This is a genomic window from Flavimobilis sp. BM9, from assembly GCF_058313055.1.
In genome coordinates this window covers 229,049-456,864 of record NZ_JBZEMO010000001.1, presented here as the reverse complement: position 1 = coordinate 456,864, position 227,816 = coordinate 229,049, and the positions used below count along the sequence as shown (strand labels likewise).

The following is a 227,816-nucleotide window of genomic DNA, read 5'->3' as shown; positions in this document are numbered from 1 at the left end:
CGGCCGCGGCGCGGGTCGATCGCGACGACCGGCACGCCCAGCGTCTCCGCGAGCGCGACGGCGGGGACGGGCGCGCCTGCGCGCGCGGCGACGTCGTTCATCGTCACGGCCACGACGACCGGCACGTGCTGCTCCGCGACCTGAGCGAGCAGGTACAGCGAGCGCGGCAGGGCGGACGCGTCGACGAGCACGACGACGACGTCGGCACGGTCGGGCCCGCGGTCGGCGACGGCGGCCGCGGTGACCTCCTCGTCGGGCGACCGCGCGAGGAGCGAGTACGTGCCGGGCAGGTCGGTCAGCCGCACCGGGCGGTCGTCTGCGCTCCACGTGCCGCGGTGCAGCTCGACTGTCGTGCCGGGGGCGTTCATGACGTGCTGACGTGCGCCGGTGAGGAGGTTGAAGAGCGTCGACTTGCCGACGTTCGGGTTGCCGACGAGGAGGACCGTCGGGACGTCGAGGGTCCGCGCCTGCGGTGCTCCCGCGGGCTCGTGGCAGCTCATGAGGCCTCGGCGGGGAGGTGCACGCGGATCGCGCGGACGGTGGGCCCGTCGACGCCGAGCCGCGTGCCGGTCGTCACCCCGCGCGACGCGCTCGCTCCGGGCGTGCCCAGCGCGAGCACGCGACCGCCGAAAGCGGCACGGTTGAGCACGCGGACCGTCGCACCCGGGCGCAGCCCGAGCTCGCCCAGCCGGAAGGTCACGTCGGCGCCCGCACCGACGTCGACCGAGGCGATGCGCGCCGTCGCTCCGACGGGAAGGTCCACGAGGTCCATGCGCCGAACGTAACGCTGAGGTAAGGCTAACCTCCCGGGACGGAGGTCCCGGGGGCTACTCGAAGCGCGTCGTGTCCCCCGCACCCGCACGTGCCACGACAGGGTCGCCGTCCGAGAAGTCGACGACGGTCGTCGGCTCGGTGCCGCACTCCTCTCCGTCGTCGACGATCGCGTCGAGCACCGCGTCGAGCTCGTCCTTGATCCGCCACCCCTCGGTCATCGGGGCTTCGTCACCGGGCAGGATGAGCGTCGAGCTGAGCAGCGGCTCACCGAGCTCGCTCAACAGCGCCCGCACGACGGGATGGCTCGGGATGCGCACACCGACGGTCTTCTTGCGGGGGTGCGCGAGGCGCCTCGGCACCTCTTTCGTCGCCGGCAGGATGAACGTGTAGGGGCCGGGGGTCGCCGACTTGACCGCACGGAACGCCTTGTTGTCCACATGGACGAACTGGCCGAGCTGCGCGAAGTCCGCGCACACGAGCGTGAAGTGATGGTCCGGACCGAGGCCGCGGATCTTGCGGATCCGGTCGGCACCGTCATGGTTGCCGATGCGGGAACCGAGCGCGTAGCAGGAATCGGTCGGGTAGGCGATCACGGCGTCGTCCTGGAGGAGCGCGACGACCTGCGCGATCGACCGCGCCTGCGGGTCACGAGGATGCACGTCGAAGTAGCGAGCCATGATTCAGCGTAGCCCTGGGCCCCGGCTCCCCGCACCGCCGCCAGACCGCCCGCCACCCGCTCCGCTGCGGCCGCGCGGGTCGTGCGACCCGAGCGCCCACGGCGCTCGGGCGAGACACTGGGGGCATGAGCCCCGATCCCTCGACCACCGAGATCGCGGACGTCTCCGTCGTCGACGCGCACGACGTCGCGCGCCGTCTCGGCACCGACCTCGCCACCGGCCTGCCCTCGGTCGAGGCGGCAGCGCGGCTCGCCCGCGACGGCGCGAACGAGCTCGCTCCCCCGGACCGCGTGCCCGCATGGCGCAAGGTGCTCGCCCAGCTCCGCGACCCGCTCGTCGTGCTGCTCCTCGTCGCGATCGCCGTGTCGTTCGTCGCATGGCTCGTCGAGGGCGCCCAGGGCGTCCCGTTCGAGGTGATCGTCATCGCCGTCATCGTCATGGCGAACGCGGTGCTCGGCTATGCGCAGGAGGCGCGCGCCGAGGCGGCGGTGGCAGCGCTCGCCGACATGAGCGCCGCGCACGCGACGGTCGTGCGCGACGGCGAGACCAGGTCGGTCCCCGCGGCCGAGGTCGTCGTCGGCGACCTGCTCGTGCTCGGCGAGGGCGACACGGTCGCCGCCGACGCGCGCCTCGTGTCGGCGGCCGCGCTGCGCATCGCCGAAGCATCGCTCACCGGCGAGAGCGAGCCCGTGCTCAAGGACCCCGCGACCCTGCCTGCGCCCGCGGCGCTCGGCGACCGGCTGTGCCTCGTGTTCTCCGGCACCGCCGTCGCGCAGGGGTCCGGGCGCGCCGTCGTCACGGCGACCGGGATGCGCACCGAGATGGGTCACGTCGCCGACCTCCTCGCGTCGACCGTCGAGGAGCCGACGCCCCTGCAGCGCGAGATCTCCGGCGTCGGCAGGATGCTCGGCGTGGTCGTCGTCGTGATCGCGCTCGTCGTCGTCGTGACGATCCTCGCGACGTCGCACGTCCGCACCCTCGACGGCCTCGTGACCGTCCTGCTCCTCGGCGTCTCGCTCGCCGTCGCCGCCGTCCCCGAAGGGCTTCCCGCGATCCTCTCGGTCGTGCTCGCGCTCGGTGTGCAACGCCTCGCCAAGCGGGGCGCGATCGTCAAGAAGCTGTCGTCCGTCGAGACCCTCGGCTCGGCGACGGTCATCTGCTCGGACAAGACCGGGACGCTCACCCGCTCCGAGATGACGGTCGAGCGTGTCGTGACAGCGTCGGGCGAGGTGACGTTCACCGGCGAGGGGTACGCCCCTGAGGGCCAGGTCAGGGTCCCCGACGACGACGCACCCCTGACCCCCGGCACGCACACCGAGCTGTTCCTCGAGGTCGCGATGGTCCTCGGCGGCGGCTCCCTCGCCAACGACTCGTCGCTGCGCCGCGACGGCGACCGCTGGGTCGCGCAGGGCGACCCGACCGAGGTCGCGTTCCACGTCGCCGAGCGCAAGCTCGGCACGACCGAGACCCGCACCGCACGCTTCGAACGGGTCGGCACGGTGCCGTTCACGTCGGAGCGCAAGATCATGTCGACGCTCGAGGCGGACTCCGCGCCGGACGCCGCCGACCATGCGCTCGTCACGAAGGGTGCCCCCGACGTCCTCCTGGACCGCTGCACGCACCAGCGCGTGGGCGACGACGTCGTCCCTCTCGACGACGCGGCGCGGGGGCGCGTGCTCGCGCACGTCGACCGCCTCTCCGACATGGCGCTGCGCACTCTCGCGGTCGCGTACCGCCCGCTCCCCGACGTCGCCGACAGCCTCGACGACGACGCGCTCGCCGAGCTCGAGCGCGAGCTCGTCTACGTCGGCATGGTCGGCATCATCGACCCGCCGCGCCCGGAAGCCGCGACGGCGATCGCCGAGGCGCACCGCGCCGGGATCCGCATCGTCATGATCACGGGCGACCACCCGCGCACCGCAGGCCGCATCGCCGGCGACCTCGGCATCGTCGAGCCTGGGGCGCGAACGCTCACGGGGACCGAGCTCGACGAGGTCGCCGCCCAGGGGCCCGACGCCGAGGCGCAGGCCGTGCGCGACGTCTCGGTCTACGCGCGCGTCGCCCCGCGGCACAAGATCGAGATCGTCGACCTGCTCCAGGCCGACGGCGAGACGGTCGCGATGACGGGTGACGGCGTCAACGACGCGCCCGCCCTCAAGTCCGCTGACATCGGCGTCGCGATGGGCATCACGGGGACCGAGGTCTCGAAGCAGTCCGCGACGATGATCCTCGCCGACGACAACTTCGCCACGATCGTCGACGCCGTCCGCGAGGGACGCGGCATCTTCGACAACATCCGCAAGTTCTTGCGCTTCCTGCTGTCGTCGAACATGGGTGAGGTCGCGACCGTCTTCTTCGGTGTCGTCCTCGCGGGCGTGATCGGCCTCGCGAGCGACGACGGCACGCTCGTCCTGCCGCTGCTCGCGACCCAGATCCTCTGGATCAACCTGCTCACGGACACCGGCCCTGCGCTCGCGATGGGCGTGGACCCGGCGACCGAGGACATGATGGCGCGCCGCCCGCGGCGCCGCGACGAGCGCGTGATCGACGGGCGCATGTGGCGCGACGTCCTCGTGGTCGGCGCGGTCATGGGTGCCGTGTCGCTGCTCGCGATCGACCTCGTCCTGCCAGGCGGCCTCGTCGAGGCACCCGCCGCCGTCGCCGGTGCAGGCACCCTCGAGGTCGCGCGCACCGCCGCGTTCACGGTGCTCGTGCTCGCGCAGCTCTTCAACGCGTTCGCGGCCCGCTCGGAGACCGTCTCCGCGTTCCACGGGGCGTTCGCGAACCGCTGGCTGTGGGGGGCGACGATCCTCGCCGTCGTGCTGCAGGTGGTCGTCGTGAACGTGCCGGCGCTCGGCGAGGCGTTCGGCACCGCGCCCCTCACGGGGATGCAGTGGCTCGTGTGCGTCGGCCTCGCGAGCACGGTCCTGTGGGTCACCGAGCTGCGCAAGGTCTTCCTGCGGGCAGCAGACCGGCGCCGGGCGTGAGCCTGGGCCGTCGGGCCCTCGGGACGGTCAGCCGCGCAGGCGCGCGACCGTGTCGGCGAGCACGTCGTGGAACGCCGGGAAGGTCTTCTTCACGCACGCCGGGTCGTCGAGCGTGACCCCCTCGGCGCGCAGGCCTGCGATCGAGAAGGCCATCGCGATCCGGTGGTCGCGGAACGTCTCGACGTGCACCGGCTGGTACTCGCCGGGGTAGATCTCGATCCAGTCGTGCCCCGTCTCGACGCGGATGCCCGCGCGGCGCAGGTTCGAGGCGCACGCCTCGAGGCGGTCGCACTCCTTGACCCGGGTGTTGTAGACGTCCTCGATGCGCACCGGCCCGTCGGCGAACGGCGCGATCGCGGCGAGCGTCGGCATCGTGTCGGAGATGTCACGCATGTTGACCGTGAGGCCGCGCAAGGTGCCGGTGCCCGTGACCGTCGTCGCGGCCTGCGTCCTCTCGACGTGCGCGCCCATCTGCTCGAGCACGTCGACGAACGCGAGGTCACCCTGCAGGGCGCCGGCGCCGAGGTGCGGGACGGTGACGCTCTCGCCGAGGAGGGCCGCGGCGGCGAAGAAGTAGCTGGCCGACGACGCGTCGGGCTCGATCGCGTACTCGCGCGCGACGTACGGCTGCGGGCGGACGCGATAGGTGCGACCGTCGACCTCGACCTCCACGCCGAACGCGCGCATCATCTCGGTGGTGATCCGCACGTACGGGACCGAGACGAGGTCCGTGACCTCGATCGTCATGCCGTCGCGCGCGAGCGGCGCGACGAGCAGGAGCGCGGTGAGGAACTGTGACGACGTGCCCGCGTCGAGGGTGACCGTCCCGCCAGGCAGGGCGCCCGTCCCCACGACCGTCACGGGGTGGTGGTCGGGCTCGCCCGGGAACTCGAGCTGCGCACCGAGCGCCGCGAGCGCGTCCGTCAGGGGCGCCATGGGGCGGCGGCGCATCTGGTCGGACGCGTCGAAGCGGAAGGTGCCCGTGCCGGTCGTAGCGAGCGCGGGCAGGAAGCGTGCCGTCGTCGCGCCGTCGCGGCAGAACAACGCGACGTCGTCGACCTGCGGGCCGGTCGCCGAGCCGTGGATCGTCCACACGCTGCTCGTCACGTCACCGGTCGTCCGGGTCCCCTGCTCGACGGCGTACCCGAGCGCGCGCAGTCCCTCGACGAACGCTTCCGTGTCGTCGGAGAGCAGCGGGTCGACCAGCGTGGTCTCGCCGCCCGTAGCGGCCGCGAGCAGCAGGGCGCGCGCGGTGATGGACTTGGAGCCGGGGATCTGGACGTGGACCACGCCTCGGATGGTAGCCGAGGGCGCTCAGGCCTCCGGAGACCGTCCCACGGTCGGCGATCAGGCTTGCGTGAAGCCCGCTCGAGTCATCTCGCCCCACTCGGACTCCTTGCGGCGCAGGGCCCGCAGAACCCCGACGGCGCGCCACCACGAGTGCACGAAGTGGAACCAGAACGGCTCCGCGATCGCTGCCCACAGGAGCGCCGCGACGTCGCGAGTGCGCGGATACCGCGCGAACGACACCTCCTCGACGAGCATCGCCGCGAGCGAGCCGAGCGTCGCCAGGAGGACCGACGCACCGACGTACATCCACAGGAGCGACCACGGCAGCGTTCCCGTCACGAGCCCGACCGCCACGACCCCGAGGCCGACGAGCTCGATGAACGGCCCCACGAGCTCGAACAGCACGAAGTACGGCATCGTGATGACGCCGAGCACGCCGTACCGGGGGCGACCGATCATCTTCCGGTACTTCCAGAGCAGCTCGCCGAGGCCCTGCGACCACCGCTCGCGCTGGCGCTTGAGCACCGACACCCGGTCGGGCACCTCCGTCCAGCAGACCGGCTCGGGGCTGAACACGATCCGGAACGGCACGCCACGGTCCCGCATCATGCGGTGCAGGCCCACCACGAGGTCGGCGTCCTCCGCGAGCGACGTCGCGTCGAGGCCGCCCATCTCGACCACCGCCTGCCTGCGGAAGATCCCGAACGCCCCCGAGATGATGAGCAGCCCGTTGAGGCTCGACCAGCCGGACCTGCCCACGAGGAAGGCGCGCAGGTACTCGAGGACCTGCGTGCGCACGACGAGGCTGCGCGGCACGCGCGTCGCGACGATGCGCCCGTCGCGCACGAGCGCACCGTTCGACGGGAGCACGACCCCTCCGGCCGCGACGACCCTGTCGTCGTCGATGAACGGTTGCACGACGTGCAGGAGCGCGTCCGGGTCCAGGATCGAGTCCGCGTCGATCATGCAGACCAGCTCGTGCGACGCGACACGCAGCCCCGCGTTCACGGCGTCCGACCGGCGCCCCACGCTCTCCTTGCGCACGAGCACGAGGCCAGGGTTCGTCCGCGAGCGCAGCGTCTCGGTCGTCGCCCCCTCCTGCTCGATCGACTCGGACACGGCCAGGCGGTCCGGGACGAGGTCGAACACCTCGATCAGGATGGCGGCCGTACGGTCCCGCGAGCCGTCGTCGACGACGACGACCTCCGTGCGCGGGTAGCGCAGCCTGAGCAGCGCCGTGACCGACTCGCGGATCACCGCCTCCTCGTTGTGCGCAGGCACGATCACCGAGACGCCGGGAGCGAGCGGGTTCGCGAACGTGAGCGCCTGCGTGAGCTCCGCGGGCCACGCCACCTCGTCGGTGATCGCGGCACCGGCCCGCACCACCAGCAGGATGTAGACGAGGTTGTAGATCAGGTAGTAGACGACCAGCACGGCCGTTACGACGGTCACGATCGTGGTCAGCGCCGTCATGCGCCCCTCCCCGTCGAGCCGAGCTGTGCGAGCGCCGCATCGATCTCGCGGCGCTCGGCGCTGCCGAGCGCCGCACGGGACCGGGCGACGCTGAGCGCGGGTACGGACGCGGGCGAGCCAATCCGCCCGAGCGCGACCGCGGCACGCAGCCGCAGGGTCGGGTCCGTGCCAGCGAGCGCCTCCTCGAGGCGCGTCCGCGCGTCAGCGAGGCCGAGGTACCCCGCGGCGTCGACCGCGAGCCTGCGCACGCGCGGGTCCGGGGAGGTCCACGCGGCGTCGAGCTGGTCCGCGCGCGTCGGCGCGGCCTGGACGATCGCCATCGCCACGCCGCTCATCGTCACGCCCGCCCTGCGCGCCGCGACGGCGTGCACGAGGGCGGGCAGGGCCTCGGCGGCGCGCGCCTGGCCGAGGGCCTGCACGGCGGTCGCGCGCACGCCCGCGTGCGGGTCGCGCAAGAGCCCGACGACCGGTCCGGGATCTCCGCCGGGCGCCGCGGCGACGTAGAGCTGGACGGCCCGCGCGCGGCGGACGGCGCTGCGTGACCTCATGCCGCGGCGCGCCTCCTCGAGGAAGCCGTGCTCGCGCAGCCACGCGCCGAGCGCCTCGCGGTCTGCCCCGCGCACCTTGTGGGACATGGACGCGGCGACCTGCCCCATCATCGTGCGCAGCCTGCGCCCTGACGGCAGCGGCGGGTCCTCACCGTCGGTCACGGCCAGGACGACCGGCAGCACCTCCGCGCGGGCGCGCTGCTCGCGCCGTCTGCTCAGCGTCGTCCCCGCGCGCGTCCCCGCGATGAGGAGCATGAGGACGACGACGGCGGCGGCGACCGCGACGAGCGTCGCCGCCGTGGCGTCGAGAACTCCCATCAGGTCCGCGCGAGGATCGACTCGGCTCGCACGACGAGCTCGCGGGTGCTGAACGGCTTCTGCATGTACTCGTCCGCGCCCGAGCGGAAGGCACGCTCGAAGTCGCTTTCCTGCGCCTTCGCGGTGAGCATGAGGATGCGGGTCCCGGCAAGGTCCGGGTCGGCGCGGACCGTCTCGCACACGGCGATGCCGTCCGGCCCGGGGATCATCCAGTCGAGCACCACCAGGTCGGGGCGCTGCGCGCGGATCGCGGCGAGAGCCGCGTCACCGTCCTCGACCTGCGCGACGTCGTGCCCCGCAGACCTGAGCTTGTGCGCCACGAGGGCGGCGATGTCGATGTCGTCCTCGACGACAAGGATGCGTGCCATGCTCCAGCTCCTCGTCCTGCGCCCGACCGCCCGGCCTGGGAGGTCGTCGGCGACGGTGTCCTCCCAGCATAATCAACGGGAACGACTTCCACGCGAGGGGGGGCACATGCCCACGAGCCTGCTCATGCACACCCGGACGCGCTCCCAGATGGCACTGCTGCACGTCGCGCTGCTCGCGGTGGCGCTCGCGCTCGGATCCGGGGCGGCGAGCCTCGCCCGGGGCGGGCCCGTGTCCTTGTGGTGGCCCGCTGCCGGTGTCGCCGTGCTCGCGGTCCTCGCCCTCCCGCGCGAGCTGCGCTGGCTAGGCCTGGCCGACGTCGCGGTCGTCACGATGGTCGCGAACGTCCTCGCGCACCGAGACCCGGTCCTGGCGGCCGGGCACGGGGTCGCCAGCGCGGTCGAGGCGGGTGTCGCCGTCCTCGTGCTCATGCGCGGGCGCCGAACGCCCGCGCTGGTGACGATGAACGACCTGCTGCGCCTCCTCGTCGGCGCGTGCTTCGGTGCGCTCGCAGGCTCGGCGGTCAGCGCCGTCGGGTTCCTCGCGGTGACGGGCGAGGTGCCCGTCCGGGCGCTGCTCACGATCGTGACGAGCCACGCGTCGGCGATCCTCATCATCGTGCCGGTCGTCATCGGCGGCGACCACCCTGCGGCGCGGCGCGGTCCTCGGCACGTCGTCCAGGTGGCGCTCCTCCTCGCGGTCGTGCTCCTCGTGTTCTGGCCCGGCATCCACCTTCCGCTCACCTACCTGCCGATGCCGTTCCTCGTGTGGGCGACGTTCCTGTTCTCGACGCGGCACGTGGCCGTGCAGCTCCTCCTCGTCGCGACGGCCGTCACGACGCTCACCGCGCTCGGTGGCGGACCGTTCGCGACGGCGGACGGCATGCCCGACCCCGGGGTCGAGCTGTCTGTCATGCAGGTGTTCCTGCTGACCTACGGCGTGTCGATCCTCGCGTTCGCCGTGACGCAGGAGGAGCGGCGGCACCTTCGCGACCACCTCGCCGAGCGCGAGCAGATCCTCCAGGGCGGGATCGTCGACGCCCAGTTCGGCATGATCATCATGAACGAGCTGTCCCCCGACCGGATCCAGGTCCTCCAGAGCAACCGGCTCGCCGCGCGGCTCCTGCCCGAGGTCCCGTTCGTGCGCCGCGACCTGCTGAACGAGGTCGACGGTGAGGAGCCCGAGCTGCCGCTCCTGCCCCTCGACACGGCGGGACGCTCGGCGTTCATCGACGCGATCGACTCCGTGCGCATGTCCCCCCGCGGCGAGGTCTCCGCCGAGCTCGACGCCGCGGGCGGGCGTCACCTCGAGCTGCATCTGACGCGTGCCCCGCGCGGCAACGGCGAGGCGCTCCTCACCGCGCAGCTCATCGACGTGACGCAGCAGCGCCGGGCAGACGCTGCGATGCTGCGCGCCCTCGAGGACGAGCGCGCCGCGGCCGAGCACCTGCGCGACCTCAACCAGCAGAAGGACGACTTCGTCTCGACGGTGAGCCACGAGCTGCGCACGCCCGTGACGAGCATCCTCGGCTTCGTCGAGCTGCTCGTCGACGAGACGGACGTCACGGAGGAGCAGCGCCGCCATCTCGAGGTGCTCGAGCGCAACGCCCTGCGGCTGCGGAACCTGGTCGAGGACCTCCTCACGGTCGGCGCGGGCGCGCAGGGCCGGGCGGTCGCCTCCCCCACCGACCTGCGGGCCCTCGCAGCGGACGTCGTCGAGGAGCTCACGCCGTCGGCTCACCGACGTGACGTGACGCTCCAGCTGCTGGCTGGTGGACCGGTGCGCGCCCTTGTGGCTCCGAACGACATCTCTCGCGTCGTGACGAACCTCGTGACGAACGCGATCAAGTTCACGCCCGCGGGCGGGCTCGTCGCGGTGCAGGTGGCGCAGCGCGCGGACGACGTCGTCCTGACGGTCACGGACACGGGCGTCGGGATCAAGCGCGAGGACCTCGACCGGGTGTTCGACCGGTTCTACCGCAGCTCGAGCGCGTCCTCGCGGAAGGTCCCCGGCGCGGGTCTCGGCCTGACGCTCGTGCGGAGCCTCGTGACGCGCAACGGCGGCACGGTCGACCTCACGTCGAACGGCACGAGCGGGACGCAGGCCACCGTGCGCCTGCCCGCGGCGCAGCCCGACCCGGCGCCGGTCGCCGCCCCAGGGCCGGCGCACGCCCCTGACGTGCCGTGACGGCCGGACGAAGGTCCAATTTCGGATGCGACGCTCTCCGCACCTCCGAAGGGCTCGCCGCAGCGGCCGCCCCGCACGGGTTCCGGCTCCGTCGCTCGACGACGTGGTCGGACGGCTTCGACACCCTGCTCGTCGCCGAGCTGGCGCTCACCGAGGCCTGAGGCTGCGCGTCAGGACGCGTCGACCGCCTCGACGATCACCGTCGCGAGGTCGTCGGGTCGCGTCATCTGCGGCCAGTGACCCGTCGGCAGGTCGACGTACTCGACGTCCGTCATGCGGGCGAGCTCCGCGACCATCGGGTGCCCGTGCGCGACCAGGCCGGCGAGAAGCTCTCCCGAGAACTCGCACGCGACGATCGTCGCGGGCACACCGAACCGACGCTCGTCGCGCAGCACCTGGGGATCCTGCGCGACGCCGCGCGGCTGCGGGACCGCCCGCGCGCGGAACTCGGCGCGCAGACGGTCGTCGAGGTCGACGAGGTCCTCGTCGTCGAACAGCTCCCAGGGTGGGAGCGGCACGTCCCCGTCGACCACGGGGAGCTCGTCGTTGATCGCCTCGCCGTCGCCCAGCGGGCCTGCGTCCACGTGGATCACGCGCGCGACGGCGTCGGGCCGCGCATCCGCGGCAGCGTGCGCGATCGCACTGCCGCCAGAGTGCCCGACGAGCACGACCGGCACGCCCGCGGCGTCGATCTCCCGGACGACGGCGGCCACGTGGTCCGCGAGGCCGATGCCGCTGCGGTCCGCGTCGACGGACTCGAGCCCCGGAAGGGTCAGGGGGCGTGCGACGTGCCCGGCGCGCTCGAGCGCCTCGGTGACGACTGACCAGGAGCTCGCGTCGAGCCAGAAACCCGGGATGAGGATGACGTGCATGGCTCGACGCTATCGCCGTCACGAGCCTCGCGGGGTGTTCCCGAGATGCCGAAGGGCCTGTGATCAGCTGATCACAGGCCCTTCTCTCGTAGCGGGGGCAGGATTTGAACCTGCGACCTCTGGGTTATGAGCCCAGCGAGCTACCGAGCTGCTCCACCCCGCGTCGGTAACCACCACCCTACGGGGTTCTCAGGCGAACACCAACCTGGCGGGATGTCGGCCGCCTCACACCTCTCTGCGGCGGCGCCCGCAGCCGGCGGGAAACAGGCGCCCGCCTGCAGCGGGCGGGAACCAACAGTGGCCCCCACATCTGTGAGGGCCACGGTCGAGAGTCTGTCGACTCGATCTGTAGCGGGGGCAGGATTTGAACCTGCGACCTCTGGGTTATGAGCCCAGCGAGCTACCGAGCTGCTCCACCCCGCGTCGGTACCTCAACTGTACGGAACTACGCGCTGGCGACCAAATCGGCGGCCCGGGAGTAGCTCCCGAGCCGCCGACCTGCGGATCCGCCAGGCGTCAGCCCAGCGCCCCCTCTGCCTCGAGCGCCTTCTGCAGCGCGTCGTTGAGACGCTTCTGCGCCTCGCCGTACTTGGCGAAGTCACCGGCCGTGAGGGCCGCCTCGCTGTCCTTCATCGCCTGGTTCGCAGCCTGGAGAGCGGCGTCGAGCTGTTCACGCGGCGTCCCGGGCGCGGGCGGCGTCGCGGGCGCGGTGGGTTCCGTAGGCGCAGGTGTGTCCGTCGGCGCAGGCGTCTCCGTCGCGGGCGGCGTCTCGCCGTCGGTCGGCGGCACCGGCGTCGTGGGCACGCCCGTGTCGGGCACCTCTTCATCCAGATCGACGCCGGAGTCGCCGCTGAACACCTGGTCGAGCGCCTCCCCGAGCGTGTCCGCATAGCCGACCTTGTCGCCGAACGAGACGAGGACCTTGCGCAGCAGCGGGATCTTCGTGCCGGTCGAGGACTGCACGTACACGGGCTGCACGTACAGCAGGCCACCGCCGACGGGGACCGTCAGCAGGTTGCCGTTGAGCACCGTCGAGTTACCGCTCTTGAGGATGTTGAGCTGGTCGGAGATCGTCGGGTTCGAGTTGAAGGTGTTCTGCACCTGCCCGGGCGCCGGGACTGTCGAGTCCTTGGGCAGCGTGAGGAGCCGCAGCTTCCCGTAGCCCTCGGCAGGTTTCCCCGCCACGTTCCCAGCCTCCGAGTCGACAGCCAGATAGCCCGTGAGGATCTGCCGGTCAGAGTTACCACCCGGGATGAACGTCGACATGAGCGAGAACGCCGGCGACGTCTGGTCCGGCATCTGCAGCGACAGGTAGTACGGCGGCTGCAGCGCCGCGTTGGTCGTCCCCGTGGCTGTCGGCTCGACCGGGTTCGTCCACATGTCCAGCCCCGAGAAGAACACCGCGGGAGAGGTCACGTGGTAAGAGGAGAGCAGCGAGCGCTGCACCTTGAACAGCCCCTCCGGGTACCGGATGTGGCTCATCAGGTCGCCGGAGATCTCGTCGATCGACGTGAGGGAGGTCGGGAAGATCTTCGACCATGCCCGCAGGATCGGATCCTCCGCGTCCCACGCGTACAGCGTGACGGAACCGTCGTAGGCGTCGACGGTGGCCTTGACCGCGTTGCGGATGTAGTTGACCCGCTCCGGCGCGAGCTGCGCGACGGCCGCGCGTGCGGTCAGCGAGTCCGTCGTCGCGTCGTCGAGCGATGCCGACGCCGAGTACGGGTAGTGGTTCGTCGTCGTGTAGCCGTCCACGATCCACTTGACGCGACCGTCGACCACAGCGGGGTACACCCGACCGTCGAGCGTCAGGTACGGGGCGACCTTCTGCACGCGGGTGCGCGGGTCACGGTCGTAGATGATCTGCGACTCGGAGTTCACGCGGTCGGAGAAGAGGATCTGCTCCGTGCCGAACTTGATCGAGTACAGCACCTTGTTCACGAAGCTGCCGATCGCGGGACCGACCGGCGTCTCCTTGGTCGGGAACGTCGTGAGGACCTGGCCGCTCGCCGTGTCCGGGTAGTCGAGCTCCCACGGCTCCGTGCCCTCAGGAGCGCCGACGATCGAATACTGCGGGGAGCTCTGACCGAAGTAGATCCGCGGCTCGTACTCCCCGAGCTCGCCGACCGACGGGATGCCGCCCTCGAAGAAGGCCGGCTGCCCGTCCGACGTCGTCGAGTTGCCGAACGCAGCAGCGACGCCGTAGCCGTGGGTGTACACGGTGTGGTCGTTGACCCAGTTGCGCTGGTCGTCACCCACGCCGGCCAGGTTGAGCTCACGCACCGCGATCACGGTGTCGCGCTTCTCCCCGTCGATGTCGTAACGGTCCACCGAGAGCGTGTCCGCGAAGTCGTAGTACTGCTTGTTCTGCTGGAGCTGCTTGAACGAGGGGCTGACGATCGACGGGTCGAGCAGGCGGATCGAGGCGGTCGTCTCGGAGTCCTCGCGCAGCGCGCCCGCGGTCGCGGTCGTCTTCGCGTCGTACTCCTGCTCGGCGACGTCGTCGATGCCGAACGCCTTGCGCGTCGCGTCGATGTTCCGCTGGATGTACTCGGCCTCGAGCTCCTGCGCGTTCGGCTTCACCTGGAACCGCTCGACGATCGCGGGGTAGATCCCCCCGATCGCGATCGCGGACACGACCATGAGCCCGACACCGATCGCCGGGAGCCGCCAGTTGCCGCGGATCGCGGTCAGGACGAACAGCACGGCGACGAGCACCGCGACGCCGGCGAGGATCGCCTTGGCAGGCACGACCGAGTTGATGTCCGCGTAGCCGGCACCGGCGAACCGCTCCCCCTGGGTCGTGAGGATCGCGTACCGGTCGAACCAGTAGTTCGCGGCGAGGAGCAGCATGAACGTGGCAGCGAGCACGGAGAGCTGGACGCGGGCGGCGCGCGTCGCACGCGAGTCCCCCGGCGCGACGGCACCGGCGCGCAGACCTCCGTAGAGGTAGTGCATCGCGAGGGACGCGATGAGCGAGACGATCAGCACCGCCATGAGCAGCGACACGAAGAAGCGCAGCGCGGGGAGCGTGAAGACGAAGAAGGAGATGTCGAGCCCCCACTGCGGGTCCGTCACGCCGAACGACTCGCCGTTGAGCCACAGGAGCACGTCCTCCCAGCGTGCCGCAGCCGCGAGGCCGGCGAACACGCCGAGCACGGCGGGCAGCGCGACCATCACGAGCCGGCGCAGCGGCTCGATCGCCTCGCGGTACTGGTCGAGCGTGGCCTGCTCAGGGGTGGACGGCGCGTACACGGGCCGGTTGCGGAACGCGAGGTTCAGGTTGAGCCCGACCACCCCGGCCATGATGGCGAAGGCGACCGCGAAGAGCGCGGCCTTGGTACCCCACTGCGTCCAGAGCACCTTGGAGAAGCCGAGCTGGTCGAACCAGAGCACCTCGGTCCAGAAGTTGGCGGCGAGGAGCACGAGGGCGACGATGACCGCCAGGACTGCGGCGGTGACGCCGAGCGGGCTCACCTTCCGGCGCTCGCCGCTCGCGCGCCGTACCGGTCGAGGAGGGTTGGCAAAAGACACGGGGTTCTACCTCTGGTCGGGAACGGTTCCTTCTGGGCCAACGTACGGCACCCAGGTGCGGTTCCACCGGTCAGGTCCTGTTCTCCGATCGTGACCTGCCGCGCGGGGCGCGGCGGCACCGGGGACCTCTGGGAGAATCGAGGCATGACGAACGAGAACGCGCGCACCTACACGCTCGAGGAGCTGACCCTCGCGAACACGGTGCAGGAGATCGAGACGCACGTCGCGCAGGGCGGCTGGGACGGTCCGCCGCGCGTGTTCGCGATCATCCGCACGAAGGAGGCGCTCGAGACGACGCCCGAGCTCGCGACCCAGATGCCCGAGCTGCTCGTCCAGCTCGAGGCGAACGAGCTGAGCATGCTGTCGATCGAGCAGGAGGGACTGCCCGACACCGAGACGCTCGAGGAGCTTCTCGGTTCGCTCACCTGGCCGTCGACCGTGCACGGGGCGGGGATCGTCGTCGAACGGGTCATGGTCCCGCCGGAGGCCGAGGCGCAGATGCCCGCCGACCCGGACGAGGCTCTCGCCTTCCTCCAGGACCACCCGCAGCGTGAGGATGTCCGCCTCGCGGTCGGCGTCCTGCGAGACGGACCGTCGTGGTGCGCGATCCGCACGCGCCGGCACGACGACGCGTCGAAGGTCGCGACGGGACCGGACCTCGTGCCGGGGCTCGTGGCCGGGCTCCGCGCGACGTTCGAGGACTAGCTCAGGAGCAGCCGGGGAGCGTCGCTCCCCGGCCCGCGCCGATCGCGACGACCGCGTCGTAGGCCTCGGCGAGCGTCTCGACGGACACGACGGTCATCCCGTCGGGGACGTGGTCGACGACCTCGTCGCAGTTGCCGCGCGGCGCGAGGAACCACGTCGCGCCCTCGTCGCGGGCACCGCGCATCTTGAAGGTGATGCCGCCGATCTCACCGACCTCGCCGGCGATCGTCTCGAGCGTGCCCGTGCCGGCGATGACCTGGCCGTCCGCCTCGTCCTCGGGGGTGAGCAGGTCCATGATCCCGAGCGCGAACATCATCCCGGCGCTCGGCCCGCCGACGTCGTCGATCTGCACCGTGACCGGGAAGGGCATGTCGAAGTCGATCTCGAGGCTCACGCCGAGGTAGGCGCGGCCGCCGGAGGCGCTGGTGACGATCTCCAGGTCGAGCGGCTTGCCGTCGCGCAGCACGCCGACCGTGACCGTGCTGCCCGGGGTCTTGCCGTCCATGAGCGTCGACAGGTGGTCGAAGTCCGTGAGCTCGACGCCGTCGAGCGTGGTGAGGACGTCGCCCGGCTCGACGACGCCGACCGCGTTCATGCCCGGGTCCGCGCTCACCACCGTGAGCGTCGAGGGCACGTCGATGCCGAGCTGGCGGAGCGCCGCGACGCTCGCACGCTCCTGGCTCGTGACCATGTCCGCCTGGTTGACCTGCGTCGTCTGGTCGACGGTGACGCCCTGCGGGTAGATGGCCTCGAGCGGGTAGACGCCCTCGTCCGGGTCGAACCACGCCCGCACGAGCCGCAGCACGGGGACGCGGCTGTCCGGGTTGCCGAGCGCGGAGACGGTCGTCAGGCGCAGCTGGCCGCTCGGCTTGAACGTCTCGCGGTCCTCGATGACGATGACCCGGTCGTCGCCCTCCCCGCCGAGCGTGTCGAAGCTGGGCCCAGGCATCCGCACGACGAACGAGGTCGGCAGGGCGAGCATGATTGCGAGGCCGAGCGCCGCGACCACGACTGCGACCGACTGCACGACGGCGCGCCGCGTCAGCAGCGGCGCGGGCGGCTCGGGTGACGGTCCAGGGCTCGTGTCGAGGTCGTCGAAGAGCTCGGGACCGGGACGCTTCTCGTCAGGCACGGCCCCATCATCGCCGACGTTCCTGAAGATCCGCTGCGCCGACCGGCTGGCGGCACCGTCTCAGCGCCGTCGTAGCTGGCGCCGCACCGCGGCGGTGCCGAGCAGCGCGACGGCGGCGCCGACCGCGCCGACGGCGGCCGCGTCGCGGCCGCCGACCCGTCGACCTGCGACCCCGAACCTGCCGCGCACGTCGTCGAGCACGACGCCGAGGCAGTCGTCGTTCGACCATGCGGGTTGCCAGCCCGCGGCGAGGAGGCCTGCAGGGTCGACGGTCCAGTCGTGGACGACGTAGCCGAGGTCTGCCGCCGGCGCGGGCAGGACCCCGGCGCGGTGCAGGCGCTCGGCGACGGACAGCGCGGTCGACTCGGGCAGCTCGACCGCGCGCATACCGGAGACGGCGAGGACGTGCGCGAGCGGCAGCGCGCCGGGCGCGCCCACGACATGGTCGGTGCGCAGGCCGTTCTCGAGCATGACGCCGACGGCGGCCGCGACGTCGTCGACGTGCACGAACTGCCACGACCGGGCGTGCCCGCGCACGGCGAGCAGCCTCGGCGCTTCGAAGTGCCGCGTGATCATCGTGTCGACGCCGGGCCCGACGAGCGGCGCGGTGCGCAGCGTGGCATGGTGCACGCCCGCCGCGGCGAGCGCGCCGCGCAGGTGGTCCTCGACGAGCGCGAGCTGGAGGGCGGTGCCGTCGAGGTCCGGCGCGACGGTCGCGTCGTCGGTCAGGGGCGTCGCGTCAGGACGCGTGCCGAGGGTCGCGGCGCTGCTCACGACGACGACGCGCACGCCGTCGGCGTGCGGGGTGAGCTCCTCGGCGAGCTCGTCGACCGCGGTGTACGTCTCCGCCTGGCGCTGCGCGACCTTGCTCGGTGCGACGGGTGCGAAGGTCCCGCCGTCGAGCACGACGACGACGTCGCACGCCGCATCGGCGGCTCCGTCCGGCTCCGCGCCGAGGACGCGAGCGAGAGCACCGACGAGCGGCCCGGTCCCGCGCACGACGATGCGCCGTGAGCGAACCTCGCACTCTGACACCGCGAACCGCCTCCTCCGGGGACCTCGGTCGATTACCGTGGGAGGGGTCAGCGTTCCCGCCCCTCGCATGTCCTCGTGGACATGTTCTCAGGAGTTCACCATGACGACGTACGGCGCCGGCGGTCCCCGCGAGGGCGAGGAGCCCTGGGAGCGCCTGCTCCGGTCCGTGTTCGGTGCAGACGCCGACGAGGCGATCGCCGAGCTGCGCTCGCGCGGCATGGACGTCGACGCCCTCAACGCCGCGGCCGGCCTCGCCGACAACCCCGCGATGATGGACCAGGTCCTCTCCCAGGTGCGCTCGCTCCTGTCCTCGACGACGGGGGGACCCGTCAACCCCGACGTCGCGCACGACATCGCGCGGCAGGTCGCGGTCGCCGAGGGCGACCCCAGCATCGACGCCGTCGAGCGGCGCACGACCGTCGACGCGCTGCGCGTCGCGGAGCTCTGGCTCGACGCCGTCACCGACATCGCGCCGTCGGGCGGCAGCCGGTTCGTGTGGAGCCGCTCCGAGTGGGTCGAGCGCACGATCCCGGCATGGAACTCTCTCGTCGAACCGGTCGCCCGGTCCGTCGTCACCGCACTGACCCGCGTGCTCCAGGAGCACCTTCCCGAGGACCTCGACGCGTCGCTCGGCGACGCGGGCCTCCCCCCGGGGATGGCCGCGATGCTGGGCGGCGGCCCCGGCGGGTTCGACCCGAGCGAGCTGGTCGAGCGGCTCGGTGCCGCGATGTTCGGCATGCAGGTCGGCCAGGCGGCCGGCGCGATGTCCCGCGAGGTGTTCGGCCTGACCGACCTCGGCGTGCCGCTCGTCGACGAACCGGTGGCCGCGCTGCTGCCGACTAACGTCGCCGCGTTCGCCGAGGGGCTCGACGCGCCGCTCGAGGAGGTCCGCCTCTATCTCGCCCTCCGCGAGGCGGCGCACGCGCGGCTCTTCACGCACGTCACCTGGTTGCGGGGGCACCTGCACGGCCTCGTCGACGCGTACGCGCGCGGCATCACGATCGACACCGAGGCCCTCGAGGACGCGGTCGCCCACATCGACCCGACCGACCCGGCCGCGATGCAGGCCGCGCTGTCGGGCGGCATCTTCGGCATCCCGACGACCGAGGAGCAGAAGGCCACGCTCGCACGGCTCGAGACGAGCCTGGCGCTCGTCGAGGGGTGGGTCGACGAGGTCGCGACGACGGCGGCGCTCCCCCACCTGCCCCACGCGATGTCCCTGCGGGAGATGATCCGCCGGCGGCGGGCCGCTGGCGGCCCTGCCGAGCAGACGTTCGCGACGCTCATCGGGCTCGAGCTGCGTCCGCGCCGCTCGCGCGAGGCGGCAGCGCTGTGGGCGCTCATCGGGCGCGACACCGACTCCACTCGGCGCGACGACGTGTGGGCGCACCCTGACCTCATGCCGAGCGCGCTCGACCTCGACGACCCGGCAGGCTATCTCGCGCGCCGCGAGCAGGTCGCCGTCGAGCAGGCTGACGTGGACCGCGCGATCGAAGAGCTCTTGTCGGGCACGGCGGCCGACGGCGACGACGCCCCGGAGGACGGTGGCTCCGCGACGCCGGAGGACTGAGCGAGGCTCAGTCGCCCGTCTCGTCGGGGCTGGACTCGTACGGCACGGCGGTCTCCTCGCTGAAGGCGATGCCCTCGAGGAAGCCACGCGCCCGCTCGGTACGGGGGTACGGCTCGAGCAGCGCCCAGAACTGCGGGCCGTGACCGGCGTGCAGCAGGTGCGCGAGCTCGTGCAGCAGGACGTAGTCGAGGACCCAGCCGGGGAGACCGCGCACGCGGTCCGAGATGCGGATCGCGCGGTCCTGCACGCTGCACGATCCCCAGCGCCGGTCCATGTTCGTCACCCAGCGGACGCTCACCGGTGCCGCCTGGCCGCCCAGGTAGCGGGTCGACAGTGCGGCTGCCCGCTCCATGAGCTCCGCGTCCGACGGGCGACGACGCTGCTCCTTGGCCGAGAGGCGGGCGAGCATGCGCTCGACCCATTCGCGCTCCTGCGCCCGGGTGAACCGTGCGGGGATCGCGACGATCGTGCGGTCGCCTTCGCGATAGGCGCTCACGGTGCGCGAGCGGCGGCGGCTGCGCCGGACCTCGACGGCATCGCCGGCACCGGGGACGTTCAGGGTCGTGTCAGGGCGCGCCGAGCCCCTGCGCGTCGCTCCCTCGTCGTCCACGTCCGGTTCCCCCAGGCTCGGCGGCGAACCGCACACATCGTCCACGAGACTGTCCACAGGAAGAATCCCCCATTCGCGCGCCCACCGCGACCCCGACACGCCCTCTGTGGATAACTTCCGGGATCTACCTGTGGAAACTGCTCACGTGCGGCGACACACTGGGATGCTCCCTGCCATGGCACCCACGACCCCACCGCCGCTCACCTCCCGAGCCACCGCCGCCGTCGGCGTCCTCGGCCTCGGACGCCTCGGGCTCCTCATTACGCTCAGCCTCTCCACCTCAGGGATAGGCCGTCTCGTGCTCGACGACGCCCGGCACGTCACCCAGGCCGACCTCGGCCCCGGCGGGTACGGGTCTCGCGACGTCGGATCGCTGCGCCGCGTCGCGGCCGCGCGGCTCGTCGCCGAGTCCGCGAGCGGGACCAGCTCACGTGTCGCGCCCTCCCGCCCGCACGACGTGCCCCTCGCAGCCCTCGACATGCTCGTCGTCGTGACCGACGAGGACCTCGCTCCCGACCGTGCGTGGCGGCTCATGGGTGAGCGCGTCCCGCATCTCGTCGTGCGCTGCCGCCCTGACGCCGTCGACGTCAGCCCCGTCGTCGTGCCTGGCCGCACGCCGTGCCTGCGCTGCATCAGCCTGCACACCCAGGACGAACGTGGCACCGACACGTTCACCGCGTCAGCATGGGCGCCGTCGGGCCCGCGCGCTCCACGGGTCAGAGAGCTCGCGCCGGACGAGCCGCTGCTCGCGAGCGCAGCGGCCGTCGTCGTGACGCGCTCCGTCCTCGCCTTCCTCGACGCCGGCAGCCTCGCCGTGACCGGAGCCGAGCCGACGTGGGACCGGTCCTGCCGGACCGTCGTCACGTCGACGCACCTCACGCTCCCCGACATCCGCGCCCGGGAAGAACGATGGCCGGTGCACCCGGGTTGCGGGTGCACCGGCCAGGGGGCCGTGCGGTCGTCGAGCCGTGCAGCGACCGCATGAGGTCGCGGGTGGTCACGCGAGGCTCGGCTGAACCTTGCGGGGCCGTCCGCGGCCTCGCTTGACGGCGACGACGCGGCCGTCGACGAAGACCTCGCCGCCCCACACGCCCCACGGCTCCTGCCGGTCGATCGCGCCGGCGAGGCAGGCGTCGACGAGCGGACAGGCGCGGCACAGGGCCTTCGCCTGCTCGACCTGGACGGTCTTCTCGGCGAACCAGAGCTCGGGGTCCTCGACGCGGCAGGGCAGCATCGAGCCCATGAGGCGGTCGAACTCGGCGCGGTCGTCCTGCGTCTGCGTGGCAGGTGCAGGCGATCCGGCGCGGGTCGTGGAACGGGGCAGGGGGGCGACGACGACGGGCGTGTCGCGCTGGGTGCTGGTGTCGAGCAGCATGCTGAGCCGCACGATGTCCTCCGGGAAGTCCGTTTGCGAGTGTCGATGGACGACTCGAGAAGACGCGTTCCGGGTCCGGCTCCGCCCTGGTCGGGGCGGGGTGCTCGGAGCTCACCCGTCAGAGACGGGGAGGAGGTGCGTCCGCGAGAGTCGCGATGGTGCAGTGGTGAGGGGGGCGGGGGTCAGTGCCCGCGAACCCGATCACGTGCCACCAGATGGGCGCCTGCCGGTGCTGCGGCTGCGCGTGCGAGGTGAGTGCTGCGCCGGTCGTACGACGCGGCGGCAGAGACACGGACGGGAAGCAGGCTAAACGCCGCTCCGGTCATCATGTTCTTCTTCATCGAGCACTCACCTCCATCTCTCCATCGGGCCGTTCCCTCTCGGGTCCGGCCGCTCCTGCAAGGACTCGTTCACAGTAGACCTGCCCCGCGAACGGGGACAACTTAATTAACCGGCGAGTTTCCGACGAGCTGGTGCGGGAGGTCTCCCCGACCTCGAGAACCTCACGATCTCGCGGCTCCGGACCGTGCGACGATCCCGAGGATCGCCGCCCCGTACTGGTTGATCTTCGTCGGGCCGACCCCCTTGACGCGCACCAGCGCCCGCTCGTCGGCGGGCCGGGTCTCGGCGATCTCCGCGAGCATCTGGTCAGACAGGACCGTGAACTTCGGACGGTCGACCGCCACCGCGACGCTGTCGCGCCAGTCCCGCAGCGCCTCGAAGAGCTCCTGGTCGTACTCCCCCGTCAGCCGGACTGCCGCTCCGTCGGCAGGCCTGCGGCCCGGCAGGGACGGCTCGGCTGCGGGCCACAACCGGTCGAGGAACCGCGAACGACGTCGGCTCCCGCGCCCGCCCGGGTTGCGCGACCGGGCCCACGACAGCCGCAGGTGCACCCGCGCGCGGGTGATCCCGACGTAGAGGAGACGCTTCTCCTCGGCGATCGCCTCGGGCGTCTCCGCGAGGGAGATCGGCATGAGCCCTTCGCTCAGCCCGACGAGGAAGACGGCATCCCACTCGAGGCCCTTCGCGGCGTGCAACGACGCGAGCGTCACTCCCTGGACGGCGGGCGCGTGCTGGGCGGCCGCCCGCTCGTCGAGCTCCGCGACCAGCTCGGGAAGGCCGGCCTTCGTCGTCGCGTAGAGGTCATCAGCGAGCGTGACGAGCGCCTGCATCGACTCCCACCGTTCCCTCACCGCGCCGCGCGCGGCCGGGGGCTCGGGCGCCCAGCCCGCGTTGACCAGCACGTCACGGACGACCTCGGGGAGCGTCTGCCCCGGGTCGACGGCGCGCGCAGCCCCGCGCAGCAGCACGATCCCCTCGCGGACCTCGCGACGCTGGAAGAAGCGTTCGCCGCCACGCACGAGGTACGCGATGCCCGCGTCTGCCAGCGCCTGCTCATACAGCTCCGACTGGGCGTTCGTGCGGTAGAGCACGGCGATCTCGCCTGCGGGGGTCCCGGACCTCACGAGGCGGCCGACAGCCGCGGCGACCTGTGCCGCCTCGGCCTCGTCGTCGTCGTACACCGTGAACGTCACGGGAGGGCCGGAGGGACGCTGCGCCTTGAGCTCGAGGCCCGCGAAGCCGCGACCGGCGCGGTCCGCGAGCAGCGCGTTGGCGAGCGAGACGACCTGCGGGGTCGAGCGGTAGTCGCGCACCAGGCGCACCTCGACCGCCTTCGGGTAGGTCTTGCGGAAGCTCAGGAGGTGGTGCGGCGTCGCCCCCGTGAACGAGTAGATCGTCTGGCTGGGGTCGCCGACGACGCACAGCTCGTCACGATCGCCGAGCCACTGGTCGAGCACGAACTGCTGCAGCGGCGAGACGTCTTGGTACTCGTCCACGACGAAGCGGCGGTACTGGCGCTGGATCTCGTCGGCGACCGGCGGGTTGGAGTGGATCATGTCGCCGACGTAGAGCAGCACGTCCTCGAAGTCGATGACGCCGCGCGCCGTCTTGGCCTCCTCGTAAGAGCGCATCAGACGCGCGACGGCGTGCGCGTCGAAGCCCGCCGGCGGCTCCCGATGGAGCGCTGCGACCGCACGCGGGTAGTCGTCCGCCGGGATCATCGAGACCTTGGCCCACTCGATCTCCGAGGACAGGTCGCGCACCGCGACACGGTCGACCGTCATGCCGAGCGCGGCGGCCGCCTGCCCGACCGCGGGCGCCTTGTGCTCGAGGATCCGGGGCGGCGCCCCGCCGACGATGCGGGGCCAGAAGTAGCTGAGCTGCTTGAGCGCGGCCGCGTGGAACGTGCGGGCCTGCACCCCGGCGACACCGAGGTCGCGCAGCCGCGTGCGCATCTCCCCCGCCGCCCGGGCGGTGAACGTCACGGCGAGGACGCTCGTCGGCTGGTAGACGCCGGTGCGCACGCCGTACGCGATGCGGTGCGTGATCGCCCTCGTCTTGCCCGTGCCCGCGCCCGCGAGGACGCACACGGGCCCGGTCAGGGCGGTGGCGACAGCCCGTTGGTCGGGGTCGAGCGCTTCGAGGATCTCGTCGGCAGACATCACCGGAGATTCTCTCAGGCGCGGCTGACACCGACAGCCGCCGAGGTCGCCCCTGGGGACGGCTCAGCGATCTCCGCGCGGTCGGGGCGACCACCCCGACCGGGCGGAACGTGCGGCGTCACGCGCCGATGCGCTCCTTGACCTGCGCGAGCGACGGGTTGGTCGCCGACGACCCGTCAGGGAACACGACGGTCGGCACGACCCAGTTCCCGTCGTTGACCTGCTCGATGTACGGGATGACGCTCGACTCCTGCTCGATGTCGATCTCCGTGTAGCCGATGCCCTCGCTCGTCAGCTGCTTCTTCAGGCGCTGGCAGTAGCCGCACCACGTGGTCGAGTACATGACGACGGAGCCGGCGTCGGGCGTGTGCGGGGCGGGGATGGTCACGGGTGTCCTCCGGTCGGTGGGTCGGTCGCCCACCATAACCGCGCGGTGCCTGCGAACCTTCCCGATCACTCGGTTCGGTCGGCGAGCGGGCCCCCGTACCACTCTTCGATGAGCCCGCGCGCGATCGACGACCGCATCGGCAGCAGCACGCGCCCGGCAGCGAGGTCCGCCGCGAGCCCGTCGCGCGTGAACCAGCGCGCACCCGTCACCTCGACACCGTCGACGACGACGTCGGTCGTCAGGGCGTGAGCCCGGAACCCGAGCATGAGCGAGCGCGGGAACGGCCACGGCTGGGACGACCGGTACTCGACGTCGCCGACGACGACGGTCGTCTCCTCGCGCACCTCGCGGCGCACGGCAGCCTCGACGGACTCGCCCGCCTCGACGAAACCGGCGAGGGTCGAGAAGCGACCCTCGGGCCAGGTGGCGGCATGGCCGAGCAGGAGGCGGTCGTCGTCGTCGACGACCGCCATGATCACGGCCGGGTCGGTGCGCGGGAAGGTCTCGCGGCCGTCGGACGTGCAGACGCGCGACCAGCCGTGGCGAGCGGGCCGCGTCGCCTCGCCGCAGTGCTCGCAGCGCAGCGCGCGCACGTGCCACGCAGCGACGCCGACGGCGGTCGTCGCGAGACCGGCGTCACGCGCGTCGAGCAGGTGGCCCGCGTCGCGCAGGCTCTCGAAGCGGCGGCGTCGCCCGAGCAGGTCCTCCGCGCGCGCAGGCACGACGCCCGAGATGTCGACGTCGTCGTCCGGCTCGGCGGGCAGCACGAGCGCCAGGTACGCACCGTCGTCGTCCGTACCGAGGAACAGCCAGCCAGGCGCGTGCGGCGCCGTGAGCTCCGACGACGCGGCGCTCAGCGCGGCGACGACCTCGCCCGCAGGGACGAGGTCGAGCGCGAGCGCGCCCGGCGCCGTCGCCGCACGCACGGCGAGCGACGCGCCGCGCACGAGCACGACGCGGGTCGACGACGTGGCGACGAGCCGCTCGACGAGGTCGACCTCGTCGCGAAGCTCGGCCGCGCGGTCGACCGTCGTGCGTGACAGCGGGAGCTGGGCCCAGTCGGTCACCGGTGCAGGATCCATGCGCTCACCGTACGTCCAGCCGCGCCGGTCGCGACGTGCCACCCATGTCGCACCGATCGCCCGTCTGCACGCATGACGCGTGCACCCGGGCGATCCGTCCGCAGAGGTCGGTGGGACGCGGTCGCGTCGTGCGGCCCGAGCGGCGCCCGGCGACGTACCGTGGACCCGTGCACCGCTCCGCCCTGACCCTGGCCGCCCTGTCGACCGCCGCCGTCCCCGGGATGGACGTGGTCGACGCTCGCCTGCTCGACTCGGACGGGTCGAACGACGTCGCCGTCGTGATCGACTCGACGCGCCGGCACTGGATCGTGCGCGCCCCGCGCGACGCTGCGGCAGGTGCGAGCCTCGAGGCCGAGATGGTGCTGCTGCGCAGCCTCGCCGACCGTGTCGACGCCGGGGACCTTCCCTTCGCCGTCCCGATCCCCGCGGGCTACGCGACGCTCCCGGAGGGCGGTCGCGCCGTCGTGCACCCGGAGGTTCCCGGGGTGCCGCTGCAGGCCGACCGGCTGCAGCCTGGCCCAGGGCTCGCCCGTTCCGTGGGGCGTGCGATCGCAGCGCTCCACGAGCTGCCGACGTCGCTCGTGGAGGATGCGGGCCTGCCGAGCTACTCGGCCGAGGAGTACCGCCAGCGGCGGCTCTCGGAGGTCGACGAGGCGGCACGGACCGGGCGGGTGCCTGCGCGTCTGCTGCGGCGCTGGGAGCAGGCGCTCGAGAGCGTCGCGATGTGGCGGTTCCGGCCGGTGGTCACGCACGGCGAGCTCAACGGGGACCACGTCCTCGTGGCGCAGCAGTCCGTGAACGGGATCGTGGACTGGGCGGAGTGCCAGGTGGCGGACCCTGCAGACGACCTGTCGTGGCTGCTGGTCGCGGCGCCGCCGGAGTCGGTCGAGTCGATCCTCGAGGCGTACCAGCTCGCGCGGACGGAGTCGGCGGACGCGCACCTCGTGGACCGGGCGCTGCTCGCGGGCGAGCTCGCCCTGGCGCGGTGGCTCCTGCACGGCGTGCGTACCGAGCAGAAGGATGTCGTGGACGACGCGGTCGAGATGCTCCTGGACCTCGACGAGGCCGTCCACGAGGGCGCGGACGGCGCGGCCGAGGCCGACGACGCGCCGGTGGACGAGCCGTCGCGCGACGACGACTGACGCCAGCCGGTCTCGCTCAGGGGCTCAGCCGCGCAGGAGGGCCTCGAGCTCGTCGAGATCGAGGAGGCGTGCGGGGCGGCGCGTGACGCCGTCGCCGAGGTAGCAGAACGCAGCGTCGACGTCGTCGAGCGGTGTGCCTGTCCAGCGGGACCAGGCGAGCCGGTAGACGGCGAGCTGCACCTCGCGGGCGCGCACAGCGGCCGGGTCGGTGGGTTCGCGGCCGGTCTTCCAGTCGACGACGACGACCTGCCCGGGACTGCACTCGGGGCGCGGGTCAGGGAAGACGGCGTCGATGCGTGAGCGGGTCATGACGCCCGCGAGGGGCGTCTCGATGTCGACCTCGACAGCGATCGGGTCGAGCGACGCCCACGGTGTCGCGAGGAACGTCTGGCGGAGCTTCTCGAGGTCGGCGTCAGGCTCGGTGTCGTCGGCGTCCGTGAGGTCGTCGAGGTCCATGAGGACCGGCGACGAGTAGAACTGCTCGACCCACGCGTGGAAGGTCGTGCCGCGGCGGGCGTGGACCGACGGCTCGCTCGGGACGGGGCGGCGCAGGGAGAGGGCGTACTCCTCGCGGCTCGCGGCGAGCCGCACCATCGCGGACGCGGACACGTGCGCAGGGATCTCGACGTCCGTGACAGGCCGGCGGCGTGCGTCGCGCTCGGTGAGGAGGATCTCGGCGAGCTGCGCGAGCGGGACGGTCTCGTCGGCCCCTGCGCGGGCGGGAGCCAAGTCCACGGGCGACGCTGCGCCCGGTGCGGACTCGGTCGTCGCGGTGCGCCCGGACACGCCTGCGTGCGCGGCGTCGCCGTGCGTCTCCTGGGCTTCGGCGCGACGTGCTGCGCGCACGCGCGCGGCAGCAGAGGCGAGCACGGGGTCGACGCCGTCTGCTGCGGGCCAGGTCGCGGTGACCTCGCGCTCGAGAGCGGGGTTGGCCCCCTCGGGCTCGTCGGTCCAGGTCGACGTGTCGACGAGCCCGGCGTCGGCCAGCTCGGTGAGGAAGCACGAGGGTGGGGTCGCGCTGCTGCGGTCGCCGCGGAACCACGAGCCTGTCAGGAGCAGGCGGGAGCGCGCACGTGTGAACGCGACGTAGGCGAGCCTGCGTTCCTCGGTGACCTGGTGGGCGCCAGCGTCCTGCTTGAACGCCTTCTGCAGGCTGTCGAGGTCCTTGTGGTTCTCGGCGTCCTCGTAGGCGAACCGCGGCAGGTCGCGGGCGTCGCCGCGCAGCGGGTACGGGAGCGTGCCGAGGCCGGTGAGCCATGCGGAGTCGGTGGGTCCCTGAGGGCTGGTGCAGGCGGTGCTGGGGAGGCCGCCGTCGACGAGCCCGGGGACTGCGACGACGTCCCACTCGAGGCCCTTGGCCGCGTGGATGGTGACGATCTGGACGGCGTCGGGGTCGGGGTCGGAGATCGCGGTGTCGATGCGCTCGTTGGTCGAGGCCACGTCGAGCCACGAGAGGAAGGCGCCGAGCGTCGGCAGGTCGGCTCCGTCGACGAACGAGATGGCGAGGTCGCGGAACGCGTCGAGGTTGGCGCGGGCGCGGGCGGCGTGCGGGCCGTCGAGGAGCCCGGCCTCGATGTCGAGGCCGAGGGCGCGCTCGGCCTCGACGACGATCTCGGGGACGGAGAGGTAGGTGCTGGCGCGCAGGCGTGCCAGGAGGGCGGACAGCCTGGTGAGGCGGGCGTGCGCGTCGGGCGTGAGGGACCTGCCGCCTGGGCTCTGCCATCCGGGGGCGGGGAGCTCGTCGAGCACGTCGACGAGCGAGTGCGAGTCGACGACGTCAGCCTCCGTCACGACGCTGGGCGCGGTGGCCGCGTCTCTGGCGTCGCCCGGTTCCGCGCTGCTGGGCTGCGGCTCCGTGTCGCTCTCGCGCTGCGCGTCAGCCGCGCGGCTGGCGGCGTGGGCGTGCCGCCGGGCGAGCTCGCGGACGCGGTCGGCGACGGCGAACAGGTCGGCGGCACCGAGCGCGGTCCACGGCCCCGTGAGCAGCCGCATGAGCGAGTCGCCGCGGGACGGGTCGTGGACCACCTGGAGGAGCGAGACGACGTCGACGACCTCGGGCGCCTCGAGGAGCCCTCCGAGGCCGACGACCTCGACGGGGATGCCTCGCGACCGCAGCGCGACCTCGACGGCTGCGAACTGCTTGCGGCTGCGGCACAGGACGGCCGCGGTCGTCGCGCCCTCGCGGGACGTGCGCGGTCGCCACCATCGTGCGACGAAGTCGGCGACGGCGGCCGCCTCCTCGTCCTCGGTCGCGGTGTAGGCCGCGCTGACGTGGCCGGGGCCCGCGCCCGGGCGGGCGTGCAGCTCGATGACCGCGGCCTCGCCGGTGGACGTCGGGGCGGGGGCGCCTGCGACGCGCTCCGGCGCGGGGTCGCGGAGCGGCGCGGCGACCGCGTTGGCCACGTCGAGGATGGCCTGGTCGTTGCGCCAGGAGGTGCTCAGGGCGAGGTGGTGCACCTGGCCGACACCGGAGAACTGCTCGGCGAAGCGTGAGAGGCCGGAGGCGCTCGCGCCGCGCCACCCGTAGATCGACTGGTTCGGGTCGCCGACGGCGGTCACGGCGTGACCGTCGCCGAACAGGGCACCGAGCATCCGAGCCTGGGCGTACGACGTGTCCTGGTACTCGTCGAGGAGGACGACGCGGTACCGCGCACGCTCGGCGACGCGCACCTCGTCGTGCTGCTCGGCGAGGCGCGCGCCGAGCTCGACCTGGTCGGCGAAGTCGAGGGAGTCGGTCGAGCGCTTGCGCCTGCGGTACTCGTCGACGAGGTCGAGGAGCTGGACGCGGTGGCTCATGAGCTCGAGGAGCTTCGTCGTCGAGGCGTAGGGGCCTTTCTTGCCCTTCGCGTCGAGCGTCGCGAGGAGCGTGTCGATGATCGTGGTCATGCGGGCACGGGCCTGGTCGGTGCTGAGCAGGTGCTCGCTGAGCGATCCGGAGAGGTGGCGCACGGCGTCGACGACGGTGCTGAGCGCAGCGTCGGTACCGAGCTCGCCGGTCCAGCGCTCGACGACCTCTTGGGCGAGCTGCCACTGGCTCGCCTCCCCGAGGAGCCGCGCGCCGGGCTCGATGCCGAGCCGGAGGCCGTGCTCCTTGACGAGGCCTGCGGCGTACGAGTTGTAGGTCGCGACCGTGGGGCGGCGCATCGACGCGAGGAGCGCGGCGTCCGGGGTCTGGTCCTCGAGGTCGCCGAGCAGTGCGTGCTGACCAGCGTCGCGCATGCGCGCGGTGAGGGTGCGCAGCCTCCGACGGATCCGCTCCCCCAGCTCACCCGCGGCCTTGCGGGTGAACGTGAGGCCGAGCACCTCGTCGGGCTCGACGAGCCCGTTGACGATCAGGTAGACGACGCGTGCGGACATCGTCTCGGTCTTGCCGGAGCCCGCGCCCGCGACGACGAGCACGGGTTCGAGGGGCGCCTCGATCACCGCGAGCTGCTCGTCGGTCGGGCGGTGCTGCCCCAGCAGCTCGGCGATCTCCGTCGCGGGGACGAGCCTGCGCGAGGGCGCGTGCGCGGCAGGGGTGACGATGGGAGGCGCGCCCGGCGCGTCGGCCGTCGCAGTGCGGCCGCCGGCCGTGATCGCGGCGACGTCCGGCGCGCCGGGCCCGGGCCGGGCGTGCTCTGTCGCCGGGAGGGTGGGTTCAGGGGTGTACGGCGTCATGAGGCCTCCTGCCCGAGCGTGCGTCCTACGGTCTGCAGCGGGCAGCTGCGGCGGACCGGGCAGAAGCCGCACAGCGGGTTGATGCGCGCTTCGAAGCACGCTGACGCCATGGTCTCTGCGGCGTCCTCGACGAGGTCGTGGGCCCACCGCGGGTCGTCGGCGGTGTGGAGCGCGGGCTGGGTGCGCAGCGTCGCATCCTTGCCCTGGTTGACGTGCACGAGCTGCGCGCCAGCGCTCAGTGCGCCTTCCTCGAGCCCAGGCACCTTGTGGAAGGCGCCCTCGGTGAGAGCGACCTGGTAGGCGCCGAGCTGGGGGTGGCTCACGGCCTTGTCCTTGCTCGGGGCGGCACCGGTCTTGAGGTCTTCGACGAGGACGGTGCCGTCCTCCTGCCGCACGAGACGGTCGACGCTCCCGCTGAGCACGGCGCGGCCGACCTGGGTGGTGAACCGGGCCTCGACGGCGAGGACCTCGCCGCTGTCCTGGAAGTGCCGGGCGAGCCGCTCGACCATCGCGCGGGCACGGGTGCGTGTCACACGCTCGGGCCAGCCGGGTGCGAGCCCGAGCTCGGGCCAGCGGCGGTCGAGCGTCGCGGCCAGCTCGTGGAACGGGGCCGTGGGCGCTTCCTCGGCGATCGAGTGGATGAGCGAGCCGAGCGACTGGGAGAGCGCGTCGGCGGAGCGACCGCCCGCAGTCTCGAGGGCCCAGCGCAGCGCGCACGTCGAGACTGACTCGACCTTTGACGGCGAGACCGGGACCGGTGCGTCGGCCTCCCACGTGGGTCCGGTGCTCGAGACCGGGTGGACGCCGTACCAGCCTGCCGGGTCGGCACCCGGGACCTCTGCCTCGGCGAGGCGTGCGAGGACCGCGGCGGCCTCGCTCGCGTGCGGGGAGGTGGCCTCTGCGCCGTCGCGTCGGACCTCGTCGTGGAGCTGCGCGCGGGCGCGCAGGACGAGCCCGCGCAGGTCGAGGGCCTCGGGGACGTCTCGACGGCGCGGGTCCGGCGCCTCATCTTCCGCGTGGTCCGTGTCCGGGACGGGGTCGACGAGGTCGACGAGGACGGACGGGAAGCTCTCGGTGTCCTCGACCGCGGTGACGAGCAGGTGCTCGCGCGCGCGGGACACAGCGGCAAGGAAAGCGCGCACCTCGTCGGAGAGCACGGCGCGGCGGGCGTGCGCCGCGTGCGCGGCGCTGTCGCCTCCGGGCACGACGTTGCCGGCGACAGCGTCGACGAGCGTCTGCGCGCCGAGCAGGGAGTCACGCAGGCGGAGGTCCGGCCACACCCCCTCCTGGACACCCGCGACGACGACGGCACGCCACTCGCGACCGGCTGCGCCTGCTGGCGTGAGGACGGAGACGGCGTCCTGTGTGCCGCCGCTCGCGGCGAGCGAGTCGGCGGGGAGGTCCTGCGACCGGACGTGGTCGACGAAGGCGCTCGGCCGCGCGCGCGGGTTGCGGTCGACGAACCGCTCGGCGGCCTTCGACAACGCCATGACGGCGTCGAGGTCGCGGTCCGCGCGCATGCCCGCGCTGCCCCCGGCGAGCGCGGTGCTGCGCCACCGCGCGGAGAGTGCGGTCGCGTCCCACACGGCCCACAGGACGGTCTGCGCGTCAGCGCCCGGGCGTGCGGCAGCCTCCCGGCCTCGTGCGAGCACCGCAGCGACCTGCGCCGCTCCACGTCGGACGGCAGCGGGAAGCTGAGCGGCGAGCGCGGGGTCGTCGAGGACCTCGACGAGCAGCGTGTCGGAGCTGCGTCCGCCCCCGGCTGCGAGCTCCTCGCCACGCAGGACGCGACGCAGGCGGCGCAGCGACACCGCGTCGAGGCCGCCCACCGGCGAGAGCAGCAGCCCGACCGCGCGCTCGACGTCGAGCGGACGACCGTCGGCCACCTCGACCGCGTCGAGGAGGGGCCGCACCGCGGGCTCGTCGCGCAGCGGCCCCTGGGACCCGAGCACGCTCACCGGCACCGATGCCCCGATGAGGGCGCGCTGCAGCGCGCTGACCTGTCCCCCCGAGCGCGTGACGACGGCCATCTCCTGCCACGGGACCCCGTCGAGCAGGTGCCACGCCCGCAGCGTCCGCGCGATGTACGCATGTTCCTGCGACGGCCCTGCGAGCAGAGCGACGCGTGCGGGACGGTGCCTCTCGGCGACCAGACCCGTCACGACCACGTCCGGCGTCGCCGAGCCGCGTGCCGCACCGTCGTCGACCGCACCCGCCCGCCGGTGCGCGACCGTCCCCGCAGCCGCGACCGCCTGGGCCACGCGCCGCGTGACCGCGCGCAGGTCCGGTCCGTGTCGCCAGGCACGCTCGAGCGCGACGTGGTGGGCGCCGAACGCACCTGGTTCGGCGCCGGGGGGCGCTGCCGAGCGTGCGACGAGGGCAGGCACCGCACCGCGGAACCCCTGCACCGCGGAGTCGGGGTCGCCGACGAGGACGAGCCGCGCCCCGTCGGCGTGCAGCACCGCGAGCAGACGCGCGACCGCCTGCGTCGCCTCCTGGTAGTCGTCGACGACGACGAGGTCCCAGCGGGGGCGCGCGACCTCCGGCACCTCGTCGTCCCACGAGGTCAGCGCGTCGATCGCGTCGTGCACGACTGACGCCGGGTCGACCCGCGCGCCCGCGTCGGGCGTCGCCTGCCGCAGCGACATCACGTCGCGGTACTCCTCGAACAGCCGCGCGCACGTGCGCCACGCGGTCCGCCCGTACCGCTCCCCCAGCTCGTCGAGCGCGACCGGGTCGAGACCGCGTTCTGCGGCGCGCATCAGGACGTCACGGAGCTCGTCGCGGAAGCCTCGGGTCCCGAGAGCCTCGGCGGGCACCGACGGCGGGAGGTCGAGAGGCACGCCCTCCCCCGCGAGATGGCCCTCGATCAGCTCGGCGAGGATCCGGTCCTGCTCAGGTCCCGACACGAGCGTCGGCGCCGGCTCGCCCCACGCGCTCGCGCGCCGCGCCAGGATGCCGTGCGCGACCGAGGCTGCCGTCCGGACGAGAGGCTGGCCGACCGTGCGGGCCGCGCGGCCCGCGAGCCGGTCCCGCATCTCTCCCGCCCCACGACGGGTCGCGGCGAGCACGAGGACGCGCGACGGGTCGAGCGGCACCCTGCCGTCACCCGGGACGAGGTGATCGACCGCGACCGCGAGCGCCGTCGTCGACTTGCCCGTGCCCGGCGCGCCCGTCACGAGCGTCACGGGATTCGTCCGCGCGGCCTCGACCGCGCGCTGCTGCGACTCGTCGAGCGCGGGCGGCTCCCCGTCGGTGCGCTCGACGTGCTCGCTGAGCACTGCGCGCAGCCCGGTCGTCGTCATGGATGAGATCCCATCACGGGCCACCGACACTCCCCGGCCGCGACGCGCGTGCCCCGACCGGGCGAGTGCGCGCTGGGCGAACAGCGCACCGAGAACGCCCCGCGGCACGCCGCGAGGTGCGATTCTGGTCGCGAGAGACATCCGTCCGTGCGAACAAGGAGATCGACGTGGAGATCACGATCGGCGTGCAGAACCAGGCCCGCGAGCTCGTCCTGGAGTCCGACCAGACCGCAGCCGAGGTCACGGCGGCCGTCACCAAGGCGCTCGAGTCGGGCTCGGTGCTCGACCTCACCGACCACCGCGGCCGCCGCGTGCTCGTCCCGACGGCCGCGATCGGCTACATCGAGATCGGTTCCGAGGAGCAGCGCAAGGTCGGCTTCGGCCCGCTCTGACACGCGGCACGTACGGCACGGCCCGGCGGCAGGTCTCCCTGCCACCGGGCCGTTCCTGTGCTCGCGCACGACGCCGCGGCGGGCTGCCCCGAGCAGGGTGCGCCGGCTCGGGCAGGGCTCAGGCCGCGAGGCCGAGACGTCCCATCCGGCGGGTGTGCTCGGCGGTGAGCTGGCCGAACAGCCACGAGGTGTGGTCGGTCGGACGCTCGTCCTCGCTGAACCGCTGGTCGATCGCCGTCGCGAGGAGCCTGGAGAGGGACGGCCGGTCGGCGAGGAGCGACTGCACGAGGCTCAGCGCCTCCCCGACGAGCCGACGGCCCCACAGCGCGAGCCGCGACGCGAGCACCTCGTCGTCCGTCGTCGCCCGGTCGAGCACCTCGATCGACCGCTCGGACGCCATGCCGTCCTCGATCACGCCCATGATGATCTCGCGGCTCTGCGGGTCGAGCGCCCCAGCGACGATCCGGCAGAAGTCCACCGCGACCCCGTGCCCGACGTAGCTCTTGAGGATCTCCTCCCACCAGCTGCTCGGCTGCGTGCGCTGGTCGTAGTCGTCGAACGTCGCGTCGAGGCCGAGCATGAGCTCGTCGGCGGCGTCCGCGTCCCCCTCCAGCTCTGCGATGCGACCCAGGATCGTCTCCTGGCGTGCGAGCGCGGCACCCGCGAGGCGCGCGAGGCGCAGCCGGCTCAACGGGTCCGGGGCCGCCGTGGCGGCGCCTGCGATGCGGAGGAACGCGACCGACTCGATCTGCGCGACGAGGGCGAGGAGCTCCGTCGTGTCGGCGATGCTCGCGCCCCCTCCGGAGGGTGCGGTGGCGGGTGCCCCGGGCTCAGCGGCGGGGGTCGACCCCGGCTGGACGCCCGGCGCGTCGTGCTCGACGTGCGGTGCCTGGCTCATCCGTCCAGCGTAGCGGCCCACCACTCGCCCTTGACCCGTCCGATATGCTGCCCCTGTACATCGGATGCCCGGTCGTCTCGACGCACGACTATCTGTGAACTGACCTGGCTGCCCGTCGGCCGCGCCTCGGCGCGTGCCCCGGCACCCCCGCATCTCCGCGATCGGCTTCCGGCCCTCCGGCGCGACAGCGCCGGCACCGCCGTGACTGCCCGTCGCCGCTGGCCGCAGCACCGCTGCGCAGCGCACCCGCCCGTCCCCGGTGCCGCGCCACCACGCCCTTCACCACCCGTGAGGCACAGTGACCACCACCGACCAGACGGACGTCTCCTCGAGCGTCCAGTCGGACCAGAACCCCTCCTTCGGCGACTTCGGCGTCAAGCAGGAGATCGTCGACGCGCTCGTCGCGGCCGGCATCACCCACCCGTTCCCCATCCAGGCGATGACCCTCCCGGTCGCGATGCAGGGCCACGACATCATCGGCCAGGCGAAGACGGGAACGGGCAAGACCCTCGGCTTCGGCGTCCCCCTCCTCCACCGCGTCGTCGCTCCCGGCGAGGACGGCTACGAGGACCTCAAGCACCCGGGCAAGCCGCAGGCGCTCGTCGTCCTGCCGACGCGCGAGCTCGCGGTCCAGGTCGCGGGCGACCTGGCCACGGCGTCCGCGAAGCGCAGCGTCCGCGTGATCCAGCTCTACGGCGGCCGCGCGTACGAGCCGCAGATCGAGACGCTGCGCACCGGCGTCGACGTCGTGGTCGGCACGCCGGGTCGCATGATCGACCTCGTCAAGCAGGGTCACCTGGACCTCAGCCACGTCAAGTGCGTCGTCCTCGACGAGGCCGACGAGATGCTCGACCTGGGCTTCCTGCCCGATGTCGAGACGCTCCTGTCGAAGACGCCGGCCTCGCGTCACACGATGCTCTTCTCCGCGACCATGCCGGGCGCCGTCGTCGCGATGGCGCGCCGCTACATGTCGCGGCCGACGCACATCCGGGCGAACGACCCGGACGACGAGGGCATGACGAAGAAGGACATCAAGCAGGTCGTCTACCGCGCCCACGCGCTCGACAAGGTCGAGGTGCTCGCGCGCATCCTGCAGTCCGAGGGGCGCGGCCGCACGATCGTGTTCGCCCGCACCAAGCGCACGGCGGCGAAGGTCGCGGACGAGCTCACCGAGCGCGGCTTCGCGGCGGGCTCGCTGCACGGCGACCTCGGTCAGGGCGCTCGTGAGCAGGCGCTGCGCGCCTTCCGTCACGGCAAGATCGACGTCCTTGTCGCGACCGACGTCGCGGCTCGCGGCATCGACGTCGACGACGTCACGCACGTCGTCAACTACCAGTGCCCTGAGGACGAGAAGACGTACCTGCACCGCACCGGCCGTACCGGCCGCGCGGGCAACAAGGGCACCGCGGTGACGTTCGTCGACTGGGACGACGTCCCGCGCTGGTCGCTCATCGACAAGGCGCTCGGCCTCGGCGTGCCGGAGCCTGTCGAGACGTACTCGTCGAGCGAGCACCTCTACACCGACCTGAACATCCCCGCGGGCACGAAGGGCCGCCTGCCGAAGAGCAAGCAGGTCCTCGAGGGCCTCGCGGGCGAGGTCCTCGAGGACCTCGGCGAGACGGGCAAGCGTCCGTCCTCGCGTGGTGCTGGCTCGCGCGACGGCGGTCGCGAGGGTGGTCGTCGCGAGGGCGGCCGTCGTGACGGTGGCCGGAGCGAGGGCGGTCGTGACGGACGACGACGCGACGGCGCTCGCGAGGGCGGTCGGCGTGACGGTGGCCGCGAGCTGAGCGCGCCCCAGGCCGGGTCCGCGGCGGAGCGTCCGGCGTCCGACGACGCGGCTCCTGCGGGCGACCGTCCGCGCCGCTCGCGCAACCGTCGCCGCACCCGCGGTGGTCAGGGCGCAGAGGGCACCACGACCGAGTCGTGACCCGCTGAGACAGTCGCAGATCGCCCCCACGCACGCGCTCACGCGTGAGTGGGGGCGATCTGTCGTCTAGTCCTTGCGGCTTCCGCCGATCCGCGCCCAGAGGTCAGCCACGAGCGCCCGTGCGCCCAGTTCACGTTGAGCACAGTGAGCAGTGCGAACGACACCCAGGCGATCGAGAGGCTCAGGGCCGACGGCAGGACCTCGGTGAGCCCCAACGCAGCAAGTACCGCCGCAACACCGAACGCGATGAGGTTCGTGACGACGCGAAAGACACGCGAGTCATCCATGTGTCCCTCTCGGTCGGTCGCGCAGACGAGCGGGCCCATCTCGGGACGTCGCACCCCACCCACAGACGGCTCGCCCTCATGCACGCCTGACGTGTGCATGAGGGTGATCCGTCGTGACGGGGTGCGCAGCCGTGGCGGCAGTCGTCACGCAGGGCCGGGGCCCGGCTCCCCTACGCCGTCTGGACCCTACGCCGTCTGGACGAATGCGATGACCGCGTCGGCGACGAGCTGCACGGCGATCGCCGCGAGCAGGAGGCCTGCGATCCGCGTGACGAGGATCGTGCCGGACTCGCCGAGGACCTTCATGACGACGCCCGCGAAGCGCATCGCGACCCACAGAGACAGGAGGACCAGGGCGAAGCCGATGGCGACCGAGACCCAGTCGGTGACCGACCCGTCGACGCGCTGCACGAAGAGCATCGCGGCGACGATCGCGCCCGGTCCCGCGAGCAGCGGTGTGCCGAGCGGCACCATGGCGACGTTGACGTTGCCCTTGGGCGCCTCGGGGTCTTCGAGCTTGCCGGTGAGCAGCTCCATCGCGACGAGCAGGAGGAGCAGGCCGCCCGACGCCTGGAGCGCTGGCAGCGAGATGTGCATGTACCCGAGCAGCTGCTGACCGAACAGGGCGAAGCCGAGGATCACTCCCGCAGCGACGAGCACGGCCTGGCGGGCGGCGCGGTGACGCTCCTTGCCGGTCATGGTGCTCGTCAGCGCGAGGAACAGCGGCACGGTCCCGGGCGGGTCCATGATGACGAACAGGGTGATGAAGACCTCGGTGGCCAGTCGGATGTCGATCAGGTCGCTCATGGCCGGACCACCGCGCTCCTCCCTCGGCGCTCGATCTCCTCGAAGACCTCGCGCACAGTCGTGTTCTCGCCGAGCAGGTTCGTCTTGCCCGTGCCGTGATAGTCGCTCGACCCTGTCATGAAGAGGCCGAGCCTCGTCGCCAACCGGGACAACCGCTCTCGCTGGGCAGGGTCGTGGTCACGATGGCCGACCTCCAAGCCTGCCAGCCCGGCTGCCACGAGCTCCTCGACGACAGCATCTGAGACGATCCGTCCCCGCATCTGGGCGCCCGGGTGGGCGAAGACGGGCACCCCGCCCGCGGCACGGATCGCGCCCACCGCGTCGACGGCGTCGGGCACCTCGTGGTGCACGTAGTACCGCGAGCGCGGCCCCAGGACCTGCGCGAACGCCTCGTCGCGGTGCGAGAACACCCCGGCGGCGACGAGCGCGTCCGCGAGGTGCGGACGACCGATCGTCGTGCCGACCGCCGTCTGCTCGAGAACGCCGCCCCACGTGATCGGGAAGTCCACCGAGAGGAGCTCGACCATCCGCTGCGCGCGCGTCTCGCGCGACACCCGCACCCTGGTGAAGAGCTCGACGAGCGCGGGCTCGTCCGGATCCTGCAGATAGCTGAGCAGGTGCACGTTCACCGAGCCCGATCGTGCGCTCACCTCGGTCCCGCGCACGAGCGTGATCCCGTGCTCGACGGCGGCACGCGCGGCCTCGTCCCAGCCCGCCGTCGTGTCGTGGTCGGTCAGCGCGAGGACGTCGAGCGGACCGTCGGCGAGGGCCCCGGCCGGGCCCCGGCCTGCCGCCGTCGCCACCAGCTCGGACGGGGTCTGCGTCCCGTCGGACACCGTCGAGTGGGTGTGGAGGTCGATGCGCACACCCCACCTTACGTTTCCCCGCCGTGCGGACGGTGGGACGATGGGAGGAGACACAGCACACCACGACACGAGGATGACGATGAGCTCCGAGACCACGCCCGCCGGGAACACGCACGAGGACCAGTCGATCGCCGAGCGGGGCTCCAACCGTTCGCAGCGCCCGTCGTCGGACGCCTTCCGCAGCTTCATCTGGTCCGGCTGGGCGCCGCGGCCCGACGCGCGCCCGGAGCGCGCGCCCGTCGCCGACTTCACGTCAGCCCGGCGCGAGGCGCTCTCCGCGCGCTTCCCGGGTGCGCGCCTCGTCATCCCCGCAGGCACCCTCAAGGTCCGCTCCAACGACACGGACTACCGGTTCCGCCCGCACTCGGCGTTCGCGCACCTCACCGGCCTGGGCACGGACCAGGAGCCCGACGCGGTGCTCGTCCTCGACCCGCGCGAGGGCGGCGGGCACGACGCCGTCCTGTTCTTCCGCCCGCTCGCCGAGCGCAACACGACCGAGTTCTACGCCGACGCCCGCTACGGCGAGTTCTGGGTCGGTGCGCGTCCGAGCCTCGCGGACCTCGAGGCGCTCACCGGCATCACGACCGCGCACGTCGACGAGCTCGCAGACCGCGTCGCGAAGGACGCCGGGCACGTCCAGGTGCTCGTCGTCACCGGCGCCGACGAGACGGTCGAGACGCTCGTCGAGTCGATCCGCGAGCAGGCTGGCATCCAGGAGGACGCCGCCGCCGAGACGACCGAGGGCCTGACCGACGCCGCGCTCGTCGAGGCCGTCTCCGAGCTGCGTCTGGTCAAGGACGAGTTCGAGATCGCCGAGATGCGCAAGGCTGTCGCCGCGTCGATCGCAGGCTTCGCCGAGGTGGTCCGCGCGCTCCCCCGCGCCGTCGGGCGTCCGCGCGGCGAGCGCGTCGTCGAGGCGACGTTCGACGGGCACGCCCGCATCGAGGGCAACGAGGTCGGCTACGACACGATCGCGGCCGCGGGCGAGCACGCGACCACGCTGCACTGGACGCGCAACGACGGGGAGCTCCGCGAGGGCGAGCTGCTGCTCCTCGACGCGGGCGTCGAGGTCGACTCCCTCTACACGGCCGACGTCACGCGAACCCTGCCCGTCTCCGGCACGTTCACCGAGACGCAGCGCAAGGTCTACGAGGCAGTCCTCGACGCGGCCGACGCCGCGTTCGCCGCCGCCGTCCCCGGCCGCCGCTTCCGCGACGTGCACGCCGCCGCGATGGAGGTCATCGCGGCCCGGCTCGAGGAGTGGGGCCTGCTGCCCGACGGCGTCACGGCCGAGGAGTCGCTCACGCCCGAGGGGCAGTACCACCGCCGCTGGATGGTGCACGGCACCTCCCACCACCTCGGTATCGACGTGCACGACTGCGCCCAGGCCCGCGCCGAGATGTACCTCGACGGCGTCATCGAGCCCGGCATGGTCTTCACCATCGAGCCGGGGCTCTACTTCAAGAGCGACGACCTGCTCGTCCCCGAGGAGCTGCGCGGCATCGGCGTGCGGATCGAGGACGACGTGCTCGTGACCGCGGACGGCAACGAGAACCTCACGGCAGCGCTCCCCCGCACGCCCGACGAGCTCGAGGCGTGGATGGCGTCGGTGCGCTGACGCGACACGTCTGCAGGCGCGCAGCCTCGGCTGCGCGCCTGCATCGCGTTTAGGAAGGGTTGCCGCCGCGTCAGGCGACGTCCCGGGACCCGCTCAGACCGAGGGGGTGTCCCCGTCGGGACGCGCGTCCTGCACCGCCGGTGCGTCCGCCGGAGCCGCCGGCGGAGCGTCTGCGCCCTTCGGCGCGGCGTCCTTCGGCGCGGCGTCCTGCGTGCGGACGCCGTACCGCGGCCGGCCGTCGGACGTGACGTACTGGCTCGAGATGTGCGACGGCGTCGGGCGAGCCTGAGGCGCGACAGGTACCGACGGCGCAGCCGCGACGTGCGCGACGATCGGCGTGTCCGCCGCCGTCGACCGGATGCCCGCTTCCGCGAGAAGACGGCGCGCCTCGTTCGCCTTCTCGACGCTGCACAGCACGACGTAGCGCGTCGCGACGATCTGCGACTGCGACGTGAAGTCCCGTTTGCCCCGCGTCGCCGCATAGGAGATGAGAGCGAACATGAGCCCGAAGCCCGCGCCGATCACGACACCCGAGATGACGGTCGCCGCGACGTCCTCCGACGCGAACATCGCGAGGAGCAGACCGACGAACAGGCCGAACCACGCGCCCGACGCGAGGCCGCCGACCGCGACCCGCCCCGTCGTCAGCCGGCCCATCACGCGCTCGACCATCGTGAGGCCCTCGCCGATGATCGACAGGTTCTGCACCGGGAACGCCTGGTCAGAGAGCAGGTCGACGGCGCGCTGCGCGTCGACGTAGTCCGTGAAGGCCGCGACGGCGTCGCCCTTCGGCATCGTGACGGCGGCCTGGGGAGCACGGTTGAGGTTCGGCTGGCTCATGCCACCAGTCTGCCCCACCGCGATCTTCTTGCTGCCCGCGGGCTGCGCGCCCGCCTGGCCGTTCGGAGGATGCGCACTAGGATCGGGAACCGTGAGCGGCGCAGCAACGAGAGTGTTCATCGCCCGGCTCGCCGAGACCTTTGTCTTCGACCCTCTCGGGGACAAGGTCGGGCGCGTCCGGGACGTCGTCGTGCTCATGCGCTCCAAGGGTGCGCCGCGCGCCGTCGGGCTCGTCGTCGAGGTCCCCGGCCGGCGCCGCGTCTTCCTCCCCTTCACGCGTGTCACCTCGATCGACACCGGCCAGGTCATCTCGACGGGCCTCGTGAACATGCGCCGCTTCGAGAAGCGACGCATGGAGACGCTCGTCATCGGCGAGCTGTTCGACCGCGTCGTCGAGTTCACGGACGGCTCGGGCACGGCCCGCATCGAGGACGTGTCGATCGAGCTCGAGCGCAGCGGCGACTGGGTGGTCGACCGCCTCTTCGTGCGACGGGACAACCCCTCGAAGGGTGCTCTCGGCATCCGACGTCGCAACCAGGGCGAGGTCGTCGCCGTCCGCGCCGTCACGTCCCTCGCGTCTGCCGAGCAGAAGCAGGGGGCGGGCCTGCTGCTCGCTGCCTACGAGGACCTCAAGCCCGCCGACCTCGCCGACGCGCTGCACGACCTCACCGACAACCGCCGGCTCGAGGTCGCCGAGGCGCTCGACGACGAGCGGCTCGCCGACGTGCTCGAGGAGCTCCCCGAGGACGACCAGGTCGCGATCCTCTCGTCGCTCGAGCCGGGCCGCGCTGCTGACGTGCTCGAGGCGATGCAGCCGGACGACGCCGCCGACCTGCTCCACGAGCTGCCCGACGCGCGCGCGAGCGAGCTGCTCGCGCTCATGCAGCCCGAGGACGCGCGCGACGTGCGGCGCCTCCTCGCGTACGACGACTACACCGCCGGCGGTCTCATGACGACCGAGCCGGTGATCCTCGGTCCCGAGACGTCGATCGCCGCGGCGATGGCGCACATCCGCCGTCAGGACCTCGCGCCCGCGCTCGCGTCGATGGTGTTCGTGGTGCGGCCCCCGATCGAGACGCCGACCGGGCGCTTCCTCGGAGTGGTGCACTTCCAGCGGATGCTGCGCGAGCCGCCGCACGAGTCGCTCGGCTCGGTGCTCGACGAGATCGACCACGTGTCGCCGCAAGCGCCGCTCGGTCAGATCACGCGTCTGCTCGCGACGTACAACCTGCTCGCCCTCCCGGTGCTCGACGCCGAGAGGCGTCTCCTCGGTGCCGTGAGCATCGACGACGTGCTCGACCACATGCTGCCTGAAGACTGGCGCGAGGACGACCACGTCCCTGACGTAGCGGGCGGCGGTGGTCAGCATGGCTGAGCGCATCGACCAGCCGAAGGCTGCGCGCCGCGGTTTCCGGGCGCGTTTCCTGCCGGAGCGCAAGCCCGGCAACGACCGGTTCGGCCGCCTGTCCGAGGGCATCGCCCGGTTCATGGGCACGCCCCGGTTCCTGCTGTACATGACGGTGTTCTGCGCCGCGTGGCTGATCTGGAACACGTGGGGGCCTGTCGGTGGGCGGTTCGACAAGGAGGAGTACGGCTTCACGCTGCTGACGCTCATGCTGTCGCTGCAGGCCTCCTACTCGGCGCCGCTGATCCTGCTCGCGCAGAACCGGCAGGACGACCGCGACCGGGTGTCGGCCGAGCAGGACCGGCGGCGGGCCGAGCGGAACCTTGCGGACACAGAGTTCCTCGCTCGGGAGATGGCGGCACTGCGCATCGCCCTCGGTGAGGTCGCGACGCGCGACTTCGTGCGGTCGGAGCTGCGGAACCTGCTCGAGGAGATGGCCGCGGAGCGCGAGGCCGAGCGTGAGGCCGACCGCGAGACGGAGCTGGTGGCAGAGCGCGACAGCGAGCCCCCCTCAGCCTGACCTGCGCCTGCCCCGGACCGGCCCCACCGGCCGCGCCGATCGCTGGCATGCACACCCCACGTGTGCGTACGGGCTATCGGCGCCACCGAGACCGGTGGCGCGGTTCAGAGCGGGGTGATGCTCAGCTTGCGGCCCGCGAGGCCGCGCTCCTTGCTGACGAGCGCCCGCGAGATCGCGACGAGGGCACGTGCCGCGTCGGAGTCGGGTGCCGAGAGCACGACCGGCACGCCGGTGTCGCCGGCCTCGCGCAGCGCGATGTCGAGCGGGACCTGGCCCACGAGCGGGACAGGCGTGCCGAGCCTCGTGCTGAGCGACGCGGCGACCTGCTCGCCACCGCCGGAGCCGAACACCTCGAGCCGCGAGCCGTCGGGCTGCACGAGCCACGACATGTTCTCGACGACGCCGACGACCCCCTGCTGGGTCTGTCGCGCGATCGAGCCGGCGCGCTCCGCGACCTCGGCGGCCGCCTGCTGCGGCGTCGTGACGACGAGGATCTCGGAGCCGGGCAGGAGCTGGGCGACCGAGATCGCGATGTCGCCCGTGCCGGGGGGGAGGTCGAGGAGAAGGACGTCCAGGTCGCCCCAGAACACGTCGCCGAGGAACTGCTGCAGCGCTCGGTGCAGCATCGGCCCACGCCAGACGACCGGCTGTCTGGGCTCGACGAACATGCCGATCGACACGACCTTGACGTCGTGGGCGATCGGCGGCAGCAGCATGTCGTCGACCTTGGTCGGCATGCTGCGCGCGCCGAGCATGCCAGGGATCGAGAAGCCGTAGATGTCGGCGTCGACGACGCCGACACGCAGGCCGTCACGTGCCATCGCGACCGCGAGGTTGGCCGTCAGCGAGGACTTGCCGACGCCGCCCTTGCCGGACGCGACCGCGAAGACCTTGGTGAGGTTTCCAGGCTGGGCGAACGGGATGACGGGGTCCCCCTCGCCGCCGCGGAGCTGCTTCTTGAGCCGCACCCGCTGCTCGGGGCTCATGACCCCCATCTCGACCTGGACCGCCGTGACTCCGTCGACGCGGGAGACGGCCTCGGTCACCTCGGTGATGATCGTCGCCTTGAGCGGGCAGCCCGCCGTCGTCAGGTCGATGTGCGCGCGCACGCCGCCGTCGGGGAGGAGCTCGATCTCGCGGACCATCCCGAGCTCGGTGATGGGTCGACGGATCTCCGGGTCGATGACGTTGTCGAGGGCAGCGCGGACCGACTCGGTCGTGGGGAGAGTCATGTGTTCATCCTAGGCAGCGGGCGGTCGTGCTCCTCGGGCCGGGGGTCCCTTCCCGCGTGCCGGGACACCCGCAGGGATCGCCAGCCTGCACGCTCCTCGCGCCCCCGGGGTCGCCCTGCGGGCGTGGTCTAGATCTCGTACTCGACGGTGACGGGTGCGTGGTCGCTCCACCGGGTGTCCCAGGACGGCGCGCGCCAGATCGCGACCGACCGTGCGGCCTCCGCGAGCTCCGGGGTGGCGAGCTGGTAGTCGATGCGCCAGCCGGAGTCGTTGTCGAACGCCTTGCCGCGGTTGGACCACCACGTGTAAGGCCCGGGGCCGTCCCCGCCGAAACGTCGGCCGAGGTCGGCGAAGCCGAGCTCGTCGAACCAGAGGTCGAGGTAGGCACGCTCCTCGGGCAGGAAGCCCGCGGACTTCAGGTTGCCCTTCCAGTTCTTGATGTCCACCTCGCGGTGCGCGATGTTGAGATCGCCCGCGACGACCGTCCGGCCACCCGCAGCGGCGAGCTCGCGCATGCGAGCCGTCACCTTCTCCAGGTGGGCGTACTTCTGATCCATCTTGGGCGTCCCTGCCGTGCCCGAGTGGATGTACGCGGAGACCACGGTGACGTGACCGCCTGCGGGGAGAGCGACGTCAGCCTCGACCCAGCGCCCCGTGTCGACGTCGACCTCAGGCTCGCCGTTGCCCAGGCCGACACGCACAGCGTCGAAGGGCAGGCGCGACGCGATCGCGACGCCGGCCCGACCCTTGATGTCGCAGGCCTGGTGGACGATGTGCCACTCCTCCCCGAGAAGATCGGCGACGATCTCGTCGGTCGCGCGGACCTCCTGCAGGAGGAGGACGTCAGGCTGCTCGGACGCGAGCCACGCAGGCATGCCCTTGCGGTGTGCAGCGCGGATCCCGTTCACGTTCACGGTGGTGATCTTCACGGTCCACATCTTCCCTCATCCCCCTGACACGCGACGACCCGCGGCCAGGTCGCGGACGCACGCAGGGCCGGGTGGTCGCCCACCCGGCCCTGCGCGTCACGCGGTGTCGATCACTTCACGGTGTGGCGCTTCGTGACAGTGACCTTGTTGACCGTCGTCGAGCCCGCGTAGCTCACCTGGTAGGTGTGCTTGCCCTTCCGGAGCGAAGCGACCTTGACGGTCGCCTCGCCCTTCTTGAGCGACACGGTCTTGACGTTCTTGCCGTCGACACGCAGCGTGACCTTGCCCGTGGGCGTGGTCCCCTTCGCGGAGACGGTGATGGCCACGGTGCGGCCGGACGCGCTCACCTTGACGGAGGCCTTGGCCGTCGTCTTGACGACCTTGTAGCTGATCGCCTTGGTGGTGGCGGCCTTGGTCGTCGCCGTACCGGCGTACCGCACCGTCAGCTTGTGCGTCCCGACCTTGAGGGTCTTCGGGAGCGTGACGCTGGCCTTGCCGGTGTTCCCGGTGACCTTGAGGGTCCCCGTGGCGAGCTTCTTGCTGCCCTCGTAGACGGCGACCGTGCCCGAGGGCGCGGAGGACCTGCCCGTCACGGTCACGGTCACCTTCGCCGGGCTGCCGTACGCGGCCTTCGTCGTGGACAGCTTGGCCGAGATCGTCACGTCGGACTTGGCGACCGTGACGGACACCTTGGCCGACGTCGAGCCCTTGAACGCCTTGGCGTCCGTCGGCACGAACTCGGCGGTCAGGCTGTGCGTACCGACCGACAGCGCCTTCTTGATCGAGGCCTTGCCCGCCGAGACGGCCACCGTGCCGAGGACGGTCGAGCCGTCCTTGAAGGTCACCTTGCCGGCAGCCGCCGGAGCGACCGTCGCCGTCAGCGTGAGCTGCTCGCCCACGACGGCCGTGCCGGTGACGGCGAGGGTCGTCTTCGTGGCGACGGGGTCGGTGACGACGGGTGCCGTCACCGTGAGCGGGATGCTCACGGTCGTGCCCGACGGCGCCGCGACGAGCGTGAGCGTCGTCGCGCCCTGGGCAGCGGTCGGGACCGTGCCCGCGACGGTGACGGCGCCGCCCGTGACCGTGAAGTCACCGAGCTTGACGCCCTCGGCCGGGAGGGACCCGCCCGAGAATGTCGCCGTGACCGCCGTGTTGAGCGGCGAGCCGAGGCTCGTCATGTCGAGCTTCGAGACCTCGAAGGAGAGGTCCGAGCCGACCGCGACCGACGCGGGGTTGCCCACGACCTTCGCGTGCGACCGGGCGAAGCTCGGCGTCAGGCCCTGGTTGTCCTCGTCGCTCAGGTAGGCCATCCACGCGTCACGGTCGATGAGACCCGTGTCGACCGTGCCGGTCCCGTTCTTGAAGACCCGGAAGTTGTCCCCACCCTCGGCGAGGAAGGAGAACGTGCCCACCCGGAACGTGTCGTCCGGGGTGACCAGCGCGCCGTTGATCGTCACCGAGGTGATGCGGTCGCCGGCGGGACGGGTCTCGTCGTACGTGTACGTGACGTTGTCCGAGAGGCCGAGCTGCAGGTAGGACCGCGACGGGACGTTCCCGTTCGCGTCGGTCTGCCACTGCTGCTCGAGCATCGTCTTGACCTGCGCGCCCGTGAGGGTCGTGGACCACAGGTTGTTGAGGAACGGCAGGACCGCGTTCGCCTCGGCGAACGTGACGATCCCGTCCTCGGTCTCGGCGCCGCTCTTCGCGTAGAGGAGCTCGGCGCGCAGGCCGCCCGGGTTGACGACGCCGAAGTCGGCGCCGGCCTGGTGGGCGGCGAGCGTGTCGCGCAGCGAGTTGGCGACGAGGTTGCCGAGCGCCGACTCCGAGGCGCGGTCGTCGCGGCCCGTCGTGGTGCCCGGCGCGGAGCCGACGTACTTGCCGTCGACGTAGGACCCGCCCGCGAACGCGGACGTGATGTCGGCGGTGATCGTGCCGACCTTGACCGAGCCCTTGACGTTCGCCTCGGCGATCGCCGCGTCGACGATCGCGCTCACCTCGGCGACGCGGGGGAACGCCGCGACGAGCGGCGCGTTGGCCGTCGTCGTGCGCTTGACGTTGCGCGCCTTCGAGCCCACGACGTCCTTCGTGACCGGGTCGATCTCGAGCTGGACCTGGCCGATGTTCGCGCCGTACGACCCGGTCTGGACGATCGGACGGGACGCGGTCGGGTCACCGGGGACCGGGCCGGACCAGACGTACTCCTTGTGGGTGTGGCCCGTGAAGATCACGTCGACCGCGGCGGACGTGTCCGTCACGATCTCGGCGAAGGCACCGCCTGCAGCGATCTCCTGCGCGAGCGTCGCACCCTCGGGGGTGCCGAAGCCGGCGCCCTCGTGGTACTGGGCGACGATCACGTCAGCCTCACCGTTCGACGGGTTGCCGTCGGTGAGCCGGGCCGCGACCCGGTTGACGGCCTCGACCGGGTTGCCGAACTCCACGGTGGCGATGCCGCCCGGGGTCACGAGCGACGGGGTCTCCTCCGTCACCGCGCCGATGACGCCGACCTGGACGCCGTCGACGTCGATGATCGTGTACTCGTCGAGCGCCGGGGTCGTGGTGCCCTTCTCGTACACGTTGGCAGCGAGGTACGGGAAGTCCGCCTCGTTCGCGACCCGACCGGTCAGGTCAGAGAGCCCCTGGTCGAACTCGTGGTTGCCGACACCCGAAGCCTTCAGGTCGAGCGCGTCGAGCACGTCGATCGTGGGCTTGTCGAGAGCGGACGACGACGCGAACAGCGAGGCGCCGATGTTGTCGCCGTTCGAGAGGAACAGGGTGTTGCTCTCGCCCGCCTCGGAACGCAGCTTCTCGATCGTGCCCGCGAACTTCACCGTGTCGCCGTCGATGCGGCCGTGGAAGTCGTTGATGTTGAGCAGGTTGAGAGGCTTGGTGGTCGGTGCGGTCGCGGTGCCCTCGTCGAACGCGACGACGACGGGGTCGTGGTCGCTGGAGCGGTACGGGGTGGCCTCGTGGAAGGTCTCACCGTGGGAGTTGTACCGCGAGTACTCGAACGCGATGGTCTCGCCCGAGTTGATGTTCCAGACGTCGGCACCCGTGCTGCGCGCGAGGAACGAGTCGTTCAGCAGCACGTGGTCGAGCGAGCCGGACAGCCCGGAGAAGCTGTAGGAGAACAGCTCGTCCCCGTTGAACTGCTTGTCCGCGTTCTTGTACCCGGCGCTGTAGAGCACCTGCAGCGGGTCTTCCTGCGAGTACGAGTTGAAGTCGCCGACGAGTGCGACGTCGTCGACAGCGACACCGCCGTAGGACAGGTCCACGAGAACCTTCGGGACCCAGTTCTTCAGTGCGGTCGCCTGCGCGACGCGCGACGCGTTCGACGCACCCTGGCCGTCACCCGTGTCTGCGTCTCCGGCGAGCGGACCCGCCGAGCCCTTCGACTTGAAGTGGTTGACGACGAGCAGGAACGGCTCGCCGCCGTCGACCGACGTGAACGCCTGCGCGAGCGGCTCGCGAGCGTTCACGAACGGCTGGCCGGTCGCGCTCTGGTCGCCGAGGGCCCGCGAGGGACCGACCGGCTCGACCACGTCGGACTGGTAGATGATCGCGTTGGAGATGACGTCCTGCTGCGCGACGACCGGGAGGTCGAGCGACGAGCGCACGTAGTCCCACGACTTCGACGAGTCGGCCGCGTTGAGGGCGTCGACGAGCGTCGCCGTCGCCTCGTCGGCGGTCTCGCCGAGCTTGGCCGAGTTCTCGATCTCGAGGAGGCCGATGACGTCGGCGTCCATCGTGTTGATCGCCGACACGATCTTCGCCTGCTGACGCGCGAGCGAGGCCGCGTCCCACGCACCGCGCGGGCCGTTGCCCGTGCACGTGTTCACGGTGATGCCGTTGCCTGCGCGGTCGTTGTAGGAGCTGCAGCCAGGGATGTTGGCACCGAGGGTCGTGAAGTAGTTGAGCACGTTGAACGACGCGAGCTTGATGTCGCCGTCGCCCAGGCGGGCGGCGTCAGGCGCGGCCGTCCGCGTGTTCTCGATCGTGACGAGGTCGCCCTCAGCACCCGCGAGCAGCTGGCTCGTGGGGTTGAGCTTCCACGTGCCGTTGCGGTAGTCCACGACGACCGGCTCGCTGAAGGTCACCGGAGCGCCCACGCGGACCGGGTTGGTCTGCGAGACGAACGGGGGCACCGACGACTGGTTCGCCGCGGCGAGGTAGTTCGTCGTCGCGCCGTCGTCGAGCGTCACGCCACGGGCGGCGTTGTCCGCCTTGACGGCGTCAGCCTCCGGCGTGCTGGGGCGCGCGACGTCGGTCCACTGGATCAGCGACTTGGTGCCGGACGCGAGCCCGACCTCGCCGTACTGGTTCGTGGAGTACGTGTTGGAGACGGTGAAGGGGCCCGTCGGCTTGAGGAGCATGCTCTCGAGCTTCTCGCGCGCCGCGTCGGTCGTCGGCCAGGGACCCTCGACGACGGTGGCGGTGCCCGTACCAGCCAGGTCGACCGCCACCTTGTCGTTGGTGGTGGTGATCTGGGTCAGGCCGCCGAACTCGTCGACCGTGCCCTCGACGACGACGTGGTCACCGATGCTCACGGTCGGGTTGTTGCCGCTGCCGAGGTAGACGAAGACGGCGTCCGACGCGTCAGGCGTGGTGTCTGCGCCGGGAGTCTGGATGACGAAGCCGTTGAAGCCCCCGGTCTTGTAGGACGCGGTGACGACACCGGTCGTGCGCACGACCGTGCCCTTGATCGGAGACTCGGTGCCGGTGCCCTGGATCTCGGCGATCGACTTGTCGACCGCTGGCGCCGGCGGGACGTACGCCGGGTTGGCCGCGCCGGGGGTCTGCGTACCCGTGGCGGCGAAGTCCGCGCCGTTGTCCGCCGTGTTGACCGGCGTACCGTCGACGACCTTGCGCGCGACCGAGCTCGTGTTGCTCGGCGCGGGAGCTGCCGTCCCTGCGAAGGCGGCCCCGCTACCGAAGCCGACGAGGTCGACGACCGCGGGGTCTGTCGCACACGCCGCCGTAGCGCAGGTGAGGGAGGTGGCGCGGCTGACGAGCGCGACGTTTCCGTTCGTGCCCGAGAGGTTCACGTTGCCGGACGCCTGCGGGCTGACCGGCAGCGCGCTGCCGTTCGCACCGCTGGCGCCAGCGACGAGGTAGAAGGCTCCCGGCGCGATGGAGCCCGAGAGCGGGATGACGCCGCCCCAGCTCGTGCCGGCCGTCGCGGCGTACTGGACGGACCAGCCGGTCAGGTCGACGGGAGCCCCCGAGACGTTCAGGAGCTCGATGTAGTCGTGCGTGTAGGTGGCGCCAGAGTTGCCGCCACCGCCGTAGACCTCGTTGATGATGACCGGCGCCGTCGTCGAGACCGCGGCCTGGGCCGCTCCCCCGGTAGCGACGAACGAGACGCCGATCAATGAGGTGCTGGCGACGGCCGCTACGGCGCGCCCCAGCCTCGTTCTGTGCTGCATGCGTTCCCCAATCTTGCACGTGCTCCATTGCGCGTGCGTGTCGTCGGACCGGCCTACTGTGGCGGGTCCGACGCCGCACGCGCGACGTGTGGACGCGCAAGGTCTATCGGGGGAACGTGTCCGGCCGGGGTCGCATGCGTTAACGAGATGGTTCCCAGAAGAAACACGAGGCGCGAGTTTCGGGCCGTCCCAGCCGTTTCACGCGGGATGTCTGGCCCGACCGGACCCTCCCGTGCGTCAAGAACAGCCCGCCTGAGGTCTCGAGGGGCGTCACAATCGTGATGACCCCGTGACATCAGGATGAGCCGCATTTCTCACCATGCGGACGGCGACGGTGGCGCACGCGAACCTGAGAGCCCCGTGTCTGTGCAGGTGAGGGCGATGTCGAGCGCGCACGACGACGGGGACCGGGCTGCTGCCTGGTCCCCGTCGTCGAGGCACCTCCCCCGAGAGCGCGGGTCAGGTCAGCTCACACGGATCCTGCCTGTGGCGCTCCTCGCGGCCACGGTCGACGAGCCCTTGTAGCTCACCTTGTACGTGTGGTTGCCGCGCGACGTCTTGCTCACCGTGACCGTGGCCTTGCCCTTCTTGAGGGTCGCGGTCTTGAGCGCCCTGCCGTCGCGGTACACCGTCACCTTGCCGCTCGGCGTGACGCCGGTGGCGGACGTGGTCACCTTGACCGTGCGGCCGTGCGACGAGACCCGGAACTTCACGGACGGCACGGACTTCACGACCGTGTACGTGAGCTTCGAGGACTTCGCAGCCTTGGTGGTCTCCGAACCCGGGTAGTACACGGTCAGCTTGTGCGAGCCCACCTTGAGCTTGGGCAGCGTGAGCTTCGCGGTGCCGACCTTGCCCTTGACGGAGAGCTTCTTGGAGACGAGCACCTTGGAGCCCTCGCGGATCTCGACCTTGCCGGACGGAGCGGCGGTGGCACCCGTGACGGTCACCGAGACCTTGGCCGGCTTGCCGTAGGAGCCTCTGGTCTTGTTGAGCTTGCCCTTGACCGTGACCGCCGAGACGGCCGTACCCGTGACCGGCAGGACGACGGTCGTGCCCGACGGCGCAGCCTCAAGGGTCAGGGCCGTCGCGCCCGCGGCTGCCGCCGGGACGGCACCCGTGACGGTCGTGGCACCGTCAGTGACCGGGAACGTCCCGAGCACGACACCCGCGGCCGGCAGCGAGCCGCCGGTGAACGTGGCGGTCAGCGACGTGTTCTTCGGCGAGCCCAGGCTCGTGAGGTCGAGCTTCGACACGTTGATCGAGAGGGCGGAACCCGCCTTGACGGTCGACGGGGCGCCCGACACCGCGACGGCACGACGTGCGAACGACGGGGTCAGGCCCGGGTGCGCCTTGAGGTAGGCGACCCACGCGTCGCGGTCGACGAGGCCGGAGTCGACCGTGTCCTTGCCCGAGGTGAACACGCGGAAGTTGTCGCCACCGGTCGCGAGGAAGGAGAACGTCCCGACGCGGTACTCGTCGGTGGCCTTCACCTCCTTGCCGTTGACCGTGATCGACGTGATGCGGTCCCCCGCGGCGCGGGCGGCGTCGTACGTGTACGAGACGTTCTTCGACAGCCCGAGCTGCAGGTACGGGCGCGAGGGCACCGTGCCGTCCGCGTTGGTCTGCCACTGCTGCTCGAGCATCGTCTTGACCTGAGCACCCGTGAGGGTCGTGGACCACAGGTTGTTCACGAACGGGAGGACCGCGTTCGCCTCGCTGTACGTGATGGTGCCGTCGGGCGCGTAGAGCAGCTCGCCGCGCAGGCCGCCCGGGTTGACGACGCCGAAGTCCGCGCCGGCTGCCGTGGCCGCCAGCGACTCCTGGAGCGCGTCAGCGACGAGGTTGCCGAGCGTCGACTCGGACGCGCGGTCGTCGCGCACCGGCGTGCCGGACGCGTTGGGAGCGAACGCCGTCGTGATGTCAGCGGTCACGGAACCAACCTTGACGTCACCCGCGGTCTTCGCCGCGGCGATCGCGGCGTCCGTGAGGGTCTTGACCTCGGCGACGCGCGGGTACGTCGCGACGAGCGTCGCCGGGTCCGCCGTCGAGCGCTTGACGTTGGACGCGACCGCAGCGGTGACGTCCGTGCCGTCGACGGTCAGGACGACCTTGCCGATGTTCTCGCCGTAGGAGCCCGTCTGGACGATCGGGCGGGTCTTGCCAGACTGCCCGGGGACGGGGGCGTCCCAGGCGTACTGCTTGTGGGTGTGGCCCGTGAAGATGACGTCCACCTGCGCCGACGTGCCAGCGACGATGCTGGCGAACGCGCCACCAGCCGCGACCTCCTGGGCGAGCGTGGCACCCTCCACGGTGCCGGCCCGTGCGCCCTCGTGGTACTCGGCCACGATGATGTCGGCCTCGCCGTTGGCGGGGTTGCCGTCCGAGAGGTCGCCCGCGACACGGTTGACTGCGGCGACCGGGTCCCCGAACGTGAGGTTGGCGATGCCCGACGGGGTGACGAGCGCCGGGGTCTCCTGCGTGACGGCACCGATGATGCCGACGGTCAGGCCGCCCACCGTGCGGAGCGCATACTCGTTCAGCACCGGTGTGGCTGTGCCCTTGAGGTAGATGTTCGCGGCGAGGTACGGGAAGTCGGCGGCGTCGGCGACGCGCCCGTAGAGGTCGGTGATGCCCTTGTCGAGCTCGTGGTTGCCGACGGCAGAGGCAGAGAGGTCGAGAGCGTTGAGCACGTCGATCGTCGGCTTGTCGTCGGCGTACGCCGACTCGAAGAGCGAGGCGCCGATGTTGTCACCGGCGGAGAGCAGCAGCGTGTTGGCCTCGCCGGCCTCAGCGCGCTCCTTCTCGATGGTGCCGGCGAGCTGGACGGTCTTGTCCTTCTCGATGCGCCCGTGGAAGTCGTTGATGTTGAGCAGGGTGATGGAGGTGATCGGAAGAGCCGCGGCGGTCCCTGCCGTCACGAGCGTCGCTCCGACCAGTGAGCAAGCAGCGGCAGCTGCGACGAGCCCCGCCCTCCTGCTGTGCGTGTAGCGCATGTGCTAGTCCTCGTTCTTCCCGTGTCTTCGCACGACGACACCCTGTCCTCGTCGGGCTGGGCGTCGGGCGGTGTGGGACGTGTCGGTCACGTCACATGCCATCCGACCCGTGCGCCTGTCCGCTGTCAAGGAGCACGCTCCGCTGGCGAGCCCCGTCTCGGTCCGCGAGACCGGAGAAGCCGGGCCCCACGAGGTCAGAGGCTGCGCTCGGCCGTGTCCACGACGTTCGCGAGCAGCATCGCGCGAGTCATGGGCCCGACCCCGCCCGGGTTGGGCGACAGCCAGCCCGCAACCTGAGCGACGTCAGGGTGGACGTCGCCGAGCAGGCGTGCCTTGCCCGCCTCGTCGACGGTCCGGCTCACGCCCACGTCGAGCACGACCGCGCCCGGCTTCACCATGTCCGGGGTGACGATGTGCGCCACCCCGGCAGCAGCGACGATGACGTCCGCGCTGCGCAGGTGCGCCGCGAGGTCCGTCGTCCCGGTGTGGGTCAGCGTGACGGTCGCGTTGATGTCCTTGCGGGTCAGCAGCAACCCGATCGACCGCCCCACGGTGGTGCCGCGGCCGAGCACGACCACGTGCTTGCCTGCGAGGTCGAGACCGTGCCTGCGCACGAGCTCGACGATCCCCGCAGGGGTGCACGGCAGCGGCGAGTCGATCGGCTCGCTCACGCGCAGCACGAGACGCCCGAGGTTCGTCGGGTGCAGGCCGTCAGCGTCCTTGGCCGGGTCGATCAGCTCGAGCACCCGGTTCGTGTCGATCCCGCGCGGGAGAGGCAGCTGCACGATGTACCCGGTGCACGCAGGGTCCGCGTTGAGACGCTCGACCGCCGCCTCGATGTCCGCCTGGCTCGCATCTGCGGGAAGGTCCTCGCGGATGGACTCGATGCCCACCTCGGCGCAGTCGCGGTGCTTGCCGGCGACGTACGAGCGCGAGCCTGGGTCCTCCCCCACGAGCACCGTGCCCAGCCCTGGAGTAACTCCCCGGGCGCGCAGCGCCACGACACGCGCGGCCAGCTCGTCCTTGATCGTCGTCGCGGTGGCCTTGCCGTCCAGGACCTGAGCGGTCATGACGGTCCTCCCTGGTTCCTCGGTCTGTCGGGGGTCGCGGGCACCGTCCGCCTCGGCCCCGCTGAGCGCGGGGCCGAGGCGGACGTGCCAGGAGAGGCTCAGTACTGCTCGAGGCCCGGGTACAGCGGGAAGTCCGCCGTCAGCGTTGCGACGCGAGCGCGCAGCGACTCGACGTCCGCGGCCTGGCCACCCTTGAGCGCTGCCGCGATGATCTCGGCGACCTCGGCGAACTCGGCGTCACCGAAGCCGCGGGTCGCGAGCGCCGGCGTGCCGATGCGCAGCCCCGACGTGACGCGCGGCGGGCGCGGGTCGAACGGGACCGCGTTGCGGTTGACCGTGATGCCCACCTCGTGGAGGAGGTCTTCGGCCTGCTGGCCGTCCAGCTCGGACTTGCGCAGGTCGACGAGCACGAGGTGCACGTCGGTGCCGCCCGTGAGGACGTCGACGCCCGCGTCCTTCACGTCAGCAGCCGTCAGGCGCTCCGCGATGATGCGCGCACCCGACAGCACCCGCTCCTGGCGCTCCTTGAACTCCGCCGATCCGGCGATCTTGAAGGACACGGCCTTGGCAGCGACGACATGCATGAGCGGGCCGCCCTGCTGGCCCGGGAAGACCGCCGAGTCGATCTTCTTGGCGTACTCCTCACGGGAGAGGATGAAGCCCGAGCGCGGGCCGCCGATCGTCTTGTGCACGGTCGACGAGACGACGTCGGCGTGCGGGACGGGGCTCGGGTGGAGACCCGCGGCCACGAGGCCGGCGAAGTGCGCCATGTCCACCCAGAGCTTCGCGCCGACCTCGTCGGCGATCGAGCGGAACGCCGCGAAGTCGAGCTGGCGCGGGTACGCCGACCAGCCACCGATGATGACGTCGGGACGGGCCGCGAGCGCCTGCTCCCGCACCTTGTCCATGTCGACGAGCATCGTGTCGGGGTCGACACCGTACGCCGCGACCTCGTAGAGGCGCCCGGAGAAGTTGATCTTCATGCCGTGCGTGAGGTGGCCGCCGTGCGCGAGCTCGAGGCCCATGATCGTGTCGCCCGGCTTGATGAGGGCGTGCAGCACGGCCGCGTTCGCGGTCGCACCCGAGTGCGGCTGCACGTTCGCGTGCTCCGCACCGAACAGCTCCTTGGCGCGCGTGATCGCGAGCGACTCGGCGATGTCGACCTGCTCGCATCCGCCGTAGTAGCGGCGGCCCGGGTAGCCCTCCGCGTACTTGTTCGTCAGGACCGACCCCTGCGCCTCGAGGACGGCGCGCGGGACGAAGTTCTCGCTCGCGATCATCTCGAGGGTGTCGCGCTGACGCGCGAGCTCACCGTCGAGGACGGCGGCGATCTCCGGGTCGACCTCGGCGAGGCCCTTGTTGACGACGGAGTCTGTGGACTGGCTCATGGGCGTTCCTCACAAGTCTTCGATGAAGCCGTGCTGGGCGGCTGCGCTGCGCGCCGGACGACACCATCTTCCGGCACGCACACGTAGCTGTGTGGTGACCGGGGCCCAGGCGAACGACCCGAAGTCGGAGGAAAACTCGTCGCTCCCCGGTGGTGACCCACCTGATGCGCCAGTCGCGACGCGATCATGCTACCAAAGGCAGGCCCGTCAGCCGGCGTCGTCCGCCGTCTCGACGTCGCCCAGGATGCGGCGCAGGTACGCGTAGGTGAGGTCGCCCGCCGCCTGGTCGTACTGGTGCTCGTAGCCCTGCTGCTGGTACATCGCCAGGTTCTGCTTCGAGTCCTTGCCCGTGAACACCCAGATCTCCTCGACGCCCTCAGGGAGGAGCGGCGCGACAGCGAGCATCATCTGCGTGCCGATCCCCTGCCCCTGCCGGTCGGGGGCGACCGCGAGACGGCCGAGCGTCGCCTTCGAGTCCTCGATCTCGATGCGGACCGAACCGACGAGCCGCGACCCGTCCCACGCCCCGAGCGTGATGACGCCCGGTGCGACCATGTCCGCGCGCAGCTCGGAGAGCGTCTGCGTCAGCGGCGGGATGAACGGGTCCTCGTAGGCCTGGGCCTCCGTGACGAACGCCGCGCGCCGCAGCGTGAGCAGCTCCCCGGCGTGCTCGTCGGTGACCTGGTCGATCCGGATCTGGGCGTCGCTCGTGTCGCTCATGCGTCCATGCTCTCAGGTCCCCGCCGTCGGCACGACGGGGGACACGGACCGAGACGCCGACGGGCCGTGGGACGTCGCCACCAGGCTGCGGGCGTTGGACTACCCTGCGGGTGTGCCTTCGCAGAACCTGACCGACGCCGCGCCCACCGAGCAGACCCACTGGGTCCTGACCCTGTCCTGCCCGGACGGTCCCGGGATCGTGCACGCCGTCGCGGGCCTGCTCGCCGAGCACGGCGGGAACATCACCGAGTCGCAGCAGTTCGGCGACCCGGAGACCCGGCTGTTCTTCATGCGCGTCCAGGCACAGTCGACGGCATCTCGTGAGGAGCTCGTCGCCGCGATCGAGCCGGTCGCCGAGCGCTTCTCGATGACGTGGACCCTCGACGTCGTCGGGCGTCGCATGCGCACGCTCATCCTGGTCTCGAAGGCGGCGCACTGCCTCAACGACCTGCTCTTCCGTGAGCGCGCCGGCGACCTCCCGGTCGACGTCGTCGCGGTCGCGGGCAACCACACGGACCTCGCGCCGCTCGCCGCGTTCTACGGCAAGGGCTTCCACCACGTCCCGGTCACCCAGGAGACGAAGGCTGCCGCGGAGGCGCAGCTCCTCGACCTCGTGCAGCGCATGGACATCGAGCTCGTCGTCCTCGCCCGCTACATGCAGGTCCTCTCCGACGACATGTGCCGCGAGCTCGAGGGCCGCGTGATCAACATCCACCACTCGTTCCTGCCGAGCTTCAAGGGCGCCAAGCCCTACCACCAGGCGCACGACCGCGGCGTGAAGCTCATCGGTGCGACGTCGCACTACGTGACAGGCGACCTCGACGAGGGCCCGATCATCGAGCAGGACGTCGAGCGGGTGGACCACTCGCACGCGACCGACCGGCTCGTCGCGCTCGGGCAGGACGTCGAGCGGCGTGTGCTGGGCCGTGCGGTGCGCTGGCACGCCGAGCACCGCGTCCTGCGCAACGGGCACCGCACCGTCATCTTCCGCTGAGCGGGTCCGCGGCCTGCGCCGCACGCCTCAGCGTGGCTGGAGGGCACCCCTCTTGAGCCTCGTGTCGAGCGCGACGGCCAGGACGAGCACCGCGCCGATGATCATGTAGCGCACGGACAGCCCAGCGTTCATGAGCGTCAGGCCGCTCGCGATCGACTGCACGACGAGCACGCCGACGAACGCCGACCACGCGCTCCCCCGCCCGCCGAACAGGCTCACCCCGCCGATGAGCACTGCGGCGATCGCCGTGAGGCTCGCCTCCGCGCCCCCGGACCCCTGGTTCGCAGCAGCCAGGCGCCCGACGGCGAGAACGCCACCGACTGCGGCGAACGTCGAGCTGATGACGAACACCTGGACGGTCACCCGACGCACCTGCATGCCCGCGCGCCGCGCCGAGTCGACGTTGCCGCCGACCGCGCGCACCGCACGCCCCCAGCGGGTCCGCCGCAGGCCGACGTCCGTCAGCGTCACGACGAGCAGCAGCAGGGCGACCGGGTAGCCGATGCCGCGGTCCTTGCCGAGGTAGAGGATGCTCACGGCGAGGAGGACGGCGAGCCCGACCACCTTGAGCCCGATCCACACGAAGGAGTCGGCTGGCAGGTCAGCACGCTCGCGGCGCCCGCGCTCGTGCACGAGCGTCCACGTGTTGAGGGCGACGACACCGGCCGCGACGAGGAGCGACGTCGTCGTGCTCAGGAAGCCCTGCTGGGAGAAGCGGACGAGCCACGTGTCGAACGGCAGGTTGACCGAGCCCGTGTCGCCGAGCACCCACAGCTGCACGCCGAGCACGACGAGCAGCCCCGCGAGCGTCAGCACGAAGCTCGGCAGCCCGAGGTAGGCGCTCAGCAGGCCGTACACGAGCCCGATCGCCGCACCGCACGCGACCGCGGCGACGACCGCGACCCACAGCGGCAGGCCCGCCTGCATGAAGACGACCGCGACGATCGCGGACGACAGCCCGCTGACGGCCCCGACCGACAGGTCGATCTGCCCGATCATCATGACGAGCACGACACCGAGCGCGAGGAAGCCGAGCGACGCCGACTGCAGCGTCAGCGCGACGAGGTTGTCCGGTGTGAGGAACGCAGGGCTGATCACGCGGAACACGACCCAGATGAGCACGAGCGCGCCGACACCGGCGAGCGACCGGAGCTGGCCCGTGCGCACCCGCTCGCGCACGTCGGCGAGATGCTCGAGCACCTGGTCCGCTGCGCCGCGCACAGTCGCGCGCGGCTTGTCGATCGTGCTCATCGTGCCCCTCCGTCCGAACCTGCCAGCGGCGTCCCCGGGCGGCCGCGACCGAACCGGTCCGCCCCGCCGCGCGCACCCGTGACCGCGGCGAGCAGGTCTTCGTAGCTGGTCTGCGCGGCCTCGAACAGGCCGTTGAGGCGCCCGAGGCGCAGCACGGCGATGCGGTCCGCGACGGCGTGCACGTCGGCCATGTTGTGGCTCACGAGCACGACCGCGTGACCGCGGTCGCGCAAGCGCTCGACGAGCGTGAGGACCTCCGCGGTCTGCGCGACGCCGAGCGCCGCCGTCGGCTCGTCGAGCACGACGACGCGCGGGTCGCCCAGGAGCGACCGCGCGACCGCGACCGCCTGCCGCTGACCGCCGGACAGCGCCGAGACAGGCATGCGGACCGACGGCACGCGAGCGGCGAGCTGCGACAGCAGCTCCCACGCACGCTTCTCCATCTCGACCTCGTCGAGCAGGCCGCCGCGGACCGCCTCGTTGCCGAGGAAGAGGTTCTCGACGACGTCGAGCGGCTCGCACAGCGCGAGGTCCTGGAACACCGTGGCGATGCCGAGGGCGCGCGCCTGCGCGGGCGACGAGAAGACGACCGGCTCGCCGTCGACCTCGATCGTGCCCGTGTCAGCCATGAGGGCGCCCGCGACGATCTCGACGACGGTCGACTTGCCGGCGCCGTTGTCACCGACGATCGCGAGGACCTCGCCCGCACGGATGTCGAGGTCGACGTCCACGAGAGCGCGCAGCGCCCCGTAGCTCTTGGACACCCCGCGCAGCGACATCACCGGCTGCGTACCGGACGTGCTCATTGCTCCTCCTCCGTCAGGCCTGCGGCGGTGCAGGCCTGGGTGAACGGTTCGACGCAGATCTCCCCGAGCGTGAACACGCCCTTGCGGAGGATGACCGGCTCGATCTCCTTGCGGGTCACCGCGAACGGCGCGAGCAGCATCGTGGGGACTCCACGCACCTCGGTAGGTGCGTCGGCCTGTTCCCCGCGGGCGAGGTGGACGGCGGCGTCCGCGGCGAGCGCCGCCTGCTGCTCGATGTCCTTGTACACGGTCATGAACTGGTCACCCGTGACGATGCGCTGGATCGCGGCGAGCTCGGCGTCCTGGCCCGTGACGAGCGGCATGTCGGTGATCCCGGCGGCCCGCATCGCGGAGATCGCGCCTGCAGCGAGGCCGTCGTTGGCCGCGTACACGGCGACGACGTCGTCGCGGTAACGGCTCAGCTGGGTCGCGACCCACTCCTGCGCCTTGTCCGGGCTCCAGTCGGAGATCGTGGTCTCGGCGAGGATCGTCAGGTCGGTCGAGCCGAGGACGCCCATGACGCTCTGGCTCAGGCCGGGGCTGTTCGCGTCTGTGACGGCACCGTGGGCGACGAGGATGCCGCCGGTCGTGATGCCGCGCGCCTCGAGCCCGTCGACGAGCGCCTGCGCCTGGAGGCGGCCCACGCGGGCCGGGTCGAACGAGATGTAGTACGCGACGTCCGGGTCCTCGAGGAAGCGGTCGTACGCGATGACAGGCACTCCGCGCGAGGTCGCGGCTGCGACGATGCTGAGCGCCGCCTGCGCGTCGACGGCCGCGAGGACGAGCACGTCGGCACCGCGGATGAGGAACGACTCGGCCTGCTGCTGCTGACGAGCGGCGTCCTGCTGCGCGTTCGCGTACAGCACGGTGCACTCGGCGCACGTGCCCACGACGGTCTTCTCGAACGACGGGCGGTCGAGCGTCTCGTAGCGTGCGGTCTTGGTCTCGGGCAGCAGGAGCGCGATCGTCGGACCGTCGTCGCGCGGGGTCGCGCCGTCGGTGCAGCCGACGAGCACGCTCGCGGCGACGAGCAGCGCGGCGACGACAGCGGCTCCGCGCCTCTGCCGGGTGTCACGGGCGCGCTTCACGAGGCGGCTCCTCTCGCTGTGACGTCGACGTGCTCGAGCGCGAGCAGCAGCGCGCCGTGCAGCTCGGCCGACGCGCCGAGCTGCCCGCTCACGACGGGTACCGGGCCGGCGTTGGACGGGATCGCGCGTCGGGACAGCACCGCGCGCAGCGGGTCGAGGACGACGTCGCCCGCCTCCGCGAGCTGACCGCCGACGACGACGACCTCCGGGTCGACGAGGTTGCACACGTTCGCGACCGAGATGCCGAGGTGAGAGCCCGCGTCCTCGAGGACGCGCCGGCAGCCGAGGTCTCCCTCGCGTGCGCGCTGCAGGACGTTCGCCATCGACAGGTGCCCGTGGCTGCCCTCGAGCATGCCGAGGATGACGGGGGCGCCGACGTACATCTCGAGGCAGCCGCGGTTGCCGCAGCGGCACACGGGCCCGGTGTCGTCGATCGTCGTGTGCCCGATCTCCCCTGCCGTGCCGGACCGGCCGTGGAAGATCTTGCCGTCGAGCAGCAGCCCGGCACCGACGCCGTGCGAGATGCGGATGTACACGACGTGCTCGAACCCGCGCGCGGCCCCGCGCCGCGCCTCGGCGAGCGCACCGAGGTTCGCGTCGTTGTCCACGTGGACAGGTGCGGCGATCTGCTGCCCGAGCATCTCGGTGACGGACACGCCGTCCCACCCCCGCAGCAGGCCGCGCGTGGACACCTCGCCCGTACGGATGTCGACCGGAGCGGCCACACCGACACCGACGCCGAGGAGCTCGGACGGGTCTGCCCCGACCTGGTCGAACATCTCGCCGAGGAGGAGCGCGACACGGTCGAGCCCGATGTCGGCGCGGTGGTCGGGGGCGAGCGGCATGCGCTGCTCGGCGACGATCTTGTGGGAGGTGTCAGCGAGCGCGACGCGCAGCGTTCGCGCCCCGAAGTGGACGCCGGCGACGAGGCCGAGGGTGCGCGCGAGAGTCACCTGGTGCGCGCGGCGGCCCGAGCGGGAGGTGGGAGACGTCGACAGGACGCCTGCAGCGGCGAGCTCTTTGACGATGTTGGAGACCGTGGCCGGGGACAGCCCTGTGACGCCAGCCAGCTCGACCTGCGTGAGGGCGCCGCGCTGCTGGACCGCTCCCACGATCCGGGCTCTGTTCGCTTCCCGAAGGGAAGTCTGGGAGCCCGGCGTCACCCGGTCGTTGCTCACGCGGTGAGCCTACACGCGGCGGGGCTGCGAAGACGCGGATCCTGGGCGGGTGCGCGCCTCGGCCGGCGGGGTCTCGAGAAGCGTGTCCGTGCGCTCGACCTGGGTTCATCTCTTGACGCCGTCACGATGGCGCGCAGGCGCCCGGCCGGGTGTCCCCGACCGGGCGCCTGCGCTGTCTCGGCCTGCCGCTCTGTCAGCGGCGCGCCGCCCTGGTGACCTTGACCTTGACGGTCGTGCTCGTGCCCGAGACGGTGCTCGACCCCGAGTACTTCACGGTGATCGTCTGGGTGCGCACGGAGGTCGCGAACGACCGGGGCAGCGTCACCGTCGCCTTCCCGTTCTTGACCGTGGCCTTGCCGATCGTGCGACCGCCCGAGACGACGTAGACCGTCCCTGACGCCTTGCCTGCCGGGGCAGACACGGTGACCTTGACCTTGGCCCGGTTGCCGAGCGTGGCGCCCGTGACCGAGGTCTTGACCTTGGACCTCGCCTTCGTCACCTTGAGCGTCCCGGTCGCGGAGGACGACGCCGCGACCTTCGCGGAACCGAGGTAGTAGGCGCGGACCTTGGTCGTCCCCGCCTTGGCCACTGCCTTCTTCGACAGCTTGACCTTGGCGACGCCGTTCTTGACGGTCGCCGAGCCGAGAACCTTCTTGCCGTCCCGGATCTCGACCTTGCCGCTGACCGGCTGCGTGCTGCGCACCCGCACGTCCCACGTGACCGTGGTGCCGAGCCGGGCAGTGCGCGACGCCGGGGACAGGACCGTCGTGGACCTCGCCTTGACCGGCACGGCCGGTCGCGGCTTGACGAGGATCTTCAGGACCGCCGAGGACGATCCGGCGACCGTGCCCGATCCCGAGTACACGGCGACGAGCGACCGTGCGCCAGGCGACCTGGTGAACGAGCCGGGCAGGCCGATCTTCGCGCGACCGGCCACGAGCGTGCCGGAGGCGACGACGGTCGAGCCCTCGCGGACCTCGACGGTGCCGGTCGGCACCACGCCGTCAGCGGTGACGACCACGTCGACCGTGACCGGGTCCCCCTGGGTGGCGGTCCCGGTCGTGGTGGTGAGCGTGGTCGTCGACGCGACCTTCACGGGCTCGACGGGACCACCCTTGGCCTGGGTGAGCACCGCGACGGTGCGTCCCGGCACGGTCACGGTCCCGCTGGCGGCGTCCCACGTCGTCGTCTTCACGACAGCGTCGGCACCGTCCCTCTGGACCTGCGACAGCGCGAGGGCACGCCCTGCGAGGCCGGGGACCTTCTCCGTGATGGGCGCCGGGCTCGCGTTGAACACCACGAGCACACCGTCCAGGGCGGGGTCCACGTCCGTGCCGACCGTGTCGTCGACACGCATGACGAGCAGGCCGGGGGTCGCGTCAGCGCCCGAACCCGGGAAGGAGACCTTCTGCTTGATGAGGTCCGCGCTGCCGAGCCGCAGGAGCGGCGTCGAGTAGCGCAGGCGCAGCAGGTCGAGCGCCTGGGCGTTCGCCGCGGCGATGTCCGTCGCGGACGGCTTGAGCGCGGGGTCGGCGAGGAGCGGGCGCATGAGCCCCCACTTCTCCTCGTTCTTCTCCTTGCTCGGCAGCCCGACGCCGAAGTTGTTGCTCTGGCCGGACCAGTCGATCTTGTTGAAGTGGTCGCCCGAGTTGTAGCTGTCCCGGTCGAGCGACTTCGACCGGAGCAGGTCCGTCCCGGCGTGCCAGAACGTCGGCGTCTGCGACAGGGTGGTCGTCGCGAGCGACAGCGTGTTCATGCGGACGCGGTCAGCCATCGACGTCGCCGTCGGCAGCTTGAGCGTCAGCAGGTCGAACAACGTCTCGTTGTCGTGCGCGTCGACATAGGTGACGACCTCGCCCGGCTCGCTCGCGTAGCCGGCCGGAGCACCGCGGTAGTCGAGCTCGTCACCGCGCTGCGCGGTCCCGGAGCTCGTCACGAACGTGAAGTCCTCGAGGTTGCCCGCGAGGCCCAGCCGGACCAGGTCGGACTGGTGCGCGAGGTCCGCCAGCTCGGCTGCGGAGCCGTCGTTGACGCCCCCGTCGCCGCGCTTGTTCCCGTTCGGGTCGGTGCCCAGACCGGTGCCGAAGCCCTGCTGGAACGTCGAGCCGCCGTCGACCGGGCTGCCACCGTGGACGGCGTCGCGCAGCCGGTCGGAGAACGTCCCGATGCCGGTGCCGTTCAGCTGTCCCTGCGTCGCCTGCTCGAAGCGGGCGTTGTCAGCGACCTCGCCGAAGTTCCAGCCCTCGCCGTACAGGTAGATCGACTTTCCGTCGACACCGTCGCGTGACAGCGTCAGCTCGTCGAGCGCCTCCCGGACGGCGAGCATGTTCGCCTTCGAGTGGTGCCCCATGAGGTCGAAGCGGAAGCCGTCGATCCGGTACTGCTTCGCCCACGTGACGACGGAGTCGACCATGAGCTTCTGCGCCACGAGGTTCTCCGTCGCGACGTTCGAGCAGCACGTCGAGGTCTCGACGCCGCCGGTCGCGCTGAGCCGCTGGTAGTAGCCGGGCACGACCCGGTCCAGGACGGACTTGGGGTCCTGGCCGCTCGCCGCCGTGTGGTTGTACACGACGTCCTGGACGACCTGCAGACCGTTCTTGTGCAGCGCGCCGACCATCGTGCGGTACTCGGCGACGCGGGCGCCGCCGTCCTGGTTGCCCGCCGAGGCGTACGACCCCTCGGGGGCCGTGTAGTGCATCGGGTCGTAGCCCCAGTTGAAGCCGTCCGCGTCCTTGATCGCGGCGACCGCCGCCTGCTGCTCCTCGCCGTCGGGCGCGAAGCCGGACAGGTCACCGGTCGTGGCCTGCTTGCTGCGGTCCTCCTCGATCGTCGCGATGTCGAAGCTCGGCAGCAGGTGCACGGTGTTCAGGCCCGCCGCAGCGAGCTTGCGCAGGTGCTTGACGCCGTCGCCCTCCCCCGCGAACGCGAGGTAGGTGCCGCGCTCGGCCTCGGGAACGCTCGGGTCCGAGATCGAGAAGTCGCGGATGTGCAGCTCGTAGATGCTGCGGTCCACGTCCCGGGCGATCGTCGGCGCCTTCGTCGTCGCCCACTGCGTCGGCCGGTGGGCCGGGTCAGCGAGGTCGACGAGCACGGAGTGCGTCGAGTTGAGGGTCAGGCCCACCGAGTACGGGTCGGTGACGACGTTGTGCTCGACCTTGCCGGTCGAGGGCACGTACACCTCGATGTCGTACTTGTAGGGCTTGTCCTTCCAGGACGCGTCACCCGCGGTGACCCACGAGCCGTCCGCCTGGCGCACCGCGGGGACCTCGGTCGGGTCGGACGCGATGTCACCGTCCGTCCAGACGAGCGTCGTCACGGAGCGTGCGGTCGGTGCCCAGACCGCGAGGGTCGGGACGTCCCCGGCCCAGGTGGCGCCGAGGTCACGGTCGACGACCGCGGCGAACACGTCGTCGAGCACCGGGGCGATCTGGACGCCCGTCGCGTACTCGACGGCCGCGCCCGAGCGCTGGACCAGGAAGAGCTGCCCCGTCAGGTACTCCTCGAGCTCCTCACGCGTGAGGGACTCGGGCAGCTCGAGCGCCACGTAGGCCGCCAGGTGCGGGTACTTCGCGCGCAGCTCAGCCGCGAGGCCGCTGGCATCCTGCGTGAGGTCGACCGAGAGAGCGTCGGCCGGGACGGTGACCTTGTCCTTCGTCGCGGACAGGCCGCCCTCGGGAGCGGAGTACAGCGTCCACGTGCGCGACGCCGACTCTCCGGGCACAGCGCCGACCGGCAGCGCGACCGTACGGGAGTCCAGCCACACGGCCCGCGAGCCCTCGCCCGCGACGGTCGTGTCAGCCATCGCCGTGAACTCCTTCGTCTCCATGTTGAGGGTGAAGACCATCTTCGCGTAGTCGGTCGGGACGGAGAACCCGACGTTGGAGCCGGGGTAGGCCTCCGCCCACGCCTTGTCGAGCGCGGCCTTCGCCTCGTACGTGCCCTTCTTCAGGCGGTTGGTCTCGTACGTGTAGACGACGCCGTCACGGCCCCAGTCCTGCAGCCACGAACCGAGGCACGCGGGCGCCCAGGACGCCGCGCAGCCGAGCTGCGGCTGGATCGTGCCCGCGATCGTCGCAAAGCGGCTCTCGCTGCCCGGGTAGATCGCGGTGACGAAGTGCGACTCGTCGTCGTAGACGAACGTGACGTCCGTCTCGGCGTCGAGGCTGAGCGGGATGTTGGCGCCACCGTTGTCACGGTCGCGGCCGTAGTTCTCGTCCCACGCGTGACCGATGACGGCCTTGTACTCGTAGTCGCCCGCAGGCAGGGTGAACGTCGCCGAGTAGTTCGCGCCGACGCGCTCCGTGAGCTCGGCCTCGACGCACGTGGCGTCCCAGTCGGCCGCACAACCCATCTCCGAGTTGAGGCTTCCTGCGATCGAGACGACGGCGTCGCGCAGGGGTTCCGGGCCCTCGCTCGGCGCCTCGCCCGTCTCGACGGACAGGACGCCCGTCGTCAGGTCGAGCGTGGCGATGGCGGCGGGTGCCGCCTCGGTGATCTCGAAGGAGACGTTGCCGCCGTCCTCCGCGCCGTAGGACGTGTCCCAGGACAGGCCGTCGACGGCCTTGACTGCGTACGTACCAGGCTCGAGGCCCGTGAGGACCGCGCGGTACGTACCGTCGGCACGCAGCTTCAGCTGGTTGTCGAGGCACGTCTCCTTCCAGTCGGCCCCGCACTTCGTCTGCGACGAGAAGCTGCCGACGAGCGAGAGCACGGGGCCCTCGGCGGTGTTGGCGCCGAGCTTGGTGATCGGATCGAAGTAGAACGTGATCGGCCCGCCCGCGTGGGTGTAGGCGTAGTTCTCGCCGCCCGCCAGCGTGCCGTTGGAGTCGTAGTCGCGCCCCCACTCGGTGCCGAACGCGAACTTGTAGGAGTACGAGCCCGCCGCGATGTCGAACGTGCCCGCGTACGAGTCGTTGGCGCGCTGGGTCAGCGCCGTGCTCGCGCAGCCCGGGGTCCAGTCGGCGCAGCCGCCGATCTCGGTGCCGTGGCTGCCGGGGATCGTCAGGCGGTTGTCGACGTCGCTGCCGGCCGCGTAGCCGGCGCCGTGGTCGTTGCCGACGACGGCGACGGTCGACGTCTGCGACAGGTTGCCTGCGGCGTCGCGCACGACGGCACGCACCTGGAGCAGGTCGCCGTCGGCGTAGCCGTGCGCCGCCGCGTCGAAGAACACGCGCGGCGTCGTCGTGTCGTCGGTGCCGAGGAGCTTCCAGTCCTCGGCGCCCACGCCCCGGACGTAGACCGACGTCTCGGCGTAGCGCTCGGTGCCGAGGTCGACCGAGATGTCCGCGAGCGGGCGCAGGCCGCCCGTCGGCGCGACGGTCGTGAGCTGCGGTGCGATCGCCTCCGTGTCAGCGACGAGAGGGGACCCCGCCTTGAGCACGACGGCGGACAGCGCCGGGACCTCGACCGTCACGGTGCCGTCGGCACCCGACGTGACGTCGTCGTCCGTGCCGTACAGGCCGGTGAAGGTCGCGCCCGGGGTGAGCGCCGTGAACGTGGCCGAGGCGGCCGTCGTCGCGTTGTTGACCGCGACGACGTACTCGACCATGTCATCGGCAGCCGTGTCGACGCGCGAGAACGCGTAGATGCCGGCGCCCGAGTCGGCGTGCTGCTCGATCTGGGCACCGGAGGACAGCGCCGGGTGGGCGCTGCGGAGCGCAGCGAGCCCGGCGATGTGCTTGTAGAGCGCGGCGTCGGTGTCGAACCGGTCGACGGCGCCTGCCGTCTCACCGTCGAGCAGCTTCTGCGACGTGAACTCGTCGACCTGCGACGCGAAGAGCGACTGGCGTGCGTTCTTGTCCTTGCCGTCACCCGCCGCGCCTGCGAAGCCCTGCTCGTCGCCGTAGTAGACGACCGGCTGGCCGCGCGTGAGGTACATGAGCGAGTGCGCGAGCTGCGAACGCTGCTCCGCGGCGTCCTTGTCCTTGACGAAGTAGCCGATGCGGCCCATGTCGTGGTTGCCGAGGAACGTCGGCAGGGAGTGCGCGTTCTTCGTCGCGGTCGTGTAGTAGTCGTCGCCCTCGAAGAGCGTCGTCAGGTTGGAGGCCTTGCCGCCCTGGGCCCACACGGCCGCTGCGTCCTGGAACGTGAAGTCGAGGACGGCGTCCATGTCGGAGTTGCGCAGGTACGGGGACAGCTTGACCGGGTCGGCGTCGTAGACCTCGCCGAACATGAAGAAGTCCGGGTTCGTCGCTGCGGTGGCGTCCTTGATCGCCGTCGTCCACTGCTCCCAGAAGGAGAAGTCGACGTGCTTGGCGGTGTCGATGCGGAAGCCGTCGATGCCGGACATCGCCCAGTGCTCGTAGATGTCGATGAACCCGTCGACCACGTCCTGCTTCTTCGTGTCGAGGTCGTCGAGGCCGTCGAAGTCGCCGAGGATCGCCGACTCGCCCTGCCACGTGGAGTTGCCACGGTTGTTGTACATCGACGTGTCGTTGAGCCACGCGGGGACCTTGATGTCCTCGAGGCCGACGGGGATCACCGGGGTGTAGGCCGGGACCGGGTTGCCCGCCGCGTCCTTCGTCGGGCGGTACGTGTACTCGCCCTCCTCGTAGCTGATGATGTCCGCGGTGTGGTTGACGATGATGTCGAAGTACACCTTGATGTCGCGTGCGTGCGCCTCGTCGATCAGCGCGTCGAGCTCGGCGTTCGTGCCGAGGTGCGGGTCGATCTGCGTGAAGTCGGTGATCCAGTAGCCGTGGTAGCCGGCGGACTGGTCAGCGCCGGTGCCCTGGACGGCGCGGTTCTTGAACGACGGGGTCAGCCAGATCGCGGTCGAGCCGAGGCCCTCGATGTAGTCGAGGTTGGCGCGCAGACCGGCGATGTCACCGCCGTGGTAGTAAGCCTTGTCGGTCGGGTCGAAGCCCGAGACGCTGCGGTCGTTCTCCTCGCCCTCGGGGACGAGCCCGCCCGTGTCGTTGCTCGGGTCGCCGTTGGCGAAGCGGTCCGTGAGGACGAAGTAGAACTGCTCGTCCGAGCCCGGCTGGCGCACGGGCGCCGGCGCGTCGGCCTCGGTGGCCGGCTCGACCGTGTCGTCGACCGGTGTCACGGTGGTCTTGCCCGTCGCGGTGTCGAACGTGAAGCGGAGCTCGGCGTCTCCCCCGAGGCCGAGGTCGATGTTGGGGGCACCAGCGGCGTTCGATCCGTTGGCGCCCCAGGCGGGCGCCTCCCAGCTGTCGCCGTCGAGGACCTTGAAGGCGTACCGGCCCGCGGTGAGCGGAGCGGTCAGCGCGTAGACGGACGTGTCGCCGACCTGCGCGAGGAGGCCGCCCTCACACTCGGGCAGCCAGTTGTCGGCGCAGCCGAGCTGCGTCTGGAAGCTTCCGACGAGCCGGTAGGCCGGCGGGTCGGCTGCGACTGCGGTGCTCGGCACCGCCGCGACGCCGGTGGCCGCGAGGGCCGCCGTCGTGAACGCCGCGGCGGTGCCGCGGAGCCTTCGCCCGGACGGCCAGCCCGCCCGGGCGTGTGTTGCGTGAACCATGGATGGACCCCTTTGTCAGTGCGGACCACGACGTCCGCACGCAGCATGTGGGGGCGAGGCTAACCGTTGCAGCAACTTGCAGCAAGCGCTCGGATTTGCGTTGCAGGGTAGGACGAATCGGACGCCAGGAACGGCATGTTCCCGTCATGACCAGGCCGGATTCTTGCAACGTCCGACGACGCACCCGCAGGCTACATACCACCCATCCCGGACATGACGAGACCCCGGCCCTTCCGGGTCCGGGGTCTCGTCAGCGCACAGCGAGGTCAGATGAGCCCGAGCTTCTCCACCGCAGCCCGCTCCTCGAACAGCTCCGCGACCGACGCGTCGATGCGCCCGCGGGAGAAGTCGTCGATCTCGAGCCCCTCGACGATCTGCCACTCGCCGCCGCGCGACACGACAGGGAACGAGGAGATGACACCCTCCGGGACACCGTACGAGCCGTCCGACGGGATGCCTGCGCTCGTCCACTCCCCCTCCGGCGTGCCACGGACCCAGTCGCGCACGTGCTCGATCGCCGCGTTCGCCGCCGACGCAGCCGACGACGCGCCACGCGCCTCGATGATCGCGGCACCACGCTTCGCGACCGTGGGGATGAAGTCCTCGGTGAGCCACGCACGGTCCTCCGCGAGCTCCGCACCGCTCCGGTCCCCGACGCGGGCGTGGAAGATGTCCGGGTACTGCGACGCCGAGTGGTTGCCCCAGATCGTCACGTTGCGCGTGCGGCGCACCGGGACGCCCGCGCGGCGCGCAAGCTGCGACAGCGCGCGGTTGTGGTCCAGACGCGTCATCGCGTTGAACCGCTCGACCGGGACGTCCGGCGCGTGCTTGGCCGCGATGAGCGCGTTCGTGTTCGCAGGGTTCCCGACGACGAGGACGCGCACGTCCGAGGCCGCACCCGCGTTGATCGCCTCGCCCTGAGGCCCGAAGATCCCGCCGTTCGCGGCGAGGAGATCGGCGCGCTCCATGCCCGCACCGCGCGGACGCGCACCGACGAGCAGCGCGACGTTCACGCCGTCGAACGCCTTGACGGGGTCGTCGAAGATCTCGATGCTCTCGAGCCGGTCGAACGCGCAGTCGTCGATCTCCATCGCCGTGCCCTCCGCAGCACGGACCGCCTGCGGAACCTCCAGGAGACGCAGACGGATCTGCGTGTCATGACCGAGCATCTGACCTGAGGCGATGCGGAACAGGATGCCGTAGCCGATCTGCCCGGCAGCTCCTGTGACCGTCACTGTCACCGGCTGTGCGTTCATCGTTCAACTCCCTCGTCGTCGTGCCGCACGCGACCCGCCGATCAGGCGGGACGCCTTGTCCCATCATGCCAACAGCGGCCTGCCCGGGAATCCGGACAGGCCGCTGCTGATCAGGTTCCGCTCAGGCCGCGAGACGGGCCGAGAGGTTCTCGTCGAGCGCTGCGAGGAACTCCTCCGTCGTCAGCCACTCCTGCTCCGGACCGATGAGGAGCGCGAGGTCCTTGGTCATCTTGCCGGACTCGACCGTCGTGATGACGACGTCCTCGAGGGTCTCCGCGAACGTGACCACCTCGGGGGTGGCGTCGAGCTTGCCGCGGTGCATGAGGCCGCGCGTCCACGCGAAGATCGACGCGATCGGGTTCGTCGACGTCGGCTTGCCCTGCTGGTGCTGGCGGTAGTGCCGCGTCACCGTGCCGTGCGCCGCCTCGGCCTCGACGGTCTTGCCGTCGGGCGTCATGAGGACCGACGTCATCAGGCCGAGCGAGCCGAAGCCCTGCGCGACCGTGTCCGACTGGACGTCGCCGTCGTAGTTCTTGCAGGCCCAGACGTAGCCGCCCTCCCACTTCATGGCCGAGGCGACCATGTCGTCGATCAGGCGGTGCTCGTAGGTGAGGCCGGCAGCGTCGAACTGCTCCTTGAACTCCGCGTCGAAGACCTCCTGGAACAGGTCCTTGAACTGGCCGTCGTAGGCCTTGAGGATCGTGTTCTTCGTCGAGAGGTAGACCGGGTAGCTGCGCTGCAGGCCGTACGCGAAGGACGCGCGGGCGAAGTCCTTGATGGACTCGTTGAAGTTGTACATGCCCATCGCGACGCCGCCCTCCTCGGGGAACGTCACGACCGTCTGCTTGATCTCCTCGGAGCCGTCGGCAGGCGTGTACGTCAGCGTCAGCGTGCCCGCGCCGGGGACCTTGAAGTTGGTCGCCTTGTACTGGTCGCCGTGAGCGTGACGGCCGATGATGATCGGCTTGTTCCAGCCCGGGACCAGGCGCGGGATGTTCGAGATGATGATCGGCTCGCGGAAGACGACGCCACCGAGGATGTTGCGGATCGTGCCGTTGGGCGAGACCCACATCTTCTTGAGGCCGAACTCCTCGACGCGCGCCTCGTCAGGCGTGATCGTCGCGCACTTGACGCCGACGTTGTACTGCTTGATCGCGTTGGCGGCGTCGATCGTCACCTGGTCGTCGGTCGCGTCGCGGTTCTCGATCGACAGGTCGTAGTACTTGAGGTCGATGTCGAGGTACGGGTGGATGAGGCGGTCCTTGATGAACTGCCAGATGATGCGCGTCATCTCGTCGCCGTCGAGCTCGACTACCGGGTTGACGACCTTGATCTTGCCCATGCGCACGGATCTCCTGTGTGTCTGCGGGGGGTTTCCTCGGCCGAGCCTATCCGATTTCTTGACGTCAAGATAGTTCGTGCGGCGTGGACCAGCGCACCTCCTGGTGCCACACTCAGGCAGTGCTCAGCCCATGGTGAGAGCATCCAGCGACCCACCGGACGCCCCAGACGGGGCCCCACAGACAGGACACGCATGTCGACGACAGCGCCCGAGACCGACCTCGGCCTCACGAACGACCTCCCGGACACGCCGGGCCTCCTCTCCCGGATGGGCGCCGAGGTCTTCGCCACCTTCGTGCTCGTGCTGCTCGTGGGCGGCGCCGCGGTCTACTCCTCGATCAACGTCATCGGCACGGGCACGCTCGGCGTCGCCCTCGTGGCCGCGGCCGCCGTCGCCGCAGCAGGGTCCGCCGTGTCGCGCGTGTCCGGCGGGCACCTCAACCCGGCCGTGACGCTCGGCCTCGCCGTCGCCGGCCGCTTCTCCTGGCGCGACGTGCTCCCCTACTGGCTCGCGCAGCTCGTCGGTGGCGCCCTCGGCGGCCTCACGCTCTTCCTCGCGACCCCGCAGTCGTTCGGGACGGCGCTCCAGCTCGAGACGCAGCGCGACGTCGTCTCGATCGCCGCGAACGGCTTCGGTGCGCACTCCCCCGTCGGGCGCATCTCCGAGGGTGCGATCGACGTGTCCCTGCAGAACGCGCTCATCGTCCAGGCGATCGCGGCGGCCGTCCTCGTCGGCGTCTACCTCGGTGTCACCGGCCGCCGGTCGTGGGCAGCGAACCCCCTCGTGCTCGTCGGCCTCGTCTTCGGTGGCCTGATGGTCGTGACGATCCCGCTCACCAACGGCGGCATCAACCCCGCGTCCTCGTTCGGCATCGCGATCTTCTCGACGTCGTGGGCGCTGTCGCAGCTCTGGCTGTTCGCGGTCGCGCCGCTCGTCGGAGCGGTCGTCGCCGGCGCCTGCTACCGGGTCGTCGTGACCGACGTGCCCCCCGCGCTCCTCGACCCCTCCGACGAGGAGGAGGCAGCGGTCGCCGCCGACGCGGGCACGCTGGTCGACGTCGAGCCCGACGCCGAGCCCGGGGCCACGACCGCCGTCACGACCGACGCCGAGGCAACGGACGAGGAGCCCACGGCTCCGCGCGACTGACGCACCAGCACCACGCCTCACAGCGACGGCCGCCAACCCATACGGGGCGGCGGCCGTCGTCGTCCGAAGGCTGCGGCTAGATCTGCGGTGCGGTCACGGCGATCACGGTGATCGCGGCGCACAACGTCCAGAACAGACCCACGTCGAAGATCCGCGAGCGGATCGCCAGCCCCGCGACCGGCTCCGACGCCACGAGCCGCACGCCACCGCACACGGCGAGCTGCGCGGCAAGCACGAGCGCGGCGATCCGGGAGCCGACCACGAACGCGAGCACGCACACGACGACGATCATCGTGATGTTCGCCCAGATCCACAGGTTGCGACGCGGGGCGATCGCCCGCGAGGCCGCAGCGACGTCGTCGACCGGGACGCGTCCGGCGTCGACCTCAGGGTCGTCGCCCGCGCTCGTCTGCTCCACGACGGCCTCCTCGTGCGTCTCGTGCGGGCCGTCCGGCCCAGGTCCGCCCACGAGACTACCGTTGTCCCGTGATCGAGCCCGCACCCACCAGCGCCCGCGTCCCTCGTTCTGTCGTCGTCGTCGGGGCGGGCCTCGCCGGGGCACGCACGGCCTCACGACTGCGGGACCTCGGTTTCGCGGGCCGCCTCACGGTCGTCGGCGACGAGCCGCTCGCGCCGTACGACCGGCCACCGCTCTCGAAGCACCTCCTCGACCGTCCGCAGCCGACGTGGCTCGCCGACGACCTCGACATCCGGCTCTCCGAGCTCGCGGACGAGGCCCTCCTGGGCGTCGCCGCCGTCGGGATCGACGCCGTGGCGCACGCCGAGCACCCCACCTACCGCGTCGCCCTCCGCGCCGCGGACGGCGCGCCCCGCACGCTCGAGGCCGACGCCGTCGTCCTCGCGTGCGGCTCACGCCCCGTCCGTCCGGCGGGCTGGGACCACGCGCTCGTGCTGCACACCGCCGACGACGCCGACCGGCTGCGCGCCCGTCTCGCCGAGGCGTCCGCCGCAGGCGGCCGACGGCACGTCGTGTGCGTCGGCGCAGGATGGATCGGTGCGGAGCTGGCCGGGGTCCTCACGGACGCGGGCATCGACGTCACGGTCGTCGAGGCGGCGCCCGTGCCGCTCGCCGCAGCGCTCGGCGAGCACGCGGGCCGGCTCACGCTCCCCTGGTACGACGAGCGTCCCGGGCTGCGCCTCGTCACGGGTGCGAGCGTCGTCGCCGTGCGGCCGGGCGGGGTGGACCTCGGCGACGGCACGACGATCTCGGCGGACGTCGTCGTCGCGGCCGTCGGGGCCCGTCCCGCGACGGCGTGGCTCGACGGCACCCTCGCCGGGCTCGTGGAGCTCGGCCCGCGCGGCGCGGTCGTCGTCGACGAGCAGCACCGACCGATCGACGCGACCGGTCAGCCCGTGGCAGGGCTCGAGGGCGTGCGCGTCGTCGGGGACGCGGCGCTGCGCCGCTCCCCACGGCACGGCTGGGTCGCAGGCGGGCACTGGGACGCCGCGCTCACCGGACCCGAGACCGCGGTGCGCTCGCTCCTCGGGTGCGTCGACGGGCCCGCGCCCGACCCGGCGCCGTACGTGTTCTCGACGCAGCTCGGCCACGAGCTGTCGATGTTCGGGGTGCCGGGCGCGGACGACGACGTCGTCGTGCGCGGCGGTGACGAACGCCCCGGCGGGACCGGCGGCTGGACCGCCCTCTGGTTCGCACCCGAGGACGGCCGCCCAGGACGCACGCTCACGGCAGCGCTCGCCGTCGACCGGCCGCGCGACGTCGCCGCCGCCCGTCGCCTGTTCGCCGGCGCCGAGCTGCCGCGGCTCGACCCGGCCGTCGCCGCCGACCCCGACTCACGGCTGCGGTAGCGCCGCCCGCTCCCGCACGAGGAACAGCGGCGCCGCGAGCGCGAGCACGACCCCACCGGCGACCATCGCAGCACCCGTCGACGCGCCCGTCGCGACGGCGCCCAGCACGACGAGGCCGAGCGACGCGGAAGGCTGGCCGACCATCGACGCGAGCGACAGGACCGTCGCGCGGTGCTCGTTGTCCACCTGCTCGTGCAGCAGGGTCTCGTAGAGGACGCCCGACGACTCGTGCACCGCGTACGTGAGCAGGTAGGCGGCGACGAGTCCGACGACACCGCCGACGAGCCCCATCCCGACGACGGTCGCGCCCTGCACGAGCCGCAGGACGAGCGAGACGGTACGGATGCTGCCGAGCCGCAGGAGCGGCGCGACGAGCGCGGCGCCGAGCGCCGCGACCCCCCACCCGGCCGCGGTGACGGGACCGAGGAGGGCTGCCGCGGCGTCAGGCCCGCCGACGAGCTCAGCTGCGCGCACCGGCATGAGCGACTCGAACCCGACCATGCCGAAGCCCCAGAAGAGCTCGACGGCGACGAGCGCGGCGAGCACGCGCGAGCGCCGCAGCAGGAGCACGCCCGCGCGGATCGTGCGCGGCGTGCCCAGTACCGAGCTGACGAACGCACCGCGCTCGCGCGGCCGGTCCTCCCGCACGAGCAGGGCCGCAGCCACGAGCTGACCGACCGTCGCGCCGATCGCGACGTACACGACCAGGTCGAGCGCACCCGCAGCCCCGGTGGGCGCCCACGCGACGACGCCGCCCGCCACGAGCGCGCCGGCCGCGATCCCTGCGCCGCACACGACGCCCGCGCCCGACAGGCCGCGCGCGACCGTCGCCGACCTGGTCTCGGCGTCGTTCTCCGCGGACGCCGGGCTCACGTGCACCGCGTCGACGAACCACGCGTTGAGGGGGCCGGAGTCGAGTGCGCGGAACACGCCCATGACGCCGAACGCGACCGCGAACGCGAGGGGCGTCTGCGCGACGGCGACGAGGCCGAGCGCGACGATCGCGAAGACGGCGGACGCGAGGATCACGGGACGACGGCCGAGCGCGTCCGCGAGGCCGCCCGTCGGCAGCTCGAGGAGGAGCACGACGATCCCCTGCGTCGCGAGCGCCGCGCCGAGCTGGGCGACGGTGAGGCCGCGCTGCAGCGGCAGCAGCATCATGACGGGCAGGAGCAGGCCGACGGGGAGCCAGCGCAGGCCGGCGAGCACCCAGAAGCGGTTGCGGACCTGCGTGAGCGTCAGCGGCGGGCGCGGCCGGGCGGGGCGTGCGGCGGGCGCAGGGTCCGTGGTGGGCGCAGGGTCCGCGGTGGGGCTGGCGCTCATGTCGTGGCCGGGAGGGCGAGGAGGTGCACGGAGATGGGCAGCTCGCCCTCGCGTCCGCTGTACCGCAGGACGACCTCGCGGAGCTCGGCGAGCATCGCCTGGGCATCGCCGCGGTCGAGGTGCACGAGGTAGTCGGAGTGCTCGTAGGCAGGGTCGGCGGGGTCGGTCGTCTCGATCCTCGCGGCGATCCCTCGGCGCAGGTGCTCGGCCTGGCGGGCGGCGAGCTGGGTGTGCGCCTCGCGCCCACCCTCCCCCGACCACAGCTCGGGAGGCAGCTCGGTCTGCTGGTGGGCCGCTCGCCAGCGGCGTTCGCGCCGAGACGTCGGGTGCGCGTCGTCGCCCTCGTCGTCGACGACGTAGCCGTAGCGCTCGAGCTGGCGCAGGTGGTACGACGTCGACCCGCTCGACTCGCCGAGCGCGCGGGCGAGCTCCGAGGCGGTCGCGGGGCCGTCGAGGCGCAGCGCACCGAGGATGCGCATGCGCAGGGGGTGCGTGACGGCGCGCAGCATGTCGAGATCAGTGACGACCTTGGTTCTCATGCCGCCAGCATAGAGTGCAAAGGCGTCTTTGCAAACAGTTCTTTGCGGTTCGGTCGTGGTCGAGCCCCTCCCTCCGGACACGATCGGGAGACGGTGAAGGCCCGGCCGCCGCAGCAGCCGGGCCCTCGCCCTGTCCTCAGTACGCCCCGGCGTCGGTGCGCCCGGCGTCAGTGCGCGAAGTGGCGCGTCCCCGTGAAGTACATCGTCACGCCCGCAGCCTGCGCCGCCGCGACCGACTCGTCGTCACGCACCGAGCCGCCCGGCTGCACGACCGCGCGCACACCCGCGTCGAGCAGGACCTGCAGGCCGTCCGAGAACGGGAAGAACGCGTCCGACGCCGCGACCGCGCCACGCGCCCGCTCCGCGTCCCCCGAGTTCGCCCGCTCGACCGCGAGCCGGCACGAGTCGACCCGGTTGACCTGCCCCATCCCGACCCCGACGGACGCGCCGCCGTCAGCCAGGAGGATCGCGTTCGACTTCACCGCGCGCACCGCACGCCACGCGAACGCCAGGTCGGCGAGCGTCGCCTCGTCGGCTGCCTCTCCCGCCACGAGCGTCCACGTCGTCGGGTCGTCACCGTCGGCGTCGACACGGTCGACCGCCTGCACGAGCAGGCCGCCCGAGATCGGGCGCGTCTCGACCGCCGCGGTCGGCGGGTTGTCGACCATGAGGAGACGCACGTTCTTCTTCGCACGCAGGATGTCGAGCGCCTCCGGCTCGTAGCCCGGCGCCACGACGACCTCCGTGAAGATCTCCGCGATCTGCCGGGCCGCCTGGACCGACACGACGTCGTTGAGCGCGATCACGCCGCCGAACGCCGACAGCGGGTCGCACGCGTGCGCCCGGGCGTGCGCGTCCGCGATGTCCGCGCCGACCGCGATGCCGCACGGGTTGGCATGCTTGATGATCGCCGCCGTCGGCTGCTCACCGTGGTCGTGCGCCGCGCGCCACGCGGCGTCCGCGTCGACGTAGTTGTTGTAGCTCATCGCCTTGCCGTGCAGCTGCGTCGCCTGCGCGAGGCCCGCGTCACCCGAGCCGACCGTGTAGAGCGCCGCACGCTGGTGCGGGTTCTCGCCGTAGCGCAGCACGTCGGCACGCTCGTACGTCGCACCGATCCACGCCGGGAACCCGGTCGAGACGACCTCGCCGTCCTGCGCGACGTCGTCCGTCGGCGACAGGACGGAGCCCATCCACGACGCGACCGCGACGTCGTAGGCCGCGGTGTGCACGAAGGCCTGCGCCGCGAGCGCCTTGCGCTGCGCATACGTGAAGCCGCCGCCCGTGACAGCCTCGACGACCGCGTCGTACGCGACAGGGTCGACGACGACCGCGACCGACGGATGGTTCTTCGCCGCCGCGCGCACCATCGACGGCCCGCCGATGTCGATCTGCTCGACGCACTCGTCCGGCGTCGCGCCCGACGCGACCGTCTCCGTGAACGGGTAGAGGTTCACCACGACGAGCTCGAACGGAGCGATCTCGAGCTCCGCGAGCTGCGCAAGATGGTCGGCCTTGCGGGTGTCCGCGAGGATGCCCGCGTGCACGCGCGGGTGCAGCGTCTTGACGCGACCCTCGAGGCACTCGGGGAAGCCGGTGAGCGCCTCGACGGGCGTCACCGGCACGCCCGCTGCCGCGATCGTCGACGCCGTCGAACCGGTCGAGACGATCTCGACGCCCTCGGCGTGCAGGGCCTGGGCGAGCGGGACGAGGCCCGTCTTGTCGTAGACCGAGACGAGCGCGCGGCGCACGGGGCGCCGAGCGTCGTCGGCCAGGGGCGTCACAGCCTGGTCAGAGGTGTGCGAGGAGAACATGCTGGCTCCTGAGGTTGCGTTCGGATACGTGTCCGACAGGGCGCCCAGGCGGGCGGCGCCCTCGGCAGGGAACCTCAGCCGCTTCCCGGTGGTTGAGCCCACCTTCGCCAGTCACGACCAGGGACCAGTCTAGCGGCCCCGTCGCACCCGCGGCAGGGTCAGGGGCCTCCGCCGGCAGAGCCGAGACCTCCGCAGGGTCGGCCGCAGCCCGCGCTTCGTCAGGCCCAGCCGCGACCGACGACGGCGCGGCCCGCCTCGACCCGCAGCCCGCCGCGCGCGAGCCTGCCCACCTGCGCCACGAGCATCTCCCGCTCCGCGACCTTGATGCGCTCGTGCAGGGACTCCTCGTCGTCGTCGTCGAGGACCTCGACGACCGTCTGGGCGATGATCGGGCCCGTGTCCACGCCTGCGTCGACCACGTGGAAGGTCGCACCCGTGACGCGCACCCCGTACGCGAGCGCGTCGCGCACGCCGTGCGCACCAGGGAACGACGGGAGGAGCGCCGGGTGCGTGTTGACGGTCCGCCCCCCGAACTCGGTGAGGAACGCGGCCCCCAGGATGCGCATGAACCCCGCCGAGACCACGAGGTCCGGCGAGAAGACGCTCACGCTGCGCGCGAGCGCGCGGTCCCACGCGGCGCGGTCCTCGAAATCGGCAGGCGCGACGACCGCCGTCGGGACACCCGCGGCACGAGCGATCTCGAGCCCGCCCGCAGCAGCCTTGTCCGACACGACCCCCACGACACGAGCGCCGTACGCGTCGTCGTCGTGCGCCGCGAGCAGCGCCGCGAGGTTGGAGCCCGCCCCCGACACGAGGACGACGACGCGGGTCACGTCGGTTCGCCCTGCAGCACTCGGGTGGGACATGATCGGAGCGGAGTCATCAGCCACGGGACCGACCCTAGCGCCACCCGGCGCCGTGCCCGCGCGTCAGAACGGAGCCCCCTCGGTGTCGCAGCGCCTCACCCACCGCCCGCCGACGGAGCCCGGCCGCAAGCCCGCACGCCCCGCCCCTGAGCCCGAGCAGGTCGCCCTCGCGGCGCGCCGCTCCATGCAGCTCGGGGTCGCGATGGTCGTCACCATGCTCCCGACCTTCGCGAGCTTCCCGGCGCGCATGCTGACGATCCCGTTCGGGATCGTCACGGTCGTCGTCGGCGTCCGCGCGATCGTCGCCGCCGTGCGCGCCCGCTCGGGCGGCCTGCTCCTGCCGGCCGTGTCTGCGGGGACGGTCCTCGCGGCGGTGTTCACCCTCTCCGTCGCGTCGACCCTGCTCGTGTGGGACATCCAGGACCGGGACGCTCGCTGCCGCGCCGAGGCGATCACGGTGCAGGCTCGCATCGCGTGCCAGGACCGGCTGAACGCGGACCTCGAGTCGTGGCGCGACGGGCTGCTCGAGCGCGCTCGAGGCGGGTCTGCGGACTAGTCGGCGCTCGACGCGGCGGTCGAGGCGGTCGTCGCCGTCCTCCCGGTCGCGGCCGTGGCGCCGGTCGCCGCCGTGGACCCTGTGGTCCCGGTGGTCGCCGTGCGCGACGTCGCGGAGCTCGCGCCTGTCGCTGCCGTACGGCCTGTCGCCGCCGTGCGGCCCGTCGACGCCGTGCGGCCCGTCGACGCCGTGCGGCCCGTCCCGGCGGTCCGACCGGTCGGCGTCGTGCGCACCGACCGCGCTGTCCTGGCTGAGCGGGCCGACCGGGCAGACGACGCCGGTCCTCCGGCACGCACCTCCCCGCGCCCGCGATCAGCGACGCCAGGCTTCCCGTCGCCGGACGTAGCGTCGTCGGGCGTAGCGTCGTCCGGCTTAGCGTCGTCCTCCGGCTCGGGCACGCGGCGCCAGCGGTCGCGGGTCACGAGGCTCCCCAGCCAGGCGCGCGTCGACTCGTGCCACAGACCGAGCCACAGCGCGACGCCGAGGAACGTCTCGGCGGTCACGGCGCCCGCGACGGCCCACCGGTCGGCGCCGACCTCCTGCATGCGGCCCGGGCCGACGGCCCCGCCCGCGACGGACGCGAGCGCACCGACGACGAGTCCCGCGCACAGCGCGGTCGTCACGGCCGCGACGGCCGCCTGCGGCCACGACATGCCGGGCAGACGGCGGCGCACGAGCACTCCCGCGACCATGCCGAACAGCACGACGAGCAGCGGAACCAGGGACCAGGCGGGGTGCACCTCGGACGTGCTGGGCAGCGCGCCCAGGAGAGGCACGACGGGCATCGGGCCGGCCTCTGCGGCGGTCGGTCCGAAGTGGCTGCCCGTGCCGACCACGAATCCGGGGCCCGCGATCCAGGACGTGCCCCACGCGACGAGGTTGCCCACGTACGTCGCCTGCGCGGCCGCGAGGACGACCGCGTCGAAGCCCGTGACGCCGAGCGCCGTGACGACGTCCATCGAGCGGGAGCGGCCGAGGAACATCCACAGCAGGGCGAGGACGGACGCCGCGACCACGAGGAGCCCGGTCACGACGAGCCCACCGCGCACCCCCACCCGGAGCGCTGCGGGGAGCCGGTCGGTCAGCGGGCGCAGCACGCCCTCGGCACGCAACCCGTCCGGGTGCACGACAGACGCGGCGCCGAGCGCGACCCCAGAGACGAGCGCGCCGCCCAGGACCGCCATGCCGGCCTGCGGCAGGCCTGCGTGCCCGGACACGAGCATCACGAACAGGACGATCGCGGTGTACGTCCCCACCCCGGCACCCCACGCCGCGAGCCCGGGGTGAGCGGTACGTCGTGCGGAGCCGTAGCAGAGCAGCCCAGCGAGCAGGGACAGGCCGAGCGGGACGAGCGAGACGTCCGTCCCGCCGACGACGAGCGGGACACCGTGCGCGAGGAGCCACAGGCCGGCTCCCGTGGAGGCTGAGGTCGTCCACTCCACGCCCTGGTTCGTCGGCTCGCCCGAGGAGAGCACGAAGACGATGACGGCGGGCAGGACGAGCAGCGCGAGCGACGCGATGGCCGCCTGCACGGCAGCGAGCACCCCGGTGACCCAGGGTGCTGTCTCAGAGGTGCGGGGCTCGTGCGCTGCGCCGTCCTCGATGACGCGGCGGCGCCGGCCCAGGACGGCGAGCGCGCCTGTCGGTGCGCTCACCCGCCCATCGTCGCCCACGCGTCCGACATGGCGACGACCCGACACGCACCACCACGGGTCTCACACACACCGCGCCGGACGCGACGGCGCCCGCCCGGACGTGGTCCGGGCGGGCGCTGTCGTGCTTCTGCTCAGCTCAGGCGGAGAGGATCTCCCGCATGATCGCGGCGGTCTCGGACGGCGTCTTGCCGACGCGGACGCCCGCGCCCTCGAGGGCTTCCTTCTTCGCCTGCGCGGTGCCAGAGGAGCCGGACACGATCGCGCCTGCGTGGCCCATCGTCTTGCCCTCGGGGGCGGTGAAGCCCGCGACGTAGCCGACGACCGGCTTGGTGACGTGCTCCGCGATGTACGCGGCCGCGCGCTCCTCGGCGTCGCCGCCGATCTCGCCGATCATGACGATCGCCGCGGTGTCCGGGTCCTGCTCGAACGCCTCGAGCGCGTCGATGTGGGTGGTGCCGATGATCGGGTCGCCGCCGATGCCGATCGCGGTCGAGAACCCGAAGTCACGCAGCTCGTACATCATCTGGTAGGTCAGCGTGCCCGACTTCGAAACGAGGCCGACCTTGCCCGGGCCCGTGATGTCTGCGGGGATGATGCCGACGTTCGACAGCCCGGGGCTGATGAGCCCGGGGCAGTTCGGACCGATGAGGCGGACGCCCTTGGCCTGCGCGTGCGCGAAGAACTCTGCGGTGTCCGCGACCGGGATGCCCTCGGTGATGATGACGACGAGCGGCATGCCCGCGTCGATCGCCTCGATGACAGCAGCCTTGGTGTGCGCCGGCGGCACGAAGATGACCGACACGTCTGCGCCGGTCTTCTCGATGGCCTCGGCGACCGTCCCGAACACGGGGACGTCGACGGAGCCGTCACCCTTCGGGAACGTCACGGACGTTCCCGCCTTGCGCGGGTTCACGCCGCCGACGATGTTCGTGCCCGACGCGAGCATGCGCGTCGTGTGCTTCTGCCCCTCGGAGCCGGTCATGCCCTGGACGACGACCTTGGAGGCGTCGGTGATGAAGATTGCCATGTCTCGTTCGCTTCTCTCTTGTCCGGGCCGGCTCAGGCGTTGGCCAGCTCGGCGGCCTTGTCGGCCGCGCCGTCCATGGTGTCGGCCAGGGTCACGAGCGGGTGGTTCGCCGCCTCGAGGATGCGACGCCCCTCGGCGACGTTGTTCCCGTCGAGACGCACGACGAGCGGCTTGGTCGCGTGGTCACCGAGGATCTCGAGCGCCTTGACGATGCCGTTCGCGACCTCGTCGCACGCGGTGATGCCACCGAAGACGTTCACGAACACGGACTTGACCTGCTCGTCACCGAGGATCACGTCGAGGCCGTTCGCCATGACCTCGGCGGACGCGCCGCCGCCGATGTCGAGGAAGTTCGCCGGCTTCACGCCGCCGTGCGCCTCACCGGCGTACGCGACGACGTCGAGCGTGCTCATGACGAGACCCGCACCGTTGCCGATGATGCCGACCTGGCCGTCGAGCTTCACGTAGTTGAGGTTCGCGGCCTTGGCCTTCGCCTCGAGCGGGTCGGTCGCGGCGGCGTCCTCGAGCTCGGTGTGGTCAGCGTGACGGAAGGCCGCGTTCTCGTCGAGCGAGACCTTGCCGTCGAGGGCGACGATGTCGCCCGACTCGGTCAGGACGAGCGGGTTGACCTCGACGAGCGTCGCGTCCTCACCCTTGTAGACGTCCCACAGCTTGATGATGACGTCGGCGACCTTCGCCGCGATCGAGGCGTCGAAGCCGGCGGCGGCGACGATCTCGTCGGCCTTCGCCTGGTCGATGCCGACCTGCGGGTCGACGGGCACCTTCGCGAGAGCCTCGGGGCGCTCGACGGCGAGCTGCTCGATCTCCATGCCGCCCTCGACCGAGCACATGGCCAGGTAGGAGCGGTTGGCGCGGTCGAGCAGGACAGAGAAGTAGAACTCCTGGGCGATGCTCGCGCCCTCGGCGATCATCACGGTACGCACGACGTGGCCCTTGATGTCGAGCCCGAGGATCTCCTCGGCGCGCTGCTGCGCCTCGTCGGCGGACTTCGCGAGCTTGACGCCGCCGGCCTTGCCGCGGCCGCCGGTCTTGACCTGCGCCTTGACGACGACGACGGGCGAGTTCCCGCGAGCGATCAGATCCTCAGCACCGCGGCGGGCCTCTTCGGGGGTCGTGGCGACCACGCCACCGAGCACGGGCACGCCGTGCTTCTCGAAGATGTCGCGCGCCTGGTATTCAAACAGGTCCACCCTGCGTGTCCTTCCATCGGCCGGCTCGGATGTCTCGACATCGAGACACCTTCGCCTAGCGTAGACCGGAACGAGTTGTCACGGGACCTCGGCCCTGTGTAGCCCACCTCACACCTGCCCGGTCGTGGCGTCAGTCGCTCTGCGTCGTCCCGTCAGCGATCGGTGCCAGATCGGCATCAGGCGGAATCTGCGCGGGGTATCCGTCTGCCGTGATGAACGGGTCCTCCGACGCCCCCACCGTGTGGATCATCGCGGGGAGGTCACGCACGTCGCCGATGCGTTCGACGGGCTCGACCGCGATGATCCGGGCGCTCTCCCCATACGCGAGGCAGACGAAGACGCCGAAGCTCTTCGAGGCCTCCGTCGGTGTCCGCGTCAGTGTCGAGGTCGACCACGAGCCTCCCGAGATGGAAGCGTCCGCCGAGGTCCCGTGCCGGAGCGGCTGCTCCGCCTCGACGAGCGTGGGCCAGCGGGCGTCGACATCGTCGGCCCGGGCGCACCCGCCTAGCCACGGCACGAGGATGATGACGGCCGCGACCGAGCTGAGCAGGCGACGACGCGACGGCATACACCCCTCCCCCTGGGCGACCCTCAGGACCGCGATGGCACGACCGTGCCACGCGCGAGTATCGCGGTCAATGGTCACGGCGCCAGCCTCGTCGGGCATCACCCAGGTCTGGCCGAGTCTGGACGACCGCCTGCTCGCCGTCGAGATCGACCCCCTCAGCCGAGCGGACCCTCCGCGAAGGCGGCGCGGGCGAAGCGCTCGCCGACGAAGCGGTGCGTGTCGGCGTCGGGGTGGAGGTTGTCGCGCAGGGGGTGCGCGGCCTCGTCCTCGGCGCCGTACAGCTCAAGGCCGTCGAGCAGGTGCAGGTTGGGGTCGGTGTGGCGTCGCTCGGCGACGATGCGGGCGGTCTCGGCGCGGATCGTCTCCAGGGTGAGCCGCCCGGCGGGGACCTCGGCGGGGTCGCCGGTCGCACGGAAGCCGAGCCGTCCCTCCGCGAGGGCTTCAGGGTCGAACGCGCCGGGGCCGGGCGTGGCCTCGTGGATCGCGCAGTGCAGCGGCGTGACGACGAGCAGCGGGGTCGTGGGGTGCCCGTCGCGGATCGTGTCGATGAACCCGTGGAGGCCCGCGCGGAACGCGCGCATCCGCATGATGTCGGCGTTGACGATGTTGATGCCGAGCGAGAACGAGATGACGTCAGCCGGGAGGTCGCGCATCGTGCGCGCGACGAACGGGTCGAGCAGGGCCGCACCCCCGAAGCCGAGGTTCGTCAGCTCGAGCTCCGCGAGGCGCGCCGCGACCGCAGGCCAGGTGCCGGTCGGGCGGGCAGCGTTGGAGCCCTGGCTGATCGAGCTGCCGTGGTGCAGCCAGGTGCGCCGCTGCGTCGCGACCGGCTCGACGGGAGCGTCCGCGCGGACCTCGACGATCTCGAGCGTCTCGTTGTGCGGCAGCCACACCTCGACGTCCTTGACCGCGGGGGCGAGGCCGGTGAACGACGCCGTGAAGTCCTCCCCTGGGATGAACGTCGGCTGGCCGGTCACCATGTCGAGCTCGGTCGTGCTGCCGCCGGACGACCGCTTGCGGGCGACCACCTCGCCATCGACGACGAGGTCCACGCTCCCGTCGGGACGCGCGGGCGCGCCCGCGTAGGTGACGCGGGTCCGGTGCGCCACGAGCTCGACGGACGTCGCGGCGGTGCGCAGGACGACGCGGACGCCCGCTCCTTGCGCCTCGACCATCGCCAGCTGCGGGTCGGCCGCCTGCTCCACTGCCCACGCGGGCAGGCGGTGCGGGGCCACGCCACGCTCGGTCGGTTCGAGGCGCAGCGCGCCGCGGACATGCTCGAGGTCCAGCGGGACGGTGTGCCAGGTCGTGTCAGTCATCAGGTCCCTGTCTCGGTGAGCGGAGTAGCGACGGATCACCCGGAACCACCGGGCGGGTGTGCATCTGGGCGATCCGTGCGTCTGGTCGTCTTGCTAGAGCTTGGTGACCGGCGAGTAGCGGAGCAGCAGGCGCTTGACGCCGTCGACGCCGAAGTCGACCTTCGCGACCGCGTTGCGGCCGGCCCCCTCGACGAGGACGACCGTGCCGAGGCCGTACGAGTCGTGGGTGACCCGGTCCCCGATCGCGAGGTCCGGGACGTCCCCCTCGGGCCGGGCGTTGCCCGAGCCGAACGACGGCGACGGCGGGTCCTCACGCCGGGTCCGCACCGGACCTGAGCGCGCACCGCTGCCACCCGCAGAGCTGTAGCCGCCCGACCCGTACCCGCCCGAGCCGTACGAGCCCGACCCGCCCGACGAACCGCCGTAGAGCGATCGCCCACCGCCATAGCTGCCCCGAAGGGTCGACATGCTCGACTCTCGCCGACGCCAGTCCATGAGGTTCTCAGGGATCTCGTCGAGGAACCGGCTCGCGGGGAACTCGTTCGCCTGGCCCCACGCCGACCGGACGGCGGACCGCGTCAGGTAGAGACGCTCGCGCGCGCGGGTGATCCCCACGTAGGCGAGGCGCCTCTCCTCGGACAGCTCGCTCTCGTCGTGCAGCGAGCGCATGTGCGGGAACGTGCCGTCCTCGAGGCCCGTGAGGAACACGACCGGGAACTCGAGGCCCTTCGCCGTGTGCAAGGTCATGAGCGTGACCATGCCCTGCTCGACGACGGGCCGACCGTCGCCGTCGCCCGCCGCGTCGTCGGCGGACGGGATCTGGTCCGAGTCGGCGACGAGCGAGACACGCTCGAGGAAGTCGGCGAGGTCCCCCTCGGGGTCGAGCTGCGAGAACTCCGTCGCGACGGCGTGCAGCTCGGCGAGGTTCTCGACGCGCGTCGCGTCCTGCGGATCCTCGCTGCCACGGAGCTCGGCGAGGTAGCCGGTGCGGTCGAGCGCGGCCGCGAGCACGTCGGCCGGCTTCGCGCCGGAGTCCGCGAGCGCGCGCAGCTCGGCCATGAGCTCCGCGAACGCGCGCAGCGGGTTGAGCGTGCGGTTCGTCAGACCAGGGATCTCGTCCGCGCGCTCGAGTGCTGCGCCGAAGGACACACGCTCGTGCGCAGCGAAGCCTGCGACCGCGGCCTCGGCGCGGTCACCGAGCCCACGCTTGGGGACGTTGAGGATGCGACGCACGTTGACGTCGTCGTCCGGGTTGGCGATGGCCCGCAGGTACGCGACCGCGTCCTTGATCTCACGACGCTCGTAGAAGCGCGTGCCGCCGACCACCTTGTACGGCAGGCCGACACGGATGAGCACCTCCTCGAGCGCGCGGGACTGCGCGTTCGTCCGGTAGAAGATTGCGACGTCGCCCGGACGGACGCTGTCCGAGTCGTGGAGACGGTCGATCTCCTCCGCGACGAAGCGCGCCTCGTCGTGCTCGTTGTCCGCGGTCCAGCCGACGATCTTGGCGCCGTCGCCCGAATCGGTCCAGAGCTTCTTGGGGCGGCGGTCCTCGTTGCGGGCGATCACGGCGTTCGCCGCCGACAGGATCGTCTGCGTCGAGCGGTAGTTCTGCTCGAGGAGGATCGTGCGTGCGTCCGGGTAGTCCGCCTCGAACTCGAGGATGTTGCGGATCGTCGCGCCGCGGAAGGCGTAGATCGACTGGTCCGAGTCGCCGACGACGGTCAGCTCGCCCGGCGGCAGCGCGTGCGGCGCCTCGGCCGTCGGCCCCGTGCCCGTGAGCTCGCGGACGAGCATGTACTGGGCGTGGTTCGTGTCCTGGTACTCGTCGACGAGGATGTGGCGGAACCGGCGGCGGTAGTGCTCCGCGACGGCGGGGAACGCCTGCAGCAGGTGCACGGTCGTCATGATGATGTCGTCGAAGTCGAGGGCGTGCGCGGCGCGCAGCCGCGCCTGGTAGCGCGTGTACGCGCTCGACAGCACCGAGTCGAAGCTCGCGCCGCCCTGCGCGTCCTCGGTACCGCCGACCTTCTTCGCGTAGTCCTCCGGGTCGACGAGCTCGTTCTTGAGGTCGGAGACCTTGTTGAGCAGGACACGCGGCGGGAACTTCTTCGGGTCGAGGTCGAGCTCGCGCGCGACGAGCGTCATGAGACGCTGCGAGTCGGCTGCGTCGTAGATCGAGAAGCTCGACCGCAGGCCGGCGTGCTCGTGCTCGCGGCGCAGGATGCGCACGCACGCCGAGTGGAACGTCGAGACCCACATGCGCTGCGCCTGCGGGCCGACGAGCGCCTCGACACGCTCGCGCATCTCGGCGGCGGCCTTGTTCGTGAACGTGATCGCGAGGATCTGGCTCGGGTACGCCCGGCCGGTCGCCAGGAGGTAGGCGATCCGGTGCGTCAGCACGCGCGTCTTCCCCGAGCCGGCACCCGCGACGATGAGCAGCGGCGAGCCTGCGTGCTCGACCGCGGCACGCTGCTCCGGGTTGAGCCCCGTGAGGAGGGCCTCGGCGTCGGCGCCCGGTGCGTCCTCCGGCTCCGTGTCCTCGAAGGTGCGCGGCGCGACCGTCGGGAGGCGCGCCTCGCCGAGCTGGCCGAATCCGGGCAGGGACAAGGAGTCGAAGAGAGATGTCATAGCCCGTCAAGGGTACGTCGAGCCGCTGACACCGTGGAGGTGGCCCCGACGCGCGGGCCGCCACACGCTGGCACATAATGTCGACGCCGACCACCGTCGGACCCGACCCCACCCAGGAGAAGAAGTCGATGCAGGCCACGACGCCGGAACGACCGAGCACGATCCGCACCGTCCTCGCGCTCGTCGCCGGTGCGCTCACATGGGTCCCGATGTACTTCGTGGCCGTCGCGGTGATCAGCGCGACGGTCGGGGACGACCTGTCGAGGCTCGGTGGCGCCCTGCTCCTGGCGGGCATCGCCGCACCGCTCGTCTCGGCGACCGTGACGGTGCTCGTCCTCCCGCCGTCGACCCGGCGCCGCCTCCTGCCGGCGACCGTCCTCGGCACCGTGCCCTCGGCGCTCGTCATGACCGGCGTCGCGTGGAGCACCAACGTGGAAGCGAGCAGCCGCGGGTTCGACGTCGGGAGCGGGCTCGGTCGGAGCCTCGCGTTCGTCGTCGTGATCGCAGCGGTGACCGCGCTCGTCGTCGCGTGGCTCAGCCGACGCTCCTCGCGCAGCGCCTGACCGGCGCGGTCAGGAGCGCGTGACGGGCACCTCGGTCACGGTGGGGAAGCCCGGTACGTCGACGGAGACCGTCGTGGTCGCTGGATCGAGCGGCGGCAGCGTCGCGTACACCGTGACCCAGTCTCCGTCGAGCGTCTTGGGCGAGGCCGAGCACAGGCAGAACGTGCCGTCAGGCGGCGTCTTCCCTTCGGCAAGGCCGAGGTAGGGCAGCAGCACCGTCTGCGCGGCCGGGTCGGTGACCGACAGGTCACGGACGTCCATGGTCAGCGGGGACCACTCGTTGAACGCGTCGAGCGGGACCGTCTCCTCGGCTCCAGACGTCGTGCGCAGCGTGACGACGAGCCGGGTGCTCGACTCCCCTGCCTCGACCGCGACGACTCCGGCCTGCGCGGCGAAGGTTCCGTCGCCGGTGTCGGGGATCTCGCCCGCGACGACCTTCATCGGCTCCGTCTCGCCGACCTGCTCCCCTGCCATCGCCTCGACGTCGGCGGCGGTCGGACCCGCGAGATCGGTAGCCGTGGCCCTGGGAGTGGACGTGCTGCCCGAGCCAGATGCCGTGGGTTCCGGAGCGTCGTCACCCGTGCAGCCCGCGACGAGGAGTGTCGCGGCGAGGAGGCAGAGCGCTCCGCTCGCCCTCCGGGCGCTTCTTGGCGTGGTCGTCGTCGTCACTTCGCCACCTCGTAGTCGACGGTCACGCGCCGGTTCTTCGCCTTGCCCGCGTCGGTCCCGTTCGACGCGACGGGCTCCGACTGACCGCGCCCCTCGACCGCGATCGTCACGCCCGGCACGGTCGTCGTGATGAGGTCCGCGACCGTCTGGGCGCGGCGCTTCGACAGCTCGTCGTTGCCGATCCGCTCGTCCGGGACCGAGTCCGTATGACCCGTGACCTCGACCGTGGTCGCGCCCCGCTCGGCGATCGTCCTGCCGAGCGCCTCGACCTTGGCCTTGCCCTGGGCTGACAGCGTCCACTCGCCCGACGCGAAGAAGAAGTCGGCGACGAGGTTGACCGAGACCTCCTCGGTCGTCTCCTCGGTCGTCGTCGCCTCCTCGGTGTCCGCGACGCGCGACATGAGCGCGAACGTCGACCGTGCAGGGTTCGCGGACGCCACGACATCGGCGGGAGGAAGGGCCGGCCATCCCTCGCCGAGCGGGACGAGGTCGCTGTCCACGGCGGGTTCCAGCGCGCCGTCCTCGACCGGGACGTTGGTGACGCTCACGCCCCACTCGAGCTGGACGTCCACCGTCGTCGTCGAGGCAGGCAGCTCGGGGAGCATCGCGTACACGACGACGAGACGGCCCGGGTCTGCCGTCAGCTTCGTCGTGTCGGACACGAGACCGCCGGATCCCTCGACGATCAGCGGACGGTACGCCGTCAGCCCGACAGGGTCCGTCACCGTCACGGCCGCCGCCTGGCCGGTCTTGAAAGGGTGCGTGCCCGGCTGGAACGCGAGGTTCGTGCGCAGCTGCGCGCCCGACGCCGTCGCTGTTCCCACCGAGTAGTACACCGCCGTCGCACCGGGGACGCGCCGCACGGCGTGCACGGCACCGACGACCCGGACGCCCGACGCCTTGCCGAAGTGCGGATAGGTGAAGGTCCCAGCGACCGGAATCTCGGGTGCCGCGGGAGCACCCTCGCCAGCTGCCTGGGTCGAGCCGAGGGCGAGGGTCGCCAGGACTGTCGCTGCTACGAGCCACGTGCGTCTCACGAAAGAGTGCCCCCTGGGGACTGGTCGGACGGCCAGGTCGGGGATCATCGTCCACCGGCGTGAGAGGTCCGGCAACCGCTGGCTCGACCCTGCGCCTCAGGTCAGCAGCACGCCGACGACCCAGGCGCCCGCGGCGACGAGCGCGCCCGCGAGCTCGACGAGGATCGTGATGCCCGTCGCGTGCAGCGCGACGCGCGTCGCAGCCCACGCGGCCTGAGCGTCCTTGCGGCGGGCGAGCTCGGCGAGGAACACGCCGAGCGGGAACCCGAGCAGCAGCCCGACGACGGGGACCACGAAGAACCCGACGATCCCGACGAGGGCGCCCCACACGAGCGTCGAGCCGGGAACGTCCGCCTTGCGCAGGTGTTTCCCGGCGAGGACGTACTTGCCGACGGCCGCGAGCGCGACGGCCACGACGCCCACGGCGAAGGCGGTCCACGCGACCCAGCCGCCCGTGAGGATCGCCCAGACGAGCACGGCGCCGAGCACGATGAGCGAGCCTGGCAGCACCTGGACGACGACGCCGAGGAGGCCCACCAGCACCACGAGCCCGACGAGCACCTCTCCCCATGCGTCCACGGGATCACCCTAGGCGCACGTGCCGCACCGCGCGTCCAGGCTCGCGTCCGGCCTGGCCCTGCCCGCCCCGGACGCACGAGACCCGGGGCACCGCTACGGCGCTCCGGGTCTCGTCAGTGCTGTGCGGCGTCAGGCCGTGTGGGTGTTGCCCCAGCCGATCGCGAGCGACACGTTGAGGACGACGAGGGCGAGGATGCCGCCGATGTAGCCCTTCGTGACGCGCTCGGGCTTCTTCTCACCGAGCACGGTCATGACCGTGATGACGATCGTGACGAGCAGCTTGATGCCGATCTTCATGTGGTTGACGGAGCCGTCGCCCATCTCCTTGAGGCCGACCATGAGGATGCCGGTCACGAGCGCGGTGAGCGCGGCGTGGAGCGCCCCCTTGGCGATCTTCGCGTCCTTGAGGTTCGCGACGAGCGAGCCCAGGATGAAGGCCCACGAGAGGAGGTGGAGCACGAGCATGACCTTGTAGACGATGTCCATGGGGCTCATCCTAGGAGAGGAACCGACGCGGTGTCAGTAAAATGTGATGACCTTCGTCACAAGAGCTTTCGCGCCGCCGCCCAGCGCGTCAGCTCGTGACGCGACGACAGCTGAAGCTTGCGCAGCACCGCTGAGACGTGCGTCTCGACGGTCTTGATCGAGATGAACAGCTCGCTCGCCACCTCCTTGTACGAGTAGCCGCGCGCGATCAGCCGCATCACCTCCTGCTCACGTGCCGAGAGCCGGTCCAGCTCGTCGTCGTGCACCGCGACGTCCGCCGCAGCCGTCCCGAACGAGTCCAGCACGAAGCCCGCGAGGCGCGGCGAGAACACCGCGTCGCCCGACGCGACCCGCACGACGGCGTCCGACAGCTCCGGCCCCGAGATCGCCTTGGTCACGTACCCGCGAGCGCCCGCCCGGATGACCGCCACGACGTCCTGCGCCGCGTCAGAGACCGACAGCGCGAGGAACCGCGTCACCGACCGGACGTCCTCGCAGCGCGCGAGCACCTCGGCACCGCCGCCACCCTGCCCGCCCGGCAGGTGCACGTCCAGCAGTACGACCGACGGCCGCAGCCGCGAGACGAGCTCGACGGCCTCGTCGACGTCCGACGCCTCCCCGACGACGCGCACGCGCCCGTCGAGGCTCGCCCGGACACCAGCCCGGAACATCAGGTGGTCGTCCACCAGCACGACGTCGACCGGGAGACCCTCCCCGTCCCGCACCTGCGCCGACACCTGATCGTTCATCGCCCGCTCTTCCCGTACAGCCACCCGCGCGCCGATCGGCGCACCGGGACCACCGTACCGGGACACAGGGAGGCAGTGGAGGGCATTGCGACTGGTCAGGCGGCCAGGCTGGCGCAGGGCGCGTCGCGGCCGGTCAGCCCTCCGCGCTGCCCGGCGTCGGCGCGCCGACCGGGTCGTCGCGATGGATCGGCACGCTCAGGTGCACCTCGGTGCCCCGCTCCGGGCGGCACGTGATCGTCGCCTCCCCGCCACGACGCCGCACCCGGCCGAAGATCGACTCGCGCACCCCGAAGCGGTCCGACGGGACCTGGTCGAGGTCGAAGCCCTCGCCACGGTCCCGCACGAACACCTCCGCGCGGTCGTCACGCACCTCGAGGTACAACGACACGGGCGGGCGGCCGTGCGCGACCGCGTTGACGAGCGCCTCGCGCGTGGCCTGCAAGAGCGCCGTCGTCGCCGCCGTCGGCACCCCGTCGCCGACGACGACCGTGTCGATCACCGCCGACGACGCCGTCTCCTCGTCGTCACCCCGACGGCCGTCCTCGACCTCCGCGACGAGCGCGCGCAGCTGCGCCGCGATCGACGTCCCCTCAGGCGGACGGTCCGCATACAGCCACTCGCGCAGCTCACGCTCCTGCGCACGCGCGAGACGCGCGACGTGCTCCGGCCGGTCCGCCGAGCGGCGGATGAGCGCGAGCGTCTGCAGCACGGAGTCGTGCAGGTGCGCCGCGATGTCCGCACGCTCCGACTCGCGTGCACGTGCTTCCTGCTCCGACCGCAGCTGCCGCACCAGCCGCACCCACCAGGGCGCGAGCACGAGCGCGAGGCCCGCGATCACCGCGACTGCCGCGACCGCCGCGTCGACCACGACCGCCCACGGCCGGCCGCCACCCACGAAGAGCAGGACGCCGACGAGGACCAGCAGCAGCCCGCCCGCGAGCTGGAGCAGCCCGTTCGGCGACCGCCCGCCCGCACGCGACAGCCACCGGCCGCGCTCGACCGAGTCGAGCTGCCCCCACGCGAGCGCGGCGCCCGCCACGACGATCATCGTCGGCAGCACCCACTTCACGTCGACGTGATGACCCGTGCGGTCGGCGACGAGGAGGACCGCACCCGTGAGCAGCAGGGCACCGACCGCGACGTCCTTGACCGGGATCGACCGGAACCGCTCCTGGAGCGAACGGCTGAGCCGCTGCGCCGAGACCGGCTGCGCGCTGCGCGCCGCCTCGGCCGGGTCCCCCTCGGGGACGAACAACCACAGGAAGAGGTAGAGCGCAGGGCCGGTCCCGCCGACGAGGGTCAACGCGACGAAGCCCAGCCGGACGAGCCGCACGTCGAGCGCAAGGTGGGCCGCGAGACCTGAGGCGACACCGCCCACCCAGCGGCCACGGCGCGGCCGCAGCAACGGCAGCCCGCCGGTGCGGGCCGCCGGTCCGACGCGGGGCGGAGGTGCGTTCATGGGTCTGATCCTCGCACCGCAGCCGCCCACTCCGGGACCCTGAGAGCGCAGGACCAGGGTCTCGGGGAGCAGAAGTCAGGGTCGGTTCAGGGAGACACCCGATGGTCCCGCCCGCACCGCCGGCGGCAGGCTGGAGCCATGGACACGACCAGCACCCCTCCCAGCCAGCCGGACTCGTCCGGCGCGGGCCCGGCCTGGCAGCCGGGGCCGCAGCAGCCGCCGTACGGCTACACCGGCCAGGCGCCGAGCCCCGGCGCCGTGCCGCCCCCCGGGGGCGCACCCCGCTCCCCGTCCAGCCCGTCGCTCGACGGCTTCTTCGACTCGATCCGACGCTACGGCGTCGTCCGGACGGACGAGCGGTGGGTCGCGGGCGTCTGCGGCGGGATCGCGCGGCGCTGGAACGTCGACGTCGCGCTCGTGCGCGGTCTCGCCGTCGTCTCCCTCCTCCTCGCCGGCGCCGGGCTCGTCCTGTACGGCGCCGCGTGGCTCCTCCTCCCCGAGGAGTCGGACGGCCGCTCGCACCTCCAGGAGCTGTTCCGCGGCAACTTCGACATCGCCGTGGTCGGCGGGTTCCTCGCCGTCGTCATGGGCCTGTCGTGGGACAACCCGTGGCGCTGGTTCACACCGTGGGGCGGCCCGATCGAGGGCCTCGCCTGGGCCGTGCTCGTCGGCATCGTGATCGTCGCGACGATCAGCGCGGTCTCCGGACGCCAGAACGGCCCCAAGCCGGGACCGGGCCCCGTGCCCCCGCCTGGGCAGGCCCCGTTCTCAGGCCCGACGCCGCAGCCTGGCCCGTACGCGGCCGCACCCTCGCAGGCTGGCCCCACCGCGTACGCGACGCCCCAGCAGGGGCCGTACACGACGCCGCCTCCCGCGGGCCCGTGGGCGGGAAGCCCGGCGCCCGCACCGTCCCCGTCGACCGGGTCGTCGCAGTGGGACGAGCTGAACTCGTTCGTCGGCAGCAACCTCGGCGGCACCCCGCCGAGGCCCGCACCAGTACCGAAGCCCCGCGGTCCCGTCGTCAAGGGCGCGGGTCCGGTCACGGTCAGCATCGTCGTCGGCGTCTCGGCGATCGTCGCGGCCGTCCTCCTCGCACTCTCGCGGACCGGCGACTTCACGGGCCCCGTGCTGCTGACGTCGCTCGGTGTCCTCATCGGGCTCAGCGGGCTCGCGACCATGATCTCCGGCATCCGCGGACGCTCGACGGGCGCGCTCGGCGGGATCGCGATCCTCGCGATCCTCGCAGCCGGCCCGACAGCCGCGTGGCACTCGCTCGACCTCAACATCTCCGAGGCGCAGGGAGTCGTCATGGGCGACGAGAACTACGCGCCGACGTCGGTCGCGACCGCCGAGAAGGGCTTCGCGATGGGCCTCGGCAACTGGGTCCTCGACCTCACCGAGGTTCCCCTCACCCCGGGCACGACCGTCACGGTCCCCGCGACGTTCGCCGCAGGCGAGCTCACCGTCCTGGTGCCTGAAGGCTCCGCGTGGACGGCCGGTGTCCGGCTCAACGCGGGCTCGGTGAAGGTGGTCGCGGGCGACGACCTGCACGGTGCCGACGGCGTGAGCGGCTCCGAGCGCCGCTACACCTCCAGCGCGGTCGATGACGGCGCCACCCCGACGCTGGACCTGTCCGTCTCCGGGCTGGCCGGCCAGATCAGGATCGAGGAATCATGAGCACCGACGACACGACGCAGCCCCTGCCCACGACGCCGGGCACCTACGCCACGCGCCCCCTGCCCGCGGCCGACGCCGCCAAGGCCAAGGAGGGTGCAGACGGGTCGGAGCAGGCACCGACGACCGCGGTCCTCCCCACCGCGGACGCCGGCGACCTCGGCGAGCCAGCCGCCACCGCCGTGGACGACCACTCCGTCGAGGCCGACGCCGCAGCCCAGGAGGACGACGCGACCCAGGACGAGGCGCCCCAGGACGACGAAGCGGCCCCGGCGACCGAGGGCGCGAGCGCCCCCGCCGGTGACGCCTCGAGCGCCCCGGGCGGGTACGCCGCGAGCAACCCAGGCGGCTACGCCCCCGGCACCCCGGGCGGGTACCCGACGGGCGGCTACGCCCCCGGCACCCCGACCGGCGCCTGGACGCCCTCCTCCCCTGCGCCGCGCGAGCCGCGCCCGGTCTCGACCGCGGTACGCACGTCGACGATCGTCTGGGGTGCGATCCTCGTGGTCGCCGCGATCGTCGTCCTCGCGACGGCCGCCGGGATGAGCCTCGACCTCGAGCTCGTCGGGATCTTCGTCCTCGGCGGTGCGGGCCTCGCCCTCCTCGTCGGGACGGTCGCGACGCAGGCGCGCCGCCAACGCTGAGGCGCCCGGCAGACGCTCAGCGAGACTCGGCCAGGGCCGCGCGCACGCGCGCGGTCGCCTGGCCGTCCCAGCCCTCGGGCTGGACGATCGCGGCCCACAGGTCGACGGCGTCCAGCCCGTAGGCGTGCCCGTGCCCGTCGGGGACGTCGAGCGAGAACACCATGTCGAGCGAGACCTGCCAGAACGTCACGACCGGGAACCAGCGCACGCCCGGGTCGACGTCGGGCCCCGACGGCTCTTGGAGCCAGTCGGGGCGCTTCAGCAGCAGATCGGTCGACCACCACGTGACCGGGTCGCTCGCGTGCTGCCAGAACACGATCCGATGGTCGCCCCAGGGCGCGCCGTCGAGCCGCAGGTCCTCGGGTGAGGCTGCGAACCTGATCGCCGCGCCGCCGTCGACCACGGGCAACCGCTCGAGGGAACCGGCGTCACGGTTCGCGGTGATCGTCGCCCACGGTTCGGCGAACCCGGGCGTGCCGACGAGCAGCGCTCCGTCGACGCCGGTGACGAGCGCCTCCGCGTCGGGGAAGGCCGCCTGGCTGCCGTACGACCCGAGGCTCTCGCCGAACACGACGAGCCGCGGTCGCTGCGCCTCAGGGATCGACGCGAGGCGGACCTGGACCGCCTCGAGGAGCGCCTGCCCTGCGGCGCGCGGGGTCTCGCGGTCGACGACGAACGCGACCGGGCTCGGCAGGTAGGAGTACTGCATCGCAGCGATCGCGCAGTCGCCGCTCGTCACGTGCTCGAGCGCGGACGCGATGGCCTCGTTGACCCAGCCGGTTCCCGTCGTCGTCGCGACGGCGAGCGTGCCTCGTCCGAACGCGCCCGTGCGGTCGAGCTCGGCGACGACGTGGGCGGCGACGTCGTGCACGTCGCCTTCTGGCCCGGCCGCGTCGCGGCCTGCGTAGACGCGGATCGGTTCGAGCGCCGCGCGCCGGGTGACGGCCGCGAGCGCCTCGGCGTCGCTGCCGCCTGCGACGAAGCGCCGTCCTTCGCTGCCGAGCGTCTCCCACCGCTCAGGGGACTCGGGAGAGCCGGAGCGCAGCGGGCTCGTCGGTCGGACGACGCCTTCCGGGGTGTCCCGGTCGGCGACCTGGGCGGCCCGCTCGGCGGTAGCGACGAGGCCGCGCCGGACGGTCGCGTCGGCTGCGAGCACGACGAGGACGACGACGAGCATGACCCCGATGAGCCGCGCGACCGGCGCGGGCAGGAACCGGTCGAGGCGCAGGATGATCCGTTGGGAGAGCGCGCGGACACCGCGGGCGACGAGCAGGATCGTGGCGGCGATCAGGAGCGCGAGAGGCAGCACCGCGAGGTACGTCCCGTACGGCGCGCTGGTCCTGCCGACGAGCTCGCGGACGATCCTCTGCCAGTACGTCCCCATGACGAGCGCGAGCGGGACGACGACGGCGCTCGTCCACCCGAGCACGCGCCACCCGAGACGCCGGGTGCGCGCGGAGAACCGAGGGCTCACGCCGCAGCCCCGCACCACCCACACGACCAGGCACCCCACGCCGTACCCGATGACCGAGCTGAGCCCGGTCGCGACCGCCTGGAGGTACCAGGCGCGCGGGAGCAGCGACGGCGTCATCGACGCCGCGAAGAACGTGAGCGCGAAGGCGAGCGCGACGGGGTGCAACCTCTCGGCGTGCCCGTAGGCCCAGCCGGTGACGGCGGTGCGTGCACGTGCGGGCATCTCCCGATGCTAGCGAGTGGCCCGCGCGGCACCCGGGGCGGGCCGTGGAGATCTCTGGCTGCAGACGCGACGAAGGGCCGCACCGTCGTGGTGCGGCCCTTCGTCAGGGGAGGTGCGGTTGCGTCAGACCGTGTCGACGCGGGTCGCGGCGACCGGCGCAGCGGAGAGGCGCTGGAACGCGAAGCCGATGACCAGGAACATCACGCCGAGGCCCATGACCAGCGCGGAGACGCCGTAGGCGATGACCGAGCTGAAGAGCGAGGCGCGGAGGAAGGAGCCGTTCATGACCGTGTTGCGCTGGCCCTGGGCTGCGGCAGCCTGCTCGGTGTTGGAGATGACCTCGGGGGCGGCGGCGAGCTCGTTGAGCTTGGCGATGTCCATCTTGTCGACCGCGGCGGCGATCTCCTCGGAGGCGGTCGTGTCAGCGGCCTTCGCGGCGTCCTTGAACTGCGAGACCTTCGCGCCGAGCTGGGCGTACGTGAGGCCGTCCGAGCCCTTGAGCGCGTGCTTGTTGATGACCTCGGCCTGGGCGTAGGCGGTGAACGGGCCACCGACCTTCTTGCCGGCGAGCATGTCGGCGTCGGCGGAGATCGTGATCTCCTCGGCCTTGAGCTGGCTGGTGATCATGCCCCAGACAGCGCCACCGGCGATGATCAGGACCGCACCGGCGATGAACGAGATGATCGCGACGATCGCGACCGGCTTGCTGGACTTGGCGACTGCAGCAGTCATGGTGTTTCCCCTCGTGGGCCGTCCCCCTTCTCGAGGGCCGGACTGTTTTCCGATGGCTCAAAACTAGAGCGTCTCGCGGTCCCGCCAGGGGGACCTAGGGCTCAATTTTCACGGTTCTTCCGGACGAGTCTGGCAGCAAGGGCTCTCGGATCAAGACCAAGGTCCCGGCTCGGCGCGTCGGGCACAGGACGAAGGGCCCGCCCCCTTGCGGGGGCGAGCCCTTCGTCATGCCACGACGTCAGATCGTGGTCACTCCCACTCGATCGTGCCCGGCGGCTTGCTCGTCACGTCGAGCACGACGCGGTTGACGTCCTTGACCTCGTTCGTGATGCGCGTCGAGATCGTCGCGAGCACCTCGTAGGGCAGACGCGACCAGTCCGCCGTCATCGCGTCCTCGGACGAGACGGGACGCAGGACGATCGGGTGACCGTAGGTGCGGCCGTCGCCCTGGACGCCGACCGAGCGGACGTCGGCGAGCAGCACGACCGGGCACTGCCAGATCTCCCGGTCGAGGCCAGCCTTCGTCAGCTCCTCGCGCGCGATGAGGTCCGCGGCGCGCAGCGTGTCGAGGCGCTCCTGCGTGACGTCACCGACGATGCGGATGCCGAGCCCGGGGCCCGGGAACGGCTGACGCCAGACGATCGCCTCGGGGACGCCGAGCTCGAGACCGACCGCGCGCACCTCGTCCTTGAACAGGGCACGCAGCGGCTCGATGAGCGAGAACTGCAGGTCGTCCGGCAGGCCGCCGACGTTGTGGTGGCTCTTGATGTTCGCCGTGCCCTCACCGCCGCCCGACTCGACGACGTCGGGGTAGAGCGTGCCCTGGACGAGGTACTTGACCTCGCCGCCGTGCTCGCCCGCGTCCGCGACGACCTCACGTGCTGCGTCCTCGAAGACGCGGATGAACTCGCGGCCGATGATCTTGCGCTTGGTCTCCGGGTCGCTCACGCCCGCGAGCGCGTCGAGGAACCGCTGCCGCGCGTCGACGACCTTGAGCTGGACGCCGGTCGCCGCGACGAAGTCCTCCTCGACCTGCTCCGCCTCGCCCGTGCGCAGCAGACCGTGGTCGACGAACACGCACGTGAGCTGGTCGCCGATGGCGCGCTGCACGAGCGCGGCCGCGACGGACGAGTCGACGCCGCCCGAGAGGCCGCAGATGACGCGGTCGGAGCCGACCTGCGCCCGGATCGCGGCAACCTGCTCCTCGATGATGTTGCCCGGCGTCCAGCTCGGCTCGAGGCCCGCGCCCACGTAGAGGAAGTTCTCGATCGCGTCCTGGCCGAGCGGGGAGTGCTTGACCTCGGGGTGCCACTGCATGCCGAACAGGCGGCGGTTCGTGTCCTCGAACGCTGCGACGGGCGAACCCTCCGACGTCGCGAGCACCTCGAAGCCTGCGGGCGCCTCGTGGACCGCGTCGCCGTGGCTCATCCACGTCGTCTGCGCGTCCGGCGAGCCCTTCAGGAGCGAGCCGGTGCTGCGGATCTCGACGCCGGTGCCGCCGTACTCGCGGGCGCCCGTCTGCGCGACGGTGCCGCCGAGCGCCTGGGCCATGGCCTGGAACCCGTAGCAGATGCCCAGGACCGGCACGCCGGCCTGGAACAGGGCCGGGTCGACCGAGGGGGCACCCTCGGCGTACACGGACGCTGGTCCGCCCGAGAGGATGATCGCGGCGGGACGCTTCGCGAGCATCGCGTCGACCGGCATCGTGTGCGGCACGATCTCCGAGTAGACGCGCGCCTCGCGGACGCGTCGCGCGATCAGCTGGGCGTACTGGGCGCCGAGGTCGACGACGAGGACGGGACCGTCAGGGTTCGAGGTGGTGGTCACCCGACAAGGATAGTGGGCGCCCCCACGGCTGGTCGCGGCGTCTCAGGGCGCCTGCGTCACACCCGGGGCTGCGTCGCTGTCGCCGCCCGCCGCGGCGCGCTCCGCGCCGTCGAGCAGGGCCGTCGCCTCCGCGTGGACCTTCTTCTCGACGACGAACGACATGACGGGCACGACCCCCGCGAGCACCATCGTCACGAGGCGGCCGAACGACCACCGCATCTTCGACCACAGGTCGACGACCGTGACGAGGTACACGACGTAGATCCAGCCGTGCGCGAACGGGATCCACCTGAGGTACCGCATGACCGGGTCGGGCGCCTGGAACGCGTACTTCAGCAGCAGCTCGACGCACAGCACGAGCAGGAAGGTGCCCGTCACGAGCGCGAGCACGCGGTACCGGGACACCGCCCCGCGGGCGCGGGCGATCCTCGTGGGCAGGTCGATCGCGGTCACTCGTGCTCCTCCAGGCTCGGTGCGGGCCGTGCGGAAAACATGTTCGTGGATGTCAGGCCCACCGCCCATGCTAGAGGCGTGCGACACCTTCCCCTCCCCCGGCTCGGAACCCCCGACACCCGTTCGCCTGCGCGCTTCCTGTGGTGGCAGGCGCGCCAGCAGAAGGGCGTGCTCGCGCTCGCCCTCCTCATGGGCGTGCTCACGTTCGGGGCGCAGACCGTCATGCCGTACGTGGTCGGGGCCGCGCTCGACTCAGGCCTGGAGTCGGGGCTCGACGCGGAGCTCGCCCGCTGGGTGCTGATCCTGCTCGCTGCCGCCGTCGTGCAGGTCGTGACGGCTGCGCTCGGCCACCGCGCGGACGTCGTCAACTGGATGCGCGCCGCGTTCGCGTCGGCGGAGCTCGTGAGCGACCGCGTGACGGTCGCGGGCCACACGATCAGCGAGGAGCTGCCGACGGGCGAGGTCGTCACGACCGTCGCGAACGACGCGCTGCGCCTCGGCGAGGTCTACGCGAGCGCCGCGCGCCTCGTGGGCTCGGTCGTCGCGTACGTGGTCGTCGTCGCGGTCATGGTCCCGATGTCGCTCGAGCTCGGGCTCGTCGTCGCGCTCGGCCTGCCCGTCGTCGCGGCCGTGCTCGCGCTCCTCGTCAAGCCGCTGCAGGCCCGCCAGGCGACGCAGCGCGAGACGCAGGGCCGGCTGACGACGCTCGGCTCGGACACCGTCTCGGGCCTGCGCATCCTGCGCGGCATCGGTGGCGAGAAGGTCTTCGCCGACCGCTACCGCGCGCAGTCCCAGAAGGTCCGCCGGGCCGGAGAGCACGTCGCCGTCACGCAGTCGTGGCTCGACGCCCTCCAGGTGCTGCTCCCGGGGCTCATGGTCGCGCTCGTGCTGTGGCTCGGCGCCCGTCAGGCGGTCGCGGGGACGATCACGCCCGGCGAGCTCGTGACGTTCTACGGGTACGCGGCGTTCCTCACGTGGCCGCTGCAGAACATCACCGAGTGCATCCAGTTCCTCACGCGCGCCGTGATCGCGTCGCGCAAGATCATCCGCGTCCTCTCGACCCAGCCCGCGACGGGGACGACGCCCGTGCGCGCGGCGATGCCCGCGCCGGGTGCCGAGCTCGTCGACGAGACGAGCGGCGTGACCGTCACCCACGGGCGCGTGACCGCCCTCGTGTGCGCGGACCCGGACGAGTCGGCGGCCGTCGCGACACGCATGGCGCGGCTCGACGACGACGCGGAGGCAAGCACACCCGTGCGCCTCGGCGGGGTGCTCCTGCGCGACCTCGACAAGGCCGGGCTGCGGCGTCGGGTCGTGCTGAGCGAGGCGACACCGCACCTCTTCTCCGGGACGCTGCGCACCGAGCTCGACGTGCGCGGCACGGCGTCCGACAGCGACATCCACGCCGCGCTGCACGTCGCGGACGCGCAGGACGTCCTCGACTCCACGCCGGGCGGGCTCGACGGAGAGCTCGCCGAGAAGGGCCGCACCCTCTCGGGCGGCCAGCGCCAGCGCGTCTCGCTCGCCCGCGCGCTCCTCACGGACGCCGACGTGCTGCTCCTCGTCGAACCGACGAGCGCCGTCGACGCCCACACCGAGGCGCGCATCGCCGAACGGCTCGCCGCCGCACGGCGGGGCCGCTCGACGCTCGTCGTCACGGCGAGCCCCCTCGTCCTCGAGCACGCCGACGAGGTGCTCCTGCTGCGCGACGGCGTCGTGCGCGCCCGAGGCACGCACCACGAGCTCCTCGCCGCGACCACCGAGGCCGGGCACCACTACCGGACGATCGTCGGGCGCTCGCTCGACGAGGACGACGACCGCGCCGACGAGCGCAGGACGGAGGTCGCACGATGAGCGCGACGAAGCTCCCCGTCGCCGACAGCGCGACCGTGCGCCGGCGGACGGTCGCGCTGCTGCGCAAGCACTCCCGCACGCTCGCGGGAGTCACCGGCCTGCACACCCTCGCGGCGCTCGCCGGGCTCGTCGGTCCGCTGCTCGTCGGGCGGCTCGTCGACGACCTGTCCGGCGGCACGACGGTCGCGCACGTCGACCGCACGGCGCTCGTGCTCGTCGCCGCGGTCGTCGCCCAGGCCGTCCTCGTGCGGTACGCGCAGCGCAACGCGCGCATCTACGGCGAGTCGCTGTTCGCCGAGCTGCGCGAGGACTTCGTCGACACCGTCACCGGGCTGCCCCTGTCGACCGTCGAGAGCGCCGGCACCGGCGACCTCGTCGGCCGCACGACGAACGACGTCGACCGCATCCAGTACGCCGCCCGCTTCGGGGTGCCGCGCGTGCTCGTCGCCGTCGTGACGATCGTGTTCACGCTCGCCGCGTCGTTCGTCCTCGCGCCGCAGGTGGCAGTGATCATGCTCGCGCCGGTGCCGCTCGTCGTGCCCGTCGTGCGGTGGTACCTGAAGCGTGCGACGCCGGGCTACCAGCGCGAGTCCGCCTCCTACGCGCGCCTCAACGGAACCATCACCGAGACGGTCGAGGGCGCGCGCACGGTCGACGCGCTCGACCTCGGTGCGTCGCGTCGCGCCCGCGTGCGGGACGACCTGAGCGAGGCCTTCCAGGCTGAGCGGTTCACGCTCTACCTGCGCACCGTGCTGACGCCCGGCATGGACTCCGCGTTCATGCTCGCGCCGATCCTCACCCTCGTGTGGGGCGCGTTCCTCGTGTCCCAGGGCTGGGCGACGATCGGCGCGGTCACCGCGATCGTCCTGTACGGGCGCCAGATGGTCGGGCCCGTGTGGGAGCTCGTGTTCTGGTTGGACGAGATGCAGGTCGCCGCGACGTCGCTCGCGCGCCTGTTCGGCGTCGACCTCGTCGACGACGACCGCACCGCGTCAGGCGAGGAGCCGACGGCGGAGGACGTGCAGGCACGCGCCGTGCGCTACGCGTACCGCGAGGGCCACGACGTGCTCCACGGGATCGACCTCGACCTGGCCCCGGGCGAGCGCCTCGCCGTCGTCGGGCCGTCGGGAGCGGGCAAGTCGACGCTCGGACGCATGCTCGCAGGCATCCACCCGCCCACGGGCGGCTCGGTCTCGGTCGGCGGTGTCCCGCTCGTCGAGCTCCCGCTCGAGGACCTGCGCGGGCACGTCGCGCTCGTGACGCAGGAGCACCACGTGTTCGTCGGGACGGTCGCGGACAACCTGCGGCTCGCTGCCGCGGACGCGTCCGAGGAGGACCTGCTCGTGGCTCTCGACGCGGTCGCCGCCCGCGGGTGGGTCGAGGACCTGCCCGACGGCCTCGACACCGCGGTGGGCTCGGGTGGCCACGCGCTCACGCCCGCGCAGGCGCAGCAGGTCGCGCTCGCACGTCTCGTGCTGCTCGACCCGCACACGCTCGTCCTCGACGAGGCGACGTCGCTCCTCGACCCGCGCGCCGCACGGGACCTCGAGCGGTCGCTCAACGCTGTGCTCGAGGGCCGCACCGTCGTCGCGATCGCGCACCGCCTGCACACGGCGCACGACGCCGACCGCGTCGCCGTCGTCGACGCAGGGCGCATCACGGAGATCGGTCCGCACGCGGAGCTCGTCGCCGCTGGCGGCGACTACGCGACGCTGTGGCACTCCTGGCAGTCGGACTCACCGACCAGGTGAGACCGGCCGCGGGCGGGCCTGTGCTCTCGAGCGTCAGGCCCGCTCGTCGTCCCGCACCGGCGGGGCGTCCCCGCTCGTGGGCGCGGGCTCGGGCTCGGCGCGCGGCTGGAGCGCCTCCCAGCCCGTGAACGCGTCGTCGTCGCGCTCGGCGCGGGACTCGTCGCGCACGGCCTGCAGCCACAGGCCGACCGCGAACAGGCCGAAGATCCACCACTGCACCGCGTAGAACAGGTTCTGCAGGTTGAGGCCGCCGTCAGAGCCCTCGAGGCGCGGACGGTCGAGGAGTGCGAGGCTCTCCGCCCCCGGGTCCGCAGGATCGCTCGCCGACTGCACGAGGTACCCCGAGTACACGGGGCCGCCCCACACGTTCGCGAGGTGGCCCGAGCTGATCGAGTCGGTGATCCCCTCGCCGACCATGCCCGTGCCGACCGACTCGGACGTCTGCAGGTACCCGGTCACCGTCACGGTCCCGGGCGCGGGCGCGGGCGCGACCGCGTCTCCCGGCGACGCGACCCAGCCGCGCACGACGGGGAGGACGGGCGGGCCCGAGAGGTCCGCCCACGTCGCTCCCCCGGCGCCGTCGTCCGACACCCGGAGCGGAGAGAGCACGAGGTAGCCCGTCCGGCCTGCGTGGGCGCGGCCCTCGACGAGGAGCTGACCTTCCTCGAAGGTTCCCGTCACGCTCACGGTCTTACCGACGAGCGCACCGCTCATCCCGACCTGCGGCGCGAGGACGTCCCCGATGGGCACGGGGCCTGCGGACGTGAGCTCGTCGATGCGGTGCTGCTCCGCCTGCGCGCCGCGCTCCTGCGCGCGCTCGAGCTGCCAGCGGCCGAGCGAGCCGCACCCGAAGGCCACGACGATCACGACGACGAGCAGGACGAGCATCCGGGGGCTCAGCGCCGCCCGGACGAGATCTGCGGGTGAGAACCTCCCGGCCGGGGCCGTCGTGACCGACGTCTCACCATGATCGTCCGCGGGCCCCTGGGACGCGTGTTCTCCGCAGGATTCCGCGCTGCTCATGCCCTCACGGTACCGGATGACCTAGGTCCCGATCCCGGCACGTGGGACTTCTGGGAACCCGCGGGTAACGGGCACCGCTGTCACAATCAGGGAGGATTGAGAAAGTCAGGAGTCCGCCAAGTTGTGCACCCGCCCCGGAGGCAGCAGATGAGCGTTCCCGTCGTTTCAGACCCCACGACCACGACAGCGGCCCAGACCGCCGACCCGCAGCGCTGGCGCCGCGGCCCCGGCGCACCGGTCGCACCCGAGACCCTCGCACGCGTCGACGCGTGGTGGCGGGCCGCGAACTACCTGTCCGTCGGGCAGATCTACCTGCTCGCCAACCCTCTCCTGCGCACGCCGCTGACGCGTGACGACGTCAAGCCGCGTCTCCTCGGCCACTGGGGCACGACGCCCGGGCTGAACTTCCTGTACGCCCACCTCAACCGGGTCATCCAGGAGCGCGCGCTCTCCACGATGTACATCACGGGCCCCGGCCACGGCGGTCCCGGCCTCGTCGCGAACACCTACCTCGAGGGCACGTACACCGAGACGTACCCCGACATCACGCAGGACGACGAGGGCCTGCGCCGCCTCGTGAGGCAGTTCTCGTTCCCCGGCGGCATCCCCTCCCACGTCGCACCGGAGACCCCCGGCTCGATCCACGAGGGCGGCGAGCTCGGGTACTCCCTCTCGCACGCGTACGGCGCAGCGTTCGACAACCCCGACCTGCTCGTCGCCGCAGTCGTCGGTGACGGCGAGGCCGAGACGGGCCCGCTCGCGACGAGCTGGCACTCCAACAAGTTCGTCAACCCGGCGAAGGACGGCGTCGTCCTGCCGATCCTCCACCTCAACGGCTACAAGATCGCCAACCCGACCGTGCTCGCGCGCATCAGCGAGGACGAGCTGCGCGCGCTCATGGTCGGCTACGGCCACGAGCCGCACTTCTTCACCGGCGGGTTCGACGACGAGTCCCCCGAGTCGCTCCACGGCCGGTTCGCCGCCCTCCTCGACGAGGTGCTCGACGAGATCGCCGACATCAAGGCGCGCGCCGCCACGGGCGACGAGTCGCGGCCTCGCTGGCCGATGATCGTCCTGCGCACCCCCAAGGGCTGGACGTGCCCGCCCGAGATCGACGGCAAGCGCACCGAGGACTCGTGGCGCGCCCACCAGGTGCCGCTCGCGAGCGCGCGGGACACCCCCGAGCACCTCGAGACGCTCGAGCAGTGGCTGCGCTCCTACCGCGCCGACGAGCTGTTCGACGAGACCGGCCGCCTGCGCCCCGAGGTTGCCGCGCTCGCCCCGGCGGGCGAGCTGCGCATGAGCGCCAACCCGCACGCCAACGGCGGGCTGCTCATGAAGGACCTGCGCCTGCCCGACTTCCGGGACTTCGCCGTCGAGGTGTCGGAGCCCGGCGACTCGCTCAGCGAGGCGACGCGCGTGCTGGGCGACTACCTGACCGAGGTCGTGCGGCTCAACCCGACGAACTTCCGGATCTTCGGTCCCGACGAGACGGCGTCGAACCGGCTGCAGTCCGTCTATGCCGCGACGTCGAAGGTGTGGAACGCCGACTACCTGCCCACGGACATGGGCGAGCATCTGGAACGCGCGGGCCGCGTCGTCGAGATGCTCTCCGAGCACCAGTGCCAGGGCTGGCTCGAGGGCTACCTGCTGACGGGCCGCCACGGCCTGTTCAACTGCTACGAGGCGTTCATCCACATCATCGACTCGATGTTCAACCAGCACGCCAAGTGGCTCAAGGTCACGCGTGAGATCCCGTGGCGCAGGCCCATCCCGAGCCTCAACTACCTGCTGTCGAGCCACGTGTGGCGTCAGGACCACAACGGCTTCTCGCACCAGGACCCGGGGTTCATCGACCACGTCGTCAACAAGAAGGCGGAGGTCGTCCGCGTCTACCTGCCGTTCGACGCGAACACGCTCCTGTCGACGTACGACCACTGCCTGCGCAGCCGCGACTACGTCAACGTCGTCGTCGCAGGGAAGCAGCCCGCGCCGAACCTGCTGTCGATGGACGACGCCGTCGCGCACACGACGCGCGGCATCGGCATCTTCGACTGGGCGGGCACCGAGGTGCCCGGCACCGACCCCGACGTCGTGCTCGGGTGCGCGGGCGACGTGCCGACGCTCGAGGTGCTCGCCGCGGCGGACCTGCTGCGTCAGCACATCCCCGAGCTCAAGGTGCGCGTCGTCAACGTCGTCGACCTCATGCGGCTGCAGGACGCGACCGAGCACCCCCACGGCCTGACGGACCGCGACTTCGACAACCTGTTCACCACGGACAGGCCCGTCGTCTTCGCATACCACGGCTACCCGTGGCTCATCCACCGCCTCACCTACCGCCGTGCCGGCCACGCCAACATCCACGTGCGCGGGTACAAGGAGGAGGGCACCACCACGACACCGTTCGACATGGTCATGCTCAACGACCTCGACCGGTTCCACCTCGTGATCGACGTGATCGATCGCGTGCCAAGCCTGGGCTCGAAGTACGCGAGCCTTCGCCAGCACATGCAGGACGAGCGCCTCAGGGCGCGCGAGTACACGCGGAACCACGGGGAGGACCTCCCCGAGATCCGTGACTGGGTATGGCCCGACGCCGGTAACACCGGTGCGGGCACCGACGGTCAGAAGGCGACCGTCGCTACTGGAGGCGATAACGAGTGACAACGACGGGTCGGAACATCTACATCACCTCGGCGGAGGGCGAGACCGGCAAGTCGACGGTCGCGCTCGGCATCGTCGACCTGCTCACGCGACGCGTGCAGAGGGTCGGCGTGTTCCGGCCCGTCGCCCGCTCGACGCAGCAGCGTGACCACGTGCTCGAGCTGCTGCTCGCGCACGACGGCGTCGACCTCGACTACGAGCAGTGCGTCGGCGTGACGTACGACGACGTGCACGCCGACCCGGAGGCCGCGCTGTCGACGATCGTCACGCGCTACCACCAGGTCGAGGCGCGCTCCGACGTCGTCGTCATCGTCGGCACCGACTACACGGACGTCGCCGGTCCCACCGAGCTCGGGTACAACGCGCGCATCGCGGCGAACCTCGGTGCGCCCGTCCTGCTCGTCGCCAACGGCAACCGTCGCACGCCCGAGTCGGTGCGTCAGAGCGTCGACGTCGCGATCGCCGAGCTCACGGGCCATCACGCGCACGTCGTCGGCGTCCTCGCGAACCGCTGCAACCCCGCGCAGGTCACCGCCGTGCGCAGCCAGCTCGCGACGCCCGAGCGGCCCGCGTGGGCCATGCCCGAGGACCCGTACCTCACCGCACCGACCGTGCGTCAGCTCACCGAGGCGGTCGACGGCACCCTCATCGCGGGCGACGAGGAGCTCATGGGTCGCGAGGTCCTCGACGTCCTCGTCGGCGCCATGTCGATCGAGCACCTGCTCGACAGGATCACCGACGGCTCCGTCGTCATCACCCCTGGCGACCGCTCGGACATCCTGCTCGGCCTGCTCACCGCCCACGCGGCCAACGGCTTCCCGAGCCTCGCCGGCGTCATCCTCAACGGCGGGTTCACGCCGCCGCCCGTCGTCACCCGGCTCGTCGAGGGCCTCGACGCCCGCCTGCCGATCATCACGACCGACCAGGGCACGTTCCGCTCCGCGTCGATCGCGTCGCAGACGCGTGGCCTCGTCACGGCGAGCACCCAGCGCAAGATCGACACCGCCCTCGCGCTGTTCGAGCAGCACGTGGACGGCGACGAGCTGCTCGACATGCTCGCGGTCGCCCGCACCGAGGTCGTCACGCCGCTCATGTTCGAGTACGAGCTGCTCAGCCGGGCCCGCGCGGACCGCAAGCACATCGTCCTGCCCGAGGGCAACGACGACCGCATCCTGCGGGCCGCGTCCACGCTGCTCCAGCGGCAGGTGGCGGACCTGACGATCCTCGGCGACGAGCGTGACATCCTCGCGCGCGCCGCGGGCCTAGGCCTCGACCTGTCGGGCGCGCAGATCGTCGACCCGTCCGAGGGCGAGCTCTTCGAGCGGTTCGCCGAGGAGTACACGAAGCTGCGCGCCCACAAGGGCATGACGGTCGAGCGTGCCCGCGAGATCGTCCGCTCGGTCTCCTACTTCGGCACGATGATGGTCCAGCTCGGCCTCGCCGACGGGATGGTCTCGGGTGCCGCGCACACGACCGCGCACACGATCAAGCCGTCGTTCGAGATCATCAAGACCGTCCCCGACGTCTCGGTCGTGTCGTCGGTGTTCCTGATGTGCCTCGAGGACCGCGTCCTCGTGTACGGCGACTGCGCCGTGAACCCGGACCCGACCGCCGAGCAGCTCGCGGACATCGCGATCTCCTCGGCTGCGACGGCCGCACAGTTCGGCGTGGAGCCGCGCATCGCGATGCTGTCCTACTCGACGGGCGAGTCCGGCACGGGCGCCGACGTCGACAAGGTGCGCACCGCGACCGCGATCGTCCGCGAGCGCCGGCCCGACCTCTCGGTCGAGGGTCCGATCCAGTACGACGCCGCGGTCGACGCGTCGGTCGCGAAGACGAAGCTGCCCGACTCGGCGGTCGCCGGCCGGGCCAACGTGTTCATCTTCCCGGACCTCAACACGGGCAACAACACCTACAAGGCCGTGCAGCGCTCGGCCGGCGCGATCGCCGTCGGCCCCGTCCTGCAGGGCCTGCGCAAGCCCGTCAACGACCTCTCCCGCGGTGCCCTCGTCCAGGACATCGTCAACACCGTGGCCATCACGGCGATCCAGGCCCAGGGCCAGTCGCCGGCCGGCGCCTGAGAACAAGGAGCAACAACCGCATGAACCCGATCACCGCGCCGAACGGCACCGTTCTCGTCATCAACGCCGGATCGTCGTCGATCAAGTACCAGCTCGTCGACCCGGTCGGTGGTGAGGCGATCGCCTCGGGCATCGTCGAGCGCATCGGCCAGGACGTCGGCATCGTCACGCACAAGTACGCGGGCTCGGAGGCGCGCCTCGACCAGCCGGTGGCGGACCACTCGGTGGGTCTGCGGCTCGTCCTCGACCTGTTCGCGAAGCACGGACCGGACCTGGACGCGGCGCACATCGTCGCCGTCGGGCACCGTGTGGTGCAGGGCGGGGCCGTGTTCTCCGGCCCTGTCGTCGTGACGGACGAGGTCGTCGAGCAGATCCGCGCGCTCGTGCCGCTCGCTCCCCTGCACAACCCCGGCCACGTCGCCGGGCTCGAGGTCGCGCGTGAGCTGCTGCCCGACGTCCCGCACGTCGTCGTCTTCGACACGGCGTTCTTCCAGACGCTCCCGAAGGCTGCGTACACGTACGCGATCCCGCCGGCGGTCGCGGAGGCCAACCAGATCCGTCGGTACGGCTTCCACGGGACGTCTCACGAGTTCGTGTCCAAGGCTGCCGCCGAGTTCGTCGGGCGTCCGCTCGAGGAGCTGCGTCAGATCGTGCTGCACCTCGGCAACGGCGCGTCCGTGTCGGCGGTCCGCGGCGGGCGTGCGGTGGACACGTCGATGGGTCTGACCCCGCTCGAGGGTCTCGTCATGGGTACGCGCTCCGGCGACATCGACCCTGCGGTGATCTTCCACCTGCACCGCGAGGGCAAGATGAGCATCGACGAGATCGACACGCTCCTCAACAAGCAGTCGGGCATGCTCGGCCTGACGGGCGAGAGCGACTTCCGTGCGATCCACGACCTGGTCGCGGAGGGTGACGCGTCGGCTGTCCTCGGTCTCGAGGTGTACGCGCACCGTCTGAAGAAGTACGTCGGTGCGTACCTCGCGGTGCTCGGTGGCGCGGACGTCATCACGTTCACGGCCGGGATCGGCGAGAACGACGACGTGGTGCGCTGGCAGGCGCTCGCCGGGCTCGAGGAGCTGGGCATCGAGCTCGACGCGGACCTCAACGCGGGCCGGATCAAGCAGCCGAAGGTCATCTCGACGCCGTCGTCGCGCGTCACGGTCCTCGTCGTGCCGACGAACGAGGAGCTGGCGATCGCGCGCCAGGCGGTCGAGCTCGCGGGCTGACGAGCGAGAGAGGGCCGGGCCGCGACCGGCCCGGCCGTCCGCTCACGCAGCCTCCTCCGCCCGAGGTAGGGGGCTGCACGCGAGACAGGGGCCTGTACGTCACGACGTGACGTGCAGGCCCCTGTCTCGTTGCTCGGGCGGGCAGCTCGCTCCGGCGGCTCAGGCGAGGGCGAGCGCGGCCACCACCTCGGCGTCCATCGCCGCGACCGCGGCCTCGCGCGCCGTGGTCGCGTCCGCGGCGGCGAGCGCCGCGTCGGCGACGGCGCGCGCCTGCTCGCGCGTGTGCGCCGCGAGCGCGAAGCGCACCGCCGGGACCGCGGTCGCGGACATCGACAGGCTCGTGACGCCGAGGCCCGCGAGGACGACAGCCATGGCCGGGTCGGCTGCGGACTCGCCGCACACGCCCGCGGGCTTGCCCGCCTCCCCCGCTGCGGCGGCCGTCGCCGCGACGAGGTCGAGGACAGCAGGCTGCCAGCGGTCGATGAGGTCGCCGAGCGCGCCGCACAGGCGGTCGGTAGCCATCGTGTACTGCGCGAGGTCGTTCGTCCCCATGGACACGAAGTCGACCTCGGCGAGGATCGCGCGGGCGCGCAGCGCTGCCGCAGGGACCTCGACCATGACGCCGACCGTCGTCAGGCCGTGGGACCGCGCGGCGGCGGCGAAGTCGCGTGCCTCGGCGGGCGTCGAGACCATCGGCGCCATGACCCACGGCTCCACGCCCGTCTCGCGCGCAGCATCCGCGAGGGCGGCGAGCTGCGTGTCGAGGAGGTGCGGGACGGTCCGCACGAGGCGGTAGCCGCGCACGCCGAGGGCGGGGTTCTCCTCCTCGGCCTGGTCGGCGAACGCAAGAGGCTTGTCGGCGCCTGCGTCGAGGGTCCGTACGACGACCTTGCGACCCCCCAGGGCGCGCAGGACGCGCGCGTACTCGCGGGCCTGCTCCTCGCGCGCGGGGGCGGTCGTCCGGTCGAGGAACATCACCTCGGTGCGGAACAGGCCGACACCCTCGACGGCCGCCGGGGCGACCCTCTCGGCGTCGTCGGGGCTGCCGATGTTCGCCAGGAGGGCGACCGGCGTGCCGTCGGCGAGAGCGCCGGCAGAGGTGTCCTCGGCGAGCCGCGCCGCGAGCTCGGCGCGACGCGCGAAGACCGCTACGACGTCGTCCGACGGGTCGGCCTCGACGGTCCCGGCGAGCGCGTCCACCGCGACCGTCGTGCCCTCCGCGAGGTCGAGCGCCCCGGCGACGCGGACGACGCACGGGATGCCGAGCTGGCCCGCGATGATCGCGGTGTGGCTCGTGGTGCCACCGAGCTCGGTCACGATGGCCCGCACGAGGCGCAGGTCGAGCGCAGCGGTGTCGGCGGGAGCGAGGTCCTCGGCGACGATGACGGCAGGTCCGGTCAGGGAGGGGACCCCGGGCTCGGGCAGCCCGAGGATCTGTGCCGCGACCCGGTCGCGGACCGACCGCAGGTCGGTCACCCGCTCGGCGAGCAGGCCGCCCGCCGAGGTGAACATGTCGACGAACGTCCCCACGGCGGCGTCGAGCGCCGCGACCGGCGTGGCACCGTCGGCGACGCCGGCGAGGGTCTTCTTGCGCAGGGCGCGGTCGGTCGCCATCTGTGCCGTCGCCCGCAGCACGGAGGCCGCCGGCTCGACGGCGCCGTCGGCCTGGGCCCGCAGGCGGCCCGCGACCACGTCGAAGGCGTCGACGACCGCGGCCTCGGCTGCCTCGCGATCTGCGGGGGCGCTCTCGGAGATCCCGGCCGCCGGCGGTCGCGCGACGTGCACGACAGGGCCGATGGCTGCGCCGCGGCCGACGCCTGCCCCGGTGAGGATGCGGTCGTCGGTCATGTCAGTCGTCCTCGTCGAGGTCGCGCTCGAGGAGCGCGACGAGCTGGTCGAGCACCTCGTCGGCCTGGGGGCCTTCGGCCTCGAGCGTGACCTCGTCGCCGTGCGGCACACCGAGGGACATGACGAGCAGGATGCTCGCGGCGTCGACCGGCTCCTCGGAGCCGTGGGCGATCGTCACGTCGACGCCGGAGTCGGCGACGGCCTGCGTGAAGATCGAGGCGGGGCGGGCGTGCAGTCCCGAGCGGGACGCGACGGCGACGGTACGGCTGGGCATCTGGAGCTCCTGGGGGTGCGGGCAGGTGATGCTGCCCTGGGTGGTTGGTCTGTGCGAGCGCCGCGACGGTGGCGGCGCTGCTCCGGCCGGGCGGCCGGCGAGGGCGCGTGCCGGGCGTGGGGCCCGGCACGCGCCGGTGGGTCAGGCGGCGGCCAGCTCGTCGGCGGTGCGCTCCGCCTCGACGACCGTGTTGTGACCAATCTTCTTGAGCGCGATGACGACGACCGCCGAGACGACCGCGCCGATGACGACGGCGGCGAGGAACCCGAACGGGTTGCCGATGAGCGGCAGGACCCAGATCCCTCCGTGGGGCGCCTGCAGCGATGCGTCGAACGCCATGATGAGCGCGCCGGTCGCAGCCGAGCCGATCATCGAGGCGGGAAGCACCCGGAACGGGTCGACGGCGGCGAACGGGATGGCTCCCTCGGAGATGAAGGACGCGCCGAGCAGCCAGGCGGCCTTGCCGTTCTCCTGCTCCGCATGCGTGAACATCTTCTTCGCGAGGACGGTCGAGGCGAGCGCCATGGCGAGCGGTGCGACCATGCCTGCAGCCATGACGGCGGCCATGACGCGGTACTCGGTCGCGCCTGCGGTGAGCCCCACCGTCGAGAGCCCGGTGACGCCGAACGTGTACGCGACCTTGTTGACCGGACCGCCCAGGTCGAAGCCCATCATCAGTCCGATGATGGCGCCCAGGAGGATCAGGTTGGCGCCCGTCAGGCCGTTGAGCCAGCTCGTGAGCCCGTCCATGAGCGCGGCGAGGGGGCGGCCGAGCACGACGAGCATGAGGAGGCCGGTCACGAAGGTCGACAGCAGCGGGATCACGACGACGGGCATGATGCCGCGCATCCCCTTCGGGACCTTCCACCGGCTGATCCACAGCGCGAGGAAGCCACCGATGAAGCCGGCGACGAGGCCACCGAGGAACCCGGCGCCCACGGTCACGGCGATCGAGCCGCCGACGAACCCGGGGACGAGCCCAGGACGGTCAGCGATCGCGTAGGCGATGAACCCTGCGAGCACGGGGACGAGGAACCCGAAGGCCGCACCGCCCGCCGCGTTGAGGAGGACCGCCCAGTCCTTGAGGTCGAACGCGTCGAAGCCCGAGATGATCTCCTTGACGGGCACCTTGGTCACCTCGACGGCACCGTTCTGGTCCCAGGCGACGCCAGCCAGCATGAACGCGAGCGCGATGAGGATTCCGCCTGCGGCGACGAACGGGATCATGTAGGAGATGCCGGTCATGAGCCACTGGCGCACGCGTGTGCCGACGCTCGCGTCCTTGTCGACCTTGGTGGTCGGTGCGGCGGGAGCGTCCGCGGCAGGTGCCGCGACGGGGCCCGCCTCGACGGCAGCGATCGCCTGGGCGAGGACGCCGGGCGCGTCGTGCACAGCCTTCTTGACGCCGACGTCGACGGTGGGCTTGCCCGCGAACCGGTCGCGGTCCTTGACCTCGAGGTCCGCGGCGAAGATGACGCCGTCGGCTGCGGCGATGACGGCGGGGTCGAGCGGGGAGCTGCCCGCCGAGCCCTGGGTCTCGACCTGGACGTCGTGGCCGGCCGCCTTGCCGGCCTGCTCGAGCGCCTCGGCGGCCATGTAGGTGTGGGCGATGCCCGTGGGGCAGGAGGTGACGGCGACGAACTTCACGAGGCCACGACCTCTCGGGTGACGATCTCGGCGACGGTCTCGGCGTCGGGCGCGGCGCGCAGCGAGTCGCGGAACGACTCGTGCACGAGGCGGCGCGCGAGGGACGCGAGGATCTTGAGGTGGTCCGCGTCGCCCTCGGCGGGCGCGGCGATGAGGAACACGAGCGTGGCCGGGCCGTCGGGAGCGCCGAAGTCGACACCGGCGGGCACGCGGCCGACGGCGAGGGACGGGGCGACGACGTGTGCCGAGCGCGCGTGCGGCAGGCCGATGCCGCCGGGCATGCCGGTGGCCATCTTGGCCTCGCGCTCATGGACGTCGGCGAGGAAGCCCTCGGCGGAGGTCACGCGTCCCTCGGCGACGAGGAGGTCGATGAGGGCTCGGGTGACCTGTGCGCGGTCGGTCCCGGGCAGGTCGAGGGCGACGAGCCCTGGGGTGATGAGGTTGGTGCTCACGTCACAGCTCCTTCAGTGCGATGCGGCGGGGCGGGTCGGTCAGGGTGCGCACCTCGTCGAGGTGCAGGTCGTTCGGGGTGGGGACGGCGGATCCGGGGAGCAGCACGGCCGCGCGTCCCCACGCGGCCGCATGCTGGAGCGCGAGCAGCGGGGAGCCGACGCCGTGGCGTCCGTCCCCTTCCTGCGTCGCGACGGAGAGGAAGCCGGCGAGGGTGCAGTCCCCCGCGCCGACGGTCGATCGTGGGACGAGGGCGTCGCCGCCGGCCCACCAGGTGCGGACGTCGCCGGGTGCGGCGTCGGCGTGGTCGCGGCGCACGAGCAGGAGCCCGTGGGCGCCGAGCGAGACGAGCACCGAACGGGTGCCTCGGTCGATGACCTGGGTCGCGGCGTCGACGACGTCGCCGACCGTGACGAGCTCGCGTCCGGTGAGCTCGGCGAGCTCCTCGTCGTTGGGCTTGATGAGCTCGAGCCCGCCGGTCTCGACGGCGCGGGCGAGCGGGGCGCCGGAGGTATCGAGGACGAGGCGGGCGCCGAGCCCGGTGCAGACCTCGGCGACGTGCCCGTAGAAGTCGTCGGCGAGACCTGCGGGCAGGCTGCCTGCCCCGACGACGACGGGCGTGTGCCCGGCGGCGGTCGCCTGGGTGACCTCGTCACGCAGGGCGTCGAGCAGCTCGCGCACGTCGTGGCTGCTGAGCGTGTCGCCGGGGGCGTTGATCTTGGTCGTGGTGCCTGCGGCGTCGACGAGGGTGACGTTGGAGCGGGTGTCGATGTCGACGGGGACGGGGTGGGCCGGGACCTGGCTGGCGGCGAGCTCGGCGATCATCTGCGCGCCGTCGGGGCCGCCTGCGGGGAAGATCGCGACGCTCGCGGTGCCGGCGGCGGTCAGCGCGCGGGTGACGTTGAGGCCCTTGCCGCCTGCGTCGACGCGGGTGGCGTGCGCACGGTTGATGCCGCCGAGGTGGATGGACTCGGCGGCGTAGGTGCGGTCGAGGCTGGGGTTGGGGGTGAGGGTGATGATCATGCGAGCTCCACGGTGAGGCCGGCGTCGGTGAGCTCGGCCCGCAGGTCCGGGTCGAGGGCGTCGTCGGTGAGGAGGAGGTCGACGTCGTCGAGGTCGACGACCTTGGCGAAGTCGGAGCGGCCGACCTTGGAGTGGTCGGCGAGGACGACGACGCGGCGCGCGGCGCGGACGAACGCCCGCTTGATGCTCGCCTCGGCGAGGTCGGGCGTGGTGACGCCGCGGTCGGGGGTGATGCCGTTGGCGCCGAGGAAGAGGATGTCGGCGTGGAGCTCGCTGAGGACGCGCTCTGCCCAGGGGCCGACGCTCGCGAGCGTGCGGCCGCGCATGAGGCCCCCGACGAGGTGGAGGGTGATGTTCGGCCGAGCGGCGAGGACCGTGGCGATCGGGAGGCCGTTGGTCACGACGGTGAGCTCGCGGTCGGTCGGGAGGAGCTCGGCGAGGCGGACGGTCGTGGTGCCAGCGTCGAGGAGGATCGTCGCCTGCTCGGGGAGCTCGGCGAGCTGGCGGACGGCGGCTCTCGCGATCCGCTTCTTCTCTGCGGCGTTGCGGCTCTCCTTGTCGGCGATCCCGGGCTCGATGCCGAGCGTCTCGATCGCGACCGCGCCCCCGTGGACGCGGCGCAGCAGGCCCTGCCGCTCGAGGACGGACAGGTCGCGCCGGATCGTCTCGGGTGTGACGGCGAGGGCGGTGGCCAGTGCTGTGACCTCGACGCGTCCTGCGGTGCGGGACTCGGCGAGGATCGCCTGGTGGCGCTCGGGTGCGTACACATCAACTCCGTCGTTGCCTCGACACCCCCGTTCGGATGTCTGTATGTACTTGTATATGCCCGATCATGTCCGGATGCAAGGGCCTGAGTGGCCCCGATCACGTCCTCGCAGGTCGTCGACGTGACGTGGGCGAGCCGGATGTCCGACCGTGTCCGTCCAGACGCAGGAGGGTCCGGTCAGCCGGTGACGGCCTGGAGGCCCATGGACGCGAGCGCCTTCCGCGAGCTCGTGAACCAGTTGCGGGAGACACCTTCGCGCACGTTCGTGCCCGAGTGGATGCCGTACGCGTTGGCGCCGTAGAACCACGGTCCGCCGCTGTCGCCGCCTGCGGAGCCGGTCGTCCCCTCGGTCATCGCGAGGTCGCAGATCGTGTAGGTCAGGTTCGGGTACTTGGTGCATGCGGAGGTGTACTTCACCGTGCTGCACCCAGACCCGGTCCCGGTCGCCGCACCGAAGCGGCACACCCGCGTGCCGACCTTGAGGACAGGATGGGCGAGGACGTCGCGGTACTTGCCCCAGTCGTAGCGGAACCGGGCGTCACCGCCGTTCTTCGAGCGGTGCCACTGGGCGTCGCCCGCGCTGTTGGCGGTGAAGATGCTCGCGTTGTAGAGGTTGTCCCCGCTGGTGATCGTGAGCGCCTCGGGGCAGTGCTTGGCCGTGAGGACTCCGATGTTCGACCCGGACTTCGCGGTGAAAGCTGTCGTGCACCGGAGCGCGCTGTTGTTGCGATTCGCGAGGAGCTGGCCGCCGCTCGCCGCCTCGTTGACGTTCTCGAGCGTCCGGTCGACGTCGACCGTCACGGCGTCCTCCGCCTGCTCGCTGACGCCTTCGGGTGCGGCGTCCTCGTAGGCCTCGACAGCTGCGGCCTCGATCCGGCTCTCCGCGCGTCCTTCCGTGATGGCGACCTCGATGTCACCGGTCTGAGGCTCGACGAGCGTCATGAGCTCGCCGTCCTCCGGGAGAACCTCGGCAACGGCCTGGGCGACCGCTTCGTTGATCTCGGACGCCTCCGCGTCGGTGAGTGCAGCGCCGCCGCGCGCCGTGATGCGCGGGTGGTCGGCGAGCACGGCCTCGACCTCGTCGGGGACGGGGCCCGTGAAGGCGATGTAGGCGCCGCCGTCGTCGGTGAATCCTGCCGCCGAGAACGAGTCGGCGTGCGCCTCGATCAGCGGGTCGAGGATGGCGTCGACCTCGACCTGGAACTGGGCCTGCTGTGTGAGGGCGTCAGGATCGAGGCCTGACTCCTCGGCGTCCCGGGCCACGTCGACCGCGAGCGCTCCCGCGCCCTGGTCCTCGTCACCGGCATGGGCGGCGTTCGCGCTACCCCCTCCCCACAGGGCCGCCATGGCCACCGCGAGAAGACCGGTTCCGCACCTGCGAGCTCGTTTTCCTGTCACGTGTGCCCCCACGACCACGTCGGACGGGTGCGTCCTGTGGCGCGCCCCCTTGCGTTCGACGCTAACCGCTCTCCGGGAGGAGGGCAACAGTCCGCAGACCACCAGCCAGCCGCAAGATCACGCGGGACTCAGGGCAGCCGAAGCGACCTCAGCACGCGCAGACCGGCCGTGAGCACGTCCTGCCCCTTCCCAGCCGGCAGCGCGAACAGCTCGTCGAGCGACGCGCCGTGACGCACGAGCCGCTGTCCCACGACGGTCTGCGCCTCGGTCATCTGCTCGATGCTCTCGCGACCGTGCCGACGCCCCACTCCGGACGACCCGAATCCGCCCATGGGCGCACCGACCGACCCCCACGCTGCTGCGTAGCCGTCGTTGATGCCGACCGACCCCGAGCGGACCTGCGCGGCGAGCTCGCGGCCGCGCCGCAGGCTCGACGTCCAGATGGACGCGTTGAGGCCGTACTCGGTCGCGTTCATGAGGCGCATCGCCTCCGCGTCGTCGCGGACGCGTTGGACTGCCACGACGGGCCCGAACGTCTCCTCGGTCGCGCACAGGGCATCGGCCGGGACGTCCGTGAGGACGGTCGGCTCGTAGAAGAGCTGCCCGAGGTCGGTGCGGTGCACGCCGCCGACGAGGACGCGGGCGCCGCGCGCGATCGCGTCGTCGACGTGCTCGGAGATGCGCTCGAGCTGGGCCTCATTGGTGAGCGAGCCCATGTCGTGCGTGTAGTCGAGGCCTGGACCGACGCGCAGCTCGCGCACCGCGTCGACGAAGCGGGCGAGGAACTCGTCGGCAACGGCCTCGTGGACGAGGAGCCGCTCGATCGACATGCAGAGCTGGCCGGTGTTGGAGAAGCACGCGCGCACAGCGCCAGCGACCGCCGACTCGAGGTGCGCGTCCGCCGCGACGTAGAGGGGGTTCTTGCCGCCGAGCTCGAGGGTCATCCCGATCAGGCGGCCGGCGGCCCGCTGAGCGACCTTGCGGCCCGTCGCGGTCGAGCCGGTGAACACGAGGTGGTCGACCTGGTCGATGAGCGCCTCGCCGATGTCGCGGCCACCCGTGACGACCTGCAGGACGCCCTCGGGAAGGCCCGCTCGCGCGAGCGCGTCCGCGGCCCACAGGGCCGTGAGCGACGCCTGCTCGTCGGGCCGCAGCACGACGGCGTTGCCTGCGAGCAGCGCGGGCAGCGCGTCGGCGAGAGCGAGCGTGAGCGGGTAGTTCCACGGTGAGATCACGCCGACGACGCCGACCGGGCGGCGGTGCACGGTCGCGGCCGTCAGGACGGGCAGCATGCCGGCGACCCGGCGGGGACGCAGGTAGCGCGGCCCCTGGACGCCGTAGTGCCGGCAGACCTGCGCGACGTCGGCAACCTCCTCGAACGCGCTCGCGCGGGCCTTGCCGTTCTCGAGCTGGATGAGGTCGAGAACGGCCGACTGCTCCGCGAGGACGATGTCGTGGAGAGCGAGGAGCACGCGTGCCCGCTCGGTCGCACTGTGCAGCGCCCACGCCCCCTGCGCCTCGCGCGCACGGCCGACCGCGGTCGCGACGTCCTCCAAGGTCGAGCGTGGGACGCTCGCGATCGGCGCGCCCGTCTGAGGTGAGTGCACGAGGCGGCTCCCGCCGCGCTGGGACGCGACGACGCGCGCCACGAGGTGGGCGACGTCGCTGGGCTCGAGGAGCAGGGTCGCGGTCGGCTCGTCCACGTCGACGAGGCCGGAGGCGTCAGGGCCGCCGGGCGCCGTGTTCTCGTTGGTCATGGGTTCACGGTACGCGGCGTCCCTGACAGTCGGCCGCAGCCAGGGCGGGACGGCTAGAAGCCGCCTGGCGCGGATGTGAACCGGCGCCCGAGCACGACCGTCTCCTGGTCGTCGTACCCGAGGCGCTCGTAGAACCCGAGGACGGCGTCGTTCGTGCGGCGGACCATGAGCTGCACCTTGACCGCGCCCGCCGCCGCGAGCCACGCCTCGGCGGCGACCACGAGGGCGCGGCCGTGTCCCGAGCCCTGCACGCCCGGCGCGACGCCCAGGTAGTAGAGCCAGCCGCGGTGGCCGTCGTACCCGGCCATGACGGCGCCGACGACCGCGTCGCCGTCGCGCGCGACGAGGACCGTCGAGGTCTCGCCCATGACCGCGTCCTGGAAGTCCCGGACCGGGTCGTTCCACGGTCGTGTGAGCTCGCAGTCACGCCACAGCGCCACCACGGCGTCGACGTCGGTCAGCTCGGCAGGCTCGATCGTCACGGCGGTCATGATCTCCTCGGGGGGACGGCGAAGGCCGCGAGCGCTCAGCGGTCGCGGCCTTCGGCGGACGGTGTCAGCGGGGCTGGTAGGGCGAGACGACGACCTCGACGCGCTGCAGCTCCTTGAGGTCGCTGTAGCCGGTCGTGGCCATCGCGCGGCGCAGGGCGCCGACGAGGTTGAGCGTCCCGTCGGACTGGCGGCCCGGGCCGAACATGATCTCCTCGAGCGAGCCGCACGTGCCGACCTGGACACGCTCGCCGCGCGGGAGCTGCGGGTGGTGCGCCTCGGGGCCCCAGTGCCAGCCCTGGCCGGGCGCCTCGTCGGCGCGTGCCAGAGCGGCTCCGACCATGACGGCGTCGGCGCCGCACGCGACGGCCTTGACGAGGTCGCCGGAGCGGCCGATGCCGCCGTCGGCGATGACGTGGACGTACCGGCCGCCCGACTCGTCGAGGTAGTCGCGACGCGCTGCGGCGACGTCGGCCACCGCGCTCGCCATCGGGGCGTGGATGCCGAGCGTCGTGCGCGTCGTGTGAGCGGCGCCGCCGCCGAAGCCGACGAGGACGCCGGCCGCGCCCGTGCGCATGAGGTGCAGCGCTGCGGTGTACGTCGACGCGCCACCGACGATCACGGGGACGTCGAGCTCGTAGATGAACCGCTTGAGGTTGAGCGGCTCAGCGTTGGAGGAGACGTGCTCCGCGGAGACGGTCGTGCCACGGATGACGAACAGGTCGACGCCCGCGCCGACGACGTCCGCGTAGAACTCCTGCGTGCGCTGCGGCGACAGGGCGCCAGCGACGGTCACGCCCGCGGCGCGCACCTCCTGGAGGCGCGCCTTGATCAGCTCGGCCTTGATGGGCTCGGAGTAGATCTCCTGCATGCGGCGCGTCGCGTCCTCGGGGGCGAGGCGCGCGATCTCGTCGAGGAGGGGCTGCGGGTCCTCGAAGCGGGTCCACAGGCCCTCGAGGTCGAGGACGCCGAGGCCGCCGAGCTTGCCCAGGGCGATCGCGGTCGCGGGGCTCATGACGGAGTCCATCGGGGCGGCGATGATCGGCGTCTCGAAGTGGTAGGCGTCGATCTGCCAGGACACCGAAACGTCCTGCGGGTCGCGCGTGCGCCGGGAGGGCACGATCGCGATGTCGTCGAAGGAAAATGCGCGGCGTCCGCGCTTGCCGCGGCCGATCTCGATCTCGTTGCTCACAGGCCCAAGGCTACCGCGCCAGCGGCCTCCCGCCTGAGCCTGAGGGCCGGACGCGCCGGTCCCCGGCACCGCGAGGGCGGTACCGGGGACCGGTGGTCGGGTCGGGACGTCAGGCGAGGTAGCGGCTGTACGCCCCGATCGTGAGGAACGTCGGGAAGTCCTCGCCGAGGGCGACGTCGCGGAACACCTGGGCCGCGTCGTCGAACCTGTTGCCCGGGGTGCGGGGCAGGTCCTCGACGACCTGGGTGACGAGCGCGTCGACGCGCTCGGCGGTGATGGGCGAACCACCCGTGGTGCGGGTGCCGTTGTGGATCCACTGCCACACCTGGGAGCGGGAGATCTCCGCGGTCGCGGCGTCCTCCATGAGGTGGTCGATCGCCGCGGCGCCGACGCCGCGCAGCCAGGACTCGATGTAGCGGATCGCGACGGACACGTTCGCGCGCAGGCCCTCGGGCGTGACGCCCGAGCCCGACGCCGACGCGACGTCGAGCAGGTCCTTCGCGGTGACGTGGACGTCCTCGCGCAGGCGGTCGCGCTGGTCGTCGTGGTCGCCGAGGATCGCCTCGAACTCCTCCCGCGCGAACGGGATGAGGTCGGGGTGCGCGACCCACGTGCCGTCGAAGCCGTCCGTGGCCTCGCGCCTCTTGTCCGCGCGGACCTGCGTCTCCGCCCGGGCGGTGACGTCGGGACGGCGACGGTCCGGGATGAACGCGCTCATGCCGCCGATGGCCTGCGCGCCGCGCTGGTGGCACGTCGAGACGAGCAGCTCGGTGTACGCCCGCATGAACGGGACGGTCATCGAGACCGTGCCGCGGTCCGGGAGGACGAAGAACGGTCCGCGGCAACGGAAGTTCTTGATCATCGAGAACAGGTAGTCCCACCGGCCGGCGTTGAGACCGGCGCAGTGCTCGCGCAGCTCGTACAGGATCTCGTCCATCTCGAACGCCGCGGGCAGCGTCTCGATGAGGACGGTCGCCCGGACGGTGCCGCGCGGGAGGCCGAGCGTCTCCTGGGCGTGGATGAAGATGTCGTTCCACAGCCGGGCCTCGCGGCGCCCCTCGAGCTTCGGCAGGTAGAAGTACGGTCCACGCCCGCGGGCGATGAGCTCGGCCGCGTTGTGGAAGAAGTACAAGCCGAAGTCCACGAGCGTCCCCGAGGCGGGCGTCTGCGTGCCGGCCCGGTCCTCGAACCGCATGTTCTTCTCGATGAGGTGCCAGCCGCGCGGCCGCATGACGATCGTCGGCAGGTCGGTCAGCTCGGAGCTGCGCATCGTGTAGCTCTTGCCCTCGGGCGAGGTGAAGCTGAGCGTCCCGCGGATGCCCGCGTGCAGCGAGGCCTGCCCGCCGACGACGTTCTCCCACGTGGGGCTCAGCGCGTCCTCGTGGTCGGCGAGCCACACGTTCGCCGAGGAGTTGAGGGCATTGATCGCCATCTTCGGGTCGGTCGGACCGGTGATCTCGACGTGCCGGCGCTCGAGGCCGGGGCCGGGGCCGGCGACGCGCCAGGTGCGGTCCTCACGGATGTGGCGCGTCTCGGGCAGGAAGTCCGGGTCGACGCCGTCCTCGATGAGGGCGCGAGCACGCTGGCGGGCCTGGAGGATCTCGTGGCGGCGGGCCGCGAAGAGCTCGTGCAGGGAGGCGACGAACTCGAGCGCCTCGGGGGTGAGGATCTGCGCGGCTCCGGGGACGTCCGGGCCGGCGACGATCATGCGGGCGGTCGTGGGCGGGGCGGGGGCGATGGTGCTCATGGTCGTGCTCCTTCGGGCCTGCAGGTCAGAACTGGGCGGTCTCGGTGGAACCGTGGAGCGCGAGGGTGGCGCTCGTGGGGTTCAGTGCCGTGGCGACGCGGTCGAAGTAGCCGGTGCCGACCTCCCGCTGGTGGCGGGTGGCGGTGTAGCCGTCGGTCTCGGAGGCGAACTCGGCCTCCTGGAGCTCGACGTAGGCGCTCATGCCGCGGTCGCGGTAGCCGCTGGCGAGCTCGAACATGGAGTGGTTGAGGGCGTGGAACCCGGCGAGGGTGATGAACTGGAACTTGTAGCCCAGCTCGGCGAGCTCCCGCTGGAAGCGGGCGATCTGGTCGTCGTCGAGGTGCTTCTTCCAGTTGAACGACGGCGAGCAGTTGTAGGCGAGCATCTTGCCCGGGAACTGGGCGTGGATGGCCTCGGCGAACGCGCGGGCGAGCTCGATGTCGGGCTCGCCGGTCTCGACCCAGATGAGGTCGGCGTAGGGCGCATAGGCGAGGCCGCGGTTGATGACGGCCTGGAGGCCGGGCTCGGTGCGGTAGAACCCCTCGGTGGTGCGCTCGCCGGTGAGCAGGTCCTGGTCGCGCGGGTCGATGTCGCTCGTGATGAGGTCGGCGGCGAGCGCGTCGGTGCGGGCGATGATGATGGTCGGCGCGCCGGCGACGTCGGCTGCGAGGCGGGCTGAGGACAGGGTGCGCACGTGCTGGGCGGTCGGGATGAGGACCTTGCCGCCGAGGTGGCCGCACTTCTTCTCGGACGCGAGCTGGTCCTCCCAGTGCACGCCTGCGGCGCCCGAGGTGATCATCGAGTGCATGAGCTCGTAGGCGTTGAGGGCGCCTCCGAAGCCTGCCTCGGCGTCGGCGACGATCGGGGCGAGCCACTCGCGGCTCGGGGCACCCTTCTCGGCGGTCTCGATCTGGTCGGCGCGCATGAGCGCGTTGTTGATGCGGCGGACGACGGCGGGGACGGAGTTCGCGGGGTACAGCGACTGGTCCGGGTACGTCTGCCCCGAGAGGTTGGCGTCGGCGGCGACCTGCCAGCCGGAGAGGTAGATCGCCTCGAGGCCGGCGCGGACCTGCTGGACGGCCTGGTTGCCGGTGAGGGCGCCGAGCGCGGGGACGTGGGTGCGGGTGTGCAGGAGGTCCCACAGGCGCTGCGCGCCGCGGCGGGCGAGGGTGGGGTCCTCGCGGACGGAGCCGCGCAGGGCGATGACGTCCTCGGCGGTGTAGTCGCGGCGGATGCCGGCCCAGCGGGGGTCGGTCGCCCACTCGTGGGCGAGGTCTTCCGCGGTCTGGGTCTGCGTGCCGGGGAGGGTGCCAGCGGCCGTCGACGTCGCGACGTTGGTCCGGCGCGCGCCGGCCTCGGTGCGCAGATCTTCCGCGCCCTGCTGCGAGGCGGGGGTCGTGGTCTCGTCGATGGTGCTGGTGGTGGTGCTCACGGTGTCCTCCTGGGCGGTTCGGTTGCGTCGTTGCTTCCGTGGTTCCACCGTCCTTCGCGGCGCAACCCCTCGGGAACCCCCTCTCCAGAAGAAGTTCTCGGAAACTTCTGTTGTCAGGAAGTCCCGGCGGTGGGAGGGTGAGTCATGGCAACGACGCCCCTCTCCGCAGCCCATGTGGCGCCCTCGACGGACTCCCCCGCGACCCCGCCGGAGACCGCTGACGCGCTCACGATCGGCCGCCGCATCCGGCACCTCCGACGCGAGCGCGGCCTCACCCTCGACCACCTCGCTGCGGCTCTCGACCGTGCACCGTCGCAGGTGTCGATGATCGAGACGGGCAAGCGTGAGCCACGCTTCGCACAGCTCGAGACGATCGCGCAGGCGCTCGGGGTCGACGTCGCGTCGCTCCTCGAGCCGGGCGCGCCCACGCGCAGGGCGGAGCTCGAGATCGAGCTCGAGCGCCTGCAGCGCGGGCCTGGCCTCGCGGCGGTCGGCGTCGACCCGGTGCGGGTGGGGCCGTCGTTGCCGATGGATGCGCTCGAGGCGATCGTCGCGCTGCACCGCGAGATCGCGCGCCTGCACTCGGAGCGGGCGGCAACGCCGGAGGAGGCTCGCCGCGCGAACGCGGAGCTGCGCGCGATGATGCGCGCCCGCGACAACCACTTCCCGGAGCTGGAGCGCCGTGCGCGTGAGCTGCTCGACGGCGTCGGGCACGTGCGCGGGCCGTTGTCGGCGCGGGTCGCGGCGGAGCTGGCGGGGCACCTGGGTTTCACGTTGCACTATGTCGGCGACCTGCCGCACTCGACGCGGTCGCTGATCGACACGCGGCACATGCGCGTGTACCTGCCGACGCGGTCGTCGGACCCGCGGTCGGTGCTGCTGCAGGCGTTGTCGTCGCACGTGCTGGGGCACACGGAGCCGCGCTCGTACGCGGAGTTCCTCCGGCAGCGGGTGGAGGCGAACTACCTGTCGGCGGCGCTGCTGGTGCCGGAGGCGGACGCGGTGCGGCAGCTGCGGGAGGCGAAGGACGCGCACTCGATCTCGGTCGACGACCTGCGTGACGCGTTCGGCGTCTCGCACGAGACGGCGGCGCACCGCTTCACGAACCTCGCGACGGTGCACCTGGGGATCCCGGTGCACTTCATGAAGGTCCACGAGAGCGGGATCGTGCACAAGGCGTACGAGAACGACGGCGTGCGGTTCCCGTCGGACGCGCTGGGGGCGATCGAGGGGCAGCCGGTGTGCCGGTTCTGGACGGCGCGCACGGTGTTCGAGGTATCGGACCGGCTGTCGCCGTTCTCGCAGTACACGGACACGCCTGCGGGGACGTTCTGGTGCACGTCGCGCACGCAGGAGTCGCACGACGGCGCATTCTCGGTGAGCGTGGGCGTCCCGTTCTCGCTGGTGAAGTGGTTCCGCGGCCGGGACACGACGTCGCGCACGGAGTCGCGCTGCCCGGACCCGTCGTGCTGCCGGCGGCCGTCCGGGGAGCTCGCTCAGCACTGGGAGGGGCACGTGTGGCCGTCGGCGCGGCCGCACGCGTCGACGCTCGCGACCCTGCCGGTCGGCGCGTTCCCGGGGGTGGACCAGACGGAGGTCCTCGAGTTCCTCGAGCGGCACGCGCCGCATGGCGCCGAGTAGGGGCCGTCACCGTGTGCGGCACTCCTGGCTGAGAAGCCTCCGGGGTGTCGTTCACCGGTCATGTCAGTCGCTGCTGGCAGGCTCGTCCCCAAGGACGAACCACACCGGCTACGAAACTGACGAGGACGGGCGAACCATGACCGAGATGCTCCCTACCGAGGCCCTCTTTCCTGCTCCGGCGGCTGCGGGCTCCCTGCACATGTCGTGGGCCGAGGGCCCGCTCCTGGGATTCGACACGGAGACGACGGGCGTGAGCACGTCGACCGACCGCATCGTGACGGCGGCGCTCGTGCACCGCCACCCACTGCTGGGCACGAGCGTGGAGACGTGGCTGATCGACCCGGGTGTCGAGATCCCGGAGGGCGCCTCGGCGATCCACGGCATCACGACGGAGCACGCCCGTGAGCACGGGCAGCAGCCTGCGGTCGCGCTCGAGGAGATCGCGAGGCAGATCGCTCAGGCGCTCGGTGACGGGACGCCGCTCGTGGCGTTCAACGCGACGTTCGACCTGTGCATCCTCGACGCTGAGCTGCGCCGCCACGGCTTGCGCACGCTCCCGGAGCGGCTCGGTGCGGAGCCTGTCGGCGTGATCGACCCGCTGGTCCTCGATCGTGCGGTGGACCGGTTCCGCAAGGGCAAGCGCAAGCTGATCGACCTGTGCGCCGTGTACGGCGTCAACGAGGCGGGTGACCTGCACACTGCGGACGTGGACGTGATCGCGACGCTCGACGTGCTGGAGGCGATGGCGCGCCGGCACCCGACGCTCGCGGAGATGAGCCTGCCGGTGCTGCACGCCTATCAGGTGGATGCGCACCGCGCGTGGGCGTCGAGCTTCAACGACTGGCGGGCCCGGCAGGGGTTTGACGGGCCTGGTGCGGGCCTCTCCTGGCTCGTCGACGAGCGCTGAACGGTGCGGATCTGGTCGCTGCACCCGCAGCATCTCGACCGTCAGGCGCTGATCGCGTGCTGGCGCGAGACGTTGCTCGCGCAGGCGGTGATGGCTGGCCGCACGCGGGGGTATCGCAACCACCCGCAGCTCGAGCGGTTCGTCGCGACGCCGCAGCCGATCGTCTACGTCGGTGCGTACCTTGCGGGGCTTGCTGTCGAGGCGGACGCGCGGGGGTACCGCTTTGACCGGACGCGCATCGACGAGCTGCCGACCGACCTGGCGGCCTTTGATGGCGCGATGGAGGTGACGACGGGGCAGGTGGCGCTCGAGTGGCGGCACCTCCTCGCGAAGCTTGATGCGCGGAGCCCTGAGGTGGCGGTGGTGCAGCAGGAACGGGTGGGCGACGGCGTGCCCGGGGTGCACCCGATGTTCCGGGTGGTCGAGGGGCCGATCGCGTCGTGGGAGCGGGCGGTCTGACGCTCAGGGCCGTTGGGCACCCTGGGCGGGAGTGACGCGGGCCTATGCTCGTGGCGGCGCCGCCTGGCGCACGGCTGCGGCGGACCCGGCGCGGCCCCGATCGCGTTGTGGAGAACTCGAGTGTCTGACCAGCTGCCCCCTTGCCCTGCGTGCGACAGCGAGTACACCTACGAGCAGGGTGGCCTCCTGGTGTGCCCGATGTGCGCTCACGAGTGGACGCCCGGCGCTGACTCTGGTGACGACGCCGCTGCTGCTGACGCGACGGTCAAGGACTCGGTGGGCAACGTCCTTGAGGACGGTGACACGGTGACCATCGTCAAGGACCTCAAGGTCAAGGGCGCTGGCGGTGGCGTGGTGAAGGTCGGCACCAAGGTTCGCGGCATCCGCCTCATCACCGACGGCGTGGGCGACCACGACATCGACGCCAAGGTCCCAGGCTTCGGCCAGATGCAGCTCAAGTCGAGCGTCGTGAAGAAGGTCCTCTAGCTGTTCGGTGTCATGACGTTGGTGACACTCGCGCGGAGGCTGGGGCCTGGTTCCCGGTTACGCTGCCCACTTTGTCACCGTGACGCGCCACGCCGGACTCGGCGACGACATGACCTCGTCGCCACCCGTAGCGGTCGCTGCCATGCACGCCTGTGGCCGCCGGCTCCAACTAGCGGCCGCAGGCGTCTGCATGCGTCAGAAGGGCCCGAGGGCGTTGAGCAGGTCCGCGGCAAGCACCGCGGTCGATGCAGCGACGACCTCCGGGGCGCCGACACCCTCTTCTGCGCGGCCGGCCATGTCCGACCCGACCGCGTCCGGGCCCGCAGCGAACAGCTCGGCCAGCAGGTCGAGGGCCTCCCGGGTCACCTCTACACTGACGTCGGCGGCGAGCAGTCGGGTGAACCGCTCGACGAGTTCGACCCGTGTCGATTGCCACCAGGACGCGATATAGGTCGTGGGCGTCCTTGTTCTGGAGTCGGTGCGCAGGACCGTTCAGGCGTTCGGAGATCTTGAGCACCTTCGCGACGATCAGTGCGGAGGGGCCTGCGACGAGGGCGCGACGCACGCGCGGGTCGGCGTCGTCGAGCGCGGGAACGTCCATCTCGTCCTGGTCCACCAGGGCAGCTTCGAGCCCGCGGGTCGCCCTCGCGGCGTGCAACGCATGCGGCGGGATCCGTGCGGACCGCTTCTTCGGGCCCTGCGCCAGTAGTGAAGCTGGCACCATGAGGTCCACCGGGACGTCATCCTTGAGCCATTGGCCGGGTTCCACCGAGGGGACGAAACCGCCGGCGGCCATCGCCTGCTCGAGCAGTGGGTCGTCGGCCAGCTCGCGCGGGTCAAGGCCGATGTCGCTGTCCTTCGTGGTCGTGGCGATCGCGACGTCGACGGTGCCGGCGACGAGGAACACCGCCTGCGCGCCGACGACGACCACCGAGCGCGCGTGCCCCTCGAGCGCGTCGAGCGCGTCGAGCAGTGCAGCGCGGGTGCGTACCAGCAGCAGGTCGTGCTCAGCCCCAGTGGCCATTGGTCTTCATCCATTCCATGAAGGCCTCGGCTTCCTCGGGCTCGCGCCCGGGGCCGGTGAGCATGTCAGCGACGATCTGCGCAGGCGCGGCGGTCTTGAGCCCCGAGCGTGACACCGCGGAGCGACGCAGCGCGACGAACGGGGGTGACGAGTCGTACAGCAGGACGTTCACTCCCGTCTCTGCTGCGCGCAGGCCCAGCCGCGCGGCGGCGACGTTCGCGGAGCGGATGTGGACTGCGGCAGCCTTCACAGGGATGTCGGGGACCAGCTCGCGGGCCGCTGCGGACCCGCTCACCGCGTACTCGACGTCGGAGTTGCGCAGGGTCTCGAGGAAGCGGTCGACGCCGCGAGGTGCGAGCCACCGGCTGACACGCGACTGCAGCCGTACCCGGTTGTCCGCCGCCCAGCGGCGCACGAGCTGGGCCGGGTCGACGACACGGACAAGGCCGTCGTCTGTGCGCTCGACCAGTCCTTCCTCGCGCAGAAGGTCCAGGACGCGGTAGACCGACCCGACACCGACCTGCGCCTCCCTGCGCAGATCTGTGACGCGCCACTGTCGGGGCGTGTCGGTCAGCGCCCGGACGACGAGGCTGGCAGGGTCGCCGCGCAGGCCCGACAGCGGTCGGCCAGGACCGCGCCACGGGTCTGCTGTGGCGCCCGCGACGATGATCAGCACTGCTGGGTCGTCGCTGGCGAGCCACGCGTTGCCCGTCGCGTCCGCGTAGGAGACTCCCAGGCCCGTGAGCCGGTCCTGCACCGCCTTCGTGAGATACCGGTCGACGACGAGGGGCCTTGGTGCTTCGGCGCCGTCGGTCTCGTCCAACTGCATCCCGGTGCCGTGCATCCTGAAGTGTGCCCACCCCCGCAGGGCGTACTGTGCACGACGGCCGTCCGGCGCGGTCAGGGTCGCCGACGCCGCTTCGTTCTCGAGGTTCCACCCGGCAGGCAAGCGGTCGCGAATCTGGCTCAGGGCGCGGCTCGCTACCTCGGGGCCCGTGGGTGACGGGCCGTAGTGGTCATCGGCAGGCATGTTCAGACAATAGCGCGGTTCCGCCATCTACGGAATGGGCGGGTTTTCCTGAACCTTGGGAGCGAGCGAACGTTCGGCCCGACCGAACGCTGCCACTAGACGGCTACCGCGGCCACTGCCCGTCCTGCTCAGGCGAGCACCATCTCGACCAAACCGGCGAACAGCGCCGAACCACCCCACGCACCGAGAAGCTCCATGTCCCGCTTCATCAGCCCGAGCGCTTCTGACAACATGCGCGTCAGGGGTGGAGTCCCCTCAACGTCATGTCCCACGACATCTAGCGCTACGGATAGACCCAGGTTGGCTTGCCGACCTGGGTCCGCCCTCTCGTGGTCACGCCCGCCGCAGCAGCACGACCGAGTCGTCGAGCACCGCCGGGCTCCCATCGGGCGCGGCCACCTCCCGCGTGCGCGTCTCCGCGATCTCGACCGTCCAACCCTCGTCGAGCAAGCCGAGCGCCTCGACCTCCTCCTCAGGCTTCAGGAACTGCCCGTGACCCTGCCGATCCTCGACGGGCACCCAGGACGGGTAGTCGGCGTGCGACACGACGAGGAGGTGCCCGCCCGCGTCGATCTGCCGGGACAGCCGCCTGAGGATGGTCGTCCGGTCGAGGGCGACCGGGGACTGGAAGAAGCTCGCGGTGACGAGGTCGAAGCGTTCGTTGGTCGTCCACGTCGCCAGGTCGGCGGCAACACACCGGGCACGGTCAGCCCGGCCGACGCGTGCCGCTTCCTCGTTGGCCCGGCGTACGGCCGTCGGGGAGATGTCGACGCCCATGGCCTGCCAGCCGGCGTGCGCGAACCACAGGACGTCGCCGCCCTCACCGCAGCCCAGGTCGAGGGATCTGCCAGGCTCGAGCCCTATCGCGACGTCGGCGGTGGTGCGGTTCACCTTGCCCGACCACACGCGTTCCTCGCCCGCGTACCGCTCCTCCCAGAACCCGGCCGGCGCGACGTCGCCGACGTGCCCGTGCCCGCTCATGCCGCCACCTCCGCGAGCGCGCGAGCGGCGTCGTCCGCGACGAGCGCCATGTTGACCATCCCGCCGACGCGCGCACCCGCGCCCGACGACATCGGCACCGTCGCCCCCGGGTCGACGACGTTGCCAGCCGCCCAGATCCGCTCCGCGCTCGTCTTCCCGAACGCGTCGACGGCGAGGAACGACCCGACCGGCGTGTCCGCACGCTCGAGCCCGAGGTGCGCGACGGCGTCGTCGTGCGGCTGCGCCATCGCCCCCGTGAACAGTGCGTCGAGCTCGACGACGCGACCGTCCGCGAGGCGCACGCCCGTGACGGCACCGCCGTCGCCGAGGACCTCAACGACAGCCACCTCCTCCAGAGCGACGCCCCGCGCCCGCAGCCGCGCCGCGACGTCGTCATCCAGCGGGCCACCGAGGCCCGCCGTGAAGAACGTGACGTGGTCGCTCCACTGCCGGACGAGCTCCGCCTGATGCGGCGAGAGCGGCGACGCCGCGAGCACGCCCAGGCGCTGGCCGCGCACCTCCCAGCCGTGGCAGTACGGGCAGTGCAGCACGCCGCTCCCCCACCGCTCGGCCAGCCCCGGCACGTCGGGCAGCACGTCCGTCATGCCCGTCGCGAGGACAAGCGCCCGCGCCGTGAGCGGCGCGCCACCCTCGTCGAGCGTGACGACGACGCCGCCGTCCGCGAGGTCCACGCGTGCCGCGCGTCCAGGCCGCACCTCGACGCCGTACCGGGCCACCTCCTCACGACCACGCGCGAGAAGGTCCTGAGGTGGCACCCCGTCGTGGCCGAGCACGCCGTGCATGTGCGAGGCGAACCTGTTGCGGGGGGAGCCCGCGTCGATCACGAGCGTGCGCCGCAGCGCGCGCCCGAGCATGAGTGCGGTCGCGAGCCCTGCCGCGCCGCCGCCGAGGATGATGGCGTCCCAGTCGGTGTCTTCCATTCCGTCAGCCTGCGGGTGACAATGCACTCATGGCAATGGTCTTTGCGGTAATGGCAAGCAGGGGAGAGTCGTGGAAGAACTGAGGCTCGTCGGCCCCCGCCTGCGGGACGCGCGCACCGCCCGCGGATGGACCCTGGCAGACCTCGCCGGCCGCGCCGGGATGTCCGTCAGCACGCTCTCGCGCCTCGAGTCAGGCAAGCGCCAGGCGAGCCTCGAGCTGCTCCTCCCGCTCACCAAGCAGCTCGGCGTCAGCATCGACGACCTCGTCCGCACCGCGACCCCTGACCCCCGCGTGCGCCGCACACCGCGCCAGCGCGACGGCATGACCGTCACCCCGCTCGCCCGCGAGGGCGCGCGCGTCGCGACCTACCGCATCACCTACGAGCCCCGGCCAGAGCTCCCGCCCCTGCGCACCCACGCGGGCTTCGAGTGGCTGCACGTCGTATCCGGGCGCCTGCGGCTGCGCGTCGGCGAACGCGACCTCGTCCTCGGCCGCGGCGAGTCCGCGCAGTTCGACACGAGCACACCGCACGCCCTGTCCGCAGCAGGCAGCCACCCCGCGACGATCATCAGCATCTTCGACGAGAGCGGGGAACGCACCCACACGGACGTCCCCGACGCGTCCGCCTGACGGCACGCCCGGCCCCGGCCGACCCGCTCAGCCGGCCGCGGCCACCGCGAGCTCGATCACGGCCTCCACACCGGAGGACCTCGAGGACGCCGTCGCGCTCGCCACCGCGAGCCCCACCGGATCCCCCTGAGCGATACTCCGCGCCCGCCGCACCACCTCACGTCGCGGCACCACGCCCGTCTCGACCGTCGCGCCTGCCTCAACGATCGCACCCACCTGCCCGACGGCGTGCAGTAGCGAGATCAGCGCCGCCTCGACCGCGGTGGGCGGTCGCCCGACGACGAGCACGTCCCGCAGCGCGCCCCGCACACGGCTCTCGTGCGCCGAGTCGAGCGCAGGCCAGCGGCTCGACGGGAAGACGCCGAGCACACGCGACTGCGAGGCGCGGACGATCCCCCGCTCCACGAGCCTCCCGTACACGGCGGGACGCAGCCCCGCGTCGAGCGCCTTCAGGGCATCGCGAGGCTTGACGGCCTTCTGCGCGTCGAGCCGCGCCGCGCCGCCGTCGAGGAGGGGGTCGCCGATCGGGTGCGCGCCCGTCAGGACGACCCGGCCCGGACGCACCTCCTCGCCGCGCCCGGTGAGGAGGGCCAGCCCTGCCGCCACGAGGTCGTGCAGCAGCCCGCCTGCAAGGGCGAGGTCGAGCCGTCTCGCATCGACGAGCGCGCGACCTGTCGCGTCGTCCGTCAGGAGCAGGGCGACGTCCTCGGCGATGAGCATGGCGTCACGCTACCGGCGCGAGCCCGGCGTCGATCAGTGTCGCGGCGGCGGCGCGAGCCGCGTCGGCCCAGCGCGGGTCGTGCGTCACGGCGGCCATGGTCTGCACGCCCTCGGCGAGCAGGACGAGCTGCTCCGCGACGTCGGGCCCCAGCCCCGCGTCGACGGCGAGCCCGGTGACGTAGGCCGCGAAGCCCTCCTTGTGGGCGCGCACGGCAGCGGCGACGTCGTCGTTCACCGCGCCGATCTCGCCGAACGTGTTGACGAAGCCGCAGCCGCGGAACTCCTCGTCGGCGGTCCACTCGACGAGGTAGTCGTAGATCGCAAGGAGCTTGCCGCGGGGCGTCGTGGCTGCGTCGACGCGGCTCGCGACGCACTCCTGCCAGATGCCCGTGCGCCGCTCGAGCACCGCCTGGACGATGGCGTCCTTGGACGAGAACTCGCTGTACAGGCGCTTGAGGGAGACCCCTGCGGCGGTCCGCAGCTCGTCCATGCCGACGGTCTGGATCCCGCGCCGGTAGAAGAGGTCGTCGGCGGTCGCGACGACAGCGTCCCGGGTGCTCTGGTCAACCATCTGCTTGCCCTTCTCCTTCTCGTCACCGTGCAGGGGTTGCGCGGAGAACGTTCGTTCTCTAGTGTAGTCGACATCGGAGAGAACGACCGTTCTCACCGAAGGGACGGACAAGGAGAGCACCATGGCCTACATCACCACCGGCACCGAGAACTCCACCAGCATCGAGATCTACTACGAGGACCACGGCCCCGCAGACGCCGCCCCCGTCGTCCTGATCCACGGCTACCCGCTCGACGGCCGCTCCTGGGAGCGCCAGACGCGCGTCCTCCTCGAGGCCGGCCACCGCGTCATCGCCTACGACCGCCGCGGCTTCGGCAAGTCCAGCCAGCCCGCGACCGGCTACGACTACGACACCTTCGCCGCCGACCTCCACACCCTCCTCGAGACCCTCGACCTCCACGACGTCACCCTCGTCGGCTTCTCGATGGGCACCGGCGAGCTCGCCCGCTACGTCTCGACCTACGGCACCGCCCGCCTCCGCGCGCTCGGCTTCCTCGCCTCGCTCGAGCCATTCCTCCTGCAGACCGACGACAACCCCACCGGGCTGCCCCAGTCCGGGTTCGACGACATCGCCGCGACCGCGCGCGCCGACCGCTTCGCCTGGTTCACCAGCTTCTTCGAGAACTTCTACAACCTCGACGAGACGCTCGGCTCCCGCATCAGCGAGGAAGCCCTGCGCGCCAGCTGGGCCACCGCCGCCGCGAGCGCACCCGACGCCGCCTACGCCGTCGTCCCCGCCTGGCTCACCGACTTCCGTGGGGACCTCCCCGCCGTCCGCGAGTCCGGCCTGCCGACCCTCATCCTCCACGGCACCGCCGACCGCATCCTCCCCGTCGACGCGACCGGTCGCCCGTTCCGCGACGCCCTCCCCGACGCCACCTACGTCGAGATCGACGGCGCACCCCACGGCCTGCTGTGGACGCACGCCGACGAGGTCACCGCAGCGCTCACGGAGCTGCTCGCACGCTGAGAGACGGACGAGCTGCCGGGCTGCGACCGTCGCGTCGCTCCCGGCAGCTCTCGTCGTCAGCTCGCGGCGTCAGCTCGCCGCGGCCGCCGTCGCCACCAGAGCCGCGGTGATCCCCGCCTGGACCGCAGAGACTGCCTGCATGACCGCGTCGCCCGCCACGTTCCCCTCAGCGACCGCCTTCGCCCGGCGCCCCAGGTCGCGCTTCGGCATCGCGTCCGTCGGCACGACCTTCGGCACCTGCCCGATCGCGTGCAGCAGAGCGATCAGGGTCGCCTCGAGCGGCGTCGGCGTGCGCCCGCCGACGAGGACGTCGAGCAGCGCCGCCCGCACACGCGCCTCGTGCGCAGAGTCGACCGCCGGCCAGCGCGTCGTCGGGAAGATCCCCAAGATGCGCTCCTCGGACGCACGCACGATCCCGCGCGCCGCGAGGCGCTGGTACACCGCCGGGCGCAGGTCCTTCCGCAGCCGCTGGATGACCTCCTGAGGCTTCGCCGGACGGCGCCCGGCGAGCTGCGCGACACCCGCGTCGAGCATCGCGTCGCCCGACGGCGCCGCACCCGTCACGACGACCCTCCCGGGCTTGACCTCCTCGCCCGGACCGGTGATCCGGACGAGGCCGGCGCCGATCAGGTCGAGCAGCAGCGCACCACCGAGCGAGAGGTCGACCCGGGCGGCATCGGTCAGCGTCCGGCCGGTCGCGTCGTCCGTGAGCAGGAGGGCAAGGTCCTCGGTGATCAGCATCCCCCCACGCTACTGCCCACGTGGCGCGGTCACCCGTCGCCGGTGGCCTCGCGGTCGAGCACGTCGTCGTACACCTGCCGGGCGCGCTCGACCGCCGGCATGTGCGTCACGCACCACGCGAGGAGAGCGTCCACCGGCTCACGCATCGTCTTGCCGAGCGGCGTGATCCGGTACTCCACGGCCACCGGCCGGGTGGCGACCATGCGCCGCTCGACCACGCCGTTGCGCTCCAGGCGGCGGAGCGTCGCGGTGAGCGACTTCTGCGTGACCGTCGGGATCGCGCGGCGCAGCTCGTTGAAGCGGCACGGCCGCTCGCACAGCTCGCTCAGCACGCTGAGCGACCACTTGTCGAGGACCTGGTCGAGGAGCTCCCGGTGCGGCATCTCGATGCGGAGCGTGTGGTCGGCGGGCGGTGCGGTCTCCACGGCGATACCTGGTCTCGTTGAAGTGTCCTGGAACTACTTGGTATCAACTTTATACCGAACCGATCGACAGGAGACCACCATGACCGTCCAGCTCTTCACCCCGCCCGGCCTCGCCACCGGAACCCCGTACCACCACGTCGCCGTCGCCACCGGCACCCGCCACGTACACGTCGCAGGCCAGGTCGGCGGCCACCTCGACGGCACCCCGCTCGCACCCGACCTCGCCGGCCAGGTCGAGCAAGCGCTGCGCAACACCGCCATCGCGCTCCGGGGCGCCGACGCCACGCTGTCCGACGTCGTCCGCCTCACCCTCTACGTCACGCGGTGGACCGAGGACCAGATGCCCCAGCTCCTCGACGGGCTCGAACGCGCCGCAGGCGAGCTCGACCTCCCCCTGCCACTGCCGCCCGCGTCGCTCATCGGCGTCGAGACGCTCTACGCACCCGACGTGCGCGTCGAGATCGAGGCGACCGCCATCACGGACTGAGCAGCGCCCCGACCGTGCCTAGGCTCCCCCTGGCCGAGCACCAGGGGGAGCCGCCATGGTCCGTGTCGGAGCCTCCTCCTAGCGTGGGGCTGTCCGGTGTCCGTCAGGGACACCGCCATCCCGAAGGAGACGCACGATGGCTCACGGCGACATCACCCACATCGACATCCCCGTCAGCGACATGGCCCGCGCCACGTCGTTCTACAGCGAGCTCTTCGGCTGGCAGATCGACACCATGCCCGGCTTCGAGGACTACCCGATGTGGCAGGCGCCCAACAAGATCAGCGGGGGCGGCCTCGCCCCGCGCAGCGAGGGCTTCACCGCTCCCCGCTCCTACGTCGAGGTCGACTCGATCGACGAGTCCCTCGCGAAGGCGGTCCAGCTCGGCGCGACCGTCGCCATGGCGAAGACCGAGATCACCCCGACCTCGTGGTGGGCCGTCTTCGAAGACGCCGACGGCAACCCGATCGGCCTCTACGAGGACCACACCCCCGCAGACGCCTGACACGCCGTACCTCTTGCCGGGAGGGCGCACCTCCCGGCAAGACCAGCGTCACGCGCCCGCGAGCCTGCGCCGCGACGTGAACGAACGACGTTCCCCCGTCAGCGGGTCGTCGAACGCGATCGACCGAGCGAGCAGCTGCAGCGGGTCCGAGTAGTCGTCCGGCGCGACCTCACGCACTGCCGGGTACAGCTCGTCGCCCACGAGCGGCAGCCCGAGCGACGCCATGTGCACCCGCAGCTGGTGCGTCCGGCCCGTCGACGGCGTCAGGCGGTACAGCCCGCGCCCGCCTGGCGCGGCGCCCAACAGCTCGACGTGCGTCACCGCGTTCACCTCGCCAGGGACCTCGCGCGCCTGCAGCACCCCGTGCTGCTTGACGATGCGCGACCGCACGACCGTCGGCAGCCCGACGTCGTCACGCACCGGCGCGACCGCCTCGTACACCTTGCGCACCGCCCGCTGCGCGAAGAGATCCTGGTAGACGCCGCGCACCTCGCGACGCGCAGTCAGCACGAGCACCCCAGCCGTCGGGCGGTCGAGCCGGTGCGCAGGCGACAGCTCGGGCAGCCCGAGCTCCCGGCGCAGCCGCACGAGCACCGTCTCGGCGACCCACGCACCCCGCGGCGTCACCGCCAAGAAGTGCGGCTTGTCGACGACGACCAGGTTGTCGTCCTGATGCAGCACCTCGACCTCGAACGGGACACGGGCCTCGACCGGCGGATCCCGGAACAAGAACGCGAGACCGCCCCCCGGGTACGGCGACGCGAGCGAGTACGGACGCCCCAGCTCGTCGACCACCTCACCCGCCGCGACCTGCTCACGCACACGCGCCGCGTCCGCCGGGAAGCGCGCCTCGAGAAACCCGACGAGCGAACCCCACGACTCGTCACGCGGCAGCGCGACGCGCGTCGGGTTCAGCCCGTCGCGCACGGGCAGCGGCGCCGGGCGCCGCCCCCGCCTGCTCACGAGCGCCCCGACGTGCGGGGCACGCTCAGCGACCCGTGTAGTTAGGCGCCTCGACCGTCATCTGGATGTCGTGCGGGTGCGACTCCTTGAGCCCGGCCGCAGTGATGCGGACGAACTTGCCGCGCTCCTGCAGCTGCGGGATCGTGTGCGCGCCGACGTAGAACATCGACTGGTGCAGGCCGCCGACCAGCTGGTACGCGACCGCGCCGAGCGGGCCGCGGTACGGCACCTGACCCTCGATGCCCTCCGGCACGATCTTGTCGTCCGACGCGACGTCCGCCTGGAAGTAGCGGTCCTTCGAGTACGACACCTTCTTGCCGCGCGACGCCATCGCGCCGATCGACCCCATGCCGCGGTACAGCTTGAACTGCTTGCCGTTGATGAACACGAGGTCACCAGGCGACTCGTCGCAGCCCGCGAGGAGCGAGCCGAGCATGACCGTGTCCGCACCCGCGACGAGCGCCTTCGCGATGTCGCCCGAGTACTGCAGACCGCCGTCACCGATCACCGGCACGCCCGCCGGGCGGCACGCGAGCGACGCCTCGTAGATCGCCGTGACCTGGGGCACCCCGACACCCGCGACGACGCGCGTCGTGCAGATCGAGCCCGGCCCCACGCCTACCTTGACGCCGTCCGCCCCCGCGTCGACGAGCGCCTGCGCGCCCGCGCGGGTCGCGACGTTGCCGCCGATGACCTGGACGTCCTTGAAGTACGGGTCGTTCTTGAGCTTGGTGATCATCTCGAGCATGAGGCGCGCGTGGCCGTTCGCCGTGTCAGCGACGAGCACGTCGACGCCAGCGTCACGCAGGGCGCCCGCACGGTCCAGTGCGTCACCGAAGAAGCCGATCGCGGCACCGACACGCAAGCGGCCGTCCGCATCCTTCGTCGCGTCCGGGTACTGCTCGGTCTTGACGAAGTCCTTGACCGTGATAAGGCCCTGGAGCCGACCGTCAGCGTCGACCAGCGGGAGCTTCTCGATGCGGTTCTTGCCGAGCAGCGCCGCTGCGTCCTCGCGGGAGATGCCGACGGGGCCCGTGATGAGCGGCATCGACGTCATGACCTCGTGAACCTTGCGGTTCGGGAAGTCGGCCGGGGGGACGAACCGCAGGTCGCGGTTCGTGATGATGCCGACCAGGCGGCGGTCAGCATCGATGACCGGCAGCCCCGACACCCTGTACTGGCCGCACAGCGCGTCGAGCTCCGCGAGCGTCGCGTCCGGCCCGACCGTGACCGGGTCCGTGATCATGCCGGACTCGGAACGCTTCACCAGGTCCGCCTGCTTGGCCTGCGCCTCGATCGACAGGTTGCGGTGCAGGATCCCGATGCCGCCCTGGCGCGCCATGGCGATCGCCATGCGCGCCTCGGTGACGGTGTCCATCGCGGCGGAGAGCAGCGGGACCTTCATCGTGATCTCACGCGTCAGACGCGCGGTCGTGTCCACCTCGGAGGGGATCACGTCGGTCTCGTTCGGAAGGAGCAGGACGTCGTCGTACGTCAGTCCTTCGAATCCGAAGGGGTTGTGCGGGGCGGCGGCGGAGAGAGGCTCAGTCACGCGGCCATCCTACGACCGGCACGTGAGAGCGGGCCGGGCGCCCGAGGACTGGGCACCGTCACGGTTGCGTCGCGACCGCGCACACCTCGTGGAACAGACCGGAGAAGCTGCGCACACGCTGGACCTGCGACGACCTCGGAAGGTCCTCCGCCGCCGTGTCGTCCGCGACCGCCACGAACACCGGGAGTTCCGGGTTGCCGTCGCAGAGCTGGCCCACGACCGCAAGGTCCGGCCGCACCATCTGCGTGATGAGCACGACCGCAGCCGGACGCACCATCGTGACGACCTCCTGGGCACGGTGCGCGCCCGCGGGACCCATCACGATGCGAGCCATGACGCCCTTGGACATGAGCGCGGCGGCGAGAGCGTGCGCGGCGAGCGGCTGCGGCTCGTCCGGCGGCGTGAAGATCAGGACGATGCGACGCATCTGGCTCGGGTGCGGCGTGCCTGCCTCGTGCTCCTGCGCGGACTGGCGCACGCGGATGGCACGCATCGCGGCGCTCGACAGCACCTGGAGCGGAGCCTCCCCCGGCTTGGCGAGGACGGTGCGCTCCCCGAGCTTCGTGAGGGCAGGGACGACGAGATGGGTCCACCACGTGAGGATGTCGGAGCCGGGCGAGATCATCAGGAGCTCGGCGGTCGCGTCAGAGTCGTGCGCGAGCGCCGCGTCGACGACGTCGGCGGGCGTGGACGTCCGGGCGGGCGCCGCCGGCCGTGAGAAGTGGACGACCTTGGAGCCCGAGGGGCCCTGCTCCGCCTCGTGCTGCGTCGCCGCGGAGCGTCGGGCCTCGTGCTGCGCAGAGACAGCGCTCGCGCGGCGAGCCCGCTCGACCTCGATGTCGGCCTCAAGAGCGGCCTTCGCCGCATCGGCGGGGGCGACACCCTCGAGCGTCAGACGCCTCATGACCATCAGCCGCAGGACGTCGTCCCGCGTGTAGCGGCGGTGCGAGCCCGCTGAGCGCTCCGACGGGCCCAGCCCGTAGCGCCGGTCCCAGGTCCGCAGCGTGGCCGGAGCGACACCGAGACGCTTCGCCACGACGGCAACCGCGACGCCCGGCTTGGCACGGGCCGCAGCCAGCTCCACAGGCTCGGCAGGGTCTCCGTCGACCGACGTCTCGCCGTACTGCTGGGGTGCCATGCCCCGATTCTGCCCATCTAGGAGCCAAAACTCCACCGGAGCGCTCCGGGACGCGCCGGGAGGCCCGAAGTGAGCGTTTCGTCCCCTGACCTCGCACTCGACCCGGGTGAACAACTCTTGGACATATCTGACGCGATGCTGCACTCGAGAGCGTTCTGACACGTCAGGGGCCATTTTTGGCGGATGTCCGCCATCCAGAGATCACCCGCTCGACACTTGAACAACCTCTGAATCGGTTGGTACGGTTCACGACGTCCGGTGCTCGGCCCAACAGGGGGGCCCACCGCGTTCGTAAGGGGAAGATGGGTATGACAGAGGTCGCTCGCCTGCCAGGTCCGGTGATGGAGCTGTGGGAATGGCAGTACGAGGGCTCGTGCCGCGACATCGACGACACACTCTTCTTCCACCCCGAGGGTGAGCGAGGCGCCGCGCGCCGCCGCCGCGCCGACGCCGCCAAGGCGATCTGCGCGGGCTGCCCCGTCCTCATGGAGTGCCGCGAGCAGGCGCTCGCGATCCGCGAGCCGTACGGCGTGTGGGGCGGGCTGAGCGAGGAGGACCGCGCCGCGATCTTCAGCGACCCGCGCCGCACCGAGGCCGCCATCCGCCGCTCGCAGGTCGGCTGAGCGCACCACCCGACCTGCCTCGCGGCTCGTCGCACGTGCCGCACCGCCCGTCACGACCGGCCAGAGACACGACGAAGCCCCGCAGCCTCAGGCTGCGGGGCTTCGTGCCGTGCGGAGGTCGGGTCAGCCGACCACGACAGCGAGGACGTCACGCGCGGAGAGCACGAGGTACTCCTCGCCCGCGTACTTGACCTCGGTGCCGCCGTACTTGGAGTAGATGACCTTGTCGCCGACAGCGACGTCGAGCGGGACACGGTTGCCGTTGTCGTCGACGCGGCCGGGGCCGACAGCGAGGACCTCGCCCTCCTGCGGCTTCTCCTTGGCGGTGTCCGGGATGACCAGACCGGACGGCGTGGTGAGCTCAGCCTCGATCGCCTTGACGACGATCTTGTCCTCGAGCGGCTTGATGGGGACCGACACTGTGCGGACCTCCCCCTTCGCTAGGGTGCTTCGGATGTGTGAGGGACGAGCGAGCGCCTTCCCGGGCGTCGTCGCGGGTGCCGACCGGGCGCTGTCTCGCTCCACCTCCAGTAGAGAGGTGTTCCACCGCCAAATCTAGGACGCACTTAGCACTCGGTCAAGGCGAGTGCCAACGCCCTGGGTGAACACGGAGCACGCGCCCGGCGCGCCCGTGGAAAGATCGGTCCATGGATCCTGAGGCGCTCACCCGGCTGCTCCAACCTGACGGGTGGGCCATGCTCAGCGCGATGCCCCCGTACGAGGAGAAGCTCGCGATGGCGATGTCCCAGCGGCTGCGATCCCAGGGCGTCGACGCGGGCCTCGTGGCCGCCGTCCTCACTCAGTCCCGCCTCCGCACCAAGGCCCGCGACAAGTTCGGCGAGTTCGCCGACGGCATGCTCTTCACCCCCGACGGGCTCGAGCAGGCGACCCGCCTGCCCGTCGCCGCCCGGCACGCCCAGCGGTTCGTCGCCGCGGGCATCACCAAGGTCGCCGACCTCACGTGCGGCATCGGCGCCGACGCGATGGCGTTCGCCGGCGTCGGCCTGAAGGTCCTCGCGACCGACATCGACGAGGCGACCGCCGCGATCGCGACCGTCAACCTCCGTTTCTTCCCCGAGTCCGAGGTCCGCCTCGGCGACGGCCTCGCGACCGATCTTGCCGCCGAGGGCGTCGAAGGTGTCTGGGCAGACCCGGCCCGTCGCAAGGGCGGCGCCCGCATCTTCGACCCGCGCGCGTACGAGCCCCCGCTCGACGCCGTGTGGGCCCTGCGCTCGCAGGTGCCCGCGATGGGCATCAAGGTGGGCCCGGGAATCCCGCACGCGGGCCTCCCCGACGACGCCGAGACGCAGTGGGTGTCCCTCGACGGGCACGTCCTCGAGGCGACGCTCTGGTTCGGCCCCGTCGCCCCCGCGGGCCCGGGACGTTCCGTCCTCGTCCTCACGTCGCAGCCCGACGGCGGCCTCGCGTCCCGGGAGCTCGCGCCGGTCACGTCCGACGACGACGTCGAGGTCGGCCCCCTCGGCGCCTACCTGTTCGAGCCTGACGGCGCGGTCATCCGTGCCGGTCGCGTCGCGACCGCCGCACGCGAGCTCGGCGGCCGGCTCGTCGACGCGACGATCGCGTACGTCACGACCGACACGCTCCCGCCTGGCTGGTCGGCACCGCTCCCTCGCGGCGACGCCGCTCTCGCGACCGGCTACCGCGTCCTCGACGTCATGCCGTTCCACCTCAAGAAGCTGCGCACCTACCTGCGCGAGCGCGGCGTCGGGCGCCTGACGATCAAGAAGCGCGGCACCGCCGTCGTGCCCGAGCAGCTGCGCAAGCAGCTCGACCTGCGCGGACCGAACGAGGGCCACGTCGTCCTCACCCGCATCGCGGGCGCCCAGCACGTCATCGTCGTCGAGCCGCTCCCGCGGCCGGGCTCGGAGGTCTGAGCATGCACATCCCCTTCGCGCGGTCAGAGCGCTCCACGATCGGCATCGAGTGGGAGCTCGCGCTCGTCGACAAGGACTCGGGCGACCTGCGGCAGGTCGCCCAGACCGTCCTCGACGCCGTCGCCCCGCCGGACGGTTCCCAGCACCCGTACATCCGCCAGGAGCTGCTCCTCAACACCGTCGAGGTCGTCTCCGGTGTCGCGACGACCGTTCGCGGCGCAGGCGACGACCTCGAGCGTGCGATCGACGAGATCCGCGACGTCATCGACCCGCTGCGCGCCGAGCTCATGTGCGCGGGCACGCACCCGTTCGCGCGGTGGGCGCAGCAGAAGGTGACGGACAAGGAGCGGTACGCCACCTTGATCGACCGCACCCAGTGGTGGGGCCGGCAGATGCTCATCTACGGCGTGCACGTCCACGTCGGCATCGAGGACCGCGACAAGGTCCTGCCGATCTCGAGAGCGATGCTCGCGTACTTCGGTCACCTGCAGTGCCTCTCGGCGTCGAGCCCGTTCTGGGGCGGCAAGGACACCGGCTACGCCTCCAACCGTGCGCTCATGTTCCAGCAGCTCCCCACCGCCGGCCTGCCGTTCCAGTTCGAGCGCTGGGAAGAGCTCGAGGGCTACGTCGCCGACATGATGCACACAGGCGTGATCGACCAGTTCGACGAGGTGCGCTGGGACCTGCGGCCCTCGCCGCGGTTCGGCACGCTCGAGACCCGCATCGCCGACGGCGCCTCCAACATCACCGAGGTGCTCGCCCTCGCGGCGCTCAACCACTGCCTCGTGGAGCACCTGTCGACGCAGCTCGACGAGGGCAAGGAGCTCCCGACGATCCCGCCGTGGTTCGCCCAGGAGAACAAGTGGCGTTCCGCGCGCTACGGCATGGACGCGATCCTCATCCTCGACAAGGAGGGCGACGAGGAGCTCGTGCGGGACTCGGTCACGAAGCTCCTGAAGGAGCTCGAGCCGGTCGCGGCGCGTCTCGGCTGCCTCGACGAGCTCGACGGCGTGCACACGATCTTGCGCAAGGGCGCCGGGTACCAGCGGCAGCGGGCCGTCGCGCGGCGCAACGGCGGGGAGCTCGACGCCGTCGTGCGGTCGCTCGTCGCGGAGATGCGGGCGGGGCGCCCGATCTAGCGCGTCGGGTCAGACGTGCGTGATCGTCAGGGGCATCGACGAGTCGACCGGGATGTCGAGGCTCGACGGCCCGACGCCCGCGCGCACGAGCGCCGACCCGAGGGCGGCGATCATCGCGCCGTTGTCCGTGCAGTAGCGGATGGGCGGGATGCGCAGCTCGATGCCCGCCTCGGCGCACCGCTCGGCCGCCATGTCGCGCAGCTGCGAGTTCGCGGAGAACCCGCCACCGATGACGAGCGTGTCGACGCCGTGGAGCTGGCACGCGCGGATCGTCTTCGCGGTGAGCACGTCGGCGACGGCCGCGGCGAACGACGCCGCGACGTCGTTGAGCGGGATCTCCTCGCCCGCGTCCTGCTTCGCCTCGACCCAGCGGGCGACGGCAGTCTTGAGACCGGAGAACGAGAAGTCGTAGGCGTGCTCCGCCTGGTCCTTCGGGAGCGTCAGCGCCCGCGGGAACCGGATCGCGTCCGGGTTCCCCTCGCGCGCGAGCCTGTCGATGTGGGGGCCGCCGGGGTACGGCAGCCCGAGCAGCCGGCCGACCTTGTCGAACGCCTCGCCCGCGGCGTCGTCGAGAGTCTGGCCGAGCTCCGTGACGTCCGTCGCGATGTCGTCGACGAGCAGGAGCGACGAGTGACCGCCGGAGACGACGAGCGCGAGGGCGCGCTCGGGGAACTCGCCGTGGACCAGCTCGTCGACAGCGGCGTGACCGATCACGTGGTTGACGCCGTACAGGGGCTTGTTCAGCGCGACCGCGAGCGCCTTGGCAGCAGAGGCGCCGATCGTCAGCGGACCGACGAGGCCAGGGCCTGCCGTCACCGCGATCGCGTCGACCTCGGACAGGTCCACGTCGGCCTCGCCGAGCGCCTTGCTGATCGTGGGGACCATCGCCTCGAGGTGGGCGCGGCTCGCGACCTCCGGGATGATGCCGCCGAAGCGCGCGTGCTCGTCCATCGACGACGCGACGGCGTCGACGAGCAGCTCGCGGCCGCGGACCAGGGCGACGCCGGTCTCGTCGCAGGACGTCTCGATACCAAGGACGAGGGGTTCGCTCACGACTCCCATCCTAAGCGTGGTGCCCGTGCGTCCTCGCGGCGGGCGCGGGGCGCGGGCCGTTGACCTGCCGCGCCGTCGGCGCGAATGTGCTGCACGCCACAGGTCACGCAGGAATGCCCGCCCTCACGTTGTCGGTTCAACCAAACATGAGCCTCGACACCGCAGACACCCTGGCCGACGACCTCCTCGCCCCCCGCACGATCGACGACGCCACCGCGGACCTCCTGTTCCGCGAGGCCCGCACCGTCAAGGTCTTCGCCGACGCCCCCGTCACGGACGAGCAGGTGCACGCCGCGTACGAGCTCGCGAAGTGGGGCCCGACAGCCCTCAACACGTCTCCCCTGCGCTACCTGGTCGTGCGCACCCCCGAGGCCCGCGAGCGCCTCGTGCAGCACCTCGCCGAGGGCAACCGTCCGGGTGTCCTCGCCGCGCCGCTCACGCTCGTGCTCGCCGCCGACACGGAGTTCCACACCCTCCTGCCCCGGCTCGCGCCCCACGCGGCCGCGATCGCAGACGGCCTCGCCGGGCAGCCCGACACGCGCGAGGCCATGGCCCGCATGAACGCGACGCTCCAGGCCGGCTACCTCCTCACCGCGCTGCGGGCGACCGGCCTGCACGTCGGCCCCATGGGCATCGCAGACGCCGCAGGCCTCGACGCCGACCTCCTCGCCGGAACCGGCTGGAAGTCCCTCTTCATCGTCAACCTCGGCCAGCCCGCCGCCGAGGGCGCCACGTACCCGCGCGCCGAGCGCCTCTCCCCCACCGAGGTCTCGACGACCCTCTGAGCCAGCAGGAACGACAGACGCCCCGGTCCGCACGGACCGGGGCGTCTGTCATGCCACCTCACGCGCCCGTCGCCACCTCGCGCGACGAGTCGTTCGACCACTGCGACCACGACCCCGGGTACAGGGCAGCCGTGACACCGACCGCGGCGAGCGCCGCGATCTCGTGGCTCGCCGTCACACCCGAGCCGCAGTACACCGCGACCTCCTGGTCCGGACCAGGGACGCCCGGCTGGTGCGACGCGACGTCGACCCCCAGCCCCTCGAAGTGCGGGCGCAGCAGGTCGTCCGGCAGGAACGCGCCGTCGACCAGGGCGCCCGACGTCGGGGCGCTCACCGCGCCCGGGACGTGCCCCGCACGCGGGTCGACCGGCTCGACCTCGCCGCGGAACCGCTCGGCCGCCCGCGCATCGAGCAGGATCCCGTCACCCGCCGCGACCGCGGCCGCGCCGTCGGCATCGACGACAGGCATCTGGTGCCCCACGAGCTCGACGTCACCACGCACCGGGTCGGGCACGTCCGTCACGAGCACGCCGCCCGCGGCGAGCCACCCTGCGAGACCACCGTCGAGGATGCGCACGTCCGCGTGCCCACCCCAACGCAGGAGCCACCACGCCCGAGCCGCGCTCAACCCACCGACGGCGTCGTACACGACGACGGCGCTCTCAGAGCGCACCCCCCAGCGCCGCGCATGGTCCTCGAGGTCCTCGAGCGCCGGCAACGGGTGGCGCCCCTCCTCCGGCGACGGCGGCCCGGCCAGCTCCGTCTCGAGGTCGACGAACACCGCGCCGGGAAGGTGGCCGTCCAGGTAGGCGTGCTGGCCGTCCGTCCGCCCCAGCTCCCAGCGCACGTCGAGCAGCACGACGTCGCGCCCCGAGTCCAGGAGCCCGCGCAGCTGCACAGGCGTGATCAGCACGGCGTCACGGTTCATGTCGGTCGACCTCCATCCGGACGGCCCCGCGGCCGTCTGGCTAGACGCTATCGCCCGACGCCGCCGTCGGCGCTGCGACGTCGTCCAGCAGGTCGTCCTCGTGCGGCGGCACGACGACCGGGTCGAGGACGAGCTGCATCGTGAACGCGTCGACGTCCTCCGGCTGGTAGTACCGCTTGCGCAGGCCGATCTGCGCGAATCCGCGTGACCGGTACATCGCGATCGCCACGTCGTTGTCGACCGCGACCTCGAGGATGAGCGACTCCGCGCCGATCTCGCGGGCGCGCACCACGAGCGCGTCGAGCATCGTCTTGCCGACCCCGTGGCCCTTGACGACCGGGTCGACGCCGATGGTCATGAGGTGGGCGTGCTCGCCGTCGAACCACAGGCCCGCATAGCCAACGAGCGGCGCCGGGACCCCCTCACCGTTCGGCTGCGCCGCGACGTACCAGCGCCCCTGACCGCGCAGCTCCTCCGTGAGCATGCCCATCGTCCAGGCGCTGCGCCCGAACAGCTGGACCTCGAGGGCGGCCACACGAGTGATGTCCGCCCACGCGAGGGGTCGCAGGTGGTAGCCGAGAGCGATCGGGCTGTCCTCGGGAAGCTCGCTGCCGCGCCGCTCCTCGAGCTCGGCCGCCGCCTCGACGAGCGCGCGGTGCGTCGACAGGTCGAGCGTCTGCTCGAGATCGACGGACGCGTCCTCGACCGGCTGGTCCGCGCCCGTCATCCGGTCGCCCGCTTCCGAGCTGCGGGCGCCTGCGCGTCCGGACGACGCAGGTACAGCGGCGCCGTCGGGAGCTCGTCGCCGCGCGCGAGCCGTGCGGCAGCGATCTCGACGAGGAGCGAAGCGTCCGGCGTCGTCGGGCCGTCGGTCGCGACGCGCGCAGCGGCGGAGGAGAAGGCCTCGGCGTGGGCCTCGGCAGCCGGACCAGCGACGACCGCGCCAGCGATCGAACCGTCCTCGACGAGCGCGGCAGCCGCCGCGACGCCCGGACCGGCGACGGTCGACACGCCGTCGGCCGTGACGCGGTAGCGACCCCAGTAGACCTCGCGACGCTTCGCGTCCGTCACGACGACGACCTCGTCACCGACGCCGAGCCCGAGCGACCGGGCCGCGCCGAGCGCGAGAGCGTCGAGGCTGCACACACCGTGCGCGGGCACGCCGGCGGCGAACGCGATCGTGCGCGCCGTCACGAGCCCGACCCGCAGACCGGTGAACGGCGCAGGTCCGGTGCCCACGACGACGGAGCCCAGGTCCTGAGCGGTGAGCCCCGCCTCGCGGAGCGCGTCCTCGACGAGCGGGGCGAGCTGTTCTGCCTGCTGACGCGGGGCGTCGACCACGTGCGAGACGAGGGTCCCCCCGTCGCTGCCGACGACGCTCACCGCCACCGACACCGAGGTGTCGATCGCCAGGACAGGCGCGTTGTGCGTGTCTGCCATGCCCTCAGCCTACGTGCGGCATCGGGATCGTGACGCCCGCCCAGCGGTCGCCGTGCGTCGTGATCGTCACACGCCGCACCCCTGCCGCAGGGTCCTCGGAGTCGTCCGCGGCCGCCGCGTCGGGGCCCGCCGGGCCAGCGCCGCGCGGGCGGTCGAGCACGATCTCGAGCCGGTCGGCGGCGAGCGACTCGACGAGACCCGAGCCCCACTCGACGATCGTCACCGAGTCCTCGAGGGACTCGTCGAGGTCGAGCGCGTCGACGTCGTCGAGCGACTCGAGACGGTACGCGTCGACGTGCACGAGCGCAGGCCCGTCACCCAGCGACGGGTGCACGCGCGCGATCACGAACGTCGGCGACGCGACCTGACCGCGCACACCGAGACCGACCCCGATGCCCTGCGTGAGCGTGGTCTTGCCCGCGCCGAGCTCGCCGGTGAGGACGACGAGGTCGCCCGCGCGCAGCACGGCCGCGAGCTCACGGCCCCACGTGCGGGTGGCCTCGGCGTCAACCAGCGGGAAGGTGTGGGTGCTCATGCGACCGGGTTCTCCTCGTCGTTCACGTAGACGCGCGGCACCCGCGCGCCCAGCCGGGTGGTGATCTCGTAGCTGATGGTCCCCGCAGCCTCGGCCCAGTCCTGCGCCGTCGGGACGCCGAGGCGGTGGTCGCCGAACAGGACGACCGTGTCCCCGGCCTGCTCGGCCGCGCCGCGCCCGAGGTCGAGCATGAACTGGTCCATGCAGACGCGCCCGGCGATGCGCAGGACGCGCGCGGCGGACCCGTCCCCGACCCGGACCGGCGCCCCCGGGGCGCCCGCACCCGACGACGCGTGCCGCGGGATGCCGTCCGCATACCCGAGCGGGACGTCGCCCAGGACGGTCACGGCAGGCGTCGTGTACTGGTGGCCGTACGACACACCCTGCCCGGCCGGGACCTCCTTGACGGTCGCGAGGCGCGCCTCGAGCGTCATCGCGGGCCGCAGACCGAAGTCGCCGGGTCCGCCGAGCTGCGGCACGGGCGACAGCCCGTACACCGCGAGGCCGGGACGTACGAGGTCGTAGTGCACGCGCGGGTTGGTGAGCGTCGCCGCCGAGTTCGCGAGATGCCGCACCTCGAGCGCGCAGCCCAGGCGCTCGGCCGTGCGCACAGCGTCCTCGAACACGCCAGCCTGCGCGAGCACCGTCGGGTGCGTCGGCTCGTCCGCGAGCGCGAAGTGCGACCAGATGCCGACGACGGAGATCGCACCCTCCGCCTGGAGCCGCACGGCCTCGACGAGGACCCCCTCGAGGTGCTGCGGGAGGATCCCGTTCCGCCCGAGCCCGGTGTCGACCTTGACGTGCACGCGCGCGGTGCGACCGACGGTGCGCGCCGCAGCGGCGACCTCCTCGAGCGCCCACGGCGCCGCGACCGACACGTCGACGTCCGCGCGCACGAGGTCGGCGAGCGGCGCGCCCGGCGCGTAGAGCCACGTGAGGATGCGTCCGCCGATGCCTGCCGCACGCAGCTCGAGGGCCTCGGAGACCTGTGCGGTGCCGAGCCACGTGGCGCCGCCTGCGAGCGCGGCGCGGGCTGCCGGCAGGAGACCGTGCCCGTACGCGTCCGCCTTGACGACGGCCATGACCTCGGCGTGCTGGGCACGCTCGACGAGGCAGGTGACGTTGCCGCGGATGGCTGCGAGGTCGACGACGGCGCGGGCCGGGTGCATGAGCTCGTCAGGGTTCACGCCGACGATTGTCTCACCGCGCCCCGCCCGAGGGGCGTCGTCACGATGCCGTCGCACGTCGCGCACACGGTCACCGCAGGGTCGCACGCCCCGCGACGGCGTCGTCGTAACGGTCGAGGACGACCTGCGCGAGCCGCGCGTCGGGCGCGAGCGGCGCCGTGACGACGTCGGCCCCCGACTCGTGCAGACGGTCGAGGAAGAACCCCGGGGCCAGGAGGTAGGACGCGACGACGACGCGTCGCGCGCCACCGTCCCGGGCCTGCGCGACAGCATCCGGGACGCGCGGCTGGGCGCCCGCGCCGTAGCCGAGCGTCACCTCGCCGGCCCAGCGCTCCCGCACGAGCGCGAGCATCTCCACGACCGCGGCGGCCGCGCGCGGGTCGCTCGACCCTGCCGCCGCGAGGACGACCGCGTCGTCGGGGGTCGCACCCGCAGCGCGCAGCCGCTCGACGAGGATGTCCGCGAGGCGCGGGTCGGGCCCGAGCGTGCCTGTCGCGACCGCGCCGTCCGGCTCGGCGGCCGCGGCGATGTCGACGTACGTGTGGAACCCCGCGGACAGCAGCAACGGCACGACGACGACCCGGGTGCCACCCAGAGCCGCGCCATGCTCGAGCTCCTGCGCGACGACGTCGGCCACCTCGGGCTGCTGGACGTCGACGAACGCCTCTCGCACCGTCAGGCCGGGGCGTGCGGCGCGGACGCCCGCGACGATCGAGGCGACGGCGGCGCGGCCGTCCAGGTTGTCGGTGCCGTGGGACGTCGCGACGAGGGCGGGGCTGGCGGGAGTGCTCATCCCGCCATTGTCACGGCGCCCGCGCCGACGCCCAAGCGCGTGCCACCCCGTGGGCCCCGCGGCCGCATCGACCGGAAGCCCCTCAGTCGGCGAGGAGCCGCGCGACCATGCGCGGCAGCGCCTCGACGACCATGCTCGCGCTCACCGGCCCACCAGGGTTCGCCTGCGTCGCGGCACGCCCGTGGACGAGCGCCGCGAGCGCGGCGAGGCGCGCGACGAGGTCGGGGCTCTGCACGGCCTCGCGTGAGCGTCCGGCGAGCAGCGTGCCGAGCAGGCCCGCCAGCACGTCGCCCGCACCCGCCGTCGCGAGCCACGCGGGCGCCTCCGCCTGGCTGAGGACCTGGCCCGGCCCGACGACGACCGTCGTCGCGCCCTTGAGCAGCACCGTCGCGCCCGTCAGCCGCTGCGCGGTCGCTGCGTGCTCGGCGGGCGCCGACTCGACCTGCTCGCGGTCGACCGCGACCCCGCGCTCCGTCAGCAGCCGCGCGAGCTCGCCCGCGTGCGGTGTCAGCACGATCCACGGCGCGCAGCGCTCCGGGAGCCGCGTGAGCGCCCCAGCGTCGACGACGACGGGGACGATCCCGTCGCTCCCGCCGTCTCCCCACACGCCCGCGCCCGAGAAGTAGGCACCCGGTCCGAGGCCGGCCTCCGCGAGCGCGACGTCGACCTGCCGCAGCTGGTCCGTGTCCTCGGCGTCGAGCCCGGGCCCGACGACCCACGACTGCACACGACCCGTGCCGTGCACGACCTCGGGGTGCGCGGCGAGGACCGCGCGCGTCACGTCGCCGGAACCGACGTAGCGGACCATGCCCGCGCCCGAGCGCACTGCGGCGCCCGTGGAGAGCACGGCGGCGCCGGGATAGGCACGCGTCCCCGCGACGACGCCGACGACGCCGCGCCGGTACTTGTCGTGCTCCGGCAGCGCGCGAGGCCACAGCGTCGGGACGTCCGTGTCCTCGAGACGCAGCACCTTGCTCGTGGCACCGGACAGGTCGAGGCCCGTGTCGATCACCTCGACGTCCTGCGCGAGGTGCGCGGCCGGCGGCAGGAGGAGGCCCGGTGCGGGCGAGCCGCACGCGAGGGTGAGGTCTGCCCGCAGGACCGGCCCGGGCACCGTGCCGTCGTCGACGCCGATCCCGCTCGGGACGTCGATCGCGACGACGAACGGGCCGCCGCGCCGTGGGCGCTGCCGGTTGACCGCGCGGACGATCGCCGCTGCGGCGCCGCGCAGGGCGCCGCGCGCGCCGATGCCGAGCATCGCGTCGACGACGACGTCGGCGGCGAGGGCTTCGCGTGCGGCCGCACCGGGAGACAGGGCGCCCAGACCCGCGCGGCCCGACGAGGCGCTCGACACGAGGACCACGCCCGCCCGCCGCGCAGCCTCGAGCCCTTCCGCGTGGATCTTGGGGGTGGTCGTCACCGCGAGCGTCCGCACCCCAGCACGTGCGAGGTGCGCGGCGGCGAACAGGCCGTCCCCGCCGTTGTTGCCCGGGCCCACGAGGACGACGACGCGTCGCCCCGCGACCGCACCCGCACGGTCGGTCAGCTGCTGGCGGACGCGCTGCGCGACCGCGAACGCGACGTGCGCCATGAGCGGGACGCCTGCGTCCAGGAGAGGTCGTTCGGCATGACGGATGTGCTCGGTCGCGACGGCCTCGATCATCTCTCCATCCTGCCGCAGCACCAGGCCTGCGGCACGGCGTGCAGCGACGGCGGCGCGCGGCGGGCGCCCGAGCGCGAGGCGCGCGTACGTTGGACCCATGCAGATCGGACTCTTCATCCCTCAGGGCTGGCGCCAGGACCTCACGGGCATCGACGCCGCCGACCACTGGGCCGTCATGAACGGCCTCGCCCAGCACGCCGACACGGGCGACGTCTTCGACTCCGTATGGGTCTACGACCACTTCCACACCGTCCCCGAACCGACGACCGAGGCCACGCACGAGGCGTGGAGCCTCATGGCGGCGTTCGCTGCGTCGACGAGCCGGGTCAAGCTCGGCCAGATGTGCACGTGCATCGCCTACCGCAACCCCGCCTACCTCGCGAAGGTCGCCGCGACCGTCGACGTCATCAGCGGCGGACGCGCGCAGATGGGCATCGGCGCGGGCTGGTACGAGCACGAGTGGCGCGCGTACGGCTACGGCTTCCCCCGCGCGGGCGAGCGTCTCGCCGCGCTCGACGAGGGCGTGCAGATCATGCGCCAGATGTGGGAGACGGGCTCGGCGACCCTCGCCGGCGAGCACTTCCAGGTCGACGGCGCGCTGTGCTACCCGCAGCCGCTCCAGGACGGGGGCGTGCCGCTGTGGATCGCCGGCGGAGGCGAGCGCAAGACGCTGCGGATCGCTGCGCAGCACGCCGCGTACACGAACTTCGACGGGAGCCCCGAAGGGTTCGCGCACAAGTCGCAGGTGCTCGCCGACCACTGCCGCGACCTGGGCCGCGACTTCGCCGAGATCACGCGCTCGGCGAACTACAACGTCGTCATCGGTGCGACCGAGGCCGAGGTGGAGGACCGCTTCGCGTGGATCCACGAGCACCTGAGCCGGACGGTGCCGACCCGCGCCGACGACCAGGTCGCCGACCTGCGCAAGGGCCCGCTCGTCGGGACGCCCGAGCAGATCGTCGACAAGCTGCGCGAGCTCGAGGGCCTCGGCATGACGTACGCGATCACGTACTTCGCCGAGGCGGCCTACGACCGCTCCGGGATCGAGCTGTTCGAGCGCGAGGTAGCGCCCGCGCTCCGTTGAGCCCCCCGCCCACGGTCTTCGTCGTCACGCCTCCGCGACGACGAAGGCCGTGGCGATCCCGCCGTCGTGACTGAGCGACAGGTGCCATCTGACGACGCCCGCCTCGGCGGCTCGGCGCGCGACGGCGCCGCTCACCGTGATGACAGGCGGGTGCCCGGCGACTCGGCGCACCTCGACCTCGTGCCAGCCGAGATCACCGGGCGAGCCGAGCGCCTTCGCGACGGCCTCCTTCGCCGCGACGCGACCCGCGAGCGAGCGCACCGGCAGGCCGCGCTCCGCCTCCGTGAAGAGACGCTCCGCGAGCCGCGGTACGCGCTCGAGGCGCTCCGCGAGCCGGGCGACGTCGACCACGTCGACGCCGATCCCCACGATGCTCATCGCACGACCGGCCGGCCGGTCACTCGACCGTGACGGACTTCGCGAGGTTGCGCGGCTGGTCCACGTCCAGCCCCTTCGCCGTGGCGAGCTCGCACGCGAAGATCTGCAGCGGCACGACTGCGAGCAGCGGCGTCAGGAGCGTCGACGACACGGGGATCCGGAAGATCTCGTCGGCGAACGGCACGACCGCGTCGTCTCCGTCCTCCGCGATGACGAGCGTACGTGCGCCACGAGCGCGGATCTCCTGGATGTTGGAGACGACCTTCGAGTGCAGCGAGTCGCGCCCACGCGGGGACGGTACGACGACGAAGACCGGCTGCCCCTCCTCGATGAGCGCGATCGGCCCGTGCTTGAGCTCCCCCGCCGCGAAGCCCTCCGCGTGGATGTAGGCGAGCTCCTTGAGCTTGAGCGCGCCCTCCATCGCGACCGGGTACCCGACGTGACGTCCCAGGAACAGGACCGACGTCGCGTCCGCCATCGACACCGCGACGTCACGCACGTGGTCGGCGCGGTCGATGACCTGCTGGATCTTCGCGGGCATCTCGCGGAGGTCGGCGAGGACCTCACGGATCTCGTCGGGGAACTTGTTCCCGCGCAGCTGCGCGAGGTAGAGCCCGAGCAGGTAGGCCGCGGTGATCTGCGACAGGAACGCCTTCGTGGACGCGACCGCGACCTCAGGACCGGCGTGCGTGTACAGGACTGCGTCCGACTCGCGCGGGATCGTCGACCCGTGCGTGTTGACGATCGACAGGACCTTCGCTCCCTGCTCCCGCGCGTGGCGCACGGCCATGAGCGTGTCCATGGTCTCGCCCGACTGCGAGACGGCGACGACGAGGGTCTTCTCGTTGACGATCGGGTCGCGGTAGCGGAACTCGTGCGCGAGCTCCACCTCGACCGGGATGCGGCACCAGTGCTCGATCGCGTACTTCGCGACGTGGCCGGCATACGCGGCCGTGCCGCACGCGATGACGATGATCTTGTCGACGGCGCGCAGCACCGACTCGTCGATGCGCAGGTCGTCGAGCTGGAGGCGGCCCTGCAGGTCGGTGCGGCCCAGGAGCGTGTCCGTGATGGCCTGCGGCTGGTCGTGGATCTCCTTGTCCATGAAGGAGCGGAAGCCGCCCTTCTCGGCTGCGGAGGCGTCCCAGTCGACCGAGTACCGGCGCCCCTCGGCGGGGTTGCCGTCGAAGTCGGTGACCGTGACGGACGTCGGCGTGATCGACACGACCTGGTCCTGGCCGAGCTCGAGCGCCTCGCTCGTCTGCGAGATGAACGCGGCGACGTCCGAGCCGAGGAAGTTCTCCCCTTCGCCGAGCCCGACGACGAGCGGGGAGTCGTGACGGGCGCCGACGACGAGGTGCGGGTGGTCGGCGTGGACGGCGAGCAGGGTGAACGTGCCCTCGAGGCGGCGCGCGACGGCGCGCATGGCCTCGGCGAGGTCGCCGACCTGGGAGTGCTCGCGTGCGAGGAGGTGGGCCGCGACCTCGGTGTCGGTCTCCGAGAGGAAGGTGACGCCGTCGGCCTCGAGCTCGGCGCGCAGCGCCACGAAGTTCTCGACGATGCCGTTGTGGATCAGCGCCAGACGCCCGTCGTCAGCGAGGTGCGGGTGCGCGTTGAGGTCGGTCGGCGCGCCGTGCGTCGCCCACCGGGTGTGCCCGATGCCGGCGGTCGCAGCCGGGAGCGGCTGCTCCTCGAGGGCCGCTCGCAGGTTGCCGAGCTTGCCCGCGCGCTTGGCGCTCGCGACCCGGTCGCCGCCGGTGCCCACGAGGGCGACCCCAGCCGAGTCGTACCCGCGGTACTCGAGACGACCGAGGCCTTCCAGCAGCACGTCGAGCGTGCGCGACGACGGGGCGGCTGACGTGACGTGAGCGACGATTCCACACATAGCCTGGGAGTCTAGTTCGCCGCCTGCGCGGTGGACCGTTCTGGGCGGTGACGTTCACCTCCTCCACACCTCGGTTTCGCCCCGGGCGTGCACAGGGGGGAGAATCAGCCGGTGACCTCGCAACCACCGGTCCCCCCGTCCCCGTACCGCGAGATGGACCGGGAGACCTGGAGCAGGTTGTCGGCGTCGACGCCGCTCCCGCTCACCGCCGACGACCTCGTGCGCCTGCGCGGGCTCGGCGACCCCATCCAGCTTCCCGAGGTCGAGGCGATCTACCACCCGCTCTCACGCCTCCTCAACCTCTACGTGAGCGCGACGCGCGGTCTCCACGAGGCGTCGTCGACCTTCTTGCGGGAGAGCACGGCGGTCACGCCGTACGTGATCGGCGTCGCTGGCTCGGTGGCTGTCGGCAAGTCGACGACGTCGCGCGTCCTGAGGCACCTCATGGCGCGGTGGCCCGAGACGCCCCGCGTCCAGCTCGTGACGACCGACGGCTTCCTCCTGCCCAACCGCGAGCTGGAGCGGCGTGGGCTCATGGAGCGCAAGGGCTTCCCGGAGTCGTTCGACCGCCGGGCGCTCGTGCGCTTCCTCACGAAGGTGAAGGCGGGCCACCAGGAGGTCCGCGCGCCCGTCTACTCGCACCTGACGTACGACATCGTCCCGGGCGAGGAGATCGTCGTGCGCCAGCCGGACGTCCTCATCGTCGAGGGCCTCAACGTGCTGCAGCCGGCACGCCCGTCGATCGACCACTCGAACCTCGCGGTGAGCGACTTCTTCGACTTCTCGATCTACGTCGACGCGCGGACGTCCGACGTCAAGCAGTGGTACGTCGACCGGTTCCTGTCCCTGCGGGACTCGGCGTTCGCCAACCCTGACTCGTACTTCCGCCGTTACGCGGACCTGTCGGACGACGACGCGATCTCGACCGCCGAGCGCATCTGGGACACGATCAACGCCCCGAACCTCCAGCAGAACATCCTGCCGACGCGCTCGCGCGCGACGCTCGTGCTCACGAAGGGCTCGGACCACTCGATCCAGCGGGTCCGGCTCCGCAAGCTGTGAGCGTCTGCAGCCGCCGGCGCGCGTGAGGGCGCCAGTGCGAGCCGCGATCAGAGCTCGGCGAGCTCCGGGCGCTGGCCCGACGCGGCGGCGTCGTCGGTCCCCGCCGTGCCGGTGCCACCCTGACCTTCCGCGCGCGCCTCGCGCCGCGCGGCGATCTGCGCCATGACCCGGTCGAGCACGAAGCCTGCGAGGACGCCGAACGCGATGCCGACCGCCATCGCGGCGAGCGTCGAGTGCCCCAGCCACGTGGCCGCGGCGAAGCCGATGAGGACGGAGTATCCCGCCCACAGGACGGCAGCGGCTGCCGTGACGAACACGAACCGCTCGCGCTTGTAGCCGAGCGCACCGGCCGTCATGTTGACTGCGATGCGACCGATCGGCACGTAGCGCGCCGCGAGGATGAACGACGCACCACGCCGCTCGAGCGCCTGGCGTGCCCACGCGACCGCCTTGCGACCGCGCGCGGAGCGCAAGAACGGCACCCGGTCCGTACCGACCCACCGGCCGATCAGGTAGGCGATCTGGTCCCCGGTCCACGCCGCGACGGCCGCGATCAGGAGGACGAGCCACATGTTGGGGCTCCCCGTCGCGTAGGCGGCGACCGCGAGCGTGATGACGACGGACTCGCTCGGCACAGGCGGGAAGAACCCGTCGATCGCGGTGAACGCGAAGAGCACGAGGTAGATCCAGGGGCTGGCCGCGAACCCGAGGATCCAGGACTCGGCGGAAGCCGCGACGTCGGTCACCAGCTCGAGCATCCGTCCCTCTTCCTGTCACCGCGGTCGGCGTGCGGCACCACGACGTGGCACCGGTCTTGTCGACGCGACCAGCCTACGGGCCGGGCGCGTGCGCAGGAATCGGGGATTCCCCCCACCCTTCCCTGACTCCTCCATCGTCGCCCGGCCGCGAGTCTCCCCGCATCATCCTCGGGTAGCGACAAGGCCCGGGGCGGTCGTCCGTGAGGATGACCTTCCCGGGCCTCGTCGTGCTGCCGTGCGTCAGGCGAGGTCGAAGCCGAGCATCGCCGCAGCCCGCTCGGGAACGTCCTCGTCCGCCCACAGTGCGCCGTACGTCGCGGTCGCGCACAGCGAGCGCGTCTCGGCGCGGTCGACATAGAGCATCCCGGCCAGGTGGTCCGTCTCATGCTGGACGATCCGTGCAGGCCAGCCGCCGAGCGTCTCGTCGACAGGGTCGCCGTGCTCGTCCTGCCCGCGCAGGCGGACGGTACGCGGCCGCGTGACGACGGCCTGGTATCCCTCGACGCTCAAGCAGCCCTCGTAGAACGAGCGCCGCTCGTCGCCGACCGCGTCGTACGTCGGGTTGACGATCGTGCGCAGCGCGAGCGGGCTCCGCTCGCGCGCGTCCGCCGTCTGCTCCCACCCCGCGGGCAGGCCCGGGTCCTCGAGGACGGCGATCGCGAGCCCGACGCCGATCTGGGGCGCCGCGAGCCCCACACCCGGAGCCGCGCGCATCGTCGCGACCATCGCCTCGAGCAGGCGCGGCAGGACGTCGCCGAGCTGCCCCGCGTACCGGGCGCACACGGTGCGCAGCACCGGGTGCCCTGCCTGGACGATCGGCAGCACCCCGTCGGGGTGCCGGTCGAGCAGCGCGGCGACCGCCGCGCGCAGCTCCGGCTCGACGGCCTCCGCCGGCCACGCCGACCGGGTGCCGCTCACAGCGCGAGCTGCTCGCGGACGACGTCGGCCAGGCGCTGCGCGACGCCGTCGGCCTGGTCCTGGGTGGCGGCCTCGACCATGACGCGCACGAGCGGCTCCGTCCCGGACGAGCGCAGCAGCACGCGGCCCGTCGAGCCCAGCAGCCGCTCGGCATCCTCGACCGCCGTGGTCAGCACCGGGTCGGTCGTGACCCGCGACTTGTCGACGCCAGAGACGTTGATGAGCGTCTGCGGCAGGCGCGTGACGACCGACGCGAGGTCGCGCAGCGACATGCCGGACGACTGGACGCGCGCCGCGAGCTTGAGCGCCGTCAGGACACCGTCGCCCGTCGTCGCGTACTGCGACAGGATGATGTGGCCCGACTGCTCGCCACCGAGGCTGTACCCGCCCTCGTTCATCGCCTCGAGGACGTAGCGGTCCCCCACCCCGGTCTGGACCGTCGTGATGCCGGCCTTCTCCATCGCGAGAATCAGCCCGAGGTTGCTCATGACGGTCACGACGAGAGTGTCGTGCGCGAGCTGCCCGGCATCCTTGAGAGCGAGGGCGATCACGCCCATGATCGCGTCACCGTCGACGAGAGCCCCGGTGTGGTCGACCGCGAGGCAACGGTCCGCGTCGCCATCGAACGCGACACCGAAGTGAGCCTCCGACGCGACGACGACAGCCTGAAGCTGTTCGGGGTGCGTCGACCCGCACTTCTCGTTGATGTTGCGGCCGTCGGGCGACGCGTTGATGACGACGACGTCCGCGCCCGCCGCCCGCAGCGCGGCAGGCCCGACCTCGCTCGCCGCACCGTTGGCGCAGTCGACGGCGATGCGCAGGCCCGCGAGCGGCTGCGCGGAGCCGCTCGCCCCGATCGAACCGACGAGGTGCTCGACGTACGAGTCGCCGGCCTTCCCGGTGTCGGACTGGATGTGGCCGACGGCCGCGCCGAGGGGCCGCTCCCAGGCCTCGTTGAGGCGGCTCTCGATCGCGTCCTCGACCGCGTCGGGCAGCTTGACGCCGCCACGGGCGAAGAACTTGATGCCGTTGTCCGGCATGGCGTTGTGCGACGCGGACAGGACGACACCCAGGTCGACGTCGGCGGTCGCCGTCAGGTACGCGATCGCCGGCGTGGGCAGGACGCCGAGGTTGAGCACGTCGACGCCCGCGCTCGCGAGGCCCGCAGCGACGGCAGCAGAGAGGAACTCGCCCGAGACGCGAGGGTCACGGCCGACGACCGCACGCGGTCGATGCCCCTCGAACGTTCCGGAGGTGCCGAGCACGTGCGCCGCAGCGACACCGAGGTCGAGCGCAAGCTCAGCAGTGACGTCCCGGTTGGCGAGACCTCGCACGCCATCGGTCCCGAAAAGTCGCGTCACAGGTGGTCCCTTCGCTGATACCGCACGCCAGCAGGCGCGCCTCGTCCGGGACGACTCTAGCGTCCGCGGACGACCGTGGCCCGGTCCGGCCAGACCGGGCCACGGGTGAGAACGTCAGCGGACGGTGACCGTGATGGTGCGGTTCGCCTTGGCAACCTGCGGCGATCCCTTGTAGGAGAACTGCACCTTGTGCTTGCCCGCAGCGAGCTTCGGGAGGCGGGCCGTGCCCGTCCCGTTGGTCAGTCGACCCTTCGCGACGACCGTGCCACGGACCTTGACGACATAGCTGCCGCCCGCCCGCACCGAGCTGCCCTTCGCGGTGACGGTGACGCGCACGGACCCGCTCGTGCCCGCCGTCGGCTTCTTGACGACCTTGACCGCGGTCTGGGCCTTCGCCCTCCTCACCGCGAACGTCACCCTGGCCGACGTCGACGACTTCGCCTTGGCGGCGCTCGCCGGGGTGAACCGCGCGGCGACCGTGTGCTTGCCGATCCCGAGGTTGGCGGGGAGCTTCGCGACGGCGCGGCCCTTCGCCGGGACGGAGACCGTCGCGAGGATCTTCTTGCCCTCGCGGACGGTGACCTTGCCCGCGACACCACCCGTGACGGCGATCGTCGCACGAACGTGTGTGCCGTAGGACGGCTTCGTGGTGGACAGCGTGACCTTCGTCGTCGTCGCGACCGGGGCAGACGCGGTCGGCCCCGGGACCGGCTTTGGCGTGGGCTTCGTCGTGGGAGTCGGCGTCGGCTTCGTGGTGGGCGTGGGCGTCGGCGTGCGGTCCGCCTTGACGGCGGCGAAGAACTCGACGAGCTTCACGACGGCCTCGTCTGCGAACGCATAGTTGTTCGCGAGCGTGGTCTCGTTGGTCACCCCACCGGGCAGGTGGTTCCGGTACCACCACTCGGTCATGTACTCGCGGAACGTGCCGTCGCCGTTGTCACGGATCCACTGCCGCCTGATCGGCGCCGCAGCACCCCCGACCTTGCGGTCCTTGCTGTACTCGAGGACGTACGGGACCTGAAGCTTCTTCGCGACGAGCGGGGTCGCGCTCGTGTCACCGCCCGGGTAGTAGGTGACCCCGTTGCTCTCGGGTGAGTACTGCGTGACGAGGTTCGGGAAGTACGTGCGCACGAGGTCGCCGTAGAGGTGCGCGAGCTTCGAGCTCGTGTCGCGGATGTGCAGGTTGCCCGCCGACTGGCCGTCGAGCCGGTTGTCGAACACGTACACGGTGTCGGTGCCGCTCGCGATCGCCTGGTCGTTGACGTCCTTGATGACGGCACGCGTGTTGTGGCACCACGTCCCGCCGAAGAAGACCACGTGGTCACCGGGCGAGCCGAGCAGGTGCTCGAGCTCGGGGTACGTGACATTGACGAGGCGGAAGTCCTGGTCGGCGTCCGTGAAGACGTCGGGGCCGTAGTTCGGGCGGCCGAGGTACTGCACGGCGTGCTTGCGGTTGACCTCGGTCGTGTAGAACTCGCGCTGCGTGCTCTCGTCGAGCTCCCCGCCGGACGTGAGGACCCCGCGGACCTGCGCGTCGAACGCGGCTGGGCCGTCGGCGGTCGCGAGCTCCCCGGCCGACGGGAGCGTCGTGAGCGACGCGGCGATGCGGTCGGCGGAGCCGTCCTCCTGGCGGTCCCGGTCGTAGACGAAGAGGAACGGGTCGGCGCCCGCGCCGAACTCCGGCGTCGTGTCCTCGTTGAGGGTCGCGGCAACACGCGTGTAGAGCGCGGCGACGTCCGTGAGCGGCGACGTACGGATGTCGACGCTCGCGCCGTCGAGCACCGGGTCGAACGTGTACACGGTGTCCACGCCGAGCTCTCGGGCCACGGCGTCGATGCGCGGGGCCGCCCGGCGCAGGTCCGCGTCCGTCGGGCTCCCCAGGAGGAAGGCATATGTGCCCTCGCTGCCGAGCAGGAACTCGAACCGCTCGAACGTGAGGTTCTCGAGGACGTGCCCGGCGGGCAGCCCATAGGCGTCGGCCAGGTAGTCGACCGGCGCGGCAGGCGGCGTCGTGGAGCTCGCGGCGCTCGGGACGAGCACCGCGGCTCCGGAGAGTGCGACCGCGGTGGCGAGGCTCGCGCTCCACCTGGTACGGGCGCTGCGGGTCAGGAGTCTCATGTCTTTTTCTCTTCTCTGGTGAGGGCGTTGCGAATCAGTTCCGGGCACGGCGAAGCAGCCCTGGGACGTAGGTTCCGTCTGGGGTCGGGGTCGTCCACCGCCGCCGGCGTACGCCGTGCGGGGCGGGTGGGGTCAGCTGGTCGCGCGTCGTCCGCGTACGGCATGGACGCCGAGCAGGGCGGCTCCGGTCGCGGCAAGCGCACCCAGGAGGCCGAGCCCGGCGCCCCGGGCCGCCGCGGCGTCCTGAGCGGCAGCCGCCGCGGTCGGGTCCTCTGCGGACGCGGGGACGGCCCCGCCGTCCGCGGCGCCGACGACCGTCACGTCAGCCGGGGCCAGCGGTGACGGGGACGTGAGGTCGCTGCCGGTCGCGGCGACGGGGGGAAGCTCGTCGACGAGCGGCCCCTCGGTGACCGGGGGTTCAGCCTGCTCGTCGACCGTGGTGGCCTTCGCTGCGTCAGCGGGCGGCTGCGTCACGGTCGGGACGGTGCCGGGCGGGGTGCCGGTCGGCTGCGCGGTCCCGGTCGGCTGCGCGGTCCCGGTCGCCTGCGAGCCGCCCGTGCGCGGGGCCTGGGTCGCTCTCGGCTTCGACGTCGGCTTGCTCGACGTCTTCGGACCGCTCGTGGCCTTGGGCTTCGTCGGCGTCGACGACCTGGGGGCTGTGGTCGCTGCGGGCTTCGGTGCTGTCGTCGCTGCAGGCTTGGGCGTAGCCTTCGGGGCGGTCGTAGCGACTGGCTTCGGGGCAGGCTTGGTGGTCGGCTTGGTGGTCGGCTTGGTGGTCGGTACCGTCGGGGTGCCCTGTGACCCGCCAGGGTTGGAGTCGTACGGCTCGCCGCCTGACTCCTCGCACGCGAGGAGATCGAAGTTGATCGAGCACAGGTCGCACACGTCGCCCGCCGAGAACGCGGGTGCCGCGGTGGACACCCCACCCAGGTGGGCGCCGCCTGCGACGGCGGCGATGAGCAGGATGCGGCGCAGCGCGCGGGGGCGGATGGTGGTGGCGCTCATGGGGTTCTCCTGGTGCTCCGGGTCGAGGGTGAGGCGGGACGTGGTGGCGGTGGTCATCTGGGCTCGCACGCCCCGACCGGGACCGTGTCGAGGGTGATCGTGCCGACAGGTGCGACGCCGGCCCCTGCAACGCTCGAGGCGCTCGCGCTGTGCGCGGCTCCTCCGGCGCGCCCGGGGGCGCCCACGTCCGGCGTGTGCGCCTCGCCAGCGAAGACGCCGTCGTCGAGCTCACCGCGCCGGCGGGCGACGATCACCGCCGAGACCGCAGCCGCGGTGACGTTCGACGACGTGGAGAAGGTGCCGGCGACCGCGTTGATCGGAATGAGCAGGACCATGACCTCGACCGGGAGACCGGTCGCGTTGAGCACCGCGGTCGCGGTGATGATCGCAGTCCCTGGTACACCTGCGGTGCCGAGCGAGACGACGAGGCACAGAAGGGCGAGCAGCGCATAGTCGCGCACCCCGTAGTCGATGCCGAGCGCGTTGATCCCGAACACAGCGACGACGATGGGCCAGATGCCCGCGCAGCCCGGCATGCCGATCGTGGTGCCGAGCGGCGCGGTGAAGTGAGCGACCTGCTCGGGCACACCCACCTTGTCCGTGAGCGCGCTCGTCGTCACGGGGAGCGTGCCGACGCTGCTCTGCGTCGTGAAGGCGGTGAGCTGGGCGGGACTGATCTTCCTGAAGAACGCAGCGGGCGATACGTCGGCGAAGACGCGCAGCAGGACCCCGTTCACGAGGTACATGTGCACGAGCGCGGCGACGACGGTGACGCCGAGCACCGATGCGAGCGACCACACGGTCGCCAGTCGCGTCACGGCCGTCGACGCGGACGTCGCGGTCAGGGCGAGGACGGCAAAGGGCGTCGCACTGATGATGAACCCGACGACCTTGAAGACCACTGCCTTGAGTGCCTCGACCAACGAACGCAGCGGGGCGACGCGCGCGGCGTCGTCCTTGGCGACGAGGAGGTAGGCGACGGCGACGGCCCCTGCGGCGAGGATCACGGGGATGATCTTGTTGCCCTGGACGTCGCCCGCGACGTTCGAGGGGAAGAGCCCGACGAGGACCTCGTCGAACGGCGTGAGCAGCCCGGTCAGGGTCCCGCCGTCGATGCCTGCGATGTCGAGGTCGACGCCACGGCCCAGCCCGAGGGCGAGCGTGAGCCCGAGCGTGAGGACGATCGCGAAGGCGTTGCTCAGCAAGAGCCAGAAGGTCGAGCTGAGCCCGATCGTCCGCAGCGCGGTGACGCTGCCGAGGGCGGTCACGGACGACAAGATCGAGATCGCGATCAGAGGGACGACGGCGGCGGTGATGACCTGGACGTAGATGGCACCGATCGGGTCGATGTAGCTGGTGTGTCCGCGGAAGAGAACACCGACGCCCGCCCCGACGACGAGCGCCGCGAACGTGAGCGTGGCGAAGCCTGCCCCCGTTCGTCGCAACCGGGACAGGCCGTAGAACAGCGCGACGGTGACTGCGAGGGCTCCCACGTCGTTCCAGCTCATGCTCATCCCTGTATCTCCCGCGCTCGCAACTTGTCGATCGTTTCGGTCAAGTTAGCGGCCGTGGCACCAGGCGCCGAGCAACGGGAGCATCGTCTTGCATCGTGGACACAACAGCGTCCACGCGAGTCGCCGCAGGTCACGGAGACGACGAGAGGCCCGACGGAATCCGTCGGGCCTCTCGGTGAGCAGCTGAAGGATCAGCGCTTGGAGTACTGCGGTGCCTTGCGCGCCTTCTTGAGTCCAGCCTTCTTCCGCTCGACGACGCGAGCGTCGCGGGTGAGGAAGCCGGCCTTCTTCAGGGCCGGGCGGTTGGCCTCGACGTCAACTGCGTTGAGCGCACGGGCGATGCCGAGGCGCAGCGCGCCGGCCTGACCCGAGATGCCGCCGCCGTTGATGCGCGCGATGACGTCGAAACGACCCTCGACGTCGATCAGCTTCAGCGGGGAGTTGACGAGCTGCTGGTGCACCTTGTTCGGGAAGTAGTCCTCGAGCGTGCGCCCGTTGATCTTCCACTGACCGGTCCCGGGGACGATACGCACGCGGGCGATCGCCTCCTTGCGACGGCCCAGGGCCTGCGCGGGAGCGGTGATGCTCTGACCGCGGCCCGTGGGCGCAGCGGTCTCGGAGGTGTAGCTGCTGGGCGTCTCTTCGTCCAGCACGTCGGTGTCGACGGTGTTCTCGGCCACTGGTGTGTCCTCGCGTCCTTAATGCTTCCGGTTCAGCAAGGCAGAGCCTTACTGAGCGACCTGGGTGATCTCGAAGGGCTTCGGCTGCTGCGCAGCGTGGGGGTGCTCAGAGCCGCGGTAGACCTTGAGCTTGCCCAGCTGCTGGCGGCCGAGCGTGCTCTTGGGGAGCATGCCGCGGACGGCCTTCTCCACAGCGCGCTCGGGGTTGTTCTCCAGGAGGTCGGAGTACGCAACCGCCCGCAGACCACCCGGGTAGCCGGAGTGGTTGTAGGCCAGCTTCTGCTCGCGCTTGTTGCCGGTGAGGGCGACCTTGTCGGCGTTGATGACGATGACGAAGTCACCGCCGTCGACGTGCGGAGCGAAGGTGGGCTTGTGCTTCCCACGCAGCAGGGTAGCCACGTGGCTGGCAAGGCGGCCCAGGACGACGTCGGTCGCGTCGATGACGTACCAGTTGCGCTGGATGTCGCCGGGCTTCGGGGTGTACGTACGCACGGTCGTAGCCTTCGTTTCGTGTTCGTGTGTCTTCTCCGGCGCAGGATTCTGCGACCGGTGAGGTCGGTGAGGGCTTCACTGAAGACCTAGCGAGTGGGCGCACCGGTCACGAGAGGAAGCACAACGACTGCCAAGGCTATCTTCTGAGGCACCCCCCGGTCAAAGGGAGACGGGAGGCGCTGCGTCACACCCCGTTCAGACGGCCGCTGGCACCCCCGGCCGGGCCGTCGGCCGCGGCACGAAAGAGCCCGGCCGTTCGGCGACGCACACCTCGCAGCGCCCCGCCGTGACAGCGGGGGTGCACTCCGCACAGGCCAGGCGCAGCGTCCGGCACGACGCGTCCCCGCAGTTCTCGTAGCGCGCTGCAGGCGCCGAGCAGACGACGCACGAGCCGAGCGGCTCGACACCGTCCGCGAACTCGACGTGGCGGCGCTCGTCGAACACGTAGAGCGACCCCTCCCACAGGCCGTCCGCACCGCGCGCCTCTGCGTAGCGGACGATCCCGCCCGCGACCTGGTACACCTCCTCGAAGCCGCGCTTGCGCATGAGCGCCGAGAGCACCTCGCAGCGCACACCGCCCGTGCAGTACGTGACGATCGGCCGGTCCTTGAGGTGGTCGAACTTCCCCGAGTCGATCTCCTCGATGAAGTCGCGCGTCGTCCGGACGTCCGGCACGACGGCGCCCTTGAAGCGCCCGATCTCCGCCTCGAACGCGTTGCGCCCGTCGAAGAACACGACGTCGTCCCGCTCGGCCACGAGCGCGTCAACCTCGTCCGGGCCCAGCGGCACGCCGCCACCCACGACACCGCGCTCGTCGACCTCGATCTCGTCCGGCACGCCGAAGCTCACCAGCTCCGGGCGGACCTTGACGCTCAGCCGCGGGAAGTCCGCACCCGTGCCGTCCGACCACTTGACGTCGATGTGCTCGAGGCCCGGGTGCTGCCGCGTCGTGCGGACGTACTGCTTGAGGTTCTCCACGGTGCCACCGAGCGTCGCGTTGATCCCGTGCCTCGACACGACGACCCGGCCCGTCAGCCCCCAGCGCTCAGCGAGCGCCTGCTGCCACAGCCGCACCGACTCCGGCGCCGCGAGCGGCGTGAAGCCGTAGAACAGGACGATCTTGTACGTGGCCATGCCCCGATCCTACGGACCGCGCCGCCGCGAGCCGGACGTCGCGCCCACGCCTCACCGCACCCGCTCGACCCGGCTCACGTCCCAGACAGCCTCGGGCGAGTCGGCGACATGCCCGTCCCCACCGAAGACGAGGAAACGGTCGAAGCCGCGTGCGAACCACCGGTCGTGCGTCACCGCGACGACCGTCCCCTCGAACGCCGCCAGGCCCCGCTCGAGCGCCTCCGCCGAGTGCAGGTCGAGGTTGTCCGTCGGCTCGTCCAGCAGGAGCAGCGTCGCACCCCCGAGCTCGAGCAGGAGGATCTGGAAGCGCGCCTGCTGCCCGCCCGAGAGCGTCTCGTACCGCTGCTCCGCCTGCTCGACCAGCTCGTACCGGTCGAGCGCCTTCGACGCCGGCTCGCGCCCCATCCCCGCACGGCGACCGTCACCCCGGTGCAAGATCTCCAGGAGCGTCCGCCCCACGAGCTCCGGATGATCCTGGTTCTGCGCGAACCAGCCCGGACGCACCCGAGAGCCGAGCACCGCCCTGCCTGTGTGCCGCACCGGCTCGATCGAGACGCCGTCGACCGGCTGGTGCTCGACGTCCGGGTCCGTGCCTCCCGCCGCCAGGAGCCGCATGAAGTGCGACTTGCCCGAGCCGTTCGACCCGAGCACCGCGACGCGCTCGCCGAACCACAGCTCCGTGCTGAACGGCCGCATGAGGTCCGTGAGCTCGAGGTCCTCGCACACGACCGCGCGCTTCGCCGTGCGCCCGCCGACCAGACGCACCTTGACGTCCTGACGCTGCGCGACCGCCTGCGGCGGCCCCGCCTCCTCGAACTTGCGCAGACGCGTCTGCGCCGCCTGGTACCGGCTCGCGAGACCGTCGTTGAAAGCAGCCTTCGTACGGAGCGTGTGCACGAGCTGCTTGAGCTTCGCCCGCTCCTCGTCCCACCGTCGACGCAGCTCCTCGAGCCGCTCCGTGCGGTCCTCGCGCGCCTGCAGGTACGTGCTGAAGCCGCCCCCGTGCACCCACACGTCGCCGCCCGTCGCCGTCTGCTCGACCGTCGCGACCGCCGTCGCCGTCTGCGCGAGCAGCTCACGGTCGTGCGACACGAAGAAGATCGTCTTGGGCGTCTCGCGCATCCGCTCCTCGAGCCACCGCTTGGTCGGCACGTCGAGGAAGTTGTCCGGCTCGTCGAGCAGCAGCACCTCCTGCGGCCCGCGCAGGAGCGCGGTCAGGACGAGCCTCTTCTGCTCACCGCCCGACAGGGTCCGCAGCTCGCGGTGCTGAGCCTTCTCGTACGGGATCGACAAGACCTCCGTCGTGACGTCGTCCCACGCCGCCTCGGCCTCGTACCCGCCGACGTCCGCCCAGTCCGCGAGCGCCTGCGCGTACCGCATCTGCGACGGGGTGTCGTCGACCGTCATGATCGCCAGCTCGGCGGCGTCGAGCTCACGCGCGGCCGCGCGGATCGACGCGTCGCCGAGGTCGGCAAGGACGTCACGGACAGTCCGGTCGTCGTCGACCCGCCCGATCATCTGGTCCATCACGCCCAGCCCGCCCGATCGCGACACCGTGCCCTCGTGCGGAGCGAGGTCGCCCGCGACGATCCGCAGGAGCGTCGTCTTGCCTGCGCCGTTCGGGCCGACGAGCGCGACCTTCGCGCCATCACCCACCCGCAGGTCGACCGACGTCAGGAGCGCCCTCCCGTCCGGCAGGAAGTACGAGAGACCGGAGACGTCGACATGACCCATACCCCCATCCTCCCGTACCGGACCCCGCGGAAGCGCTCCTTTTTCACCCCGCGCGTGGCGGTCCGAGCCGGGACGTGCCACGGTGAGAGGAGACGAGAGGAGACCCACGATGAGCACGACAGACGACCCCGGCGAGCGCGACTCCGACCAGCTTCCTGCAGAGGACATGCTGGTCGACCGCGGCGTCGACGACCTCCTGGACGAAGGCATCTCTCCGCCCGAGCACGAGCACCGCCACCGCCCGACGACGGAGTACGAGGTCGCCCGCGGCGAGCACCTCGACGAGCGCCTCGCCCAGGAGGAGCCCGACGTGTGGGAGGCTGGCGCGCGTCCGACCGACTCCGACCGCGCAGGCCGGCTGCAGGTCGACGTCGACGCGGAGGGCAAGGAGAACGACGTGTTCGCCGTCGACACCGGCCTCGCTGGCGGCGCATCGTCGGCCGAGGAGGCCGCGATGCACGTCGTCCCCGACGTCGACGCCCCGGGCACCGAGGACGACGACCTCGACGAGACCCCCGACCCGGTCCCCTCGGACGACGACGACGTCGACCTGGAAGACCGCGACGAGGCTCGCTGAACAGAACCTCGGGTGAGGATCGACGCCTGCGGGCGCCGGTCCTCAGCCCGGCTCGACCTCTTCGTCCATCCGCCGCGCGCGGATCCTCTCCGCGCGCGCAGCCAGCTCGTCGTCAGCCGGGTAGACGACCTCCTCGAGCACGAGCCCGTGCGCAGGCACGACGCCCGCACCCGAGTCCCGGCGTCTGCCCTCGAGGACCTTCGCCGGCCACTCCTCGTCCCGGCGTCCCTCGCCCACGGCGATCGACGCCCCGACGAGCGCGCGCACCATGTTGTGGCAGAACGCGTCCGCCTGGACCGACGCGACGACGAGGCCGCGCTCTGGACCGTCCTCGACGCGCGTCCACCGCAGCTCCTGCAGCTCGCGGATCGTCGAGGCCCCCTCGCGCGGACGGCAGTACGCCGCGAAGTCCCGCAGCCCGAGGAGCGGCTGGCACGCGCGGTCCATCGCCGCGACGTCGAGCCCGGCCCGGTTCCACAGCACCCAGTCGCGCGTGAGCGGGTCCCTGAGCTCCGGCCGGTCGGCGACCCGGTAGGAGTAGCGCCGGCGCAGCGCGCTGAAGCGCGCGTCGAAACCCTGGGGCGCGGGCGCGGCACGGTGCACGACGACGTCGGTCGGCAGGACCCCTGCGAGTCGCGACACGAGCGCATCCCCCGGTGCGCGCCCCGACCGGCCCACGACGGCCTCCCACACCTCGCCCGGGACGTCGACGTGCGCGACCTGGCCACGCGAGTGGACGCCGGCGTCGGTCCGCCCGGCGACCGTCAGGCGTACCGACGGGAGGCGAAGGACACGCGCGAGCGCCTCCTCGAGGGTGCCCTGCACGGTGCGGAGGCCCGGCTGGGTCGCCCAGCCCGAGAAGTCGGTCCCCCGGTAGGAGAGGTCGAGTCGCAGACGAATCACGCGGACCATCATCCCGCACGCAGCACCCCGCCCCGGTCGGTACCGTGGCCGCATGGAAACCACGGCCCGCGACGTCCTGACCCTGAGCGTCGACTGCGGCGGCTCAGGCATCAAGGCGGGCGTGCTCGACGCGTCGGGCACCGCGCACGCGCCCGCGGTGCGGATCGAGACGCCGTACCCGCTCTCCCCGGAACGTCTCGTCCGCACGGTCGCCGACCTCGCGGCTTCCCTGCCGCCTGCGTCGAGGCTAAGCCTCGGCATGCCGGGCATGATCCGGCACGGCGTCGTCGTCGCGACACCGCACTACATCAACCGCACCGGGCCGCGCAGCCGTCCCCTCCCCGAGCTCGTCGCTGCGTGGGCCGACCTCGACCTTGCGGCCGCGCTCGAGAGCGAGCTCGGGATCCCGACGATCGTCGTCAACGACGCCGAGCTCCACGGCGCGGGAGTCATCGCAGGCGCGGGCCTCGAGCTCGTCCTGACGCTCGGTACCGGCCTCGGCTCAGCCCACTACGACGGCGGGCGGCTCGCCCCGCACCTCGAGCTGTCGCACGCGCCCGTCCGGCGCGCCACGACCTACGACGCGTACATCGGCGAACCTGAACGACGACGCCTCGGGGACGCCCTGTGGTCCCGCCGGGTGCTCCGGGTCGTCGAGGGGCTCGCGCCTGTCTTCCGCTGGGACCGTCTCTACCTGGGCGGCGGGAACTCGGGCCGCATCACGGCGCAGGTGCGCGACCGGCTCGGGCCGGAAGTTGTCGTCGTGCCGAACTCGGCGGCGCTCGTGGGCGGGGCGCGCGCCTGGACGCTGTGGGGCGACGACAGGCCCTGAGCCTGCAGTCAGGGACCCGTCACGCGGTGCGACGCTGTCCGGGTCCCCCGCACCGGCCTGTCCCTCTCGAGCCCGTCGGTGCCGTGAAGAACGACGAGGCCCGCGCACCATCGGTGCGCGGGCCTCGTCGTGAGAGGGGAAGGCTCAGGCCTTCTCCTCCGTGGTCTCCTCGGCGGCGGGGGCGTCCTCGACGACCTCGGCCTCGGCGGACTCCTCGACGACCGGCTCAACGGGCTTCTCAGCCTTCGGAGCGGACTTCTTCGCGGCCTTCTCAGCCTCGCGGACGACAGCCTGCTTGGGGCTCACGGGCTCGGTGACGAGCTCGATGACCGCCATGGGGGCGTTGTCGCCCTTGCGCGGCGCGACCTTGATGATGCGGGTGTAGCCACCCTGGCGCTCGGCCATCTGCGGGGCGATCTCGGTGAACAGGACGTGGACGATGCCCTTGTCCGTGATCGTGCGCAGGACGCGACGACGGTTGTGCAGGTCACCGCGCTTGGCGAACGTGATCAGACGCTCGGCCTCGGGACGGAGGCGCTTGGCCTTCGCCTCGGTCGTGGTGATGCGACCGTGCTCGAAGAGCGCGGCGGCCAGGTTGGCCAGGATCTTGCGCTCGTGCGACGGGCTACCGCCGAGCCGCGCGCCCTTGGTGGGGGTAGGCATTGTTCTTGCTCCTAGAGAAATTGGGGGGCTGTCCGGCGCTCAGCGCGACGGGCGTGCCAGCGTCAGTACTGCTCGGTCTCGAAGTCGCCCTCGTCGCCGTCGCTGTAGTCGACGGTCGACGGGTCGAAGTCCAGGGGGGAGTCCTTGAGGCCCAGACCCAGGCCCGCAAGCTTCTCCTTGACCTCGGTGATCGACTTGGAACCGAAGTTCCGGATGTCGAGCAGGTCGGCCTCGCTGCGGGACACGAGCTCACCCACGGTGTGGATGCCCTCGCGCTTGAGGCAGTTGTACGACCGGATCGTCAGCTGCAGCTCTTCGATCGGCAGAGCCAGGTCGGCGGCGAGCGCAGCGTCGGTCGGCGACGGGCCGATCTCGATGCCCTCGGCCTCGACGTTGAGCTCACGGGCGAGCCCGAACAGCTCGACGAGCGTCTTGCCTGCGGACGCGAGAGCGTCGCGGGGCGAGATCGCCGGCTTGGTCTCGACGTCGACGATCAGCTTGTCGAAGTCGGTGCGCTGCTCGACACGGGTCGCCTCGACCTTGTACGTCACCTTGAGCACGGGCGAGTAGATCGAGTCGACCGGGATGCGGCCGATCTCGGCGTCGAACGACTTGTTCTGGCTCGCGGACACATAGCCACGCCCACGCTCGACGGTCAGCTCGATCTCGAGCTTGCCCTTCTCGTTGAGGGTCGCGATGTGCAGCTCAGGGTTGTGGACCTCGACACCGGCCGGCGGGACGATGTCCGCTGCGGTGACGACACCGGCGCCCTGCTTGCGCAGGTACATCACGACGGGCTCGTCGTTCTCCGACGAGACCACGAGGTTCTTGATGTTGAGGATGATCTCGGTGACGTCCTCCTTGCCACCCGGCACGGTGGTGAACTCGTGGAGCACACCGTCGATGCGGATGGAGGTCACCGCAGCGCCCGGGATGGACGACAGCAGCGTGCGACGCAGCGAGTTGCCGAGCGTGTAGCCGAAGCCCGGCTCGAGCGGCTCGATGGAGAAGCGCGAACGGTTCTCCGAGATGACCTCTTCGGTCAGGGTGGGGCGCTGTGCGATCAGCACTGGTTCTGTCCTTTCAGTGCGCGTCCGCCATATGACGCGTCACAGACGAAGAGCCCCGGCGGGAAGCTTCCGGCCTGGGATTTCGGCATGGGTACTGGTGCCGCACCGTGGTGCGGCGTCAGGCCGCCGGCAGGGCACATGCCCTGGCCGGCGGCCTGGAACCGATCACACGCGGCGGCGCTTCGGCGGACGGCAACCGTTGTGGGCCTGAGGCGTGACGTCCTGGATCGAACCGACCTCGAGGCCAGCGGCCTGGAGGGAACGGATCGCGGTCTCGCGGCCGGAGCCCGGACCCTTGACGAAGACGTCGACCTTCTTCATGCCGTGCTCCTGGGCGCGGCGAGCCGCAGCCTCGGCAGCGAGCTGCGCGGCGAAGGGCGTCGACTTGCGCGAGCCCTTGAAGCCGACCTGGCCGGAGGAGGCCCACGAGATCACGGCGCCCGACGGGTCCGTGATCGAGACGATGGTGTTGTTGAAGGTGCTCTTGATGTGCGCCTGGCCGAGGGCTACGTTCTTCTTTTCCTTGCGGCGAGGCTTGCGCGCACCGGAGGCGGCGCGAGTCTTGGGAGGCATGTCTTTGATCTCTCCTGGTCTGAGGTAATCGGACCGCGCGGCGGGGCGAGACCCCTGCGCGGACTGCTGCTACTGCTTAGCGGGCCTTCTTCTTACCGGCCACGGTGCGCTTCGGGCCCTTGCGGGTACGCGCGTTGGTCTTGGTGCGCTGACCGCGCACCGGGAGGCCGCGGCGGTGACGCAGGCCCTCGTAGCAGCCGATCTCGACCTTGCGGCGGATGTCGGCAGCAACCTCACGACGGAGATCACCTTCGAGCTTGTAGTTGCCCTCGAGGAAGTCGCGCAGCGCGACGAGCTGAGCCTCGTCGAGGTCCTTGACGCGGACCTCCGGGCTGATGCCGGTCGCGGCGACTGCCTGCTGGGCGCGGGTACGGCCGACGCCGTAGATGTAGGTGAGCGCGATCTCGACCCGCTTCTCGCGGGGGAGGTCTACGCCGACAAGACGTGCCATGTGTGGCTCCTGTACTGCGTTCGGAGGTCTTCCGCACCATCTTCCCGCTGTTGCGGGCCCCAGCCTCCGAGCCGAGGGTTCGCGACGCCACGAGGGCGTTCGGTGGTGGTGCGCTGATGCCCCTGCAGGGGCAGATCTGCGGCGCGTGACTGCACGTGCCAGCGGACAGGCTGTGTCAGCCCTGGCGCTGCTTGTGCCGCACGTTCTCGCAGATGACCTGGACGCGGCCGTGGCGACGGATCACCTTGCACTTGTCGCAGATCTTCTTGACGCTGGGCTTGACCTTCATCGTGGTTCCTTCGCCGCCGTACGGCGGGCCGTCCGATCGTCGATCGTCCGGTGGCGCGCCGGCAGGTTGTCGGTGACGTGGTTACTTGTAGCGGTAGACGATACGGCCGCGGGACAGGTCGTACGGGCTCAGCTCGACCACGACCCGGTCCTCAGGGAGGATCCGGATGTAGTGCTGACGCATCTTGCCCGAGATGTGAGCGAGCACCTTGTGACCGTTGGCCAGCTCCACGCGAAACATCGCGTTCGGCAGGGCCTCGACCACGCTGCCCTCGATCTCGATGACACCGTCCTTCTTCGCCATATCCTCCGCTAACTCCTGGTTGAACATCCCACCCGGATGGATCACGCTCACGAGACGCCGAGAGGCGCCCACGCACACGTCACCGCGGCACCGGGTCTGCTGGGTGGCATGCAAGACACATACCAACGCAACATCGTACGGCATCGGGCAGGACGGGTAAACCCGGGAAGGGCCGCAGCGGGCCCGTGCCGTGCGTCACAGCACACGTCCGCCCCGTGAGGCAGGGGCATCACGGGGCGGACGTGGGCTCGTCAGGCGTGAGGCGCCTCGATCAGCCCGCACTCGATGGCGCGCTGGATCGTCTCAGCACCCGAATGGGTGCCGAGCTTGCGGTAGATCGACCGCAGGTGCGTCTTGACCGTGTTGGTCGTGAGGTAGAGACGCTTCGCGACCGCCCCGAGCGAGTCGCTCACGGCGAGGGTCTCGAGGACCTCGCGCTCACGCTCGCTCAGCTCGGCCACGACCGACGGCACCGGGAACACGTCGGCGCGCACACCGGCGTCGTCGAGCCTCGCGAGCACCGCTGCGAGCTCCGGGACGGCGGGGACCATCGCTTCGAGGAGCGGCCGCGGGAGCGAGGCGAACGGCTGGAACAGCTCGCTGTCGGTCGCGACCGCGATCGCCTCACGCATCGCACGGACGGCCTCAGCCTCACGGCCCCGCGCGTTCTCCGCGAGCGCGGCGACGAGCTGCAGACCGAGACGCTGGCGGGCAGGCCGGTGAGTCGAGTGCGCGCCTTGCGACGCGAGGAGCGCCGCCCGCCCGTAGTCGCCAGCCATGAACGCTGTCCGGACCCGCGGCAGCAGCAACCCGTCCTGGTCACCCTCCCACCGCGTCAGCACGGCACGCGCGCGCAGCACCTGCCCCATGGACAGCAGCAGGTCGACCCGCGCCGCGACGAGCAGGTTGGTGATGAGGTCGTCGGCAGGCAGGCCCGAGCTCATCACCCACTGGCTCGACTTCTCGAACTCCTCGAACTCCTCGTACTGCCCACCCTCCAGGAGTGAGAGCTGCGCTCGTGCCAGGGCCCCGAGCGACATCACCTCGGCGTCACCGCCGATCGCGTCGACGACTGCCGCACGCGCTGCCGGGAGGTCGACGCCTGCGATCGCCGCGAGCGCCCTCGCGCCGGCGAGGACCGGCGCGAGGTCCGCGACGTCGGCTGGGTCAGCCGATGCCGCCGCACGGGTTGCCTCGTCGATCCAGGCACGCGCGTCCTTGATGCCCCCCGTGACGGTCCACGTGAGCGCCGCGCCGACGGCGGCACGCGCCTCGGCGGCTGCGGCTCCGGACGCGGCCGCGAGCCGGTGCGCGTCCGTGAACACGGCACGAGCGCCGTCGGTGTCCGTGCGGGCCAGGCGCGTGGCGCCCAGCTCGCACAGGACTGCGGGCAGATCGGCGCGCACGTCGGGCGCCAGGTCGGCATAGCGCTCGGCGACGTCACGCGTACGTTCGCGCACGGACCGAGCGGCTCCGTGCCGCCAGCCAGCCAGGCGACCGAGCTCTGGCATCCCCGGCGCGCCGGTGGCCGTGCCCTCCGTCGTCGCGGGCTTTGCCACGTCGTTCGAGTAGTCACGCAGGACGACGAGACGCGGGCTGCGTTCGACCACGTCGGCCGGCAGCCGGTCGACGAGCTTCAACAGCTCGCTCTCCCCCTGTGCCGCGAGCATGTGCCACGAGCTCTCGACGCACTCGACGACCTCGTCCCACAGTCGCGCCCGCACGAGGTGCACGAGCGCCTGCCCGGCGCGCCCCTGGTCGAGAAGGACACCGGCCGACACCTGCGAGAGCTCTCGGAACTGCTCCGGCGCCTCGCTGCGCAGCCGCTGCACGCACTCGCGGCGCACAGCAGGCAGGTGCGCGTAGACCGCGTCCTCACCGGAGCCGTGGACGCGCAGCAGGCCGGACGCAAGCAGCGTGTCGATGTGTCCGTCGACGTCAGCATCGCCGCACACGCGGGCGGCGAGCGAACGCGTGAACTCGACGAGCACCGACGTGCGGGTGACGAAGTCGGCGAGACCGGGGACGGCGAACTCGTCCCAGACCGTCCGCAGGAACCAGCGGCCGGAGTCGAGGTTGAGCGCGAAACCCGCGCCCGGCACCTGGTCGGCGGCGGAACCGGCGAGGATCACCCTGACGAGCGCGGGCCATCCGGCCGTCTCGTCGCACAGGGTCTGCGCCTCGTCGCGACCGAGCACGATCCCCTGCTGCGCAGCGAGGCCGAGCACGTCCTCCACCCCGAGCGCGAGGTCGGCGGGACGCACGACGACGGAGTCGACGACGGCCGCGCCGACGACCTCGAGGCTGGTGACGGTCCGGGTGCAGACGATCAGGTAGAGGTGCTCCATCGTCTGGACGAGATCGAGCAGCGACTGCTCGATCCCGAGTCGTCCGGACGTCGACTCGAACCGGTCGAGCACCACGTAGACGGGACGGGTGCGCTGGCTGAGCAGCTGGACGACCCGCTCCCGGCCCCTGGCGGACGACGCGGCGACCTTGCGGTGCGTGGTAGTGAACTCCTCGAGCCTGCTGCCCAGGACGTCCCAGAACGCCTCGGCGCCGGGACCCTCGATGAATGACAGGGCGTCGGAGCCGAGCCACAGCACGTCGACGTCGTCATCCTGCATCGAACGCAGCCACTGGGCGGCGAGCATGGACTTACCGAAACCGTGCGGAGCCCGGATGACCGTGAGCGGTTCCGGCCGGGCAAACCGTGCGAACGACCTGTGAGTCGTCGCGCTGGCCGCGTGGACACGCGGCAGACCCCTGAGATTTGCCCTCGCGGGCTGGCGTGCGCGATCTGCGCGCACGGGCAACTCAATAGACATGTGACAGACGCTCCCCCGAGACGTGACTGAATGACTCGGTACACCCGAGACGGGCTACTCGTACCGACGTTGGTCACGATATTCCGAATCACCCTCGTTCTGACAGGGGGTTTACACCAGGAGGGCGGGTGAAGTCCCGGGTGAGGCGTTGACGAGGGACCAAACGTCCTACTTGATCAGAGGCGTCTCGTGGAGGTGCCTGTTCGCCATCATGCGTCGCCCCCTCCCGGGGTGCGCGAGAGGGAGCCTGTCCTCGACCAGGTTGCGCGGACGATGACTCGCACGAGCGCCCGCAGGGGCTTCAACGGTCGCGCGGGCGGCTCGGAGCCGGGCGCTGCGAGCCTGCCAGCGAGGTCAGCTACCGAGCGACGTGATCTTGATGCCCCGGTCCTCGAGCTTGGCCCGGCCGCCGTCGGTGGCGGTCAGGACCCAGATGCCGTCCTCGAGGACGGCGACGGTGTGCTCCCAGTGCGCGGCTCGTGCGCCGTCGTCGGTGACGACCGTCCAGTCGTCCTCGCACACCTGCGTGAACCTCTCACCCCTCGTCACCATGGGCTCGATCGCGATGCACATGCCGGGACGCACACGAGGGCCTCGGTCGCGGACCCGGAAGTTGGGGACGTCGGGCGACTGGTGCATGGCCGAGCCGATGCCGTGGCCGACGTACTCCTGGACGATCCCGTACGGCACGAGCGGGTCGGAGGCGGCCACGACGCTGTCCTCGACGGCAGCACCGACCTCGTGGAGGCGCTCCGCGCGGGCGAGCGCAGCGATACCCGCCCACATCGCTTCTTCGGTGACGGCGGACAGCCTCGCGTCCGCGGGGTCGACGTCTCCGACGAGGACCGTGACGGCGCTGTCCCCGTGCCAGCCGTCGACGATGGCGCCGCAGTCCACCGAGACCACGTCGCCGTCCTGGATCACACGGTCGCCCGGGATGCCGTGGACAACCTCGTCGTTGACGCTGATGCACGTCGTAGCCGGGTAGCCCTGGTAGCCGAGGAACGAGGACCGCGCCCCGCGAGCCGCGATCACCTCAGCAGCGATGGCGTCGAGCTCAGCGGTCGTCACGCCGATCGCCACAGCCCCCTGCACGGCGGCGAGCGCGTCAGCGACGACGAGCCCGGCCTCCCGCATCCGCAGGATCTCGTCGATCGACTTGATCTCGATCCGGTCCAACCCGAACACAGCGCCCCTTGTCAGGCCAGGATCGACTCGATGGCCGCGACCAGGCGGGCCGTGACGTCGTCGATGTCACCGAGACCGTCGACGCGTACAAGATCGCCGTCCGCCTCGTACTCGGCGCTGACGGGAGCGGTCTGCTCCGCGTAGACCTCGAGGCGGTGACGGATCACGTCCTCGTTGTCGTCCACGCGTCCCTCGATTTCGGCCCGCTTGAGGAGGCGCGCGACGACCGCCTCGGCGTCAGCCGTGATCTCCACTGCACCATCCAGGGTGACGCCGAGCTCACCGAGGATGACCTTGAGCTCTGCGACCTGGGCGACGTTCCGCGGATATCCGTCGAGCAGGAAGCCCTCGACGACGTCGGCCTGAGCGAGGCGGTCGCGGACCATGTCGTTCGTCACGGAGTCAGGCACGAGCTCGCCCTTGTCGGTGTAGCTCTGTGCGAGCTTGCCCAGCTCCGTGCCGCCCTTGATGTTCGCGCGGAAGATGTCGCCGGTCGAGATCGCCGGGACGCCGAACCGCTCAGCGAGCCGGACAGCCTGGGTGCCCTTGCCCGCTCCGGGCGGGCCGAGAAGGACGAGACGTGCGCTCAACGGAGGAACCCTTCATAGTGACGCTGCTGAAGCTGCGAGTCGATCTGCTTGACCGTCTCGAGGCCGACACCGACGACGATGATGATCGACGTGCCACCGAACGGGATGTTGTTCCCCACGTTGAGCGCGATGAACACCAGCGTCGGCACGAGGGCCACGAGAGCGAGGTAGATCGACCCGGCCGACGTGATGCGTGTGATCACGTAGTCGAGGTACTCGGCGGTCGGCCGGCCGGCGCGGATGCCGGGCACGAAACCGCCGTACTTCTTCATGTTGTCCGCGACCTCGTCCGGGTTGAACGTGATCGCCGTGTAGAAGAACGAGAAGAAGATGATCATGACGATGAACAGGGCGAGGTGCAGCGGCGCCTGCTGGGTCGCGAGGTTCCGGCCGACCCAGACGACCCAGTCAGCGCTCTGGTCCCCGAACTGCGCGAGCATCGTGGGGATCGCGAGGATCGACGACGCGAAGATCACCGGGATCACGCCAGCCATGTTGATCTTGATCGGGATGTAGGTGCTCGTGCCGCCGTACATCTTCCGGCCGACCATGCGCTTCGCGTACTGGACCGGGATGCGTCGCTGGGACTGCTCGACGAAGACGATGAGGCCGACGACGAGAACGATCATGACGATCACGCCGAGGAGCTTGGAGATGCCGTTGTTCGAGCCACCGATCGAGCCGAGCGCGGACGGGAAGCTCGCTGCGATCGACGTGAAGATGAGGAGCGACATGCCGTTGCCGATGCCCCGCTCGGTGATGAGCTCACCCATCCACATGATCACGCCGGTACCAGCGGTCAGGACGAGGATCATCAAGGCTGCGGTCCACCAGGAGTCGTCCTTGATGGGGTCGACGCCCGGGAGCAGCTGGCCGGTCCGGGCGAGCGTCACGATCGTGGTCGCCTGCAGCACGCCGAGGGCGATCGTCAGGTAGCGGGTGTACTGGGTGAGCTTCGCCTGACCGGACTGGCCGTCCTGGTGCAGGGTCTCGAACCGAGGAATCACCACGCGGAGAAGCTGGATGATGATGCTGGCCGTGATGTACGGCATGATCCCGAGCGCGAAGATCGACAGCTGGAGCAGTGCGCCACCGCTGAACAGGTTCACGAGGGCGAGCAGGTCGTTGTCACCCATGCTGTAGCTCTGCACGGCGCCGTAGTCGACACCGGGCGCCGGGATGAAGGAACCGACGCGGAAGAGCACCATCATCATGATGGTGAACAGAATCTTCTTCCGCAGGTCGGGAGTGCGGAATGCCCGTCCGAATGCGCCAAACACCAGATCCTCCTGCCCCGCGTGCTGCGGGTGAGTCGCGCCGCACGCGGCGACGTAGATGGGGGGCGACCACGAATGGTCGCCCAGCGCACTCTAGCGTCCCTCCAGGGCGCTGTGCGCGAAGTACCACGCATCAAGCACGACGGGGCCGGGTGTGCAGTGCACACTCGGCCCCGTCGATGGCTGTCAGCTGTCCGAGACGGACCCACCGGCGGCGAGGATCTTGTCCTTCGCCGACGCGGAGAGGGCGTCCACCGTGACATCAAGCTTCACGGTGATCTCGCCGGTGCCGAGCACCTTGACGAGCTGCCCACCACGAACCGCGCCCTTGGCCACGAGGTCCTCGACGGTGACCGTGCCACCCTCGGGGTACAGCGATCCGAGCTTCTCCAGGTTCACGACCTGGTACTCGGTGCGGAACGGGTTCTTGAACCCGCGGAGCTTGGGCAGACGCATGTGCAGCGGCATCTGCCCACCCTCGAAGCGGGTCGGGACCTGGTAACGAGCCTTCGTGCCCTTGGTACCACGACCGGCCGTCTTACCCTTGGACGCCTCACCACGACCCACACGGGTCTTGGCGGTCTTGGCGCCCGGGGCGGGACGAAGGTGGTGGACCTTCAGGGTGCCGCCGGCACCCTCGGTCGCTGCCGGAGCAGCGGCCGTCTTCTTGGCGGCCGGCTTCTTGGCCGGAGCCTTCTTCTCGGCGTCAGCCATGATCAGTCGACCTCCTCGACGGTGACGAGGTGCGCCACCGTAGCGACCATGCCGCGAATCTCGGGACGGTCCTCCTTGACGGCGGTGTCACCGATCCGCTTGAGGCCGAGCGAGCGCAGCGTGTCGCGCTGGTTCTGCTTGCCGCCGATGGCGGACTTCTTCTGGGTCACCTTGAGACGTGCCATCATGCACCCACCTCAGCTGCCTGGGCGGCCTTGCCGGCCGCCTGCGCACGGAGGAGAGCCGCCGGAGCGACCTCCTCGAGCGGCAGACCGCGACGCGCTGCGACAGCCTCAGGCCGCTCGAGCGCACGCAGACCGGCCACCGTGGCGTGCACGATGTTGATCGCGTTCGAGGAACCGAGCGACTTCGACAGGACGTCGTGGATGCCCGCGCACTCGAGGACCGCGCGCACCGGACCACCGGCGATCACACCGGTACCCGGAGCGGCCGGACGCAGGAACACCACGCCGGCAGCAGCCTCACCCGTCACCGGGTGCGGGATCGTGCGCTGGATGAGCGGGACGGAGAAGAAGTTCTTCTTCGCCTCCTCGACGCCCTTGGCGATGGCCGCGGGAACTTCCTTGGCCTTGCCGTAGCCGACGCCGACGGTGCCGTTGCCGTCACCCACCACGACGAGCGCGGTGAAGCTGAAGCGGCGGCCACCCTTGACGACCTTCGAGACACGGTTGATCGTGACGACGCGCTCGAGGAACGCATTCTTGTCAGCTGCCTCGTTGCGACGGTTGTCGCGGCGACCGTCACGGTCGTTGCGACGACCGCCCTGACGGTCGTTCTCGTTGCTGGCGCCGCCCGTGGGGGCGCCGGTGTTGCTGCGCTGCCCTGCAGCCATCAGTTCGTCCTTTGCTTCCGTGCGGAGATGGATCGCGTCGTCACAGGGTCAGACCGCCTTCGCGGGCCCCGTCGGCGACAGCTGCCACCCGGCCGTGGTACTTGTTCCCACCGCGGTCGAAGACGACGGTGTCGATGCCAGCGGCCTTCGCACGCTCGGCGACGAGCTCGCCGACCTTGCGCGCCTTGGCGGACTTGTCGCCCTCCAGAGCGCGGAGGTCTGCCTCGAGGGTCGAGGCGGACGCGAGCGTGCGGCCGACAGCGTCGTCCACGACCTGAGCCGTGATGTGACGGGCGGAGCGCGTCACGACGAGACGGGGACGCACGGCGGTGCCGGCGACCTTCTTCCGCAGACGCAGGTGACGGCGCTTGCGAGCAACGGCAGTGCCCTTGCCCAGAATCTTGATCGCCATGGTCACTTACCAGCCTTTCCGGCCTTGCGGCGGACGTTCTCGCCGGCGTAGCGCACACCCTTGCCCTTGTAGGGCTCAGGCTTGCGGATCTTGCGGATGTTCGCGGCGACCTCGCCGACCTGCTGCTTGCTGATGCCACTGACCGAGAACTTCGTGGGGCTCTCGACCGCGAACGTGATGCCCTCAGGGGCGGACACGACCACGGGGTGGCTGAAGCCGAGGGCGAACTCGAGGTCCGAGCCCTTCGCCGCGACGCGGTAACCCGTGCCGACGATCTCGAGCTTCTTCTCGTAACCCTCGGTCACACCGGTGATCACGTTCGCGAGGAGCGTGCGGGTGAGACCGTGCAGGGCACGAGACTCGCGCTCGTCGTTGGGACGGGTCACGACGAGCGCGCCGTCCTCGTCACGAGCGATCTCGATGGGGGCGGGCACGACGTGCTCGAGAGTGCCCTTGGGGCCCTTCACGGTCACGAGAGCGCCGCTGATGGTGACGTCCACTCCAGCGGGAACCGGGACGGGAATCTTGCCAATGCGAGACATGGTGTTCTCCTCTCCGTCTTCCGGTTACCAGACGTAGGCGAGGACTTCCCCACCCACGCCCTTCTTTGCGGCCTGCTTGTCCGTGAGAAGACCCGAGGACGTGGACAGGATCGCCACGCCGAGCCCGCCGAGGACCTTCGGCAGGTTCGTGGACTTCGCGTAGACGCGGAGGCCGGGCTTCGAGATGCGGCGGATGCCCGAGAGGGCGCGCTCGCGGCTGGAGGTGTACTTCAGCTCCAGGATGAGGGTCTTGCCGACCTGAGCGTCCTCAACGGACCAGCCGGCGATGTAGCCCTCGGCCTTCAGGATCTCGGCAATGTTCGACTTCAGCTTCGAGAACGGCATGGAGACCGTGTCGTGCTGAGCCGAGTTCGCATTACGCAGACGCGTGAGCATGTCTGCGATGGGATCGGTCATCGTCATTGTGGGCTTCAGCCCTTCCTCGCCGGGGTATCCACGACGTCCGCCTCAGCGGCGCCGCAGACCTGCGACGTAGTTGTTACCAGCTGCTCTTCGTGACGCCCGGGAGCTCACCGCGGTGAGCCATCTCCCGGACGCACACGCGGCAGAGTCCGAACTTGCGGTACACGGAGTGCGGACGACCGCACCGCTGGCACCGGGTGTAGGCACGAACCGCGAACTTGGGCTTTGCGGCAGCCTTGTTGATCAGGGCCTTCTTAGCCATGTCAGTTCTCCTTGAAAGGGAAGCCGAGGAGACGGAGGAACGCACGGCCCTCGTCGTCGGACTTCGCGGTCGTGACCACGGTGATGTCCATGCCGCGAACCCGGTCGATCTTGTCGGGGTCGATCTCGTAGAACATCGACTGCTCGTTCAGGCCGAACGTGTAGTTGCCGTTGCCGTCGAACTGCTTGCCCGACAGACCGCGGAAGTCACGGATGCGGGGAAGCGCGACCGACAGCAGACGGTCCGCGAACTCCCACATACGGTCGCCGCGCAGCGTGACGTGCGCGCCGATCGGCATGCCCTCACGGAGCTTGAACTGAGCGATGGACTTGCGGGCCTTGGTGACCTGCGGCTTCTGACCCGTGATCGCAGTGAGGTCGCGGATGGCGCCCTCGATCAGCTTCGAGTCCTTGGCGGCGTCGCCGACACCCATGTTGACCACGATCTTGGTCAGGCGCGGGACCTCGTTGACGTTGCCGTACGAGAACTGCTCGCGCATGGCGGCGACGATCTCGTCGTTGTAGCGCGTCTTCAGACGCGGCTTCGCGGTGGTCTCAGTCATCAGATGTCCTTCTCGGCGTCGCCGTGGCCGCGGGTCACGCGGACGCGGGCGGTGCGGTCGCGACCGTCGCGCTGGACGGTCTCGGTGCGTGCGCCGAGACGCTTGCCGCGCTTGGCCTCGGCGTCGTAGTACTGCACGTTGCTGATGTGGATCGGGGCCTCGACGGTCTCGATCCCACCGGTGCGCGAACCACGCTGCGTCTGGCCGGCCTTGACGTGCTTGGTGACGCGCTGGACACCCTCGACGATGACGCGGTCGGAGTCCTTGAGGACCTCGAGGACGCGACCGGTCTTGCCCTTGTCACGCCCGGCGATGACCAGGACCTGGTCACCCTTCTTGATCTTCGCCATGTCAGATCACCTCCGGAGCCAACGAGATGATCTTCATGAAGCGCTTGTCACGCAGCTCACGACCGACCGGCCCGAAGATACGGGTGCCGCGCGGCTCCCCGTCGTTCTTCAGGATGACGGCCGCGTTCTCGTCGAACTTGATGTAGGAACCGTCCGGGCGGCGACGCTCCTTGACGGTGCGGACGACGACGGCCTTGACCACGTCACCCTTCTTGACGTTCCCGCCAGGGATTGCATCCTTGACGGTAGCGACGATGGTGTCGCCGATTCCGGCGTAGCGACGGCCCGAGCCACCGAGTACACGGATGCAAAGGATCTCCTTGGCACCAGTGTTGTCGGCGACGCGAAGTCGCGACTCCTGCTGGATCATTTACTGAACTCCTGTCGTCGAGCTGGTTCTCGCGCGTGCGAGCCTTGCCGAACGGATACTTTCTGGAACTGCGGCAGGGCGAAGTCTATCGCGTGGATGGACCCCGCCCCGCCGAAGCACGTGCTACTTGGCCTTCTCGACGATCTCGACGAGGCGCCAGCGCTTGGAGGCGGACAGCGGCCGCGTCTCCATGATAACGACCAGGTCGCCGATGCCGGCCGAGTTCTGCTCGTCGTGTGCCTTGACCTTGCTCGTGCGGCGGATGACCTTGCCGTAGAGCGGGTGCTTGACGCGGTCCTCGACCTCGACCACGACAGTCTTGTCCATCTTGTCGCTCACGACGTAGCCGCGGCGCGTCTTGCGCTGGTTGCGCTCTGCCTCGACCGCCGCTGCGGTGGTGTTGTCGCTCATGTCAGTCTCACTCACTCACGCTCGGGGCGGTACGGATGCCGAGCTCGCGCTCACGCAGGATCGTGTAGATCCGCGCGATGTCGCGGCGGACGGCCTTGAGACGGCCGTGGCTCTCCAGCTGGCCGGTGGCCGACTGGAACCGCAGGTTGAAGAGCTCCTGCTTCGCCTTCTCGAGCTCAGCAGCCAGACGGTCGTTGTCGAACCCGTCGAGCTCCGTGACAGCAAGATCCTTGCTACCGATAGCCATCAGTTCACACCACCCTCGCGCACCACGAAACGGCACTTCATCGGAAGCTTGTGCATCGCACGGCGCATGGCCTCACGGGCCAGGGCCTCGTCGACACCGGCCAGCTCGAAGACGATGCGGCCCGGCTTGACGTTGGCGATCCACCACTCCGGCGAACCCTTACCGGAACCCATGCGGGTCTCGGCGGGCTTCTTGGTCAGCGGACGGTCGGGGTAGATGTTGATCCACACCTTTCCACCACGCTTGATGTGACGCGTCATGGCGATACGAGCGGACTCGATCTGACGGTTGGTGACGTAGGCGGGCTCGAGAGCCTGGATGCCGTACTCACCGAAAGCGATCTGCGTACCGCCCTTGGCAGCACCCGAGCGGCTCGGGTGGTGCTGCTTGCGGTGCTTGAGCCTGCGCGGGATCAGCATGCTCAGGCCTCCGTTCCGGTCTCGACGGCCGCGGGCGCCTCCTGGGCGGGGGCCTCGGCCTGGGCGGGCGCCTCGGCGGTGGCCGGACGCTCCTGGCGGCGACCGCCGCGCACGGGACGGTCGTTGCCGCCACGTCCACCGCGGCCACGCGGAGCCTGGGAAGCCTGCTCGCGAGCAAACTCCTTCTCCGTCATGTCGCCCTTGTAGATCCAGACCTTCACGCCGATGCGGCCGAAGGTCGTGCGGGCCTCGAAGAAGCCGTAGTCGATGTTCGCGCGGAGCGTGTGCAGGGGCACACGGCCCTCGCGGTAGAACTCCGAACGGCTCATCTCGGCGCCGCCCAGACGACCGGCGCACTGGACACGGATGCCCTTGGCGCCAGCGCGCTGCGCGGACTGCATGCCCTTGCGCATGGCACGGCGGAACGACACACGGCTCGCGAGCTGCTCGGCGATGCCCTGGGCGACCAGCTGTGCCTCGATCTCGGCGTTCTTGACCTCGAGGATGTTCAGCTGGACCTGCTTGCCCGTGAGCTTCTCGAGCTCGCCGCGGATGCGGTCGGCCTCGGCGCCACGGCGACCGATGACGATACCCGGGCGCGCCGTGTGGATGTCCACGCGGACGCGGTCACGGGTGCGCTCGATCTCGACCTTGGCGATACCAGCACGCTCGAGGCCGGTGGCCATGAGCTTGCGGATCTCGACGTCCTCGCGGACGTAGTCGCGGTAACGCTGGCCAGGCTTGGTGCTGTCGGCGAACCAGCGCGACCGGTGGTCGGTGGTGATGCCGAGACGGTACCCGAGCGGGTGAACCTTCTGTCCCACTGTCAGGCCCCCTTCTTCTCTTCGCGCGGCTCAACGACCACGGTGATGTGGCTCGTGCGCTTGAGGATGCGGCTCGCGCGACCCTGCGCCCGAGGGCGGAAGCGCTTGAGCGTCGGACCCTCGTCGACCATGAGCTTGGTCACGACGAGCTTCTCGCGGACGAGGCCCTGGTTGTTGACCGCGTTAGCCGCAGCCGACTCGATGACCTTGTAGACGTTCTCGGCCGCTGCCTGCGGGGCGAACTGGAGCGCGGTCAGCGCGTCGTCGACGCTCTTCCCACGGACCAGGTCAGCCACGCGGCGGACCTTCTGCGGCGTGGCACGCACGAAGCGTGCGACCGCGAAGTCGCCAGCGACGTCTTCGCCGAGAAGGTTCTTGCGCTTGGCGCTGATCTCCTTCTGAGCTCCTGCGCTCATCGCCTTCTACCCTTCTTGTCGTCCTTCACGTGACCGCGGAAAGTGCGGGTCGGGGCGAACTCGCCCAGCTTGTGGCCCACCATCGACTCGGTCACGAAGACAGGCGTGTGCTTCCGGCCGTCGTGCACGGCAAAAGTGTGTCCGAGGAAGTCGGGCGTGATGACCGACCGGCGGGACCACGTCTTGATGACGTTCTTGGTCCCGGCCTCGTTCTGTGCGTCGACCTTCTTCTGAAGGTGTCCGTCGACGAAAGGACCCTTCTTCAGGCTGCGTGGCATCTGTCAGGCTCCTATCAGCGCTTCTTGCCAGTACGACGGCGACGCACGATGAGCTTGTCGCTCGCCTTGTTCGGACGGCGGGTACGGCCCTCGGGCTTGCCCCAAGGGCTCACCGGGTGACGACCACCGGACGTCTTGCCCTCACCACCACCGTGCGGGTGGTCGATCGGGTTCATCACGACACCACGGACGGTCGGGCGAACGCCCTTCCAGCGCATGCGGCCGGCCTTGCCCCAGTTGATGTTCGACTGCTCGGCGTTGCCGACCTCGCCGACGGTCGCGCGGCAGCGCGCGTCGACGTTGCGGATCTCGCCGGACGGCATACGCAGCTGGGCGTAGGGGCCGTCCTTCGCGACGAGCTGGACCGAGGTGCCAGCCGAACGTGCGATCTTCGCGCCGCCGCCGGGCCGAAGCTCGATGGCGTGGATGACCGTACCGGTCGGGATGTTGCGCAGCGGCAGGTTGTTGCCGGGCTTGATGTCGGCGCTGGGACCAGCCTCGACGAAGTCACCCTGCTTCAGCTTGTTCGGCGCGATGATGTAGCGCTTCTCGCCGTCCGCGTAGTGCAGGAGGGCGATGCGGGCGGTGCGGTTGGGGTCGTACTCGATGTGAGCGACCTTGGCCGGCACGCCGTCCTTGTCATGACGACGGAAGTCGATGACGCGGTAGGCACGCTTGTGGCCACCACCCTTGTGACGGGTCGTGATGCGACCGGTGTTGTTACGGCCGCCGGTCTTCGTCAGCGGACGGACCAGCGACTTCTCCGGCTCCGACCGCGTGATCTCGACGAAGTCGGCGACGCTCGCGCCGCGGCGCCCCGGCGTCGTCGGCTTGTACTTACGGATTCCCATGGGGATATGTCCTCAATCTGCTATCGCCGGCGTCAGCCGACCGGCCCGCCGAAGATGTCGATCGAGCCCTCGCGGAGGGAGACGATCGCACGCTTGGTGTCCTTGCGCTTACCGATGCCGAACTTCGTCCGCCGCGACTTGCCCTTGCGGTTGATCGTGTTCACGGAATCGACCTTGACGCCGAAGACCTTCTCGACCGCGATCTTGATCTCGGTCTTGTTGGCACGGGGGTCCACGACGAAGGTGTACTTACCCTCGTCGAGCAGCCCGTAGCTCTTCTCGGAGACGACCGGCGCGATCAGGATGTCGCGCGGGTTCTTCTGAAGCTCGCTCACTTGGCGTCCTCCTCGATGATCTCAGCGGACGAGGCCACTGCCGTGGCGGACGGACCCTTGGCGGGACCGGCCACGAACGCCTCGAGAGCCGCCTGCGTGAAGACGACGTCGTCCGAGATGAGCACGTCGTACGTGTTCAGCTGGTCAGCGACCAGGAGGTGCACCTGCTCGACGTTGCGGAGCGACTTGAGCGTGAGCTCGTCGCCACGCTCGAGCACGACGAGCACGTTCTTGCGCGACGACAGGTTCGCCAGCGCAGCCACAGCGGCCTTGGTCGACGGCTTGCCGTCGATACCGAAGCCCGTGACGACGTGCACGCGGCCGTTGCGCGCGCGGTCGGAGAGCGCACCGCGCAGGGCGGCAGCCTTCATCTTCTTGGGGGTGCGCTGCGTGTAGTCACGCGGCGTCGGCCCGTGCACGACGCCACCACCGGCGAAGTGCGGGGCGCGGGTCGAACCCTGACGGGCGCGGCCGGTGCCCTTCTGCTTGTACGGCTTCTTGCCACCACCACGGACCTCGGCCCGAGTCTTGGTGTCAGCCGTTCCCTGGCGGGCGGCAGCGAGCTGCGCAACCACGACCTGGTGGATCAGCGGGACGTTCGTCTGGACGTCGAACACCTCGGCGGGAAGCTCGGCGGTGCCGGACTTCTTGCCCTTGGCGTCGATGACGTCGACGGTCAGCGTGTCAGCCATGATCTCAGGCTCCCTTCACGGCGCTGCGCACGAGGACGACGCCGCCCTTGGGGCCGGGAACCGCGCCCTTGACGAGCAGCAGACCCTTCTCGGCGTCCACGGCGTGGATCGTCAGGTTCTGGGTGGTCTTGCGGGCGTTGCCCATGCGACCAGCCATCTTCATGCCCTTGAACACGCGCGACGGCGTGGAAGCGCCACCGATCGAGCCGGGCTTGCGGTGGTTGCGGTGGGCACCGTGCGAGGCGCCGACACCGTGGAAGCCGTGACGCTTCATGACACCCGCGGTGCCCTTGCCCTTGGTCGTGCCCACGACGTCGACCACAGCGCCGGCGGCGAACGCCTCAGCGGTGATCTCCTGGCCGAGCGTGTACTCGGCCGCGTCGGAGGTGCGGACCTCGGCGACGTGACGGCGAGGCGTGACGCCCGCCTTCTCGAAGTGACCGGTCAGCGGCTGGCTGACGCGGCGGGGGTCGACCTGGCCGTAGGCGAGCTGGACGGCGGTGTAGCCGTCCGTCTCAGCGCTGCGGACCTGGGTGACCACGTTGGTGCCGACGGCGACGACGGTCACGGGCACGAGGCGACCGGCCTCGTCCCAGAGCTGCGTCATCCCGAGCTTCGTGCCGAGCACAGCCGTCACCGGCCTGTTGTTCTGAGGGGTAGTCATCTTCTCTCCTCCCCGATCAGAGCTTGATCTCGATGTTCACGTCCGCAGGAAGGTCGAGACGCATGAGCGAGTCAACCGCCTTCGGCGTGGGATCGATGATGTCGATGAGGCGCTTGTGCGTGCGCATCTCGAAGTGCTCGCGGCTGTCCTTGTACTTGTGAGGCGACCGGATGACGCAAAAAACGTTCTTCTCCGTCGGCAACGGCACCGGGCCCACGACCGTCGCACCAGCGCGAATCACCGTGTCGACGATCTTGCGCGCCGAACTGTCGATGACTTCGTGGTCGTAGGACTTGAGCCGGATGCGGATCTTCTGTCCCGCCATGGCGTCGTCTGACTCTCTCTCTCGAACCGCTACTGTCCGACCCCCGCGCTCGGGCGTGTCGCATGTGCGTCACGCCCGAACCCGATCACCCGGGTGGGTGCTGGGCCGTTGGTGATGTGCTGGTCCGCATCCCGCAGTGCGGGGTGCGCGCCGTCCACAACGTCTTCTTGTCTGACGGGGGCTCATCGCGAAGTATCTCGATCTGTACGCACAGAGAGTCCACCTCGCGATTCCACGCGGATCAACACACTGTTCGATACATGAATGAGCGCGCCCGTGACAGGCAACCTGAACATCTTGCCACGGGACCACCGCCCAGCACAAACCCTCGTCGTAGTGACGTGCGACGCACACGCGCTCGGGCGCGTCGCACGTCCGCCTGGCACTCCCCAGACGCAGCAAGGCCCGCCTCGCGAGAGACGGGCCTTGCTGTGCTCAGCAGCCGGCGGAGCCGGCGAACCGTGCGTCTAGCTCATCGCTGACCTGAGGTCACTTGATGATCTTGGTGACCTGGCCGGAGCCGACGGTACGACCACCCTCACGGATGGCGAAGCCGAGGCCCTCCTCCATGGCGATCGGCTGGATGAGCTCGACCGACATCTCGGTGTTGTCGCCGGGCATGACCATCTCGGTGCCCTCGGGCAGCGTGATGACGCCGGTGACGTCCGTCGTACGGAAGTAGAACTGCGGACGGTAGTTCGAGTAGAACGGGTTGTGACGCCCGCCCTCGTCCTTGCTGAGGATGTAGACGCGAGCCTCGAAGTGCGTGTGCGGGGTGATGGAGCCCGGCTTCACGACGACCTGGCCACGCTCGACGTCCTCGCGCTTGATGCCACGGAGCAGAAGACCGGTGTTGTCACCAGCCTGCGCCTCGTCCATCGACTTGTGGAACGTCTCGATGCCCGTGACGGTGGTCTTCTGCGCGGGGCGGATACCGACGATCTCGACGTCGGAGTTCACCTGCAGAGCGCCACGGTCGACCTTGCCGGTGACGACGGTGCCACGACCGGTGATCGTGAAGACGTCCTCGATCGGCATGAGGAAGGGCTTGTCGAGGTCACGGACCGGGTCCGGGACGTTGTTGTCGACAGCCTCCATGAGGTCCTCGACGGACTTGACCCAGGTCGGGTCGCCCTCGAGCGCCTTGAGGCCCGAGACGCGGATGACCGGAGCCTCGTCACCGTCGAAGCCCTGCGAGGAGAGGAGCTCGCGCACCTCCATCTCGACGAGCTCGAGGATCTCCTCGTCGTCGACCATGTCGGACTTGTTCAGCGCGACCAGCAGGTAGGGAACACCGACCTGGCGGGCGAGCAGAACGTGCTCACGGGTCTGAGCCATCGGGCCGTCGGTCGCCGCGACCACGAGGATCGCGCCGTCCATCTGAGCGGCACCGGTGATCATGTTCTTGATGTAGTCAGCGTGACCGGGAGCGTCGACGTGCGCGTAGTGGCGCTTGTCCGTCTCGTACTCGATGTGCGCGATGTTGATCGTGATGCCGCGCTGCTTCTCTTCGGGCGCCTTGTCGATCTCGTCGAACTTGAACTCAGGGTTCACGTCCGGGAACTTGTCGTGCAGCACCTTGGAGATAGCCGCCGTCAGCGTCGTCTTACCGTGGTCGACGTGACCGATGGTACCGATGTTGACGTGCGGCTTGGTCCGCTCGAACTTGGCCTTCGCCACTGGGGTCCTCCTGGGACTTGGGTAGTTGTGCCGAACGATGCAGGTGCCCGCCCCGAGGGGCGGAGCATCTGCCGGGCGTGCGGGTCGCTACAGGTTGATGGTTGTTACTGGATGGTCGACCTGTGGGGACTCACTCGCCCCGGGTCTTCTTGATGATCTCTTCGGCAACGTTCCGAGGGACCTCGGAGTAGCTGTCGAACTGCATCGAGTACACAGCGCGACCCTGGGTCTTCGACCGCAGGTCACCGATGTACCCGAACATCTCGGAGAGCGGCACCTGAGCGCGCACCACCTTCACGCCGGTCGCATCCTCCATGGACTGGATCATGCCACGACGAGAGTTGATGTCGCCGATGACGTCGCCCATGTACTCCTCGGGCGTACGCACCTCGACCGCCATGACCGGCTCGAGAAGAACCGGGTCCGCCCGCTTGACGCCCTCCTTGAGGACCATCGAGCCGGCAATCTTGAACGCCATCTCGGACGAGTCGACGTCGTGGTACGCGCCGTCGAGCAGGATCGCCTTGACGCCCACGAGGGGGAAGCCGGCGAGCACACCGAGCTGCATCGCAGCCTGGATGCCCTGGTCGACGGACGGGATGTACTCACGCGGGATACGACCACCGGTGACGGCGTTCTCGAACTTGTAGAGCTCGCCCTCGGAGGTGTCGAGCGGCTCGAAGGTCACCTGGACCTTGGCGAACTGACCCGAACCACCGGTCTGCTTCTTGTGCGTGTAGTCGATCTTCTCCGCCGCGCGGCGGATCGTCTCGCGGTACGCGACCTGCGGCTTGCCGACGTTGGCCTCGACCTTGAACTCGCGACGCATGCGGTCGACGAGGATGTCGAGGTGGAGCTCGCCCATGCCGCCGATGACGGTCTGGCCGGTCTCCTCGTCGAGCTTGACGCGGAAGGTCGGGTCCTCCTCGGCGAGCTTCTGGATCGCGACGCCGAGCTTCTCCTGGTCGGCCTTCGTCTTCGGCTCGATCGCGACGTCGATGACAGGCTCAGGGAAGGTCATCGACTCGAGGATGACGGGCGCGTCGGTGGCGCACAGCGTGTCACCGGTCGTGACGTCCTTCAGGCCGATGAACGCGTAGATGTGACCTGCCGAGGCCTCCTCGACCGGGTTCTCCTTGTTGGAGTGCATCTGGAAGAGCTTGCCGATGCGCTCCTTCTTGCCCTTGGTCGAGTTGAGCACCTGAGCGCCCTGCGCGACCTTGCCCGAGTACACGCGGACATAGGTGAGCTTGCCGAAGAACGGGTGCGTCGCGACCTTGAACGCGAGAGCCGCGAACGGCTCCGAAGCGTCCGGGTGGCGGGTGATGACCTTCTCCTCGTCCTTGACGTCCGTGCCGTCGATGGCGGGGACGTCGAGGGGCGACGGCAGGTAGTCGATGACGGCGTCGAGCATGGGCTGGACGCCCTTGTTCTTGAACGCCGAACCGCACATGACCGGGAAGGCCTCGCCAGCGATGACGAGCTTGCGGATGCCGGACTTGATCTCGGCGATCGAGAGCTCCTCGCCACCGAGGTACTTCTCGAGGAGAGCCTCGTCGGCCTCCGCGATGTCCTCGATGAGCTGAGCGCGGTACTGCTCAGCCTTCTCCTGGAGGTCGGCCGGGATCTCCTCGATCTCGTAGTGCTCGCCGAGCTTCGTCTCGCCACGCCAGACGAGCGCCTTCATCTCGAGCAGGTCGACGACGCCGATGAAGTCGTTCTCGGCGCCGATCGGCAGCTGGATGACGAGCGGCTTCGCCTTGAGGCGGTTGATGATCGTGTCGACGGTGAAGTAGAAGTCAGCGCCGAGCTTGTCCATCTTGTTGACGAAGCAGATGCGCGGGACGTTGTACTTGTCGGCCTGGCGCCAGACGGTCTCCGACTGGGGCTCGACGCCCTCCTTGCCGTCGAACACGGCAACCGCACCGTCGAGGACACGGAGCGAACGCTCGACCTCGACCGTGAAGTCGACGTGCCCGGGGGTGTCGATGATGTTGATCTGGTTGTTCTTCCAGTAGCAGGTCGTCGCGGCGGACGTGATCGTGATGCCGCGCTCCTGCTCCTGCTCCATCCAGTCCATCGTCGACGCGCCGTCGTGCGTCTCACCGATCTTGTAGTTGACACCCGTGTAGAAGAGGATGCGCTCGGTGGTCGTCGTCTTACCAGCATCGATGTGGGCCATGATGCCGATGTTGCGGACCTTGTTCAGGTCGGTCAGCACGTCAAGTGCCACGGTGGTGTTCCCCTTTAGCGGTGGAGGTCGTACGTGGGGGGCTCGAGCCCAGGTGCCCGAAGGCGCCCCGGAGAACCGGGGCGCCGTTCGGAATTACCAGCGGTAGTGCGCGAAGGCCTTGTTGGACTCGGCCATCTTGTGCATGTCCTCGCGGCGCTTGACAGCGGCACCCAGGCCGTTGGAGGCATCGAGGATCTCGTTCATAAGGCGCTCGGTCATCGTCTTCTCGCGGCGAGCGCGCGAGTAGTCGACGAGCCAACGCAGCGCGAGGGTGGTCGCACGCGTCGGGCGGACCTCGACGGGCACCTGGTAGGTCGCACCACCGACGCGGCGCGAGCGGACCTCGAGCGCCGGGCGGATGTTCTCGAGCGCGCGCTTGAGCACGACGACGGGGTCGCCGTCGACCTTGCCGCGAACACCCTCGAGGGCGCCGTAGACGATCGCCTCGGCGGTCGACTTCTTGCCGTCCAGGAGGACCTTGTTGACGAGCTGGGTGACGACGGGCGATCCGTAGACCGGGTCGACGATGAGCGGCCGCTTCGGGGCCGGACCCTTACGAGGCATCAGGCCTTCTCCTTCTTCGCGCCGTAGCGGCTACGCGCCTGCTTGCGGTTCTTGACGCCCTGCGTGTCGAGCGCGCCGCGCACGATCTTGTAGCGGACACCGGGGAGGTCCTTCACACGGCCGCCGCGCACGAGCACGATCGAGTGCTCCTGCAGGTTGTGGCCGACGCCGGGGATGTACGCCGTGACCTCGATCTGGCTCGAGAGGCGCACACGGGCGACCTTCCGGAGCGCCGAGTTCGGCTTCTTGGGGGTGGTGGTGTACACGCGGGTGCACACGCCGCGCCGCTGCGGGGAGCCCTTGAGGGCCGGGGTCTTCGACTTCCCGACCTTGGACGTCCGCCCCTTGCGGACGAGCTGCTGGATCGTAGGCACTACGTCTCCGTGTCTTCTCGAGCTGTGCGGGTGGTCCCGCAGGTTTGGTCTGTGTCGCGCCGCCAGCATCAGCGCACACCTCCGCCTGCTTCCGCAGACGGAACGCCAACTACCACCGGCTCGATGGTCCAGCTCACCAGGTCTCGCGACCCGGCTTGCCGGAATGCCCGCCACGTCGTCGGTCGCATCCGCTCACCTGGGGCGGTGCCGATCCGCGGGAGACCGGCGCGGTCTGGGTCAAGACCCGACACGCCGACTTCTCGCGAATCGATTCCGCAGGCCGCCGCTCTCCTGGTGTGCAGGAGGCTCCCCGGGCCCAAGGGCGCGGAGCGCTGGCAGCGCATGCGGATGCCCGACGACACGGGCACGAGTGCCAACGTTATCCGCGCAACAGCCGCGGTGTCAAAGGGCTCGAGGCTCGGCACCCGGTGACCTGCCTCACCGCAGCGGCTGCAGACCTGGAGCCCCACCCCGCTCCCCCACGTCGGACGGGGACCCTGACGACTCGCCGACAGCTGTCCCTCAGGGCGACGACGAGGGGCCCGCCGCTTACGCGGCGGGCCCCTCGTTCAGAGCTTTCGGCAGCCCTCAGATCACTGGAAGTCGCCGAAGTCGATCTCGTCGAGCGGGATCGCGTCACCCGAGCCCATACCGAGCGTCGGGAAGTCGATCTCGTCGTAGCCGAAGCTCGGGTAGAGCTCCGCCTTCGCCTCCTCCGTCGGCTCGACCTCCACGTTGCCGTAGCGCGGGAGGCCGGTGCCGGCCGGGATGAGCTTACCGAGGATGACGTTCTCCTTGAGGCCGAGCAGCGGGTCGCGGCGACCGCTCATGGCGGCCTCCGTGAGCACGCGCGTCGTCTCCTGGAAGGACGCCGCCGACAGCCACGAGTCCGTCGCGAGCGACGCCTTCGTGATGCCCATGAGCTCCGGACGGCCAGCCGCAGGGGCGCCGCCCTCGGCGACGGCCGCACGGTTCTGGTCCTCGAAGCGCGTGCGCTCCGCGAGCTCGCCCGGCAGCAGGTTGGTGCCACCCGACTCGAGGACGGTGACGCGCCGCAGCATCTGCCGCACGATGACCTCGATGTGCTTGTCGTGGATGTCCACACCCTGCGAGCGGTAGACCTCCTGGACCTCGTCCACGAGGTGCTTCTGCGTCGCGCGCGGGCCGAGGATGCGCAGGACCTTCTTCGGGTCCACCGCGCCCTGGACGAGCTGCGTGCCGACCTCGACGTGCTGACCGTCCTCGACGAGGAGGCGAGCACGCTTGGTCACCGGGTACGCGATCTCCTCGGAGCCGTCGTCGGGCGTGAGCACGAGACGACGCGACCGCTCGGCCTCGTCGATCGTGATCCGGCCCGAGTACTCGGCGATCGGGCTCTCACCCTTCGGGGTGCGAGCCTCGAAGAGCTCCGTGACACGCGGCAGACCCTGCGTGATGTCGTCTGCCGAGGCGACACCACCGGTGTGGAAGGTACGCATGGTCAGCTGCGTGCCCGGCTCACCGATCGACTGCGCGGCGATGATGCCGACAGCCTCACCGATGTCCACGAGCTTGCCGGTCGCGAGCGAGCGGCCGTAGCACTTGGCGCACGTACCGACGCGGGACTCGCACGTGAGCACCGACCGGACCTTGAGGTCCACCACGCCGGCCTCGACGAGGGCGTCGATCAGGACGTCACCCACGTCGTCGCCGGCCTCGCCGATGACCTTGCCGTCGACCTCGACGCGGCTCGCGAGAGAGCGCGAGTAGATGCTCGTCTCGACCTTCGGGTGACGACGGAAGACACCGTCGGGGCCCTGCTCCGAGACCGCGAGCAGCAGCCCGCGCTCCGTGCCGCAGTCCTCCTCGCGGACGATGACGTCCTGCGAGACGTCCACCAGACGACGGGTCAGGTAGCCCGAGTCCGCCGTACGCAGCGCGGTGTCAGCGAGACCCTTACGGGCACCGTGCGTCGCGATGAAGTACTCGAGGACGGACAGACCCTCGCGGTAGTTCGACTTGATCGGACGCGGGATGATCTCACCCTTCGGGTTCGCCACGAGACCACGCATACCGGCGATCTGACGAACCTGCATCCAGTTACCACGAGCACCCGAGCCCACCATCCGGTAGACGGTGTTGCGGGCGTGGCTCTCGAAGTTCTCCTTCATGACCTTGGCGACCTTGTCGGTGGCCTGGGTCCAGATCTCGATGAGCTCCTGACGGCGCTCGTCGTCAGTGATCAGGCCCTTCTCGTACTGCTGCTGGACCGTGAGCGCCTTGGCCTCGTGGTCGTCGAGGATCTGACGCTTCTCGAGCGGCGTGTTGACGTCGGAGATCGCGATCGTGACGCCCGAGCGCGTCGCCCAGCGGAAGCCCGCAGCCTTGAGCGCGTCGAGCGACTCGGCAACCTCGACCTTCGGGTACTTCTCAGCGAGCTCGTTGACGATCGCGGAGAGCTGCTTCTTGTCGACGACCCCGTTGACGTACGGGTAGTCGACCGGGAGCGTCTCGTTGAACAGCGCGCGGCCGAGCGTGGTCTCGAACAGGATCGGCTGCCCCTGCTCCCAACCCTCAGGAGCCTCGAAGTCGCTGACCGGCGGGACGAGGTCCTCCATGCGGATCTTCACGACCGCGTTGAGGTCCAGCGTGCCCTGGTCGAACGCCATGATCGCCTCGGCGACCGAGGAGAAGGCGCGTCCCTCACCCGTCGCACCCTCACGGTCCGACGTCAGGTGGAACAGACCGATGATCATGTCCTGCGAGGGCATGGTCACCGGACGACCGTCCGACGGCTTGAGGATGTTGTTGCTCGACAGCATGAGGATGCGGGCCTCGGCCTGAGCCTCGGCCGAGAGCGGCAGGTGCACGGCCATCTGGTCACCGTCGAAGTCAGCGTTGAACGCTGCGCAGACGAGCGGGTGCAGGTGGATCGCCTTGCCCTCGACGAGCTGGGGCTCGAACGCCTGGATACCCAGACGGTGCAGCGTAGGCGCACGGTTGAGGAGGACCGGGTGCTCGGTGATGACCTCTTCGAGGACGTCCCACACGACCGGCTTCGCACGCTCGACCATCCGCTTCGCGGACTTGATGTTCTGCGCGTGGTTGAGGTCCACGAGACGCTTCATGACGAACGGCTTGAACAGCTCGAGCGCCATCTGCTTCGGCAGGCCGCACTGGTGCAGCTTGAGCTGCGGGCCGACGACGATGACCGAACGGCCCGAGTAGTCGACGCGCTTGCCGAGCAGGTTCTGGCGGAAACGACCCTGCTTGCCCTTGAGCATGTCGGAGATCGACTTCAGCGGGCGGTTGCCCGGTCCGGTCACCGGACGTCCGCGACGCCCGTTGTCGAAGAGCGCGTCGACGGCCTCCTGGAGCATCCGCTTCTCGTTGTTCACGATGATCTCGGGAGCACCGAGGTCGAGCAGACGCTTCAGGCGGTTGTTGCGGTTGATGACGCGGCGGTACAGGTCGTTGAGGTCCGACGTCGCGAAGCGGCCACCGTCGAGCTGCACCATCGGGCGCAGGTCCGGCGGGATGACCGGGACAGCGTCGAGAACCATGCCCGTCGGCGAGTTGGTCGTCGTGAGGAACGCGTTGACGACCTTCAGGCGCTTGAGGGCGCGGGTCTTCTTCTGGCCCTTGCCCGTACGGATGATCTCGTGGAGGTTCTCGGACTCGGCCTCAAGGTCGAAGTCCTGCAGGCGCTTCTGGATCGCCGCAGCGCCCATCGAGCCCTCGAAGTAGTTGCCGTAGCGGTCCTGCAGCTGGCGGTAGAGCAGCTCGTCACCCTCGAGGTCCGCGACCTTGAGGTTCTTGAACCGGTCCCACACCCGCTCGAGGCGGTCGAGCTCGGCGTCCGCACGCTTGCGGATCTGAGCCATCTCACGCTCGGCAGAGTCGCGGACCTTGCGGCGCGCGTCAGCCTTGGCACCCTCGGCCTCCAGGGCCGCGAGGTCCTGCTCGAGGCGCTGGGCGCGGTTCTCGATCTCGCTGTCGCGACGGTCGGTGATCTCCTTCTTCTCCAGGTCGATCTCGTTCTGGAGGTTCGGGAGGTCTTCCTGGCGACCGGCCTCGTCGACCGAGGTGATCATGTACGCCGCGAAGTAGATGACCTTCTCGAGGTCCTTCGGAGCGAGGTCCAGCAGGTAGCCCAGACGCGAGGGCACACCCTTGAAGAACCAGATGTGGGTGACGGGAGCGGCGAGCTCGATGTGGCCCATGCGCTCACGGCGCACCTTCGAGCGCGTGACCTCGACGCCACACCGCTCGCAGATGATGCCCTTGAAGCGCACGCGCTTGTACTTGCCGCAGTAGCACTCCCAGTCCCGGGTCGGGCCGAAGATCTTCTCGCAGAAGAGTCCGTCCTTCTCAGGCTTGAGGGTGCGGTAGTTGATGGTCTCGGGCTTCTTGACCTCACCGTGGGACCAGGTGCGGATGTCCTCCGCGGTGGCCATTCCGATGCGCAGCTCGTCGAAGACATTGACGTCGAGCAAGGTGTTCCTACTTCCTTGGTTCGCCGGGCGGTCGTGGATCCGTCGCCGGCGCTATGGAGGCTGAAGAATGTGTCAGGTCGCGCCGCCCGCATCGCTCACGCGGAGCGGGCGGCGCACCCGATATCAGATCTCGTCGATGCTGGAGGCAGCGTTGGGACGGCGGGACAGGTCGATGCCCAGCTCCTCCGCAGCGCGGTACACCTCGTCGTCGGACTCGCGCATCTCGATCGAGACACCGTCGGACGACAGCACCTCGACGTTCAGGCAGAGCGACTGCATCTCCTTGAGAAGCACCTTGAACGACTCAGGGATGCCCGAGTCGGGGATGTTCTCGCCCTTGACGATCGCCTCGTAGACCTTGACCCGGCCGGGGACGTCGTCGGACTTGATCGTGAGCAGCTCCTGGAGCGTGTAAGCGGCGCCGTAGGCCTCGAGGGCCCACACCTCCATCTCACCGAAGCGCTGACCACCGAACTGCGCCTTACCACCTAGCGGCTGCTGCGTGATCATCGAGTACGGACCGGTGGAGCGCGCGTGGATCTTGTCGTCCACGAGGTGGTGCAGCTTCAGGATGTACATGTAGCCGACCGAGACAGGCTCCGGGAACGGCTCGCCGGAGCGACCGTCGAAGAGCCGCGCCTTGCCGTCCGTGCCGACCATGCGGTCGCCGTCACGGTTCGGGATGGTCGCGCCCATGAGGCCCGTGAGCGCGTCCTCCTCGAGACCGTCGAAGACCGGGGTCGCGAGCGGGCGGCCGGGGTCGGACGCGTGCGCGACCTCGGGCAGCGACTTGAGCCACTCGAGGTCGCCCTCGGCCAGCTTGACGTCGTAGCCCTGCGCCGCGATCCACCCGAGGTGGACCTCGAGCACCTGACCGACGTTCATACGGCCGGGGACACCCATCGGGTTGAGGATGATGTCGACAGGCGTGCCGTCAGCGAGGAACGGCATGTCCTCGACGGGCAGGATCGTCGAGATGACGCCCTTGTTGCCGTGGCGGCCGGCGAGCTTGTCGCCTGCGGTGATCTTGCGTCGCTGAGCGATGTACACGCGGACGAGCTCGTTGACACCGGCGGGCAGCTCGTCGCCGTCCTCACGACGGAACTCCTTGACGCCGATGACCGTGCCGGACTCGCCGTGGGGCACCTTGAGGGACGTGTCACGGACCTCGCGAGCCTTCTCGCCGAAGATCGCGCGGAGCAGACGCTCCTCCGGGGTCAGCTCGGTCTCACCCTTGGGCGTGACCTTGCCGACGAGCACGTCGCCCGCGCCGACCTCAGCACCGATGCGGATGATGCCGCGCTCGTCGAGGTCCGCCAGGACGTCCTCGGAGACGTTCGGGATGTCCCGCGTGATCTCCTCAGGGCCGAGCTTCGTGTCGCGAGCGTCGATCTCGTGCTCCTCGATGTGGATCGAGGAGAGGACGTCGTCCTGGACGAGGCGCTGCGACAGGATGATCGCGTCCTCGTAGTTGTGGCCCTCCCACGACATGAACGCGACGAGCAGGTTGCGCCCGAGCGCGAGCTCGCCGCCGTCGGTCGCAGGACCGTCCGCCAGGACGGACCCGGACTCGACGCGGGTGCCCTCGTCGACCAGCACGCGCTGGTTGTAGGACGTGCCCTGGTTCGAGCGGCGGAACTTCGCGATGCGGTAGCTCGTCGTGGTGGCGTCGTCGTTGGCGACGACGACGAGGTCTGCAGAGACCTCGCGGACCACACCGGGCTTGGTCGCGACGATGACGTCACCGGCGTCGACCGCAGCACGCCACTCCATGCCGGTGCCGACGAGCGGCGCCTCGGAGCGGACGAGCGGCACGGCCTGGCGCTGCATGTTCGCGCCCATGAGTGCGCGGTTGGCGTCGTCGTGCTCGAGGAACGGGATGAGCGCGGTCGCGACCGACACCATCTGGCGCGGCGAGACGTCCATGTAGTCGACGTTCGCACCGGGGACGATCTCGACCTCGCCGCCCTTCGTGCGGACGAGCACGCGCTCGTCGACGAAGGAACCGTCGGGGTTCAGCGCCTGGTTCGCCTGGGCGATGATGTGGCGGTCCTCGTCGTCGGCCGTGAGGTACACGACGTCGTCCGACACGCGCCCGTTCTCGACCTTGCGGTACGGCGTCTCGATGAAGCCGAACGGGTTGATGCGACCGAAGGACGCGAGCGAGCCGATGAGGCCGATGTTCGGGCCTTCAGGGGTCTCGATCGGGCACATGCGGCCGTAGTGCGACGGGTGGACGTCACGGACCTCCATGCCGGCGCGGTCACGAGAGAGACCGCCCGGGCCGAGCGCGGAGAGGCGACGCTTGTGCGTCAGGCCCGCGAGCGGGTTGTTCTGGTCCATGAACTGCGAGAGCTGCGACGTGCCGAAGAACTCCTTGATCGACGCCACGACCGGGCGGATGTTGATCAGGGTCTGCGGGGTGATCGCCTCGACGTCCTGCGTCGTCATGCGCTCGCGCACGACGCGCTCCATCCGGGACAGGCCCGTGCGGACCTGGTTCTGGATGAGCTCACCGACGGCGCGGATGCGCCGGTTGCCGAAGTGGTCGATGTCGTCCGTCTCGGCGCGGACCTCGATCGGCTCGCCGTCCTTGAGGCCGGGGATCGTGGCGACGTCGGCGTGCAGCGCGGCGAGGTACTTGATCGTCGCGACGATGTCGCCGACGGCGAGGACCGAGTCGTGAAGGTCAGCGTCGCGGCCGAGCTTCTTGTTCAGCTTGTAGCGGCCGACCTTCGCGAGGTCGTAGCGCTTCGAGTTGAAGTAGAAGTTGTCGAGCAGGTTGCGGCCCGCCTCGACGGTGGGCGGCTCGCCCGGGCGGATCTTGCGGTAGAGGTCGACGAGCGCCTCGTCCTGCGTCTGGACGTTGTCCTTCTCGAGGGTGTCGAGGACGGCCGGGAAGTCCTTGAACTCCTCGCGGATCTCGGACTCGGTCAGGCCGAGGGCCTTGAGCAGGACCGTGACGGACTGCTTGCGCTTGCGGTCGACACGGACGCCGACGGCGTCGCGCTTGTCGATCTCGAACTCGAGCCAGGCACCGCGGGACGGGATGATCTTCGCGGAGAAGATGTCCTTGTCGCTCGTCTTGTCGGCGATGCGCTCGAAGTAGACGCCGGGCGAACGGACGAGCTGCGAGACGACGACGCGCTCGGTGCCGTTGATGATGAACGTGCCACGCGACGTCATGAGCGGGAAGTCGCCCATGAAGACGGTCTGGCTCTTGATCTCACCGGTGTTGTAGTTCACGAACTCGGCCGTGACGAACAACGGCGCGGCATACGTGAAGTCCTTCTCCTTGCACTCCTCCGCCGTGTACTTCGGCGGCTCGAAGCGGTGGTTGGAGAAGGAGAGGGACATCGTGGACCCGAAGTCCTCGATCGGGGAGATCTCGGCGAAGATCTCCTCCAGACCGGACGTGTCGGGGACGTCACGGCGACCGGCCTCGACAGCGGCGGCGACGCGCGCCTGCCACTTCTCGTTGCCGAGGAGCCAGTCAAAGCTCTCGGTCTGCAGCCCGAGGAGGTCAGGGACCTCGAGCGGCTCGAAGATCTTGGCGAATGACAGTCGCCTGGATGCCGTGCGGTGGGCGATCGCATCGGCGGACGGAGCATTAGGGATGCGCGAGGCAGCCAAGAGGGGTCCTTCCCTGCGGTTCGTGAGCTCTGCGACGGTCGTGGCTGGTGCGATCCCCCGGCCGCATCGCGCGTCGGTCGCCTAGGCACGACGTTCCGCTACGATGGGTTATCTGAGATTGCAGGCACAGGCCAGCGCAAAGCGCTAGCATAACGGACCCGGTCCCGTCGAGCAAGGGACGCCCCTGTGCGCCCCGTCTCCCTCATCGCAGTCTCCTGCGGCAGTCCCCCACGAGGTGACGCTGCCCTCCGCGAGCCGTCGTCTGAGCTGCCCCAGAACCTACTTGTCGGCGAAGAGGTCACCTACTTGTCGGCGAAGAGGTCGTTGATCTCGGTCTGGTCGGGCTGCAGGTAGACCTTGTACTCGACGACGTCGTCATACGCGCTGAGCGGCACCTGGTTCCGCGTCTCGCCTGAAGAATCGCCCCCACCGACCGGGATCTTCACGTCGATCCGGCCGCCGAACTCCGCCTTGCCCTCGGTCTCGTGGAAGGCCTTGGTCACGACCGCGCCGTCGGCGTCCAGCCCGACGACCGTGAGGAACTCCACGGACCCGGTGTGGCGCGGCATGCCGGCACGCACGGCCCCGAGGCCGATGCTCACCGGCAGCACCGCGTCCTTGCCCTCCCCCTCGATCTCCCCGACCTCGGCCTCGAGCTCGTAGTAGTCGTCGATGAGCGGGTTTCGCTGCGAGCCCGTCTGCCCGGTCGTCACCTCGTGCCCGGCTACGCCGTCCTTGGCGTCAGCCAGCTCGACCAGCTCCGTCAGGTCGAACGCCTGGAAACGGTAGGACTGCCCCGGCTGCAGCGGCACTCGGACGTCCTCCCGCCCGGACACGCCGTCGATCGCCACGTCGAGGTTCAGATCGAACATGCAGGGGACGTCGAGCTCGTTCGTCACCGTGACCGGGACGTATGCCCGCCACGTCCGCCCGAGGCTCTCGGCCCATTCGTCGCCGGTCGCGGTGGTCGGCTTGCCGAAGTCGAGCGTGAGGTCCCCGTCCTTCACCGTGCCCGCCGCGCACCACCGGGAGGCGTCGATCGTGCGCTCGGGCGAGGGCGTCGCCGACGGGGACGACGGCGAGGCCGGGGGCGCAGTCGTCGTCGCAGGGATCGTCGGTTCAGCGCCTCCCCCGCTGCACGCGCTGAGCACGAGAGAGGCGGCTGCCGCCGTCACCGTCGCTCCGACCATGGCCCAACGACGGCTCAGCACGCTCACTACCTCCACAGGGATCGACAGACCTGGTTGGAAACTACGTTCAGCGCACCCTGCTCGCAACTGCTGGTGCGTCTCTGTCACCACGCCGCACGGTCGACGAGCATGAGCACGACGTCCCCCACCCCGACGCGAGCTCCCGGCTGCAGCACGACCGCCTCCATCGGTGCGATCCGCACCCCGTCGATCTCGACACCGTTGGTCGAGGCGTTGTCGATGATCGAGCATGTGTCCCCGTCCACCTGGACGATCGCGTGCTTCTTGCTCACCGTGTCACCCGCGACCGCGATGTCCACCCGGGCCCGCCGACGACCCACCACCGTGATCGGCTTCGTGAGCCACACGGTCGCTCCGGTCGAGAGGTCCTGCAGCCCGAACCGCTGCACGGCGGGCTGTCCGGCAGACGGCTCCGCGTGACGCGGGTACCCGAGAGGAGTCTCCTCGGGTACGGCGTGCTCCGGCGTCGGAACTCCTGTCGGCGGTGCGGCGGCCACTGCGCCAGCGCCCTGGGGATGGACCGGCCCAGCAGGGTGGTCAGCCGGCACGCCCGGGATCGCAGGCAAGGCCGCCGGGGCGCTGGGGGCTGCAGGTGCCGGCGGGGCCGCAGCGGCTGCCGAGGTGGCGATCGCCGGAACGGCACCAGCAGTCTCCGCGGCCGCGGCGCGCGCCGCCGCCTTGGCCGCGGCGCGCGCCCTCCGACCGCGGTCGTAGCGTTCCTTGTTCTCCTTCGAGTAGTGCTGGAGAAGGTAGGCGAGCGACACGTGGTCCGCGTCCTCCGGCTCGAGCGTCGCAGCCGCGCGCGCCGCGGGGACGGGCTTCCCCGCCGGGACGGTCGCTCCGCCTGGCACCGCGAAACCAGGCCCTGTGGCTCGCGGAGCTGCACCCGACGCGGACGCCGGGGCGCCCCACTCCGGCAGCGGCGCGGACTCGCTCACGGTCTGGACGACGGGACTCGCACCCCCGGGTGCCTGCTGCGGCGCCTGTGTGCTGCTCGTCGCGCCGCGTCCGGCGGCCTCGGAGACGCGAGTGGCCCTGAGCAGACGTGACAGTCGCGAGACGTCCCCCGCAGCAGAGCTCCCCAGGACGTTGATGAGGTCGCTCACGTAGGACGTGTCGTCCTGCGGCGCGTAGCGGAGGTTGAAGATCACGCGCTTGAAGAACCCGACAGGATCCCCGTGGTCGGAACCGTCTAGCGGGACGCAGATCATCGTCACCGCACCGTCGGCGGTGACGAAGACCCGTTCCGGGTCGTACAGGAGCGCGCTCGTGGGGATCATGTGGCGGCCCGCAGCGAGAACCGCCTCCACCATCCCGTCGAGGAGCGCGAGGACCTGGTCCTTCGTCAGGGGCGTGTCCATCCGGCTCGCGAGCGACTCGCCTGGCGCAGCGAACGAGAGCTCCACCCGGTCGTCGAGCTGGGTGCGCCGGACCGCGGCCACGCCCGGGATCTCGTTGTGGGTGAGCATGCCCCACGTGACGCTGTCGAGCGTGGCGCCCTCGGGGAGCGTCGTCGTGAGTCGGCCTGCGGCGCGGTCGTCGGCCAGCTCGGGGAAGATCGTCATCAGTACCTCTGCAGCTTGATCTGGTACCAGCCGGCGTCGCCGTCCGGCGTCGAACCGGGCTCCGGGTCAGTCTGGGCGGCCGCTCCAGCGGCCGCATCCCGTGCCGGACTCTCGGCAGTCTCTGGGGTTCCTGTCTCTGGGGCTTGCTCCGTCGTGCTGCTGTCGGACAACGACGGGTGCTCGGGAGCGGCCGCCAGGCGTACCAGCGCGGTGCCCTCCGAGCTGAAGCGGGTCGCGTCGAGGAATGTCGGCGCGATGACCACGGTGCCCTCGGCGTCGGCATAGCCCCAGAGCTCTCCTGTGCGGACAGGAGCGAGACCGTGCGCGAACGATCGCGCATCGGCGAACGCAGGCTCGACGACGAGATCGCCGCTCGTGTCGATGAAGCCCCACAGGTCGCCGACGCGGACAGCCGCTGCCCCTTCCTCGCCGAATGCTCGAGCGTCGTCGTAGACGCCGTCACCGATGCGCTCACCGTCAGTGTCGAAGAGCTGGAACTGGGTGCCGACCTTCGCGAGGTACCGCCCTTGGTTCACCAGCACGCCCGCCTCGTCCACGGCAAGCGCTGCGTAGCCCTCGCCGACGACGGAGCCGTCCCGGCGCACGACGTTCCACGTGTCGCCCGTCCGGGTTCCCGCGAGCCCTCCCGCGAACGAGGTCACCTCGTCGAACGTGCCGGGCTCGAGGACCGGTCGGAAGGACTGGTCGAGGAACGTCCAGGCACCTGAGGGTGCCTTCGCCGCGAACACACCGTCCGTGAGGATCCCGTACGCCTCGTACCCTGCCCGGACCGCTGCCAGCGTCTGTCGTCCCTTCTCGTCGACGAACTGCGGCAGCCCCTCGTCGACCACGAAGCGGTTCCCCTCCCACATCGGGCCGGCCGCTTCGTAGCGGCCGTTGAGGGAGATCCCCGCCGCGTCCACGTGCAGCCAGCGTCCCTGGTCGTCGCGCACCGCGGCGACGTCGTACCTGCCGTACGGAAGCACGTCGGCGAAGTGCGCCAGCCCGGTCGTGTACTGGTAGGCGACGCGGGCATAGATCGCGTCGAGCACCTCGGAGCGCACGTCGCGCGACCGTGCGCTCATCACCGCGGCATAGGCCCCGGCGACGTCCTCTCCGTCGGCATATGCCTGCGCGAGCCTCTCGTAGCCTTCGGGTGTCTCGGGGTACGCCGCCACGAACTGCTCGAGCTCCTCGACGTAGACGTCTCGTGGGGCGTCGGACGCGAGGAAGGCGACGAGCTCGCGGTGCACGTCGAGGTCAGGCTTCAGCGCGAGCGCAGCACGGTACTCAGCGCGACCTTCCTGGATCGCGCCGATCTCGACAGCGCCCCGCGCAGCCGTGAGGTGCTCTGCATAGGCTGCTTCCGCCTCGGCGCCTGCGCGCGCGAGCGAGAACCACCCGCCCCCCACGAGCAGGACGAGCACCCCCAAGACCAAGAACCGGTACGACTTCACCTAGAGCACACCCCTGATCGAGACGAGAACCACTGCGAGGACCGTACCGGCGGCGATGCTTGGAACCATGGCGAACGAGTCCTTGCGCGTCAGCCTGCGCGTCGCCAGAGCGGTGACGGCGACCGCGAAGGACACCAGCAACGAGGCAAGGATCGAGGCGAGCGCGAGCTGCGTGCCGAGATAGAGCGTCAGTACGCCGAAGAGCTTGACGTCGCCCATCCCGATACCGCCCCGGCCGACGATCGACAGGGTCGCGAAGAAGCCGACGATGATCGCGGCAGTGACGACCTCCGCGCGGATCATGTCGACAAAGCTGCCGCCCATGGTCAGCGCCTCCCACACGTAGATGACCGCGCGGCCCGCCAGCAGGGCGAGGATCGCCCGGTTCGGCACGACGTGCTCGCGGCGGTCGATGAGGGCGAGCGGCGCGAGCGACACGATCACCAGCACGAGCCGCACCTGGTACGGAGCGACCAGACCGAGCCGCTGCCACAGCAGGGCTACGCCGACGACCACCGCGACCGAACCAGGAAGGACCCACCATCCCGGCGCCGAGGGGGCGAGAACGCGGCCGATGTCACCACGCGAGAGCACGGTGCCGCTGCGGACCCCGAGCGCGACGAGCCACGCGCACGACACGATGATCGCGAGCCCTGTCAGGGCCGCGACGAGGAGCGGGTCGTTCATCCGTTGGCACCCCACACACCCGACTCGGCGTGCGCCTTCATCGACACGTCGATGTCCCAGAAGAACAGGACTCGCAAGGTGTACTCGGCGTCCAGGACGACCCGCTCGTCGTTGATGGCGGTCGCTCCCGTGAAGCTCACACCGTCGGCTCCCCCGACGACGCCAAACGCATTGAGGCTCGAGCTCTCGTCGCCCAGGTGCTTCGCCATCACAGCCTTCGCTCCCGCACGCGCGTCGCTCATGAAGGCCTGGGCGAGCGGGCTGTCGGAGCCGTGGGTGCCGAAGACGTCACCGCTGCCACCGAGCTCGCTCGACAAGGTGTCCAGCGCAGTCTTGACCCGGTTGACGTCCTGACCCACCTGGGTGGTGCGGATGTACCGGTACTGGGAGATCTCCATGGCCGTCTGGTTGAGCGCGACGGAGATCTTCGCCTGCGCGACGGCCCACGAGGAGATCGACAGGATGATGAGCATGAAGCCGACGTAGAGCGGCAGAGCGACAGCTGCCTCGACGATGAGGTGCCCCTCGTCGCGACGCGCACGTCGCACAGGTGTGCGTGCCATGTCAGAACCCACCCACCGTCGTGAGCCGCTTGAGACCTGCGTCTCCTTCGAACAGCGCGCCGCCGGAGTCATAGTCGAAGAAGGTGCTGACCAGGGGCGTCATCTGGTACTCAGCGGTGACGGTGAATGCCGTGTGGGTGTTGGACAGCTCGAAGCCGTCGTTCCCGGCATAGCCCATGTTGTGCTCGATGATGTCCCCCGCGCGCGTGACCACGCCGTCCGGGTCGACGAAGGTCGTCACGATGAGGAAGATCTGCAGGTAGTTGCGGTAGCTCAGCTCAGGGCCGTCCTTGCCGCCACCCGGTCCGGGACCACCGGGGCCGGACGGCCCAGGACCGCTCGGGCCCCCAGGACCGCTCGGTCCCCCAGGACCTGATCCCGGTCCGGTGCCTTCCGTCCTGCCGTTCCACCCTTCAGGCAGCGCACCGTCCAGAAGGTCCATCAACGCTCCGGTGAAGACGGAGAGCTTCGCGCGGTAGAGCGGGACCTTCTCGCCCTTGTGGAGCGCGACGAGGTCGTCGACCGACTGGAGGATGGCCGCGAGCACCGGGACGACGAAGGACAGGGCGGTGCCCACGATCGGCACGGCGGCGATGGCCGACCTGATCGCCGTGACGACCGGGTCCCGGAACGCGGTGATCAGGTTGACGGCCAGCCGCACGAGGAAGACCATCCCGTACGCCCCGACCGCGCTGTTGGCCCCCGTGAGAACGTACTCCGCCTCGACAGCGCAGGTCGTGTCCTTGCAGTCCGGGAACGGTTCGTACGTCAGCCGGACCTGGTCCGGGTTCTCGTGCTCCACCGTCGAGTAGGTGAACTGGCCGACGACGTACTGCGTGATGAGCGCGGCGTCACGGACGTCCTTGAGGACCTTCTCGATGTTGCCGAGCAGCCCGATGATCCCGTCGATCGCGTCGTCGCTGTTGTCGGCGAGCTCGTCCTTGTTGCTCGAACCACCGACGTTCCGGCCGGGCCCCGAGTCGCTCGAGCCCGCGCCGCCGGGGAAGGCCGTCTGCGACGAGAGGTCCTCGAAGAGGTCGCCGTAGGCGGCCCACTTCTCCTTCAGGAGGGCGAAGAACTTGGTGAGGACCTCGAAACCTCCCTCGCCCACCTCGTCCTTGAGGGCCTGGACGAGCAGGTCCTTGAGCTCCCCCACAGCCTTGCGGACCTGGTCGCGCACCAGCTCCTGCACCTCGTTGACGATCCGGTCGCGGAACGCCGCGATACGTCCCTCGATCTTGGTGCGCAGCTCCTGGATCGCGGCGTCGATCGCCTCGGGCGACGTCGACTCGTCGATGCCTTCGAGGTACGACTCGAGATAGTCCGTGCCGAAGCTCTTGAGCTTGTCGTACGACGTGATCGACGCGAAGTCCGGCATCTCCAGCTTCAAGGACGCGCGGATGTCCGCGACGAAGTCGTCGACCGTGGTGCCGACGTCGTCGATGACGCCCTCGCCGAGCGACTTCACCGCCTCCTCGATCGCGTCGATGAACGCGCTGGTGTCCTCGAGCTCCCGATCAGCCGCCGTGATGTCCTCGGCGACCTGGTCGCCCCCCTCTGCCGCGTGCTCGTCACGCGCTGCCTCGAGGTCGCTCGTCGGCTTGCCGCGCAGCTCCTCGATCGCGTCGAGGAGCGGTTGCGGATCGAGCCCTGTCACCTTCGTCCGGAAGGTGGTCGCTGCGTCCGCGAGGCCCGTCACCGTGTCGACCACCCGCTTCAGGTTCGCCGACGCACGATCCTTGTCGCTCTTCGGGACGTCCTCTCCCGCAAGATCGCGCGCCAGCGTCTCGAAGGCGTCGGCATAGATGTCGACGATGTCCGGGTCACCGGTCAACAGGTTGACCATGGCGTCGATCTTCGCGAGGAGCGCGTCCAGCTCCGCGAGGACCGCATCGACGTCCTCCATGAGGTTGGTCGCTTCTTCGAGGACGTCAGCGACCTTGTTGAGGTACTGGACCCGTGCCCGGATGAGCTCCATGTTCGTCTTGATGGTCTGGAGCCACGTGAGCGTCTCGGTCAGCTCTCCCACGAAACCCACGGGCGCGCGGTACTTCATGAACTCGACGATCTGGTTGTTGAGCACCCGGGGCTCACCCAGGTTGGCGCGAGACACCGGGATCACCTCGGCCGACCCGGGGATGGTCACACGGATGATGTCCCCGCCGCCTCCGCCGCTCAGCGCGGCCTTGACGATCTGGTCGGCATCCGCTGAGAGGCTCTCGTCCTCGATGACACCGAGGAGGCCGAACAGCTTGCTGAGCTGAGCGTCGTGCTGTGCGAGCACGTCGTTGAGGGCGAGCTGCTCGGCCGAGCGCACGACCGTGCGCGACAGGTGGCCCCGGCCTCCGTCGACGAAGACGCCTGCCACGACCACCATGGGGACGAGCAGGAGCGTGAGGATGACGGTCACCGAACCCGGTGAGCCGTCCTTGCGGCGCAGGCGCATGACCGCGGGACTCCTTTAGGGGTTCAGCCGATGTTCTCGACGTAGCTACGGAAACGTTCGATCTCGACGGCGAGGCCGGTCACCGCGGAGATCTCGTCGTTGAACTCGGCCCGGAGGTCATCGAGGATCTCGACGTTGCGGACGAACTCGCCCATGCTGGTGACGTTGCTCGTCGACTCGGACGCGAAGTCGAGCCCGATCCGGCCGGACGGGACGATGAACGAGGCGACAGGAAGCTGAAAGCCGTAGTCAGCGCTGACGACGTAGTCGCCGTAGACCAGGCTGGAGCGGTAGTCGACGCCTAGCTCTCGCAGGTTCGGCGCGAGTCCGAAGAACGAAGCGCGCCCGTCGGCAACCTCGGCCTTGAGTGCCGCCTCGTTGGCCGCAGCGCTGGCTGCGACGTCAGAGTCGGCGCCGCCGTTGAAGAGGAAACGGTAGGGGTTGTTCTCGATCCCGCCGACGTCGAGCGACCCGCCACCAGATCCGTTGTTCACGGAGACGTTGGCGAGAGAGGAGTTGGCGACCTCGGCCGCGCCTTCGATCGAGTAGCGCATGACTGCTGCCTCGATCCACGAGCGCTGATAGAACATGTCGCCCACGTAGAGGAGGAGGGCGAGCACCGCGAAGACCACCGGGTAGATGAAGGCGGCCTCGACGATGACCAGACCACTCTCGTCACGTGCCCGGCGCAGCCGACGGCGCGGGCCGCGGGAGGGGCGCGTGCGTGCGGCCCCAGCCGTGTCGCGCCGTCGGCTGGTCAGCACGTCAGCCGACCGATCCGATACCCGAGTTGATCTTCTCGAACATGCTGGTCAGCCAGCCCTTGATCTGACCCTGGAAGAGCACGATGAGCGCAACCGCAAGGACGATGAGGAGCACCGTGGCGACGATGTTCACCTCGCCCCGCTCGTCACGGACAGCACGCAGCACACGTGCTGCCACCGAGCGCAGGCCAATCTCGGCACGGATGAGTGCGGTGGTCATTCGGTTCCTCCTGTGTGGTGAGCTGCCCCTGAGGCGCTGCTGATCATCGACGAGCACGTCACTTGTCGAGGTTGGTGAAGACCGGTTGGGCGACGAACGTCCAGCTCTTGACCGAGTCGTAGGTGGACATCGGCATGAGCTCGCGTGCGTAGCCGCTGGAACCGCCACCTGCGATGGCGAACCAGGTCGTGGTCTCTCCGGGCACCTTGAGCGCCGGCTGCATGTTGCGCGAGATGGTGATGACGTTCCCCTGACCGTCGAGCCCGAGGAGCCAGAAGTCGTCGTCGCGTGCAGAACTCAGTCGCTCCGGCATCCCTTCGGCGACCGCGGTCGTCGTCGCGACGACCGGCACCGTGGCTGCGGAACCGACACCCTCGCGCTCCCCGACCTCGAACGTCAGGTCGTAGTAGTCGCCGAAGTAGCGGGCGCTCTTGGCCTTCGTCACCGAGGGCGTGAGCGCCGCAGGCGCGTCGACCGACTCTGCGTCCGGGAGCCCGAGCGCGACGTCGAGGTCGAACATCTGACCCGAGTAGGACTGTCCTGGCATCAACGGCACGGAGAAGCCGTCCGTCGCCTTGCCGCCTTCACCGTCGACCGCGAGGTCGACCGTGATCGCGAAGACGCACCTGACGTCCATCGTGTTGGTGAACGTGAACGGGAGGTAGTGGCGCCACTTGCGGTCGAGGTACGACGACCACTCGTCCGACGCTGCACCGATCTCGCCGAAGGTCAGCGTGTAGTCGCTCTCTGCGCGGTCGCCCGGCTCGCACCACTGCGCGGTGTCCCCGCCCGTCGTGGGGGCCGCCGTCGAGCTGCCACCGCTGGGCGCCGACGTCGGCGTGGGGTCGCCACCGTCCGAGCAAGCGCCGAGCAGGGCCGCCACTGCGAGCACCGCGGCCGCGGTCTTCCATCGATTCACGTTCACGTCCTGTGTCCTTAGTGTCGGCTGCGGCGAGACTAGCTGCGCAGCAAGGGCCCCGCAAAAGATAGCGGGGTGAAGTATCGGCAGCGAGCGGAACCGTGTCCGGCCACCGGTTCGACCGGTCGACAGCGGTGCGGCGGGACCCTATTCTCCACGTGACCCCTCGCCGACAAACCTGAGGAACGATGCGCATCCAGCTCGCGGTGCTCGACACCGACACCACGTACCTCACCCGGTTGCAGGAGCACCTCGCCGCGGGCTACCCCGGGCGTATCGAGGTCCTTGCGTTCACGTCACTCGAGGGGGCGCTCGCGTCGATCACGTCGACCCGCACCCACGTGCTCGTCGCGGCCGAGTCGTTCGACGTCGACCCTGACCAGCTTCCGCCGCGCATGGTGCTCGCCCGGCTCGTCGACTCCCCTGAGGTGGCGTCCGTCCGAGGCGTCCCAGCCATCCCGCGGTACGCGCCCGTCGACTCCTTCTACCGCTCGGTCGTCGCACTGTTCGACGACGCCGCCGAGGCGGTGCAGATGCGCCCGTCGCGGGCCGGGGACGCGGGCCACCTCGTCGTCGTCACCTCCCCCGTCGGCGGCGTCGGGACGACCTCGACGGCGATCGCCGTCGCACGCTCGCTCTCGATGCAGGCAGACGGGCCGCGCACCCTCTACCTGTCGCTGGACCCGTGCGAGGACGTCTCTGCCCGCTTCGGTCTCACGAGCGCGCCCCACGGGACGTTCTCCGACGTCGTCTACGCGGTCAAGCGCCGGCGCGGCAACCTCCAGCTCCAGCTCGAGCAGCACGCGTACCGCGACGCCTTCGGCACGCTGTTCTTCGCGAGCTCTCCTCTCGCGAGTGACGTCCTCGAGCTCGCGGACGACGACATCGCACTCCTGACGGAGCACCTCAGCGGCGGCGGCTTCGACGCCGCGGTGCTCGACGTCCCGTTCGACCTCGGCCCGCGAACCCTCAAGCTGCTCGACGCCGCCAGCCAGGTCGTCCTCGTCTCGGACGGCACGCCGTCGGCGAACGCGAAGATCACGCGGGCGCTCGGGGCGCTCGAGCTGCTCTCCGGCCAGCACGACCTCTCGCTCCTGCCCCGCACCGGCCTGCTCTACAACCGGTGGGGCGCGGGCTCGGCACGGCTCGAGAACCTGCCGATCTCTGAGATCGGTGGCATCGCCCGGTTCGACGGCGGCGGCGAGGAGCAGGTCATCAACGCCATCTACGCGTCAGGCAGCCTCGACCGCGTCGTCCAGGCAGTCGCACGATGACGCCGGAGCGGCTCGGGGAGATCGCCGAACGTCTGCGGACGCACATCCTGTCGAACGCGGAGCTCACGCGCCTCGACGACGACGCTCTCGAGGACCACATCCGTGGCGCTCTCGAGGAGCAGGTCTCGGGCGAGTACGTGTCCGTCACCGACCGCGTGCGGGTCGTCCAGCAGGTCTACGGCTCGATCCGTGGCCTCGGCCTGCTCGACTCTCTCCTGTCTGACGAGTCGGTCACCGAGGTGATGGTGAACGGCCCTGACAGCATCTTCGTCGAACGCAACGGCCAGGTGCAGGAGGTTCCAGGGAGCTTTGAGAGCTCGCGCCGCCTCGAGGACATCATCCAGCGCATCGTCGGGCAGGCGGGGCGTGAGGTGAACCAGGCCAACCCCATCGTCGACACGCGGCTGCCGGACGGTTCGCGCGTCAACGTCGTGCTCCCGCCCGTCGCGCTCGACGGGCCTACCGTGACGATCCGTAAGTTCTCACGAGACCCCATGACGATGCGGCGCCTGATCGGGTACGGCTCGGTCACGCCCGAGGTCGCTGACTTCCTCGCGACGCTCGTACGCAGCCGGTACAACATCTTCATCTCGGGCGGGACAGGGTCGGGCAAGACGACCTTCCTCAACGCCCTGACGAACTTCGTCGGGCAGGACGAGCGGCTCATCACGATCGAGGACTCGGCCGAGCTCCAGATCGACGGCGTCGACAACCTCGTGCGTCTCGAGACCCGCAACGCGAACGTCGCCGGGGTCGGTGAGATCTCGATGCGCCAGCTGATCCGTTCGTCGCTCCGCATGCGCCCCGAACGGATCGTCGTCGGTGAGGTGCGCGGCGCGGAGGCTCTCGACATGCTCCAGGCGATGAACACCGGCCACGACGGTTCCCTGTCGACCGGGCACGCCAACTCCACCCGGGACATGCTCAGCCGGCTCGAGACGATGGTTCTCCAGGCCTCGTCGACCCTTCCCCTCGAGGCGATCCGTCACCAGATCGCGTCCGCGCTCGACATCGTGATCCACCTGTCACGACTGCGTGACCACACCCGCCGGACCATGGAGATCGCCGAGGTCGTGGGCTACGAGCACGGGCAGATCGTCCTCAACCCCCTCTACGAGTTCCAGGAGGACCCGTCCTCGACGTTCACCCACGTCGCCGGAGCGCTCGTGCGCACCGACAACCCGATGCTCAACGTCGACAAGCTACGCCTGGCCGGGTACCAGGACGAGTTCTGATGCCGCAGGAAGGACGCCCCGCCATGGCAGAGAAGCGCCCGAAGAAGACGAAGGCGGAACCCCAGTGGCTCCGCTCCCCGATCAACACGAAGGTCTACAACTACCGCGTCTACCACCTCACGCTCGGTGAGCTGGCGCTCTACAGCCTCCTGGCGTTCAGCGTCGCAGGCGCAGTCGGCTACCTCTTCTTCGGCGGCCTGGGCAAGGATGCTGAAGGTGCACGGACGACCGTCACGAACGTGATCGACACGATCGTCGTGCTGGCCAGCGGCGGGTTCGCCACGAAGTACTTCCTCAAGGTGCGCGCCGACCAGATCCGTGACGCGCGCCGCAAGACGCTCGAGCGTCAGTTCCGCGACCTCCTCGAGAGCGTCTCGACGTCCCTCTCGGCCGGGTCGACAGTCATCCGCGCCTTCGACGACGCGCGCAAAGACCTGGCGAACCAGTACGCCGACGACGCTCCGATCGTGCAGGAGCTCAACGTGATCGTCGCGGGGTTCCACAACAACATCCGGATCGAGGAGATGATCCGTGACCTCGGCGAGCGGTCCGGCAGCACGGACATCAAGTCGTTCGCCAACGTGTTCGAGATCGCCTATCTCCGCGGCGCCGACATGAAGGAGGCGGTGCGCAACGCGCACCTCATCATCTCCGAGAAGATGGCGATGAACGAGGAGATCGAGACGAGCTTCGTGGCCTCGAAGAACGAGTCGCTCATCATGGTGGCGCTGCCCGTCGTCCTGGTCGCGGTCCTCAAGTCCAGCGGCGGCTCGTTCGCCACCGCGCTCGCGACCCCTGCGGGGGTGCTCTGCACCCTCGTCGCGGTCGGGATGTTCATCGGCGCCTATGCGCTCTCCCGCAAGATCATGACGATCGAGATCTGACCATGACAACTTCGCAGATCGCACTCATGTCCCTCGGGACTGTCCTCCTCGCCGGCTGGATCGTCCTCTTCGCCGTCGGTCGCAAGCATGCTCCGCTGTTCGAGGGGATCAGCGAGAAGGAGTTCCCGCTCCACGAGCTCTACCCCGTCGGCTACACGTTCCTCGAGATCACGCGGTACTCGTTCCGGTCCCGTGCCGACCTGCAGCTGCGCCAGCTCATGGACGTGCTCTTCACGCGCCAGTACGCGGAGTTCTACATGAGGACCGTGCGTGCCCAGCAGGTGACGGTCGGGCTGACCTGCCTCGTCGCCTCGTTCGGCATCTACGGCATCACCCGCTCCGCGGGCTTCCTCGTCGTCCTGATCATCCTCTCCGGGCTCGCCGCATACTACTACGGCGACCAGGTCCGCAACCGCGTGCGCTTGCGCGGCGAGGCGATGTACCGGGACTTCTGCGACATGGTGTCCTCCCTCGCGCTGCTCACCAACGCGGGCATGATCCTGAGGGACGCATGGACCCAGACCAGCCTCGCGGGCGACGGTGTCCTGTACGAGGAGATGCGGCTCGCCGTGAGCGCGATGCAGAACGGCACGCCTGACGCCGAGGCCATCCAGCAGTTCGGCACGAGGTCCATGCTTCCCGAGATCAAGCGGTTCACGTCGACTCTCGTCCAGTCGATCCAGCGCGGTGGCAGCGACCTCCCGACCATCCTCACGGGCCAGTCGACCGAGAGCTGGCACGTGAAGAAGCAGGCCGTCCAGCGTGAGGGCAACAAGGCCGGGAGCAAGCTGCTGTTCCCGATGATCCTGATGTTCGGCGGGATCCTCATCATGGTCGTGGTCCCGATGTTCCTGTCCCTCGGGGTGTGACCCGCAAGACGATGAGCGCTGACGACACCTTCCCGGGAGCGTTGCCTCTCGCGTGCCCGACCTGCGGGTCGCAGCAGCGCTACGCCCCCGGCACGTCCTCGTTGACGTGCACCGCCTGCGGGGCTGGCACCCCGGTCTACGCGCAGAGCGGCGCCGCACTCGTCGAGCATCCCTACGACGACTGGGTGCACGGCAACGCCGGGCGACAGGTCGCCGGCCTCGGCGGGGTCGTCATGAGCTGCGAGGGCTGCCACGCGACGACCGAGATGGACGAGCTCGCGAGCGTGTGCCAGTTCTGCGGCGGGCACCTCGTGCAGGTCACCTCGCCCGAGGGCGTCGTGCCGCCGTCGGGCGTGCTGCCGTTCCTTCTCGACCGACGTCAGGCGGCCGATGCCTTCACCGCCTGGGTCACGAGCCACCACCTCGGCATCGACGAGCTCACGACCGTCAACGCGGCAGAGTCCTTCACGAGCACGTACCTGCCGCTGTGGAGCTTCTCCGCGACGGCGACCACCACGTACGAGGGACGGCGCGGGGACCGCAAGCCTGTGCTGCTCCCCGGCGACCGCGTCGAGCTGCACACCGAGTGGCAGGAGGTCGCGGGCACGGTGACGACCCGGATCGAGAGCCAGGTCGTCGAAGGACGCGAGGTCTCCGCGGTCCAGGGTCGGCTCGTGAAGAACGTCGAGCTGGAGGGGACCGTCCCGTTCCAGCCTGAGTACCTCGCGGGGCACACCGCGACGCGCTACGACCGCGACCCGGCCTCCGCGTTCGAGGAGGTGCGTCGGGGGGTCGAGGAGAGGCGCATACCGAAGGACGTCCGCAACCACATCGGCGGTGACCGGACCGATGTGCGGTCGGCGCTCACCGGGTACTCGGACGTGCGGTTCGCGCTCATCCTCGCGCCGTTGTGGGTGCTCACGTACATCGCCGCCGGCAAGACGTGGCAGGTGCTCGTCGACGGCCGCACGGGCGAGGTAGCGGGCGAGTTCCCGGTTGACGGCGGCAAGCTCGCACGGCTCCTGCTGACGTGGCTGGGGAAGCTCGCCCTGGTCGTCGTCGGGCTCGCGGCGGTCGTGTACTTCTTCAACCGCTGACGCCCGGCCCGCTCCGGCGCCGCTGCCCAGCGCCACGCGACGACGGGCTGCCTGAGCACCTGCAGAGGTGCTCAGGGAAGGCCGGAGACACGACGAGGCCCGCACCACCGAAGTGGTGCGGGCCTCGTCAGCGATCAGCCCCGAGGGGCAGGGATCACTTGAGCTCGACGGTCGCGCCAGCGCCCTCGAGGGCAGCCTTCGCGGCCTCAGCCTTGTCCTTCGCGACACCCTCGAGAACCGGCTTCGGGGCACCGTCAACGAGGTCCTTGGCCTCCTTCAGGCCGAGGCTCGTGAGGGCGCGCACCTCCTTGATGACCTGGATCTTCTTGTCACCGGCGGCGGCGAGGATGACGTCGAACTCGTCCTTCTCCTCCTCAGCCTCGACAGCGCCACCCGCGGCGGGGGCGGCAACGGCGACGGCGGCGGGAGCCGCAGCGGTGACCTCGAAGGTCTCCTCGAAAGCCTTCACGAACTCGGAGAGCTCGATGAGGGAGAGCTCCTTGAAAGCCTCGATGAGCTCGGCGGTGGTGAGCTTCGCCATGATCGGCGTTCCTTCCTGTTGTCCTGCGTGAAGCAGAGAAAATGGTGTGAATGCTGGTTGCGCGAACGGTTCCGTGAGGAAACGTCAGGCAGCAGCCGAAGCCTGCTTCTCGCGCAGGGCGTCGATGGTGCGCACGGCCTGCGAGGCAGGAGCCGTGAACAGGTAGGCCGCCTGGAACAGCTTCGCCTTGAAGGCGCCAGCTGCCTTGGCCAGAAGAACCTCGCGGGACTCGAGGTCCGCGAGCTTCGTGATGTCCTCAGCGGTCAGCGCGCGTCCGTCGAGGACACCCGCCTTGATGACCAGCTGGGGGTTCGCCTTGGCGAAGTCACGCAGACCCTTGGCAGCCTCGACCGGGTCACCGGTCACGAAGGCGACAGCCGAGGGCCCGGCGAGCACGGCGTCGTCGATCTCGACGCCGGCCTCCTTGGCCGCGATAGCGGTCAGCGTGTTCTTCACCACGGCGTAGGTTGCGTTGCCGCTGAGCGACCGACGCAGCTGCTTGAGCTGCGCGACGGTGAGCCCGCGGTACTCGGTCAGCACAACAGCGCTGGACTCACGGAAGTTCTCCGTGAGCTCTGCAACTGCCGCTGCCTTGTCCGGCCTCGCCATGGCAATCCTTCCGATGGTGGTACCGCCGGCACCGGCCCCGGGAAAGAGAAAAGAGCCCCGCGCAGTCGCGAGGCTCTCGGCGGGCTGACGCCCGGACAGTTCGCACCTGCGCCGGCCCCCGTTCTCACGGAGCTTCGGTCACTCGCACCTGGGCACGACTGACGACCTGCGGTCTTTGGTAACCGGACGAGACTAACCGAACCCGGGCCTGTTCGCCAAATCCCCGCCACGGCCTCCGGCAGCGCTCACGCGACGTCCGACGTCAGGCAGACGAACGGCGACGCGTCCCCCGCGTCCGCCGTCACCACCGCGAGCGCCCGCGCCGGGTCGAACCCGGCGCGCACGAGCTCGTGGAGACGCGGCATGACGGCGCCCGCATGCTCGTCGGAGACAGGCTCGACAGCCGCGACGACGTGCCGCACCCCGAGCCTCAGGAGCACCGCGGCGAGCCCGAGCGACTGGCCGCCCGGCACCGCCGTCGCGCCGCCGACCTCGCACGCGGACAGCACCACGAGCCCCGCAGAGAGCGGCTCCCCGTCGAGCTCGTACGCGAACAGCGGGCCGTCCGCGAGCAGCACCGAGGAGAAGAGAGGGTTGTCCGCGACGTGCTTGCCGTGGACCGCGAGGTGCACGACGTCGTCGGACCGCAAGGCATGCGCGGTCGCGGCGCACGTCGCCGCTTCCCCGGTCAACGCAGCCGCACCCGGGTACCCCGCGACGACCGCGGCGACCTCCCGCGCCGCGAGCGGGACGGCCGGCCCCGCGACCGCCGTCGTGCGTGGCGCCGAGCCGGGGACACCTCCCGGTCGCGCGCCCAGGAAGATCCCCGGACCGCACGGCGTCGGACGCCCGCGGCGCGACGGGAGCACGCCCCACGGGAGCGTCACGAGCCACGCAGGGCCGACCACCCGCAACGTGCCCACCTCCCCGAGCGGCGCGAGCAGCCCGGCGTCGAGGAGGGCGGCCTCGCGCGCGAGCGAAGCACGCGCGACGTCGCGCAGCGGCCCCGGCACGAGCGCGTTGGAGACCATGCGCAGGTCCGAGCGCAGACGCCGGGCCGACTCCTCCCAACGGGTCGCGTCACCCAGGTCGACGAGGCGCTCCATGCCCGCCGAGAGGACGGCGGCGAGCAACCGTCCGCGCACGACGACGAACTGCGCGAGGGTGACCTCCGGCGCGTCCCTCAGCCGCCCGCGCACCTCGGCTGCCGTGAAGGGTCGTGGAGCGCGACCACCGCCCGCCTCCTGCCAGGAGAGCTCCCGCACCTGGTCACGCAAGGCGTTCGCCCGCTCACGCAGCTCGGCGAGCCGGCCGACCGCCGCGGTCGGCTCTACCGCGCGCAGCTGCTCGCTCACCCGCCGCAGCTCGGCGGACAGCGCCGCGAGCGGCCCCGACGCGTCGCGCGGCCGCACCCGCGCAGGCCCCGCGAACACCGAACGCCCACGGTCCACCGCCTCGAGGACCTCCCCCGCATCTCCCGTCCGGCACGCGGCTGCGAGGTCGACCTCCGCGAGCCGCCGACCGTGGATCGCGCTCGCCGTGACCGCCTCGACCGAGCCGAACTGGGCCCGGAACTCCCCGAGCACCTCCTGCGCCCTGCGCACGACCGCCTGCCCCGCCGCGCGGTCACCCCCGTCGAACTCGAGGAGCGCCTCCACGACGGCGCCGTGCACCCTCGACTCCACGGGACCGTCATGTCGTGCGGCCGCAGCGCCCTCGAGGAGCGTCGCGGCAGCCGCACCGTCCCCCGCGACCGCCCGGGCCTCGGCGGCGACCAGCCGCACACGCGTCCCGACATCAGCGGTGACGCGCCCCGACTCGTCGCGCTCGGACGCGTCGAGCAGCGCCTCCGCCTCCGTCGCGAGCTCGACGAGCTCGACGAGCTCGTCGCGCGGCGGCTCCTCGGCGCCGGTCAGAGCGCCCAGGCGCGCCTGCAGCTCCGTCAGGTGCGCACGCGCCGACCACACCACGTTGCCACGGTCGCCGAAGCGACGACGGGCCGACGCCGCGAGCTCGGCCGCGTCGGCGGCACGGCCGCTGAGCAGAGCACACCGTGCACGCAGCACCTCGACCTCAGCGAGGTCCTGCTCGAGGCCGCGCTCCTCGAACAGCGCGCCCGCGCGGGCGAGCCGCTCGTCAGCCTCGCCGACGAGGCCCGCCTCGAACAGCACCTGCGCGCGGTCGAGCAGCGCGATCGGCAGGGCGGACAGGTCGAGCCCGACGTCGGGCAGGTGCGTCTGCGCGGCGCGCTCCATCGCGGCGAGCGCCTGCGGCAGGTCGCCCGCGAGGAACTCCGCGTAACCGAGGTTGTGGCTCGACTTGAACAAGAGCATCGCGTCGCCCATCGCCTCGGCTCGCGCGACGCACGCGCCGAGATCGGCGCGTGCCGCCGCGAGGTCACCACGGTCGAGGTGCAGGCTGCCGCGGTTGAGCAGGAGGATGCACGCGTCGCGCGGCTCCGAGTCGTCGATGAGCTCGATCGCGGCGTCGAAGTGCGCCAGGGCCGCGTCGGGGTTGCCCGTGCGCAGGGCGTGCAGCGCACGCTGCCCGTGGACGGCGACGACGACGGACGCGGCGTCGATCCCACGCGCGAGGCCGAGCGCGTCGGCGAGCCGGTCGTCGCACGCGTCACCGTCGCCGTCGACCTCGAACTGCGGCATCGCGAGAGCGAGGAGGAGGCGCGCGCGCACGAGCTCCGTGTCGCCGGAGACGGGGGCCGCGCCGAGGTCGTCGAGCGCGCGTGCGAGGACCTCGGCGGCCTCCCGCGGCACCCCTCGGTCGGCGAGCGCGAGGCCGTCGCGGAGCGCGGCCCAGGCGCGGTCCGTGGGGGACGCGGGAGCAGCGAGGTCGTCGGCTCCGTCTGCGCGATCGCGCACCAGTGCACCCCTTGACGTCTGTGCGCGCCGGGTGCTCCCTGCCCCGTCGTCGCCCGGTCAGTGTAGCGACGGCGGGCGACGACGGGCAGAGTTCTTCCTAGTCAGCGGCAGGTTGCAGGCCCACGGCGGACCCGACCGCGGTCCAGGTGCGACCCCGCTGGTCCTTCGCCCTGGCGCCGACCTCGCCCGCATCCCCGGTCACGTCGCCAGGACGCTCGCCGAACAGGTGCGCCGCGATCTGGCCGGCGAGGACCGGTCCGGCGAAGGACGTGCCGCTCCACACCGCGAAGCCACCCTGGAAGGCGTCGGGGTCGATCGTCGCGCGCGGGTTCGGGTCGTAGAGGCCGGGGGCCTCCCGCGTGGCCTGCCACGTCCCGTCGAGCGTGACCGGGGCAGTGCTCACGAGCCCCGCGCCGGGGCGCAGCGTCGTCACCCACGGGCCGTCGTTGCTGAAGAAGGCGGTGGTCCCGTCGGGATTGAGCGCCCCGACGGTCGCCATGGGCGCGAACGCTCGCGGGACCTCCCGGGGGTCGACGACCTCGACGCCGCCGGAGCGGTGGTCGACGAGCGGCGCGAACGCGGCCGGGAAGGTCGGGCGCGTGACGCCGTCATTGCCCGACGACGCGACGACCGCGACTCCCCAGCGGCGCAGAGCCCGAAGTGCGCGGGCGAACGGCTCGTCGAACGCCGCGTCCTCGGGACGCTCGTGGTAGTAGCCGAACGACAGCGCGACGACGTCCACCGGGGCGTACCCCTCGAAGCCGGCGAGGCCGAGGACGTGGAAGCGCAGCAGGTTGCGCAGCGACCGCAAGAGGTCAGACTCCGCGACGACGCCAGCCCCCCCGTAGACGCGGCACGAGAGGATCGCTGCGTCCGGCGCCGTCTGGCGGACGAGGCCCGCGATGAACGTGCCGTGGCCCGCGACCGGGTCGAGCGGCCCGGTGAGCGGAGCGAGCGACATGCCCCCGATCTCGGAGTCCTCGACCTGGGCTGCCGGCGGCGTGAAGCAGCCGATCGGCGCGCCGAGCACCTGCGGGTCACGCACGACGACGTCATCCCTGAGCCACGGGTGCTCGCCGACACCCGTGTCGAGGATCGCGACGACCGGGCGGCGTGTGCCGTCGGCCGCGCGGTACGGCGAGTCTCCGTCCGCGAGACGGCGCTGCGGGGCGGCACCTGCCCACATGACCGGCTGACGCCCTCCGGACCCGATGGCCGCGTACTCCGCGAGACCCGACGCGGGGTGGGACTGCGTGAACGGGTGCGACTGCGTGAACGGATGGGACTGCGTGAAGGGGTGCGACTGGGTGAAGGGGTGCGACTGCGTGAAGGGGTGGGACTGGGTGAACGGGTGCGACTGGGTGAACGGGTGCGACTGGGTGAACGGCACCGCGCTCACCACGTGCTCGAGCCCGTACACCGGTACCGACGACCAGCTCTCCGGGTCGCGCGACGGCCTGTCGCCGACCTCGCCCGCCTCGAGCTGCACCTTCTGCAGGATGTCCCACGCCTCCGGCGGGGACTGGACCCGTCCCGGCTCAGGAACGAGCGTCACCGCGTAGGTCTCGTCGCCCAGGTCGACAGCCGCGAGCAGCTCGCGGGCTCGAGGATCGTCGTTCTCGCCTCCGACCACGACCGGGACGTCGGGCACGACCGCGTACCCCTCCTCAGCGGCGACCTTTCGCAGCAGGTCGAGGCCAGGCAGCGCCGGCTCGCCGTCACCCGGCGTGGAACCCACGGGACGCGGGCCCGAGACGATGATCCGGTCGTTCACGTACCAGGTGGGCTGGAGCCGCACGGCACCGAGCGTCTGGTCGGCGCCCGACGGGTCGAGGAACCTCGTCCGCCACTGCAGCGGGTCGTTGTCACCGTAGGGCAAGGGCTGGTCTCGCGGCGGGACGGCCACGTGGCCTCCTTCAGATCTCGATGGTCGGAGTCGTCAGGGTCGCGGTGCCGGACCCGACGTCGTGCAGGACAAACCCGACGAGGCCCCGCTCGACGCGAGGAAACGCGAAACGACCTCCCTCGTCAGCCACGACCGTGCGTGGCTCGCTCCCAGCCCGCCGGAGCTCCACCTCGAGCTCACGCGGCGGGGAGACCCATCCGTCGACGCGCACCGCGCCGTCGTCGGAGGTCAGCGTGATCATCATGCTCAACGCGCTCGCGGTGAAGGTCACCGTGCGGGCAGCGACCGTGCTACCGCCCTCGCTGCGCATCGCACCCTCGTACGACGCCAGCTCTTGGAGGCTCATCACCTCGGCGTCGAGCGCCGCGAGAGTCATCGCGAAGAGCGACCGCTCGACGAGATCACGCGGCACGGGGTCGCTCGCCTCGAGCGCGCCGCGCAGGCGACGCATGACCTGTGCGTCCACCTCGTCGAGCAGGCCGCCTGCAAGCTCGTCCACATGTGCTTCTGTCACGACCGAACGCCCCCATCCGACTCGAGCCTGACCCTGAGCTTGGCCAGGCAACGGCCCCTGGTGGGGCCGATACTCCCGACCGGCATCCCGAGCGCCACCGATACCGACGCGTAGTCGGGCCGGTCCACGAACGCCACGAGACGCAACAGCCGTTGACACCTCTCGTCCAGAGATCCGACGGCGTCCCAGAGAGCCCGGTCCCGCTCAGCGCGGATGACCGTCTCGCTCGGATCGACCGATACGCCGGGGATCGGCGCGCCCCCGGCACGCGCCGATCCCTCGGCGTGGACGTCACCATCGAGCTCTGCGAGCCTCCTGCTCCCCCGAACAGTCCGCCACGCCGCACGCCTCGCGGACACCAACAGCCACTGCAGCACGGCCTGAGGATCTCGGATGGTCGTGGCCTTGCGGACCAGCTGCACCCAGACCCCCTGGACCACGTCCTGAGCCTCCTCGGCATCCACGCCCTGTCCCCTGACGATGTGCCAGAGCAACGGGGTGACGTCCCGGACGAGCGTCTCGAGAGAGCCGGTGTCGCCGTCGAGGTAGGCCGTCAGCGCGGCAGACGCGCGTCCAGCCAGATCGTCGTCACGGGCCCCCACCCGTGCTCGATCGTCCGCAACGGCGTCCATCCCAGCTCCTTCGGTACGTTCGCCTGAACACCGACAGGAGCTCAGGGTGGTTCGGCCTGATACATCGACATCGTGGCGTTCTAGGGAGAGTCGATGTGGCCTCTGTCACAACGTAGCGGTGCGGAAGATACCGCTCTACCCCCGCTCACGCACGAAGGCCGGTCCCCGAGCGGGGACCGGCCTTCGTGGCGTGCGAGGACTGCGAGGCTCAGGCCTCGTCAGTGTCCTCAAGGAGCTTCGTCGTGCGCGACTGGTCGAGCGGGATGCTCGGGCCGTTCGTCGTCGTCAGCGAGGCCTTCGTGATGTAGCGGCCCTTCGAGGAGGACGGCTTCAGACGGAGGATCTCCTCGATCGCCGCAGCGTAGTTCTCCACCAGCTGCGTCTCCGAGAAGGACGCCTTGCCGATGATGAAGTGCAGGTTCGCGTGCTTGTCGACGCGGAACTCGATCTTTCCGCCCTTGATGTCCTCGACGGCCTTGGCGACATCCATGGTCACCGTGCCCGTCTTCGGGTTCGGCATCAGACCACGCGGGCCGAGCACCTTACCGAGGCGACCGACCTTGCCCATGAGGTCCGGCGTCGCGACAGCGGCGTCGAAGTCGGTGTAGCCAGCGGCCACCTTCTCGATGAGCTCGTCGCCGCCGACCTCGTCAGCGCCGGCCGCACGGGCCTGCTCTGCCTTCTCACCGTTCGCAAAGACCAGGACCCGAGCGGTCTTTCCGGTGCCGTGAGGAAGGTTGACGGTGCCACGGACCATCTGGTCCGCCTTACGGGGGTCGACACCGAGGCGGAAGGCCACCTCGACGGTCGAGTCGAACTTCGTCGACACGGTGTCCTTCGCGA

General features: G+C 71.0%; 203 protein-coding genes, 2 tRNA genes, 1 pseudogene and 2 riboswitches (2 of these 208 running past the window's edge). Of the genes and pseudogenes, 46 read left to right on the top strand and 160 right to left on the bottom strand.

What is annotated here, in order from left to right; translation table 11 throughout:
- The 3 genes in view from feoB to AC4F3Q_RS01975 are tightly spaced (at most 55 nt apart) and all read right to left on the bottom strand, a layout consistent with a single transcriptional unit that may run on beyond the window.
- Window positions 1-500, bottom strand: partial view of a ferrous iron transport protein B gene (gene feoB / locus AC4F3Q_RS01985; RefSeq protein ID WP_491038509.1) — the 5' end (the start) only. 1,480 nt of this gene lie to the left of the window's left edge; 500 of the gene's 1,980 nt are visible here — the first part of the coding sequence; it begins with the start codon at window positions 498-500; its stop codon lies off the left edge, out of view.
- Window positions 497-772 (bottom strand): FeoA family protein, encoded by a 276-nt coding sequence (locus tag AC4F3Q_RS01980; protein ID WP_491038508.1) that lies wholly within the window; start codon window positions 770-772, stop codon window positions 497-499. Before AC4F3Q_RS01980 ends, feoB begins: the two co-directional genes overlap by 4 nt.
- Window positions 773-827: 55 nt before the next feature.
- A complete protein-coding gene (locus AC4F3Q_RS01975; RefSeq protein WP_168446143.1) occupies window positions 828-1,451 on the bottom strand; it encodes an L-threonylcarbamoyladenylate synthase in 624 nt (207 codons plus the stop codon).
- A gap of 125 nt (window positions 1,452-1,576) precedes the next feature.
- Here AC4F3Q_RS01975 and AC4F3Q_RS01970 point away from each other — a divergent pair, with 125 nt between their 5' ends.
- Window positions 1,577-4,438: a cation-translocating P-type ATPase gene (locus AC4F3Q_RS01970; protein ID WP_491038507.1), complete on the top strand. Its 2,862-nt coding sequence runs from the start codon at window positions 1,577-1,579 to the stop codon at window positions 4,436-4,438.
- A gap of 27 nt (window positions 4,439-4,465) precedes the next feature.
- On the opposite strand, the gene aroA is transcribed toward AC4F3Q_RS01970, so the two are convergent.
- The 4 genes from aroA to AC4F3Q_RS01950 are packed head-to-tail and all read right to left on the bottom strand — an operon-like array spanning window position 4,466 to window position 8,435.
- Window positions 4,466-5,728: a 3-phosphoshikimate 1-carboxyvinyltransferase gene (aroA, locus tag AC4F3Q_RS01965; protein ID WP_491038506.1), complete on the bottom strand. Its 1,263-nt coding sequence runs from the start codon at window positions 5,726-5,728 to the stop codon at window positions 4,466-4,468.
- A 57-nt stretch (window positions 5,729-5,785) separates the two neighbouring features.
- The gene (locus tag AC4F3Q_RS01960; protein WP_491038505.1) at window positions 5,786-7,201 is read right to left on the bottom strand and encodes a glycosyltransferase family 2 protein; all 1,416 of its coding nucleotides are present in this window, start codon (window positions 7,199-7,201) and stop codon (window positions 5,786-5,788) included.
- Window positions 7,198-8,067: a HEAT repeat domain-containing protein gene (locus AC4F3Q_RS01955; RefSeq protein WP_491038504.1), complete on the bottom strand. Its 870-nt coding sequence runs from the start codon at window positions 8,065-8,067 to the stop codon at window positions 7,198-7,200. Before AC4F3Q_RS01955 ends, AC4F3Q_RS01960 begins: the two co-directional genes overlap by 4 nt.
- Window positions 8,067-8,435 (bottom strand): response regulator transcription factor, encoded by a 369-nt coding sequence (locus tag AC4F3Q_RS01950; protein WP_491038503.1) that lies wholly within the window; start codon window positions 8,433-8,435, stop codon window positions 8,067-8,069. Before AC4F3Q_RS01950 ends, AC4F3Q_RS01955 begins: the two co-directional genes overlap by 1 nt.
- A 106-nt stretch (window positions 8,436-8,541) precedes the next feature.
- On the opposite strand from AC4F3Q_RS01950, the gene AC4F3Q_RS01945 reads away from it, so the two are divergent.
- Both AC4F3Q_RS01945 and AC4F3Q_RS01940 read left to right on the top strand, forming a co-directional pair.
- Window positions 8,542-10,620 carry an ATP-binding protein gene (locus AC4F3Q_RS01945; RefSeq protein WP_491038502.1) on the top strand — a complete coding sequence of 693 codons (2,079 nt, stop codon included), beginning with the start codon at window positions 8,542-8,544 and terminating at the stop codon, window positions 10,618-10,620.
- Window positions 10,617-10,781, top strand: coding sequence for a hypothetical protein (locus AC4F3Q_RS01940; RefSeq protein ID WP_491038501.1), 165 nt, complete (start codon window positions 10,617-10,619; stop codon window positions 10,779-10,781). The genes AC4F3Q_RS01945 and AC4F3Q_RS01940 overlap by 4 nt, the downstream gene beginning before the upstream one ends.
- A 9-nt stretch (window positions 10,782-10,790) precedes the next feature.
- Here AC4F3Q_RS01940 and AC4F3Q_RS01935 read toward each other — a convergent pair whose 3' ends face one another.
- The 4 genes from AC4F3Q_RS01935 to AC4F3Q_RS01920 form a co-directional block, all read right to left on the bottom strand.
- On the bottom strand, window positions 10,791-11,492 hold the full coding sequence (locus tag AC4F3Q_RS01935; RefSeq protein WP_491038500.1) for an alpha/beta fold hydrolase: 702 nt from the start codon (window positions 11,490-11,492) through the stop codon (window positions 10,791-10,793).
- An 89-nt stretch (window positions 11,493-11,581) separates the two neighbouring features.
- A tRNA-Met gene (locus AC4F3Q_RS01930) sits at window positions 11,582-11,655 on the bottom strand.
- A 186-nt stretch (window positions 11,656-11,841) separates the two neighbouring features.
- Window positions 11,842-11,915: transfer RNA gene (locus AC4F3Q_RS01925), tRNA-Met, on the bottom strand.
- Between the two features lie 93 nt (window positions 11,916-12,008).
- On the bottom strand, window positions 12,009-15,026 hold the full coding sequence (locus AC4F3Q_RS01920; protein WP_491038499.1) for a UPF0182 family membrane protein: 3,018 nt from the start codon (window positions 15,024-15,026) through the stop codon (window positions 12,009-12,011).
- Between the two features lie 144 nt (window positions 15,027-15,170).
- Between AC4F3Q_RS01920 and AC4F3Q_RS01915 the strand changes: the two genes are divergently transcribed.
- On the top strand, window positions 15,171-15,731 hold the full coding sequence (locus AC4F3Q_RS01915; RefSeq protein ID WP_491038498.1) for a PPA1309 family protein: 561 nt from the start codon (window positions 15,171-15,173) through the stop codon (window positions 15,729-15,731).
- Window position 15,732: 1 nt separating this feature from the next.
- Here AC4F3Q_RS01915 and AC4F3Q_RS01910 read toward each other — a convergent pair whose 3' ends face one another.
- Entirely contained in the window at window positions 15,733-16,863 is a 1,131-nt protein-coding gene (locus AC4F3Q_RS01910) for a YlbL family protein (RefSeq protein WP_491038497.1), read from the bottom strand.
- A 60-nt stretch (window positions 16,864-16,923) separates the two neighbouring features.
- Window positions 16,924-17,898 (bottom strand): NAD-dependent epimerase/dehydratase family protein, encoded by a 975-nt coding sequence (locus AC4F3Q_RS01905; RefSeq protein WP_491038496.1) that lies wholly within the window; start codon window positions 17,896-17,898, stop codon window positions 16,924-16,926.
- 100 nt (window positions 17,899-17,998) lie between these two features.
- On the opposite strand from AC4F3Q_RS01905, the gene AC4F3Q_RS01900 reads away from it, so the two are divergent.
- On the top strand, window positions 17,999-19,468 hold the full coding sequence (locus AC4F3Q_RS01900; RefSeq protein ID WP_491038495.1) for a zinc-dependent metalloprotease: 1,470 nt from the start codon (window positions 17,999-18,001) through the stop codon (window positions 19,466-19,468).
- A gap of 7 nt (window positions 19,469-19,475) precedes the next feature.
- Here the strand turns inward: AC4F3Q_RS01900 and AC4F3Q_RS01895 are convergent, their stop codons facing one another.
- Entirely contained in the window at window positions 19,476-20,027 is a 552-nt protein-coding gene (locus AC4F3Q_RS01895) for a SprT-like domain-containing protein (RefSeq protein ID WP_491038833.1), read from the bottom strand.
- Between the two features lie 226 nt (window positions 20,028-20,253).
- On the opposite strand from AC4F3Q_RS01895, the gene AC4F3Q_RS01890 reads away from it, so the two are divergent.
- A complete protein-coding gene (locus tag AC4F3Q_RS01890) occupies window positions 20,254-21,063 on the top strand; it encodes a hypothetical protein (protein WP_491038494.1) in 810 nt (269 codons plus the stop codon).
- 12 nt (window positions 21,064-21,075) lie between these two features.
- Here AC4F3Q_RS01890 and AC4F3Q_RS01885 read toward each other — a convergent pair whose 3' ends face one another.
- The 4 genes from AC4F3Q_RS01885 to nudC form a co-directional block, all read right to left on the bottom strand.
- On the bottom strand, window positions 21,076-21,453 hold the full coding sequence (locus AC4F3Q_RS01885; RefSeq protein WP_286189268.1) for a WhiB family transcriptional regulator: 378 nt from the start codon (window positions 21,451-21,453) through the stop codon (window positions 21,076-21,078).
- A gap of 503 nt (window positions 21,454-21,956) precedes the next feature.
- Window positions 21,957-23,957, bottom strand: coding sequence for an ATP-dependent helicase (locus tag AC4F3Q_RS01880; RefSeq protein WP_491038493.1), 2,001 nt, complete (start codon window positions 23,955-23,957; stop codon window positions 21,957-21,959).
- A 118-nt stretch (window positions 23,958-24,075) separates the two neighbouring features.
- Window positions 24,076-24,300 (bottom strand): mycoredoxin, encoded by a 225-nt coding sequence (locus AC4F3Q_RS01875; RefSeq protein ID WP_286189269.1) that lies wholly within the window; start codon window positions 24,298-24,300, stop codon window positions 24,076-24,078.
- A 110-nt stretch (window positions 24,301-24,410) separates the two neighbouring features.
- Window positions 24,411-25,427 carry an NAD(+) diphosphatase gene (gene nudC, locus AC4F3Q_RS01870; RefSeq protein WP_491038492.1) on the bottom strand — a complete coding sequence of 339 codons (1,017 nt, stop codon included), beginning with the start codon at window positions 25,425-25,427 and terminating at the stop codon, window positions 24,411-24,413.
- A gap of 167 nt (window positions 25,428-25,594) precedes the next feature.
- Between nudC and AC4F3Q_RS01865 the strand changes: the two genes are divergently transcribed.
- A complete protein-coding gene (locus AC4F3Q_RS01865) occupies window positions 25,595-26,569 on the top strand; it encodes a phosphotransferase (protein WP_491038491.1) in 975 nt (324 codons plus the stop codon).
- A 24-nt stretch (window positions 26,570-26,593) separates the two neighbouring features.
- On the opposite strand, the gene AC4F3Q_RS01860 is transcribed toward AC4F3Q_RS01865, so the two are convergent.
- Both AC4F3Q_RS01860 and AC4F3Q_RS01855 read right to left on the bottom strand, forming a co-directional pair.
- Entirely contained in the window at window positions 26,594-30,226 is a 3,633-nt protein-coding gene (locus AC4F3Q_RS01860) for an ATP-dependent helicase (RefSeq protein WP_491038490.1), read from the bottom strand.
- Window positions 30,223-33,531, bottom strand: a complete 3,309-nt coding sequence (locus AC4F3Q_RS01855) for an ATP-dependent helicase (protein WP_491038489.1) — start codon at window positions 33,529-33,531, stop codon at window positions 30,223-30,225. The genes AC4F3Q_RS01860 and AC4F3Q_RS01855 overlap by 4 nt, the downstream gene beginning before the upstream one ends.
- Before the next feature lie 167 nt (window positions 33,532-33,698).
- Here AC4F3Q_RS01855 and AC4F3Q_RS01850 point away from each other — a divergent pair, with 167 nt between their 5' ends.
- Window positions 33,699-33,923: a DUF3107 domain-containing protein gene (locus AC4F3Q_RS01850; protein WP_350308698.1), complete on the top strand. Its 225-nt coding sequence runs from the start codon at window positions 33,699-33,701 to the stop codon at window positions 33,921-33,923.
- A gap of 118 nt (window positions 33,924-34,041) precedes the next feature.
- Here the strand turns inward: AC4F3Q_RS01850 and AC4F3Q_RS01845 are convergent, their stop codons facing one another.
- Window positions 34,042-34,821: a ferritin-like fold-containing protein gene (locus AC4F3Q_RS01845; RefSeq protein ID WP_491038488.1), complete on the bottom strand. Its 780-nt coding sequence runs from the start codon at window positions 34,819-34,821 to the stop codon at window positions 34,042-34,044.
- Window positions 34,822-35,119: 298 nt separating this feature from the next.
- On the opposite strand from AC4F3Q_RS01845, the gene AC4F3Q_RS01840 reads away from it, so the two are divergent.
- Complete coding sequence (locus tag AC4F3Q_RS01840) at window positions 35,120-36,748, top strand: DEAD/DEAH box helicase (protein ID WP_491038487.1); 1,629 nt, start codon at window positions 35,120-35,122, stop codon at window positions 36,746-36,748.
- A 38-nt stretch (window positions 36,749-36,786) separates the two neighbouring features.
- On the opposite strand, the gene AC4F3Q_RS01835 is transcribed toward AC4F3Q_RS01840, so the two are convergent.
- The 3 genes from AC4F3Q_RS01835 to AC4F3Q_RS01825 form a co-directional block, all read right to left on the bottom strand.
- Window positions 36,787-37,035, bottom strand: a complete 249-nt coding sequence (locus AC4F3Q_RS01835) for a hypothetical protein (RefSeq protein ID WP_491038486.1) — start codon at window positions 37,033-37,035, stop codon at window positions 36,787-36,789.
- A 186-nt stretch (window positions 37,036-37,221) separates the two neighbouring features.
- Entirely contained in the window at window positions 37,222-37,842 is a 621-nt protein-coding gene (locus AC4F3Q_RS01830) for a MarC family protein (RefSeq protein WP_168446176.1), read from the bottom strand.
- The gene (locus tag AC4F3Q_RS01825; RefSeq protein ID WP_491038485.1) at window positions 37,839-38,708 is read right to left on the bottom strand and encodes a PHP domain-containing protein; all 870 of its coding nucleotides are present in this window, start codon (window positions 38,706-38,708) and stop codon (window positions 37,839-37,841) included. Before AC4F3Q_RS01825 ends, AC4F3Q_RS01830 begins: the two co-directional genes overlap by 4 nt.
- Window positions 38,709-38,787: 79 nt before the next feature.
- On the opposite strand from AC4F3Q_RS01825, the gene AC4F3Q_RS01820 reads away from it, so the two are divergent.
- Window positions 38,788-40,326 carry an aminopeptidase P family protein gene (locus AC4F3Q_RS01820; RefSeq protein WP_491038484.1) on the top strand — a complete coding sequence of 513 codons (1,539 nt, stop codon included), beginning with the start codon at window positions 38,788-38,790 and terminating at the stop codon, window positions 40,324-40,326.
- A gap of 93 nt (window positions 40,327-40,419) precedes the next feature.
- Here the strand turns inward: AC4F3Q_RS01820 and AC4F3Q_RS01815 are convergent, their stop codons facing one another.
- Window positions 40,420-41,166, bottom strand: a complete 747-nt coding sequence (locus tag AC4F3Q_RS01815; protein ID WP_491038483.1) for a YflT domain-containing protein — start codon at window positions 41,164-41,166, stop codon at window positions 40,420-40,422.
- A 91-nt stretch (window positions 41,167-41,257) separates the two neighbouring features.
- Here AC4F3Q_RS01815 and AC4F3Q_RS01810 point away from each other — a divergent pair, with 91 nt between their 5' ends.
- Window positions 41,258-42,541, top strand: a complete 1,284-nt coding sequence (locus AC4F3Q_RS01810; protein ID WP_491038482.1) for a magnesium transporter MgtE N-terminal domain-containing protein — start codon at window positions 41,258-41,260, stop codon at window positions 42,539-42,541.
- A complete protein-coding gene (locus AC4F3Q_RS01805; RefSeq protein WP_491038481.1) occupies window positions 42,534-43,091 on the top strand; it encodes a DUF1003 domain-containing protein in 558 nt (185 codons plus the stop codon). Before AC4F3Q_RS01810 ends, AC4F3Q_RS01805 begins: the two co-directional genes overlap by 8 nt.
- A gap of 104 nt (window positions 43,092-43,195) precedes the next feature.
- Here AC4F3Q_RS01805 and AC4F3Q_RS01800 read toward each other — a convergent pair whose 3' ends face one another.
- From AC4F3Q_RS01800 to AC4F3Q_RS01765, 8 genes and pseudogenes are all read right to left on the bottom strand, one after another.
- Complete coding sequence (locus AC4F3Q_RS01800) at window positions 43,196-44,323, bottom strand: Mrp/NBP35 family ATP-binding protein (protein ID WP_491038480.1); 1,128 nt, start codon at window positions 44,321-44,323, stop codon at window positions 43,196-43,198.
- Window positions 44,324-44,451: 128 nt separating this feature from the next.
- Window positions 44,452-45,261, bottom strand: a complete 810-nt coding sequence (locus AC4F3Q_RS01795; protein ID WP_491038479.1) for an exodeoxyribonuclease III — start codon at window positions 45,259-45,261, stop codon at window positions 44,452-44,454.
- A 101-nt stretch (window positions 45,262-45,362) separates the two neighbouring features.
- A complete protein-coding gene (locus tag AC4F3Q_RS01790) occupies window positions 45,363-50,675 on the bottom strand; it encodes an ExeM/NucH family extracellular endonuclease (protein ID WP_491038478.1) in 5,313 nt (1,770 codons plus the stop codon).
- 464 nt (window positions 50,676-51,139) lie between these two features.
- Window positions 51,140-51,388, bottom strand: coding sequence for an Ig-like domain-containing protein (locus AC4F3Q_RS01785; protein ID WP_491038832.1), 249 nt, complete (start codon window positions 51,386-51,388; stop codon window positions 51,140-51,142).
- 18 nt (window positions 51,389-51,406) lie between these two features.
- Window positions 51,407-53,584 (bottom strand): annotated as a pseudogene (locus tag AC4F3Q_RS01780) (5'-nucleotidase C-terminal domain-containing protein); the annotation flags it as partial.
- A 281-nt stretch (window positions 53,585-53,865) separates the two neighbouring features.
- Complete coding sequence (locus AC4F3Q_RS01775; protein WP_491038477.1) at window positions 53,866-54,741, bottom strand: bifunctional methylenetetrahydrofolate dehydrogenase/methenyltetrahydrofolate cyclohydrolase; 876 nt, start codon at window positions 54,739-54,741, stop codon at window positions 53,866-53,868.
- A 98-nt stretch (window positions 54,742-54,839) separates the two neighbouring features.
- On the bottom strand, window positions 54,840-56,129 hold the full coding sequence (glyA, locus tag AC4F3Q_RS01770) for a serine hydroxymethyltransferase (RefSeq protein WP_491038476.1): 1,290 nt from the start codon (window positions 56,127-56,129) through the stop codon (window positions 54,840-54,842).
- A 96-nt stretch (window positions 56,130-56,225) separates the two neighbouring features.
- Window positions 56,226-56,316, bottom strand: a riboswitch (ZMP/ZTP riboswitch).
- 20 nt (window positions 56,317-56,336) lie between these two features.
- Window positions 56,337-56,849 (bottom strand): GNAT family N-acetyltransferase, encoded by a 513-nt coding sequence (locus AC4F3Q_RS01765; protein ID WP_168446187.1) that lies wholly within the window; start codon window positions 56,847-56,849, stop codon window positions 56,337-56,339.
- 112 nt (window positions 56,850-56,961) lie between these two features.
- Here AC4F3Q_RS01765 and purU point away from each other — a divergent pair, with 112 nt between their 5' ends.
- Window positions 56,962-57,843, top strand: coding sequence for a formyltetrahydrofolate deformylase (gene purU / locus AC4F3Q_RS01760; RefSeq protein WP_350308700.1), 882 nt, complete (start codon window positions 56,962-56,964; stop codon window positions 57,841-57,843).
- 27 nt (window positions 57,844-57,870) lie between these two features.
- Here purU and AC4F3Q_RS01755 read toward each other — a convergent pair whose 3' ends face one another.
- The 7 genes from AC4F3Q_RS01755 to AC4F3Q_RS01725 form a co-directional block, all read right to left on the bottom strand.
- Window positions 57,871-59,094 (bottom strand): sugar ABC transporter permease, encoded by a 1,224-nt coding sequence (locus AC4F3Q_RS01755; protein ID WP_491038475.1) that lies wholly within the window; start codon window positions 59,092-59,094, stop codon window positions 57,871-57,873.
- Entirely contained in the window at window positions 59,091-59,900 is an 810-nt protein-coding gene (locus AC4F3Q_RS01750; RefSeq protein WP_168446190.1) for an ATP-binding cassette domain-containing protein, read from the bottom strand. The genes AC4F3Q_RS01755 and AC4F3Q_RS01750 overlap by 4 nt, the downstream gene beginning before the upstream one ends.
- Window positions 59,897-60,988 (bottom strand): substrate-binding domain-containing protein, encoded by a 1,092-nt coding sequence (locus tag AC4F3Q_RS01745; protein ID WP_491038474.1) that lies wholly within the window; start codon window positions 60,986-60,988, stop codon window positions 59,897-59,899. Before AC4F3Q_RS01745 ends, AC4F3Q_RS01750 begins: the two co-directional genes overlap by 4 nt.
- The gene (locus AC4F3Q_RS01740) at window positions 60,985-62,166 is read right to left on the bottom strand and encodes an ROK family transcriptional regulator (protein ID WP_491038473.1); all 1,182 of its coding nucleotides are present in this window, start codon (window positions 62,164-62,166) and stop codon (window positions 60,985-60,987) included. Before AC4F3Q_RS01740 ends, AC4F3Q_RS01745 begins: the two co-directional genes overlap by 4 nt.
- A 193-nt stretch (window positions 62,167-62,359) precedes the next feature.
- Window positions 62,360-69,646: a pullulanase-type alpha-1,6-glucosidase gene (gene pulA, locus AC4F3Q_RS01735; protein WP_491038472.1), complete on the bottom strand. Its 7,287-nt coding sequence runs from the start codon at window positions 69,644-69,646 to the stop codon at window positions 62,360-62,362.
- Window positions 69,647-69,912: 266 nt separating this feature from the next.
- Window positions 69,913-70,902 (bottom strand): malate dehydrogenase, encoded by a 990-nt coding sequence (locus tag AC4F3Q_RS01730; RefSeq protein WP_168446194.1) that lies wholly within the window; start codon window positions 70,900-70,902, stop codon window positions 69,913-69,915.
- Window positions 70,903-71,023: 121 nt separating this feature from the next.
- Window positions 71,024-72,244, bottom strand: a complete 1,221-nt coding sequence (locus AC4F3Q_RS01725) for an NADP-dependent isocitrate dehydrogenase (RefSeq protein WP_168446195.1) — start codon at window positions 72,242-72,244, stop codon at window positions 71,024-71,026.
- Between the two features lie 192 nt (window positions 72,245-72,436).
- On the opposite strand from AC4F3Q_RS01725, the gene AC4F3Q_RS01720 reads away from it, so the two are divergent.
- On the top strand, window positions 72,437-73,390 hold the full coding sequence (locus AC4F3Q_RS01720) for an MIP/aquaporin family protein (protein ID WP_491038471.1): 954 nt from the start codon (window positions 72,437-72,439) through the stop codon (window positions 73,388-73,390).
- Window positions 73,391-73,466: 76 nt separating this feature from the next.
- Here AC4F3Q_RS01720 and AC4F3Q_RS01715 read toward each other — a convergent pair whose 3' ends face one another.
- The gene (locus AC4F3Q_RS01715) at window positions 73,467-73,808 is read right to left on the bottom strand and encodes a DUF3017 domain-containing protein (RefSeq protein WP_491038470.1); all 342 of its coding nucleotides are present in this window, start codon (window positions 73,806-73,808) and stop codon (window positions 73,467-73,469) included.
- Between the two features lie 68 nt (window positions 73,809-73,876).
- Between AC4F3Q_RS01715 and AC4F3Q_RS01710 the strand changes: the two genes are divergently transcribed.
- A complete protein-coding gene (locus AC4F3Q_RS01710) occupies window positions 73,877-75,217 on the top strand; it encodes an NAD(P)/FAD-dependent oxidoreductase (RefSeq protein ID WP_491038469.1) in 1,341 nt (446 codons plus the stop codon).
- On the opposite strand, the gene AC4F3Q_RS01705 is transcribed toward AC4F3Q_RS01710, so the two are convergent.
- The 4 genes from AC4F3Q_RS01705 to purN form a co-directional block, all read right to left on the bottom strand.
- A complete protein-coding gene (locus AC4F3Q_RS01705; RefSeq protein WP_491038468.1) occupies window positions 75,203-76,540 on the bottom strand; it encodes an MFS transporter in 1,338 nt (445 codons plus the stop codon). The genes AC4F3Q_RS01710 and AC4F3Q_RS01705 overlap by 15 nt on opposite strands.
- On the bottom strand, window positions 76,537-77,079 hold the full coding sequence (locus AC4F3Q_RS01700) for a helix-turn-helix domain-containing protein (protein WP_491038467.1): 543 nt from the start codon (window positions 77,077-77,079) through the stop codon (window positions 76,537-76,539). The genes AC4F3Q_RS01705 and AC4F3Q_RS01700 overlap by 4 nt, the downstream gene beginning before the upstream one ends.
- A 167-nt stretch (window positions 77,080-77,246) precedes the next feature.
- Entirely contained in the window at window positions 77,247-78,890 is a 1,644-nt protein-coding gene (gene purH / locus AC4F3Q_RS01695; protein ID WP_491038466.1) for a bifunctional phosphoribosylaminoimidazolecarboxamide formyltransferase/IMP cyclohydrolase, read from the bottom strand.
- 35 nt (window positions 78,891-78,925) lie between these two features.
- Window positions 78,926-79,015, bottom strand: a riboswitch (ZMP/ZTP riboswitch).
- Between the two features lie 93 nt (window positions 79,016-79,108).
- Window positions 79,109-79,756, bottom strand: a complete 648-nt coding sequence (purN, locus tag AC4F3Q_RS01690) for a phosphoribosylglycinamide formyltransferase (protein WP_168446956.1) — start codon at window positions 79,754-79,756, stop codon at window positions 79,109-79,111.
- Window positions 79,757-79,838: 82 nt separating this feature from the next.
- On the opposite strand from purN, the gene AC4F3Q_RS01685 reads away from it, so the two are divergent.
- Window positions 79,839-80,312 carry a hypothetical protein gene (locus tag AC4F3Q_RS01685; RefSeq protein WP_491038465.1) on the top strand — a complete coding sequence of 158 codons (474 nt, stop codon included), beginning with the start codon at window positions 79,839-79,841 and terminating at the stop codon, window positions 80,310-80,312.
- Here AC4F3Q_RS01685 and AC4F3Q_RS01680 read toward each other — a convergent pair.
- The 6 genes from AC4F3Q_RS01680 to pcrA all read right to left on the bottom strand — a co-directional run bounded on the left by AC4F3Q_RS01680 (window position 80,309) and on the right by pcrA (window position 88,723).
- A complete protein-coding gene (locus AC4F3Q_RS01680; protein ID WP_491038464.1) occupies window positions 80,309-81,967 on the bottom strand; it encodes a cell division protein PerM in 1,659 nt (552 codons plus the stop codon). The two genes, AC4F3Q_RS01685 and AC4F3Q_RS01680, sit on opposite strands and share 4 nt — an antisense overlap.
- Before the next feature lie 136 nt (window positions 81,968-82,103).
- Window positions 82,104-82,994: a succinate--CoA ligase subunit alpha gene (gene sucD, locus AC4F3Q_RS01675; RefSeq protein WP_491038463.1), complete on the bottom strand. Its 891-nt coding sequence runs from the start codon at window positions 82,992-82,994 to the stop codon at window positions 82,104-82,106.
- Window positions 82,995-83,026: 32 nt separating this feature from the next.
- Window positions 83,027-84,205, bottom strand: a complete 1,179-nt coding sequence (gene sucC / locus AC4F3Q_RS01670) for an ADP-forming succinate--CoA ligase subunit beta (RefSeq protein ID WP_491038462.1) — start codon at window positions 84,203-84,205, stop codon at window positions 83,027-83,029.
- A 130-nt stretch (window positions 84,206-84,335) separates the two neighbouring features.
- Window positions 84,336-84,773, bottom strand: a complete 438-nt coding sequence (locus tag AC4F3Q_RS01665; protein WP_491038461.1) for a hypothetical protein — start codon at window positions 84,771-84,773, stop codon at window positions 84,336-84,338.
- Window positions 84,774-84,928: 155 nt separating this feature from the next.
- Window positions 84,929-86,092 (bottom strand): SGNH/GDSL hydrolase family protein, encoded by a 1,164-nt coding sequence (locus AC4F3Q_RS01660; RefSeq protein WP_491038460.1) that lies wholly within the window; start codon window positions 86,090-86,092, stop codon window positions 84,929-84,931.
- Between the two features lie 93 nt (window positions 86,093-86,185).
- Window positions 86,186-88,723 carry a DNA helicase PcrA gene (gene pcrA / locus AC4F3Q_RS01655; protein WP_491038459.1) on the bottom strand — a complete coding sequence of 846 codons (2,538 nt, stop codon included), beginning with the start codon at window positions 88,721-88,723 and terminating at the stop codon, window positions 86,186-86,188.
- A gap of 77 nt (window positions 88,724-88,800) precedes the next feature.
- Here pcrA and AC4F3Q_RS01650 point away from each other — a divergent pair, with 77 nt between their 5' ends.
- Window positions 88,801-89,286 carry a hypothetical protein gene (locus AC4F3Q_RS01650; protein ID WP_491038458.1) on the top strand — a complete coding sequence of 162 codons (486 nt, stop codon included), beginning with the start codon at window positions 88,801-88,803 and terminating at the stop codon, window positions 89,284-89,286.
- Window positions 89,287-89,295: 9 nt separating this feature from the next.
- Here the strand turns inward: AC4F3Q_RS01650 and AC4F3Q_RS01645 are convergent, their stop codons facing one another.
- From AC4F3Q_RS01645 to AC4F3Q_RS01620, 6 genes are all read right to left on the bottom strand, one after another.
- Window positions 89,296-89,955: a hypothetical protein gene (locus AC4F3Q_RS01645; RefSeq protein ID WP_491038457.1), complete on the bottom strand. Its 660-nt coding sequence runs from the start codon at window positions 89,953-89,955 to the stop codon at window positions 89,296-89,298.
- Window positions 89,952-90,992, bottom strand: a complete 1,041-nt coding sequence (locus tag AC4F3Q_RS01640) for an OmpA family protein (RefSeq protein WP_491038456.1) — start codon at window positions 90,990-90,992, stop codon at window positions 89,952-89,954. The genes AC4F3Q_RS01645 and AC4F3Q_RS01640 overlap by 4 nt, the downstream gene beginning before the upstream one ends.
- Before the next feature lie 96 nt (window positions 90,993-91,088).
- On the bottom strand, window positions 91,089-91,571 hold the full coding sequence (locus AC4F3Q_RS01635; RefSeq protein WP_491038455.1) for a DUF456 domain-containing protein: 483 nt from the start codon (window positions 91,569-91,571) through the stop codon (window positions 91,089-91,091).
- A gap of 129 nt (window positions 91,572-91,700) precedes the next feature.
- Complete coding sequence (locus AC4F3Q_RS01630; RefSeq protein WP_491038454.1) at window positions 91,701-92,057, bottom strand: hypothetical protein; 357 nt, start codon at window positions 92,055-92,057, stop codon at window positions 91,701-91,703.
- A 56-nt stretch (window positions 92,058-92,113) separates the two neighbouring features.
- On the bottom strand, window positions 92,114-92,806 hold the full coding sequence (locus tag AC4F3Q_RS01625; protein WP_168446212.1) for a LuxR C-terminal-related transcriptional regulator: 693 nt from the start codon (window positions 92,804-92,806) through the stop codon (window positions 92,114-92,116).
- Window positions 92,807-92,939: 133 nt separating this feature from the next.
- A complete protein-coding gene (locus AC4F3Q_RS01620; protein ID WP_491038453.1) occupies window positions 92,940-94,265 on the bottom strand; it encodes an ATP-binding protein in 1,326 nt (441 codons plus the stop codon).
- A gap of 138 nt (window positions 94,266-94,403) precedes the next feature.
- On the opposite strand from AC4F3Q_RS01620, the gene AC4F3Q_RS01615 reads away from it, so the two are divergent.
- On the top strand, window positions 94,404-95,942 hold the full coding sequence (locus tag AC4F3Q_RS01615) for a PspC domain-containing protein (protein WP_491038452.1): 1,539 nt from the start codon (window positions 94,404-94,406) through the stop codon (window positions 95,940-95,942).
- Window positions 95,939-96,583 (top strand): hypothetical protein, encoded by a 645-nt coding sequence (locus AC4F3Q_RS01610; protein WP_491038451.1) that lies wholly within the window; start codon window positions 95,939-95,941, stop codon window positions 96,581-96,583. The genes AC4F3Q_RS01615 and AC4F3Q_RS01610 overlap by 4 nt, the downstream gene beginning before the upstream one ends.
- 16 nt (window positions 96,584-96,599) lie before the next feature.
- Here AC4F3Q_RS01610 and AC4F3Q_RS01605 read toward each other — a convergent pair whose 3' ends face one another.
- From AC4F3Q_RS01605 to AC4F3Q_RS01590, 4 genes are all read right to left on the bottom strand, one after another.
- Window positions 96,600-98,279 carry an alpha/beta hydrolase gene (locus AC4F3Q_RS01605; RefSeq protein ID WP_491038450.1) on the bottom strand — a complete coding sequence of 560 codons (1,680 nt, stop codon included), beginning with the start codon at window positions 98,277-98,279 and terminating at the stop codon, window positions 96,600-96,602.
- A 123-nt stretch (window positions 98,280-98,402) separates the two neighbouring features.
- Entirely contained in the window at window positions 98,403-99,011 is a 609-nt protein-coding gene (locus AC4F3Q_RS01600; RefSeq protein ID WP_491038449.1) for a hypothetical protein, read from the bottom strand.
- Window positions 99,012-99,260: 249 nt separating this feature from the next.
- Window positions 99,261-100,838, bottom strand: a complete 1,578-nt coding sequence (gene guaA, locus AC4F3Q_RS01595; protein ID WP_491038448.1) for a glutamine-hydrolyzing GMP synthase — start codon at window positions 100,836-100,838, stop codon at window positions 99,261-99,263.
- Window positions 100,839-100,880: 42 nt separating this feature from the next.
- On the bottom strand, window positions 100,881-101,291 hold the full coding sequence (locus tag AC4F3Q_RS01590; RefSeq protein WP_491038447.1) for a DUF3817 domain-containing protein: 411 nt from the start codon (window positions 101,289-101,291) through the stop codon (window positions 100,881-100,883).
- A gap of 78 nt (window positions 101,292-101,369) precedes the next feature.
- Here AC4F3Q_RS01590 and AC4F3Q_RS01585 point away from each other — a divergent pair, with 78 nt between their 5' ends.
- Together AC4F3Q_RS01585 and AC4F3Q_RS01580 are read left to right on the top strand one after the other, a co-directional pair.
- Window positions 101,370-103,145 carry an ABC transporter ATP-binding protein gene (locus AC4F3Q_RS01585; protein ID WP_491038446.1) on the top strand — a complete coding sequence of 592 codons (1,776 nt, stop codon included), beginning with the start codon at window positions 101,370-101,372 and terminating at the stop codon, window positions 103,143-103,145.
- Complete coding sequence (locus tag AC4F3Q_RS01580; protein WP_491038445.1) at window positions 103,142-104,896, top strand: ABC transporter ATP-binding protein; 1,755 nt, start codon at window positions 103,142-103,144, stop codon at window positions 104,894-104,896. Before AC4F3Q_RS01585 ends, AC4F3Q_RS01580 begins: the two co-directional genes overlap by 4 nt.
- A gap of 33 nt (window positions 104,897-104,929) precedes the next feature.
- On the opposite strand, the gene AC4F3Q_RS01575 is transcribed toward AC4F3Q_RS01580, so the two are convergent.
- Window positions 104,930-105,919 carry an SURF1 family protein gene (locus AC4F3Q_RS01575; protein WP_491038444.1) on the bottom strand — a complete coding sequence of 330 codons (990 nt, stop codon included), beginning with the start codon at window positions 105,917-105,919 and terminating at the stop codon, window positions 104,930-104,932.
- A 147-nt stretch (window positions 105,920-106,066) separates the two neighbouring features.
- Here AC4F3Q_RS01575 and AC4F3Q_RS01570 point away from each other — a divergent pair, with 147 nt between their 5' ends.
- The 3 genes from AC4F3Q_RS01570 to AC4F3Q_RS01560 are packed head-to-tail and all read left to right on the top strand — an operon-like array spanning window position 106,067 to window position 111,893.
- The gene (locus AC4F3Q_RS01570; protein WP_491038443.1) at window positions 106,067-108,583 is read left to right on the top strand and encodes a phosphoketolase family protein; all 2,517 of its coding nucleotides are present in this window, start codon (window positions 106,067-106,069) and stop codon (window positions 108,581-108,583) included.
- Complete coding sequence (gene pta, locus AC4F3Q_RS01565) at window positions 108,580-110,664, top strand: phosphate acetyltransferase (RefSeq protein ID WP_491038442.1); 2,085 nt, start codon at window positions 108,580-108,582, stop codon at window positions 110,662-110,664. Before AC4F3Q_RS01570 ends, pta begins: the two co-directional genes overlap by 4 nt.
- A gap of 20 nt (window positions 110,665-110,684) precedes the next feature.
- On the top strand, window positions 110,685-111,893 hold the full coding sequence (locus AC4F3Q_RS01560; protein WP_491038441.1) for an acetate/propionate family kinase: 1,209 nt from the start codon (window positions 110,685-110,687) through the stop codon (window positions 111,891-111,893).
- A 159-nt stretch (window positions 111,894-112,052) separates the two neighbouring features.
- Here the strand turns inward: AC4F3Q_RS01560 and AC4F3Q_RS01555 are convergent, their stop codons facing one another.
- The 12 genes from AC4F3Q_RS01555 to aceA form a co-directional block, all read right to left on the bottom strand.
- The gene (locus AC4F3Q_RS01555; RefSeq protein WP_491038440.1) at window positions 112,053-113,741 is read right to left on the bottom strand and encodes a putative PEP-binding protein; all 1,689 of its coding nucleotides are present in this window, start codon (window positions 113,739-113,741) and stop codon (window positions 112,053-112,055) included.
- 1 nt (window position 113,742) lies between these two features.
- A complete protein-coding gene (locus tag AC4F3Q_RS01550) occupies window positions 113,743-114,015 on the bottom strand; it encodes an HPr family phosphocarrier protein (RefSeq protein WP_098457481.1) in 273 nt (90 codons plus the stop codon).
- 141 nt (window positions 114,016-114,156) lie between these two features.
- On the bottom strand, window positions 114,157-115,662 hold the full coding sequence (locus AC4F3Q_RS01545) for a PTS fructose transporter subunit IIC (protein ID WP_491038439.1): 1,506 nt from the start codon (window positions 115,660-115,662) through the stop codon (window positions 114,157-114,159).
- Window positions 115,659-116,114 carry a PTS sugar transporter subunit IIA gene (locus AC4F3Q_RS01540; protein WP_491038438.1) on the bottom strand — a complete coding sequence of 152 codons (456 nt, stop codon included), beginning with the start codon at window positions 116,112-116,114 and terminating at the stop codon, window positions 115,659-115,661. Before AC4F3Q_RS01540 ends, AC4F3Q_RS01545 begins: the two co-directional genes overlap by 4 nt.
- 1 nt (window position 116,115) lies before the next feature.
- Window positions 116,116-117,135, bottom strand: coding sequence for a 1-phosphofructokinase family hexose kinase (locus tag AC4F3Q_RS01535; protein ID WP_491038437.1), 1,020 nt, complete (start codon window positions 117,133-117,135; stop codon window positions 116,116-116,118).
- Complete coding sequence (locus tag AC4F3Q_RS01530; protein WP_491038436.1) at window positions 117,132-117,902, bottom strand: DeoR/GlpR family DNA-binding transcription regulator; 771 nt, start codon at window positions 117,900-117,902, stop codon at window positions 117,132-117,134. Before AC4F3Q_RS01530 ends, AC4F3Q_RS01535 begins: the two co-directional genes overlap by 4 nt.
- 176 nt (window positions 117,903-118,078) lie before the next feature.
- Window positions 118,079-119,248 (bottom strand): S1 family peptidase, encoded by a 1,170-nt coding sequence (locus AC4F3Q_RS01525; protein WP_491038435.1) that lies wholly within the window; start codon window positions 119,246-119,248, stop codon window positions 118,079-118,081.
- Between the two features lie 179 nt (window positions 119,249-119,427).
- Complete coding sequence (locus tag AC4F3Q_RS01520) at window positions 119,428-121,056, bottom strand: succinic semialdehyde dehydrogenase (protein ID WP_491038434.1); 1,629 nt, start codon at window positions 121,054-121,056, stop codon at window positions 119,428-119,430.
- 53 nt (window positions 121,057-121,109) lie between these two features.
- Window positions 121,110-121,547, bottom strand: coding sequence for a GNAT family acetyltransferase (locus tag AC4F3Q_RS01515; RefSeq protein ID WP_491038433.1), 438 nt, complete (start codon window positions 121,545-121,547; stop codon window positions 121,110-121,112).
- Between the two features lie 64 nt (window positions 121,548-121,611).
- A complete protein-coding gene (locus AC4F3Q_RS01510) occupies window positions 121,612-122,736 on the bottom strand; it encodes a GuaB3 family IMP dehydrogenase-related protein (protein WP_491038432.1) in 1,125 nt (374 codons plus the stop codon).
- Window positions 122,737-122,845: 109 nt separating this feature from the next.
- Window positions 122,846-124,483, bottom strand: coding sequence for a malate synthase A (gene aceB, locus AC4F3Q_RS01505; RefSeq protein WP_491038431.1), 1,638 nt, complete (start codon window positions 124,481-124,483; stop codon window positions 122,846-122,848).
- 25 nt (window positions 124,484-124,508) lie between these two features.
- The gene (aceA, locus tag AC4F3Q_RS01500) at window positions 124,509-125,849 is read right to left on the bottom strand and encodes an isocitrate lyase (protein WP_491038831.1); all 1,341 of its coding nucleotides are present in this window, start codon (window positions 125,847-125,849) and stop codon (window positions 124,509-124,511) included.
- 210 nt (window positions 125,850-126,059) lie between these two features.
- On the opposite strand from aceA, the gene AC4F3Q_RS01495 reads away from it, so the two are divergent.
- The 4 genes from AC4F3Q_RS01495 to AC4F3Q_RS01480 all read left to right on the top strand — a co-directional run bounded on the left by AC4F3Q_RS01495 (window position 126,060) and on the right by AC4F3Q_RS01480 (window position 129,408).
- Entirely contained in the window at window positions 126,060-127,556 is a 1,497-nt protein-coding gene (locus AC4F3Q_RS01495) for a helix-turn-helix domain-containing protein (protein WP_491038430.1), read from the top strand.
- Between the two features lie 136 nt (window positions 127,557-127,692).
- Window positions 127,693-128,463 carry an exonuclease domain-containing protein gene (locus AC4F3Q_RS01490; RefSeq protein ID WP_491038429.1) on the top strand — a complete coding sequence of 257 codons (771 nt, stop codon included), beginning with the start codon at window positions 127,693-127,695 and terminating at the stop codon, window positions 128,461-128,463.
- Between the two features lie 3 nt (window positions 128,464-128,466).
- On the top strand, window positions 128,467-128,922 hold the full coding sequence (locus AC4F3Q_RS01485; RefSeq protein ID WP_491038428.1) for a pyrimidine dimer DNA glycosylase/endonuclease V: 456 nt from the start codon (window positions 128,467-128,469) through the stop codon (window positions 128,920-128,922).
- A 120-nt stretch (window positions 128,923-129,042) separates the two neighbouring features.
- The gene (locus AC4F3Q_RS01480) at window positions 129,043-129,408 is read left to right on the top strand and encodes a zinc ribbon domain-containing protein YjdM (protein WP_491038427.1); all 366 of its coding nucleotides are present in this window, start codon (window positions 129,043-129,045) and stop codon (window positions 129,406-129,408) included.
- A gap of 195 nt (window positions 129,409-129,603) precedes the next feature.
- Here the strand turns inward: AC4F3Q_RS01480 and AC4F3Q_RS01475 are convergent, their stop codons facing one another.
- Window positions 129,604-129,774 (bottom strand): hypothetical protein, encoded by a 171-nt coding sequence (locus tag AC4F3Q_RS01475; RefSeq protein ID WP_491038426.1) that lies wholly within the window; start codon window positions 129,772-129,774, stop codon window positions 129,604-129,606.
- Window positions 129,775-130,162: 388 nt separating this feature from the next.
- Between AC4F3Q_RS01475 and AC4F3Q_RS01470 the strand changes: the two genes are divergently transcribed.
- Window positions 130,163-130,453: a hypothetical protein gene (locus tag AC4F3Q_RS01470; RefSeq protein WP_491038425.1), complete on the top strand. Its 291-nt coding sequence runs from the start codon at window positions 130,163-130,165 to the stop codon at window positions 130,451-130,453.
- On the opposite strand, the gene AC4F3Q_RS01465 is transcribed toward AC4F3Q_RS01470, so the two are convergent.
- The 3 genes from AC4F3Q_RS01465 to AC4F3Q_RS01455 form a co-directional block, all read right to left on the bottom strand.
- A complete protein-coding gene (locus tag AC4F3Q_RS01465; RefSeq protein WP_491038424.1) occupies window positions 130,416-131,462 on the bottom strand; it encodes a helix-turn-helix domain-containing protein in 1,047 nt (348 codons plus the stop codon). The genes AC4F3Q_RS01470 and AC4F3Q_RS01465 overlap by 38 nt on opposite strands.
- A 333-nt stretch (window positions 131,463-131,795) precedes the next feature.
- The gene (locus tag AC4F3Q_RS01460; RefSeq protein ID WP_491038423.1) at window positions 131,796-132,443 is read right to left on the bottom strand and encodes an SAM-dependent methyltransferase; all 648 of its coding nucleotides are present in this window, start codon (window positions 132,441-132,443) and stop codon (window positions 131,796-131,798) included.
- Entirely contained in the window at window positions 132,440-133,384 is a 945-nt protein-coding gene (locus AC4F3Q_RS01455) for an NAD(P)/FAD-dependent oxidoreductase (RefSeq protein WP_491038422.1), read from the bottom strand. The genes AC4F3Q_RS01460 and AC4F3Q_RS01455 overlap by 4 nt, the downstream gene beginning before the upstream one ends.
- A 70-nt stretch (window positions 133,385-133,454) precedes the next feature.
- On the opposite strand from AC4F3Q_RS01455, the gene AC4F3Q_RS01450 reads away from it, so the two are divergent.
- A complete protein-coding gene (locus AC4F3Q_RS01450) occupies window positions 133,455-134,015 on the top strand; it encodes a helix-turn-helix domain-containing protein (protein ID WP_491038421.1) in 561 nt (186 codons plus the stop codon).
- A 27-nt stretch (window positions 134,016-134,042) separates the two neighbouring features.
- Here the strand turns inward: AC4F3Q_RS01450 and AC4F3Q_RS01445 are convergent, their stop codons facing one another.
- Both AC4F3Q_RS01445 and AC4F3Q_RS01440 read right to left on the bottom strand, forming a co-directional pair.
- The gene (locus AC4F3Q_RS01445) at window positions 134,043-134,735 is read right to left on the bottom strand and encodes a GOLPH3/VPS74 family protein (RefSeq protein ID WP_491038420.1); all 693 of its coding nucleotides are present in this window, start codon (window positions 134,733-134,735) and stop codon (window positions 134,043-134,045) included.
- Between the two features lie 4 nt (window positions 134,736-134,739).
- Window positions 134,740-135,306 carry a TetR/AcrR family transcriptional regulator gene (locus tag AC4F3Q_RS01440; RefSeq protein ID WP_491038419.1) on the bottom strand — a complete coding sequence of 189 codons (567 nt, stop codon included), beginning with the start codon at window positions 135,304-135,306 and terminating at the stop codon, window positions 134,740-134,742.
- 121 nt (window positions 135,307-135,427) lie between these two features.
- Here AC4F3Q_RS01440 and AC4F3Q_RS01435 point away from each other — a divergent pair, with 121 nt between their 5' ends.
- A complete protein-coding gene (locus AC4F3Q_RS01435) occupies window positions 135,428-136,276 on the top strand; it encodes an alpha/beta fold hydrolase (protein WP_491038418.1) in 849 nt (282 codons plus the stop codon).
- 69 nt (window positions 136,277-136,345) lie between these two features.
- On the opposite strand, the gene AC4F3Q_RS01430 is transcribed toward AC4F3Q_RS01435, so the two are convergent.
- Together AC4F3Q_RS01430 and AC4F3Q_RS01425 are read right to left on the bottom strand one after the other, a co-directional pair.
- Window positions 136,346-137,017 carry a GOLPH3/VPS74 family protein gene (locus AC4F3Q_RS01430; protein ID WP_491038417.1) on the bottom strand — a complete coding sequence of 224 codons (672 nt, stop codon included), beginning with the start codon at window positions 137,015-137,017 and terminating at the stop codon, window positions 136,346-136,348.
- Window positions 137,018-137,046: 29 nt separating this feature from the next.
- Window positions 137,047-137,442, bottom strand: coding sequence for a winged helix-turn-helix transcriptional regulator (locus AC4F3Q_RS01425; protein ID WP_491038416.1), 396 nt, complete (start codon window positions 137,440-137,442; stop codon window positions 137,047-137,049).
- 79 nt (window positions 137,443-137,521) lie between these two features.
- On the opposite strand from AC4F3Q_RS01425, the gene AC4F3Q_RS01420 reads away from it, so the two are divergent.
- Window positions 137,522-137,929: a RidA family protein gene (locus tag AC4F3Q_RS01420; protein ID WP_491038415.1), complete on the top strand. Its 408-nt coding sequence runs from the start codon at window positions 137,522-137,524 to the stop codon at window positions 137,927-137,929.
- A gap of 136 nt (window positions 137,930-138,065) precedes the next feature.
- A complete protein-coding gene (locus AC4F3Q_RS01415; protein ID WP_168446245.1) occupies window positions 138,066-138,434 on the top strand; it encodes a VOC family protein in 369 nt (122 codons plus the stop codon).
- 48 nt (window positions 138,435-138,482) lie between these two features.
- Here AC4F3Q_RS01415 and AC4F3Q_RS01410 read toward each other — a convergent pair whose 3' ends face one another.
- The 3 genes from AC4F3Q_RS01410 to AC4F3Q_RS01400 are packed head-to-tail and all read right to left on the bottom strand — an operon-like array spanning window position 138,483 to window position 142,087.
- Window positions 138,483-139,397 carry a pseudouridine synthase gene (locus AC4F3Q_RS01410; RefSeq protein ID WP_491038414.1) on the bottom strand — a complete coding sequence of 305 codons (915 nt, stop codon included), beginning with the start codon at window positions 139,395-139,397 and terminating at the stop codon, window positions 138,483-138,485.
- Window positions 139,398-139,422: 25 nt separating this feature from the next.
- Complete coding sequence (guaB, locus tag AC4F3Q_RS01405; RefSeq protein WP_168446246.1) at window positions 139,423-140,949, bottom strand: IMP dehydrogenase; 1,527 nt, start codon at window positions 140,947-140,949, stop codon at window positions 139,423-139,425.
- 58 nt (window positions 140,950-141,007) lie between these two features.
- Window positions 141,008-142,087 carry a MerR family transcriptional regulator gene (locus AC4F3Q_RS01400; protein ID WP_210727062.1) on the bottom strand — a complete coding sequence of 360 codons (1,080 nt, stop codon included), beginning with the start codon at window positions 142,085-142,087 and terminating at the stop codon, window positions 141,008-141,010.
- Window positions 142,088-142,395: 308 nt separating this feature from the next.
- Here AC4F3Q_RS01400 and AC4F3Q_RS01395 point away from each other — a divergent pair, with 308 nt between their 5' ends.
- Entirely contained in the window at window positions 142,396-142,710 is a 315-nt protein-coding gene (locus AC4F3Q_RS01395; RefSeq protein ID WP_168446247.1) for a WhiB family transcriptional regulator, read from the top strand.
- A gap of 123 nt (window positions 142,711-142,833) precedes the next feature.
- Here the strand turns inward: AC4F3Q_RS01395 and groES are convergent, their stop codons facing one another.
- Entirely contained in the window at window positions 142,834-143,130 is a 297-nt protein-coding gene (gene groES, locus AC4F3Q_RS01390) for a co-chaperone GroES (protein WP_168446248.1), read from the bottom strand.
- A gap of 227 nt (window positions 143,131-143,357) precedes the next feature.
- Here groES and AC4F3Q_RS01385 point away from each other — a divergent pair, with 227 nt between their 5' ends.
- Together AC4F3Q_RS01385 and AC4F3Q_RS01380 are read left to right on the top strand one after the other, a co-directional pair.
- On the top strand, window positions 143,358-144,605 hold the full coding sequence (locus AC4F3Q_RS01385) for a class I SAM-dependent methyltransferase (RefSeq protein ID WP_491038413.1): 1,248 nt from the start codon (window positions 143,358-143,360) through the stop codon (window positions 144,603-144,605).
- Between the two features lie 2 nt (window positions 144,606-144,607).
- Complete coding sequence (locus AC4F3Q_RS01380) at window positions 144,608-145,744, top strand: glutamate--cysteine ligase (protein WP_168446250.1); 1,137 nt, start codon at window positions 144,608-144,610, stop codon at window positions 145,742-145,744.
- Between the two features lie 9 nt (window positions 145,745-145,753).
- Here AC4F3Q_RS01380 and tsaD read toward each other — a convergent pair whose 3' ends face one another.
- Window positions 145,754-146,806 carry a tRNA (adenosine(37)-N6)-threonylcarbamoyltransferase complex transferase subunit TsaD gene (tsaD, locus tag AC4F3Q_RS01375; RefSeq protein ID WP_168446251.1) on the bottom strand — a complete coding sequence of 351 codons (1,053 nt, stop codon included), beginning with the start codon at window positions 146,804-146,806 and terminating at the stop codon, window positions 145,754-145,756.
- Window positions 146,807-146,943: 137 nt separating this feature from the next.
- Here tsaD and AC4F3Q_RS01370 point away from each other — a divergent pair, with 137 nt between their 5' ends.
- A complete protein-coding gene (locus AC4F3Q_RS01370; protein ID WP_491038412.1) occupies window positions 146,944-147,582 on the top strand; it encodes a malonic semialdehyde reductase in 639 nt (212 codons plus the stop codon).
- 58 nt (window positions 147,583-147,640) lie between these two features.
- On the opposite strand, the gene AC4F3Q_RS01365 is transcribed toward AC4F3Q_RS01370, so the two are convergent.
- From AC4F3Q_RS01365 to AC4F3Q_RS01335, 7 genes are all read right to left on the bottom strand, one after another.
- A complete protein-coding gene (locus AC4F3Q_RS01365; protein ID WP_491038411.1) occupies window positions 147,641-148,510 on the bottom strand; it encodes a sulfurtransferase in 870 nt (289 codons plus the stop codon).
- A 40-nt stretch (window positions 148,511-148,550) separates the two neighbouring features.
- Window positions 148,551-149,237 carry a ribosomal protein S18-alanine N-acetyltransferase gene (gene rimI / locus AC4F3Q_RS01360; protein ID WP_168446254.1) on the bottom strand — a complete coding sequence of 229 codons (687 nt, stop codon included), beginning with the start codon at window positions 149,235-149,237 and terminating at the stop codon, window positions 148,551-148,553.
- Window positions 149,234-149,950 carry a tRNA (adenosine(37)-N6)-threonylcarbamoyltransferase complex dimerization subunit type 1 TsaB gene (gene tsaB, locus AC4F3Q_RS01355; RefSeq protein ID WP_491038410.1) on the bottom strand — a complete coding sequence of 239 codons (717 nt, stop codon included), beginning with the start codon at window positions 149,948-149,950 and terminating at the stop codon, window positions 149,234-149,236. Before tsaB ends, rimI begins: the two co-directional genes overlap by 4 nt.
- 4 nt (window positions 149,951-149,954) lie before the next feature.
- Window positions 149,955-150,485 carry a tRNA (adenosine(37)-N6)-threonylcarbamoyltransferase complex ATPase subunit type 1 TsaE gene (gene tsaE, locus AC4F3Q_RS01350; protein ID WP_491038409.1) on the bottom strand — a complete coding sequence of 177 codons (531 nt, stop codon included), beginning with the start codon at window positions 150,483-150,485 and terminating at the stop codon, window positions 149,955-149,957.
- Window positions 150,482-151,654: an alanine racemase gene (alr, locus tag AC4F3Q_RS01345; RefSeq protein WP_491038830.1), complete on the bottom strand. Its 1,173-nt coding sequence runs from the start codon at window positions 151,652-151,654 to the stop codon at window positions 150,482-150,484. The genes tsaE and alr overlap by 4 nt, the downstream gene beginning before the upstream one ends.
- An 88-nt stretch (window positions 151,655-151,742) precedes the next feature.
- Window positions 151,743-152,465: a sirohydrochlorin chelatase gene (locus AC4F3Q_RS01340; RefSeq protein ID WP_491038408.1), complete on the bottom strand. Its 723-nt coding sequence runs from the start codon at window positions 152,463-152,465 to the stop codon at window positions 151,743-151,745.
- Window positions 152,466-152,547: 82 nt separating this feature from the next.
- Complete coding sequence (locus AC4F3Q_RS01335; RefSeq protein ID WP_491038407.1) at window positions 152,548-154,227, bottom strand: NAD(P)H-hydrate epimerase; 1,680 nt, start codon at window positions 154,225-154,227, stop codon at window positions 152,548-152,550.
- Between AC4F3Q_RS01335 and AC4F3Q_RS01330 the strand changes: the two genes are divergently transcribed.
- On the top strand, window positions 154,226-155,212 hold the full coding sequence (locus AC4F3Q_RS01330; RefSeq protein ID WP_491038406.1) for an LLM class F420-dependent oxidoreductase: 987 nt from the start codon (window positions 154,226-154,228) through the stop codon (window positions 155,210-155,212). The genes AC4F3Q_RS01335 and AC4F3Q_RS01330 overlap by 2 nt on opposite strands.
- A 24-nt stretch (window positions 155,213-155,236) precedes the next feature.
- On the opposite strand, the gene AC4F3Q_RS01325 is transcribed toward AC4F3Q_RS01330, so the two are convergent.
- Window positions 155,237-155,590, bottom strand: a complete 354-nt coding sequence (locus tag AC4F3Q_RS01325) for a holo-ACP synthase (protein ID WP_168446260.1) — start codon at window positions 155,588-155,590, stop codon at window positions 155,237-155,239.
- Between the two features lie 19 nt (window positions 155,591-155,609).
- Entirely contained in the window at window positions 155,610-157,475 is a 1,866-nt protein-coding gene (glmS, locus tag AC4F3Q_RS01320) for a glutamine--fructose-6-phosphate transaminase (isomerizing) (RefSeq protein ID WP_491038405.1), read from the bottom strand.
- A 111-nt stretch (window positions 157,476-157,586) separates the two neighbouring features.
- Between glmS and coaA the strand changes: the two genes are divergently transcribed.
- Complete coding sequence (coaA, locus tag AC4F3Q_RS01315; RefSeq protein ID WP_350308707.1) at window positions 157,587-158,537, top strand: type I pantothenate kinase; 951 nt, start codon at window positions 157,587-157,589, stop codon at window positions 158,535-158,537.
- A 47-nt stretch (window positions 158,538-158,584) separates the two neighbouring features.
- Here coaA and AC4F3Q_RS01310 read toward each other — a convergent pair whose 3' ends face one another.
- From AC4F3Q_RS01310 to AC4F3Q_RS01265, 10 genes are all read right to left on the bottom strand, one after another.
- Window positions 158,585-159,295 (bottom strand): DedA family protein, encoded by a 711-nt coding sequence (locus tag AC4F3Q_RS01310; protein ID WP_168446262.1) that lies wholly within the window; start codon window positions 159,293-159,295, stop codon window positions 158,585-158,587.
- Between the two features lie 240 nt (window positions 159,296-159,535).
- Window positions 159,536-160,213, bottom strand: coding sequence for a peptide deformylase (locus AC4F3Q_RS01305; RefSeq protein ID WP_491038404.1), 678 nt, complete (start codon window positions 160,211-160,213; stop codon window positions 159,536-159,538).
- Window positions 160,210-161,574, bottom strand: a complete 1,365-nt coding sequence (glmM, locus tag AC4F3Q_RS01300) for a phosphoglucosamine mutase (RefSeq protein ID WP_491038403.1) — start codon at window positions 161,572-161,574, stop codon at window positions 160,210-160,212. Before glmM ends, AC4F3Q_RS01305 begins: the two co-directional genes overlap by 4 nt.
- Window positions 161,575-161,688: 114 nt before the next feature.
- The gene (locus tag AC4F3Q_RS01295) at window positions 161,689-163,692 is read right to left on the bottom strand and encodes an Ig-like domain repeat protein (RefSeq protein ID WP_491038402.1); all 2,004 of its coding nucleotides are present in this window, start codon (window positions 163,690-163,692) and stop codon (window positions 161,689-161,691) included.
- A gap of 132 nt (window positions 163,693-163,824) precedes the next feature.
- Window positions 163,825-164,754, bottom strand: coding sequence for a hypothetical protein (locus AC4F3Q_RS01290; RefSeq protein WP_491038401.1), 930 nt, complete (start codon window positions 164,752-164,754; stop codon window positions 163,825-163,827).
- On the bottom strand, window positions 164,751-166,205 hold the full coding sequence (locus AC4F3Q_RS01285; RefSeq protein ID WP_491038400.1) for a dicarboxylate/amino acid:cation symporter: 1,455 nt from the start codon (window positions 166,203-166,205) through the stop codon (window positions 164,751-164,753). The genes AC4F3Q_RS01290 and AC4F3Q_RS01285 overlap by 4 nt, the downstream gene beginning before the upstream one ends.
- Window positions 166,206-166,402: 197 nt before the next feature.
- Window positions 166,403-166,891 (bottom strand): 30S ribosomal protein S9, encoded by a 489-nt coding sequence (gene rpsI, locus AC4F3Q_RS01280; RefSeq protein WP_098457524.1) that lies wholly within the window; start codon window positions 166,889-166,891, stop codon window positions 166,403-166,405.
- A 48-nt stretch (window positions 166,892-166,939) separates the two neighbouring features.
- Window positions 166,940-167,383 (bottom strand): 50S ribosomal protein L13, encoded by a 444-nt coding sequence (gene rplM, locus AC4F3Q_RS01275; RefSeq protein ID WP_168446267.1) that lies wholly within the window; start codon window positions 167,381-167,383, stop codon window positions 166,940-166,942.
- Between the two features lie 195 nt (window positions 167,384-167,578).
- Window positions 167,579-168,517 carry an oxygen-dependent tRNA uridine(34) hydroxylase TrhO gene (gene trhO / locus AC4F3Q_RS01270; RefSeq protein WP_491038399.1) on the bottom strand — a complete coding sequence of 313 codons (939 nt, stop codon included), beginning with the start codon at window positions 168,515-168,517 and terminating at the stop codon, window positions 167,579-167,581.
- Window positions 168,518-168,568: 51 nt separating this feature from the next.
- Complete coding sequence (locus AC4F3Q_RS01265; protein WP_491038398.1) at window positions 168,569-170,251, bottom strand: ABC-F family ATP-binding cassette domain-containing protein; 1,683 nt, start codon at window positions 170,249-170,251, stop codon at window positions 168,569-168,571.
- Window positions 170,252-170,360: 109 nt separating this feature from the next.
- Here AC4F3Q_RS01265 and AC4F3Q_RS01260 point away from each other — a divergent pair, with 109 nt between their 5' ends.
- Entirely contained in the window at window positions 170,361-170,828 is a 468-nt protein-coding gene (locus tag AC4F3Q_RS01260; RefSeq protein ID WP_286189142.1) for a DUF5709 domain-containing protein, read from the top strand.
- 42 nt (window positions 170,829-170,870) lie between these two features.
- Here AC4F3Q_RS01260 and truA read toward each other — a convergent pair whose 3' ends face one another.
- Window positions 170,871-171,740 (bottom strand): tRNA pseudouridine(38-40) synthase TruA, encoded by an 870-nt coding sequence (gene truA, locus AC4F3Q_RS01255; RefSeq protein WP_491038397.1) that lies wholly within the window; start codon window positions 171,738-171,740, stop codon window positions 170,871-170,873.
- A 43-nt stretch (window positions 171,741-171,783) separates the two neighbouring features.
- On the opposite strand from truA, the gene AC4F3Q_RS01250 reads away from it, so the two are divergent.
- Window positions 171,784-172,563, top strand: a complete 780-nt coding sequence (locus tag AC4F3Q_RS01250; RefSeq protein ID WP_491038396.1) for an ROK family protein — start codon at window positions 171,784-171,786, stop codon at window positions 172,561-172,563.
- Between the two features lie 144 nt (window positions 172,564-172,707).
- Here AC4F3Q_RS01250 and rplQ read toward each other — a convergent pair whose 3' ends face one another.
- The 46 genes from rplQ to AC4F3Q_RS01020 form a co-directional block, all read right to left on the bottom strand.
- Window positions 172,708-173,226: a 50S ribosomal protein L17 gene (gene rplQ / locus AC4F3Q_RS01245; RefSeq protein WP_168446272.1), complete on the bottom strand. Its 519-nt coding sequence runs from the start codon at window positions 173,224-173,226 to the stop codon at window positions 172,708-172,710.
- A 62-nt stretch (window positions 173,227-173,288) separates the two neighbouring features.
- On the bottom strand, window positions 173,289-174,296 hold the full coding sequence (locus AC4F3Q_RS01240; RefSeq protein WP_168446273.1) for a DNA-directed RNA polymerase subunit alpha: 1,008 nt from the start codon (window positions 174,294-174,296) through the stop codon (window positions 173,289-173,291).
- A gap of 165 nt (window positions 174,297-174,461) precedes the next feature.
- Entirely contained in the window at window positions 174,462-174,869 is a 408-nt protein-coding gene (gene rpsK, locus AC4F3Q_RS01235; RefSeq protein WP_098457532.1) for a 30S ribosomal protein S11, read from the bottom strand.
- Window positions 174,870-174,945: 76 nt separating this feature from the next.
- The gene (gene rpsM / locus AC4F3Q_RS01230; protein ID WP_168446274.1) at window positions 174,946-175,320 is read right to left on the bottom strand and encodes a 30S ribosomal protein S13; all 375 of its coding nucleotides are present in this window, start codon (window positions 175,318-175,320) and stop codon (window positions 174,946-174,948) included.
- Window positions 175,321-175,495: 175 nt separating this feature from the next.
- Complete coding sequence (rpmJ, locus tag AC4F3Q_RS01225) at window positions 175,496-175,609, bottom strand: 50S ribosomal protein L36 (RefSeq protein ID WP_098457534.1); 114 nt, start codon at window positions 175,607-175,609, stop codon at window positions 175,496-175,498.
- An 81-nt stretch (window positions 175,610-175,690) separates the two neighbouring features.
- Window positions 175,691-175,912: a translation initiation factor IF-1 gene (gene infA / locus AC4F3Q_RS01220; RefSeq protein ID WP_012867920.1), complete on the bottom strand. Its 222-nt coding sequence runs from the start codon at window positions 175,910-175,912 to the stop codon at window positions 175,691-175,693.
- Window positions 175,913-176,163: 251 nt separating this feature from the next.
- Complete coding sequence (locus AC4F3Q_RS01215; RefSeq protein ID WP_491038395.1) at window positions 176,164-178,566, bottom strand: helix-turn-helix transcriptional regulator; 2,403 nt, start codon at window positions 178,564-178,566, stop codon at window positions 176,164-176,166.
- A 528-nt stretch (window positions 178,567-179,094) separates the two neighbouring features.
- Complete coding sequence (gene map / locus AC4F3Q_RS01210) at window positions 179,095-179,928, bottom strand: type I methionyl aminopeptidase (RefSeq protein WP_491038394.1); 834 nt, start codon at window positions 179,926-179,928, stop codon at window positions 179,095-179,097.
- 11 nt (window positions 179,929-179,939) lie between these two features.
- Window positions 179,940-180,518 carry an adenylate kinase gene (locus AC4F3Q_RS01205; protein WP_168446277.1) on the bottom strand — a complete coding sequence of 193 codons (579 nt, stop codon included), beginning with the start codon at window positions 180,516-180,518 and terminating at the stop codon, window positions 179,940-179,942.
- A complete protein-coding gene (gene secY, locus AC4F3Q_RS01200) occupies window positions 180,515-181,798 on the bottom strand; it encodes a preprotein translocase subunit SecY (protein ID WP_168446278.1) in 1,284 nt (427 codons plus the stop codon). Before secY ends, AC4F3Q_RS01205 begins: the two co-directional genes overlap by 4 nt.
- A 183-nt stretch (window positions 181,799-181,981) precedes the next feature.
- Window positions 181,982-182,509 carry a 50S ribosomal protein L15 gene (gene rplO, locus AC4F3Q_RS01195; RefSeq protein ID WP_168446279.1) on the bottom strand — a complete coding sequence of 176 codons (528 nt, stop codon included), beginning with the start codon at window positions 182,507-182,509 and terminating at the stop codon, window positions 181,982-181,984.
- A 2-nt stretch (window positions 182,510-182,511) separates the two neighbouring features.
- On the bottom strand, window positions 182,512-182,694 hold the full coding sequence (rpmD, locus tag AC4F3Q_RS01190) for a 50S ribosomal protein L30 (protein ID WP_098457541.1): 183 nt from the start codon (window positions 182,692-182,694) through the stop codon (window positions 182,512-182,514).
- Complete coding sequence (gene rpsE, locus AC4F3Q_RS01185) at window positions 182,694-183,362, bottom strand: 30S ribosomal protein S5 (RefSeq protein WP_168446280.1); 669 nt, start codon at window positions 183,360-183,362, stop codon at window positions 182,694-182,696. Before rpsE ends, rpmD begins: the two co-directional genes overlap by 1 nt.
- A gap of 40 nt (window positions 183,363-183,402) precedes the next feature.
- Window positions 183,403-183,774 carry a 50S ribosomal protein L18 gene (gene rplR / locus AC4F3Q_RS01180; protein ID WP_168446281.1) on the bottom strand — a complete coding sequence of 124 codons (372 nt, stop codon included), beginning with the start codon at window positions 183,772-183,774 and terminating at the stop codon, window positions 183,403-183,405.
- A 2-nt stretch (window positions 183,775-183,776) separates the two neighbouring features.
- On the bottom strand, window positions 183,777-184,316 hold the full coding sequence (gene rplF / locus AC4F3Q_RS01175; RefSeq protein WP_168446282.1) for a 50S ribosomal protein L6: 540 nt from the start codon (window positions 184,314-184,316) through the stop codon (window positions 183,777-183,779).
- A gap of 24 nt (window positions 184,317-184,340) precedes the next feature.
- The gene (gene rpsH, locus AC4F3Q_RS01170; RefSeq protein ID WP_168446283.1) at window positions 184,341-184,739 is read right to left on the bottom strand and encodes a 30S ribosomal protein S8; all 399 of its coding nucleotides are present in this window, start codon (window positions 184,737-184,739) and stop codon (window positions 184,341-184,343) included.
- A 76-nt stretch (window positions 184,740-184,815) separates the two neighbouring features.
- On the bottom strand, window positions 184,816-185,001 hold the full coding sequence (locus AC4F3Q_RS01165; RefSeq protein WP_098457546.1) for a type Z 30S ribosomal protein S14: 186 nt from the start codon (window positions 184,999-185,001) through the stop codon (window positions 184,816-184,818).
- 1 nt (window position 185,002) lies between these two features.
- Window positions 185,003-185,563 carry a 50S ribosomal protein L5 gene (gene rplE / locus AC4F3Q_RS01160; RefSeq protein ID WP_168446284.1) on the bottom strand — a complete coding sequence of 187 codons (561 nt, stop codon included), beginning with the start codon at window positions 185,561-185,563 and terminating at the stop codon, window positions 185,003-185,005.
- Window positions 185,563-185,913, bottom strand: coding sequence for a 50S ribosomal protein L24 (gene rplX, locus AC4F3Q_RS01155; RefSeq protein ID WP_168446285.1), 351 nt, complete (start codon window positions 185,911-185,913; stop codon window positions 185,563-185,565). Before rplX ends, rplE begins: the two co-directional genes overlap by 1 nt.
- Window position 185,914: 1 nt before the next feature.
- Complete coding sequence (gene rplN, locus AC4F3Q_RS01150) at window positions 185,915-186,283, bottom strand: 50S ribosomal protein L14 (protein ID WP_098457549.1); 369 nt, start codon at window positions 186,281-186,283, stop codon at window positions 185,915-185,917.
- A gap of 123 nt (window positions 186,284-186,406) precedes the next feature.
- Window positions 186,407-186,694 carry a 30S ribosomal protein S17 gene (gene rpsQ / locus AC4F3Q_RS01145; protein ID WP_098457550.1) on the bottom strand — a complete coding sequence of 96 codons (288 nt, stop codon included), beginning with the start codon at window positions 186,692-186,694 and terminating at the stop codon, window positions 186,407-186,409.
- A gap of 7 nt (window positions 186,695-186,701) precedes the next feature.
- Window positions 186,702-186,941, bottom strand: a complete 240-nt coding sequence (gene rpmC, locus AC4F3Q_RS01140) for a 50S ribosomal protein L29 (RefSeq protein WP_098457551.1) — start codon at window positions 186,939-186,941, stop codon at window positions 186,702-186,704.
- On the bottom strand, window positions 186,941-187,360 hold the full coding sequence (gene rplP / locus AC4F3Q_RS01135) for a 50S ribosomal protein L16 (RefSeq protein WP_491038393.1): 420 nt from the start codon (window positions 187,358-187,360) through the stop codon (window positions 186,941-186,943). Before rplP ends, rpmC begins: the two co-directional genes overlap by 1 nt.
- Before the next feature lie 2 nt (window positions 187,361-187,362).
- Entirely contained in the window at window positions 187,363-188,184 is an 822-nt protein-coding gene (gene rpsC, locus AC4F3Q_RS01130) for a 30S ribosomal protein S3 (protein WP_168446287.1), read from the bottom strand.
- A 2-nt stretch (window positions 188,185-188,186) separates the two neighbouring features.
- Entirely contained in the window at window positions 188,187-188,600 is a 414-nt protein-coding gene (gene rplV / locus AC4F3Q_RS01125) for a 50S ribosomal protein L22 (protein WP_098457554.1), read from the bottom strand.
- Window positions 188,597-188,878: a 30S ribosomal protein S19 gene (rpsS, locus tag AC4F3Q_RS01120; protein ID WP_098457555.1), complete on the bottom strand. Its 282-nt coding sequence runs from the start codon at window positions 188,876-188,878 to the stop codon at window positions 188,597-188,599. Before rpsS ends, rplV begins: the two co-directional genes overlap by 4 nt.
- 14 nt (window positions 188,879-188,892) lie before the next feature.
- Complete coding sequence (gene rplB, locus AC4F3Q_RS01115; RefSeq protein ID WP_098457556.1) at window positions 188,893-189,729, bottom strand: 50S ribosomal protein L2; 837 nt, start codon at window positions 189,727-189,729, stop codon at window positions 188,893-188,895.
- Between the two features lie 32 nt (window positions 189,730-189,761).
- On the bottom strand, window positions 189,762-190,064 hold the full coding sequence (gene rplW / locus AC4F3Q_RS01110) for a 50S ribosomal protein L23 (RefSeq protein ID WP_098457557.1): 303 nt from the start codon (window positions 190,062-190,064) through the stop codon (window positions 189,762-189,764).
- Window positions 190,061-190,756, bottom strand: a complete 696-nt coding sequence (rplD, locus tag AC4F3Q_RS01105) for a 50S ribosomal protein L4 (RefSeq protein ID WP_491038392.1) — start codon at window positions 190,754-190,756, stop codon at window positions 190,061-190,063. Before rplD ends, rplW begins: the two co-directional genes overlap by 4 nt.
- 4 nt (window positions 190,757-190,760) lie before the next feature.
- The gene (gene rplC, locus AC4F3Q_RS01100; protein ID WP_168446289.1) at window positions 190,761-191,420 is read right to left on the bottom strand and encodes a 50S ribosomal protein L3; all 660 of its coding nucleotides are present in this window, start codon (window positions 191,418-191,420) and stop codon (window positions 190,761-190,763) included.
- 16 nt (window positions 191,421-191,436) lie between these two features.
- Complete coding sequence (gene rpsJ / locus AC4F3Q_RS01095; RefSeq protein ID WP_098457560.1) at window positions 191,437-191,745, bottom strand: 30S ribosomal protein S10; 309 nt, start codon at window positions 191,743-191,745, stop codon at window positions 191,437-191,439.
- A 489-nt stretch (window positions 191,746-192,234) separates the two neighbouring features.
- Window positions 192,235-193,425, bottom strand: a complete 1,191-nt coding sequence (gene tuf, locus AC4F3Q_RS01090) for an elongation factor Tu (RefSeq protein ID WP_168446290.1) — start codon at window positions 193,423-193,425, stop codon at window positions 192,235-192,237.
- Window positions 193,426-193,555: 130 nt separating this feature from the next.
- Entirely contained in the window at window positions 193,556-195,658 is a 2,103-nt protein-coding gene (gene fusA / locus AC4F3Q_RS01085) for an elongation factor G (protein WP_168446291.1), read from the bottom strand.
- A gap of 93 nt (window positions 195,659-195,751) precedes the next feature.
- Window positions 195,752-196,222, bottom strand: coding sequence for a 30S ribosomal protein S7 (gene rpsG / locus AC4F3Q_RS01080; RefSeq protein ID WP_098457563.1), 471 nt, complete (start codon window positions 196,220-196,222; stop codon window positions 195,752-195,754).
- Window positions 196,222-196,596: a 30S ribosomal protein S12 gene (gene rpsL, locus AC4F3Q_RS01075; RefSeq protein WP_098457564.1), complete on the bottom strand. Its 375-nt coding sequence runs from the start codon at window positions 196,594-196,596 to the stop codon at window positions 196,222-196,224. The genes rpsG and rpsL overlap by 1 nt, the downstream gene beginning before the upstream one ends.
- Before the next feature lie 593 nt (window positions 196,597-197,189).
- On the bottom strand, window positions 197,190-201,071 hold the full coding sequence (locus AC4F3Q_RS01070) for a DNA-directed RNA polymerase subunit beta' (protein ID WP_168446292.1): 3,882 nt from the start codon (window positions 201,069-201,071) through the stop codon (window positions 197,190-197,192).
- Between the two features lie 123 nt (window positions 201,072-201,194).
- Complete coding sequence (gene rpoB / locus AC4F3Q_RS01065) at window positions 201,195-204,704, bottom strand: DNA-directed RNA polymerase subunit beta (RefSeq protein WP_491038391.1); 3,510 nt, start codon at window positions 204,702-204,704, stop codon at window positions 201,195-201,197.
- Window positions 204,705-205,006: 302 nt separating this feature from the next.
- Window positions 205,007-205,915 carry a hypothetical protein gene (locus AC4F3Q_RS01060; protein WP_168446294.1) on the bottom strand — a complete coding sequence of 303 codons (909 nt, stop codon included), beginning with the start codon at window positions 205,913-205,915 and terminating at the stop codon, window positions 205,007-205,009.
- 83 nt (window positions 205,916-205,998) lie between these two features.
- Window positions 205,999-207,480 (bottom strand): FHA domain-containing protein, encoded by a 1,482-nt coding sequence (locus AC4F3Q_RS01055; protein WP_491038390.1) that lies wholly within the window; start codon window positions 207,478-207,480, stop codon window positions 205,999-206,001.
- Window positions 207,480-208,937 (bottom strand): WG repeat-containing protein, encoded by a 1,458-nt coding sequence (locus tag AC4F3Q_RS01050; protein WP_491038389.1) that lies wholly within the window; start codon window positions 208,935-208,937, stop codon window positions 207,480-207,482. Before AC4F3Q_RS01050 ends, AC4F3Q_RS01055 begins: the two co-directional genes overlap by 1 nt.
- Complete coding sequence (locus AC4F3Q_RS01045; protein ID WP_491038388.1) at window positions 208,938-209,624, bottom strand: prepilin peptidase; 687 nt, start codon at window positions 209,622-209,624, stop codon at window positions 208,938-208,940.
- On the bottom strand, window positions 209,621-210,187 hold the full coding sequence (locus AC4F3Q_RS01040; RefSeq protein WP_491038387.1) for a hypothetical protein: 567 nt from the start codon (window positions 210,185-210,187) through the stop codon (window positions 209,621-209,623). Before AC4F3Q_RS01040 ends, AC4F3Q_RS01045 begins: the two co-directional genes overlap by 4 nt.
- Window position 210,188: 1 nt before the next feature.
- Window positions 210,189-212,633 carry a DUF5702 domain-containing protein gene (locus AC4F3Q_RS01035; RefSeq protein WP_491038386.1) on the bottom strand — a complete coding sequence of 815 codons (2,445 nt, stop codon included), beginning with the start codon at window positions 212,631-212,633 and terminating at the stop codon, window positions 210,189-210,191.
- A gap of 23 nt (window positions 212,634-212,656) precedes the next feature.
- Window positions 212,657-213,397 carry a TadE/TadG family type IV pilus assembly protein gene (locus AC4F3Q_RS01030; RefSeq protein ID WP_491038385.1) on the bottom strand — a complete coding sequence of 247 codons (741 nt, stop codon included), beginning with the start codon at window positions 213,395-213,397 and terminating at the stop codon, window positions 212,657-212,659.
- A gap of 1 nt (window position 213,398) precedes the next feature.
- On the bottom strand, window positions 213,399-213,617 hold the full coding sequence (locus AC4F3Q_RS01025; RefSeq protein ID WP_491038384.1) for a Flp1 family type IVb pilin: 219 nt from the start codon (window positions 213,615-213,617) through the stop codon (window positions 213,399-213,401).
- A gap of 58 nt (window positions 213,618-213,675) precedes the next feature.
- Window positions 213,676-214,542 carry a hypothetical protein gene (locus AC4F3Q_RS01020; RefSeq protein ID WP_491038383.1) on the bottom strand — a complete coding sequence of 289 codons (867 nt, stop codon included), beginning with the start codon at window positions 214,540-214,542 and terminating at the stop codon, window positions 213,676-213,678.
- 182 nt (window positions 214,543-214,724) lie between these two features.
- On the opposite strand from AC4F3Q_RS01020, the gene AC4F3Q_RS01015 reads away from it, so the two are divergent.
- The 5 genes from AC4F3Q_RS01015 to AC4F3Q_RS00995 are packed head-to-tail and all read left to right on the top strand — an operon-like array spanning window position 214,725 to window position 219,895.
- Entirely contained in the window at window positions 214,725-215,810 is a 1,086-nt protein-coding gene (locus tag AC4F3Q_RS01015; protein ID WP_491038382.1) for a P-loop NTPase family protein, read from the top strand.
- Window positions 215,807-217,045: a TadA family conjugal transfer-associated ATPase gene (locus tag AC4F3Q_RS01010; protein WP_168446304.1), complete on the top strand. Its 1,239-nt coding sequence runs from the start codon at window positions 215,807-215,809 to the stop codon at window positions 217,043-217,045. The genes AC4F3Q_RS01015 and AC4F3Q_RS01010 overlap by 4 nt, the downstream gene beginning before the upstream one ends.
- A 23-nt stretch (window positions 217,046-217,068) precedes the next feature.
- A complete protein-coding gene (locus tag AC4F3Q_RS01005) occupies window positions 217,069-217,929 on the top strand; it encodes a type II secretion system F family protein (protein ID WP_168446305.1) in 861 nt (286 codons plus the stop codon).
- Between the two features lie 2 nt (window positions 217,930-217,931).
- Window positions 217,932-218,798, top strand: a complete 867-nt coding sequence (locus tag AC4F3Q_RS01000; RefSeq protein WP_491038381.1) for a type II secretion system F family protein — start codon at window positions 217,932-217,934, stop codon at window positions 218,796-218,798.
- Window positions 218,795-219,895 (top strand): hypothetical protein, encoded by a 1,101-nt coding sequence (locus tag AC4F3Q_RS00995; RefSeq protein ID WP_491038380.1) that lies wholly within the window; start codon window positions 218,795-218,797, stop codon window positions 219,893-219,895. The genes AC4F3Q_RS01000 and AC4F3Q_RS00995 overlap by 4 nt, the downstream gene beginning before the upstream one ends.
- A 154-nt stretch (window positions 219,896-220,049) precedes the next feature.
- Here AC4F3Q_RS00995 and rplL read toward each other — a convergent pair whose 3' ends face one another.
- The 7 genes from rplL to rplA all read right to left on the bottom strand — a co-directional run.
- Window positions 220,050-220,436: a 50S ribosomal protein L7/L12 gene (gene rplL, locus AC4F3Q_RS00990; protein WP_168446307.1), complete on the bottom strand. Its 387-nt coding sequence runs from the start codon at window positions 220,434-220,436 to the stop codon at window positions 220,050-220,052.
- A gap of 84 nt (window positions 220,437-220,520) precedes the next feature.
- The gene (gene rplJ / locus AC4F3Q_RS00985) at window positions 220,521-221,045 is read right to left on the bottom strand and encodes a 50S ribosomal protein L10 (RefSeq protein ID WP_168446308.1); all 525 of its coding nucleotides are present in this window, start codon (window positions 221,043-221,045) and stop codon (window positions 220,521-220,523) included.
- 245 nt (window positions 221,046-221,290) lie between these two features.
- Window positions 221,291-223,921 (bottom strand): CHAT domain-containing protein, encoded by a 2,631-nt coding sequence (locus tag AC4F3Q_RS00980; RefSeq protein WP_491038379.1) that lies wholly within the window; start codon window positions 223,919-223,921, stop codon window positions 221,291-221,293.
- Window positions 223,922-224,018: 97 nt separating this feature from the next.
- Window positions 224,019-225,827, bottom strand: coding sequence for a S8 family peptidase (locus AC4F3Q_RS00975; RefSeq protein ID WP_491038378.1), 1,809 nt, complete (start codon window positions 225,825-225,827; stop codon window positions 224,019-224,021).
- 10 nt (window positions 225,828-225,837) lie between these two features.
- A complete protein-coding gene (locus AC4F3Q_RS00970; protein ID WP_491038377.1) occupies window positions 225,838-226,326 on the bottom strand; it encodes a hypothetical protein in 489 nt (162 codons plus the stop codon).
- Between the two features lie 11 nt (window positions 226,327-226,337).
- A complete protein-coding gene (locus AC4F3Q_RS00965; protein WP_491038376.1) occupies window positions 226,338-226,973 on the bottom strand; it encodes an RNA polymerase sigma factor in 636 nt (211 codons plus the stop codon).
- 208 nt (window positions 226,974-227,181) lie between these two features.
- Window positions 227,182-227,816 carry the 3' portion of a 50S ribosomal protein L1 gene (gene rplA / locus AC4F3Q_RS00960; RefSeq protein WP_168446313.1) on the bottom strand. The gene runs 85 nt beyond the window's last position, so 635 of the gene's 720 nt are visible here — the last part of the coding sequence; its start codon lies beyond the right edge, outside the window — the gene reads right to left on this strand; the stop codon is at window positions 227,182-227,184.

What these genes read in the sequence shown, in the direction of transcription:
- AC4F3Q_RS01980 (WP_491038508.1), bottom strand. Translation starts at nt 772, where the DNA reads ATGGACCTCGTGGACCTTCCCGTCGGAGCGACGGCGCGCATCGCCTCG.
- AC4F3Q_RS01975 (WP_168446143.1), bottom strand. Translation starts at nt 1,451, where the DNA reads ATGGCTCGCTACTTCGACGTGCATCCTCGTGACCCGCAGGCGCGGTCG.
- AC4F3Q_RS01970 (WP_491038507.1), top strand. Translation starts at nt 1,577, where the DNA reads ATGAGCCCCGATCCCTCGACCACCGAGATCGCGGACGTCTCCGTCGTC.
- AC4F3Q_RS01960 (WP_491038505.1), bottom strand. Translation starts at nt 7,201, where the DNA reads ATGACGGCGCTGACCACGATCGTGACCGTCGTAACGGCCGTGCTGGTC.
- AC4F3Q_RS01955 (WP_491038504.1), bottom strand. Translation starts at nt 8,067, where the DNA reads ATGGGAGTTCTCGACGCCACGGCGGCGACGCTCGTCGCGGTCGCCGCC.
- AC4F3Q_RS01950 (WP_491038503.1), bottom strand. Translation starts at nt 8,435, where the DNA reads ATGGCACGCATCCTTGTCGTCGAGGACGACATCGACATCGCCGCCCTC.
- AC4F3Q_RS01945 (WP_491038502.1), top strand. Translation starts at nt 8,542, where the DNA reads ATGCCCACGAGCCTGCTCATGCACACCCGGACGCGCTCCCAGATGGCA.
- AC4F3Q_RS01935 (WP_491038500.1), bottom strand. Translation starts at nt 11,492, where the DNA reads ATGCACGTCATCCTCATCCCGGGTTTCTGGCTCGACGCGAGCTCCTGG.
- AC4F3Q_RS01915 (WP_491038498.1), top strand. Translation starts at nt 15,171, where the DNA reads ATGACGAACGAGAACGCGCGCACCTACACGCTCGAGGAGCTGACCCTC.
- AC4F3Q_RS01900 (WP_491038495.1), top strand. Translation starts at nt 17,999, where the DNA reads ATGACGACGTACGGCGCCGGCGGTCCCCGCGAGGGCGAGGAGCCCTGG.
- AC4F3Q_RS01890 (WP_491038494.1), top strand. Translation starts at nt 20,254, where the DNA reads ATGGCACCCACGACCCCACCGCCGCTCACCTCCCGAGCCACCGCCGCC.
- AC4F3Q_RS01885 (WP_286189268.1), bottom strand. Translation starts at nt 21,453, where the DNA reads ATGCTGCTCGACACCAGCACCCAGCGCGACACGCCCGTCGTCGTCGCC.
- AC4F3Q_RS01880 (WP_491038493.1), bottom strand. Translation starts at nt 23,957, where the DNA reads ATGTCTGCCGACGAGATCCTCGAAGCGCTCGACCCCGACCAACGGGCT.
- AC4F3Q_RS01875 (WP_286189269.1), bottom strand. Translation starts at nt 24,300, where the DNA reads ATGTACTCGACCACGTGGTGCGGCTACTGCCAGCGCCTGAAGAAGCAG.
- nudC (WP_491038492.1), bottom strand. Translation starts at nt 25,427, where the DNA reads ATGGATCCTGCACCGGTGACCGACTGGGCCCAGCTCCCGCTGTCACGC.
- AC4F3Q_RS01860 (WP_491038490.1), bottom strand. Translation starts at nt 30,226, where the DNA reads ATGACGCCGTACACCCCTGAACCCACCCTCCCGGCGACAGAGCACGCC.
- AC4F3Q_RS01855 (WP_491038489.1), bottom strand. Translation starts at nt 33,531, where the DNA reads ATGACGACGACCGGGCTGCGCGCAGTGCTCAGCGAGCACGTCGAGCGC.
- AC4F3Q_RS01845 (WP_491038488.1), bottom strand. Translation starts at nt 34,821, where the DNA reads ATGAGCCAGGCACCGCACGTCGAGCACGACGCGCCGGGCGTCCAGCCG.
- AC4F3Q_RS01835 (WP_491038486.1), bottom strand. Translation starts at nt 37,035, where the DNA reads ATGGATGACTCGCGTGTCTTTCGCGTCGTCACGAACCTCATCGCGTTC.
- AC4F3Q_RS01830 (WP_168446176.1), bottom strand. Translation starts at nt 37,842, where the DNA reads ATGAGCGACCTGATCGACATCCGACTGGCCACCGAGGTCTTCATCACC.
- AC4F3Q_RS01820 (WP_491038484.1), top strand. Translation starts at nt 38,788, where the DNA reads ATGAGCTCCGAGACCACGCCCGCCGGGAACACGCACGAGGACCAGTCG.
- AC4F3Q_RS01815 (WP_491038483.1), bottom strand. Translation starts at nt 41,166, where the DNA reads ATGAGCCAGCCGAACCTCAACCGTGCTCCCCAGGCCGCCGTCACGATG.
- AC4F3Q_RS01805 (WP_491038481.1), top strand. Translation starts at nt 42,534, where the DNA reads ATGGCTGAGCGCATCGACCAGCCGAAGGCTGCGCGCCGCGGTTTCCGG.
- AC4F3Q_RS01800 (WP_491038480.1), bottom strand. Translation starts at nt 44,323, where the DNA reads ATGACTCTCCCCACGACCGAGTCGGTCCGCGCTGCCCTCGACAACGTC.
- AC4F3Q_RS01795 (WP_491038479.1), bottom strand. Translation starts at nt 45,261, where the DNA reads ATGTGGACCGTGAAGATCACCACCGTGAACGTGAACGGGATCCGCGCT.
- AC4F3Q_RS01790 (WP_491038478.1), bottom strand. Translation starts at nt 50,675, where the DNA reads ATGCAGCACAGAACGAGGCTGGGGCGCGCCGTAGCGGCCGTCGCCAGC.
- AC4F3Q_RS01775 (WP_491038477.1), bottom strand. Translation starts at nt 54,741, where the DNA reads ATGACCGCTCAGGTCCTGGACGGCAAGGCCACCGCGACGACGATCAAG.
- glyA (WP_491038476.1), bottom strand. Translation starts at nt 56,129, where the DNA reads ATGAGCCAGTCCACAGACTCCGTCGTCAACAAGGGCCTCGCCGAGGTC.
- AC4F3Q_RS01765 (WP_168446187.1), bottom strand. Translation starts at nt 56,849, where the DNA reads ATGAGCGACACGAGCGACGCCCAGATCCGGATCGACCAGGTCACCGAC.
- AC4F3Q_RS01755 (WP_491038475.1), bottom strand. Translation starts at nt 59,094, where the DNA reads ATGAGCACGATCGACAAGCCGCGCGCGACTGTGCGCGGCGCAGCGGAC.
- AC4F3Q_RS01750 (WP_168446190.1), bottom strand. Translation starts at nt 59,900, where the DNA reads ATGAGCACGTCCGGTACGCAGCCGGTGATGTCGCTGCGCGGGGTGTCC.
- pulA (WP_491038472.1), bottom strand. Translation starts at nt 69,646, where the DNA reads ATGGTTCACGCAACACACGCCCGGGCGGGCTGGCCGTCCGGGCGAAGG.
- AC4F3Q_RS01730 (WP_168446194.1), bottom strand. Translation starts at nt 70,902, where the DNA reads ATGAACGCACAGCCGGTGACAGTGACGGTCACAGGAGCTGCCGGGCAG.
- AC4F3Q_RS01725 (WP_168446195.1), bottom strand. Translation starts at nt 72,244, where the DNA reads ATGGGCAAGATCAAGGTCGTCAACCCGGTAGTCGAGCTCGACGGCGAC.
- AC4F3Q_RS01720 (WP_491038471.1), top strand. Translation starts at nt 72,437, where the DNA reads ATGTCGACGACAGCGCCCGAGACCGACCTCGGCCTCACGAACGACCTC.
- AC4F3Q_RS01705 (WP_491038468.1), bottom strand. Translation starts at nt 76,540, where the DNA reads ATGAGCGCCAGCCCCACCGCGGACCCTGCGCCCACCACGGACCCTGCG.
- AC4F3Q_RS01700 (WP_491038467.1), bottom strand. Translation starts at nt 77,079, where the DNA reads ATGAGAACCAAGGTCGTCACTGATCTCGACATGCTGCGCGCCGTCACG.
- purH (WP_491038466.1), bottom strand. Translation starts at nt 78,890, where the DNA reads ATGTTCTCCTCGCACACCTCTGACCAGGCTGTGACGCCCCTGGCCGAC.
- purN (WP_168446956.1), bottom strand. Translation starts at nt 79,756, where the DNA reads ATGTCCCACCCGAGTGCTGCAGGGCGAACCGACGTGACCCGCGTCGTC.
- sucD (WP_491038463.1), bottom strand. Translation starts at nt 82,994, where the DNA reads ATGGCAATCTTCATCACCGACGCCTCCAAGGTCGTCGTCCAGGGCATG.
- AC4F3Q_RS01665 (WP_491038461.1), bottom strand. Translation starts at nt 84,773, where the DNA reads ATGCCGTCGCGTCGTCGCCTGCTCAGCTCGGTCGCGGCCGTCATCATC.
- AC4F3Q_RS01660 (WP_491038460.1), bottom strand. Translation starts at nt 86,092, where the DNA reads ATGACTGACACGACCTGGCACACCGTCCCGCTGGACCTCGAGCATGTC.
- pcrA (WP_491038459.1), bottom strand. Translation starts at nt 88,723, where the DNA reads ATGACATCTCTCTTCGACTCCTTGTCCCTGCCCGGATTCGGCCAGCTC.
- AC4F3Q_RS01650 (WP_491038458.1), top strand. Translation starts at nt 88,801, where the DNA reads ATGTCGACGCCGACCACCGTCGGACCCGACCCCACCCAGGAGAAGAAG.
- AC4F3Q_RS01630 (WP_491038454.1), bottom strand. Translation starts at nt 92,057, where the DNA reads ATGGACATCGTCTACAAGGTCATGCTCGTGCTCCACCTCCTCTCGTGG.
- AC4F3Q_RS01625 (WP_168446212.1), bottom strand. Translation starts at nt 92,806, where the DNA reads ATGAACGATCAGGTGTCGGCGCAGGTGCGGGACGGGGAGGGTCTCCCG.
- AC4F3Q_RS01620 (WP_491038453.1), bottom strand. Translation starts at nt 94,265, where the DNA reads ATGAACGCACCTCCGCCCCGCGTCGGACCGGCGGCCCGCACCGGCGGG.
- AC4F3Q_RS01615 (WP_491038452.1), top strand. Translation starts at nt 94,404, where the DNA reads ATGGACACGACCAGCACCCCTCCCAGCCAGCCGGACTCGTCCGGCGCG.
- AC4F3Q_RS01610 (WP_491038451.1), top strand. Translation starts at nt 95,939, where the DNA reads ATGAGCACCGACGACACGACGCAGCCCCTGCCCACGACGCCGGGCACC.
- AC4F3Q_RS01605 (WP_491038450.1), bottom strand. Translation starts at nt 98,279, where the DNA reads ATGCCCGCACGTGCACGCACCGCCGTCACCGGCTGGGCCTACGGGCAC.
- AC4F3Q_RS01600 (WP_491038449.1), bottom strand. Translation starts at nt 99,011, where the DNA reads ATGACTGCTGCAGTCGCCAAGTCCAGCAAGCCGGTCGCGATCGTCGCG.
- AC4F3Q_RS01580 (WP_491038445.1), top strand. Translation starts at nt 103,142, where the DNA reads ATGAGCGCGACGAAGCTCCCCGTCGCCGACAGCGCGACCGTGCGCCGG.
- AC4F3Q_RS01575 (WP_491038444.1), bottom strand. Translation starts at nt 105,919, where the DNA reads ATGAGCAGCGCGGAATCCTGCGGAGAACACGCGTCCCAGGGGCCCGCG.
- AC4F3Q_RS01570 (WP_491038443.1), top strand. Translation starts at nt 106,067, where the DNA reads ATGAGCGTTCCCGTCGTTTCAGACCCCACGACCACGACAGCGGCCCAG.
- AC4F3Q_RS01560 (WP_491038441.1), top strand. Translation starts at nt 110,685, where the DNA reads ATGAACCCGATCACCGCGCCGAACGGCACCGTTCTCGTCATCAACGCC.
- AC4F3Q_RS01555 (WP_491038440.1), bottom strand. Translation starts at nt 113,741, where the DNA reads ATGACCGACGACCGCATCCTCACCGGGGCAGGCGTCGGCCGCGGCGCA.
- AC4F3Q_RS01550 (WP_098457481.1), bottom strand. Translation starts at nt 114,015, where the DNA reads ATGCCCAGCCGTACCGTCGCCGTCGCGTCCCGCTCGGGACTGCACGCC.
- AC4F3Q_RS01535 (WP_491038437.1), bottom strand. Translation starts at nt 117,135, where the DNA reads ATGATCATCACCCTCACCCCCAACCCCAGCCTCGACCGCACCTACGCC.
- AC4F3Q_RS01525 (WP_491038435.1), bottom strand. Translation starts at nt 119,248, where the DNA reads ATGGCGGCCCTGTGGGGAGGGGGTAGCGCGAACGCCGCCCATGCCGGT.
- AC4F3Q_RS01520 (WP_491038434.1), bottom strand. Translation starts at nt 121,056, where the DNA reads ATGACCAACGAGAACACGGCGCCCGGCGGCCCTGACGCCTCCGGCCTC.
- AC4F3Q_RS01515 (WP_491038433.1), bottom strand. Translation starts at nt 121,547, where the DNA reads ATGACCGCCGTGACGATCGAGCCTGCCGAGCTGACCGACGTCGACGCC.
- aceB (WP_491038431.1), bottom strand. Translation starts at nt 124,483, where the DNA reads ATGAGCACCATCGCCCCCGCCCCGCCCACGACCGCCCGCATGATCGTC.
- AC4F3Q_RS01495 (WP_491038430.1), top strand. Translation starts at nt 126,060, where the DNA reads ATGGCAACGACGCCCCTCTCCGCAGCCCATGTGGCGCCCTCGACGGAC.
- AC4F3Q_RS01490 (WP_491038429.1), top strand. Translation starts at nt 127,693, where the DNA reads ATGACCGAGATGCTCCCTACCGAGGCCCTCTTTCCTGCTCCGGCGGCT.
- AC4F3Q_RS01465 (WP_491038424.1), bottom strand. Translation starts at nt 131,462, where the DNA reads ATGCCTGCCGATGACCACTACGGCCCGTCACCCACGGGCCCCGAGGTA.
- AC4F3Q_RS01460 (WP_491038423.1), bottom strand. Translation starts at nt 132,443, where the DNA reads ATGAGCGGGCACGGGCACGTCGGCGACGTCGCGCCGGCCGGGTTCTGG.
- AC4F3Q_RS01455 (WP_491038422.1), bottom strand. Translation starts at nt 133,384, where the DNA reads ATGGAAGACACCGACTGGGACGCCATCATCCTCGGCGGCGGCGCGGCA.
- AC4F3Q_RS01445 (WP_491038420.1), bottom strand. Translation starts at nt 134,735, where the DNA reads ATGCTCATCGCCGAGGACGTCGCCCTGCTCCTGACGGACGACGCGACA.
- AC4F3Q_RS01440 (WP_491038419.1), bottom strand. Translation starts at nt 135,306, where the DNA reads ATGGTTGACCAGAGCACCCGGGACGCTGTCGTCGCGACCGCCGACGAC.
- AC4F3Q_RS01435 (WP_491038418.1), top strand. Translation starts at nt 135,428, where the DNA reads ATGGCCTACATCACCACCGGCACCGAGAACTCCACCAGCATCGAGATC.
- AC4F3Q_RS01430 (WP_491038417.1), bottom strand. Translation starts at nt 137,017, where the DNA reads ATGCTGATCACCGAGGACCTTGCCCTCCTGCTCACGGACGACGCGACC.
- AC4F3Q_RS01420 (WP_491038415.1), top strand. Translation starts at nt 137,522, where the DNA reads ATGACCGTCCAGCTCTTCACCCCGCCCGGCCTCGCCACCGGAACCCCG.
- AC4F3Q_RS01415 (WP_168446245.1), top strand. Translation starts at nt 138,066, where the DNA reads ATGGCTCACGGCGACATCACCCACATCGACATCCCCGTCAGCGACATG.
- AC4F3Q_RS01400 (WP_210727062.1), bottom strand. Translation starts at nt 142,087, where the DNA reads ATGGCACCCCAGCAGTACGGCGAGACGTCGGTCGACGGAGACCCTGCC.
- AC4F3Q_RS01395 (WP_168446247.1), top strand. Translation starts at nt 142,396, where the DNA reads ATGACAGAGGTCGCTCGCCTGCCAGGTCCGGTGATGGAGCTGTGGGAA.
- AC4F3Q_RS01385 (WP_491038413.1), top strand. Translation starts at nt 143,358, where the DNA reads ATGGATCCTGAGGCGCTCACCCGGCTGCTCCAACCTGACGGGTGGGCC.
- AC4F3Q_RS01380 (WP_168446250.1), top strand. Translation starts at nt 144,608, where the DNA reads ATGCACATCCCCTTCGCGCGGTCAGAGCGCTCCACGATCGGCATCGAG.
- tsaD (WP_168446251.1), bottom strand. Translation starts at nt 146,806, where the DNA reads ATGGGAGTCGTGAGCGAACCCCTCGTCCTTGGTATCGAGACGTCCTGC.
- AC4F3Q_RS01370 (WP_491038412.1), top strand. Translation starts at nt 146,944, where the DNA reads ATGAGCCTCGACACCGCAGACACCCTGGCCGACGACCTCCTCGCCCCC.
- AC4F3Q_RS01365 (WP_491038411.1), bottom strand. Translation starts at nt 148,510, where the DNA reads ATGAACCGTGACGCCGTGCTGATCACGCCTGTGCAGCTGCGCGGGCTC.
- rimI (WP_168446254.1), bottom strand. Translation starts at nt 149,237, where the DNA reads ATGACGGGCGCGGACCAGCCGGTCGAGGACGCGTCCGTCGATCTCGAG.
- tsaB (WP_491038410.1), bottom strand. Translation starts at nt 149,950, where the DNA reads ATGGCAGACACGCACAACGCGCCTGTCCTGGCGATCGACACCTCGGTG.
- tsaE (WP_491038409.1), bottom strand. Translation starts at nt 150,485, where the DNA reads ATGAGCACCCACACCTTCCCGCTGGTTGACGCCGAGGCCACCCGCACG.
- alr (WP_491038830.1), bottom strand. Translation starts at nt 151,654, where the DNA reads ATGCACCCGGCCCGCGCCGTCGTCGACCTCGCAGCCATCCGCGGCAAC.
- AC4F3Q_RS01340 (WP_491038408.1), bottom strand. Translation starts at nt 152,465, where the DNA reads ATGAGCACTCCCGCCAGCCCCGCCCTCGTCGCGACGTCCCACGGCACC.
- AC4F3Q_RS01330 (WP_491038406.1), top strand. Translation starts at nt 154,226, where the DNA reads ATGCAGATCGGACTCTTCATCCCTCAGGGCTGGCGCCAGGACCTCACG.
- AC4F3Q_RS01335 (WP_491038407.1), bottom strand. Translation starts at nt 154,227, where the DNA reads ATGGGTCCAACGTACGCGCGCCTCGCGCTCGGGCGCCCGCCGCGCGCC.
- AC4F3Q_RS01325 (WP_168446260.1), bottom strand. Translation starts at nt 155,590, where the DNA reads ATGAGCATCGTGGGGATCGGCGTCGACGTGGTCGACGTCGCCCGGCTC.
- glmS (WP_491038405.1), bottom strand. Translation starts at nt 157,475, where the DNA reads ATGTGTGGAATCGTCGCTCACGTCACGTCAGCCGCCCCGTCGTCGCGC.
- AC4F3Q_RS01310 (WP_168446262.1), bottom strand. Translation starts at nt 159,295, where the DNA reads ATGCTCGAGCTGGTGACCGACGTCGCGGCTTCCGCCGAGTCCTGGATC.
- AC4F3Q_RS01295 (WP_491038402.1), bottom strand. Translation starts at nt 163,692, where the DNA reads ATGAGACTCCTGACCCGCAGCGCCCGTACCAGGTGGAGCGCGAGCCTC.
- AC4F3Q_RS01290 (WP_491038401.1), bottom strand. Translation starts at nt 164,754, where the DNA reads ATGACCACCGCCACCACGTCCCGCCTCACCCTCGACCCGGAGCACCAG.
- AC4F3Q_RS01285 (WP_491038400.1), bottom strand. Translation starts at nt 166,205, where the DNA reads ATGAGCTGGAACGACGTGGGAGCCCTCGCAGTCACCGTCGCGCTGTTC.
- trhO (WP_491038399.1), bottom strand. Translation starts at nt 168,517, where the DNA reads ATGGCCACGTACAAGATCGTCCTGTTCTACGGCTTCACGCCGCTCGCG.
- AC4F3Q_RS01265 (WP_491038398.1), bottom strand. Translation starts at nt 170,251, where the DNA reads ATGGGTCATGTCGACGTCTCCGGTCTCTCGTACTTCCTGCCGGACGGG.
- AC4F3Q_RS01260 (WP_286189142.1), top strand. Translation starts at nt 170,361, where the DNA reads ATGAGCACGACAGACGACCCCGGCGAGCGCGACTCCGACCAGCTTCCT.
- truA (WP_491038397.1), bottom strand. Translation starts at nt 171,740, where the DNA reads ATGGTCCGCGTGATTCGTCTGCGACTCGACCTCTCCTACCGGGGGACC.
- AC4F3Q_RS01250 (WP_491038396.1), top strand. Translation starts at nt 171,784, where the DNA reads ATGGAAACCACGGCCCGCGACGTCCTGACCCTGAGCGTCGACTGCGGC.
- rplQ (WP_168446272.1), bottom strand. Translation starts at nt 173,226, where the DNA reads ATGCCTACCCCCACCAAGGGCGCGCGGCTCGGCGGTAGCCCGTCGCAC.
- rpsK (WP_098457532.1), bottom strand. Translation starts at nt 174,869, where the DNA reads ATGCCTCCCAAGACTCGCGCCGCCTCCGGTGCGCGCAAGCCTCGCCGC.
- rpsM (WP_168446274.1), bottom strand. Translation starts at nt 175,320, where the DNA reads ATGGCACGTCTTGTCGGCGTAGACCTCCCCCGCGAGAAGCGGGTCGAG.
- rpmJ (WP_098457534.1), bottom strand. Translation starts at nt 175,609, where the DNA reads ATGAAGGTCAAGCCCAGCGTCAAGAAGATCTGCGACAAGTGCAAGGTG.
- infA (WP_012867920.1), bottom strand. Translation starts at nt 175,912, where the DNA reads ATGGCGAAGAAGGACGGTGTCATCGAGATCGAGGGCAGCGTGGTCGAG.
- AC4F3Q_RS01215 (WP_491038395.1), bottom strand. Translation starts at nt 178,566, where the DNA reads ATGCTCGCCGCCCAGTGGCTGCGTTCGATGCAGGATGACGACGTCGAC.
- rplO (WP_168446279.1), bottom strand. Translation starts at nt 182,509, where the DNA reads ATGGCTGACGCCGAGAAGAAGGCTCCGGCCAAGAAGCCGGCCGCCAAG.
- rpmD (WP_098457541.1), bottom strand. Translation starts at nt 182,694, where the DNA reads ATGGCACGTCTCAAGGTGACCCAGAAGAAGTCCGCCATCGGCGGCAAG.
- rpsE (WP_168446280.1), bottom strand. Translation starts at nt 183,362, where the DNA reads ATGGCTGCAGGGCAGCGCAGCAACACCGGCGCCCCCACGGGCGGCGCC.
- rplR (WP_168446281.1), bottom strand. Translation starts at nt 183,774, where the DNA reads ATGGCGATCAAGATTCTGGGCAAGGGCACTGCCGTTGCTCGCAAGCGC.
- rplF (WP_168446282.1), bottom strand. Translation starts at nt 184,316, where the DNA reads ATGTCTCGCATTGGCAAGATTCCCGTCCCGGTTCCCGCTGGAGTGGAC.
- rpsH (WP_168446283.1), bottom strand. Translation starts at nt 184,739, where the DNA reads ATGACGATGACCGATCCCATCGCAGACATGCTCACGCGTCTGCGTAAT.
- AC4F3Q_RS01165 (WP_098457546.1), bottom strand. Translation starts at nt 185,001, where the DNA reads ATGGCTAAGAAGGCCCTGATCAACAAGGCTGCCGCAAAGCCCAAGTTC.
- rplE (WP_168446284.1), bottom strand. Translation starts at nt 185,563, where the DNA reads ATGACTGAGACCACCGCGAAGCCGCGTCTGAAGACGCGCTACAACGAC.
- rplX (WP_168446285.1), bottom strand. Translation starts at nt 185,913, where the DNA reads ATGGCGAAGATCAAGAAGGGTGACCAGGTCCTGGTCATCGCCGGGCGT.
- rplN (WP_098457549.1), bottom strand. Translation starts at nt 186,283, where the DNA reads ATGATCCAGCAGGAGTCGCGACTTCGCGTCGCCGACAACACTGGTGCC.
- rpsQ (WP_098457550.1), bottom strand. Translation starts at nt 186,694, where the DNA reads ATGAGCGACAACACCACCGCAGCGGCGGTCGAGGCAGAGCGCAACCAG.
- rpmC (WP_098457551.1), bottom strand. Translation starts at nt 186,941, where the DNA reads ATGGCTATCGGTAGCAAGGATCTTGCTGTCACGGAGCTCGACGGGTTC.
- rplP (WP_491038393.1), bottom strand. Translation starts at nt 187,360, where the DNA reads ATGCTGATCCCGCGCAGGCTCAAGCACCGCAAGCAGCACCACCCGAGC.
- rplV (WP_098457554.1), bottom strand. Translation starts at nt 188,600, where the DNA reads ATGAGCGCAGGAGCTCAGAAGGAGATCAGCGCCAAGCGCAAGAACCTT.
- rpsS (WP_098457555.1), bottom strand. Translation starts at nt 188,878, where the DNA reads ATGCCACGCAGCCTGAAGAAGGGTCCTTTCGTCGACGGACACCTTCAG.
- rplB (WP_098457556.1), bottom strand. Translation starts at nt 189,729, where the DNA reads ATGGGAATCCGTAAGTACAAGCCGACGACGCCGGGGCGCCGCGGCGCG.
- rplD (WP_491038392.1), bottom strand. Translation starts at nt 190,756, where the DNA reads ATGGCTGACACGCTGACCGTCGACGTCATCGACGCCAAGGGCAAGAAG.
- rplC (WP_168446289.1), bottom strand. Translation starts at nt 191,420, where the DNA reads ATGACTACCCCTCAGAACAACAGGCCGGTGACGGCTGTGCTCGGCACG.
- rpsJ (WP_098457560.1), bottom strand. Translation starts at nt 191,745, where the DNA reads ATGGCGGGACAGAAGATCCGCATCCGGCTCAAGTCCTACGACCACGAA.
- rpsG (WP_098457563.1), bottom strand. Translation starts at nt 196,222, where the DNA reads ATGCCTCGTAAGGGTCCGGCCCCGAAGCGGCCGCTCATCGTCGACCCG.
- AC4F3Q_RS01055 (WP_491038390.1), bottom strand. Translation starts at nt 207,480, where the DNA reads ATGACGATCTTCCCCGAGCTGGCCGACGACCGCGCCGCAGGCCGACTC.
- AC4F3Q_RS01045 (WP_491038388.1), bottom strand. Translation starts at nt 209,624, where the DNA reads ATGAACGACCCGCTCCTCGTCGCGGCCCTGACAGGGCTCGCGATCATC.
- AC4F3Q_RS01040 (WP_491038387.1), bottom strand. Translation starts at nt 210,187, where the DNA reads ATGGCACGCACACCTGTGCGACGTGCGCGTCGCGACGAGGGGCACCTC.
- AC4F3Q_RS01035 (WP_491038386.1), bottom strand. Translation starts at nt 212,633, where the DNA reads ATGCGCCTGCGCCGCAAGGACGGCTCACCGGGTTCGGTGACCGTCATC.
- AC4F3Q_RS01025 (WP_491038384.1), bottom strand. Translation starts at nt 213,617, where the DNA reads ATGACCACCGCACTCATCCGTGCCGAGATTGGCCTGCGCTCGGTGGCA.
- AC4F3Q_RS01015 (WP_491038382.1), top strand. Translation starts at nt 214,725, where the DNA reads ATGCGCATCCAGCTCGCGGTGCTCGACACCGACACCACGTACCTCACC.
- AC4F3Q_RS01010 (WP_168446304.1), top strand. Translation starts at nt 215,807, where the DNA reads ATGACGCCGGAGCGGCTCGGGGAGATCGCCGAACGTCTGCGGACGCAC.
- AC4F3Q_RS01005 (WP_168446305.1), top strand. Translation starts at nt 217,069, where the DNA reads ATGGCAGAGAAGCGCCCGAAGAAGACGAAGGCGGAACCCCAGTGGCTC.
- AC4F3Q_RS01000 (WP_491038381.1), top strand. Translation starts at nt 217,932, where the DNA reads ATGACAACTTCGCAGATCGCACTCATGTCCCTCGGGACTGTCCTCCTC.
- rplL (WP_168446307.1), bottom strand. Translation starts at nt 220,436, where the DNA reads ATGGCGAAGCTCACCACCGCCGAGCTCATCGAGGCTTTCAAGGAGCTC.
- rplJ (WP_168446308.1), bottom strand. Translation starts at nt 221,045, where the DNA reads ATGGCGAGGCCGGACAAGGCAGCGGCAGTTGCAGAGCTCACGGAGAAC.
- AC4F3Q_RS00965 (WP_491038376.1), bottom strand. Translation starts at nt 226,973, where the DNA reads ATGGACGCCGTTGCGGACGATCGAGCACGGGTGGGGGCCCGTGACGAC.